The organism is Flavobacterium sp., from assembly GCF_965284515.1.
GTDB lineage: Bacteria > Bacteroidota > Bacteroidia > Flavobacteriales > Flavobacteriaceae > Flavobacterium.
The window spans coordinates 173,015-403,700 of record NZ_OZ260089.1 but is presented as its reverse complement, the minus strand read 5'-3'; the positions used below and the strand labels follow the sequence as shown (position 1 = coordinate 403,700).

Here is a 230,686-nt window from a genome sequence, read left to right as displayed (position 1 = left end):
TACCTTCTAGGTATCCTTTTCCTAGCAAGCCACCTGAACCAATTGCAATCATTGATTGATTTAGGTTGTATCCTTCATTTTTTAAATCTACATTGTCGCCAATTAATACATCTATTCTGTCTTTTTGATGTGGCTCTAAGACATCATTATACAAGTAGTTAACAGAAAAAGAAAATGCCCCAACTAAAATAAATACTAAGAAATATATTATTGGGTTTCTTGATATTTTTCTATTTGTAATGTAATGTAAAAGCATAACTACAAAAGCAGCAATAATAATGTAAAGTGGGTTTAACAACAACGCCAAAAAAAACAAAATAATTGCCACTACTCCAGAAATTAAGTACCATGATGGCAATCCTTCTCTATTCAATACAAAAATTAGAGATAAAAAAATCATTGCACTTCCTGCATCGGGTTGCATTAAGATTAACAATATTGGTAATCCTATAATTGCAAAACCAATAAGTTGATGTTTGGTTTTTGCTAAATTAACTTGTGAATAGCTTAGATACTTAGCTAATAATAAAGCTGTTCCTGTTTTTACAAATTCCGAAGGTTGAAATCCAAAACCTCCAAATTGATACCAATTTGTTTGCCCTTTTTTAGTAACTCCAAAAACAAATAAGCCAAGTAACAAAATAATACCTAGTCCATAGAACACAAAACATAATCTTTCAAAAACCTTTGCATCAGTTAATAATAATGCTAAAATAAGTGGTATGCTTAATCCAATGAAAAGCATTTGTCTTCCATAAATTTGGGTTACATCAAACAATGATGTTTCTTCTAACGGCAATGAAGCGGAATAAATAGTCATCCAGCCACCTATAACCAACATCATGTATAGCAAGAGTGTTAACCAATCAATATTGTTTCCTATACTTTGATTCTTCATTTAATTTTCTTCTTCTTTTTTAGCTTCTAATTTTTTGATTTCAATTTTATTTATTGAATCTTTCACCTTAGTATAAGTTTCGTTTCTTTGGTAAATGATGTTTTCAATTTTACGGTATTCATCTTGAATACTTCCATTTAACATTCTAGTTTCTAAATCAGTCCTAGATATTTCCCCATTTACATATTTTTCAATCATTAAAGTAGCTATTGGTCCTGCCCATCGACTGCCCCAATACCCATTTTCGATAAATACAGCAATAGCTATTTTTGGGTCTTCAGCAGGCGCAAAAGCCACAAATATAGAGTGATCTTTCAATTGATAAGTTTTACCTGCAACTCTTATTTTATTTTCAGCTGTACCTGTTTTTCCGCAAATTCTTAGTCCTTCAACCTTTAATCCAGAAGCAGTACCAAAATTATAAACATCTTCAAGACCTTTAATTACAGGTTCGAAATATTTTTCATCAATAGTACTTTGATGTTTTGTTGTAAATTTTTTATCTAATTTTTTTCCTTTAATACTTTTAACAATATGAGGCGTATAATAATAACCTTTATTTGCAACAACTGCCATCATATTTGCTAATTGTATAGGAGTTGTTAAAACCTCTCCTTGGCCAATAGAATTTGATATTATATATGAACTTCTAATTGTTGCTCCATTATAAACTCTTTTATAAAGTTTTGAGTCAGGAACTAAACCTTTTCTTCCTGTAGGCATATCAGTACCAAGAAATTGACCTAAACCAAAACTTTTTACATGTTTATTCCAATTATCAACACTGTAATAGGAATCAGTATACTTTTCTATAGTCCTTTTATAAACATTTCCAAAATAGCTATTACAAGACTTATAGATACCATTGTTTAACTGCAAAGTATGTAACCCACAATGACAACCCATGAATCTACCAAAATTGAATCCGTGATTACAATAAAAAGTAGTTTGTTCATCAATAACCTCTTCTTGAAGACCAATTAAACCAGTTACAATTTTAAATGGTGAACCTGGCGGATATTCTGCTTGTAAACCTCTATCGTATAGTGGCTTTGCAATTGAATCATAATACAAAGCTGTATAGTTTTTTGATCTTTGTCTACCAACTAGTAATGCGGGATCATAAGTAGGTGCAGAAACTAATGCTAGAATTTCACCTGTCTTAGGTTCGATAGCTACAATTCCTCCTCGCTTATTAATCATTAATTCTGTTCCGTATTTTTGAAGCTCAGCATCAATTGTAAGAGTTAAATCATTTCCTTGTTTTGCAATAGTGTCAAATAGACCTTCCTTGTAAGGTCCTATAATTTTATTGTGTTTGTCTCTTAATAAATACTTTACTCCTTTTACGCCTCTTAATGTTTCTTCATATTCTTGTTCAACACCTTGTCTTCCTATTAAATCGCCACTGTTGTAATAGGGTTGTTTTTTAATAATCCCTTCATTTACCTGAGTAATAAAACCAAAAATATTTGCTCCATAATTAACTTGATAATCTCTTAATGCTCTTTTTTGAGCATAGAAGCCTTCAAATTTTCGTTCTTTTTCTTGAAAACCGGCATACTCTTTTTTGTTTAGTTGTGCCAAGAAAACAGAAGGTAGTCTCGGACTATAAACAATTGCTTTTTCAATTTTTTTTATGAAAGTCTCTTTAGTTATATTTAATAGTTGGCAAAATTCTAAAGTATCAATATCTTTCATTTCCCTTGGAACAACCATAATATCATAAGATGGTTGATTAGCTACTAAAAGCTTTCCGTTTCTATCATAAATATAACCTCTCTCTGGAAATTCAAATACTTTTTTTATTGCGTTGTTTTCAGATTTAAGCTTTAATGTATCATCAATTACTTGCAAATAAAATATACGAGCAATTAATATTATTGTTGTAACAATAATAACCGATGGTAATACAGCTTTTCTCATCGTTTAGAAGGTTTAATTAAATAGATAATTAATAAGCAAAAAAGCAATGTAAATAAAGTGGTTGATAAAGTTCGTATTAAGGCCGAAACAATTAAACTAAAACGATAGTATTCTAATGAAAAAAGTATAAAGTGATGAATGAAAACTGCTAAGAACAAAAAAGTAATCCTTTCTGGCGTTAATTTATCTGCAATTTTGACGGTTTGATATTCGTAGCTTAATCCAAAAGAAAATTTAAACAAACTAGGTCTTGCAAAAGCTAAAATTAATGAAGCTGCAGCATGAACGCCTCCAGAATTTAAAAACATATCAAGTAACAATCCTATGGTAAAACTACACAACAATAAAACTGATTTATTTCCATTTACCGGGAACAAAAGTATAAATAACAAATAGGGATAAGGATTTATATATCCAAGTAAATTAATATTGTTGAATATCAAAATTTGAATAACTAGGAAAATTATAAATCGAAATATGTTTAATAAATTATTATTCACTTATTTTTTAATAGTTTCTTGTTCTAGATTTTGTTTTTCTTTTTTCTTTTTATTTTCGATAATGTAAACGTACCCTAATGAAGTCATGTCGTTAAATAATCTTACATTAATTGTATAGTAATTAGTTTTAGTGTCAATGAAAACCTTATCAATTTTTCCAATTGGAATATTCTCAGGAAATATTTCAGATTCAGCTCCAGTTACAATTGAGTCACCTTTCCTTAATGATGCAAGCCTAGGAACATCGATTAACTGAACGTATCCTACATTTTTCCCATCCCAAACTAAAGAACCAAAGTGGTCTGAGTTTTTAATTTTTGCATTAATTCTAGATTTAGTATTAAGTACACTCAAAACAGTAGAGTAATTTTTCGACGTCTTCTCAATAATTCCTACAACCCCTTTTTCATTTACAACTCCCATGTCTGTTTTAATACTATCAATACTTCCAGAGTTTAAGGTTAAATAGTTTTCTCTAGTGTTAAAAACATTTTTAATTACTTTAGACATTCTTACATTTATGTCAAACAATTGTTCTGAATGAATATTTTTACTTGGTAAGGTTGTATCTTTTTTATTAAATAAAATTTCTTTCAAAAGGGCATTTTCTTCTGCAAGTCTTAAATTTTTTTCTCTTAAACTTAAATATTCATTCGTATTGTCTATTTTTTGATATACCGAACCAGAAATACTATTTGCTGTGTTAATATACTCGCTTCTATGGTAAGAATGCGATTTAATAGTTAATGTTAATGAAATACCCAAAAGCAGCAAAAACAGCAATTTATAGCTGTTTTTAAATATAAAGTTTATTATTTGCTGCATTTATCTTTCTTATTTTATAAGGATACTTTTGTATTTATTAATGTTTTTAAGAGCTATTCCAGTCCCTCTTACAACTGCTCTTAAAGGGTCTTCTGCAATATAAACTGGAAGGTCTGTTTTTAAGGATATTCGTTTATCTAATCCTCTAAGCATTGATCCTCCACCTGCAAGATAAATACCGGTATTATAAATATCTGCAGCTAATTCAGGAGGAGTTTGAGATAACGTCTCCATTACTGCATCTTCAATTCTTTGTATGGACTTGTCTAGAGCTTTAGCAATTTCTCTGTAAGAAACATCAACTTGTTTTGGTTTACCTGTTAACAAATCTCTACCTTGAACAGACATCTCTTCTGGAGCGTTATCCAAATCTTCAGTAGCTGCTCCTATTTGTATTTTAATTTTCTCTGCAGAAGTTTCTCCTACAAATAAATTATGTTGTGTTCTCATGTAATAAATAATATCATTTGTAAATACATCACCTGCAATTTTTACAGATTTATCACAAACAATACCACCAAGAGCAATAACTGCAATTTCAGTAGTACCGCCGCCTATATCTACAATCATATTTCCTTTTGGTTGCATAATATCTACACCAATTCCAATAGCTGCTGCCATTGGTTCATGTATTAAGTATACTTCTTTACCATTTACACGCTCACAAGATTCTTTAACAGCACGCATCTCAACCTCGGTAATACCAGAAGGAATACATACTACCATTCTAAGAGCAGGTGTAAATAGTCTTTTCTTTAAAGCAGGAATACTTTTAATGAAAAGGTTAATCATTTTTTCAGAAGCATCAAAATCTGCAATAACACCATCTTTTAATGGCCTAATGGTCTTAATGTTTTCATGTGTTTTACCTTGCATCATGTTGGCTTCTTTTCCAACAGCGATTATTTTCCCAGTAATTCTATCACGAGCTACAATTGACGGACTGTCAATTACAACTTTGTCATTGTGAATTATTAAGGTATTTGCGGTACCAAGGTCAATTGCGATGTCCTCAGTCATGAAATCAAAAAATCCCATAAGCTTTTTTCGGGTGTTAAATATTTAAAATAGCGACTATGTTACAAATGTAATAAAATTAATGTTTAAAATGACGTGTTCCAGTAAATACCATTGATAAGTTATTTTCGTCGCAATAATTTATACTTAATTCGTCTTTAATTGAACCTCCAGGTTGAATAACCGCAGTTACTCCAGCCTTATTAGCAATTTCTACACAATCTGGAAAAGGAAAGAAAGCGTCACTTGCCATGACACAACCTGTTAAGTCAAATTCAAATGAAGTTGCTTTTTCAATTGCTTGTCTCAAAGCGTCAACTCTTGACGTTTGCCCTGTTCCAGATGCACAAAGCTGCTTGTTTTTTGCTAATACAATTGTATTAGACTTTGTATGTTTACAAATTTTAGAAGCAAATAATAAATCTTCTATTTCTTCACTTGTTGGTGCAACTTTAGTTACAGTTTTCAAATTTGTAATACTGTCTGTAATATTGTTTTTATCTTGAATTAATAATCCATTTAGACAAGTACGAACTTGTTTTGAAGGTAAAACAACATCATTTTGTACCAATAAAATTCTATTTTTCTTTTCTTCTAACAATTGAATAGCATCCTCATCAAATGAAGGAGCAATTACCACTTCACAAAACAGATTGTGAATTTCTTCGGCTGTAGCCAAATCGATATTTCCGTTAGCAATTAAAACACCTCCAAAAGCAGAAGTTGGATCACCAGCTAATGCGTCTACATAAGCTTCCCTCATCGTATCCCTAGATGCAATTCCACATGCATTATTGTGTTTTAAAATAGCAAAAGTTGGAATGTCATTTTTAAATTCTGACATTAAATTAACAGCAGCATCAACATCTAACAAATTGTTATATGACAATTCTTTACCGCTTAATTTTTTGAACATTTTGTCAAAATCACCAAAGAAAAATCCTTTTTGATGTGGGTTTTCACCATATCTTAATACTTGCCCATTAGCAATACTCTCTTTATAAAAAGTATCATCAGTATTAAAATAATTAAATATAGCTGTATCATAGTTTGAAGAAACATGGAATGCCTTTGTTGCTAGTAATCTTCTTTGTTCTAAAGTTGTATTGCCTTTTCCATGTGTGTAAAAATCTAAAAACGTTGCGTAATCATCCACTGAAGCAACAATTACCGTGTCTTTGAAATTTTTTGCAGCAGCTCTAATTAAAGAAATTCCACCAATATCAATTTTTTCAATAATATCAGCCTCAATCGCACCAGATGCAACTGTTTTTTCAAAAGGATATAAATCTACAATAACCAAATCCAATTGAGGAATATTAAACTCTTTCATTTGAGCAACATCACTTGGATTATCTTGACGATTTAAAATTCCACCAAATACTTTTGGGTGTAATGTTTTTACTCTTCCTCCTAAAATTGAAGGGTATGAAGTAACATCTTCTACCGCTACAACCGGAATTCCTAATCCTTTAATAAATGATTCTGTTCCTCCTGTTGAATAAATAGTAACATTTTTTTCATGAAGAGACTTAACTATTGGCTCTAAACCTGTTTTGTCAAATACTGAAATTAATGCCGATTGAATTGATTTTGTAGTGTTCATTTTTGTAGTGTTGTTTTGAGTTGCAAAAGTAGTTATTGAAAACTTAACATTCAAAAGTTTAGCAAGAAGTTTTTTGTTTTTTTATCAATAAAATTGTAACATATTATTACTTCAATCTACTAATACATATTGACATCAAATTATGATTTTATATATAAGATTATTAAAAGAAAGTTTAGGCTTTGCTTTAAATGCATTAAGAAATAATAAACTTAGAACTCTTTTATCTTTATTAGGAGTTACAATAGGTATATTTTCTATTATTGCTGTTTTAGCAGCAGTTGACTCTATGGACAAAAAGATTAAAGAGGACTTGAGTGACATGGATTTAAATACTATTTATTTAATGCGTTTTTCTTTTGGCCCTTCAGAAGTAGAAAGATGGAAGCGCGAACAATTTCCGAATGTTACTTATGATGAATTTGAGTACCTAAAAAAATCATTAAAAGGGATAGACAAAATCTCTTTCAATTTGTTTACAAGAAACGAAAATATTAAATACGAATCAAAGACTGTAAACTCAATTAGAGTGAAGCCTTCTACAAGCGACTTTTTTGACATAGAACCTGTTAAAGTTGAGAAAGGAAGACTGTTTAACGAATCAGAATCAAATTCTGGAAATCCAGTAATTGTAATTGGAAGTGAAGTTGCAACAGGTTTATTTGGAGAGTCTGATCCATTAGGAAAGAAAGTACGTCTTTATGGGCAAAAACTTACTGTAATTGGTGTTTTAAAAAAACAAGGTCAAGGCATGTTTGGTGACAGTAGCGATATTGCAGTATTTTTTCCGGTGAACTTTTTAAGAAGAATGTATGGAGATAATAATAAAACTTTGACTCCTGCAATTTTAATTAAACCCGAAAAATCAATTGACATTGATGAGTTTAAGGCGGAGTTAGCACAAAAACTAAGAACTCATAGAGGAGTTAAAACTGGAGAAATTAACAACTTCTTCATGAATGTATTATCAGGATTTACAGATTTCATTGATAATATTGTAGGCCAGATGAATATGATTGGCTGGATTATAAGTCTTTTTTCATTACTTGTTGGAGGATTTGGTATTGCTAATATTATGTTTGTATCTGTAAAAGAACGAACCAACTTAATAGGTATTCAAAAGGCGTTAGGAGCTAAAAACAGATTTATCTTATTTCAGTTTTTATTTGAAGCTGTTATACTTTCTGTAATAGGTGGCTTAATAGGAATGCTACTTGTATGGTTTTGCGCCTTAGGATTAAGTGCAGCACTTGATTTTGAATTTGTTTTAAGTTTTCAAAACATGATGCTTGGAACTGGACTAGCCGCACTTATAGGTCTAATTTCGGGAATTATTCCTGCAATTTCAGCCTCAAAACTAGATCCAGTTGAGGCAATTCGAACTGGTATGTAAAATAATAGCGTCAAAATATAGATAAATAAAAAAAAACCATTCATAATTTGAATGGTTTTTTTTTATTTATCTAAGTTCTTGATTTAAAATTAAATCTATATAAAGATTGATTTTATCTTTCAACTCTTTTCTATGAGTAATAAAGTCAAGGAAACCGTGTTCTAATAAAAACTCAGAAGACTGAAATCCTTCAGGCAAATCTTTACCTGTTGTGTCTTTTACAATTCTTGGTCCTGCAAATCCAATTAAGGCACCAGGTTCACCAATATTAATATCTCCTAGCATTGCATAAGATGCTGTTGTTCCTCCTGTTGTAGGATCTGTACATAGAGAAATATAAGGTATTTTCTCTTCAGCTAATTGCGCTAATTTTGCAGAAGTTTTAGCCATTTGCATTAACGAATAAGCTGCTTCCATCATTCTTGCTCCACCCGACTTAGAAATCATTACGAAAGGAATTTTATTTTCAATTGAATAATCTATTCCTCTAGCAATTTTTTCTCCAACAACTGCTCCCATTGAACCTCCAATAAAAGCAAAATCCATACAAGCAACTACTAAATCATTTCCCTTTGATTTTCCAACAGCAGTCCTTACCGCATCTTTTAAGCCAGATTTTGTAATTGCATCCTTTAATCGTGCATCATACTTTTTTGTATCCTCAAAATTTAAAGGGTCTTTTGATGTCATATTTGCATCCAATTCTTTAAATTTATTATCGTCAAATAAAATTTGAAAATATTCAGCACTTCCAATTCTTACATGAAAATCATCTTCTGGACTTACCCAAAGATTTCTAGCCAACTCGTCAGTATCTATTACTTTACCTGTAGGTGTCTTGTACCACAATCCTTTAGGGACATCTTTTTTATCTTCGGTAGCTGTTTGAATACCTTTTTCTTTTCTTTTAAACCAACTCATATCTTTAATGTATAATGAAAATTATCAATTATCAATTGTTAATTATAATGTGTTTATATTGTTTAGATCAGCAAATGCTTGTTCTAATCTTTTATTAAAAGTTAATTCTCCTTCGCGAATCCATTTTCTTGGATCGTAATGTTTTTTATTTGGAACATCATCTCCATCAGGACTGCCTATCTGTGTTTTTAAATAGTCAATTTTTGAAGTTACATAATCACGAACTCCTTCTGTAAAAGCAAATTGCAAATCGGTATCAATATTCATTTTTATAACTCCATAAGAAATAGCTTCTCTAATTTCCTCTAGAGTAGAACCACTTCCACCATGAAATACAAAATCAATTGGATTTGAGCTTGTATTATAATTTTTCTGGATAAACTCTTGTGAATTCTTTAAAATCTTTGGGGTTAGCTTTACATTTCCTGGTTTGTAAACACCGTGAACGTTACCAAAAGCAGCTGCTATTGTAAATCTAGGACTTACTTTCATTAACTCTTCATAAGCATAAGCTACTTCTTCTGGTTGTGTATATAGTTTAGAACTATCTACATCTGAATTGTCAACTCCATCTTCTTCACCACCTGTTATTCCAAGCTCAATTTCCAAAGTCATTCCCATTTTGCTCATGCGCTCTAAATATCTTTTAGAAATCTCAATATTTTCTTCAATAGGTTCTTCTGATAAATCTATCATGTGAGAACTATATAGGGGTTTGCCTGTTTCTTTAAAGTGTATTTCTGAAGCATCTAATAACCCATCAATCCAAGGTAATAAATTTTTAGCACAATGATCTGTATGCAAAATAACTGTAGCTCCATATGCCTCAGCTAATGTATGGATATGCTTAGCGCCTGCAATTCCACCTAAGATAGCAGATTTTTGATTTTCATTTGACAAACCTTTTCCTGCATTAAAAGAAGCTCCTCCATTTGAAAACTGAATAATAACGGGGGCATTTAATTTAGCTGCTGTTTCTAAAACACCATTAACAGTACTTGAACCTGTTACATTTACCGCTGGCAAGGCAAAGCCTTTTTCCTTAGCATATCTAAAAATTTCTTGTACTTGATCTCCAGTTGCAACACCGGGTTTTATAGAATGGTTCATAGTTGTTTAGTTTGTTTATTTGACAAAAATAATAATTTAAAAAATTAGAATGGGTAATTAATTCCGAAATTTAAAACTGTACGGCTAAAATTTATGTCTCTTAACCAACGTTCCTTTTGTTCTTTAGCAGGATTATATGTTTTATATCCAAAATCTAATCTAAATACAAAATAATTAAAATCATATCTGATTCCAAATCCAGAACCTACCGCTATGTCCATTAATGATTTTAACCCATTGAATGTGTAGTCTTCATCATCTACATGATCTGAAAAATTCCAGATATTCCCCATGTCAACAAAAAGGGCTCCGTGTAAATTTCCAAATAATCTAGTCCTATATTCTCCACTAAAGGCAATTTTAAAGTTAGCCTCGTTAAAATCATTTATAGCTCCACTTTTTCCTGGCCCCAAAGTGTATGCCTGCCAGCCTCTGTTGTCATTTGATCCTCCGGCAAAATAACTTCGAGAAAAAGGAATTGAATTAGCATTACCATAAGGAATTGCAATCCCTGCAAAATTTCTTATAGCAAATACTTTTTGTCGTCCAAGGCTCCAATGTTTTATATATTCAAACTCGGTTTTGAAATATTGAGCATATTCAACACCTAAAAGAGTTTCTTTACTGTTTTCACTTAGAGGTTCATTCACTTCCTTTGCAATTAGGGAAGCTAAATTACCGGCTGTCTCAATTTTTCCTTTTATGGAGTAAAAGTTATTATCTACAAAACCTTTTTGAGTGGTCATATTATAAGTAAAACTCGAAGAAATAATTAAGTTGTTCTCAATCAATCTTTTTCTTCTTTCACCAATACTTCGAATTGACTGATAGTCATTGTCTGAAGGTGCTAAAGATGTTCCTCCTGTGACTACATCTTCAATAAATGCAACCGCTCCAGGAGAGGTTAAATTTCCGTTTGTGTCAACATAATTTATATTTGTATTATACAATTGAGCTAAATCATTTAATCGATCGTATGAAGATGTGTATACATTAAAATAATTACCCACATTTAAGTTTTGAACATATTGAATATTCAACAAATCAAAACGGGCAGAAACATTTTCTTTTGGTAACCAATTATAGCCTAAAACTCCATTGAAGTTGCTTTTATCTAAACCAATATTTCTTTGTCTAGTTAACCCAACACTCATCTGAGTTGTTGGTAACATTTCTTTTTTTATTATCTTCTTTGTACTTAGTGGGAAAAAAATTCTTGGAAAAGTAATTTTAGCATCGGCTCCTATTTCTGAAATATTAAAAAATCTATCATTTGGATTTGCAAAATCTTTAGATGAACCTATTTGCCCTCTTGTAGATAGCTCTAAAATTTCAGCACCTTTAAAAAGATTTCTCCAAGTAGCAGACATGCTTCCAGAAATACCAAAGTTTATTATATTTGAGTAAGTTACATCAATAGATGGCGACCAACTGTATTTTTTTCTAGGGATTAAATAAATGTTTGCAATTAATCCGTTTTCATCGTTTGGGTCTTCAATGTATTCTATGTTAGGAAAATTAAATGTTTTTAAATTACTTATTGACCGTGAAGTTAACGTTCTGTCATTATCGCTAAATAAATTACCCTTTTCAATAAATATTGCATTTGTTAGCGCCTTTGGTTTATAATTTAATTTGCCATCACTATAGATATTGTAATTTTTATAAGTAACGCTGTCTCTAAATTTATCTAAATCTTTCTTACTTGGATTTACTGTGTAGATATTTACATCACTGATGTAGTATATTTTAAAAGGTGTTTTAATTAAAGAATCTCCTTTTTTAACATCTCTATCCTCAATAATTAATTCTGCATTTATTTTATTTATGGTGTCAAAAGTTATAATGTCATATTTTACGTGGTTAACTTGAAAATGATAAACACCATTATTTCTAAATTCTTTTGTTATTCTATTTCTTTCTTCTTCAAAGTCTAATTGTTTAAACCTATTCCCTTTTTTAATTTTAGATTGTTTTCCAGTTTGAGTAAACAACTCATCTAATTCAGGGGTTTCTATATATCTTGAAATTGAATCTAAATATGTTGCTTCTCCTGTTGTTATTTTATAAGTTAATTTGCCCTTTTTGTTTCCAACAGAATCTATAGACGTTTCAATTTTAGAATTAAAATATCCTTGATTAGAATAATATATTTTAAATCTCTCTATGGTTTTATTTGTCTTTTTGGGATCAATAACTACAGGTTTTTCGCCTGTTTTCTTTAAAAAATTACTAAAACCAGAAACAAAAAAAGACTTTCCTAATCGATCTACTTGTTTAGCGGAAAGAAGTTTAGCAAGATTCTCTTTTCTATTGGGCTTTCTGTTCAGCCAATTACTATAAGATGAATCTGGATTTTTTTTGGCTAAATTATAAAGTGAGAGTCTCAATGGGAAACCAAAAAACTTACTATTTGGTTTTTGTAGTAAAATACCATCTGTTATTTCGGTATTGACAACCTCTTCATTAACCAAAATTTCATTTTTAGTTAATAATTGATTTCCGTCAGAAACATTTCTTACTATAGAGCATGAAAAGAATATGCTTACTGTTAGAAATAATAATGCTATTTTTGGTAAATATTTTTTCAATTCATTAAAAAGTTAGTCAAAAATACAATTTTTATGGTTAGTAAAAACCAAATTAAGCTTATTACAAGTTTACAGCAAAAAAAATTTCGTAAACAACATAAATTATTTATTGCTGAAGGTGTAAAGGTAATTCAAGAATTGATTGATGCCAATTATAAACTGAATGATTTATTTACTACTCAAAATGATTTTTCTAATTTAAAAACTGGCAAAATACATGCCATAACACAAGCTGACTTAAAAAAAATAAGCGCACTTACAACTCCGAATACTTGTTTAGCTACTTTTTCAATTCCAGAAAATATAAAAATTGAATTAAACGGACTTGTTTTAGCACTAGATTCGATAAGAGACCCAGGTAATTTGGGAACAATTATAAGACTTTGTGATTGGTTTGGAATTGAAACATTATTATGTTCTGAAGAAACTGTTGATGTTTACAATCCTAAAGTTATCCAAGCAACTATGGGGTCAATAAGTCGTGTTTCTATTGTTTATTGTAATTTAGAGAATGAATTAAAAGAATCAAAGATTCCTGTTTTTGGAACATTCATGGATGGAAAGTCTATCTATAATGAATCCTTACCTCATGAAGGAATTATTGTAATGGGAAATGAAGCTAATGGAATTTCTTCAACAATTGAAAAAATAGTTTCAGAAAGAATTTCTATTCCAAGATTTGGAAATTTACAGCTTACAGAAAGTTTAAACGTTGCGACTGCAACTGCAATAATTTTAAACGAATTTAAAAGACCAAATTAATTTTAATGAAACATGAAATTAATAAAAATCCCTCTTGTTTTCATTTCTTGTACATTGCCTGTCCAAGGGCTATTAGGATCATTATCTCTTATTAATTCGTCATTCATACTAAATATACCTTTAATAGTTGGCGAAAATTTAAAATACTCAAAGTACAAATCAATTCCAAATCCAAGTTCGTAGAAATTACTCCATTTTGTCATTCTAAATCTGTCATTTGAATTGTCATCTGGAGAATCTGCATTACTTCCGAGGTTTAAAGCAGTAGCTAATCCTGCAGTTAGATAAGGCCTTATGTTTCCTGTTCGTTTAGATGAAAATTTAAGTATAAATGGAAAATATATATAAGTTGATTTTACTTCTCTTAATTGGTCAACAGGATCTGCTATATTTGGATAGGTTAAATTTCTTTGTGTAATAATCAGTCCAGGTTCAAATCTAAAATCAACAAATTCAGTCAATCGTAAATTCCCAACTAAACCAACATTAAATCCGATTGTGTTTTGTACTTCAATATCTTGACCCACAGACAAATAATCAGTTTTAAAGCCTAAATTGTTAAAACCTAAATAATAGCCATAATGCATTTTTTGCTTGTCAAAATTCTCCTTATTTATTATAGGATCTTTGCCAAACATTCCTCCTTGAGAATATAGAGATGAAGAAATTAAAAATAAAAAAATATACTTTTTCATGTTACTTTTTAGATGCATGATAAATTGTTGCCACACCAAATGTTTGTAGTAAATGTTCTACATCTATAAACCCAACTTTTCTTAAAATATTGTTTAAAGCTTCTCCAAAAGGAAATAAATTAGCAGAATCAGATAAATAGGTATAAGCCGCTTTGTCTTTTGAGAACAATTTACCAACTAAAGGTAAGATGAATTTTGAATGAAAAGCATATCCTTGTTTAAAAGGGAATTTTGTTGGAACAGATGTTTCAAGAATTACAAAAACACCGTTTGGTTTTAAAACCCTTAAAATTTCAGCCAAACCTTTTTCTAAAGTTTCAAAATTCCTTACTCCAAATGCAACAGTAATAGCATCAAAATAATTATCCGGATAAGGAATATTTTCACTATCGCCTAAAACCATTTGAATTTTTGAGTCTAATTTTCTTTCAGTAATTTTCTTTTTTCCAACTTCAAGCATTCCTGCAGAAATATCTAAACCGATTATTTCTTCAGCTGAAGTACTTGTCATTAAAATTGCTAAATCGCCAGTTCCAGTTGCAATATCTAAAACCGTGTTTGGATTTTTTGCCGCTACTAATTTTAGCACTTTTTTACGCCATTTTACATCGATTCCAAAAGAAATTACTCTATTTAAATCGTCATAATTTCCAGAAATTGTATCAAACATTTGAGCCACTTGCTCTTTTTTACCTAAATCTGAATCTTTATATGGTGTAATGTTTTTTGACATGTTTTTTATTTTGAAAGACAAAAATACAATTATTAATCAATTTGTTAAATTAATTAAGCTTTAACATACGTTAAATAAGTAAAGTCGTATTTATGCTTTTCGTCTTTAGGATGAAATTCTTCACTAACTAATTCCCATTTTTCGGCATCAATTTCAGGAAAAAAAGTATCTGCATCGATGCAAGTATGCACCCTTGTTAACTCTATTTTGTCAGCATCATCAATAGATTGCTTGTATATTTGTCCGCCTCCAATTATGAAACTTTCTTCATCTTTAGGGCAAATATCAATCGCTTTCTTTAAGCTACTCACCACAATACAACCATCAGGAACAACATAATCTTTTTGACGTGTAATAATAATATGCGTTCTGTTTGGCAATGGCTTTGGAAAACTTTCAAATGTTTTTCTTCCCATTATAATAAAATGACCTGTTGTTAATGCTTTGAAACGTTTAAAATCATCTGGCAAATGCCAAACCAAATCATTGTCTTTTCCAAGAGCATTGTTTTCTGAAGCAGCAGTGATTATTGTAAGCATATTATTTCAATTTAAAATTAAGTGGCATAGCATATCTAACATTAACAGGCTTACCTCTTTGAATGCCAGGTTTCATTTTTGGTAATAATGAAAATATTCTTCTTGCTTCTGTTTGTAAAATAGGATCAGCACCTCTTGTTTGAACATCAACAACATTCCCTTCTTTATTAATGATAAAAACAACATTAACTCTACCTTGAATATTACGTCTTAATGCTTTTTTTGGATATTTAAAATTTGCTTTAATATGTTCGCTCATTTTATTATTAAAACAATCTATACTTTCTTTTCTCTCAATATTTTCACAGCCAGGAAAAACAGGAATTTCTTCAATTGGCACAAATGTAAATTCTTTAATATTTTCTTCTACTGGTACTTCAACTTGGCTGAATAAACAAACAGGTAAAAATAAAAGAATAATAAATATTATGTTTTTCATTTAAACTAATTTAAACAGCAACAGCGCCTTTAATATGAGGATGAGGATCGTAACCTTCTAAAGTAAAATCGTCAAAAGTAAATTTCAAAATATCTTTCACTTCTGGATTAATTTTCATCATTGGAAGTGCTCTACATTCTCTTGTAAGCTGTAATTCTAACTGTTCTATATGATTGTTATAAATATGAGCATCGCCAAAAGTGTGGATGAACTCTCCCACTTGTAAATCACAAACTTGCGCAATCATCATGGTTAATAATGCATAAGATGCAATATTAAAAGGAACTCCTAAGAATATATCGGCACTTCTTTGGTACAATTGACAACTTAACTTACCATCGGCAACATAAAATTGGAAAAACGCATGGCACGGTGGCAAAGCTGCTTTATTATTTGCTACATTTTCCGAGAAAGAAACAGAGGTGTCGGGTAAAACACTTGGGTTCCAAGCGGAAACGAGCATTCTTCTGCTGTTTGGATTAGATTTTAAAGTGTCTATTAATTCTTTAATTTGGTCAATTTCCTCACTGTTCCAGTTGCGCCATTGATGACCGTAAACTGGACCTAAGTCACCATTTTCATCAGCCCATGCATCCCAAATTTTAACTCCGTTTTCTTGAAGATATTTAATATTCGTATCGCCATTTAAAAACCAAAGTAATTCATGAATAATTGATTTTAAATGAAGTTTTTTTGTTGTAACCATTGGAAAACCTTCACTTAGATCAAAACGCATTTGATAACCAAAAACACTTAATGTTCCTGTTCCTGTTCTATCGCCTTTTTGATTTCCGTTTTCTAAAACGTGCTTAACTAAATCGTGATACTGTTTCATTTTGTTTGTTTAGTAATTATCCAATAATCATTCCAGCAATTGTAGCCGATAAAAGAGAAGCTAAACTTCCTCCAATTACAGCTTTCAAGCCAAATTCTGACAGTGTTTTACGTTGGTTTGGAGCTAAAGAACCAATTCCACCAATTTGAATTCCAATAGAAGCAAAGTTGGCAAATCCACACAACATATAGGTTGCCATTATTACTGATTTTTCGAAAGTAAAATGAATATCATTAGCTACATTTTTCAATTCAGCAAGTTGAATGTATCCAACAAACTCTGAAGCGGCTAATTTAATTCCTAATAATTGTCCCATTAACATCATATCTTCTTTTGCAACACCAATTAACCACATTAATGGCGAAAAGATAATTCCTAAAATAGTTTCGAGTGAAAAAGCAGTATATGGAGTATATTCAGATATTAAAGCATTCAAACCGGTTAAGGCTCCGACTTTTCCAAGTGTAAAATTTATTAATGCTATAAAAGCAATAAATACTAATAACATTGCTGCAACGTTTGCTGCTAATTTCAATCCTTCAGTAGTACCAGTTGCAATAGCATCTAATACGTTAGAACCTATTTTATCTTTTGTTACTTCAACTTCTGTATTGATTATTTCTGTTTGAGGATATAAAATTTTTGAAATCACAATTGCTCCTGGAGCAGCCATAACTGAAGCGGCTAATAAATGTCGAGCAAACTCGGCTTCAAGCACTTTGTCTCCTCCTCCTAAAAACCCTATATAAGCAGCCAGTACTCCACCTGCTACAGTAGCCATTCCGCCAATCATTACAAGTAGAATTTCACTTTTATTCATTTTTTCTAAATAAGCTTTTATCAACAAAGGGGCTTCCGTTTGTCCTAAAAAGATATTTCCTGCTACAGATAAACTTTCTGCTCCAGAAATTTTCAAAAGTTTTGTTAATCCTTTAGCCATGAATTTTACAACAATTTGAATTATTCCTAAATAGAATAATAACGATGTTAAAGCTGAAAAGAATATAATTGTAGGTAATACTTGAAAAAGAAAAATGAATCCAAAACTCTTAATGTCCATCATTCCGCCAAGAAGAAATTCACTTCCAGCACGAGTAAACTCTAATACTTTGGTGAACATTTTACCTACGATATCAAAAAACATTTGAACAAAAGCAACTTTAAGTATTCCAAAAGCCAACACTAATTGTGCAAACAAACCAATTCCAACTGTTTTCCAATTAATTGCTTTTCTGTTTGCGCTGAATAAAAATGCCACTCCAAAAAGAGCTATCATTCCTAAAAAACCACGACCAATTCCTGTCGCAGTCATGCCTCCACTTGGAATTAAAACAGCCTCACTCTTTGGCTCTTTTACTTTATTTGAGGCAAAAAAAGAATATGCTTTTCCTTTAGTTTTTAGAGTTAAAGTAGTGTCTGTTGCAGCTTCAATTACGAATCTTTTTGTAGGTGAATCGGAATTATTTTCAAATAAAAATAAATACTTATCTTGAACTAAGTAATCTCCTTTTTGAAACAAACTATCAGACGATAATTTCAATTGATAACTTCCTTCATTTAGCTCTAAATAATCGTTAGCGCCTAATTGCCATTTTTTTTCAATTTCTTGAGCATTCATTGTCAAAAAACCAAGACAAATCACTAATGTTAAAATTATTTTTTTTATCATGTTACGCGTTGATTATTTTTTAAGATTCTTTTTTTGAGATTTCATCTCTAATTTTAGCTGCTCTTTCGTAGTCTTCATTTTGAACAGCTGTTTCTAACTTGCTATATAGTTCTTCTAAAGTGTTTGAAGTGTAGTCTTCAACATTTGATATAGTATCTTCAACATCTCCAAAAACCTCGGTTTCTGTTAATGAACCATCTTTTTCAATCTCTGTCTTTTCGGCTTCAGTTGGATTAATTTGAAGATATATTCCGGCTTTATCCAATATATTTTTATAGGTAAAAATTGGTGCATTAAAACGTAATGCTAAAGCAATTGCATCAGAAGTTCTTGCGTCAATAATTTCTTCTATTTTATCTCTTTCGCAAATAATACTAGAAAAGAAAACGCCGTCAACTAATTTATGAATAATTACTTGTTTTACGATGATGTCAAATCTATCTGCAAAATTTTTAAATAAATCGTGGGTTAAAGGTCTTGGTGGTTTTATTTCTTTTTCTAATGCTATAGCAATAGATTGTGCTTCAAAAGCACCAATTACAATAGGCAACTTTCGCTCTCCATCAACTTCATTTAAAATTAAAGCATAAGCTCCATTTTGAGTTTGACTGTATGAAATCCCCTTTATAGTTAGTTTTACTAAACTCATATTTTATTAATTCAATACCTTTTGCATGTTCTTTTAAAAATAAACATACTTAATTTAGACTATAATCTATTACAAATATAATAAACCCAAAATGCTTTTTAATGATATGTGGTCAAAAATAAAAAAAAGAGCCATTTAAACAAAGATAACATGTATCAAAGTTAAATGGCTCCTTAAATAAGTTTGTATTTATTAAGCGTTGTTTGCTTTAAAAGCTTTTAATTTTTCAATTAGCGCTGGCACAACTTCAAAAGCATCACCAACAATACCATAATCTGCAACTTTAAAGAAAGGTGCATCTGCATCTGTATTGATAACTACTTTTACTTTAGAAGAATTAATTCCTGCAATATGCTGTATTGCTCCAGAAATTCCTACAGCAATATATAAATTTGCGGCAACTGGCTTTCCAGTTTGTCCAACGTGTTCACTATGTGGTCTCCATCCAATATCAGAAACTGGTTTTGAACAAGCAGTTGCAGCACCAAGAACAGAAGCTAATTCTTCAATCATTCCCCAGTTTTCTGGACCTTTCATTCCGCGACCTGCAGAAACTACAATATCAGCATCAGCAATAGTAACTTTTCCAGATACTTTTTCAACGCTTTCTACTTTTACTCCAAAGTCATTATCATTTAAAGTAGGATTAAAATCTTCTTCTGTTAAAGTTGAAGAAGTTTCAATTAATCCAAAAGAGTTTTTAGCAATTCCAATTACTTTGAATTCAGTCCCAATTTCAGTCACATTAAATGCTTTATTTGAAAAAGCAGTTCTTTTTACTTGAAATGGTGATGTGCTAACTGGTAATGCAACAACATTTGAAGCATAACCTGCGTTTAAACCCACAGATACTAGTGGGGCAAGATATAAACTGTCTGTAGTTGAAGATAAAACAAGTAATTTAGCTCCTTCCTTTTCAGCAGCTTGTTTTACCACATCTGCATAAGCCTTTGCGTTAAATGAATTTAATTTGTCATTTGATATTTTAAGAACTTTGTTAACGCCATATTTAGATAATTCAGAAACATCTGATGCGTTTACAGTTACAGCTGTTACAGAAGTACCCATAGATTCTGCAACTTTCTTTGCGTAAGAAGCTAATTCAAAAGCTACTTTTTTAATTTTTCCTTCTGCTGATTCAGCATATATTAATATAGACATATCTATTTAAATTTTTTAAGTTATAGTGATTATAAAATGCTAATTCTTAAATCACTTTTGCTTCGTTATGTAATAAACTTACTAACTCATCTAAATTATCAGCAGAAACTAATTTAACTGCAGATTTAGGAGCAGGTTTTTCAAATTTAACTGCTTTTGTTGCTGCAGCATCTGAAGTAGGCTCAATAACAGTTAAAGCTTTCGATCGGGCCATCATTATACCTCTCATGTTTGGAATTCTTAAATCTTTTTCTTCAACAAGGCCTTTTTGTCCTCCAACAATTAAAGGTAAACTAGTTGATAAAGTTTCTTTTCCTCCATCTATTTCTCTAGTCGCTTTTACATTAGAACCATCTATTTCTAAACCAGTACATGAATTAATAAAATTAAATCCTAAAAAAGAGGATAACATTCCAGGAACCATTCCGCCATTATAGTCTAATGATTCTTTTCCAGCAATTATCAAATCATAATTACCTTGTTTTGCAACTTCAGCAAGTTGTTTAGCAACAAACATTCCGTCTGTGGGGATTGCATTTACTCTTATTGCTTCATCAGCACCAATAGCTAATGCTTTTCTTAATGTAGCTTCAGCGTCAGCTCCTCCAACATTGACAACCGTTACACTTGCTCCACTTTGTTCTTTTAAGATCACAGCCTTAGTTAAACCAAACTCATCATTAGGATTAATTACAAATTGAACACCATTTGTGTCAAACTCTGTATCACCATTAGTGAAATTGATTTTTGAGGTAGTATCAGGCACGTGACTGATGCAAACTAATATTTTCATTTTCTATTTTTATAAGTGAATATTAACGCCACGAAATTACAAAATAAAATCAAAATAAATACTATGCACGCATAATAAAATTATCTTAAAATTAAACATTTGCTTTACAAAATAGTAAATAACATCTTTTAAGCCTTTTTTTTGAGATATATATAATATAATTTTTACTATTTTTGCCTTTCAAAACAAATTAAATAAGTCAAATTTAATGAGAACTATACAATTTAGAGAAGCTGTTTGTGAGGCAATGAGTGAAGAAATGCGTCGTGATGAATCTATTTATTTAATGGGTGAAGAAGTTGCTGAATACAACGGTGCTTATAAGGCATCTAAAGGAATGCTTGATGAATTTGGTCCAAAAAGAGTTATAGATACACCAATTGCTGAATTAGGTTTTGCCGGAATTGCTGTAGGCTCAGCGATGAATGGAAACCGTCCTATTGTTGAATTCATGACATTTAACTTTTCATTAGTTGGTATTGATCAAATTATTAATAATGCCGCAAAAATGCGTCAGATGTCTGGAGGACAATTCAACATGCCTATTGTTTTTCGTGGACCAACAGCTTCGGCAGGCCAGTTAGGAGCAACACATTCACAAGCATTTGAAAACTGGTTTGCAAATACACCAGGTTTAAAAGTTGTTGTGCCTTCAAATGTATATGACGCTAAAGGTTTATTAAAAGCTGCTATTAGAGATAATGATCCGGTTATCTTTATGGAATCAGAACAAATGTATGGAGATAAAGGCGAAGTGCCTGAAGGAGATTATGTGTTGCCTTTAGGAGTTGCTGACATTAAAAGAGAAGGAACTGATGTAACGATTGTTTCATTTGGTAAAATAATCAAAGAAGCTTTTCTTGCTGCTGATGAATTAGTAAAGGAAGGAATTTCTTGTGAAATTATTGATTTAAGAACAGTTCGTCCGATGGATTATGACACGATAATAAATTCAGTTAAGAAAACAAATCGATTAGTCGTTTTAGAAGAAGCTTGGCCATTTGCTAGTGTAGCTTCGGAAATCACATACATGGTTCAAGAACGTGCATTCGACTTTTTAGATGCGCCTATTCAAAGAATTACAACTGCAGATACTCCTGCGCCATATTCGCCAGTTTTATTAAAAGAATGGTTGCCAAATGCTGATGATGTAGTTAAGGCAGTAAAAAAAGTTACTTATAAATAAATAATAACTTACTATATTTGGAACTTCATCAGTATTACTGATGAAGTTTTTTGTTTAAAAGACCACACAAGAAATACAATGAAAAACATATTATTTTTCTTCTTATTATTTACAACAACACTTTTTGCACAATCTAAAGTTGGAGGTAAAGTTGTAGATGAATTTAATGAACCGATTGCTTTTGCTAATGTGTTTTTCAAAAACTCCATAGAAGGAGTCATAACAGATGAAAATGGAAACTTTTATTTTGAAGCTAAAAAAGATTATGAAATTTTAGTAGTTTCTTTCGTTGGTTTTGAAACTAAAGAAATTAAATTAAAACCTGGATTAAATAAAAACTTACTTGTTAAACTTAGTGAGGGAACCACATTAAAAGAAGTTGTAGTATATACTGGGAAAACTTCAAAAAAGAACAATCCTGCATTAGACATCTTAAGAAAAATATGGGAACGTAAAAGGAAAAACGGCCTTCATATGTTTAAGCAGTACAAATATGATAAGTACGAGAAGGTAGAATTTGACATGAATACCCTTGATAGTGCCTTTATGAATAGTAAAATATTCAAAGGAATGGAGTTTATTTTTGACAATGTTGATACGTCTAGAATTACAGGAAAAACATACTTACCTATTTTTATTAACGAAAGTGTCAGTGAAGTATACGGAGACAATGTCATCAAAAAAGAGAAAGAAATATTAAAAGCTACAAAAAATTCTGGCTTTGGAAATGGCGACGGAGTAAACACATTTATAAAAGATCTTTACGCTAATTATGATATTTATGATAATTATTTAAAATTCTTCGACAAAGATTTTGTAAGTCCTCTATCAAGAACTGGAATAAATGTATATAACTACGTTTTAAATGATAGTTCATTTATCGACAATAAATGGTGTTATCACATAGTATATTATCCTAGAAGAAAAAACGAATTAACTTTTAAAGGCTCTTTTTGGGTAAATGACTCTACTTGGGCAATTAAAAAAATCAACCTTGAAGCTAGTAAAAGTGCAAATATTAACTGGGTTAAAGAAATTTATATCGAACAAGAATTCGATGTTTTAAATGATTCTGTTTTCTTATTAAAAAGAGACCACATGATGAGTGATTTTAGTTTCTCTAAGAAAGAAGAATCAAAAGGAGTTTACGGAAAAAGAACAACTGTTGTGAAAAATCATGAATTTGACATTCCAAAAGAAGATAAATTTTATAAAGAAGAAGTTAATTTTTACGACAATAGCGTTTTTAATAAACCTGAAGAATATTGGCAAGAGAATAGGTTTGAAGAGCTCAACGAAAATGAATCTGGTATATATAAAATGCTTGATACACTTGAAACTGTTCCAAGATTTAAGCGAATTTACAACTTAGCCACAATATTAGGTAGCGGATACATTCAATACGGAAATTTTGATTTTGGCCCCATTTTTTCAACTTTTGGATACAATGATGTAGAAGGACAAAGACTAAGAATTGGGGGTAGAACTTATTTTGGACCAAATGACAAATGGAGAATTCAGGGCTATACAGCTTATGGTTTTAAAGACAATAAGTTCAAATATGGAATTTCCGCAAAATGGATGGTTAATACTAAAAATAGGTTAATCCTCTCTATCGGAAACAGGAGAGATGTAGAACAAATGGGAGTTAGTTTAACGACTTCAAATGATGTTTTAGGTAGAAGTTTTGCTTCATCGTCTTTTTTTGCAAGTGGCGTTAATGACAAATTAACATCTATTAATTTAACGAATATAGGCGCAGAAATTGAATTTGTAAAAAACGTTACTTTTAAAACCAACCTGTCATATAGAACATTAGTATCTGCTTCAAATACATTTAGTTTAGATTATTACACTGACGATTTACTAACAAATATTAAAAGTGATGTAAAACAATCTGAAGTAAATTTACAATTAGATTATACTCCAGGAAGGAAGACAGTTGGCTATGGAGTTGACAGACTTGAAGTAGATAACAATTATGCACGAGTTTTCTTAAGTTACAGCCAAGGGTTTAAAGGGGTGTTAGATAGTGATTTCGATTATCAAAAATTACAATTCTATTACAGACAACCTGTTTTAGTAGGAGGATTTGGTAGGCTTTTTACAACTTTTGAGACTGGAAAAATATTTAATGAGGTTCCTTTAGGGTTAATGGGTGTTGTTCCTGGAAATCAATCTTACTTCATCATTGAAAATACATATAACTTACTAGATTGGTATGAGTTTGTGGCTGACGAATATGCATCTTTGCATTTTGAGCATCACTTCAATGGAAAGCTTTTCTCAAGAATCCCTTATTTTAGAAAACTAAACTTAAGAGAAATAATTGGAATAAAAGGAGTTTACGGAAGAGTTTCAGATGAAAATAGATTGATCAATGCATCTGGTCTAAATTATGTTGCACCAGAGGATTTGTATTGGGAATATCACGCAGGTATTGGAAATATATTCAAGGTTTTGAGAATCGACTTTGCATGGCGTGGAAGCTATTTAGATATGCCAAATGCTAACAAATTTGCAGTAAAAGCATCATTCGGATTTTATTTTTAAGATGACCGAAGAACTTGAATTTTTAATCAAAAAAGACAAAGTCCTAAAACAAATTCATGATGATTTAGGGAGCCCTTATATTCCAAACAGACCTGAAGGTTTCGAAACATTGTGTAAGCTTATTATTGAACAACAAGTTTCTTTAGAGTCGGCAAAAGCATGCTTTAAAAATTTAGAAACAAACATTGGAATAATAGTTCCCGAAAATATTTTAAAATATTCTGTAGAGGAATTAAGAACTTTTTCAATAAGCAAACAAAAAGCATCCTATTTAATAGCGCTTTCAAATGCTGTAATTGAAAAATCATTAAACATCGAAAAGCTATCTTCTTTTAATGATGAAGAGATAAGAAGCCAGCTAATAAAAGTAAAAGGAATTGGAAACTGGACCATTGATATATATTTAATGTTTTGTTTGCAAACTAAAGATATAATTCCTATTGGAGATATTGCCGTTGTGAACACAATCAAAAAACTATACAATTGTAACACAAAACAAGAAATCATACAAATTTCTGATAACTGGAGACCCTATAGAAGTATGGCGACTTATTTACTTTGGCACTACTACCTTGCAAAGAGGAATAGAAAACCAATAATTTACTAATAAATTCGAATTACTCCTTTTTTAATAGAATAAAGAATTCGTACCTTTGCACCCCTTAAAAAAAGAAATCTTTTAAAAATGACAGTAGATAAAGTAACTACATTCGATGTGTTAATCGAAATCCCAAGAGGAAGTAGAAACAAGTACGAGTATGATTTTGATATGAAAAGAATGCGTTTTGACAGAATGCTTTTCTCTTCAATGATGTACCCAGCAGATTACGGATTTATTCCTGAAACATTAGCGCTTGATGGAGACCCATTAGATGTTTTAGTTTTAGTAACTGAACCAACTTTCCCTGGATGTGTTATGGAAGTTAAACCAATTGGTGTTTTTCATATGGCTGATGATAAAGGGCCAGATGAAAAAGTAATTTGCGTACCTGTATCTGATCCAATTTGGAATAAGCTAAATGACTTAAGTGATGTAAATACTCATTTAATCAAAGAAATAGAACATTTTTTCCAAGTTTATAAAGATTTAGAAAACAAACAAGTAGATGTTGAAGGATGGGGGAATGTTATTGAGGCAAAAGAAATTTTTATTAAATGTAAAGAGCGCTTCAACGCAATTGAAAACAAACCAGAAGGTTTGTTTAGCATTAGATAATCTATATTTAAATTATTAAAAAAGGCAATATTCATTAGCAATATTGCCTTTTTTGTTTATTTTTGTTTGATTTTGAATAAAATAATATAACCAAAACAATAAAAATTATATGAATTCAATAATGATTTATTTGCCAATAGTGATGGCAATAATTGGTCTTCTATTTATGTGGACTAAAAGAGCGTGGGTTTTAAAACAAGATGCTGGAGATGGTAAAATGAAAGAAATTTCAGATTACATTTATGAGGGTGCTTTGGCATTCTTAAAAGCAGAATACCGATTATTAACGTTTTTTGTAATAGGTGCTAGTGTAATTCTTGCAGGAATTTCATTTATAGTTCCTACAACACATATATTAATTGTAGTTGCATTCATTTTTGGAGCAATTTTTTCTGCACTTGCAGGAAATATGGGAATGAAAATTGCAACTAAAACAAATGTTCGTACAACACAAGCAGCTCGTACAAGCTTACCTCAAGCTTTAAAAGTTTCTTTTGGCGGAGGAACAGTAATGGGACTAGGTGTTGCAGGTTTAGCTGTTTTAGGATTAACAGCATTCTTTATTTTCTTCTTCCATTATTTTATGGGTGGCGTTTGGACTTCAACAGATCAAATGACAATTGTACTTGAAACTTTAGCTGGTTTCTCTTTAGGAGCTGAATCTATTGCTTTATTTGCTCGTGTTGGTGGGGGTATTTATACAAAAGCTGCCGATGTTGGAGCTGATTTAGTTGGAAAAGTTGAAGCTGGTATTCCAGAAGACGATCCTCGTAATCCTGCTACTATTGCAGATAACGTTGGAGACAATGTTGGAGATGTTGCTGGAATGGGAGCTGATTTATTTGGTTCTTATGTTGCAACTGTATTAGCTGCAATGGTTTTAGGAAACTATGTAATTAAAGACATGGGTGGAAAAATAGACGACGCTTTTGGTGGAATTGGTCCAATTTTATTACCAATGACAATTGCAGGTTTTGGAATTTTATTCTCTATCATTGGAACTTTATTAGTAAAAATTAATAGTGATGATGCAAAAGAAGCACAAGTTCAAAAAGCATTAAATATTGGAAACTGGGTTTCTATTGTTTTAACTGCAATTTCATGCTTTGTTTTAGTAAAATATATGTTACCTGAAACAATGAATATGAATTTCTTTGGTGAAGGTTTAATGGAAATTTCTTCAATGAGGGTATTTTATGCTTCATTAATTGGATTGTTTGTAGGTGGAGCTATTTCATCGGTTACTGAATATTATACAGGATTAGGTACAAAACCAGTATTGGCAATTGTACAAAAATCTTCAACAGGAGCAGGAACAAACGTAATTGCAGGTTTAGCTACAGGAATGATTTCTACTTTCCCAACAGTTATCTTGTTTGCTGCTGCAATTTGGTCTACTTATGCTTTAGCAGGATTTTATGGAGTTGCTTTGGCTGCTTCTGCTATGATGGCAACAACAGCAATGCAATTAGCAATTGACGCATTTGGACCTATTGCTGATAACGCAGGTGGTATCGCTGAAATGAGTGAATTACCTAAAGAAGTTCGTACACGTACAGATATATTAGATTCAGTTGGTAACACAACTGCTGCAACAGGAAAAGGTTTTGCAATTGCTTCTGCTGCATTAACATCATTGGCATTATTTGCAGCTTATGTGACATTTACAGGTATTGACGGTATTAATATTTTCAAAGCTCCAGTATTAGCAATGTTATTTGTGGGAGGTATGATTCCTGTAGTATTCTCTGCATTAGCAATGAATTCTGTCGGTAAAGCTGCAATGGACATGGTGTACGAAGTTCGTCGTCAGTTTAAAGAAATTCCAGGAATTATGGAAGGAACTGGAAAACCTGAATATGGTAAATGTGTTGAAATTTCTACAAAAGCCGCATTAAGAGAAATGATGTTGCCAGGAATTTTAACAATTGGTTTCCCTATTGCAATTGTAATCTTAGGAATGTTAGTTTATCCAGAAAACAATCAATTAGTTGCTGAAATGCTAGGTGGTTATATGGCAGGGGTAACTGTTTCTGGTGTACTTTGGGCTGTGTTTCAAAACAATGCAGGTGGAGCTTGGGATAATGCTAAAAAATCTTTTGAGGCAGGTGTAGAAATTAACGGAGAAATGACTTTTAAAGGTTCTGATGCTCATAAAGCGGCAGTAACTGGTGATACAGTTGGAGATCCATTTAAAGATACTTCAGGACCATCTATGAATATTTTAATTAAGTTAACTTGTTTAATTGGTTTAGTTATCGCGCCTATTTTAGGTGGTCATGGAGCAAGCACTGAAAAAGGAGCTTGTTGTTCAACAACTGAAGTTGTTTGTGATAGTGGGAAATGCGATTTATCTAAATGTGCAACAATGACTAAAGATGAATGTGCAGCGATGTGTGAAAGTAATGGATGTTCTGAAGCATGTAAAGAAAAATGCATGTCTCAATACGATGAAAATGGAAAGTATATTGGAAATGCTGCTCATGTTCATGGTCCAAACTGTAACCATGACAAAGCGGAAATCAAAGATGTGAAAATTGAAAAAACTAAATCAGCTGACGGAAAAGTTACTGCTAAAGTTACTCTAACAACAATAGTTGATGGAAAAGAGACTAAAGAAGAAAAAGTTTTTGAAGGTGATGACTTAGAAGTTGAAGCAAAAATTGCTGAATTAGGTTTGTAATAAAACAACTAAATAAATATTATAAAAAAATGGCCTTGAATATTCAAGGCCATTTTTTTATTTATGTTTTCCAATTTCCCAACCGGTTTTTCCTAGATATTGATTTCCGCTCTCAATGGCATCATCTTCAAGCATCGTTCCCATTGAATCATTCCAACGGTTTAAGTAACCAAATAAAGATATAACACCAAGCATTTCTACAATTTCACCTTCATTCCAATATTTGTATAATTCAGTTTTAATTTCTTCATTAACAGCATTAGGAATTACTGAGGCTGCTAATGAAAAGTCTAAAGCTACTCTTTCAGCGTCAGTAAATGCAGCATGTGTTTTATATTCCCAAATGTTATCTAATTTTTCTTTATCTGCGCCATAACGTTCAGCGGCTCTGATAGCATGTGCTTGACAATATCTACATCCGGTTGCATTACTGCTAACCCAAGCAATCATTCTTTTCAAAGAAGAAGTCACCCTTCCTTGATTATCCATTACAGCTTTGTTTAAATTAATAAAAGCTTTAGAAATTAAAGGTCGATGTTGCATTGTTAATACAGAATTAGGACAAAACCCTAATGTTTCATTAAAAAATGCAGCCAATTCTCTTGTTTCTGCATCATGATCTGGAGATAGCGGGGTAACTAAAGGCATAAGTTTTAAATTTTGATTATTGCTAAAATAATAAATGCCACTAAAGTGGCATTATAAAAGTTGTTAAAATTTATTGTTAGAACAATCCGTTGATTTCAGCGTCAATTCTATTAATAATATTTCCTAAATCTTCTGGGTTGTCAACAAAATTAATGTTGTCAACGTCTATAATTAAAAGTTTCCCTTTGTCATATGTTTGTACCCATGCTTCATAACGCTCGTTCAATCGGCTTAAATATTCAATTGAAATGGTGTTTTCGTAATCTCTTCCTCTTTTGTGAATTTGATCAACTAAATTAGGAATGGAGCTTCTTAAATAAATCAATAAATCTGGTGAACCCACAAGGTCTTCCATTAAGTCAAATAAAGATTTATAATTGTTATAATCTCTATTTGTCATCAACCCCATTGCATGTAAGTTTGGCGCAAAAATATATGCGTCCTCATAAATGGTTCTGTCTTGAATAGTTGTTTTTCCTGTTTCTTTAATTTCTCTAACTTGCCTAAAGCGACTGTTTAAAAAATAAATTTGAAGGTTAAAACTCCATCTTTCCATTTGGTGGTAAAAATCATCTAAGTAAGGATTGTCAACAACATCTTCAAAATGTGCATCCCATTTAAAATGTTTTGCTAGTAACTTTGTTAAAGTTGTTTTTCCAGCACCAATATTTCCCGCTATTGCAATATGCATTAAAAATTAATTTGGTAGTTAATAATTTTATTGTTTGTAAAAATAGATAAAATTCCATCTTTAAAGAAAAAATTATGAAATGATTTTTCGCTAATATTTAATTTAGAAATCGTTTTAAAGCCAAAATCGTAAGCAAAGAAAGAACCATTATTAATAAAGATGATTTTGCTTTCATCTAAAAAACAAAATCCTTCATTTGGAGGTAAATTTCCTATTTTTTGTATTTTTCCAAATATCGAAATTGATAGGTATTCGTTATTCTCATTTACAAAATAAAACAAATTATAAGTTGTCATTTTTTTTGTAATATTTCCTTTAAGTGGTGTCGATAAAAATTTTATTGATGAAGTAATTAAATCATAGATGCCAATTTTTTGTGATACACTGTCAAAAAACCAAAGCTTATTTTGACCACCAAAGCCTATTGATGTTATAATCAAATTTTGGTTAATTGAATTAAAATCTATTTTTTGAACCTCGTTTAGTTGATTGTCAAGTAAAATAACAATATTAAAACTTTTATATAGTAATATTATCTGTAATGGGTTTTCAATACTTATATCGTCTATTTTTCCAAGGGCTAAATTTTTATAATTGTATGTCTGGTTATTGTTTTGTTTTAATAATTCATTGTTGACTAAGTAGTAATAATTCTGAAAATTATCTTTTCCGATGAATTTATTTATTTTTCTAAACTGTAATGAGTCTAATTTATTACATGTGTAATTTGTTTGTGCGGACAAACTAAAAGAGATGATTATGAATAAATATCTTAAAATAATGCTCATTTTTTAAAATCAATTAAACCTTTTGTTTTTTTTAATGTCTAAATGTAATATTAATATGTTAAATGTTGTAACAAAATTAATAGTTAATAGTCTTAATTAGTATAATTAATCAAACAAGTAAAAAATGAAAAAAATACTTATTGCATCGTTAGTGATGTTTTCTGGCTTTTTAGAAGCACAAGATTTTCAAGGAATGGCAGTTTATGAGTCAAAAACAAGTACTGCGGATTTCATGAAGGGAATGGGTGGGAATAGAGATATTACTCCGGAGATGCAAAAAAATATAGAAGAAAGAATGAAAAAAATGTTTGAAAAAACATTTATTTTAAATTTTGATAAGTCTGCTTCTATATACAAAGAAGAGGAAGTACTTGATGCTCCTGGTCAACAAGGTGGTGGAAGAATGATGTCGTCTATGATGGGCGGAGGGGGAACTCAATATAAAAATGTAAAAACAAAACAAGTTATTATTGATAGAGAGTTTTTTGGTAAGGAATTTTTAATAAAAGACTCACTTCCTAAATTAGAGTGGAAATTAGAAGGAGAGTCAAAAATGATTGGACAGTACAATTGTTTTAAAGCTACAGCTGTACGTCCTGTGAGCGACTCTGATTTTAGAAATTTCCGTTTTAGAGGTGGAAAAGATGATGAGAAAAAAGAAAAGGGCGAAGCTGAAGTTAAAAAAGACTCTACAAGTTCAAAAACAAACTTAATGGATCAATGGGAAATGCCTAAAGAAATTGTTATTACGGCATGGTATTCTCCAGAAATCCCTGTCAATCAAGGGCCTGAAAATTATTGGGGTTTGCCTGGTTTAATCTTGGAAGTTAACGATGGTAAAACTTCTATTTTGTGTTCTAAAATTGTTATGAATACAAAAGAAAAAGTTGAAATCAAAGCTCCTTCAAAAGGAAAAGAAGTTACGCAAAAAGAGTATGATGAAATTGTTAAAAACAAAATGGAGGAAATGAGAGAAATGTACGGCGGAAAAGGTGGTCGTGGCGGAAGATTTCATTAATACTTTTGAGAACATATACAATGAAAAAAATAATATTGATTATAACAATGGCACTTTCTATGAGTGCCATTTCACAAAATATTCGTGTTGAAGGTTTTGTTAAAGACAGTACAGGTTTAGGATTAGAAATGGCAAATGTAATGGCTATTAATAAAGATACCAAAACAATGGATGCTTATGCTATTACGAATGAAAGAGGGAGGTACTTCCTTAATTTAAAAGCAAATGCATCATATGATATTAAGGCTAGCTATATTGGTTATGAGTCATTCGACTCTGTTTTAAAAACGAGTGCTGCGAATATGGATTATAATATCTTAATGAGTGCAGGTGTTCAATTAAATAATGTTGAGGTTGTGTACGAAATGCCTGTCACAATCTCTGGTGATACCATTATTTATAATTCGGACTCATTTACAAACGGTACTGAGAGAAAATTAGAGGATGTACTTAAAAAGCTCCCAGGTGTTGAGGTTAATGCCGACGGAGAAATTCAAGTTGAAGGAAAGACTGTGTCCAAAGTTATGGTAGAAGGAAAAGACTTTTTTGATGGTGATACAAAAATTGCTACAAAAAATATTCCTGCAAACGCATTAGATAAGATTCAAGTTCTAAGAAATTATAATGAAGTTTCTAATTTAAAGGGACTTGAAAATAATGAAGAGAGTATAGCTATTAATATAAAGTTAAAAGAAGGTAAAAAGAATTTTTGGTTTGGTGATATTACTGCTGGTGGTGGATTTAGGGATAATGAAACAGATGGATATTTGGTTAATCCAAAATTGTTTTACTATAGTCCAAAATATAGTATTAATGTAATTGGAAATATTAATAACATAGGTGAGTTGCCACTAACAGCTAGAGATTATTTTAAATTTACCGGAGGATTTAGAAATATGATGAGCAAAGGAGGTTCTTCTTTCAACGTAACCTCAAATGATTTAGGTATTTTAGGATTAAGAAATAACCAAGCTGCTAATATAGAAACTAAGTTTGGGGCTGCAAATTTTAGTTATAATCCAACAAAATCATGGACTATAAGTGGTTTTGGTATTTTCTTAAATAACAAAACGAATATTCAAACAAATTCTGTCACAGATAGGACTGATAATTTACCTGACGGATCTACACAAGAAATTACAGAGACTAAGTCTGAAAGTACTATTCAGAGAAGTCAACAAACGCTATTGAAATTAAGCTCTAGTTATGTTCCTTCAGCAAAATTACATTTAGATTATGATGCTTTAATTAAAGTGTCTGATCAAAAAGAAAGTCAAGGTTTGTTTTCTTCTTTATTATCTGATATTTATACAAATAAAAAACAAAACCCTTTTTCTATTAATCAGAATTTAAATTATTATTATACATTAAATACTAAAAATGTATTTGCATTTGAAATGCAAAATTTATTCCAAGAAGAAGACCCTTTTTATAATGCGAATTTAGCTAATCAACCGTTTGTTTTGTCGGGCTATGATAATGGTCAAGTACGAAATGATGTTACTCAAAATCGATTTGTAAAAACAAATAAAACTGATGTAAAGTTTGATTATTATTATATGGTTACACCAAAGAGTAATATTAATTTTACAATTGGTAATACTTACTCTTATCAAAACTTTGATTCTCATATTTTTCAGGTTTTAGACAATGGGAATATTAATGATTTAAATGATGTAGAAAACAATAATAATGTTGATTATGTGTTTAATGATTTGTTTTTAGGAGTTCATTATAAGTTTATTAAGGGTAAGTTTACTTTTAATCCTGGATTTAGTATTCACCAATTTAATACTAAAGACTTACAGTTAAATTCAACTAATAAGAATAGTTTTAATCGTTTCTTGCCAGATGTTTATGCCTTGTTTCAAATTAAGAAATCAGAGACTTTAACTTATAATTATAGTATGACGAATACCTTTACTGATGTCAATAGATTGGCTGAAGGTTTTGTGTTTTCAAACTACAATAGTTTGTTTAGTGGAAATCGAAATTTGGAAAATTCATTATCACATGTTCATAGTTTAAGATATTTTAAATATAACATGTTTAATTTCGAAAACATATTTGCAAATTTAACTTATACTAAGCAAGTTGATGGAATAAAGAATAGAGCCTTGTTCACTGGAGTCAATCAAATTTCTTCGGCGATAAATATGAACTCAAATTTTGCAGACGAAACTTTCAGCGGAAACTTTAATTACGGTCGTTCATTTGCTAGATATTATAAGGCATCTGGAGGAGTAAATGTAAATTGGAGTAGGTTTAATAATATTCGTGTTTATCCTGATTCTGATTCTGACCCTACAAATAACCCAACCGAAATACAAACAACAAAGTCGTTTACACAAAATTATAATGTTCGTTTTTCAACAAATTTTAAAACAGTGCCAAATATTGGTTTGTCTTATGGTTTGACAATTAATGACAACTTTAGTGATGTTTTTTATACAGACAGTCCTGCAGTAACTTTAGAATACTATTTTTTAGATGCTTTTTCATTCACATCTGAATATAATTTTTATCACAATAGAAATAAATCCAAAACTATTGAGACGGAATATGATTTCTTAAACGCTTCTTTGATTTATCAAAAGAAAGATAGTAAATGGGAGTATAAATTGTCGGCTACTAATTTATTAGATACAAGAGCTTTAAATGACAATAGTTTCAGTCAATTAGGCGGTTCTAGTACTTTCTCAAGTTATGTAGTTCAGCCTAGATATGTAATTTTAAGTTTAAAATATAATTTATAAATTTCACTATTACACATAAAAAAACCACGCTAAATGCGTGGTTTTTTTATGTGTAAATATTTTTAATTACAAATTAAATGCAGCTTGAACTTTCTCTACAAAGTCTAATTTTTCCCATGTAAATAATTCAACAGTAACTGATTTTGGTTCTCCATTAGGTAAGCTAAATGTTTTAGTTACTGTTTCTGGAGTTCTTCCCATATGCCCATAAGCAGCTGTTTCACTATAAATAGGGTTTCTTAATTTTAAACGTTGTTCAATAAAATATGGACGCATATCGAAAATTTCTTCAACAACTTTGCTTATTTCTCCGTCAGTCATATTTAATGTTGAAGTTCCATAAGTGTTTACGTTTATTGAAGTAGGTTGTGCAACGCCAATTGCATAAGAAACTTGAACTAATACTTCTTCGCATAAACCTGCGGCAACTAAGTTTTTAGCAATATGACGAGTCGCATAAGCGGCAGAACGGTCTACTTTACTTGGGTCTTTGCCAGAGAAAGCACCACCGCCATGAGCTCCTTTACCACCATAAGTGTCTACAATAATTTTTCTCCCTGTTAACCCTGTATCTCCATGAGGTCCTCCAATTACGAAAACGCCTGTAGGGTTAATGTGATAAGTGATTTCATCATTAAATAAATGTGCATATTGTGGATATTGTGCTTTTATTCTTGGAATTAATATAGAAACTAAATCAGTTTTAATTTTTGCCAACATCTCATTTTCAGCAGCCACTTTATCTTCTTTCGAATTGGATTTTGGCTTTACAAAGTCGTCATGTTGAGTAGAAATTACAATTGCATCTATACGAACAGGTTTGTTGTCGTCAGAGTATTCTAAAGTAACTTGAGATTTTGCATCTGGTCGTAAATAGGTAATGTCTTTATTTTCTCTTCTTAGTTTTGCTAATTCAATTAATAAAGCATGTGACAAATCTAAAGCTAATGGCATGAAGTTTTCGGTTTCATTGGTTGCGTAACCAAACATCATTCCTTGATCTCCTGCTCCTTGATCTTCTTTCTTAGCTCTGTCAACACCTTGGTTAATATCAGCAGATTGTTCATGAATTGCAGATAAAATACCACATGAGTTAGCTTCAAACATGTATTCGCTTTTAGTATAACCAATTTTCTTGATTACATCTCTAGCAATTTGTTGTACATCTAAATAAGTGTCTGATTTCACTTCTCCGGCTAAAATTACTTGACCGGTTGTTACAAGTGTTTCACAAGCAACTTTAGACTCTGGATCAAATGCTAGAAAGTTATCAATTAATGCGTCACTAATTTGGTCTGCAACTTTGTCTGGATGTCCTTCACTTACAGATTCTGACGTAAATAAATAAGCCATAATATAATTTATTATTTAAATTAATGTTTCTAAGGGAAAAAAATATAATTGCACGCGAACACTAAAGGAGGGATTCTGCTTTAGCATTTTTTAACGAGGTTGCAATCAGTTCAAATTTTTCCTCTTTGTTTCGTTTGCAAATTTATAAAATCAAATTGAATTTCAGGTTGATATTCTTTTTTTTTTAAACATCCTGAATTATTGATGAATGTTGTTTTTATAGATTGTGTTTTTGTTATAATTAACTATTTTAGAATTAAAATCTAAATATATTTAAAATTAAAACAAAATATAGAAAATTTATCTATTAATTTTTTTATTTTAGAAATTAAATCTAGTTTTGCCTCGTCAAATTAAAACAAAGTAAAAATGATTTTTAAAATGTGCAATATGTGTATGATGATGTGGATTATTCCGCAGAGGATAACTATTGTGTAATTTTAAAATTAATTAATCAATTCTAACCTCTGTTCATTACAGGGGTTTTTTTATGTCCAATTTTAAAAATAGAAGAGTGAGAGTTTATCTATCAAGAAGTTTATGTCGAATGTGTCTAAAAAAAACATTACAGATTAAATAGTTAATAATAATAAATAATAAATTAAAATGAGTACACAAAAATTTTCAACAAAAGCATTACACGCAGGTCATGATACCACAAAAACAGAAGGAACAAGAGCTGTCCCTATTTATCAAACGAGTTCTTATGTGTTTAATGATTCTGATCATGCGGCAAATTTATTTGGTTTAACGGAAGCAGGATATATTTATACACGACTCAATAATCCAACAAATGATGTTTTAGAACAGCGTTTAGCGCAATTAGAGCATGGAATTGGAGCTGTTGTCACCGCTTCAGGAACGTCTGCAATTGCAACTGCCTTATTAGTGTTGCTTAAAGCAGGCGATCATATTGTTGCATCAAGTAGTCTATATGGCGGAACCTATAATTTATTGAGTGTTACATTACCAAGGCTAGGTATTATAACCACATTTGTAGATCCTTCAAATCCTGAAAATTTCAATAAAGCAGTGCAAGAAAACACGAGAGTAATTTTCGCAGAAAGCCTAGGGAATCCAAAGTTAGACGTGTTAGATTTAAAAGCAATTTCTAAAGTTGCTAAAGCAAATAAAATTCCATTTGTAGTAGATAATACTGTTGCAACTCCATATTTGCTTAACCCAATTTTACATGGGGCTGATATTGTAATTCATTCGCTTACAAAATACATAACAGGTAATGGAACTTCTCTTGGAGGTGTTATTGTTGATGCTGGAAAATTCGATTGGACTAATGGAAAGTTTCCTGAATTTACAGAGCCGTCTGCTTGTTATCATGGATTGAAATATCATGATGTTTTAGGAGCGGCTTCATTCATTGCAAAAGTTAGAATAGAAGGATTGAGGGATTTTGGTGCAGCTTTGAGTCCGTTTAATGCTTTTCAAATTCTTCAAGGTTTAGAAACGTTATCTATTCGAATAAAAAAACACAGTGAAAATGCATTGGCTTTAGCAAAATGGTTACAAAACCAAGAGCAAGTGGCTTGGGTTAATTATCCGGGTCTTGAAAGTTCACCGTATTATGATTTAGCTAAACAATATTTACCTGAAGGACATAGTGGCGTAGTGACTTTCGGATTAAAAGGTGGTTTTGAGGCGGCTAAAAAAGTAGCTGACAATACTAAGTTATTTTCTCTCTTGGCTAATATTGGCGATACAAAATCATTAATTATTCATCCAGCAAGTACAACACACCAACAATTATCTGATAAAGAGCAATTAACAACAGGTGTTTCTAAAGATTTAATAAGATTGTCAGTTGGTTTGGAGGATATTGAAGATTTAAAAGAAGATTTAAAAGTTGTTTTTGAAAAATTAATATCTGAAAAATTAGTATTAGTTTAATCTTTTAGAATTTTATTAAAAAAATTACATGTCTGATTTGAAAAAAATAGTATTTCATAACGTTGTCTTAAAAAATGGGAAGCTACAAGAAAAAATTATGGTTAGTTATCAACTGTTTGGAAGGTCAGTTGGAAGCGCTCCTTTAGTAATTGTAAACCATGCATTAACTGGGAATTCACAAGTTATTGGAGAGAATGGTTGGTGGAATGAATTAGTTGGAGAACATAAAATTATAGATACAAATAAGTATACCATTTTAGCATTCAATATTCCAGGGAATGGTTTTCTAGATGAAGGAAATTTAATTGAAAACTATCAAGATTTCACCACTTACGATATTGCTAATTTATTTTGGAAAGGAATTGATTCATTTCGAGTGAATCAGGTGTTTGCCGTAATTGGTGGAAGTTTGGGAGGAGCTATTGCATGGGAAATGGCTGTAATTCGCCCTAAAGCGATTACGCATTTAATCCCAATTGCAACAAGTTGGAAAGCTTCCGATTGGATAATAGGGAATGTGTTAATTCAAGATTTGATTCTGAATAATTCTAAAAACCCAATTCACGATGCACGAATTCATGCCATGATGTTGTACAGAACACCTGAATCATTAAAAGATAAATTTGAAAATAGTCTTCAAAACGTGAAAGACGAAACATTTTTTAAAGTAGAAAGTTGGCTGTTGCATCATGGTGAAAAATTGCAAAGCAGATTTCAACTTTCTTCATACAAATTAATGAATCATTTGTTGAAAACGGTTGATGTTTTAAAATTTAACACTGCTGAAGAGTTGGCAAATATAATTCAATCTAATATTTACCTGGTTTCTACAAATACGGATTATTTCTTTACTGCAAATGATATTAGAATATGTTTTACAAATTTGAAAAAGTATAAGCAAAATGTGTTTTATGATGAAATTAAATCTATTCACGGACATGATGCTTTTTTAATAGAATACAAACAGTTAAATGAAATTTTAAAACCAATATTTAAATAGCGTAAAAATGAAAATACTAAAATTTGGAGGTAAATCTTTGGCAAATGGAGAAGGTTTAGAAAGAGTTGTACAGACAATCGCACAAAAATATTTCAATAATGAGCCAATTACTGTTGTGGTTTCTGCTCGTGGTAATGCAACTGATGAATTGGTTATTTTGCTTAAAAAAGCACAAGCAAATATTGCTTATAAAAATGATTTTGAAGAGTTTAAAAATTATCAGTTATACGGGTTGAAAGAAAATATTTTTAAAAATGATTTTTTAAAATTAGAAAAAATATTCGAAGGAGTTTTGTTGCTTGGAGATTATAGTGAGAAAATAAAAGATCAGGTAATTGCTTTTGGTGAAATTATTTCTGCAAAATACATTACTCAATTACTTATTGAAAATAATATTAAGGCTAGTTTTACCGATGCTAGAGAGTTGATTAAAACAGACGTTAATTTTGGGAATGCGCAACCTATAGAAGCGGTTTCAAGACGAAATGTTATTAATTATTTTAATGATAATCAGGATGTTGTAAATGTTGTAACAGGTTTTATTGGTTCTACTTTACATAATGAAACGACTACTTTAGGTAGAAATGGAAGTAATTATACAGCTTCATTATTAGCTAATTATTTAAATGCATCTGAATTTCAAAATTTTACTCATGTTGACGGAATTTTTACAGCAAACCCTGATTTAGTTATCGATGCTAAGAAAATAGAGCGTTTGTCCTTTAACGAAGCAAATGAGTTAGCGAATTTTGGTGCGCAAATTTTACATGCAAAAACTATAATTCCATTAGTGGAAAAAAATATTCCTTTGCGAATTCTAAATACATTTAATACAGATAACACAGGAACTTTAATCACTTCAGAGCAAACTAACGAAGGAATTAAGTCACTTTCGGTTTTAACAAATGTGTCACTAATCAATTTAGAAGGAAGAGGTTTACTTGGAAAAACAGGTGTGGATGCTCGAATTTTTAGGGTAATGGCAGAAAATGATGTTAGTGTAAGTATCATTTCGCAAGGTTCTTCAGAAAGAGGAATAGGTTTGGTTGTAAATTCAGATAAAGCATCAAAAGCATTATTAGGTTTAGAAAAAGAATTTGAAAATGATTTTTACACCAAAGATGTAAACAAAATTTCTGTAAATGATAATATTGCGGTAATTTCAATCATAGGTCAAGATTTGAGTAATTTCTATAAGCCATACACGGCTTTGATTCGAAATAAAATCACACCAATTCTTTTAAACAATACAATTACAGGTAGAAACATTAGCTTGGTTATAGATGAACGTGAATTTAAACGTGCTTTAAATGTTATCCATGGAGAAATTTTTGGAGTATCAAAAAAAATCAACATTGCAGTTTTTGGACATGGTTTAGTTGGTGGAACACTCATAGATCAAATTGTTGCTTCGGCAGAAAAAATTGAAAAAAAGAAAGGAGTTAAATTAAATGTGTTTGCAGTTTCCAATTCTAAAAAAGTAGTGTTGAATAAATTTGGAATTGGAGAAAATTGGAAATCTGCATTACAGGAAAAAGGAGTTTTGTACACTATTGGAGATGTAATTTCATATGCTAAAGAACATCATTTAGAAAATTTAATTGCTATTGATAATACTGCTAGCGCAACTTTTGTTGAAAATTATATTGCTTTGGCAGAAAATAGTTTCGATTTAATTTCTTCTAATAAAGTTGCTAATACAATAAGTTTCGATTTTTACAGCAAACTACGAAAAGTTTTAAAAGATAATCAAAAAGAATACTTGTATGAAACTAATGTTGGTGCTGGTTTGCCTTTAATTGATACGATTAAATTGTTGCATTTGTCTGGCGAGAATATTACTAAAATAAAAGGTGTTTTTTCAGGTTCATTAAGTTATTTGTTTAATAATTATTCTAAAAAAGAAATTCCATTTAGTCAAGTTTTACAAGAAGCAATAGATAAAGGATTCACTGAGCCAGACCCAAGAGAAGATTTATGCGGAAACGATGTGGGTCGAAAATTATTAATACTAGCACGCGAATTAGATTTACAAAATGAATTTAAAGAAGTCATAATACAAAATTTAATTCCGGAAAATCTTCAAGAAGGAAATGTAGGAGAGTTTTTAACCAGATTAAAAGAATTTGATTCGCCTTATGAAGAGATTAAGAATAGTCAACAAGAAAGCCATGTGTTGCGTTACATAGGTGAGTTGTCGGGAGATTTACAACAAGATAAAGGTAAATTAGAAGTAAAATTAGTTTCGGTTCCTGCTAATTCGGCATTAGGCTCGCTTCAAGGTTCCGATTCTATTTTTGAAATTTATACCGAATCGTATGGTGAGCAGCCTATTGTAATTCAAGGTGCAGGTGCAGGAGCAAATGTTACTGCTAGAGGGGTTTTTGGAGATATTTTACGTTTATCGGATAAAAAATTATAAAATGTGTAAGCAAGAATTAGGTTTTGAAACCAAAGCAATACGTTCGCAATTAGAACGAACACAATTTTCAGAGCATTCTGTGCCATTATATTTAACATCGAGTTTTGTTTTTGATGATGCGGAAGATATGCGCGCTTCTTTTGCGGAAGAGAAGGAGAGAAATTTGTATAGTAGATTTTCCAATCCAAACACATCTGAATTTGTGGAGAAAATCTGCCAAATGGAAGGTGCGGAATATGGTTTTGCATTTGCAACAGGTATGGCTGCTGTATATTCTACTTTTGCAGCATTGTTAAATTCAGGCGATCACATTGTTTCTGTAGGAAGTGTTTTTGGTTCAACGCATACTTTGTTTACCAAGTATTTCCCTAAATGGAATATTACAACAAGTTATTTTGATATTAATAAGCCAGAAACAATTGAGGATTTTATTAAGCCCAATACAAAAATCATATTTGCTGAATCGCCAACAAATCCTGCGGTGGATATTTTAGATTTAGAGCTTTTAGGGAAAATTGCTAAAAAGCACAACTTGATTTTGATTATAGATAATTGTTTTGCAACGCCTTATATTCAAAATCCAATCCAATTTGGTGCCGATTTAGTGATTCATTCTGCAACCAAATTAATAGATGGTCAAGGTAGAGTTTTAGGTGGAGTAACAGTTGGACGTTCTGATTTGGTTCGTGAAATTTATTTGTTTTCTAGAAATACAGGTCCAGCTTTGTCGCCTTTCAATGCTTGGATATTATCAAAAAGTTTAGAAACGTTGCCAGTTCGAATTGAAAAACATTGTGAGAATGCTTTAAAAGTGGCTGAATTTTTAGAAGCGCATCCAAAAGTTCGAATGGTAAAATATCCGTTTCTAAAATCACATCCGCAATATGAGGTGGCTAAAAAACAAATGAAATTGGGGGGGAATATTGTGGCTTTTGAAATTAAAGGGGGGATAGTTGCTGGGCGTAATTTTTTAGATAAAATAAAATTATGCTCTCTTTCTGCAAATTTAGGAGATACACGCTCTATTGTTACACATCCGGCATCCACAACACATAGTAAGTTGTCGATAGAAGAACGATTAGCGGTTAGTATTACAGATGGATTAGTAAGAGTGTCTGTAGGATTAGAAACAGTAGCGGATATAATTGCAGATTTAAAACAAGCATTAGATTAAAATTAATTTAAAAAAAATCTTAAATACATATATAATGTAGATTTTAAATCTAAATAAGAATAAAAACAATTATTATTTAGAAAATATTTCTAAATGTAATTTTAATTAGTAATTTTGCCCTGTTCATAAACATAATGATTGTTATCACGAAAGCTGGAGAGATTAGACTCAATGAAAGCTTGGCAACCTCTTATTCCTTATAATGAGAAAGGTGCTACATTCTATTCCGAATTGTCGGAAAAAGATAACTCAACGAAATTCTTTCCAGTTTCTTGATGACAATTTATAAGTAATACAATATGTCAAAAATTCAAGAAGCTATAAAAGAAAGAATCCTTGTCCTAGATGGAGCAATGGGAACGATGTTACAACGCAATAATTTTTCAGAAGAAGATTTTCGCAGTTCACGTTTCAAAGACTTTCCATATCCTTTAAAGGGAAATAACGATTTACTTTCCATAACGCAACCCGAAGCTGTAAAGCATGTCCACCGCTTGTATTTTGAAGCAGGTGCTGATATTGTGGAAACCAATACGTTTTCTGGAACAACTATCGGAATGGCTGATTATCATTTAGAAGATTTGGTTTACGAATTAAACTATCAATCTGCAAAAATAGCTCGTGAAGTTGCTGATGAATTTACAGATAAACCTCGTTTTGTTGCGGGTTCAATTGGGCCAACAAATAGAACTGCATCCATGTCGCCAGATGTTAATGATCCAGGTTTTCGTGCGGTTACTTTTGATGATTTACGAATCGCTTATAAACATCAAGTTGAGGCTTTAATTGATGGTGGTTGCGATGTTTTATTAGTAGAAACAATTTTCGACACCTTAAATGCAAAAGCAGCTTTGTTTGCTATAGAGGAAGTCAAAGAAGAAAGAAATATCGATATTCCAGTAATGGTTTCAGGGACAATTACAGATGCTTCTGGAAGAACTTTATCGGGTCAAACAGTTGAAGCTTTTTTGATTTCCATTTCGCACATCCCATTGTTAAGTATCGGATTTAATTGTGCTTTAGGTGCAGATCAATTAAAGCCTTATTTGAAAAGGTTGTCCCAAAATACCAATCTAAATGTTTCAGCACATCCAAATGCTGGTTTGCCAAATGCTTTTGGGGAATACGATCAAACACCCATAGAAATGCAGACTTTAATTCGAGAATATTTACAAGATAATTTGGTAAATATTATTGGAGGCTGTTGCGGTACAACTCCAGAACATATCAAACGAATTGCCGAAGTCGCAGATAAATTTAAACCTAGAGGAATAACCATTGAAGTCTGATAACAATGAAAAATAAAATAGTAGAAACAAAAAAAGGATTACAAAATAAATGGCAAAATTTTAGAACAGATTTCAAATTGTTTTGTAAAGAGGTTAACAAGCATTACAAGAGAATAAACGATGAGTTATAAAACCAATAAATACCTTCAATTATCAGGATTAGAACCTTTGATTGTAACTCCAGAAACCAATTTTTTAAATGTTGGTGAGCGTACTAATGTAACAGGTTCACGTAAATTTCTTCGATTAATTAAAGAAGAAAAGTATGATGAAGCACTAGATGTTGCTAGAACCCAAGTAGAAGGTGGAGCGCAAATCATCGATATAAATATGGATGAAGGAATGTTAGACGGAGTTTATGCGATGACAAAGTTCCTAAATCTAATTGCAGCTGAACCGGATATTGCTCGTGTTCCTATTATGATAGATAGCTCAAAATGGGAAATTATTGAAGCTGGATTGAAAGTAGTGCAAGGAAAAAGTGTGGTGAATTCAATTTCTTTAAAAGAAGGAGAAGCTGCTTTTATTCATCATGCTAAATTAATCAAACGATACGGAGCTGCTGTAATTGTAATGGCTTTTGACGAAAATGGCCAGGCCGATACTTACGAAAGACGTATTGAAATTTGCAAAAGAAGTTACGATATTTTGGTAAACGAAGTTGACTTTCCGGCGGAAGATATCATTTTTGATCCCAATATATTCCCAGTGGCAACCGGAATGGAGGAACATAAACTCAATGCCTTAGATTTCTTTAGAGCAACCAAATGGATTCGCGAAAATCTTCCGTATGTAAATATTTCGGGAGGAGTTAGTAATGTGTCTTTTTCTTTCCGTGGAAACGATAAAGTGCGTGAGGCGATACATTCTGCATTTTTATACCATGCCATCCAAAATGGAATGACGATGGGGATTGTGAATCCAGAAATGTTAGAGGTTTACGATGAAATTGATTCTATTTTATTAGAACATGTTGAAGATGTTTTATTAAATAGAAGAGAAGATGCCACAGAACGTTTGCTGGATTTAGCCGAAAGCTTCAAAGGTGATGTGAAATCAAATGAAAAAGTTATTGCTGACTCGAGCGAAGCGAACAGTCGTAAGCAATGGCGGAACAGCTCTGTTCAAGAAAGATTAACCCATTCCTTGGTAAAAGGTATTGATGAATTTATTGAAATTGATATCGAAGAAGCACGTCAGTTGGCCAAAAAACCAATTGAAGTTATTGAAATCAATTTGATGGCTGGAATGAATGTGGTGGGAGATTTGTTTGGTTCTGGGAAAATGTTCTTACCACAAGTAGTAAAATCAGCGCGTGTAATGAAAAAAGCGGTAGCTTATTTACTTCCTTATATTGAAGCATCAAAAGATGGTTCCACTTCTTCAAGTGCTGGAAAAGTATTGTTGGCAACTGTAAAAGGTGATGTTCACGATATTGGAAAAAACATAGTTTCAGTAGTTTTAGCTTGTAATAATTTTGAAATTATCGATTTAGGCGTAATGGTTCCGCCTGAAAAAATCATTGAAACTGCAGTTAAAGAAAAGGTAGATATTATTGGTTTGAGTGGTTTGATTACGCCTTCGTTGGATGAAATGGTGTATTTGGCTAAAGAGATGGATAAATTAAATATTAAAATTCCAATTATGATTGGTGGAGCAACAACTTCTCGAGCTCATACTGCTGTAAAAATTGCTCCTGAATATAAGCAAACAGTAGTTCATGTTAATGATGCTTCACGTGCAGTTACTGTTGCAAGCAATTTATTACAACCCAATACTAAAGTTACCTATGCAAAATCACTTCGTGAAGAATATGGCACACTTCGTGAAGGTTATTTAAATAGAAGTCGGGAAAAAAATTTCTTGTCGATTGATGAAGTGCGTAAAAATAAATTCAAAATCGATTGGAATAATTACAAACCTGTGAAACCAAATTTTATTGGAACCAAAACCATTGAAGTCGAACTTTCGGAATTAGTAGATTTCATTGATTGGACACCGTTTTTCCTATCTTGGGAATTATATGGAAAGTTTCCGGCGATTTTAACCGATGAAATTGTAGGCGAACAAGCAACAAATTTGTTTGAGGATGCACAAAAAATGCTATCTCAAATTGTTTCCGAAAAGTGGTTTTCCGCCAAAGGAATTTTGGGAATTTTTCCAGCTAATACTATCAATGATGATGATGTTGAAGTTGTCGCTTCAAACGAAGTTGAAAAATTTTTAACGCTTCGTCAGCAATCACAAAAAACAGTTGGTGCTCCAAATATTGCTTTAGCGGATTTTATTGCTCCGAAAGATTTAGGAATTCAAGATTATATTGGATGTTTCTGTGTGTCAACTGGTTTTGGTGTAGATGAAAAAGCATCCGAATTTGAAAAAAAATTAGACGATTACAATTCTATTTTAGTTAAAGCTTTAGGCGACAGATTAGCCGAAGCCTTTGCAGAATTTTTGCACTTAAAAGTTCGTAAGGAAATTTGGGGTTATGCTTCTGATGAGGTTTTTTCAAATGAGGATTTAATCAAAGAACAATACAAAGGAATTCGTCCCGCTCCAGGTTATCCTGCTTGTCCCGACCATTTAGAAAAACAAACCATTTGGAAATTATTAAATGTAGAACAAGGAATAGGGGTAAAGCTAACCGAAAGTATGGCAATGTGGCCAGCAGCTTCGGTTTCGGGATATTATTTTGCAAATCCAGAAAGTAAATATTTTGGTTTAGGAAAAATTAAAAAGGACCAATTAGAAGATTACGCAAAAAGAAGAAATATTAGCATTGAATTAGCCAAAAAATGGCTTTCACCCAATTTAGCAGATTAATTTAAGGTATTGGGTAAAAGGTATTAGGCAAAAGGTTGCCTATTGTCCAACACCCAACACCTAAAACCTAAAAACATGAAAGTAACAGAACATATACAAAATGCCAACGGAAAAACATTATTCTCCTTTGAGATTTTACCGCCTTTAAAAGGACAAAATATTCAGTCTATTTTTGATAGTATCGATCCATTAATAGAATTTAATCCACCATTCATAGACGTTACATACCATAGAGAAGAATATGAATATAAGGAAAGAGAAAACGGGTTGCTACAAAAGAAAATTGTAAAAAAGCGTCCTGGAACGGTTGGAATTTGTGCTGGTATTCAAAACAGATATAATGTTGATGCTATTCCTCATATATTATGTGGCGGTTTTACCAAAGAAGATACTGAGAATTTATTAATTGATTTAGATTTTTTAGGAATTGATAATGTAGTTGCACTTCGTGGTGATGCTGTTAAAAGTGAAACGTATTTTAAACCTGAAAAAGAGGGTCATGCCTATGCTTCGGAATTGGTAACACAAATAAGTAATTTGAATAAAGGAATTTATTTAGATGAAGATTTGCAAAATTCCACCAAAACCGATTTTTGCATTGGTGTGGCAGGTTATCCAGAAAAACACATGGAAGCACCCAGTTTAGATAGTGATATACATTTTGTGAAGCAAAAAATAAAAAACGGAGCAGATTATATCATTACACAAATGTTTTTCGATAATCAGAAATTTTTTGATTTTGTAGCAAAATGCAGAACAGAAGGAATTACGGTTCCTATTATCCCTGGCTTGAAGCCTTTAGCTACGGTGAAACAATTAAATTTAATCCCTCATCGATTTAAGGTCGATTTGCCTGACGAATTAATTAAAGAAGTGGTTAGGGCTAAAAACAACGAATCTGTTTCTCAAATAGGAGTAGAATGGTGTATCCAACAAAGTAAAGAGTTAGTTGCGGCTGGAATTCCTGTTTTACATTACTATTCAATGGGAAAAGCAACAAACATTAGAACAATTGCAGAAGAAATTTTTTAAGTTGTATAATTGCGTCAGAAATATATTTCAAAAGTAATAGTTTTAGTGGTTTTTATGTGAAATGATATTTTTTATTAAAAAAAATGATTTTTGCTAATAAGTCAGTATTTTGGAAAAACGAACAGTTGTGTTGAGTATAATTTTATTAATAGGGTGTTTTTGTTTAATATAATTCAACAAAAATGTTAAAATGATATTTCAAAAGTTTTAAAAATTGATTTTCGTTGATTATTTTATTTTTTATTTATTAAAAAAAGTGGTAAGTTTATAATGTTAAACCATTAAAGAAAATGCCATGAAAAAAATTATCCTAACTCTAGTATTTTTATTCGTTGCGCAATTTAATTATGCAAGTGAAAATGATTCGTTACTTCTTGAACAAGCAAGAACAGCTAGTATTGAGAAGAATTATGATTTAGCCATTAAGGGATATGAAAAATATATAAAATCACCTAATGCAAAAGACTTAAAAAATGTATATCTTGAAATTGCTAACTGCTATTACAATAATAATGATAAAGACAGAGCAGTTAAATATGTAAAGGAGGCAATAACGAAGCACGGTTTAACAGAAGATGCATTTATTTATAGCCAAGTTATTGATCCGGCACTTTCAAAATATGCTTTATCGGTTATTTATTATGATTTAGATAAGATGCAAAAACAATATATTGCAACTTTAGACTAAAAAAAGTAAAAACTGATGAGATAAATCCATTATATAATTTGTATAATGGATTTATTTTTTTGCAGTCATTTCTCTAAATACAGTTTCAACGTTTTTATCTTTAGAACTTAATTGTAATGTTTTTAATCCGTTTTCTTGAGCAAAATCAAAAACTACTGAACGCATATCTTCGTTACTTGTAAAAGTAAGTTCCCATATCATGTCGTGAGTGTTTTTGTAAGAAGTTAGGTTTGGTAACTTTGAAATAAACTGTTCTTCAATTTTTAAATCAAATTCTACTATAATTGTTTGTTCTGTACTTTCAGATATCTGATTTAGTTTTTTATCGGTTACGATTTTTCCATTATTAATAATGATGATTCTATCACAAATAGCTTCAACTTCTTGCATGATGTGTGTAGAAAGAAAAACAGTTTTGTTTTTACCAATATTTTTAATCAATTCTCTTATTTCAACTAATTGATTTGGATCTAAACCAGTTGTAGGTTCATCTAAAATTAGAACTTCAGGGTCATGTAAAAGTGCACAAGCAAGTCCAACTCTTTGACGATATCCTTTAGATAATTCTCCAATTTTTTTATTGCTTTCTGGAGTTAAGCCAGTTAAAGTAATTACTTCTTCAATTCTCGATTTAGGTGTTTTATAAACATCAGCGTTAAAAGCTAAGTATTCTCTTATGTATAAATCTAAATATAAAGGATTGTGTTCAGGTAAATAACCAACGGCTTTTTGAACGGCTTTTGGATTTTCAACAACATCATTGTTATTTACTAATGCATTTCCTTTATCGGCAGAAATATATGTCGTTAAAATCTTCATTAAAGTAGACTTTCCTGCACCATTTGGACCTAAAAAGCCAACAATTTCTCCTTTAGAAATAGAAAAACTTACATTGTCTAATGCTTTTTGTTCTCCGTAATTCTTAGAAACATTTATAACTTCTATCGACATATTTGTAAAATTAAGTAACAAAAGTAATTAAAAAAGAAAAAACTTAGTACATTTGCCTAATCAATAAACAAAAAAAGATTTTGAATACTTCTAAATTTTATAACAATTCATTTTATTTCTTCTGGAAAGGAGAGAGGGATTGTTATGGTGTTAATTGATTGAAAAATCGTATTTAATATAAAACTATACAATCCCGATGCAAATCGGGATTTTTTTTTGCTCAAAAATCAAAGAATATGAATTTAAAAATTGCAATACAAGGAATTCAAGGTTCGTTCCATCATCAGGTTGCACATCAATATTTTGATGAAAGTATACAACTGCATGAATGTTCTTCTTTTAAAGAAGTTGTAATGAGTTTGAAAAGGAATCAATCAGAAAAAGCCGTTATGGCAATTGAAAATTCTATTGCGGGAGCAATCTTACCTAATTATGCACTAATTGACAAAAATGATTTGCACATAATTGGTGAGTTTTACCTGGATATAGATATGAACTTAATGGTTTACCCTAATCAAAAAATAGAAGATATTACCGAAGTTCATTCGCATCCAATTGCTTTACTGCAATGTGCAGATTTTTTTAATCAGTATCCACATATAAAATTGGTTGAAAGTTCAGATACTGCTATTACAGCAAAACGAATTCAGGAAGGATTAATTAAAAATATTGGTGCATTAGCTAGCCCTGTTGCTGCAAGAACTTATGATTTAGAAATTATTGCAAAAAGCGTACATACTGTTAAAAGTAATAAAACCCGATTTGTAATTCTAAAAAAATCAAATAAAGAAATCCCAAAAGAATTAATCAATAAAGCATCAATAAAATTTGAGTTAGAAGATAATCCAGGCGCATTGGCTACGGTTTTAAACGTGTTGAATAACAGTAAGTTGAATTTGACTAAGATTCAATCTTTGCCTATTATAGAGACGCCTTTTGCCTATGCTTTTTTTGTAGATGTAATTTTTGAAAAACATAAGCATTTTGAAAAAGCTACTAAAATATTACAGCTTATGACCACCCATTTTAAAGTTTTGGGTCAATACCAAAGAGCTAATTAATAAATAAGTTATAATTTTACAATATCAATAGTATTATGGAGAATAATAAACAAATGAGAACATGGTTAGATGATTTTAAATTAGATCATCCATTAGTTATTGCCGGACCATGCAGTGCAGAAACGGAAGAACAAGTTTTAAACATTGCAAATGAATTAAAAAATTCAGATGTTTCGATTTTTAGAGCTGGTATTTGGAAGCCAAGAACAAGACCCGGAGGTTTTGAAGGAGTTGGTGCAATTGGTCTCAGATGGTTGCAAAAGGCTAAAGAAGAAACAGGCTTGTTGATGGCAACTGAGGTTGCTACTGCAGCTCACGTTCAATTAGCATTAGAACATGATATTGATGTGCTTTGGATTGGCGCTCGTACTGCAGCTAATCCGTTTGCGGTTCAAGAAATTGCTGATGCTTTAAAGGATACAGATAAAATCGTTTTGTTGAAAAACCCTGTAAATCCTGATTTGTCTTTATGGATCGGCGGTTTAGAGCGTTTGCATAATGCAAATATTAAAAAATTAGGAGTTATTCATAGAGGTTTTTCTACGTATGAAAAAACAAAATATCGTAATAATCCAGAATGGCAGGTAGCAATTGATTTTCAAAATCGCTTTCCAGATGTACCCTTAATTTGCGATCCTTCTCACATTACAGGTAAACGTGATATGATTCACGAAGTTTGTCAACAAGCTTTAGATTTAAATTACGATGGTTTGATCGTTGAGACGCATACAGATCCAGATAACGCATGGAGTGATGCAGCTCAACAAGTTACTCCAACAAGTTTAAAGCAAATGTTCATTGATTTAAAAGTGCGTAAAGAAACAGACGAAGCCGATGATTATAACATTAAACTTGCCAAGTTTAGAGCCCAAATTGATGTGTATGATGAAAAAATTCTTGAGATTTCAGGAAATAGAATGAAAATTGCAGACGAAATAGGTTTGCTTAAGAAAGAAAAAAATGTTGCCATTTTACAAAATAAAAGATGGAATGAAATCTTAGGTAAAATGATTTTAGAGGGCGAAAGTAAAGGTTTAAGTGAAGAATTTGTATTAAAATTGTTCAAAGCAATTCATCAAGAAAGTATCAATCATCAAGAAAAAATTGTGAATAAATAATATATCTTTGTTGAATGAAAGGAATTGTATATAAATCTACTGGAAGTTGGTATACTGTAAAAGCAGAAAGTGGTACTTTTTACGAATGTAGAATTAAAGGAAAATTTAGATTACAAGGTATTAAAAGTACTAATCCAATTGCTGTTGGAGATGTTGTCGAATTTGAATTAGACACGACTTCTGATGTTGAAAACGGATTGATTCATGCTATAAACGACCGAAAAAATTATATTGTAAGAAAATCGGTAAACCTTTCAAAACAAACACACATTATTGCCTCTAATATAGATTTGGTTTTTTTATTAGTAACTATTAATAATCCGCCTACAACAACAAGTTTTATTGACCGTTTTTTGGTTACTGCCGAAGCTTATGGAATTGAAGCTGTTTTGATTTTTAATAAAATTGACACTTTTACTGAAGATACTTCAGACGAACAATTGTATTTGCAATATATTTATTCTCAAATAGGTTATAAATGTTTACGTGTTTCTGCATTAGAAAACAAAGGAATCGACGAACTTAAAGCTTTAATGACTAATAAAACATCAATGTTTTCTGGTCATTCAGGAGTAGGTAAGTCTACTTTAGTCAATGCTTTAGAACCAGGTTTAAATTTAAAAACCAAACAAATTTCTCAATCCCATTCTCAAGGACAGCATACTACCACTTTTGCAGAAATGTTTGATTTGTCTTTTGGTAACGCTAAAATTATCGATACTCCAGGTATTAGAGGTTTTGGAGTTGTTGATATGGAGAAACAAGAAATAGGTGACTACTTTCCTGAATTTTTTGCCTTAAAAGAGCAGTGTAAATTTAACAATTGTTTGCATAAAGACGAGCCAAAATGTGCCGTTAAAGATGCATTAGAGAAAGACGATATTGCTTGGTCTCGTTACAAAAGCTATACGCAAATTTTAGAAGGAGATGAAGAACATTATCGTGCAGATATTTATGATGCCGATAGAGTTGAAAGCGACAAAACAAGAAAGTCTTAATAATGAGGGTAGTTGTTCAAAGAGTTTTACAATCCTCTGTAGCTATTAATAATGAAATTGTAGCCCAAATTCAAAAAGGATTATTGGTTTTGGTTGGCATTGAAGAAGCTGATTCTAAAGACGATATTGATTGGCTAACTACGAAGATTGTTAACCTGAGAATTTTTGAAGACGAAAACAGTGTGATGAATCTTTCGTTAAAAGATATTAATGGTGAAGTAATAGTTGTTTCTCAATTTACATTACACGCTGCTACAAAAAAAGGAAATCGTCCATCTTACATAAAAGCAGCAAAACCTGATGTTGCAATTCCGTTATATGAAACTTTTGTAATACAAATGGAATTAGAATTAGGTAAAAAAGTACAAACAGGGCAATTTGGAGCAGACATGAAAGTGTCACTCGTAAACGATGGTCCAGTTACAATAATAATTGATTCAAAAAATAAAGAATGATAGAAATAATTAAAAAATATTCCATTTTGAGTTTATTAATATTTATAAATTCAACAATTCTAGCTCAAAGCAAAAACTCTTTTAATATTTCAAAAGATTTGTTACAAAATGCCAATACTGTTGTTAATCTTCAAAGAATAGAAATTAACATAATCTCTCAAAATGAATATAAAGTAAAAACAAAAAAAAATATTACTGTTTTAAATGAATATGGATTAAAAAGTATTGATGCTTTTGAGTATTATAGTGATTCAGATAAAATTATTTACATAAATGCAGTCATTTATAATGTAAATGGAACTGAGATAAAAAAAATAAAGGGAAAAGATTTTAAAGACCAAAGTGTTACAGACGGTTTTTCAATAATAACTGATAATAGGATTAAGTATTTAGACTTCACACCTATTGAATATCCGTTTACAATTGAATACGATAGCGAAGTAAGGAGTTCAAATACTGCATTTGTTCCAAGTTGGATTCCTTTGAATGATTATTTTGAGAGTGTTAAATATTCTGAAATTAAAATAAATTTTCCATCAAGCTTAGGTTTTAAATACAAAGGGATTAATCTTGATAAATATAATGTTGTTAAAGAGGAGACAATTAATAATTTGAGTTTTAGAGTTGAAAATATTGCAGCAGAGAGACCTGAGGACTTTTCTCCTCCAGTATCTGAAACAAGACCTATAATTAAATTTAGTTTAGAAAACTTTAATTTGGAAGGAGTTGCTGGAAATGCTAAATCTTGGTTGGAATTTGGAAAAGTATGGTATGAAAATCTAGTACATGATTCTTCAGGAGTAAGTGAACAGACTCTAAATAAAATTAAAGAATTAACCAAAAACGAGACAAATCCTCTAGATAAAGCTAAAATTATTTATCAATACATACAAAGCAAAACGAGGTATGTAAGTGTTCAATTAGGTATTGGTGGTTGGAAACCTATGAAAACTATTGATACTGATAGATTGGGTTATGGTGATTGTAAGGCTTTGTCAAACTACACTAGGGTTTTGTTGCAAAATGTTGGCGTTTCTTCTTTTTATACTGTTATTTTTGGAGGTAAAAATAAAATAGATTTTGATGAAGATTTTGTTTCTAAACAAGGTAACCATGTTATTCTAACAATTCCTTATGAAAATAAAAATTATTTTTTAGAGTGCACCAGTCAAACAAGTCCATTTGCTTTTGGAGGTGATTTTATTGATGATAGGTTAGCATTAGTTATTAAGCCTTCAGGTGGAGAGATAATTAGAACTAAAAGGTTTAGTTCGGAAGAAAGTTATCAATTAGCAGAAGGAAAGGTTAGTGTTAATGAAAATGGAGATTTAGATTCGAATTTTATTGTCAAATCTGGCGGAATTCAGTATTCAAATAAATCGTTTTTAAGTGATTTTGATCATTTAAAAATTGAAAAATATTACAAAAATTTATATTCTGACCTATCTGGATTTGAACTAAACACCTTTAACTTCATAAACGATAAACAGAAAATTGAGTTTGTCGAACAATTAAATATTAAGGTAAATAATTTTGTAAAAAAAGCAGGTAATTCATTTATTTTACCAATAAATATATTTAACAGAAACACAATTGTTCCTAGTAATTACAAGGACAGAAAGACCCCTCTTAAAATAGAAAGAGGGTACATGGATCAAGATGTTTTTGAAATTGAATTACCTAAAAGTTATTTCCTTGAATTTGTTCCAGAGAACATAAGGATTGATTCTGCTTTTGGTGTATATGAATTGGAAATCTCAAAAATTTCTGACTCTAAGCTTCTCTATAAAAGAAAATTAATAATTTACAATGGTGAGTTTACAGGGGAAGAGTACACTCGGTTTAGAGTGTTTAAAGAACAAATTGTAAAAAATGATAAATCTAAAATAGTAATAACTAAACATAATTAATTAAATGAAATCTATTAAAGTAATTACACTATTTTTAATTTTTAGTGTTTCGTCCATTAATGCTCAAAAAAATGAGTTGGGTCTTATTTCTGTTCAAGATTTAAAAGAAACGAAACATCAATTAGATTCAACAGCTTCTGCAGTATATAAATATAAAGTTGGAAAAACTTTTTATGAGTATGATCGTGATGGGAGCTGGACAATAACAACTGATGTGTCTGTAAGAATAAAAATTTATGATAAAGACGGGTTTAAGTATGCAGATCAAAAAATCCCTTTCTATTCAAATAGAAATAATGAAAAAATAGAAATTAAATACGCAAACACATATAATTTAGAAGATGATAAAATAATAAAGTCAAAGCTTAATTCTGAAAGTGAATTCATTGAAGAAATTAATGAAAATTGGAGTGTGAAAAAATTAGCATTTCCAATGGTTAAAGAAGGATCAATAATTGAATATTCGTATAGACTTATTTCTTCAAGTGTTGCTGGAATTGATGATTGGGAATTTCAAAAAGAAATACCAGTCGATTTTGTGAAGTATGAAATTTCAATCCCGACTTATTATAAATACAGAACTGTAATTACAGGTTATGAAACAATCGAAGTAGAAGAAAAAGAAATAAGTCATCAAGCATTTCCTCAAACCTTATACACTTATACAGGTAAAAATATTCCTGGTATCAAAGAAGAAAAATATGTTAACAATATAAAGAATTATACATCAATATTAAAATTTGAACTAGCTTCAATTAAATATCCAAATATGCTTGAGAAGAACCTTGCATTAAATTGGGAAGGAGTAGTTCAAAGTATTTATGAACATGAAGATTTTGGTGATGAGTTAAAAATAAGTTCATATTATTCTGATGAGTTAAATTCTTTGAACATTGATAATCTAACACCTTTGGAAAAAGTAAAAAAAATTTTCTCATTTGTTCAAAATAGAATTACATGGAATGAAAAACATGGTATTTTATGTGATTTAGGGGTTAAAAAAGCTTTTAAAGAAAAAACAGGTAATGTTGCGGATATTAATATAATGTTAGTGTCAATGCTAAGAAAGGCAGGTCTAGATGCAAATCCTGTTTTGTTAAGTACGAGAGCAAATGGTATTTCAATTTATCCAAATAGAACCGCTTTTAATTATGTTATTGCATCAGTTTTTATAGATGAAAAGCCTGTTTTGCTAGATGCTTCTAGTAAATATTCTTCATTAAATGTTATTCCAAATAAAACTTTAAATTGGAATGGTAGACTTATTAGAAAAGAAGGAACTTCAGTAGATATTGATTTAATGAACTTTCCAGTTTCAAATGAAATTAATTCGATAATGGTTACTCTAAATGAAGATGGATTTGTAGAAGGGAAGATGAGAAGACAATATTTAGATTTTAACGCAATGAATTATAGAGAAAAATATAAAGGAGTTAAAAAAGAGGATTATGTTGGTTTGTTAGAAGAAAATTTTGAAGGAATTGAAATTAACAATTTAGAGTTAACTGGAATAAATGAAAACGATTTGCCTATAACAGAGCTAATAGATTTTAATCATAGTAAAATTGGTGAGAAAATTGGTGAGAAGATTTATATATCTCCACTTTTATTCTTTCAATTAGAAGAAAATCCTTTTAAAATTGAAGACAGAAAATACCCTGTAAATTTCAATTTTCCCTTTAAAGATGTATATAAGATTAATATTAAAGTCCCAGATGGTTATGTTGTAGATTATGTTCCGGAATCCACTGTAATTGTTATGGAAAATAAATTTGTGTTATTTTCATTTAAAATTGAAAGTGTTCAAGATGTTGTTCAAGTTAACAGTCAACTAGAAGTCAGATATCCATTAATACCTTCTAATGATTACGCTTCCTTGAAATCATTATTTAATGAGATGATAATAAAACAATCTGAAAAAATAGTATTAAAAAAGAAAAGCTAGGATGAATATAAAAAACGCACAACAAGAAGTTGATAATTGGATTAAAGAGCACGGAGTTCGTTATTTTAATGAGTTAACAAATATGGCACAACTTACCGAAGAAGTAGGTGAAGTTGCACGAATAATTGCTCGTAGATATGGTGAACAATCTGAAAAAGAAAGTGATAAAAATAAAGATTTAGGGGAAGAATTAGCCGATGTCGTTTTTGTGGTAATGTGTTTGGCAAATCAAACAGGAGTTGATTTACAAGCAGCTTTTGATAAAAAAATGGATGTAAAAACTAAACGAGATCACGATCGTCATCATAATAACAAAAAATTAAAATAGTACTTTGAATTTTTTTTTAAAACAATCAGTCGTTAATTCATCTTCCGAAATCACTATCACAGGTTCGAAGTCAGAAACCAATAGATTGTTATTGCTTCAAGCTTTATATTCAAATATTTCAATAGAAAACATTTCAAAGTCTGATGATTCTGATGCAATGCAAACGGCATTGCTTTCAAAAGAAAATGTAATTGACATTCATCATGCTGGAACAGCCATGCGATTTCTTACTGCTTTTTTTGCTGTTCAAGAAGGAAGAGAAGTGGTTTTAACTGGCTCTTCAAGAATGAAAGAGCGCCCAATTAAAATTTTGGTTGAAGCGCTTCAGCAACTTGGAGCCGAAATTACTTATGAAGGAGAAGTAGGATTTCCACCCATTAGAATTAAAGGTCAAAAGATCACAGAAAATAAAGTTTCTTTAAAAGCCAATGTAAGCAGTCAATTCATTTCTGCATTATTATTAATTGCACCAAGATTAGAAAATGGATTAGAATTAAAATTAGAAGGAGAGATTACTTCTATCCCATACATAAAAATGACGTTGGCTTTGTTAAGTAAAATTGAAGTAGAAACTACTTTTGAAAACAATGTTATTAAAGTTGAACCAAAATCTTCAATTGAAGATCTTCAATTGCTAGTTGAAAGTGATTGGTCTTCAGCTTCTTATTTTTATTCAATAATGGCTTTGTCTAATATTGGAACAAGAATTAAATTATCAAGTTACAAACAAAATAGTCTACAAGGCGATTCAGCTTTAGTAGAAATTTACAAAGATTTTGGAGTAGAAACAGTTTTTGTAAACAATACTGTTGTTTTACACAAAGTTAATAATTGCCAATTATCAATTGCCAATTATAAATTAAACAATTGCCCAGATATAGCTCAAACCATTGCGGTAACTTGTTTCGGATTAGGAGTAGCTTGTAATTTAATGGGTTTACATACTTTGAAAATAAAAGAAACGGATAGATTAGAAGCTTTGAAAATCGAACTTACTAAACTAGGTGCAAATATTTCTGTCACTAATGATAGTTTGTCTTTAAAATCATCTTCAAAAATTAATGAGAACGTAAGTATTTCAACTTATCAAGATCATAGAATGGCTATGGCTTTTGCGCCTTTAGCTTTAAAAGTTCAACTTTTGATTGAGGATGCTGAGGTAGTTACAAAATCATTTCCTTCTTACTGGAAGGATTTGAAGAGCATTGGTTTTGAAATTCATGAGGCTCAGTAAACAAAGGGTTTTTTAAAATAAACTGCTTTTTACTTGACAACGCCTATCTCACAGTCGTATATTTGCATTCGCTTTTAGAATTAGAACTATTTCTAAATTCTAAATTCTAACACTAAATTTAATATATGAAATTATCTCATTTCCATTTTAATTTGCCAGAAGAATTATTGGCAGAATTTCCAGCAGAAAATCGTGACGAATCAAGATTAATGGTGGTACATAGAAAAACAGGTCTAATCGAACATAAAATGTTTAAAGACATGATTGATTATTTTGATGATGGAGATGTTATGGTTTTAAATAATACAAAGGTTTTTCCTGCAAGATTATTTGGAAACAAAGAAAAAACAGGAGCTCGTATTGAAGTTTTCTTATTAAGAGAATTAAACGCAGAACAACGTTTGTGGGATGTTTTAGTTGATCCAGCGCGTAAAATTAGAATTGGTAATAAGTTATATTTTGGTGATGACGAGACTTTAGTTGCTGAGGTTATTGATAATACAACATCTAGAGGTAGAACTTTACGTTTCTTATACGACGGTTCTTATGAAGAATTTAGAGCTAAATTGTTAGAGCTTGGCGAAACACCAATTCCAAAGCACATTGAAAGAGAAGTTACTCCTGAAGACGCTGAACGTTACCAAACTATTTATGCAAAGCATGAAGGTGCTGTAGCTGCACCAACAGCTGGACTACATTTTTCTAAACACTTGTTGAAAAAACTTGAAATTAAAGGTGTTAATTTTGCAGAAGTTACTTTACATGTTGGTCTAGGTACTTTCAATCCTGTTGAAGTAGAAGATTTGTCAAAGCATAAAATGGATTCTGAAGAAATGGATATTTCTCAAGAGACTTGTGATATTATTAATGGTGCAAGATCTAAAAAGAAAAAAGTATGTTGTATTGGTACAACAACAATGCGTGCCATGGAAAGTTCAGTATCATCTCAGCGAACATTAAATCCATATACGGGTTGGACTAATAAATTTATTTTCCCACCTTATGATTTTAGTTTGGCTGATGCAATGGTTACAAATTTCCATATTCCTAAGTCTACACTATTAATGCAAGTTTCTGCTTTTTGTGGGCATGATTTATTGAAAAAAGCTTACGCTGAAGCAATTGAGCAAAAATATAAATTTTACACTTATGGAGATGCAATGTTAATATTGTAATAAGTTAAAATCATAAATAAAAAAATCGCATCAATTTGATGCGATTTTTTTATTTCTAACCTTTGGCTTTTACCTTTCTTAATTTATACTTATTTTTACCCATTATAAAAACAACACTCCAAATGAAATTTGAAAACAACTTACAATTTGCTAAAAGCCTTGATGCTCAAGATGAATTGGGTAAATATAGAAATGAATTTATTTTTCCTCAAATAAACAATAAAAATGTAATCTATTTTACAGGAAATTCATTAGGCTTACAACCTAAAAGTGCAAAAAAATATGTAGATGAAGTAATGACTGACTGGGCTAATTTAGCTGTTGAAGGGCACTTTTATGCAGATAAGCCTTGGTGGGATTATCATGAAAGATTTTGTCAGCCTTTAAGCGAAATTGTTGGAGCTAAACCCACAGAAGTAGGAGTAATGAATACTTTAACGGTAAATTTACATTTGCTAATGGTTTCATTTTACAAGCCAACTCAAAAAAAATTTAAAATTATTTGCGAAGAAAAAGCATTTCCGTCAGATCAATATATGTTTCAAAGTCAGGTTAAAAGCAGAGGTTTTGAACCAAAAGATGCAATAGTTGAAATCAAGCGTAGAGAAGGAGAACACAATATTCGTATCGAAGACATTCTAAGTAAAATTGAAGAAGTTGGAGATGAACTAGCTCTTGTTTTAATTGGTGGAGTAAATTACTACACAGGTCAAGTTTTTGACATGAAAACGATTACCGAAGCTGGTCATAAAGTAGGTGCGTATGTGGGTTGGGATTTGGCTCATGCTGCAGGTAATATTGAATTAGAATTGAATAAATGGGGAGTAGATTTTGCGGCATGGTGCAGTTATAAATACATGAATTCAGGACCAGGAAATGTCTCAGGTTACTTTGTACATGAAAAGCATCATGAAGATAAAGATTTAAATAGATTTGCCGGTTGGTATGGTCATAATAAGGAAAGAAGGTTTTTGATGGAGCCAAATTTCGATCCGGTTCATGGTGCAAATGGTTGGCAAGTGAGTAATTTACCTATTTTATCAATGGCACCTTATTTAGCATCTGTAGATATGTTTGCCGAAATAGGAATGAAAAAATTAGTTGCAAAAAGAAATTTAATTACCTCTTATTTGGAATTTATACTTCATGAAATTGATGAGGAACTTGAAGAAGCTGAATTTGAAATTTTAACCCCATCAAATCAAGAAGAAAGAGGTTGTCAATTATCAGTTTATTTACATGGCCAGGGGAAAGAATTGTTTCATTATTTAATGAAAAACGGCGTAGTAACTGATTGGCGAGAGCCAAATGTAATTCGTTTTGCTCCTGTTCCATTATACACTTCATTTGAGGATATGTATAATTTTGGTCAAATTCTAAAACAAGGTATTTTATCTAAATAATTTCATTAAGAATGACAAAACAACAAATCATTGATACTTTCGACCCAAGTCAGCCTGGGTTAGCAGATGCAACAATATTTGGACTGCCTTTTTCTGCAGAGCAAAGTGAAATCATTGTAATTCCTGTTCCTTGGGAAGTTACTGTTAGTTATGGTGCTGGTGCCTCAGAAGGTCCAGATACTATTTTAGATGCTTCTTTTCAAGTCGATTTAAATCATCAAGAATTTCCAGAATTGTGGAAATTAGGAATTTTCATGGATGAAGCACCTTCTCATTGGGCAATCAATTCTGAAAAATATAAAAGTTTAGCACAGCCAATTATTGAGGCACAAGAAAATGGAGAAGATATTTCAACTTTTCCTGTTTTGCAATCTGATTTAGATAAAATCAATAAAATTTGTAGAAAACTGCATACTGAAGTAAAAGAAAGAACTCAGTACTGGTTGAATAAAGGTAAAAAAGTAGTTTTATTAGGTGGTGATCATTCAACTCCACTTGGATATTATGAAGCCTTAGCATCTCAACATGAAAGTTTTGGAATACTACACCTTGATGCGCATATGGATTTAAGAATTGCTTACGAGCAATTTACCTATTCACATGCTTCAATTATGTATAATGCATTAAAACTTCCTCAAATTTCAAAAATTGTTCAAGTTGGAATTAGAGATTTTTGTGAAGAAGAAGTTGGAGTAGTAAAAAGTGAAAACGGTAGAGTATTAGTTCATACAGATACTGACTTGAAAAAGCAATTGTTTGAGGGGAATACTTGGCAACATTTGTGTGATAATATCATTAATTCGTTACCTAAAAAAGTTTGTGTTTCATTTGATATTGACGGAATGGATGCGTTGTATTGTCCAAATACAGGAACTCCGGTTCCTGGAGGATTTACTTATGAAATGGCAACTTATTTATTGAGTAGATTAGCTGAAACAAATAAAGAAATTATAGGGTTTGATTTAGTTGAAGTTGCTCCAGGAGAAAATGGAGATTGGGATGGGAATGTAGGTGCAAGAATGTTATTTCATATGTGCGGAATGCTTGCAAAATCACAAAAAATGAATGTAGGTGAAAAAATTAATTTTCCAAAGTAGTTAATTATTCGTACATTAGGTTAATACTATTTATTTCCTCAAATTTATTAGCTAAAACCACAAATAATGAGTCACTTTATAACAGAGCAATGGAAAGAATATGAACTTGAAGTTCCGGGAAAGGTACGCTATGCAGTTTCAAATTTAGGTCGTTTAAAGAGTTTTACATCAAATATTAAAGAAGGTAAAATTATTAAGCATGTTCTTAATGATGGTTTTCCATATTTTAGATATGTTCGTCAAACAAATAATGTGAAAAAAAATTACCAACAATCTATTCATAAAATAATAGGAGAACTTTTTTTACCTAAAGAATCTGAAGAGCAAACTCACGTAATACATTTAGATTATGATAAGAATAACAATGTTATAACTAATTTAAAATGGGTTACTTACCAAGAAATGAGAGAACACGGTTATAAAAGTCCTCATGTTGCAGCAGGAAGAAAAAGAGCTTTTGAAAAATTTGGGCCTAAAAACACCAAACTAAGAGAAATAGATGTTATACGCTTAAAGAGAAAATTACTCGATCCTAATAGAAAAACTCGTTTGCGCTTAATCGCCAAAGAATTTGGAATTTCAGAAATGCAATTACACAGAATTAAAACCGGTGAAAACTGGGGACATATAAAAATTTAGATAACTAAAAAAGACGATTTTAATCGTCTTTTTTAGTTATAATGCTGATTGAAATCTATTACTAACTAGTTTATTTTCTTTATTTTTGTGGTAAGAAATTCTTTAAAATGCAAACACCTAAAAAGATTGCTGTTGTAGGAGCTGGCTTAGTTGGTTCTTTATTAGCAATATATTTAAAAAAAGCAGGTCACATTGTTCATGTTTACGATAGAAGTCCAGATATTCGAAAGATTAAATTTTCTGGTCGTTCAATCAATTTGGCTATGTCAAATAGAGGTTGGAAGGCGTTAGAGAAAATAGGAATAGCTGATGATATTAAAAGAATAGGATTGCCTATGGAAAAAAGGGCAATTCACATGATAGATCAATCTCTAAATTATCAAAAATACGGTAAAGAAGGAGAAGCAATTTATTCACTTTCTCGTGGTGTTTTAAATAGAAAAATGATTGATTTAGCAGAAGAAGTTGGAGTTGAGTTTTTCTTTGAACATAAAGTTTGGGATGTTTCACTTGAAGAAGCTATTTTACATATTGGAGAAGAAGAAAAAGGAGAATGGAGACCTTATAAATATGATAAAGTTTTTGGTTCAGATGGAGCTTTTTCAAGAGTGAGGCATAGAATGCAGCGTCAAAGCATGTTTGATTATTCACAAGATTTTTTAGAAGTCGGTTATAAAGAATTAAATATTCCGGCTAATGAAGATGGATCCCATAAATTAGACAATAGTTCACTTCATATTTGGCCGAGAGGTAACTTCATGTTAATTGCTTTACCTAATTTAGATGGTAGTTTCACTTGTACATTATTCATGCCTTTTAAAGGAGATAATTCATTTGAAGAATTAGATACCAAAGAAAAATTAGTTGACTTTTTTGCAAAATATTTTCCATCAACTCAAGATGTAATTCCAAATTTGGTAGAAGATTTCTTCAGAAATCCAAAAAGTTATTTGGTAACCATGAAGTGTTTTCCGTGGACACACAATGATACAGTTGCTTTAATTGGAGATGCTTGTCACGCTATTGTTCCTTTTTACGGACATGGAATGAATGCAGGTTTTGAGGATATTACTGTTTTGAGTGAATTAATGGAACAATATGGAGACGATTGGCAAACTATTTTTACTGAATATGAAAACTCACGAAAACCAAATGCAGATGCTATTGCAGAATTATCATATCGTAATTTTATGGAAATGAGTTCTAAAACAGCCGATGATAAATTTCACTTACAGAAACAAATTGAAAAATGGTTTTCTGGAAAACATCCAGATAAATGGACTCCTTTGTACAGTAGAGTTACTTTTAGTCACCAACCTTATGCTGAGGCTTTAGCAGAAGGTGACAGGCAGAATAAAATTATGAAAGAAATATTGGAAATAGAAAATATTGAGCAGATTTGGGAAACCGAACCTGTAGAACAACGTATTCTTCAATTATTAAGAGAATAAAAAAAGTGGCTTTTGCCACTTTTTTTATTCTCTATGAACTTTGTTAAAGTCAAAAGCAGGTTTGCAAATAGCTATATATTCACAAGGTTCATCAAAAGGATTTGAATATTGCACTCTAGTATTTGCTTCAATTTTTATAGATTGTCCAGCTTCTAAGACTATTGTTTCATTTTCAATAATGAATTGTTTTTTACCAGATATAATATAAGTATATTCTTCGAATTCTGGTGTCTGAAAAGGCTCACTCCATTTTGGTGGGGCAATCATATGCGCAATTGAAATATCTTTATTTTCAGTTGAAACTAATCCATGGTGTTCTTCAATTAGTTTCCCATCATTGGTTGGAACAACAAAAGGTATTTTCTGAATTAAATACTTTTTCATTATTTAATGTTTTAATATTTATTTCAAAAATAGCATAAAACTACTAATTACTATTCACTAATTACTATTTCTAATCACGAATACTTATCTTTGCAAACTATTTTAAATACAATGTTAAAGAAAGAAATACAAATTGCAGTAGATAAAGGTGAAATGTTGCCTTTAATGGAGGAGTTTTATACCATTCAAGGAGAAGGTTACCATACAGGTACTGCTGCCTATTTTATTAGAATTGGCGGTTGCGATGTAGGTTGCCATTGGTGTGATGTTAAGGAAAGTTGGAATGCGGAATTACATCCGCCTACTCATGTTGATGTTTTTGTAGCAAATGCAAAAAAATATGCAGAAACCGTTGTTGTTACTGGAGGAGAGCCTTTAACTTGGGATATGTCTTTCTTAACGAAACAATTAAAAGCACAAGATTTAAAAGTTCATATTGAAACTTCTGGAGCATACCCCGTAACTGGAACTTGGGATTGGTTTTGCTTATCGCCAAAGAAAATGAAGTTGCCTGTTCAAGGAGCTTATGATATTGCAAATGAATTGAAAGTAATTATTTACAATAAGCACGATTTTCAATTTGCTGAAGAACAAGCGGCAAAAGTAAATCCAAATGCAATTCTTTTTTTACAACCAGAATGGAGTAAAAAAGAAGAAATGACATCGCTTATTGTGGATTATGTAATGAAAAATCCGAAATGGAGGGTTTCTTTACAAACACATAAATATTTAAATATTCCTTAATTCGATGAAAAAAATCATTTTCACTATTTTCATTAGTTTGCTTGCCTTTAATTTTTCATGTGCTCAATTTGGAGATGGCGGAGGTGAAGTGTATTTAAATGGCGATTTAATTGATGCTAAATTTCAGGGAGGAGGAATTGACAAGTTCTATGATTATATAATTGAAAACTTTGATGTTTCAACAGTTGAAAAGAAAGGGCAAATTATTTTCACATTCAATGTTAATGAACTTGGCGAAGTTAAGAAAATTAGAATATTACGTGATTTAGGAACTAATTCTGCAATTGAATTAATTCGTGTATTAAAAAAAGCACCTAAATGGGAACCTGCAAAAAGAGGTGGAAAGCCAATCAGTATTCAATTGAAAATGCCATTAACTTTTAATTAGTTAATCGAGCTAAATAATCATAATGTTTGCCTTCCAAAATCAATTCACATTCTAAACCATTTGCATGTGCTGCATTTTGTAGGGTGTTATAATCAAGATAAAGCCAATCAAATTCATCTTCTTTTTCTCCTTTGTACTCTATATTAAAAGTCAATTCGCCATAATAACCATTGGCATTAATTTCGTATGCGCCATCTTCATCTTGATCAAACATATAGATTATGTCTGATGAGTCAATTAAAATTTGTCCGCCATCATTTAAAAGGTTTTTTAGTTTTTGAAGATAAGTTGTAATCTGATTCAGTTTTCCAAAAACTCCAGTGCCATTCATTAATAATAGAATGGTGTCAAACTTTTCACAAGTATCTAAATCTAACACATTAACAACTTCAGCATTTTTCAAACCTCTTAATTCACAAGCTTTAATTGCATTTTCCGAAATATCAATTGCAGTTACTTCTAATTTTCTTTCATTTTGAAGATATAAAGCATGGCTTCCAGCTCCAGAACCAACATCTAAAACTTTGCCTTTCGCCAATTGTAATGCCTTTTGTTCTAATTTTGGCATTTCTTTATAGCTTCTAAACAAATACGAAACATTCATTTCATCTGCTTCACTAATCGAAGTTTCAGTAATAATATCTTCCGGAGAATTATTGGTTTGATAATCTAAAATGGCTTTACCGAATAAATCTTTCATAAAAAGTTTCAAATTTTAAAGTTCTAGGAGTTTCAAGTTGTTTAACTTTGCAAAAGAAATTATTAAAAATGCTGAAGCCAAATCTAAACGAACTCGGAAAACTTGCCAAAGATACGCATATCGAAAACAAAAAGTATTTTGATAAGCTGAAAAAACGCACACCAAAAAATTTGGATAAAGTGATGCAGGATTTGCACGATGCCGAATTTAAAAAAACCGACTGTTTAGATTGTGCTAATTGTTGTAAAACTACCGGTCCGCTATTCACCATTACCGATATTGAACGTATTTCTAAAAATTTCAAACAAAAACCACAACAATTCATAGATCAATACCTTCGTGAAGATGAAGACAACGATTATGTGTTGCAAAGTGTGCCTTGTACGTTTTTAGACAGTGATAATAAATGTTTTATTTATGACATTCGCCCAAAAGCGTGTAGAGAATTTCCGCATACCGATAGGAAGAAATTCCAACAAATAACCGATTTAACTTTGAAAAACGTAGAGGTTTGTCCTGCAGCTTTTAATATTGTTGAAAAAATGAAAGAAAAAATGCCTTTGTGAATTAGTTTTTAAACAAGTTTATAAGAAAAGTAATAAATAGCACTAAACCTCCTAGAAAAAGAATTGTTGAAAAAGGATGGCCGATTTTTGTTGTATAACCAATACCAATAAGAAACCAACTTATAATTATAAGTATTATTGTTTTTAGTTTATCGTGCTTTTTAAACATAAATTTTAATTTCTTTTTTCTTTCATCTTTTCTCTATCTTCCCCTTATTCATAAATCAAATACTTATTACGCATCAATTTAAAATCAATCAAATCCTTTTGCCACGAAGCTCTAATTTTAGCTTCAGAAATACCTTTTTCAATTTGTTCTTGTAGTTTTTTCGTTCCGGCTAATTTGGTAAAAAACGAATTAAAAAATTTCGATTTATCTGTTGTTTCAGCGTATGCTTTCATCAACCATTTTAATTCGAGTTTGTTAACAGGTTCAATTTTAGTTAAATCTTCACCATAACAAAGTTTTCCATTATAAGTAGGGTCTTTTGCTCCTTCGTTAGGCTGTGGCGTAAAACTAAATGTACCTTTATTAAGGTAAGGCGAACCGTAAATTTGAAATTGTTTCTCTGTTCCACGGCCTACACTTACATTGGTTCCTTCAAAAAAGCACAAACTCGCATATAAATTTATCGATTGTGCATTCGGTAAATTAGGCGAAGGTTTTACCAATAAATCATAAAACATAGTTCTGTTATAATTCTCACATGGAATTACAGTCAATTTACATTGAATTTCATTCATCAACCATTTTTCACCATTAATCATTTTAGCATATTCACCAATTGTCATTCCGTGTAAAACAGGAATAGGATGCATACCTACAAAACTGGTAAATTCTTTTTCTAAAATAGGTCCGTCTACAATTCCGCCATTTGGATTCGGTCTGTCTAAAACAATTAACGAAATATTATTTTCTGCACACGCTTCCATTACATAATGTAAAGAAGATATATAAGTGTAGAAACGTGCACCAACATCTTGCAAGTCAAAAACCATAACGTCAATTCCTTCTAATTGTTCCGGTTTTGGCTTTTTGTTGTTTCCGTAAAGGGAAATTATAGGCAAGCCTGTTTTAGTATCTTTTCCATCTTTAATTACTTCACCAGCATCAGCAGTTCCTCTAAAACCATGTTCGGGTGCATATATTTTTTGAATGTTGATTTTTTGAGTCAATAAGAAATCAACCAAATGTGTTTTATTGGTTAAAATCCCACTTTGATTGGTTACAATTCCCGCTTTTTTGTTTTCTAATAGCGGAATGTATTTCTCAAAATTATCAGCACCAGTCTTCAAATTCTTTATTAGAATTTCTTTAGGAGCTATATCTTTGTCTAGTATCTTTTCTCTTTCCTCTATACTCTTAACAGAATTTCCGCATGAAAAAAGAAGTATAAACGAGAATAAAAATGTATTTTTGAACATCAATTTAGAGACCATAATAATTTTGAATTTAGAATATTTTATAGCAAAACGATTAATTACTGCTAAAAGTTATAAAAGTAGTATTTCTTCTCCAATAATTAAAATTGCAATAACAGCAATTGCTATTGGAATTATTATGATGATTGTTTCTGTTGCAACAGGAATTGGTTTGCAAAATAAAATTCGTGAAAAAGTAGCTGCTTTTAATGGGCATATCGTAATTACAAATTTCGATGACAATCAATCTCAAGTACACACTCAACCTATATCCATAAATCAGGATTTTTACCCAAAGTTCAAAACGGTTGATGGAATAAATCATATTCAAGCAGTCGCAAATAAAGCCGGAATTATTAGAACAGAAAGTTCGGTTGAAGGAATTATATTAAAAGGTGTTGGTAAAGATTACGTTTGGACAAATATTAAGGAATATATTATTGAAGGACGTTTGCCTAATTATAAAGACGAACTTAATGAAGAAGTTTTAATTTCTCAATATTTAGCAAATCGATTGCATTTAAAACTAGGAGATAAGTTCAATACTTTTTTCATGAAGGAAAGCGGTAAAATGCCTAATCTTCGTAATTTTAAAATTGTTGGTGTTTATAATTCAGGCTTTCAGGAATTTGATGCTTCTTATGTAATAGGTGATATTCGCCACGTTCAAAGAATCAATAAGTGGAAACAAGACCAAATTGGAGCATTCGAAGTTTTTATAAACGACTTTACTCAAATAAAAGAAATTGGAAATAAAATCTATAAAGAAATTCCGCCTACATATAATAGCGTAACCATCGAAGAAAAATTCTTTAGTATTTTTGAATTCCTTAAACTATTCGATTTTAATATTGTTGTTATATTAATAGTAATGATTGTGGTGGCAACCATTAATATGATTGTAGCCTTATTAGTTCTTATCTTAGAGCGCACACAAATGATAGGAATTTTAAAAGCACTCGGTGCAAACAACTGGAATGTGCGAAAAATATTTTTGTATAACGCAGCTTATTTAATTTCAAGAGGCTTGTTATTTGGTAATGTAATAGCACTTGCTTTATTAATTCTTCAAAAAACATTCGGAATCATTAAGTTGAATCCGCAAAATTATTACGTAAGCGAAGTTCAGGTCGATATTAATTTTCTACATATTTTACTTTTAAATATTGGAACAATAGTAATTTGTTTACTCGTTTTATTAATTCCATCTTATATAATTACTAAAATATCACCGGTAAAAGCAATCCGATTCGATTAATTTCTATTTTTTCTAGCAGCTTATTCCCGCTTTCCGCTATATCTTTTATTATTTTCAGAGAAAATTAATAAAAGGATGCCGCTTTAATCGGGGCTAGGGCATTTGTTTTTAGTTCAAAATCCATTTCAATTTACAAATTCTATGTCTGTGTATAATTAAATTTCAAAAAGTGTAAAAAAACTTTTGCTTGTAAAAGGTTAAAAATCAATGAGTAGAAAAATAGTTTAAAAAAAAGAGTATAAAAGATTTGTGGGAATAGAAAAAGGTGCTACTTTTGCACCCGCATTCAAAGGCAGGTTCATTACATTTATTGATAAGTTAACCAAGAGTTAGCTACTGGTAAAAAAAGAAATTTTTTTTTCAAAAAAGTTTGCCAGAATCAAAAAACGAATTACCTTTGCAGCCCGCAATTAGCGCAACGTTCTAAAAATTATTGAGTGAGTAAAAAAGGAATAAAAATTTTTCAATTTTTTTTCAAAAACACTTGCGAGATTAAAAAGAAGTTGTACTTTTGCACCCGCTTTGAGAAACAAGCGACATTAAAAAGAAAGACACGTTCATAGACATATTGGATTGACAGCACGATTTAGATCTTCGGATTTAGATTGTAAAAATTAAGAGAGTAAGACTTAAGAGATTAAGAAATAAACCTAGCCTTTATCGTACAATATTAAAAACACTACGATGAAGAGTTTGATCCTGGCTCAGGATGAACGCTAGCGGCAGGCCTAACACATGCAAGTCGAGGGGTAGTAAGTGCTTGCACTTATGAGACCGGCGCACGGGTGCGTAACGCGTATGCAATCTACCTTGTACAGAGGGATAGCCCAGAGAAATTTGGATTAATACCTCATAGTATTATTGAGTGGCATCATTTGATAATTAAAGTTCCAACGGTACAAGATGAGCATGCGTCCCATTAGTTAGTTGGTAAGGTAACGGCTTACCAAGACTATGATGGGTAGGGGTCCTGAGAGGGAGATCCCCCACACTGGTACTGAGACACGGACCAGACTCCTACGGGAGGCAGCAGTGAGGAATATTGGACAATGGGCGCAAGCCTGATCCAGCCATGCCGCGTGCAGGAAGACGGTCCTATGGATTGTAAACTGCTTTTATACAGGAAGAAACACCTCTACGTGTAGAGGCTTGACGGTACTGTAAGAATAAGGATCGGCTAACTCCGTGCCAGCAGCCGCGGTAATACGGAGGATCCAAGCGTTATCCGGAATCATTGGGTTTAAAGGGTCCGTAGGCGGCCTTATAAGTCAGTGGTGAAATCTCCTAGCTCAACTAGGAAACTGCCATTGATACTGTAGGGCTTGAATTATTAGGAAGTAACTAGAATATGTAGTGTAGCGGTGAAATGCTTAGATATTACATGGAATACCAATTGCGAAGGCAGGTTACTACTAATACATTGACGCTGATGGACGAAAGCGTGGGTAGCGAACAGGATTAGATACCCTGGTAGTCCACGCCGTAAACGATGGATACTAGCTGTTCGGAGCAATCTGAGTGGCTAAGCGAAAGTGATAAGTATCCCACCTGGGGAGTACGAACGCAAGTTTGAAACTCAAAGGAATTGACGGGGGCCCGCACAAGCGGTGGAGCATGTGGTTTAATTCGATGATACGCGAGGAACCTTACCAAGGCTTAAATGGGAAACGACAGATTTGGAAACAGATTTTTCTTCGGACGTTTTTCAAGGTGCTGCATGGTTGTCGTCAGCTCGTGCCGTGAGGTGTCAGGTTAAGTCCTATAACGAGCGCAACCCCTGTCGTTAGTTGCCAGCGAGTCATGTCGGGAACTCTAACGAGACTGCCAGTGTAAACTGTGAGGAAGGTGGGGATGACGTCAAATCATCACGGCCCTTACGCCTTGGGCCACACACGTGCTACAATGGACGGTACAGAGAGCAGCTACTGGGTGACCAGATGCGAATCTTCAAAACCGTTCTCAGTTCGGATCGAAGTCTGCAACTCGACTTCGTGAAGCTGGAATCGCTAGTAATCGGATATCAGCCATGATCCGGTGAATACGTTCCCGGGCCTTGTACACACCGCCCGTCAAGCCATGGAAGCTGGGGGTACCTGAAGTCGGTGACCGTAAGGAGCTGCCTAGGGTAAAACTGGTAACTAGGGCTAAGTCGTAACAAGGTAGCCGTACCGGAAGGTGCGGCTGGAACACCTCCTTTCTAGAGAAAGATAAAGTATAGGTTCTTGATTAGATTAAGAATTACTCTCGCTGTTAGTTCAAATAATACAATATAAGTAAAAACAGAGTCTCGTAGCTCAGCTGGTTAGAGTACTACACTGATAATGTAGGGGTCGGCAGTTCGAGTCTGCCCGGGACTACTTTTTTAACTTATAAGGAAATTCTAGAAGTTGGGATTCACAATTCATAATTCTGAATTCATAATTCTGGATTTAAAATTGGGGGATTAGCTCAGCTGGCTAGAGCGCTTGCCTTGCACGCAAGAGGTCATCGGTTCGACTCCGATATTCTCCACAACGGCTATACGTTAAAACTGGCATTATTGTCAGTGGCGACGCGCCACAAGTTCATTGACATATTGAGAAAAGAAAATATATTAAATATATAGAAAGCACAAATTTTTGGGTATTCTACGTAAGTAGGATATTTAATAAAACAAGTACAATAAGCAAAATAAGGGCGTATGGGGAATGCCTAGGCTCTCAGAGGCGATGAAGGACGTGATAAGCTGCGAAAAGCTACGGGGATCGGCACACACGAATTGATCCGTAGATATCCGAATGGGGCAACCCGGCATGTTGAAGACATGTCACTCCGATAGGAGAGTAAACCCGCTGAACTGAAACATCTAAGTAGGCGGAGGAGAAGAAAACAAAAGTGATTCCGTAAGTAGTGGCGAGCGAACGCGGATTAGCCCAAACCAATGTTGTTACGGCAATATTGGGGTTGTAGGACCACGACATTTCATGCGGATTGAATTAGAATAACCTGGAAAGGTTAACCATAGAGGGTGATAGTCCCGTATAGGTAAGAGAAGATATGAATAGTGGTATCCTGAGTAGTGCGGGGCACGTGAAACCCTGTATGAATCTGGCGGGACCATCCGCTAAGGCTAAATACTCCTGAGAGACCGATAGTGAACCAGTACCGTGAGGGAAAGGTGAAAAGAACCGTGAATAACGGAGTGAAATAGATCCTGAAACCATACGCTTACAAGCGGTCGGAGCCCTTTAGTGGGGTGACGGCGTGCCTTTTGCATAATGAGCCTACGAGTTAACGTTGCTGGCAAGGATAAGTGGTTAAGCCATGGATCCGTAGCGAAAGCGAGTCTGAATAGGGCGCTTTAGTCAGTAGTGTTAGACGCGAAACCGTGTGATCTACCCATGGGCAGGTTGAAGCTTTGTTAACCCAAAGTGGAGGACCGAACCCGTTGACGTTGAAAAGTCTTGGGATGACCTGTGGGTAGGGGTGAAAGGCCAATCAAACTCGGAAATAGCTCGTACTCCCCGAAATGCATTTAGGTGCAGCGATGAAATATAGTTATATAGAGGTAGAGCTACTGATTGGATGCGGGGGTTTCACCACCTACCAATTCCTGACAAACTCCGAATGCTATATAATGGTCCTCATCAGTGAGGGCATGGGTGCTAAGGTCCATGTCCGAGAGGGAAAGAACCCAGACCATCAGCTAAGGTCCCCAAATATATGTTAAGTTGAAATAACGAGGTTTGTCTGCTTAGACAGCTAGGATGTTGGCTTGGAAGCAGCCATTCATTTAAAGAGTGCGTAACAGCTCACTAGTCGAGCGGACGAGCATGGATAATAATCGGGCATAAACATATTACCGAAGCTATGGATTTGTAATTTATTACAAGTGGTAGGGGAGCATTCTAAACTGGGTCGAAGGTGTGATGCGAGTCATGCTGGACTGTTTAGAAAAGAAAATGTAGGCATAAGTAACGATAATGCGGGCGAGAAACCCGCACACCGAAAAACTAAGGTTTCCACAGCTATGCTAATCAGCTGTGGGTTAGTCTGGTCCTAACGCGAACCCGAAAGGGGTAGTGGATGGCCAACGGGTTAATATTCCCGTACTACTTATAATTGTGATGGAATGACGGAGTGATGAAAGCACCGCGAACTGACGGAATAGTTCGTTGAAGATTGTAGCTATAGAGACTGTAGGCAAATCCGCAGATTCTGGCAAAGATCGATAGTACTCGGAGTCTTCGGACAAAGGGATAGTGTGCCTAAGGGCTTCCAAGAAAAGTTTCTAAACTTAGATTATAAGTACCAGTACCGTAAACCGACACAGGTAGTTGGGGAGAGAATCCTAAGGTGCTCGAGAGATTCATGGCTAAGGAATTAGGCAAAATAGACCCGTAACTTCGGGAGAAGGGTCGCCACGCTTTGCGTGGCCGCAGTGAAAAGATCCAGGCGACTGTTTATCAAAAACACAGGGCTCTGCAAAATCGTAAGATGAAGTATAGGGCCTGACACCTGCCCGGTGCTTGAAGGTTAAGTGGAGATGTTATCTTCGGAGAAGCATTGAAATGAAGCCCAAGTAAACGGCGGCCGTAACTATAACGGTCCTAAGGTAGCGAAATTCCTTGTCGGGTAAGTTCCGACCTGCACGAATGGTGTAACGATCTGGATACTGTCTCAGCCATGAGCTCGGTGAAATTGTAGTAGCGGTGAAGATGCCGCTTACCCGCAGTGGGACGAAAAGACCCTGTGCACCTTTACTATAGCTTAGTATTGACCTTGGATAAGTGATGTGTAGGATAGGTTGGAGACTGTGAAGTGGCGTCGCTAGGCGTTGTGGAGTCATTGTTGAAATACAACCCTTTGCTTATCTAGGGCCTAACTCTCTTCAGAGAGGACATTGCTTGGTGGGTAGTTTGACTGGGGTGGTCGCCTCCAAAAGAGTAACGGAGGCTTCTAAAGGTTCCCTCAGCACGCTTGGTAACCGTGCGTAGAGTGCAATGGTATAAGGGAGCTTGACTGAGAGACATACAGGTCGATCAGGTACGAAAGTAGAGCATAGTGATCCGGTGGTTCCGCATGGAAGGGCCATCGCTCAAAGGATAAAAGGTACGCCGGGGATAACAGGCTGATCTCCCCCAAGAGCTCATATCGACGGGGGGGTTTGGCACCTCGATGTCGGCTCGTCACATCCTGGGGCTGGAGAAGGTCCCAAGGGTTGGGCTGTTCGCCCATTAAAGTGGCACGCGAGCTGGGTTCAGAACGTCGTGAGACAGTTCGGTCTCTATCTACTGTGGGCGCAAGAAATTTGAGTGGATCTGATTCTAGTACGAGAGGACCGAATTGGACAAACCGCTGGTGTATCTGTTGTTCCGCCAGGAGCACTGCAGAGTAGCTACGTTTGGAAGGGATAAGCGCTGAAAGCATATAAGCGCGAAACCCACCACAAGATGAGATTTCTTTTAAGGGTCCTAGAAGATGACTAGGTTGATAGGCTATAGATGTAAAGGCAGTAATGTCATAGTCAAGTAGTACTAATAACCCGTAAGCTTATGTACATTTTCCCCCGCTTCGGCGGGGGGAGAAACTTTCTATAAAAAAATGATTTTCTTGTCTCAGTATGTTAAGATATTGTTCAATTGATACTTATTTATGATAAGTAACGTTGAAAAGTTGTCCAAAGCAACTAACCTTTTAAGGTGGTTATTGCAGCGGGGCTCACCTCTTCCCATTCCGAACAGAGAAGTTAAGCCCGCTTGCGCAGATGGTACTGCAATCCTGTGGGAGAGTATGACACCGCCTTTCTTTTAAAAACCCTGTTCTAACGAACGGGGTTTTTTGTTTTAAATCAGTTTTGATAATTAAAACAAAAAAAAGACGAACCGGTATGGTTCGTCTTTTTTGTATGTTGTAATGAATTTATATAAATATTATTGTCTAGGTTTGTTAATTCCTCTATCATATAGTACAATACTTCCAGCAACGGAAACATTTAAGCTTTTTTCTGACTTGAATTTTACTAAATAATGACATTTTTCAATGGCTTTTTTAGATAAACCATGATCTTCTGCGCCTAATAAATAGACACAACGTCTTGGATGTTCAAAGGTTTCTAAATCAGCTGCGTTTTCGTCTAATTCCACTCCTACCAATCGTGCGCCTTTTGGTAAGTTTTTATAAAAATCTTCAAAAGATTCATAATGAAAATAAGGTAATGATTTTACTGCATTATGTGTATCACAGGCTTGTTTGGCATATCTATTTCCTATAGTAAATATATAACTAGCACCCAAATTTTGTGCTGAACGCCATAAAACACCTAGATTTTCTGGAGTTTTACCGTTTTGTATACCAATGCCGAAATACTCGGTTATAAAATTATCATTCATGAGGCAAAAGTACTAAGTGTTATTAGTATTGTCAAGTTTTTGATATCGAAGATATTCTTTGTTTTGTAGCTACTTGTGTAACCTTTCCTTAATTTAGAAAAAACTGAGTATTCCTTTGTAAATCATAATTACACCCATGATGACAAGACATAAACTCGCAGCAAAACCTCTGAATTTCCTGAATTTATCTGGTAAACTCAAGTTATCTGTATTTTCTTTGTCTAAACTTTTTTTTAGATTTATTAAAAATAAAACTCCCACAACTAAACTAGCAATTCCTAATAGAAAATTCTTATAATCCATTTTTATTTATTCAGCCATTTACATAATGCTAATTTATAATATTTTTTTGTCTCTTGCACTATTTTACTGTGTGGGATAGTAGAAGCATCCTTTTATTTGTCATTGCGAGGAGGTACGACGTGGCAATCTAAATAAAAGATATAGCGTATAGCCCGACCGTAACGAAGTGGAGGACACAGTATAAAAAAAGTCCGACTTAAAAAATCGGACTTTATAATATTTATATACGATTAGCTTATTTTACTAATCCTCTTGAAATTACAATACGTTGGATTTCTGAAGTTCCTTCATAAATTTGCGTAATTTTAGAATCACGCATCATTCTTTCTACATGATATTCACTTACATATCCGTTTCCACCGTGAATTTGAACAGCATCATTAGCCACTTCTAAAGCAATTTCAGAAGCGTATAATTTTGCCATTGCGCCAGAATGAGCAATATCTTCACCAGCATCTTTTTCGGCAGCAGCTTTGTGAATTAATAATCTAGCAGCAGTTATTTTAACATGCATGTCTGCTAATTTGAAAGCGATTGCTTGGTGTTGGAAAATTGGTTTTCCGAAAGTTACACGCTCTTGAGCATATTTTAAAGCTAATTCGTAAGCGCCTTGAGCGATTCCTAATGCTTGAGAAGCAATTCCTATTCGTCCACCATTTAATGTTGACATTGCGAATGCAAATCCGAATCCGTCTGCACCTATTCTATTTTCTTTAGGAACTTTTACATCGTTAAATAATAACGTATGCGTGTCAGAACCTCTAATTCCCATTTTCTTTTCTTTAGGTCCTACTTCAAAACCTGGCATTCCTTTTTCTACAATAAGAACGTTAATTCCTTTGTGGCCTTTTGAAGCGTCTGTTTGAGCAATAACTAAATAAGTAGAAGCAGTTCCACCATTAGTAATCCAGTTTTTTGTACCGTTTAATAAATAATGATCACCTTTGTCAATTGCAGTGGTTCTTTGTGAAGTTGCATCTGAACCCGCTTCTGGTTCTGATAAACAAAATGCGCCAATTACTTCTCCTTTTGCTAATGGTGTTAAATATTTAACTTTTTGCTCTTCTGAACCGTATTTTTCTAATCCAGCACAAACTAAAGAGTTATTAACCGACATGATTACTGCTGCAGATGCATCCACTTTAGCAATTTCTTCCATTGCTAAAACATAAGAAACACTGTCTAAACCAGCTCCACCATATTTTGGGTCAACCATCATTCCCATGAAACCTAAATCAGCCATCATTTTAACTTGTTCAGTAGGAAATTTTGAGTGTTCGTCTCTTTCTATTACTCCAGGTAATAATTCTGTTTGAGCAAAATCTCTAGCTGCTTGCTGAATCATTAATTGCTCTTCGGTTAATTTAAAATCCATAGTATGTAAATAAGGTTTGTGTTTTTTTTATAAAGTTTTCAAATGTACTTATTTATTACCAAATTTTCAATAGTAATTTGTAATTTTAACCCATGTTTAAAGATAGTTATCAGGTTGTTGGGGTTATGTCGGGCACATCGTTAGATGGTGTAGATTTGGTTTATGTGACCTTAACATATTCTGATAAATGGGAGTTTAAGATTCATTTTTCTGAAACTATTCCTTATTCAGACTATTGGTTTAATCTGTTGTCAAGTGCTGTAAATTTATCAAAACAAGAACTATTAGATTTAAATGAATCTTACACGGAAGAATTGGCTAGAATAATAAGTGCTTTTATTTCGAAGTATTCTATTGTTGAAATTGACGCAGTTTCTTCTCACGGACATACAGTTTTACATCAACCACAAAAGGGATTCACACTGCAAATAGGTAATCTTGAAAAACTATCTACTTTATTAAAACAAAATGTAGTTTGCGACTTTAGAGTTCAAGATGTAGAATTTGGAGGTCAAGGTGCGCCATTAGTACCAATTGGTGATCGTTTGTTATTTTCTCAATATGATTATTGTTTGAATTTAGGAGGATTTTCTAATATTTCATTTGAAGAAAATTCACATAGAATTGCATTTGATATTTCGCCAGTGAATACTTTGATGAATTTGTATGCAAATAAATTAGGTTTTGCTTATGATGATAGAGGCAATTTAGCAAGAAGTGGCAATTTGAATTTTGATTTATTAACGGAATTAAATGCTTTGCCTTTTTATAAATTACCATATCCAAAATCACTAGGAATTGAATTTGTCAACGAAATCATATTGCCGTTAATTTCTAAATATAAGATTTCTGAAATTGATTTGTTGCGAACATTTGTAGAACATGTAGCTTTTCAAATAAGTAACTCAATATCTCGAGAAAATACATCACTTTTAGTAACTGGAGGTGGAGCTTATAATGATTTTTTAATTGAACGAATGAAGGGCTATTTGCCAAATATATATGTTGAAGTTCCAGGTAAAATTACATTAGAATTTAAAGAAGCACTTGTTTTTTCATTGTTAGGTGTTTTGAAATTGCGAAATGAAATTAATACATTAGCTTCAGTAACAGGTGCTGAACAAGACCATAGTGCAGGAAATATTTATTACTATAAAAATCTAAATTGTTGAAAATCAGCAGTAGAGTATTTTTAGCTATTTGATAATCATTATTTTATCTCGGCAAAATATACATAATTGATTAGAATATGTATATTTGTGAAACTCAAAATAACCAACTAGAATGAAAGATTTATTAAAGAAATTTGAAAATAAAGAACCAGAAATAGTATTCAATTGGAAAGATCCTGAAACAGAAGCAGAAGGATGGACAGTTATTAATTCTTTAAGAGGTGGAGCAGCCGGAGGTGGAACAAGAATGCGTAAAGGATTAGATATGAATGAAGTACTTTCTTTAGCTAAGACTATGGAAGTTAAATTCTCTGTATCTGGACCGGCAATTGGCGGTGCAAAATCTGGGATTAATTTTGATCCAAATGATCCTCGTAAAAAAGGTGTATTAGAAAGATGGTATAAGGCAGTTTCTCCTTTGTTGAAAAATTACTACGGAACTGGTGGTGATTTAAATGTTGATGAAATACATGAAGTTATTCCTATGACAGAAGATTGTGGTGTTTGGCATCCGCAAGAAGGAGTTTTTACAGGTCATTTTAAGCCGACTGAGGCTGATAAAATCAATAGAATTGGTCAATTACGTCAAGGTGTAATTAAAGTTATTGAAAATCCAAATTTTTCACCAGATGTAAACAGAAAATATACAGTAGCAGATATGATTACTGGATATGGTGTTGCAGAAGCAGTTCGTCATTTCTATGATATTTATGGAGGTAATGTGAAAGGGAAGAAGGCTATTGTTCAAGGTTTTGGTAATGTAGGTTCTGCGGCAGCGTTTTATTTAGCAGAAATGGGAGCTAAAGTTGTTGGAATTATTGATAGAGACGGTGGTTTAATTAATGAAGACGGATTCTCTTTTGAAGAAATTACTGAGTTATTCTTGAACAAAGACGGAAACAAATTAGTTGCGGACAACATGATTCCTTTTGACGAGATCAATGAAAGAATTTGGAAAATAGAAGCTCAAATCTTTGCTCCATGTGCTGCTTCAAGATTGGTTACTAAACAACAAGTGGATAATATGATTGCTTCAGGATTAGAAGTGATTTCTAGTGGAGCAAACGTTCCTTTTGCTGATAAAGAGATTTTCTTTGGTTCTATAATGGAAGAAACAGACTCAAAAGTAAGTTTGATTCCTGACTTTATATCGAACTGTGGTATGGCAAGAGTTTTTGCTTACTTTATGGAGAAAAAAGTTCAAATGACAGATGAATCAATTTTTTCTGACACTTCCAATATCATCAAAGCTGCAATTCAAAAAACACATGATGCAAGTTCAGATAAAATGAACATAAGTGCTCGTGCTTTTGAAATTGCATTAAAACAACTTATCAAATAATTTTAAAAAATGGAAATTTTATTAATCACAATATTTGTTCTTGGTTATGTTGCCATAGCTATGGAGCACACTTTTAAAATTGACAAATTAATTCCTGCTTTAGGAATGATGGCCATTTTATGGGCGTTAATTGCTGTAAATCATCTAGAGGTTTATGAAATTTTACCTGGAATAGGTAAAGAAAGCCATCATGTAGAAGGTGTGTTATTGCATCATTTGGGGAAAACTGCAGAGATTTTGTTTTTCTTAATGGGAGCAATGACTATTGTTGAGATTGTTGATTATTTTGATGGTTTTTCTACTATTAAGTCATTCATTAAAACTAAAAGTAAAGGAAAGTTACTTTGGTTGTTTACTATTTTGGCATTTGTACTTTCAGCTATTATTGACAATTTAACAGCAACAATTGTATTAATTACAATTTTACAAAAAATCATAAAAGACAGAGAAGTGCGTCTGTGGTTTGCTGGATTAATTGTAATTGCAGCTAATGCAGGTGGTGCATGGTCTCCAATTGGAGATGTTACCACAACAATGTTATGGATTGCAAATAAAGTTTCAGCAGCTCAATTAATTGAACATGTTTTAATTCCTTCAATTTTATGTTTTGCAGTTCCTACATTTATTGCTTCTCGTATGAAGATTTTTAAAGGATTTATTGAAGATGAAGTTGAGGATGAAAAACCAAAAAATAAATACAGCGCAGTAATGTTTTATTTGGGTCTAGGATCAATTCTTTTTGTGCCTATTTTTAAAACGTTTACACATTTGCCTCCTTATGTAGGAATGATGCTTTCGTTAGCTGTTGTTGCTGCTGTTGCTGAGTTTTTTAGTAATAGAAAGTTCTCTATGGGTGAAGCTACTTCTGATGGTGGACATCATTCGCCAGTTCATAAATCACTTTCAAAAATTGAAATGCCAAGTATATTATTTTTCTTAGGAATTTTAATGGCTGTTGCAGCACTAGAATCACTTGGTATGTTGTTTGATTTTGCGGGCACGCTAGAAGCTAATGTGCCTTATCTTGGAACAGAACATTCTTCAACAAAAATATCTGATTTGGTAGTTTTATTATTAGGTGCAGGTTCTGCAATTATTGATAACGTGCCTTTAGTTGCTGCCAGCATTGGTATGTTTCAAATTGGTATGGATGAGCCGGCATGGCATTTTATTGCTTATTCAGCAGGAACTGGTGGTAGTATCTTAATTATTGGTTCTGCTGCAGGTGTTGTAGCAATGGGAATGGAAAAAATTGATTTCATGTGGTATTTAAAAAATATTGGTTGGTTGGCACTAGTAGGCTTTTTAGCAGGAAGTGCGGGTTTCATTTTATTAAGAGACTTTTTATTGAATGCAACCCATTAAAACATTGACAATTTTTTTAATAAACCATCGTTATATAATAAATTAATAAATATGAGTATATTTCTTCAAGCAGATAGTTTAGCTGTAGCTAATCAAGTGTTATCAGAAGATTCACAGCCAGTTGAGCAAACATTATCTATATGGTCATTGCTTACAAGTGGCGGAGCAGGTGGTATTGCAATTATGATAGTTTTGTTTTTGCTATTATTTATGGCTTTGTTCTTGTATTTCGAACGCATTATGGCAATAAATAAAGCTAGTAAAATAGATGCTAGTTTCATGAATAATATAAAGTTGCATATTAGCTCAGGTAAAATTGATGCAGCAAAAATGTTATGTGCTCAAACAAATTCTCCAGTTGCTCGTTTGATTGAAAAAGGTATTTCACGTATTGGGAAGCCATTAGAAGATATAAACACTGCAATTGAAAATGCGGGTAATCTCGAATTATATAAGTTGGAAAAAAACACAAGTATGTTAGCTACTATTTCTGGAGCTGGACCTATGATTGGTTTCTTAGGAACGGTACTTGGTATGATTCTTGCGTTTCATAAGATGGCAAGTGGCGGTGGACAAATTGAAGTGGGTGCTTTGGCAGAAGGTATTTATACTGCAATGACTACAACCGTTGTTGGTCTTGTTGTAGGTATTATTGCATATATGGGGTATAATCACTTAGTTGTTAAAACAAATAAGATTGTGAACCAAATGGAAGCAAATGCTGTAGAATTTCTAGACTTATTAAACGAACCAGTATAATATGAAGTTAGGTAAAAATAAAAATAAAGTATCTACAGAGTTCAATATGTCGTCTATGACGGATATTGTTTTCTTGTTACTTATTTTTTTCATGATAACTTCTACAATGGTTACAACAAATGCACTTGACTTGGTTTTACCAAAAGGAAAAGGTAAAACAGATAGTAACAAGAATTTAGCGGTTAGCATTGATGAAAACTTGCAGTTTTTTATTGATAAAGATAAAGTTGATGAAACTCAATTAGAATCACAGCTTTTAGCTTTGATGGCTAATGCAGAACAAAAAGCAATTATTCTAAGAGCAGAGAAATCTGTTCCACATGAAAAAGTAGTTTATGTTATGGATATTGCTTATAGAAACGGAATGAAAATGGTAGTTGCGGTTAACCCAAAATAGCTATAATTTAACAATAGATAAAATGAGCTTTTTAGAAACTCCAGAAGAGAAAAAATCATTTACTATTACAAGTGTATTATTTGTAATACTATTTCTATTGTTTGCCTTTTTAGGACTTACTTATATGGATCCTCCGCCAGAAAATGGTATTGCGGTGAATTTTGGTACTAGTGATGTAGGTCAAGGAGAAATTCAACCTATAAAGCCTATAGCGTCAGCTCCGCAAACTTCTCAAGTACAACCAGAAACTACTCAAGATGAAGAAATATTAACTGATGAAAGTGATTCGCCTGTGGTTATTCAGCCTAAAAAAAATACTCCAAAGCCAAAAACACCTACAGAACCAAAACCAGAAGTTAAGCCAACACCTAAGCCCTCTCAGCAAACCAATAATGCTTTAAGTAGCATTTTAAATTCAAAAAAATCTGAAGGAGAAACTAATGGAGGTCATGGTAATGATGGTTTGCCTGGTGATAAAGGTGATCCTAATGGAAGTATCTATGCTAATAGTTTTTATGGAAGTGGTTCTGGAAATGGAAATGGTTCTGGAAATGGAACAGGTTACGGCTTAAGTGGTAGAAAATTATCTTCTCCTGGGAAAAAAGTTGAACAATGCGGTAATGAATCTGGAACTGTCGTTGTTCAAATTACAGTTAATAAATCTGGTAATGTGATTAAAACTCAATATGTTAAAGGAACAGATAATACAACTCCTTGTGTTCTTGAGGCAGCCTACAAAACTGCAAGAGAATATAAATGGCAAGCAGACTCAAATGCTCCAGAAACTCAAATAGGTTTTGTTGTGGTTAATTTTAAACTAGGCGAATAATTTTTCAAATGACTTATAAAGAAACAACCGATTGGCTTTTTAGTCAACTTCCTATGTTTCAAAACCAAGGCGCTTCTGCCTATAAAAATGATTTATCTAATATTGTTTTATTAGATGACTATTTAAAAAATCCACACAAACAATTTAAAACCATTCACGTTGCTGGTACTAACGGAAAAGGTTCTACTTCTTCATTGTTAGCTTCTGTTTTGCAAGAAGCCGGCTATAAAGTTGGTTTATACACTTCTCCACATTTAAAAGACTATAGAGAACGCATTCGAATTAACGGAAATATGATTTCTGAAAGTTACGTTGTTGATTTTGTTGCAAAGCATAAATCTTTTTTTGAAGAACATCAATTGAGTTTTTTCGAAATGTCTGTTGGTTTAGCCTTTGATTATTTTTCTTATGAAAAAGTAGATGTAGCTATTGTTGAAGTGGGTCTTGGTGGTCGTTTAGATGCTACAAATATTATTACGCCTTTAATTTCTGTTATTACTAATATAGGCTTAGATCATACGCAGTTTTTAGGCAGTACTCTTGATAAAATTGCTTTTGAAAAAGGTGGAATTATTAAGAAGAATATTCCAGTTGTAATTGGAGAGTATGTTAATGAAACAAAATTTATTTTTGACTCTTTGGCTGAATCGAATATTTCTGAAATTACTTTTGCACAAGATTTAGAATTTGAAGATTTACCATGTGCTTTACTGGGTGATTATCAAGTCGCAAATAAGAAAACAGTATTGTCTACTTTAAATTGTATAAAAGATGATTTTGTTATTTTAAATTCACATATAAAGAGTGGTTTTTTAAATGTTGTTTCTAATACAAGTTTGTTAGGAAGGTGGCAAGTTTTAAATGAATACCCAAAAGTTGTTTGTGATACAGCTCACAATTCTCATGGTTTAAATATTGTTTTAAATCAAATTAGTAAAGAACAATTCGAAGAATTACATATTGTTTTAGGAGTTGTTAATGATAAAGATTTAGACTCTATTTTACCCTTGTTTCCAAAAAAAGCAAAATATTATTTTTGCTGTCCTAAAGTTTCTCGTGGTTTAGATGCTAAAATTTTAAAAGAAAAAGCGTTAAAGTATTCACTTGTTGGAGAAGTATATTCTTCTGTAAGAGAGGCTTATGATTTTTCTTTATTGAGTTCAAATAAAACCGATTTTATATTTATAGGAGGTAGTACTTTTGTTGTTGCCGAAATTATTTAAAAATTTATAAAATTTGTTTGGAATTACTAATTTCTAGTGTATATTTGCACTCGCAATACGGAAGTAGAGCGAATTTATTGGGGCGATTAGCTCAGCTGGTTCAGAGCACCTCGTTTACACCGAGGGGGTCGGGGGTTCGAACCCCTCATCGCCCACAAACAAAAAAGCACTTCAGATGAAGTGCTTTTTTGTGCTTTGTAATGTGTGATTTTTATGTACATCTATTTTTAAAACATTTACCTAAAATATAAATGGTTTCATTTCTAATTTCAATATTTTCTGTACTATTAATAATATAGTTTTTTTTGCCGGAATATTGAAATAGCTTATCATAAATAATACGGTCTAAGTAATCTTTTATAATTAGTTCTAAACCAGAATTAGGATACAAAACTTCTTTCAATTCTTTATAATCAATTTCTTTAAAAGAAGATGAGTCGTTATACAATTCGTCATCTTCTTTTATTTCATTTTTAAGTGTATTATATTCTTCTTTTATTAATTTTATAAAATCTTGAAACGAAATTTCTAATATAAAGTCAGTAAATTGATTTTCAACATGATTTATTCTTCCAAAATTTAGGCCGTCGTTATGGGAAACCAAATGTAAAGGAATATAACTATTTTCAATTTTAATTTTCACTATTTTGGAGTGTCACATGAGTAACCTTCTTTATTTCTTACATAAGCCATAGCATCAAAATCATAACCTGCATATTTAAAACCTACGGTGTAAACTCTAAATTTTCCACATTCTTTAAAAAAGGTTAATTTATATCCTTTTCTGTTTTTACTAACAGCTCTACCTATCGCCAATTCTTCTGTGTCTTCTGCAAATTGCAAATGTTGTGTAGGACCAGCAGCATTCCATTTTTGATATTTATTTTGCCAGGTTACAACATAGGCAGGACCTGATGGACCTACGTTTTCTGTTTTTTTATTAAAGCCATAAAAAAGGATTGCTAATAAAAGGAAACTTGTAATAATAATTATTTTTTTCATTTTAGAATATTTAAAGGGTTAGTTGTTTTTTAGCACAAAAACTATTTTAAATAAATTTTTTCATTTTTACAAAATAATTCAAACTTAATTACCTTAAGATTACGATTATTAGCCCATTGTATTTCTTTATTTCTCGCATCTATCATATAATTTTTTTCTTCATGATATGAGGAATTACAGGCGTAAATATCTTCAACATTGTAATTTAAATCATTTTCTATCAAATCATAGATTTCACTTCTACTAGGCATTTCTGTACAATAAAATACATTTGATATAAATACCTGCTTGGCTTTTGGATTAAATACATGAATAAAATGATATCCTTCGTTATTACCAGTTTTTTGGTTTAAGTCATTAAAGGATGTCGTTAAAAATAGTAATGCTGTTAGTAAGGTGGTTTTTAAAATTATTGTCTTCATAATATAACTTTTTAAAATTTATTTTTTAATTCATTTTTGTCTTTAAAAGTAATTGTATAATTAAAAAATGTGCTTAAATGTTTAATTGCTTTAAAAGTACTATTAGCGGTATCACCATCATTAAAGACAAAAGATAAAGTTTTGTTTTTTAAACTATTTTCTTTGTTTTTAAATGAATAATGTTGACCATTTTCTTTGTTTTCATAATAATAATAGTCTAAATCTCCATTTAGTTCTATTATATATTTTGATTCATAAGGCTTGAGGGTTATAAGCTTAGTGTTATTTAGATACAGAAAATATTTTTGTCGTATAACATCATCAATATACATATTTAACCCTTCATTATAATTTCTTGTTGTAATATCTTGTATTATTAAAATTGTACTGTCACTGTTACTGAATGAAAACTCTCCGACGTTTAAGGAGTATTCAGTTTTACCTATAATTACAACACTCTCATGTACTTTTCCATATTCATTTAACCATTCAATCGTCTCTTCCAAAGTAGCATCGGATTGAGCATGGGAAAATGGAACTATTGTAATTAATGCTAAAAATAAAAAAATTGTTTTTTTCATAATTTGAATTGTTAAAATTTGTTTTCTAGAGAGCGTTTGTCTTCAAAAGGGATATTGATATTTTGCAATTTGAACAAGTGCTTTATTGCCTTTATTACTCGGTCAACTTTTTCGGACTCAGATTCTACTGGAAAATTATAAGACACATTATGCCCATGCTTATCCAATAAATTTAAAATATAATGAGTTGTTGTTTTACTGACTGACCATTTTATTAATTCACTGTCATAAACATAGTATTCCCAATAACACCCACAACTGCCAAATCCACTACTTAAATAATATGTAGAACCTTTTTTCATTGTGATACATTCTTTATTATTAGCTCGTTGTGAAAATTTAACAAAACCGGTAAACTTACCGCTGGATTGTTTCTCTACTTCACCTATTGAATGACATTTCGTGCCTTCAACAATTCTTTCTAAACCATAAACATTTAACCAACTAATTGTTTCTTCCAAAGTAGCATCTGATTGAGCATGGGAAAATTGAACTATTGCAATTAAAACTAAAAATAGAAAAATTGTTTTTGTCATAATTTGAATTGTTAAAATTTGTTTTCTAGAGAGCGTTTGTCTTCTATTGTTATGTTTAAATTTAATAGTTTAAAAAGATGTTTTAATGCTTTAAGGGTTCTTTCCATTATTTTTTCTTCCGAGTGATCATATCGATAATGGAAATATCTACCTTTAATATCATAAATAGTTATGCCTAAATTTCTTGAATCTTTTGATATCGTCATACTTTTTAGTTCATCTGCGTAAAGATGATAAGTTAGGATATTGCAATTAGCACTAGTATAGCAAGTTTTGTACCTATCATTTAGAGCAGTCTCACATTCATCTACCTCTACACTTTTTGAGAATACTACTTTATTTGATTCGTGTTTTCTTTGCATTATATAAAAAATAGGGTGTTTGCCAACTACTGGAAGTCCACATTGTGTCTCACCAAAATAAGAAAATCCAAAGTTGTTTAACCATTCTATAGTTTCCTCCAAAGTAGCATCTGATTGAGCATTTGCAGATGTTGATAATGCAACATACGCTATAAAAATAAAAATATATTTTTTCAAAATATTTCTAATTAATTATTCACAAAATCTTTCATGTTCATTCACTTTCCACCAATGAAAGTCGGGAACACAATCTGCTTTTTCTTCTAATTCATCATAATTTTTCCAAAGCCAGTCTAACGCTTTTTGCTCACTTGTATAAGTCCAACTGAAAGTTACATCGTTTTTATTATAATTTCCACCTGGTGTGTATTTTATTTTATTATTCATTCTGTCTAAAGCGTAGGAAGTAGATAAACCATAATCAGACTCATCTTCCAAACATTCAGATTGGATTATTAAACCTGCTGTATAATGACATGCCCATTTGCCGTTTCCTTCCCATTTAGTTTTTGTAAAAAAATATGCTCTAAAAAGTTTTTTTGGTTTAGAGTCAATATTTTCATGTTTGGTAAAACTTGTAAATATTGATAAACAAAAAACAATTAAAATGATTTGATTTATTTTTCTCATATTTAAAATTATATTTAGTTATCTAATTCTGTTTTTTTTAGGATATTCGAGCATTACTTTTCGTAAAATAAATTCACTTTCTTCGCTAAAATCGTCTTCTAAAAATTTGTTAGCAATTTCAGCTATATCGTTTTGCGAAATTGGATACTGTTTGCATTTTTCTTGAATTTCTTTATCATATACTTGTTTTTTACCGAGTAAAATTCTGGCTTTATTGTCAAGAATTAAACCAATTATACCTAAAAGAACATAATCAGCTGTCTCATAATCCTGCAATTTTATTTTATCGGATTCAGAAATGTTCGTATCGTTAGTATATAACTTTTTTAGCCATTCAATTAAATCAGATTCGCAATTATTTTTAATTAAAGTTTCTATCACAAAATTTATTTTAAAGCATTTTCATCTTGTTGATTTTAATAATTTATTCTTCTATCCATTCTTCTTGAACGTAAGCAGGATAGGGTAATGATTCTTTGGTTTTGTATTTGAATTCGCTTCGTTCTTCACCTGTTAGCCAATCTACCCAACCCCAATTATCGTCTTTTAAACAAGCGAGTTTAATTACGTTGTTATGATCGTATAATTTGTAATCGTCATATTTACAAGGAACAGATTGTTTGGCTTGTTCACCATAGCTAAATTTAGATAGGTAGAAGCCAATTTTACCATTTTGAGTAACAGCGGTAAATTTTCCATTCCACGAGAAGAATTTTATGTCATCGTAGTTTGCAGGAATTAATGTTTTAATTTCGGTACCCTCTAAATCTTGATACATTCCCCATTTTTTGGAGCTTTTGTTTCTGCCTTTAAAAACGCCATCTCCGTTACCTGAATCAAATAAAATTACATCGCACTCTAATTGCTTTTTTGCTCTTTTAATAATGGCTATTTCCCAAGGAGATACATTTTGAAGCGGAACTTCATCAGGCGTTTTGTATATGCAATCTATAATAATTTCTTGCTCAAACCAATCGGCTAATCCCCAAAGATTATTTTCTTGAATTAGTGTGTAATATGCTTCGTTTTTTTCTTTTATGAGAATTTTAGAAAATTTGAATTCTACTTTGTTTGCTGAATTTCCTATTTCATACGGATTTAGAAGTATTCCGTATTTATTTTTGTTTTTTACAATAGCAAAAGGTTTATGGTCAAACCAACCTAAGGAGTCAAATTTAGGTTGAATAATTGTGTTTATTTCGATATTATCTTTATCATATGCTGAAATTGAATACAATCCCCATTTTTTGTTTTTGAATATTTTAGCTACTTCATCACCTCCAAAATAGCCCCATTCTATTTTTTTTGCTTTTAATTTTTTTAAAATTTCTTTATTGAATTCTTTTTGAGAAAATACATTTTCACTGAAAATCAGGAAACAAAATAAAACTAGTATTTTATTAAAAATCTGCATCTTATATAAATTAAGTTGGTGAATTTTAGCTTTTTTAAGATATAGAAAACTAAAATAAATATTTAATTTGATAAGTTAAAACGTTTTTAATTTATTTTTATTTGATAGGTGATAAAGTGGTTTTATGTGAACAAGATTTTAATTATTAAATATCATATTTGAAAAATATGTTGACATAGAATAAGTTGAAAGAGGTTTAAAAAAAAATAGTATTTTTCCTGTGTTTAAGGAAAAAATTTTATCTGATTGTTAAATTTTATGATATTTCATCAATAAATTCTGAAAAGCATAATTCTTATTTTATATAATTTCTAATGTTCTTTCAAGAGCCATTCCTCTAGAACCTTTTATTAGTATAAAGCTGTTTTTTATTTTTTTGTTTCTAATTTGTTCTGAAAACTTTTCAAAATTTTGATAAAAATGTAAATGATTTTCATTTTCCTTATTTGAGTAAAAGTCTTTTCCAACAAAATGAGAAGTTATGGATACTTGATTCTTTAATAATCTAACAATGTTTTTGTGTTCAATTAAGCTGTCTTCTCCTAATTCGAACATGTCGCCAAGAATTACAACTTTTGAATCTTTGTTAATTTGAATAAAGTTTTCAATTGCCGCAGCCATACTGCTAGGATTTGCATTATAGGCATCTAAGATGATTTGATTATTATTTTTCTCAATTAATTGTGATCTATTGTTAGTAGGAATATAGTTCTCAATTGCATTTTTGATATCGACATCTTCAATTTTAAAGTATTTCCCAATAGCAATTGCTGCGTTTATGTTGTTCGCGTTATAAGCGCCTATTAAATGAGATTTTACTTCAGTGTTATTGTATTGAATCTTAACCATTGGGTTTGCTTCAATTGAATTTATTTTTACGTCTGCATTTTCGTTATTATTTGCAAATGTAAATCGATTTGAGTTTTCTGTTTTTTCTTTTTGTAAAGTGTCGTCTAGGTTAACTATTGTAATTTGTTTATTTTGTTTTAAATAGGTATAGAGTTCGCTTTTCCCTTTTATAATCCCTTCTACACCACCAAATCCTTCTAAGTGTGCTTTTCCAAAGTTTGTAATGTATCCAAAGTTAGGCTCAGCTATTTGACATAAAAATTCTATTTCCTTTTGATGGTTAGCTCCCATTTCAACAATCCCAACTTCCGTACTCTCATTAAACCTTAATAATGTTAATGGCACTCCAATATGATTGTTTAGATTTCCAATAGTTGCTATAGTCTTGAATTTTGTTGATAGAACTACGTTAATTAATTCTTTAGTGGTCGTTTTTCCGTTACTTCCAGTAAGTGCAATTATTGGTGTTTTTAATGTTCTCCTGTGGTGATTTGCAATTTCTTGTAAAGTAATCAATACATTTTCTACCAAAATAGTTTTTCCTTCAATATAGTATTTAGGATTGTCTATAACAACGTATTTTGCTCCTTTTTCTAAAGCTTCTTTGGTAAAAGTATTTGCATCAAAATTATCACCTTTAAGGGAAAAGAACATGCTATTTTGCTCTATCTTTCTTGTGTCTGTCGATACTCCTGAACATTCAAGAAATTTTAAGTATATATTTTCAATTTTCATAAAGCGAATATAATAAAAAAAGCCCTTTCAATTGAAAGGGCTTTTGTAAAAGTATAAGTACTATTTATTGTTTAGGATTTCCTCTTGGAGTCTTTTTGTTAGATTTTGGTCCAACTTTAGACATTGCGTTTCTAAATCCAATATAATCTGTTGCCATGTCTTGTGGGAAATATCTACGAGATGCTGGGTCTAACCAGTAAGCTCTATCTCTCCATGAACCACCTTTGTAAACTCTAACGTTATCGTTAACTAAAGTAGTTCTATCATTAGACTTGTCATGTTTTTTAGTCATATCACCCAAGCTGTCAACAGAAATAGTGTGCTTAGGAGATTCATACATTCTAAATTGATCTTCTTTACCATCTTCTTCTTCTTCAGATGAACCAAAATCAAATTTTCTTGTTGAAGCTCTATCTCCGTCTCTGTAGTTTCTGTTGTCAGAAGTTGAGAATTGAGTTCTTAAATATGTTTCATTGTCATCTACAGGAACCTGTGCAATTTGTCCAGGGAAGTTTCTTGCAAGAATTTTACCATTACTTAATGTGTCGTAAGTGATGTTGTCGGTAGTAACAATTTCTACTGTACCATCTTCACCAATTTTATTTTTCATGTAAACGTTACCTCTAAAATAGTTAAAGTCGTTTGCTTCATCGTCTACCATCGGTCTGTAAACATCGGCAACCCATTCTGCAACGTTTCCAGCCATATCGTAAAGACCAAAATCATTTGGAGGATAACTTTTTACTTTGTTAGTAATGTCTGCACCGTCATCAGACCATCCAGCAATCCCACCGTAATCACCTTTTCCTTGTTTGAAATTGGCTAATTGGTCTCCTCTATATTGTCTTTGTCCAGAACGAGTATATTGTCCGTTCCAAGGATATTTCTTTTGTCCTTTGTAAATATTGTATTCTCTGTTTCCTACTAAAGCTAATGCAGCATATTCCCATTCTGCTTCAGTTGGTAATCTGTATTCAGGTAATATTAAACCAGAATTTCTTTGAGCGTAAACGTTTTTAGCAGTATCTGCTACTTCTTGTCTTCCGCTTTTATTTAATTCTTTTTTAAGCACTACCTCTTCTTTACCTCCAAAAGTTTGTGTAGGAGCTGCTAAGTATGTTTCAGTGCTGAAAGAAGTTTCAGCTGTAACTTCTTTTACTTTAGCATTTTTCTTTAAATATCCTTCTCTTTCAAGAATATTTTCATTTACACGGTCAGTTCTCCATTTACTGAATTCAGTTGCTTGGATCCAATTTACTCCAACTACTGGGTATTCTGCATAAGCAGGATGTCTTAAGTAATTGTTTGTCATTGTTTCGTTGTAACCTAAACGATTTCTCCATACTAATGTATCCGGAATTGCTCCGGTATATATGTTTTTGTAATTTTCATCTTCTGGAGGAAAAACAGTCTTTAGCCAAAACAAGTATTCTGTATACATGATGTTGGTAACTTCAGTTTCATCCATAAAAAATGACTGCACATGTTGTTGGTTTGGAGTGTTATTCCAATCGTGCATTGGGTCATCTTGTACTTTACCCATTGTAAAAGTTCCACCTTCAACAGGAATCATTCCCGGAGGAGTTTCTTGTTGTTTGAACTTTGAATTGTACTGAAAACCACCTTCTTTGTCGTTTATTTTCCAACCCGTCGCTTTTGAACCACCTTTTGTTCCTGAGCTCTTACTACAACTAGTAAAACCTATTGCTACTGACAATGCCAATATCAATTTTAAAGTCATAATTTTCTTAATTTTCATACTTTAGTAGGTAATAATTTTAGTGTCGCAAGATAATAATTAAGTATTAATTTGCAACATGTTTTTAAAAAAATATTAAATTTTTGTTAATCTAACTCTTTTATAACGCATTAGCTTTTTTTTTATTGTATAAATTTAGATTTATTGAATTATTTTTTTCTCTTTGTAATATATATACTAAAACTGCGTTTTGTTAAGAATGAAAAAGATTTTTACTTATTTGGTGTTTTTTCTTTTTGGAGTTGTTTATTCACAAAATGAAACCCCTGTTTCTTTAAATTGGAGTCAGTCAAGTCAATATTTGAGTGAAGGAGTCTTTTTTAGTTATCCTCATTTCAATTATGATTATTTTGATATTGATATCCCAAATAAAACAATTGCTTTTAAATACTCTTTTAAAAGTAATGGAATTATTCGAAAATCTTCCATAGTAATTACTAATGTTAAGTATGAAGTTGTTTCGCTTGATTTTTTGCGCGATTTAGATTTTTCTAAACTACCTAACAAATTAGAATATTCAATTGAGACTGTTAAAGCGAAAGAAGATTTTTATTCTTTATTAAAATTATCTCCAATAATTATTGAAAATGGTGTTATTAAAAGGATTTCTTCTTTTAAATTTAATTATGATTATGATAATTCTTCTAGATTTGCTTCGGCTACTAGATTAATTTCTAATTCTGTTTTAAGTTCTGGAACTTGGCATCGTTTTTATGTTGAAAAGTCGGGTGTTTATAGGCTTTCAAAAAGTTTTTTACAATCATTGGGTGTGAATGTTTCTAGCGATCCTAGAAATATTAAAATTTATGGTAATGGTGGTCGAATGCTGCCATTATTAAACAATACTTTTTATCCAAATGATTTAACTGAAAATGCAGTAAAGTTTGTAGGTGAAGAGGATGGTGTTTTTAATGACTCAGATTTTATTCTTTTTTATGCTGAAGGAGTTGACACATGGAATACAGAGAGTTTGACAAGTGTAAATTTATATTCAGATAAATCATATTTTTATGTTTCAACTTCTTCTGGTGTTGGTAAAAGAATTTCTTCAGCTGTTGAGCCTTCAGCTTCACCAAGTTTTAATTTTGTGAATTATAATGATATAACTACATACGAAAAGGATTTAGTTAATGCTGGGAAAGTGGGAAGAAGATGGTTTGGGGAACAATTTAATATCAATAATAATCAAAGTTTCGATTTTTCTATTCCTAATCTTGATGTATCAGTTCCTATTGGTTTGAAGATAAATCTTGCTTCAAAATCTTTTGGAGCTTCTTCATTTGATGTAAAAGCTAACAATCAATCTATAGGTAATGTTGCTTTTCCTGCTTTAGTTCCATTTAGTGGTGTTGAAGGTTACGAAAATGTATTAAATGTTAATTTCAATTCCTCGTCAACAAATATTAATATTGATTTAACTTATAATAATGGAGGGGTTCCATCTTCAAATGGTTACCTAGATTTTATTAGAATAACATCCGTAAGAAATTTAACTGGTTTTGGAAAACAGTTTTCTTTTTTCAACAACCTAGAATCTGCCAATATTGGAATTGGCCAGTATAGTTTTACTAATGCAACTCAAATTAGCGAAGTGTGGGATGTAACGGATCGGTTTAATGTGAAGTCGTATCTTAACTCCACGGGATCTAATTTTAGTTTTAAAGTTAATTTAGGGTCTGTTAAGAAATATGTAGCTGTTGATTTTTCTGATGCTTTTATTCCTTTAAAAGAGTCAAACAGTGTCGTTGCAAATCAAAATTTGAAAGGTACTATTTTTCTCAACGAATCGGGAGTTTTTCAAGATATAGACTATTTAATTATTACATCAAATAGTTTTTTGATGCCTGCAGAAAGGTTAGCAGATTTTCATAGGTTAAATTCAGGATTGAAAGTTAAGGTTGTTTCTACTGAGGCTATTTATCAAGAATTTAGTTCTGGAAAACAAGATATTGGAGCAATTAGAAACTTTATCAAGTATGTTTACCAAAACGCTTCAACTATTTCCAATAGGGTTAAATATGTAAATTTGTTTGGGGATGCTTCATATGATTATAAAAACAGACTGTTTAATAACACGAATGTTGTTCCGGTTTTTCATGGTTTTAATCCAGGTGCCAACGAGACGAATAATATTTCTAATTTTTCTTTGTATTTGTCATTTATGTCAGATGATTTTTATGGGTTAATGGATGATGGTGAAGGTCAAATGATTGGTGGGATAGACGGAATTGATATTGCTGTTGGAAGAATGTTGGTTTCTTCGTTGCAACAAGCTAATGAAATGGTTGATAAAGTCATTGAGTATCATGATGAAAAGTCTTATGGAAGATGGAGAAATAATTATGTTATTTATTCGGATGATGCAGATGATCAAACAGATGCTACACTTCAATTTGGACTTGATAATTTAGCAAATACATTAGTAGCACAAAAGCCATTTGTAAATGTAAAAAAAATACATACAGATGCTTATATACAGCAAGTTGCTGCTGGAGGAGAAAGGTATCCTGAAGCAAAAGATGATTTTCTAGATAATATGGAAATAGGTGCTTTGGTTTTTAATTATTTTGGTCATGGAAACGAGGAATCATTAGGACGTGAACGTTTGTTTGAAAAAATAGATGCTCAAAACTTGACAAACAGATATAGATACCCTTTGTTTGTTACCATCACTTGTGAGTTTACAAGATTTGATGATCCAAATAGATTTACTGGAGGTGAGTATATGTACTGGAATACAAATGGCGGGGCAATAAGTTTAATTGCAACAACAAGGCAAATTGGTGTTACTACGGGGTTTAATATGAATAATATTTTTAGTGAAGAATTATATGCTTTTGGTTCAAATAATTATCCAACTGTTTCAGAAGCGTTAAGACTTACTAAGTTAAGAACTGGTTCTGATAATAGAAGGGTGGTTTTTTGCATTGGAGACCCTGCTTTGAAATTAGCAATTCCAAAACCAAAAGTTATTCTTACAAAAGTAAATGATGTAGATGTGAGTTTACCAAACGATGTTTTCAGTGCCTTAAGTTTAATGAAGATTTCAGGAGAAGTTGTTGATGAATCCGATAATTTAATATCAGATTATAATGGTGATTTGGCGGTTCAAATTTTTGATAAAGAAATAAATCGAAGTACACTTGGTAATAATGGAACTACTAATAGTTCAGGTAGTTTAATTATAATGAATTTTACAACACTTGGGGAGACCATTTTTAGAGGAAATGCTTCGGTTGAAAATGGGAAATTTGAACTGAGTTTTGTAGTGCCTCAAGATATTAGGATTCCGGTAGGAAATGGAAAAATTAGTTTTTACGCAAAAAGAAATAGTCCTTTTTTACAAGATCAAACAGGGTATGATACTGATATTCAAATTGGGGGTGTAAATACAAGTGCTCCTGCTGATAATACGCCCCCAACTGTAAGGTTGTATATGAATGATGAAAGCTTTGCTTCAGGCGGAATTACGAATTGCTCACCTTACTTATTGGCGTTTTTGGAAGATGAGAACGGAATCAATACAGCCAGTGGAATAGGACATGATATTGTTGCGATATTAGATGGTGACGAATCCAATCCGTATGTTTTAAATGATTACTATGAAACTGAAAATGATGACTATACTAAAGGAAAAGTAAGATTTCCATTTAGAAATTTAGAATCTGGTATGCATACGATTCTTTTTAAGGCTTGGGACGTGTATAATAATATAATCACACAAGAAATTCAATTTAATGCCGTTTGTAATGAAGATGGATTAAAAATCGAACGAGTTTTAAATTATCCAAATCCATTTGTGAGTTATACTGAATTTTGGTTTTCTCACAATATGCCGTTTGAACCTTTAGATGTTCAGGTGCAAATTTTAACAATTACAGGAAAATTAGTTAAAACAATAAACCAGCAGGTAATAACTGATGGATTTTTATGTAGAGAGGTTGTTTGGGATGGTAAAGATGATTTTGGTGATCGAATTGGAAAAGGAGTTTACGTTTATAAATTAACAGTGCGCTCTACCACTACAGGAAAAAAATCAGAAAAATATGAGAAACTTGTAATCCTATAATAAAATATTATATTTGTTCAATTAAATGAAAAAAATAAATGAAAAAAATTGCGTTTTTATTAATCTTAATTTTAGCTAATCAAAGTATATCTGCACAAGACGAAAATAGAGTTATAACTACGGGTGTACCTTTTCTTTTAATTGCAGCTGATGCGCGTTCAGCAGGTATGGGAGACATGGGTGTGGCTACTTCTGCAGATGTATATTCTCAACAGCATAATCCAGCCAAGTATGCTTTTTCTCTAGATAAACAAGGTTTTTCTTTAAGTTATACACCATATTTAACTAGTATAGCTAATGATATATCATTAGGGCAAATTACATACTATAATAGGATAAATGAGAGAAGTGCTTTTGCAACTTCATTTCGTTATTTTGGTTTAGGAGATATTGAATTAAGACAAACAGGAGATCCAAACGAAGTTCCGAGAGTTGTTAATCCAAATGAATTAGCTTTAGATGGATCATACTCTTTAAAGCTTAGTGAGAAGTTTGCTATGGGTATTGGAGGTAGATTTATCAGATCTAATTTAAAAATTAATGATGGAACAAATGATGCTTCTGCTGCTACTACTTTTGCGGTGGACATTTCAGGATTTTATCAATCTGAAGAGGTGGCTTATACGGATTTTAATGGGCGTTGGAGAGCAGGTTTTAATTTGCAAAACATGGGGCCTAAAATAAGTTATGATAATGATGATTTGAATGATAACTTCATGCCAGCTAATTTGCGTTTAGGTGTTGGTTTTGATTTTATTTTCGATGAATTCAATAAAATTAGTGTTGTAGGGGAAACTACTAAGTTATTGGTTCCAACACCACCAAAGGTAGGTGATGAAGATAATAGCGGTACAATAGACAATACAGATTATACTATTGCTAATAATGAATATAGAAAAATTGGTTGGGTAAGCGGTATTTTTCAATCATTCGGAGATGCTCCAGACGGTTTAAGTGAAGAGTTTAAAGAGTTTACTTATGCTTTAGGTGCTGAATATTGGTATCAAGATTCATTTGCCTTAAGAACCGGTTATTTTCATGAAAGCGAAGTAAAAGGAGCTAGGAAGTTTTTTACACTTGGTGCAGGGTTTAAATATAACATTGTTAAAATTGATGTTTCATATTTATTTTCAGCATCAAAAGTTAGAAATCCATTAGAGAATACTTTGCGTTTTTCTCTAACATTCAATTTTGGAGATAAATATGATGAACTATAAGTAACAATAAATAAATTTTAAATCATCCAAATTCTTGTTAAGAGAGTTTGGATTTTTTTTCCCTTATTATGAAAGAAATATCAATTACTACTACATTTACTGAGTTTGAAAATTTTACTGAGTTAGATTCTTCTTCTCAAAAAATGATGCAATTGGCTATAGAGGCTAGGAAAAAAGCTTATGCGCCTTATTCGAAATTCACTGTAGGATGTGCAATTATACTTGATAACGGTATGGTTGTTGAAGGCTCAAATCAAGAAAATGCAGCATATCCTTCTGGTTTATGTGCGGAAAGAGTAGCAATTTTTTATGCAGGGTCTAATTATCCTAAAGCAAAAATTTTAAAACTATACATCTCTGCCTCACCGGTTGATAGAGATTTAGATCAGCCTATTCCTCCATGTGGTTCATGTAGGCAATCAATAGCAGAATATGAAATTAAACAAGATCAAGATATAGAAATATATTTTATGGGAAGTAAAGGTAAGATCTACAAATCAGATTCTTTAAAAAATATTTTGCCATTTATGTTCGATAAAAAGTATTTATAGCTTATTGTTGTAAAAAAACACAAAATTAATTTTTTCAATAAGGTTGTAAATAGTATTTTTGCTCTTTGTGCAAAGTATGTTTAAAAATGCGCGAAAGTATTCAATTTAATAAAAAAGTAATGAAACCAATAACAAAAGAGGTTTACCTTAAGTGGTATGAGGATATGCTATTGTGGAGAAAGTTTGAAGACAAACTAGCTGCACTTTATATTCAACAAAAAGTAAGAGGATTTCTTCATTTATATAATGGTCAAGAGGCAGTATTAGCAGGAGCTTTACACGCTATGGACTTGACTAAAGATAAAATGATTACCGCTTATCGTAATCACGTTCAGCCAATTGGAATGGGAGTAGATCCTAGAAAAGTAATGGCGGAATTGTTAGGTAAGGTTACCGGTACTTCAAAAGGAATGGGTGGTTCAATGCATATTTTTTCAAAAGAACATGGTTTCTATGGAGGGCATGGTATTGTTGGAGCTCAAATCCCAGTAGGAGCAGGTATTGCTTTTGCAGATAAATATTTTGAAACTGGAGGAGTTACTTTAACTTATTTTGGTGATGGTGCTGCACGTCAAGGTTCTTTGCATGAAGCCTTTAATATGGCAATGTTGTGGAAATTACCAGTTGTTTTTATTGTAGAAAACAATGGATATGCAATGGGTACTTCTGTAGAAAGAACAGCTAATCATACTGATATTTGGAAACTTGGTTTAGGATATGAAATGCCATGTGGGCCAGTTGATGCTATGAATCCTGTAAAAGTTGCTGAAGCTATGCACGAAGCTATGGAAAGAGCGCGTCGTGGAGATGGACCAACTTTTTTAGAAATGAAAACATATCGTTATAGAGGTCACTCAATGTCTGATGCCCAACTTTATAGAACTAAAGATGAGGTTGAAGAATACAAAAAAATTGATCCTATTACGCAGATTTTAGATATAATCAAAGAAAAAAATTATGCTTCTGAAAGTGAAATAGAAGCTATAGACCAAAGAGTTAAAGATTTAGTTGAAGAGTGCGCAACATTTGCTGAAGAGTCTGACTATCCAGATGTTCAACAATTATATGATGTTGTTTACGAACAAGAGAATTATCCATTTATTCCTCATAAATTATAAGCTATGGCAGAGATTATTACAATGCCACGTTTGAGCGATACAATGACAGAAGGAGTTGTAGCTACTTGGCTTAAAAAAGTTGGAGATAAAATTTCAGAAGGTGATATTCTCGCTGAAATAGAAACTGATAAAGCAACAATGGAATTTGAGTCATTTCACGAAGGGGTTTTGTTGCATGTAGGTATCCAAGAAGGTGAGTCTGCTCCTGTAGATTCATTGTTGGCAATTATAGGAAAAGAGGGTGAAGATATTTCAGCTATTTTAAGTAAAACTCCTATAGTTGAATCAAGTAAAGAGGAAGAAGTAAAGCAAGATGTGGTTTCAGGAAATTTAAATGTTGAAGTTCCAGAAGGGGTTATTGTAGTTACCATGCCTAGACTAAGTGATACAATGACTGATGGAACTGTTGCAACTTGGTTAAAAAAGATAGGAGATAAGATTTCAGAAGGAGATATTCTTGCAGAAATTGAAACAGATAAAGCTACAATGGAGTTTGAGTCTTTTAACTCAGGTACATTATTATATATTGGTGTTGAAGAAGGAAAAACGGCTCCTGTAGATTCTATTTTAGCAATTTTAGGACCAGCGGGAACTGATGTTTCTGCTATTGCTGCTAACTATAAAGTAGGTGCAACTTCAACAGAAGCTCCAAAAGAGACTGTTTCTGATGCTCCTAAAACAAATACACCTTCAAATGTTGCTGTTGTGACAAATGATGGAGGTAGAATTTTAGCGTCTCCATTAGCAAAAAAAATAGCACAAGAAAAAGGAATCAATTTAGCGCAAGTTCCTGGTTCTGGAGAAAACGGAAGAATCGTGAAAAGCGATGTTGAAAACTTCACACCATCTGTTGCGACTTCAAATGCTGCTCAAGCGGTAACTCAAGCTACAAGCACAGTTGCGGCAGTGCAACCATTTGTTCCGGCTGGAGAAATGTTGCAAGAAGAGATTAAAAATTCTCAAATGCGTAAGACTATTGCGCGTCGTTTAGCTGAATCTAAATTTACTGCTCCTCACTATTATTTAACAATAGAGTTAGATATGGACAATGCAATTGCATCAAGAGGAATGATTAATGCTTTACCAGATACCAAAGTATCTTATAATGATATGGTTATAAAAGCGTCTGCAATGGCGTTAAAAAAACATCCACAAGTAAATTCTCAATGGAGAGAAGATGCTATGGTAATCAATCACCATGTAAATATTGGTGTGGCTGTAGCAGTTGAAGATGGTTTAATGGTTCCTGTGTTGAAATTTACAGACCAAATGAGTTTAACTCAAATTGGAACATCTGTTAAAGATTTAGCAGGAAAAGCAAAATCAAAGAAAATTCAACCAGCTGAGATGGAAGGAAGTACTTTTACGATTTCTAATTTAGGAATGTTTGGTATTCAGTCATTCACTTCAATTATCAATCAACCAAATTCTGCAATTTTATCAGTTGGTGCAATTGTTGAAAAACCAGTAGTTAAAAACGGTCAAATTGTTGTTGGTAACACAATGACAGTTACATTAGCTTGTGATCACAGAACAGTTGATGGTGCAACAGGAGCACAATTCTTACAAACGTTTAAAGCGTTTATGGAAAACCCTGTTACTATGTTAGCATAAATAATAGTTAATATTTATATTTAAAATCCCAACATTTGTTGGGATTTTTTTATTTTTACAAAAAGACACCTTATGAAGATTTTTTTATTTTTAGCCGCACTTTTAGTGCTTTCATGTAAAACAACTCAAGTTGTTAATGATACTAATGAAACACGAGCAGTTTCTACAATCAATTTTTCTAAACCAGAAAATGTTGCTAAAACATTATCTTTTTTGGCCTCAGATGCGTTGGAAGGAAGAGATTCGGGAAGTGAAGGTATTGAGAAAGCCAGTGTCTTTTTAGAGAAAATGCTAAAAGAAAACGGAGTTAAACCTTATTTTAAGACCTATCGCGATACTCTTTCAAACTTTAGTAAAACTTCATATAACATAGTTGGTTATATGGAAGGAACTGATTCAAAACTAAAAGATGAGTTTGTAATTATTGGTGCACATTATGATCATATAGGTAAAATAGCAGCAGTTAATGGTGATGATATTGGAAATGGAGCAAATGATAATGCTTCAGGAACGACTGCGGTAACTGAGGTAATGAAATATTTTGCACAAAAAAAGAATAACAAAAGAAGTTTATTGTTTGTGTTTTTCTCTGCGGAAGAAAAAGGATTGTTGGGTTCAAAACATTTAGCAAAGAAATTAAAAGATCAAAATATGGATTTATATTTCATGTTTAACTTTGAAATGATTGGCGTTAAAATGAATAGAGACGATATGTTGTTGTATTTAACTGGTTTTGGTAGAAGTAATATGGCGCAAAAAATGAATGATTATGCAGGAGAAAAGCTAATAGGTTACATACCGGTAGAAACACAATATCAATTGTTTAGAGCGTCAGATAATTATCCGTTTTTTAATGAATTTGAAGTGCCAGCACAAACGGTTTCTACTTTCGATTTTGAAAACTTTGATTTTTACCATAAACCTGATGATGAATTTGAACTAATGGATACTGTTCATATGGCTAATGTGGTGAATAAAATGATTCCTGTTTTAGAAAAGATGATGAATGCAAGTTTTAAAGAAATTCAATTGAAGAAATAATGAAAAATATAATCATAACAGGAACTTCTAGAGGAATTGGTTACGAATTAGCGTTGCAATTTGCTAATGAAGGCCATCAAGTTTTAGCCATTTCCAGAAAAACACCTTCGGAGTTTATAAAACATCAAAACATCACCTGTCTTTCAATTGACATGTCTGATAAGGAACAATTTGTTCAAATTGAAGATTTTATTAAGTCAACATGGAAAAAAGTAGATGTGCTTATCAATAATGCAGGAAGTTTATTAAATAAACCTTTTGGAGAAATTTCTTTTACAGATTTTGAAAACGTATATAAAGTAAATGTATTTGCAGTTGCCGAATTAACACGTATTTGTATTCCATTTATGCAAAAAGGAAGTCATGTAGTTACGATTAGTTCTATGGGCGGAATTCAAGGAAGTATGAAGTTTCCGGGCTTAGCAGCTTACTCTTCTAGTAAAGGAGCAGTAATTACATTGTCTGAGTTATTAGCCGAAGAATATAAAGAGCAAGGAATTGCTTTTAATGTTTTAGCGCTTGGTGCTGTAAATACCGAAATGCTACAAGAAGCTTTTCCAGGATATGAAGCTCCAATTTCAGCTAAAGAAATGGCAAACTATATTCACGACTTTTCGTTAACCGGAAATAAATTTTATAACGGAAAAGTTTTACAGGTTTCATCAACTACCCCGTAAATATGAAAAATAGCATTTCATTTTTAATTCTTATTTGTTGGATAAATTTTTCATTTTCCCAAATGAAAGACACTGTTTTTGGTAAAGTAAAATCAGTTAAAGAGGAACTTGTTTTTTTGAATAAAAATAAACAAAACTATAGACTCTTTAGTTCAGATGGTGATTATGGACATAGTGGATTTATAAATAATGTTGCTACTAAGTCTAGGTTTTATAACAATTGGTATCATACCGCTTTTGTACATTATTTAAATTATTATAAAGAATTTGATGAAAAAGGTAACGCAACTAATGAAATTTGGTTTTTTAAAGATGGAGATACATTAAGTAGATATGAATACAAATTTAATGAAGAAGATAAGTTAGAGCAGGTTAAAACTTATAGCTTTGACGATAGTTTTAGTGTTACAAATCATAGTTACAATAAATATTCAGGAAATTTACTATCTACAATAGATTATTTATCTGATGATCCTGAAAGCTATAGATATACTTATTACGCTTATGATAGAAAAAAAGACAACAGACTAGTTGAGGTAAATAATTTTAATGATGAAGGAGTTTCTGGAGGTTTTAAGTTTGTTTATGATGAGCAAGGAAGGAAGATAAAAAAAATATATAAAGACTATTGGGTTCATGAATATTACAATGATAGCTCAAGCTCCTCTTATTTAAGCTATTTAGGTAAAGATAAACTACAAGAAGAGTATTTCTATAATCAGGACGGTAGTCTTGAAGAGGTATGGCAATATAGAAATGACCCGAAAGATGAAAATCAGGTTGAATTATGGAGAAAAACAAAAAATTTTCATTTAAAAAATGGATTAATTGAATATGCTATTGTAACAGATTTAAATGATACGATTAAGTCGATTACCAAATATAAATACGATAAAAAAGATAGGAAAATTGAAATGAATTCTGTTTATTCAATTTATGATAAATTAGAAAAAAACATAAAGATTTTTGATAAAACTTCTATCAAGTTAGAAGGGGTTTATTTTGCTAAAAATGAATATATGGTTTATAAAATTGTAAATTATTTTTATAATAATGAAAGTCTAGTTAAACTAATTTATGATGAAAGAGGAAAAAAAGTTGAATGTAAATTTGAATATACTTTTGATGATAAAAATAATTGGACAGAACAAGTAAAATATATTAACGGCGAAAAGTTATATGTTTGGAAAAGAAAAATAAATTATTATAAATAATTTGAGTAACGTTTTACAAAAATATCTTCCTGAACACGCTGTTCAATCTTGTTTTGAGTTAATCAAAGCAAATCACGTACATTTAAAAATTGTAAATGAACGGGTAACTCGTCATGGCGATTATAGGAAAGACGCTCAAGGTTATCATTTAATTACGGTGAATGCCAATTTAAATAAATACCGTTTTTTAATGACTTTAATTCATGAAATTGCACATTTAGTTGCTTTCGAAAAATACGGACGATTTATAAAACCCCATGGAGAGGAATGGAAATTAACTTTTCAAAAATTAATGGTTCCTTTTATTCGACCAGAAATATTTCCAAATCAATTGTTGCCTTTGTTGGCACGTCATTTTAGAAATCCTAAAGCCAGCAGTGATACCGATGCAACTTTATCTTTAGCTTTAAAGCAATTTGATGAAGAACAAAACGATAAAAATTATATATTTGAATTACCATACGGAAGTCACTTTAGAATCCATAATGGTAGAATTTTTAGAAAAATAGCACTTCGAGTAAAGCGTTATGAGTGTTTAGAATTAAGTACTGGTAGAGTCTTCTTGTTTCAACCTAATGCTGAGGTAGAGTTATTACCTAGTTAATTGCTTTAATAGCATTGAAATTAAAAAAAATGAATAAAAATTATTACGCAATATTAATGGCCGGTGGAGTTGGTTCTCGTTTTTGGCCTGTAAGTACAACAGATTTTCCTAAACAATTTCACGATATGTTAGGAACTGGAGATACTTTAATTCAAAAAACATTCAGCCGATTATCACAAATAATACCAAAAGAAAATATTTTAATTCTAACAAATGAGCGTTACAATAGTTTGGTTTTAGAGCAGTTGCCTTTGGTGAAACAAGAGCAAATAATATTAGAACCAGCTATGCGTAATACGGCTCCTTGTATTTTATATGCTTCTTTAAAAATAAAAAAGCAAAACCCAAATGCTGTAGTGGTTGTTGCGCCAAGTGATCATTGGATTGAAGACGAAGTACAGTTTGTTGCTAATATTCAACGTTCATTTGATTTTTGTGAAATCCAAGATTCATTAATGACATTAGGTATTGTTCCTACTTTTCCAAATACTGGTTATGGTTATATTGAATTTGATAAGCTTGATAGCAGACCTATAAAAAAAGTAGCGCAATTTAGAGAAAAGCCAGATTATCATACAGCAAAGCAATTTATTCAAAGTAGAAATTACCTATGGAATGCGGGTATATTTATTTGGAGTGTTAAAGCGGTTTTAGAAGCTTTTGAATCTTTTCAGCCAAATATGTTTGCTCATTTTATGAATGGATATGATGTATATAATTCAGAGAAGGAACAAGAATTTATAAATGAACAATATCCTTTAACTGAAAACATATCAATAGACTATGCAATTCTTGAAAAGGCAAAAAATGTATTTGTTTTACCAGCAACTTTCGATTGGAATGATCTGGGAACATGGGGCTCTTTATATGATAAATTGCCAAAAGACAAAGATGAAAATGCAATTGTGAATGCTCAAGTTTTATTAGAAAACGCGACTAATAACATCATCCGTACAGACGGTAAGAAAACGGTTGTAATAGATGGCCTAAATGACTATATTATTGTAGATAGAGACAATGTATTAATGATTTATCCTAAAAGTAAAGAACAAGACATTAAGAAAATAGTTTCAAAACTTAAATAATCATATTATGGAGAATAATCAAAATATTAATATTGTCGCAATTATTAAAAAATATTTGCTTGAAATTTTTGATATTTCTTCTGATACTGATAAAGAAGCTACCATTCAAGATATTAAAAATGGAGTTTATGTAAAAGGTCAAATTGCCTGGGTTCTAATTTTTTCCATTTTAATTGCTTCTGCTGGTTTAAATACAAGTTCAACTGCTGTAGTTATTGGTGCCATGTTAATATCGCCTTTAATGGGTCCAATATTAGGTATGGGTCTTTCGTTAGGGATAAATGATATAGATCTTTTAAGAAAAGCATTAAAGAATTTTGCTGTAATGGTAATTCTCAGCATTTTCACTTCTTTTTTGTTTTTTAGCATTCCTATGTTTCAAGATGAAACACCCGAGCTAGTTGCTCGTACTATTCCTGATGTTCGCGATGTAATTATTGCGCTTTCTGGAGGTTTAGCTCTTATTGTTGCACTAAGTAGAAGGAATAAATCATTAAATACAATTGCAGGTGTAGCCATTGCAACAGCATTAATGCCACCACTTTGTACAGCGGGTTATGGATTGGCAACAGGAAAATGGGCTTTTTTTGGAGGTGCAATTTTTTTGTTTTCAATTAATACTGTTTTTATAGCTTCTTCAACTTTTATTGTTGTTCGATTTTTAAAGTTTCCTTATGAAGCCTATGCAAACTCTAAACGAAGAAAAACAATATCTCAAGTAATTACAGTTTTTGCAATTGCTATTTTAGTTCCTAGTATATATATGTTTTACAACCTGTATAAAAAGTCCGATTTTACTCAAAAAGTGACCAACTTAATTGAAAAAGTAAAAGCTGAAAAAGGTATTTTAATACTAGATGTTGACGTTCATTATGCAACAAAGAAAATTGAATTTGCAGTAATTGGCAAAAGCCTTTCTAAAGAAGATATTTCAAAATTTGAAGAAGATATGAAACAAATGGGTTACGAGAAATGTAACTTCAAAGTAATGCAAAACGCTGGAAATATTGAAACGCTTAATAAAATTAATGAAATTGAATCGTCATTTTTATCCAATCAACAATTATTAGTTAAGAAAGAAGCAGTTTTGCTTGAAAAAGACAGGGAAATTTTTGATTTAAAAAATCAGTTAGTTGCAAAAAAAGAATCAGATTTTCCTTTTATTGATATAGCAAATGAAATTAAGTCTTTGCAAAAAGAAATTAGCGAAGTAAGTTATGCTAATGCTATAAAGACAAATTTTACATCTACCGATACAATTCCGGTTTTTCAAATTAAATTCAATAATGGCTTCAACAGTAAAGAAAAATTAAAAAGTACCGAAACGCTTCAAAATTGGTTGCGAACAAAGCTAAAAAACGAAAAAATTATTGTTGAACCGAGTAATTAATTCGCATCATCTTCTAAATACATTTTTCGTACTCTTTTGAATAATTCAGATGAATACACAAAGTCTGTAACCGCTTCATTATCAGTTTTAAAAATTTCTTTGTTAGAACCTTCCCATTCTAATAATCCATTTTTAAGGAAAGTGATTTTTTCACCAATTTCCATAACCGAGTTCATATCGTGTGTATTAATAACCGTTGTAATGTTGTATTCTTTAGTGATTTCCTGAATTAAATTGTCAATAACAATCGCTGTTTTTGGATCTAAACCTGAGTTCGGTTCATCACAAAAAAGATATTTCGGATTGTTTACAATTGCTCTTGCAATAGCAACACGCTTTTGCATTCCACCAGAAATTTCAGAAGGTTTTTTAGCATGTGCATTGACAAGGTTTACACGTTCAATTACAAAATCAACACGTTCTTTTATTTCTTTAGGTGTTTTATTAGAAAACATTTTCAATGGAAAACCTATGTTTTCTTCAACCGTCATGCTATCAAACAAAGCACTTCCTTGAAAGACCATTCCTATTTCGGTTCTTAAAGCACGTTTCTCATCATTAGATAATTCACTATAAATTCTTCCGTCAAAAGAAATGGTTCCAGTTTCGGGCGTATGAATTCCTAAAAGCGATTTTAAGAAAACTGTTTTTCCAGAACCACTTTGACCAATAATTAAATTAGTTTGTCCGGCTTCAAAACGAGTACTGATTCCTTTTAATACTTTTTGGTCACCAAAAGTTTTTTCTAAATTCTTAACTTCTATCATGCGCTTAAAAGTATTTGGGTTAAGATATAATTCATTAAAATAATTACTACAGATGACCAAACAAACGAAACCGTACTTGCTTTACCAACTTCAAGTGCTCCGCCTTTCATGTAAAAACCATGAAAAGAAGGGATGGTAGCTAAAATAATTGCAAACACAAAGGTTTTAATGAATGCATAAGCAATATGAAATGGAATAAAATCTACTTGTAAACCGTTTACAAATTCATTACTTGATGAAAAACCGCCATAAACTGCTGCTAAATAACCGCCAAAAACACCTAAAAACATACTGAGTCCAATAACAAACGGATACAATAAAAGTGCTATTATTTTTGGAAAAACTAAATAGTTTAAAGAGTTAACTCCCATAACTTCCAGTGCGTCAATTTGTTCTGTTACACGCATAGTTCCAATGCTAGATGTTATGAACGAACCCATTTTACCCGCCATAATAATGGAAATAAAAGTAGGAGCAAACTCTAAAACGATTGATTGTCTTGTTGCAAAACCAATTAAATATTTTGGAATTAAAGGATTCGTTAAGTTTAAAGCCGTTTGTATAGAAACAACTCCACCTACGAAAAACGAAATAAAAGCAACAATTCCAAGAGAGTCAATTATTAAATCGTCAATTTCTTTTAAAATTAATTGTTTCATTACGCTCCATTTAGTAGGCTTATTAAAAACCTCTTTAAGCATAATAAAATATTTTCCTATTTGCGATAAATATCGAATGAGCATCATAGTGTATGAAATATCTTCAAAAATAGTAATTTAAGACGAGTTATAAAGTAAGAGGCATAAGTTTTTTGGGCGTAACCCTAAAGGGTGGTGTCATTCGCTGTATCTTTTATTTCGTTTGCCATGTCGTTTCTCCTCGCAATCATAAATAAAAGGATGTCGCTACTATCACTTACGCAGATTCGTATTTTCCACTAGTTTTCTTTGGTAATAAAAGAGTATATTATTATGTTTGATATAATGTTAACATTTTAGATGTGCAACTAATAAATAAAGTAAATAGAGGAATTAAAATAGTGCAATTTTTTGCCCTTTTTTCACCTTTTGCAATATTCTCCCAAATTAACACACCTGAAGATTGTATTGATGCTTACAGAATTTGTGATGCTACCCAGAATTACTATTTTGAAGTAAATGGTATAGGAAATATTGATGATGCTAATGGTGCTATGGGATTGTATTGTTTAAGTCATGCAAATATAGCACAATGGGAAAATAACTCCGCTTGGTTTATATTTACCGCTCAATATTCTGGCGAATTTGGATTGTTAATTTGCCCTGATATTACAACAGAAGATTGGAATTGGGCATTATTTCATAACAATCCTAATTGTAGCGATTTAGCTAATAATACGTATTGGTTGCGATGCAATTCAAGTTCACCTGAAGTAAATATTGAAGGTTGCACGGGAATTGGATTCAAAAACGGTTTTTGGGGGGGCTAATGAATTGCTCGCTTATGTTAATATAACGGCTGGCACTACTTATATTTTGCATGCGGTATGTAGAAATTCATTTACAGGTTCACCGCCAAGTCGTGCAACTTTAAGTTTTCAAGGGCAAGTAGTAACAGACCACCCAGATGTTTTTAATTATGCGGGTTGCACCATGAGTGCAGAAGATTTTGAAACTACCACTGCAACGGTTTACCCAAATCCTTTTAACAACAGCTTACACATAGAAAGTACTACGGCATTTAAAACCATGGAGTTGTATGATGTGTTGGGCAAACAAATTATTAATCAACCTTTTGTAAATCAACTTAATACATTAAATTTAGCACAAGGCATGTATTTCTTGCGTTTAATTACTCAAGAGGGAGCAGTTTTGGTTAAAAAAGTGGTTAAGGAGTAAAATCATTTGTATTATATACATAAAAAAAGCACCATATATTTATTATACAGTGCTTTTTATAAATTAATAATCAATAATTTATTCTTTCTTTTTAATATCAAATCTATAAATAATGTCTCCTCCAAAAAATAAACCTGCAGCAAATTCCGAATTTAATCTTGTTCTATCATCGCCACCTAATTGAACGGTTAAAACTTGTACACCTATTGTGTCGTCTGAGCTGTATAATCCATAGTCAGTAGTGTCAAGTCCAACTTTTGCTCTTAACAACAAGGCGTTGTCTAGCAAACCATAAGAGGCATACATAGCTAAACGAATAGATTCTTCTTGTACATAAAAATCTGAATTGAATTCTGAAAGATTATATGATTTTATTGATGTTAGCAAATCAGAACCTACACTAAATTTGCTAGATAAAGCATAATTAATGTCCATTCTTATTGGCAATGTTGCATTTATGTATAGTTTTTGGTTTTTAGATCTGTGCCAAAGTCCAATAATTGGCGTTAATGTTGTTCCAAAATTTTCAGTAGAACTGTATAAACCAAATTTATATTTTAAATTCTCTTTAGCTTGATAATCAAGAATAGCTATTCCACCAAATTGAAAATCATTTGAGCCAATATTATTAAAATCAGAAGCAATTTTAGGTAAGAAAACATATGTTCCCGACCATTTTTCTGAATGTTGATATTTCACACCTAGGTTTAAGCGAGTCATTGTTAAATTACTTCTGTCTGAAAAAGGTGTAAGGTTTAATGCTGTGTTTTCTGCTGTTATTCCAGTAAGAACAACTAGTTTTTCGTTAATTACTGAAGGATAATATAACTCAAAGTTTAAATTGTTTGCACTTGTTTCATAGTCGTTGTCCACATTTCCTAATGTAGCATTATGACTTGTAAATTTTACGATGTCAACATAATCTTGTGCTTGTATTGACACACAAACTAAAAATGTTAAGTATGTAATGATTTTCTTTTTCATGTTTTATTTTTTTAAATTTTATTCAATATTCTGAATAAAATTTTAATAAAAATTTAAAATACTATTAAAAGAATTCATTGTTTGTATAAACTATTTTTATACTTATGCTAAAATAGATAAAAAACGCTTTATGTTTTTTAAATTAAAACAACTTCTCTTTCATTTTTTTCCAACGGTATTTTCTAATAAATTTTGCTTGTTCATTTGTGACTAATAAACCAATTTTTGAAGATTTTGCTTTCCAGAAACCCTTTAAGTAATCTATAAATAATAAAGGTTTCTTTTTTCGTAAGGCTAATTTTAAAGAAGCAATTGTTGTAATCGTAAAACCGTAACCTAATCTGTAAAATGCTTCGCCTTGTTTATAACGAGAAGCTTTGTTGTAATTAGCTCCTGTAGGTTTTAAATGTTTTACTTGTAGGCTTTCATCAGTGACTACTTTCCATTTGTAAAATTTACATAATAGTTCGTCAACAGTGTCCCAACCCATTGCTGGTTTTAGTCCGCCAATTTGCTCAAAACACGCTTTTTTATAGGCTTTAAATGCGCCACGAATATGGTCTTTGTCTGTAAGGTTTTCTAAAATCCATGCTCCTTTTTTTTCTATGTAGGCAAACCCGCCAACCATTCCGGTTGATTCATCCGACTGAAAATGTTCAATTATGGTTTCAAAGTAATTTAGAGGAAATATTAAATCGGCATCTGCCTTAACAATAATGTCAAATTCCTCATCAATGAATTTTAATCCATAATTAAAGGCATTAATGACCTTGCTTCCTGGTAAATGTACTGCTTCCGATTTTATGGAAATGCTAGAAATGAAATTTGGATAATTAGCACAATATTCACTTATGATTTTTTGAGTATCATCTGTAGAATTATCGTTAACAACAAGAATGTTTTTAGGTAAAATCGTTTGATTTACTAAAGAATCTATTGTTAATCCAATAAATTGTTCCTCGTTATGCGCAGGAATGATAATTTGATAATTCATTTTCATTAATTATTGCATCTTAGAACAGTCAATTTGATGTAAAAAACTGTTTCTTGCACACAAAAGTAAACAAATAGTTACATACAGAATAAATATCATTATTTTTGTTTGGTAAAATGAGTTTTGTGGAGAAAAAAATAGTTGTACTAATTGTTACTTATAATGGAGCTAAATGGTTGAAAAAATGTTTTCAGTCGATAGAAAAATCCAATTATAAGGTAACTACAATTGTGGTTGATAATTGTTCTACTGATAATTCGGTAGAAATTATTCAATCGTTTCCTGAAATTCAATTGATTCAATCTGCCGAAAATTTAGGTTTTGGGAAGGCCAATAATATTGGAATTCAAAAAGCCATCGAACTTGGTGCTGATTATGTTTTTTTACTCAATCAAGATACTTGGGTTTTTCCAGAAACCATTTCAAATTTAGTTGAGGTTGCTGAGTCGAATAAACAATTCGGAATTATAAGTCCGCTTCATTATTCAGGCGATGAAGTTTATCTTGATGAAAGCTTTGAAACGTATTGGAAAAGAAAAACAAATTCAATTACAGACAATGTTGATGAAGTTCCGTTTGTAAACGCAGCAGCTTGGTTACTTTCGAAAAAGACAATTGAAAGAGTCGGCTATTTTGAACCATTGTTTCAACATTATGGAGAGGATAGGAATTATACCGACAGAATTTTGTTTCACAAATACAAAACAGTTGTCGTTAAAAATTCAAGAATTTGCCACGATAGAATTATTACACGTAACTTTAAGAAAGATTGTAAACAAGCAAAATTTAGAATCTTAGCTGAGGTTTTAAACCCAAGTAGCAATATCATAATTAGTTATTTAAAAGGATTTATGTCGGTTTTAGGATTGCCAAAATACTTTTTAAAGTTTTATTCTTTCTCGAAAGTGTTTCAAATGTTTTTACAATTATTAGGATATTACACACTTTTAAAATTTCATTTTTTAACAATTATTAAAGCTCGAAGAAGTTATACCTAATGCAAGAAAACAATTCACATAAGCAAGCTTTTTGGTTTACCATAATAAATTATGTGGGAATTGTTATTGGAGTTTTTTCAACGATATTCGTATATCCAAATGACAAAGAGTTTTTAGGAATTGTTCGTTATGTAGACAGTATTGCCCAAATTTTATTTCCGATTATGGTTTTTGGTGGCGCTCAAGCTTTAATTCATTTTTATCCTGATTTATCTGAAGCAAATAGAAAACAGCTTTTTAAATACGGAATGAGAACCATATTGCTTATAAGTTGTATTCTGTTTGTTGTTTTGTTTTTTGGAAATCAATTTGTTAGTTGGGACAATTATCACTACGTTTTTTATGCTTTTCCAATAGCTTTTTCATTAGCATTTGTAGAGCTTTTAAAACGTCAAGCAACAAATTTGCAAAAGTTGTCGGTTCCTACCTTTTACGAAAAGATCATTCCTAAATTGGCACTCCCAATTGTTTTTATATTGTTGCTTTCTGGGTATTTTGATGTAATAAGTAGTTTGATAGCTTTTATACTTTCTTACTTTTTTCTGTTGGCCTTGCTTTCTCTTTACTTATTTAGGCAATATAAAATCAACATGAATTTTGACTTTAAGTCATTATTCACTCAAATTTCTAAAAAGGATTATTATAAATACAGTTTTTATTCTTTTGTAGGTAGTTTTGGTTCTTTCTTTGCCTTTAGAGTCGATTCGTTTATGATTCCTGAATTTCTTTCGTTCGAAGCAAACGGAACGTATTCAATAGGAGTAATGTTGGCTTCTGCATTGGCTATTCCGGCAACGGGAATGTATGCTATTTATGCGCCACAAGTTTCCTCGCTTATCAAAAGCAACAACATAAAAGTTTTGGGAGAAAAATATATTGAAACGTCTAAGTTATTGTTTTTTATTGGAGCTATTTTATTTGGTTGTATTGTTTTGGGAATTGATTCGTTGTTTCAAATGCTTCCTACTTACGATAAATTAGTAGATTCTATTCCAATAATTGTCATTTTAGGAGCAAATGTGTTGTTCAATATGGCGACAGGCTTTAATTCTGAGATTATTTCGTATTCAAAATATTACCGATTTAATATTATATCGGTTTTGGTTTTAGTAGTAATAAACATCAGTTTAAATGTATATTTCTTAACGCAAACCAATCTTGGAATTATAGGCGTGGCTTATGCTTCTTTGATTGCAATGACGTTGTTTAATAGTTTTAAACTGTATTTTATTTATTCGAAATTTGGAATTCTGCCATTCGATAAAAAATACGGGCAATTATTTTTAACGATTTCAGCAATTACCTTTTCGATTTACTTATTGCCAGAATTTTCAAATCACTTTTTGAACTTGGTTCTTAAAGTTTTGTTGAATTCTATTTTGATTATAATAATAACCTATAAATTAAAACTGGTTTTTAGTTTGAATTTTTGGTTAGATAAGATTTTTGAAAAAATTAATATTGGTAAACAAAAGCGTTAATATTCATTCCAGCTCCAACAGAAGCAAAAATTAAATAATCACCTTTTTCAATAGATTGGTTCTCAATTTCACCGTTTATAAGTAAATCAAAAAGTGTAGGTACAGTTGCAACACTTGAATTCCCAAGTTTATGAATGCTCATTGGCATAATTCCTTCAGGAACAGATTGGTCATACAATTTATAAAATCGTTGAATGATGGCTTCGTCCATTTTTTCATTTGCCTGATGAATCAATATTTTTTTAATTTGATTAATCTCAATACCACTATTGTCTAGGCAGCTTTTCATGGCTAAAGGAACATTTGTAAGAGCGAATTCATATATTTTTCGGCCATACATTTTTATATAACGTACGTTTGTATCTTCATTTTTATTAAATGATTCGCCAAAATAGAGGTAATTTGACTCTTCAAAAGCATGTGTTGCAGATTCGTGAGATAGAATTCCTCCTTTTTCTTCAGTAAGCTCTATAATTGTTGCTCCGGCTCCATCAGAATAAATCATACTGTCTCTGTCGTGTTTGTCAACAACTCTAGATAATGTTTCAGATCCAATTACCAGACACTTTTTTGCTAAACCTGCTTTTATAAAAGCATTTGCTTGAATTACTCCTTCTACCCATCCAGGGCATCCAAATAGCACATCATAAGCAACGCATTTAGGGTTTTTTATTTTAAGTGAAAATTTCACACGAGTAGCTAAACTTGGTACTGTGTCAGATTGTATGGTTCCAAATTTTATATCCCCATAATTATGCGCAAAAATAATATAGTCTAAAGTTTCTGGATCAATATTTGCAGCCTTAATTGCTTTTTGAGCAGCAATTAAACCCAAGTCAGAATTTACTTGATCTTCACCCGCATATTTTCGTTCTTCAATTCCTGTTATTTCAACAAATTTTTTAGCAATGATTTCGTTAGAAGCTCTAAAGTTTGTTCCGTCTTCATTTAAAAATCTATGGTTAGAAAAATCTGAATTTAAAATTTTTTTTGTTGGAATATAGCTTCCAGAACCAGTAATTTTTACACTCATATTTGTGATATTATTTAGGCTAAAGTAATTATAATAAATTTAAAGATACGTCAAAAATATAGTATGCGTGCATATTATTAATTAAAATATATAATAACATAAAGATTTAGACTTTGTTTAAGGTGATTTTTCACAATTTAATTTGCATAATAGTTGCCATGCTTAAAGAATTTGTCTTCATTTGTTCAGCATATTTGCCTTTAAAATTTTCATCAATTGAGTTGTTTAAATGCAAGAGCCATCTCTCATAATGTTCTTTTTTTATGGGTGATTTTTCATGTATGTTTTTATGGATTTGAAACATATTATTACGATAACCACCTTTTAAAAATAAGGATTGCTCCCAAAAAGTTGCTAATATTTCAAAGTGAACTTCTAGATGTTTGTCTACGTTTGTTATTTTGGTAAAGAAATAATTTAAGGTTTCATCTGCTAAAAGTTTTTTATAAAATTCATTCATGATTAACAGAATGTCTTCTCTTGTTTCTATGTCTAGCATTTAATATTTTTTTAAAAAATTGGAATATTGTAAAATTATACTAAATTTGGATGAATTAATATTAATAAAAATTAAAATGAAAAAAATTATTTTTGCAGCAATTTTAATGCTTTCATCAGCTTTAACTTTTGCACAAGTAGACAAAATTTACAAACACAACGGAGAGGTTGTTGATGGTAAAGTTGTTAGGGTAGAAGAGTATACTGTTGTTTTTAAATACGATGGTGAAGATGCAGAAAATACTATTGGTAAATATGCAATTGAGAAAGTTGTTTACGGTAAATCTGGGAGAGTAGAAGAGGTTTCAGAAAAAATTGTTGTTAATGGTAAAGACGACTGGGAAAAGGTTGTAATTCTTGAAGAGAAGTCTTATATAGCAGGTTTGAAAAAAGGTGAAGAAGTAAGAGGAAAAACAGGATTGATCAATTATCATACAGGTAATACTGGAGATAAAAAAGCAGAGAAAAAGTTAAAAATTGCTGCTGCTGAAGCAGGATGTCCTTTTATTTTAATGACTGCTGATAAATCTACAGTTGGAGCTTCATCTAATAGTTTAGGAGGTTCTCAAAACATTAAAAAAGGTATTGGATATAAATACTAATATTTTTAAATGTAAATAAAAAAAGTCCTGATATTATCAGGACTTTTTTTATTTCAAAACATTATTCTTATTACATATAGGCCTCAATAGGAGCACAACTACATACTAAGTTTCTGTCTCCATACGTTTCATCTACACGACGTACGCTTGGCCAGAATTTATTGTCAGCAACATATTCTAAAGGATAAGCAGCCTTTTCTCTTGAATAAGGTAAAACCCAAGTATCGGCAGTTAGCATGTTTAGCGTATGTGGCGCATTTTTCAATACGTTATTCGGCCCTTCAATAGTTGCATCTTCAATTTCCTTGCGAATAGAAATCATAGCATCACAGAATCTGTCTAATTCAGCTACATCTTCTGATTCAGTTGGTTCAATCATTAAAGTCCCAGCAACAGGGAAAGAAACTGTAGGGGCATGATAACCATAATCCATTAAACGTTTTGCAATGTCAGAAACCTCGATTCCTTTTTCTTTAAATTGTCTACAATCTAAAATCATTTCGTGAGCTGCTCTTCCTTTTTCTCCAACATATAAAACGGGATAATGCTCTTCTAAACGTGCTTTCATATAGTTTGCATTAAGAATTGCATATTTTGTTGCATTTGTAATTCCCTCTGCACCTAACATACATATATAGCCATATGAAATTAAGCAAACTAATGCTGAACCGTATGGAGCTCCGGAAATTGCAGTAATCGCTTTTTCACCACCAACATTTACCAATGGGTTACTTGGTAAGAAAGGAACTAATTTTTCGTTCACACAAATTGGTCCTACACCTGGTCCACCTCCTCCATGAGGAATAGCGAATGTTTTATGTAAGTTTAAGTGACAAACATCAGCGCCAATTGTAGCAGGATTTGTTAATCCAACTTGAGCATTCATGTTTGCACCATCCATGTATACTAAACCACCATTGTCATGAATGATTTGTGTAATCTCTCTAATAGCACTTTCAAAAACGCCATGAGTAGAAGGATAAGTCACCATTAAACATGATAATTCATCTTTATATTGAATAGCTTTTTCTCTTACATCTTCCACGTCAATATTACCGTTTTCCATAGTTTTGGTAACGATAATTTTCATTCCAGCCATGGCTGCTGATGCAGGATTTGTTCCATGTGCCGATGCAGGGATTAAACAAACTGTTCTTTGATTGTCTCCTCTTGATTGATGATAAGCACGAATCGTCATTAAACCAGCATATTCTCCTTGAGCACCAGAATTGGGTTGTAATGTAGTTCCAGCAAAACCAGTAATTACATTTAGTTGGTGTTCTAATTTTTTAAGCATTTTAGTATAACCCTGTACTTGATCTAATGGAGCAAATGGATGAATAGTGTTCCAATAAGGCATACTTAAAGGCAACATTTCAGCAGCTGCGTTTAATTTCATAGTACAAGAGCCTAAAGCAATCATTGAATGATTTAACGATAAATCTTTACGCTCTAATTTTTTGATATAACGCATCAAACTTGTTTCAGAATGATATTTGTTAAATACTTCGTGTGTTAAGAATTCCGACTTTCTGTTTAAGTGCATCGGATAATTGTTTTCTAAAACATATTCAGAAACTTCAAAAGCTTCTTTTCCTAATGCTTCAGCAAAAATGGCAATTACTTCATTAACATCACTAAATAATATAGTTTCATTTAAAGAAATAGAAATTGTTTCATCATCAATATAGAAGAAATTTACTTCTTTACTTTCGGCAATAGCTTTTACTTTTTTAGCATCCGCTTTTACAACAATTGTATCGAAAAAGGCAGTGTTGGTTTGATAAACGCCTAATTTGTTTAAAGCATCTGCTAGAGTAGAAGCCATTCCGTGAACTTTATCAGCAATGTATCTTAAACCATTTGGTCCGTGATAAACCGCAAACATTCCAGCCATAACAGATAATAAAACTTGTGCTGTACAGATGTTTGAAGTTGCTTTTTCACGTTTGATATGTTGTTCACGTGTTTGTAATGCCATACGTAAGGCACGATTACCGTCTGCATCTTGAGATACTCCAATGATTCTTCCTGGCATTGAACGCTTGTACTCTTCTTTTGTTGCGAAATATGCAGCGTGTGGTCCACCATAACCCATTGGAATTCCAAAACGTTGTGTTGTTCCAACCACTACATCAGCGCCCATTTCTCCTGGAGGGGTTAATTTTACTAAGGATAAAATATCCGCAGCGACACCAACTTTTATTTCGTTTTCATTTGCTTTTTTAATGAAATCAGCATAATCATATACTTGACCATATTTTCCAGGATATTGAAGTATCGCACCAAAATATTCGTTAGAAAAATCAAATTCTTGGTGGTTACCAATAACTAATTCCACACCAATTGGAGTAGAACGTGTTTGAAGAACTGATAATGTTTGTGGTAAAATTTCTTCTGAAACGAAGAATTTACAAACATTGTTTTTCTTTTGATCACGAGAACGAACGTCAAATAATAAAGCCATTGCTTCAGCAGCAGCTGTGCTTTCGTCTAATAAAGATGCGTTTGCAATTTCCATACCTGTTAATTCAATAACAGTTGTTTGGAAATTTAAAATAGCTTCTAAACGACCTTGAGCAATTTCTGCTTGATAAGGTGTGTAGGCTGTATACCATCCTGGATTTTCAAAAATATTTCTTTGAATTGCTGGTGGTACGATTGTAGGATGATATCCTAAACCAATATATGATTTAAAAACTTTATTTGTTCTTCCTAATAAACGAATATGATTTGCATATTCATATTCAGTCATAATATGTTCTAATTCCAATGGGTCTTTCAAACGAATGTCAGATGGAATTGTTTCAAATATTAATTGATCTAATGTTTCAACACCGATAGTTTCTAACATTTTTGGCAAATCGTTTTCTCTTGGTCCTAAGTGTCTTAAGGCAAATGAATCTGTTTTCATAATCAAATAGCTGTAGGGTTATTCAGTTGTGTATTTGTTTGGCAAAAGTAATTATTAATCTTGTAATAATTTTGATTTAAAAAGCTATTTTTTGTGATTTTATGAACTAAATCGTATTCTTATTAACACATTGCTTATTTTTGTTTCATGCGAATTTTTAAAACCATTCTTGACTTTTATATTGAAAGTAGCCTCCACGTTGCTTTAGCAGTTTATGCATTAATTCGCATTACATTTTTTAAGTTAAACATTCCTTATGATGAACCGGTTGCTTATTTTGGTTTTTATGGAACTATTGTAGGTTATAATTTCATAAAATATGATGAACTAGCAAGAATTAAAAAAGTAGAATTAACAACCAAATTTAAGTTAATCATTGCTTTAAGTGTCTTGTCCTTTTTTGCGTCTGTATTTTATTTTTTACAACTTACTTTTTTTACACGATTAATTGGTATACTCGTGCTTTTAATTACAATTTTATATACTCTTCCCTTATTTCCTAAAAGAGAAAACATGAGAAATTGGAGTGGAATTAAAATTTATTTGGTAGCTATTGCATGGGTTGGTGTTACAGTTGTTTTGCCTGTTGTGAATAAAGAATTAGACTTTTCTTTTGAAATTGCTTTTAAATGTTTTCAGCGATTTTTGTTTGTTTTTATTTTGATGTTACTGTTTGAAATAATTGATTTACAGTTTGATGCAACTCCCTTGAAAACAATTCCACAACGAATAGGAATTCAAAAGACTAAATTCATTAACTATTTATTAATTGTGTTTTTTTTGTTGCTTGAATTTTTTACACCTAATTTTAATGGTAATCAATTTGTAGTTTCTCTGCTCGTTTCTTTTATTTTATTTGGGTTTACTTTTTTTGCAAATTCAAATAGAAATAAATACTATACTTCGTTTTGGGTTGAAAGTGTACCTTTCTTTTGGTTGGTTTTATTGTTGGTTTTCGGACAGCATTTTTAAACTTTGATTTCTTTCTAAAAGAAAATCTGTTAAATGTTTTTCCAATACTATTTTGTCAAATAGTTTTCCGAAAATTCCAAAAGGAGTTTCATACATTAATTTATCTTCCATTATCGTTGTTCCATTTTCATGTATAAAAATATGTTCGTGTTTGAATGTTTTGAAACAACCTTTTAACATCTCATCAGTAAAATGATTGGGGAATTGCATTTCAGTAATTTTGCTTTGATGTTGCAAGAATATTCCAAAATGTTTGCCTCGCCAAGTTACTGTTTCATTTATGTTTATTAATCTAGAGGTAACACCTGCAATTGCTTTTTCATTTGTTTTATGTGCAGTTTCTATATGAATAGTTATGTTTCTAGAATTGTTAAAAACAGTTTCAATAGGCGCTTTTATTTTAGTGATGAGATGAATAGTTGTCATAGTCTATTCTTTTATTAGATTTCTACTCATGATTTGTGATTCTTTAGCTTTTCTTTTTCCTCTAAAGAAGAAATATAAGTTTAAGAACAACATAATCCCTAAATAAATAGCAAATCCACCAATTTTATAACTTAAATCTTCAATTAATTCTTGGTATGAATTACTATATAAACTCATCTTTAGGATCATTAACGCCCATCCAAGATTTAGAAGGTAAAAACCAGTTTCAAATAATTTATTTGTTGCAACTGCAATTTCTTCTCGACCGTTAAAAATGTCGGTCATATAAACAATACTATTTTTGAATAAGGTTTTTGAAACGTAAATAGTAAGTCCAATTACTATTGGTAAATAAATTGCATAACCGATTAAAATTTTTGAAGTTTCCATAATATTATTTTAAATTAATTTTTTTACTTGTTTTGTTATGAGTATAATGTTTAAATAATGAAGTATCGCAATGGAACAAATTATGATTGCTGTTTTAAATGTTATGACTTCTAGTAATTCAGTGTAAGTCGTTATTGTATTCCATTGTACTAATGTTATGGCACAATAGCCTAGATTTATAAGATAATAAGCGCTTAATAAAACCTGATTTATTTTAAGACATAAACTTTCATGATTTGGAATTAATTGAGATACATAAATGTTTCCGTTTGTATAACAAATGTTCCCTACTTTTATAATTATCAAAGCAGTAATGCTTAAATAAATTAGGTAGCCAATTATGTTGAGGTTCATGATAATAATTTTTTAAATGCTTTTTCAATTGTTCCAAGTTTAAATTCAAAACCATTGTCTAGTAATCTTTTAGGTATTACATTTCTACTTTTCAAGACCAATTCTGGTTCTGTTTTTATAATTTCAGCTCCAAATTTTAGTAAGGATTTAGATAAAGGAATGCCAAATGGAATACCAATTTCTTTTCTCAACTGCTTCATGAAGTCTTTATTTTGAACTGGATTTGGAGCAACTACATTTACAACTCCAATCATTTTTTTTTTGATTATAAACTCAACTGCTCTTGCAAAGTCATCTTCATGGATGAAACTTACATATTGATTTCCTCTTCCGTTTTTTCCGCCAAATCCAATTTGTGTCAGTCTTTTTAAAGGAATAAATGCACCTCCTTTTTTACCCAATACTATAGAAGTTCTCAGTGCAGTTTTTAAAGAATTTTTGGTTGGGACTTCAAAAAAAGTTTGTTCCCAAGCTTTAGCGACATTCATTGAGAAATCATCGCCAATTTCTCCATTTTCTTCTGTCATTTGTTGTTCTTCCGAATGTCTGTATATTGTTGCAGTTGATGAATTCAACCAGTGTTTTGGTGGATTAGTACAACTTAAAACTGCTAGGTTAAGAATTGCTGTGCTGTCAATACGCGATGCTAGAATTTCTTGTTTATTCTTTTCGGTATAGCGACAATCTACCGATTTTCCTGCAAGATTTATTAAAGTATCAGCATTTTCTAATTCGGTTTCCCAACCAGTTAATGTTTTTGCATCCCAATGCACGTATTTAATATTGTTTCTGGTTTCAGATTTTCCTCTGGTAAGAATTACAATTTCTTCAAATTTATTTTTAAAATGGTTTAACAATACTTGACCTAAAAATCCTGTTCCTGCTACTATGATTAATTTATTTTTCATTTTGCTTTGTTATTTTATTTAATGTAATGGTGAAATATGTTGCAATACTCATAGGTATTATTATGATTGTAATTATTAATAGCAAATTATTGTCGTTAATGTCAATCCAATCATTAAAAAATGCTGTTGCTAAAGCTGAATAAAGAGCTAAATAAATCCAATAATTAATTATTTGATATTTCATTTTCTTTGTTAGGGATTCCATATTAAAACTAATATATAAAGCAATTAGTATTTGTACTGCGCCTAAAGCAATCTGTGCATACAAGCCAAAAATTACTGTTAGGTAAAGAAAAAGAGTTACTATGTAACTGAATTTATTTATTTTTTGTGCTATTCTCATATGTGTTATTTTTGAACTTTCAGAAAAAAATGAAAGTTTTAATTAAATTTTTTTAGTTTATTTTTTCATAATCTTTACAACTAGTTTGGCTAACCAATTGTCTTTATATTCAGTAATTTTATCTAAAACATTATCTGCTTTTAAAACAAAATCGTAAAGTTTTGTTGTTTGGTCAATAAAATGTTTCTCTTCAGCAGTTTTGTTTGCTTCAATAGAAGAAACTTCTTTTAAAACTTTCAAGGCTGGTTTAATTTCTCTTTTGCTTCTTTCTCTGGAAATTTTTACGGCTAATTCATCTAAATCTTTTTCAGCAGTAAAAAATTCTCTTCGCTCTCCCGCTTTATATTCTTTATAGACAATTCCCCAATCCATTAATGCTCTAATATTCATAGATGCATTTCCACGAGAAATTTGTAATTCTTCCATTATGTCTTCCATCGAAATAGCTTCGTTGCTAATCATTAATAAAGCATGAATTTGCGCCATGGTTTTGTTAATTCCCCATTGGCTACCCAATGCTCCCCATGTTTGAACGAATTTATTTTTTGCTTCTTTGAATTCCATACCACAAAGATATATAAAAGTTTTTAAAGTTTCAAAAAAAAATGAAAGTTTGTTTTAAAAAGAAACCGAAGCTAATTAAAACTTCGGTTTTTTATTATGTCTCTATAACAATCCTGCACGTTTTAGCAATGCCTCTGGTTGCGGCTCTTGACCTCGAAATTTTTTATACAATTCCATTGGTAATTCTGTTCCGCCTTTAGAAAGTACGTTTTCTTTAAATTTATTTGCAACTTCTTTATTGAAAATTCCTTTTTCTTGGAAATAAGCAAAAGCATCAGCATCTAAAACTTCTGCCCATTTATAACTGTAATATCCAGAAGAATATCCGCCTTGAAAAATATGAGAAAAAGAAACACTCATACAGTTTTCAGCAACATCTGGGTATAGTTTTGTGTTTTCAAAAGCAGCTTCTTCAAATTCTTTTACAGAAGTTATATCTTTTGGGTCATTACTATGGAACGCCATGTCCAATAAACCAAAACTTATTTGGCGCATGGTTGCAATTCCTTCTAAAAAGCTAGCACTTTCTTTTATTTTTTCTACATATTCTTGTGGAATAATTTCTCCTGTTTGATAATGTTTTGCAAATAATGCTAAAGCTTCGGGTTCATAACACCAGTTTTCCATAACTTGACTTGGTAATTCAACAAAATCCCAATACACTGAAGTTCCTGATAAACTTGGATAAGTTGTGTTAGCTAACATTCCATGTAAACCATGTCCAAATTCATGAAATAAAGTAGTTACTTCGTTAAAGGTTAAGAGTGAAGGTTTGCTTTCTGTTGGCGGTGTAAAATTACAGACGTTAGAAATATGCGGTCTTTCATTTACTCCATTTTTAATAAATTGAGGTTTATAGGAAGTCATCCAAGCTCCATTTCGCTTTCCTTTTCTTGGGAAAAAGTCGGTATAAAATAATGCAACAAGATTTCCTTCAAAATCTAAAACTTCAAAAGTTTGCACATCATCGTGGTATTTATCAATGTCAAAAACTTCCTTAAATGTAATTCCATATAATTTTTCGGCAATTGTAAAAGCACCGTTTAAAACATTTTCTAATTGGAAATAAGGCTTTAGTTTTTCATCATCTAAGCTGAATAATTTTTGTTTTAGTTTTTCCGAATAATAAGCACCATCCCATTTTTCTAAAACTTCAATTCCGTCTAATTCTTTAGCGAAAGCAGTTAATTCTGAAAATTCTCTTTCAGCTGCAGGTTTAGCCTTTTCTAATAAATCATTTAAAAATGACTTTACTTTATCAGGATTTTGTGCCATTCTTTCTTCTAAAACAAAATGCGAATGTGTTTTATATCCTAATAAATTGGCTCTTTCATGACGCAATTTGGCAATTTTTAAAACATTTTCTTGATTGTCAAATTTGTTATTTTGAAATGCTTTTTTTCCTGCTGCAATGGCTAATTCTTTTCGTAACTCACGATTGTCGGCATAGGTCATAAATGGAATATAACTTGGATAATCTAATGTGAAAACCCAACCTTCAAGTTCCTTACTCTTTGCTAAAGTTCTTGCAGCTTCAATTGTTCCTTCGGGTAAACCACTTAAGTTAGCTTCATTCGTAATATGTAACTGATAATTGTTGGTTTCAGCTAAAACATTTTCGCCGTAAGTAAGTTTCAATTTAGCTAAATCTTTATCAATTTCACGAAGTCGCATTTTTTTATCTTCAGAAAGTAAAGCGCCATTTCTTGCGAAACCTTTGTATTTTTTATCCAATAAAGTAGTCTGTTCTGTCGTTAAAGTCAAACTATCTTTTTGATCGTAAACGGCTTTTACTTTTTTAAATAAATCTTCATTTAATGTAATATCATTACTAAAAGCAGTTAATAAAGGAGAAACTTCTTGTGCAATTTTTTGCATTTCTTCTGAAGTTTCAGCTGAATTAAGATTAAAAAAAATACTTGATAAACGGTCTAGATTTTCACCTGCAAAATCAAGTGCCTCTATAGTGTTCTCAAAAGTTGGATTTTCAGTATTTTGAATAACTGCATCTATTTCTGCTTTTGCTTTTTCGATACATTCTTCAAAAGCAGGTTTGTAATCTGAAAGGTTAATCTTACTAAAAGGTGCAGAATTGTGTTTTGTATTGAATTTTTCTAAAAAAATTGTCATAATATTTTGTAATTATCGATAAAGTGTATATTTTTGTCGACGAAATGATGATGAAAGAGGCCTTTTTGTCCCAAACAAGAATTTTTTTTATAGTTGTCACTTAAATGTGAATAGATTTTCAGAAGCTCCAGAGATGGAGCTTCATTTTTTATAAACTTTCCGAAGCTTTAATTACCGCCTCTTTTAATCCTTGTTTGTATAAAATAATTTTGTCTAAAACGCATTTATCATGACTTCCAATAATTTGAGCAGCTAAAATTCCTGCATTTTTAGCTCCATTTAAGGCAACTGTTGCTACAGGAACTCCGCCTGGCATTTGTAAGATTGATAAAACAGAATCCCAACCATCAATAGAATTACTCGATTTTACAGGAACTCCAATTACCGGTAATGGACTCATAGATGCTACCATTCCTGGTAAATGCGCTGCGCCACCTGCTCCAGCAATTACTACTGAAATTCCTCTTGTGTGTGCATTTTGACTAAAGTCAAATAATTTTTCAGGCGTTCTGTGAGCAGATACAATATCTACTTCTACCTCAATATCAAATCCTTTTAATATGTCTATGGCGTCTTTCATTACTGGCATGTCAGAAATACTTCCCATTATTACGGCTACTTTACTCATTGTTTATTTTTATGAATTAAGACTAATTACTCTAATTGTATTTTTTACTACTTCAGCAACTTTTCTTGCTTGTTCCATATTCGGATTTACGATAGTAACATGTCCCATTTTTCTAAACGGACGTGTTTCTCTTTTTCCGTATATATGTGGGGTAACACCATCAATAGCGATTATTTTTTCTATGTTCTCGTAAACTACTTGCCCTGTAAAACCTTCTTCGCCAACTAAATTTACCATAATACCCGCAACTTTACTGCTTGTGTTTCCTAATGGTAATCCTAAAATAGCACGAATATGATTTTCAAATTGAGAAGTATAACTGGCTTCTATTGAATAATGCCCAGAGTTATGTGGTCTTGGAGCCACTTCGTTTACCAAAATTTCATCATTCTCAGTTTGAAACATTTCAACTGCTAATAAACCAACATGATTAAACGCTTGAGAAACTTTTAAAGCAATTTCTTGCGCTTTCAATGCAACTGAATCTTCAATTCGTGCTGGACAAATTACGTATTCCACCTGATTGGCTTCTGGGTGAAACTCCATTTCTACAACAGGATATGTTTTTATTTCTCCATTTGAAGAGCGAGAAACAATTACTGCTAACTCATTTTTAAAAGCAATCAATTCTTCAGCAATACATTCTACATCTGGAAGCTTGACTAAATCTAAAGCAGAACGACATATTTTTACACCGTTTCCATCATATCCAAACTGTGCACTTTTCCATACAAAGGGAAAATCTAAATCATCTTTTGCTAAACCATCTCTTAGATCATCTAAACCTACAAAGCGTAAATGTTTAGAAGTTGGAATACCATTGGCTACATAATAATCTTTTTGCTTTCCTTTGTTTTGTATTAAGCGCAACGTTTTTGGCGATGGGAAAACAGGTAGTCCTTCTTCTTCAAGTTTGTCTAATGCATCTAAATTTACGTTTTCAATTTCAATTGTAAGTATGTTTACCATTTTTCCAAATTGATAAACGGTATCATAATCCATTAAACTTCCTTTGTAAAAAGCGTTACAACCAAAACGAGATGGTGCTTCTTCACTTGGGTCTAATACTAAAGTTTGAATATCAAGTTTTCTAGTTTCGGTTAAAAGCATTTTGCCTAATTGGCCTCCGCCTAAAATTCCTAATTTAAAATCAGAAGAAAAGTAATTCATTTCGTTGTAGTTGTTTTATTGTACTCATGCTTTTGTCTTGCTTGAGTAGTTGTGTTTTGTTGTTTGTGCTACAAAGATACTTAAGCAATTATGAATTAACAATTGATAATTAACAATTTGTATCATTTTATTTTTTTTAAAATTTCTTTTGTACAAGCTTTGAAACCAGCTGATTGATTTGGATAATCCGTTGTTATAATTTGTTTTAAATCAGGAATAATCCAATTGTTTCTTTGACTTAATTTATATAGCGTCTTCATTGCATAGGCTTTTACAGCAACTTTTTCATCATTAATTAACCAATCAAAACAGTTTTCAATAATAAATTGTTCTTGTTCTTTAGTCAAGTGAATTTTCTTACTATTTACTAAAAACATACAAATTCTTGAAACAGGTCTTTTGGTGTGGTCTTTAGTATAGTCTTTAATTATTTTACAAAAAGAATCTACATATGGCAAAAAGCAGCTGCAATCTTCTTCGCAAATTAATTCAAGTACCCAAAAGGCTTTGTGATGGTTCTTGTCAGGAATATTAAAAGCAATTTTTGTCAGTTCATCCATGTGCTCTGGATGGTTCATTACGAATGTTTTATTTCCATCTCTAAAGCTTTTAGCTGCTTTTCCGTTTGTAATTTTAGTGTAGAATGATGTATTCATAAATTCAAAAATACAAATAAAACTAAAAACAAATTACTACTAACTAACTACTAATTACTATCTTTGCCCCTTGTTTTAATTTTTTAATTATGATTCAGCTACACGACAAAAAATTTGAAGCTTTTATTCAAGCTAAAGAGTTAGATTTTGCTATTCAAAATATGGCAAAGCAAATAGCAGCTGATTTTAGTGAGGAGATACCTGTTTTTATTGGAGTTTTAAACGGTTCATTCATGGTAATGGCTGATTTGATGAAATATTATGAACATCCTTGTGAAGTAAATTTTGTAAAGTTGTCTTCTTATGAAGGAACTCAATCTACGAACAACGTGAAGCAACTTATCGGATTAAATCAAAGTTTAGAAGGAAGATCAGTTATAGTTGTTGAAGATATAGTAGACACCGGTAACACAATTGAAGAGTTAAAAAACATTTTTAAGGAACAAAAAGTAAAGCACTTTAAGATTGCAACTTTGTTTTTTAAACCAGAAGCTTATAAGAAGAGCATTAAATTAGATTATATAGGAATACGAATTCCTAATAAATTTATTGTTGGTTACGGATTGGATTATGATGGATTAGGCCGAAATTTAAAACACGTTTATCAATTAGCTAACACAAATACACACAACAACATGATTAATATCGTTTTATTTGGAAAGCCCGGTGCTGGAAAAGGAACACAAGCTGAATTCTTAAAACAAAAATACAATCTAACACATCTTTCAACTGGAGATATCTTTAGATTCAATATGAAAAATGATACCGATTTAGGTAAGTTGGCAAAGTCATTTATTGAAAAAGGAGATTTAGTTCCAGATGAAGTAACAATCAAAATGTTACAAGATGAGGTTGAAAAAAACTTAGACTCTAAAGGTTTTTTATTTGATGGTTTTCCAAGAACAATTGCTCAAGCAGATGCTTTAGATGCGTTTTTAAAAACAAAAGATTGGAACGTAACAGCTACTGTTGCTTTAGAGGCAGATGATGAGGTTTTAGTGCAACGTTTATTAGAAAGAGGCAAAACTTCTGGAAGAGCAGATGATCAAGATGTTGATAAGATTAGGAATAGATACCAAGAATACAATGAAAAAACAGCTCCTTTAATGAATTATTATGAAGCGCAAAATAAATTTCATGCAGTAAACGGTATTGGTTCTATTGAAGAGATTACAGAAAGATTAAGTAAAGTAATAGATAATTTATAGAAATTTTGAAAATTAATTCAAGATTTTAAACGAGAAATAATGACAGAGGGGAATTTTGTAGACTACGTAAAAATATATGTTGCTTCCGGTAAAGGAGGTAAAGGTTCTACGCATTTACATAGAGAAAAATTTATTGAAAAAGGTGGTCCAGACGGTGGTGATGGAGGTCGAGGAGGACATGTTTATGTAAAAGGAAATAAAAATCTTTGGACGTTATTTCACTTAAAATTTGTTAGACATTTAAAAGGTAGTCATGGTGGTGATGGAGGAAGTTCTAGAAGTACTGGTCATGATGGAGAAGATAAATATTTAGAAGTGCCACTAGGAACTGTAATAAAAGACAAAGAAACTGGAGAAGTTTTATTTGAAATTACAGAACATGACGAAACTAAAATTTTAGCAAGAGGAGGAAAAGGTGGTTTAGGGAACTGGCACTTTAGAAGTTCAACAAATCAAACACCTCGTTATTCTCAACCGGGAATGCCATCTGAAGAGTTAGATGTTATTTTAGAGTTGAAAGTTTTGGCTGATGTTGGTTTAGTTGGTTTTCCAAATGCGGGTAAATCAACATTACTTTCTGTATTAACTTCGGCTAAACCAAAAATTGCAGATTATCCTTTTACAACATTAAAGCCAAATTTAGGAATTGTGGCTTACAGAGATTTTCAATCGTTTGTAATTGCTGATATTCCTGGAATTATTGAGGGGGCAGCAGAAGGAAAAGGTTTAGGTCACTACTTCTTACGTCATATTGAACGTAATTCAACTTTATTGTTTTTGGTCCCTGCTGATGCAGATGATATTAAGAAAGAATATGAAATTCTATTAGATGAATTACGTAGATATAATCCAGAAATGCTTGATAAAGACAGACTTTTAGTTGTTTCTAAATCAGATGTGTTAGATGAAGAGCTTCAATCAGAAATGAAAGCTGTTTTAGATAAAGAACTAAAAGGAGTTCCTTATATGTTTATTTCTTCGGTAGCGCAACAAGGTTTAGTAGAATTAAAAGACAAACTTTGGCAAATGTTAAACGTATAGTTTTTACAATATAATTCATAAAAAAAACCGACTAAAACATTGTTAGTCGGTTTTTTTATATGATTTAGTTATGTGTTATTCCGCAGCTTCTGCTTCGACAGGAGTTTCTTCACTAGCAGGAGCTTCTAAAAGATTTTCAGCAGCTTTGTTCTTTTCTGCTTTATTTTCACAAAAATCACATAAGTCAGTAATATTTTTTAGTTCTCTTGCTTGAGCAACAGTTCCTTGGAAAATTTCTGTTGTTGCCTTTTTATTAATTGTATGACAATCTTGAAATAAATGAAAACTTTTTCCAGATTTTGTCCAAAACACATGATTTACACCATTGTTTAATCCTTCAACTTGTGCTGTTTGCTCTGTATATTGTTCTACTGTTGGTGGATTAAAATCAGTACCTGTAATTCCAGCAATAACTAAAGCAACTGCAGCAATTCCTCCAATGATACCCTTTTGTTTACCGTCAAGGTTTTTACTTGTAAGTACAAAAATTACTAACGGTAAAAAAGCAATTACGGCAACAACTAGTCCTAATTGACTTTGCATAAAAAACATAAATTTGTTTTTCTCTGAAGCAGGATCTAATCTGTTCGATTTTTTCCATAAGTACGAACCTAAGATTGCGAAAGCTAAATCTACAACGATTAATGCAATCATCCATGTCATGAAGTTTTCAGGCTGTGGTTGTTTGAATAAAAAAGTAATTGCCCAAATTTGAGCACCAATAGCACCAAGCCATGATAATGCTGCAAACATTCTTAATTGTGTAGCTTTTCCTTTGCTTTCCTCTGTAGGAACAAATCCTCTTGATTGAGTTGATTGTTCGTCAGCTCCATCAATTTTTGTAATTTTTTTATCGCTCATTGGTTGTTTTTTAAATGGGTTATTTTTTAATATAATTTCAAAACAGGTTAAAAATAAATAAAATTATGAGTTATTTTTAATTTAAGTCATTATTTTTGAATCAAATTTTACACTTTGAAATATTTCATCTCATTATTCTTTATTTCTTTTAGTCTTTTTTCTCAATCTAATTTTGAAAAGGGAGAGAAGTTATTTGATCAAAAAAAATATAAAGAAGCTAAAGCATATTTTAAAAACTACCTGAACGAATATCCTTCAGATGTAAAAACAACTGAGTATTTAGGCGATATTGCAGGTATTTATAAAGAATGGGATGAAGCTATTAAGTGTTATGAAAAAATTAAAAAATTAAACCCTCAAGATGCTAATTACCATTATAAATATGGAGGAGCTTTAGGAATGAAGGCAAAAGAAAGTAATAAATTTGCTGCTTTAGGAATGATTGGTGATGTAGAAAATGCTTTTTTAACAGCAGCAAAATTAGATAAGACACATATAGATTCTCGTTGGGCTTTAATAATGTTTTATATTGAAATTCCTGCAATTATTGGAGGAAGTGAAAAAAAAGCTCAAGTGTATGTTAATGAGTTAATGCATCTTTCAAAAGTGGATGGTTATTTATCAAGAGGATATATTGATGTCTATTTTAAACGCTATAAAAATGCCGAAAGGAATTATTTGAACGCGCATAGAATAGGTAATTCACAAACGACATTTGAAAAATTGTATGATTTGTATTTGAATAAATTAAAGGACAAATCAAAAGCGGAACAATTAAAAAAGGAATTTAACAAATAAGTTTAATTGTTGTGCTGTTTAATCGTTTAGTCGATTTAACAATTCAATAGTTTAACAATTCAACATAAATAATGAGAACACATTTCATAGCAATAGGCGGAGCAGCAATGCATAATTTAGCATTAGCTTTACATAATAAAGGATACAAAGTTACAGGAAGTGACGATGCTATTTTTGAGCCCTCAAAATCACGTTTAGAAAAAAGAGGATTGTTGCCAAATGAAATGGGTTGGTTTCCAGAGAAAATAAATGCCGATATTGATGCAATTATTCTTGGAATGCATGCGAAAGCAGACAATCCTGAATTACTAAAAGCGCAAGAATTAGGCTTGAAAATTTATTCGTATCCAGAGTTTTTATACGAACAATCTAAAGATAAAACCAGAGTGGTAATTGGTGGTTCACATGGGAAAACTACAATTACTTCAATGATTTTACATGTAATGCATTATCATAACGTTGAGGTAGATTATATGGTTGGCGCACAACTTGAAGGTTTTGATACCATGGTTCATCTTACAGAAGATAACGATTTTATTGTCTTGGAAGGCGATGAATATTTGTCTTCACCTATGGATTTACGTCCGAAATTTCACTTATATCAACCAAATATTGCCTTGCTATCAGGAATTGCTTGGGATCATATTAATGTTTTTCCAACATTTGATAATTATGTAGAACAATTTAGAATTTTCACCAACCAAATTACCAAAGGCGGAATTTTAGTTTATAATGAAGAAGATGCAACGGTAAAACAAGTTGCCGAAGAAACGGAAAACCAAATTAGAAGAATTCCTTATACAACTCCAGAATATTCGGTAGAAAACGGAGTTACATTATTAGAAACTCCTGATGGACCAATGCCTATTGAAGTTTTTGGAGCGCATAATTTGAATAATTTAGCTGGTGCCAAATGGATTTGCCAAAACATGGGAATTGACGAAGCTGATTTTTATGAAGCGATTGCAACTTTTAAAGGTGCAAGCAAGCGTTTGGAAAAAATTGCAGAAGGAAATGGAAAAGTTGCTTATAAAGATTTCGCACATTCGCCAAGTAAAGTTTCAGCCACTACTAAAGCGGTTAAAAATCAATATCCAGATAGAAAACTTATTGCTTGTTTAGAGTTGCACACCTATTCTAGTTTAAATTCTGAATTTTTAAAAGAATACGAAGGCGCTTTAGAGTCTGCAGATGTTGCGGTTGTTTTCTATTCGCCAGATGCAGTAAAAATCAAACAATTAGAAGAAGTAACCTACGACCAAATTGCACAATCTTTTAAACGTGATGATTTAATAATTTACACAAACCCAACAGAATTTAAAGATTTCTTGTTTTCTCAAAATTTTGATAATTCAGCCTTGCTTTTAATGAGCTCTGGAAATTATGGCGGGTTGAATTTTGATGAGGTGAAAGCTTTGATGGAGTAGTTATGGGAGGCTTACTTTTTGTATTTAAAATGCCCCACAATTTTCCAATTCAGTAAACAATCTTCTAAAACTTGTCCGCTACCTATATTGTGAACAATCATTGGTCTTTTGCTGTCTTTAGATTTTAAATGTGTGATAATACCAATATGTGGCAATTTACCGTTAATCATCCAACTAACTATTTCACCTGTTTTGTAATCATTTGGATTGTCTGTTATGGGCAATTTCTCTCCTTTTCTTTCAAAAAATACTTCCAAATTTGGGACTCTTCTGTGGTCAATGTTTTTATCGGTAGTTTTTAAACCCCATTTTTTTAAGTTATGATATTTTGAAAAATTTGCCTTCATATCTTCATGCACTTCTTTTTGTAAATCAATATCAAGTTTTCTATATGCACGAATAATAACATCTGTGCAAACCCCTGTTTTTGGAGGAACGTCTCCATTTGGATATTTTATGGCAACATAAGCTGGCGTGTAAACTATTTCAGGGTCAATAATAGATATTGCTGCATTAGAAAGTTTTTGATAAAAGTCAATTGGATTTTCAATTGGTTTAATTCTTTGCTCTGTTCCTGTAATATTGTTAATTGTTACCTTATTAATATCAGTAGGTAGTGATTGCTCTTTTTGGCAACAAAATAAAAACGGAATAAAAAGAAAGGCAAAATGCATTTTCATATAGTTGTTTCTTTTCTAAACGTATTTTTCAATACATTTATTTTGAACGTATTTAAAAAAGAATTTACTTTGTTCTTATAAACGCCAAAATAAATTTTTATGTACACGCCAATTAATCAGTGGGCCGAGGATGATCGACCACGTGAAAAATTCTTGCTAAAAGGAAGAGTTTCTTTGTCTGATTCAGAATTACTAGCTATTCTTATAGGCTCTGGATCTCGAAATGAAAGTGCAGTGCAACTTTGCCAACGCATTTTAGCATCTACAAATAACAATCTTAATCTTCTTGGTAAACTTTCTGTTCAACAATTAATTCAATTCAAAGGAATTGGAGAAGCAAAAGCTATTTCTATTGCTGCAGCTTTAGAGTTAGGAAGAAGGCGTAGAGTGGAAGAAACGGTTGAATTATCAAAAATTACATCGAGCAAAGCCGTTTTCGAAATTATGCAACCCATTATTGGAGAATTACCTCACGAGGAATTTTGGGTTTTATACCTTAATAATTCCAACAAAGTAATTTACAAATCGCAAATAAGTAAAGGTGGTTTGACTGGAACGCTTGTCGATAGTCGAATTGTATTCAAAATGGCTTTAGAGCATAATGCTACTTCTATTATTTTATCACATAATCATCCTTCTGGGAAATTACAAGCTAGTGATGCAGATATTCAAATTACGAAGAAATTAAAAGAAGCAGGAAGGAGTTTGGACATTCAAATTCTAGACCATGTAATAATTACCGAACACAGTTATTTTAGTTTTGCAGATGAAGGAATTTTTTAGAAAAGTTTAAGAAATAATATCTTTTCAATTCCCTATATTGCAACTTATTATAAATTAGCTTATCAAATGATAATAAGTGCCGAAAATATTACTTTTTCATACAATAAAGAGCAATCTTTTATTTTGCCTAATTTGTATTGTTCTGCAGGAAGTACAATATTAATAACGGGTGATTCTGGAAAAGGAAAAACAACCTATTTGCATATTCTTGCAGGTTTATTAAAACCCATAACAGGTAAGATTTTGATTGATGGAACTGATATTGTTGCTTTGAAGGAAAGTAAAAATGATAAATTTAGGGGGCAAAATATTGGATTGGTTTTTCAAAAATCACATTTTATTTCTTCTTTAACTGTTTTAGAGAATTTAGAAATGGCAAGTTGGTTAGCAACAGGTAAAAAAAATACAACTAGAGCAAAAAAACTTTTAGAACAATTAGACATTAAGAATCAAGAAAATAAAATTCCAACTCAATTGAGCATTGGTCAGCAACAACGTGTTTCTATTGCAAGAGCCTTAATGAATGAACCAAAAGTTCTTTTAGCAGATGAACCAACGTCTAGTTTAGATGATAAAAACGCTGAAAAAGTAATTGAGTTACTTACCGGTTTGTCTAAAGAATATAAGGCAGCTTTAATTATTGTAACTCATGATAGCCGAATTAAAGAGAAATTTATTAACCAATTAACGTTAGTGTAAAATGATTACAAAATTAGCATGGCGAAATATTTGGTTTAAACCATTGAATACTGTCTTAAGTATAATATTACTAACTTCAAGTGTTGCAATTATTACTGTTTTGGTATTATTGGAAAAACAATTTGAAGAAAAATTTACCAATAATATTAACGGAGTTGATCTGGTTCTTGGAGCACAAGGAAGTCCGTTGCAATTAATTCTTTCTTCAGTTTATCAAGTCGATGCGCCAACAGGAAATATAAGTTACGATTCGGCAAAAGTTTGGATGCAAAATCCATTTGTAAAAAAGGCAATTCCACTTGCTTTTGGAGATAATTACCGCGGTTATAAAATATTAGGTACAACTCCTGATTATTTAGAGAAATATGAAGCAAAAATTGCTCAAGGAAAAATATTCGAAAATAATTTTGATGTAGTTATTGGTTCAGAAATTGCTCAAAAACTAAATTTAAAGTTGGGAGATGAATTTTTTGGTTCGCATGGCGATGCTGCCGAAGGAGAAGTTCATGATCAATATGCATATAAAATTGTTGGAATAGCAGAGCAAACCGGTAAAGTGGTAGATAATTTAATTTTATGTACTATTCCAAGCGTTTGGCAAATGCACGGTGGACATGAAGGTATAAATCCTGCACATGGTGAAGAAGGTCACATACATGAAGAAGGAGAAGAACATCATGCTGAGGATTTTACTTTAGATAAAAAAGGAATGGATATTACGGCTGTTTTGTTGCAAATTAGAAATCCTATGGCAAAGCTTACTTGGCAACGTCTTATTCCTCAAAACACAAAAATGCAAGCAGCTTCACCTGCTTTAGAAATAAACAGATTGATTAACTTGTTTGGTGTTGGAATAAACGGACTTCGTTATTTAGCATATGGAATTATGTTAATTTCTGGAATATCAATTTTTATTGCATTGTTCAATACTTTAAAAGAACGTAAAGATGAATTTGCTCTTTTACGTGTAAATGGAGCGAAACGTTTTCAATTATTAAAATTGGTTTTAATTGAAAGTTTGTTACTTTGTGTTGTAGGATTCGTTTTTGGTACGATTTTGGGGAGAGTAACATTAGTACTTATTTCAAACTCATCTGAAGAGGATTTTAAACTTAGTTTTAATCCGTATGAATTTATTTGGGAGAAAGAAGGAATATTATTTTTATTAACCATATCAGTAGGTATAATTGCGGCGTTAATTCCTGCAATAAAAGCCTATAATTTAAACATATCAAAAACATTAGCAAATGCGTAATACATTAAAATTCACACTAGCACTATTAATTGCAGTAACATTATTTAGTTTTAATACTAAAGAGAGTAAATCATCTTTCAAAAAAGTATCAACTTCTGTTTATGCAGATACTTTAACTTGGTCTCTATTAGGAAAAATTGACTATTTGAAAAAACCAGACAAGTTATATGGTGAAGTTATGTTTCCTGTAATTAACCCAAAATTAAAGTCTATGCAAGGTAAGCCTATTGTAATTAGTGGTTTTATTATTCCTATCGACAATAAAAATTACGCTATTAGTAAAAATGTTTTTGCAGCTTGTTTTTTCTGTGGAAAATCAGGACCAGAAACGATTATGGGCATAAAGTTCAAAGGAGATTTACCAAAATTAAAAACCGACCAGTACGTTACTTTAAAAGGTACATTTCGATACAATGATAATGACGTTGAAGATTGGATTTATCATGTTGAAAATGCTGTAATTACTGTTGGTAAATAATTATTTATTGAAAACCTTTCAGCATAAAAAGCACATATTTTTTGATTTAGATCACACGCTTTGGGATTTTGATAAAAATTCTGCGTTTGCATTTGATGTTATTTTCAAGAAACATAATTTAGAGGTTTCGGTTGTAGAATTTTTAGAACATTATATTCCTCGAAATCATCATTATTGGAAATTGTATCAAGTCAATCAAATTTCTCACGAAGATTTACGCTATTTTCGTTTAAAGGATGTTTTTGATGTATTAGATTTTACAATTTCAGACAAAATGATTCATCAACTTTCCGAGGATTATATTACACATTTGCCTGACAATAACTTGTTGTTTGACGGGGCAATTGAGGTGCTTAGCTATTTAAATGAGAATTATCATCTTCATATTATTACTAATGGTTTTAGCGAAGTGCAAGGTAGAAAATTGAAAAACTCTAACATCGAGCATTTTTTTCAAACCATTACAAATTCAGAAATGGCTGGAGTAAAAAAGCCACATCCAAATATATTTGAATTTGCATTATCTTTGGCAAATGCATCAAAAGAAGAAAGCATTATGATAGGAGATAGCTTGGAAGCAGATATAGAAGGAGCCTTAAGTTATGGAATTGATGCTGTCTACTTTAACGAGCAAAACACTAACATTCAAAAACAGATACATCAAGTCAATCATTTACTTGAATTAAAAAACATATTATAGCATGAAAAAAATATTATTTATTATAACAGTTTTGTTTGCAATTAGTGTTACAGCTCAATCCAAATATGAAGTAATCATTGTTCCAAAAAAGTTTTCGTTTTTAAAAAGTGAAAATAAGTACAATTTAAATTCATTAACCAAGTCTTTTTTTGAAACTGAGGGTTTTAAAGTATTCTATGCAGAAGAAAATTTGCCTAAAGAAATTGCTAATAATAGATGTAATTCATTGTTTGCTGATGTTGTTGCAGACAACGGACTTTTTACTAGTAGATTAAGTGTTGTGTTAACTGATTGTCAGAACAATATTGTTTTAACTAGTTCTGAGGGAACAAGTAGGGAAAAAGATTATCACAAAGCATATAACGAAGCTCTAAGAATTGCATTAGTTTCTCTTAGAGGAAATTTAAAAATTGAGAATAATAATACAATAGAAGTTGCAAAGGTTGATGAAAAGAAACTTGAAGAAATTATTGAAAAAACAGAGCTTAAAGAAGTTCAGCCTATAATTGCAGCTCCTGTAAAACAAAATGAAGGTTCGCTTTATGCTCTTCCTATTCAAAACGGGTATAAAATAGTAGACAGTACACCGGCGGTTGTTTATTTGATATTCGCTACTACTAATGAGTCTGTTTATATCGCTTCAAAAGGAGAAGTGAAAGGTGTTTTTATGAAGAAAATGAATGGCTGGTTTTTCGAATACTACAAAAATGAAATTTTAGTTTCTGAAAAAGTTGAGGTTAAGTTTTAGTAAAAAGTAATTTTACTAACACTTAACACCTAACACCTAATACCCATACTTATTTTTCCAACGGTTTTTTAAGAAAGCACGTAATTCTTTTTCACGCGCGTTATCACCAGGTTCGAAAAATTTAGTTTCGGAAACTTCATCAGGCAAGAATTCTTGTTCTGCAAAGTTATTTGCATAGTCGTGCGAATATTTATATTCGTCTCCATAACCTAATTCTTTCATTAATTTGGTTGGAGCATTACGCAAATGTAATGGGACGGGTAAGTTACCAGTTTGTTTTACCAATTGTTGCGCTTTACCAATTGCCAAATAACTGGCATTACTTTTTGCTGAACTCGCTAAATATATAGCACACTGACTCAAGATAATTCTACTTTCTGGATAACCAATTGTTGTTACTGCTTGAAAAGTGTTATTTGCCATAATTAAAGCAGTTGGATTAGCATTTCCAATATCTTCACTAGCTAAAATTAATAATCTTCGAGCTATAAATTTTACATCTTCTCCGCCTTCAATCATTCTAGCTAACCAATAAACCGCACCGTTCGGGTCACTTCCTCGTATCGATTTTATAAAAGCAGAAACAATATCATAATGTTGCTCACCTGTTTTATCGTATAAGACCGTGTTTTTTTGAGCTAAATGCATTACTTTTTCATTGGTAATAACAATAGAATCTTCTTCAGTTGCATTGATTACTAATTCAAAAACATTCAATAGCTTTCTTCCGTCACCACCAGACAATCTTAAAAGAGCTTCGGTTTCTTTTAATTCAATTTGTTTGGTTTGTAAATAGTTGTCAGTAGCAATTGCTCTATGTAATAATGCTTCTAAATCATCTTTCGAAAAAGGATTTAGTACATAAACCTGACATCTTGACAATAGTGCGGGAATGACTTCAAAACTTGGATTTTCAGTCGTAGCTCCTATCAAAGTTACCCAACCTTTTTCAACTGCAGCAAGTAAAGAATCTTGTTGCGATTTACTAAAACGATGAATCTCATCGATAAATAAAATAGGATTCTTAGCCGTAAACATTCCGCCGCTTTGTTTGGCTTTATCCAGTACTTCTCTAATGTCTTTTACACCACTATTTATGGCGCTTAAAATATAAAATGGTCGCTTACTTTCTTCGGCCATTATTTGGGCTAAAGTAGTTTTTCCGGTTCCAGGTGGTCCCCATAAAATTAAACTTGGAATTATTCCTTTTGCTATTTGATGTGTTAACGAACCTTGTTCGCCTACTAAATGCAACTGACTTACGTATTCCGATAAATTTTTAGGCCTAATTCTTTCTGCTAACGGTGCTTCCATTTTGTAAAATTACATTTTTTCATTTTTAACTATATTAAAAAAGGCTTGAAATTTTATTTTCAAACCTTTTTTAGATAATTTAAAGGATTAGTCTTTATATTTTTCTGAAGTATTTGCAAGTAGTATATCACGTGTGTTTTTTTGGACTGTTATTGCAGAAAATAAACTCAGTAAAAAAGACATGCCATAAAATCCTTTTTCGCTTAATTCTAAATCGGCATTCCAAAGCCCAATAATTAATAGTGTAATTGATGTAATTGTAGTAAACCAACAAATCCCATAATAAGTATCAGTTACTGGTATTCCTTCATCTCTATCTCGAACAGATTTTTGAACTGAAATTACTGAGAAAAGTCCAAACAATAAAATTGTAAAATAATATCCTTTTTCATTTAGTTGCATTTGCGCGTTCCAAAGCCCAATACAATAGGAAACCATTCCTATTAATAATGTAAACCACGCTGCGCCAATAAAAGCACTTGTAGGTTTTTGCATTATTAAAATTTCTTTCGTTTTTGTGTTCATTACTTCTGAATTGCTTAATTGATTTGTTTCCATGATTTCTAGATTTAAATTTCTAAAGCAAAGAAAATAAGAAGTGGAAGCCGAAACAATGAACTTGGGTTAACAAATTCAATTTTAGTTAAATTTTTGCTCGAATTCTACTTAAAGCTTGTGGAGTAATACCAATATAGGAAGCAAGATATTTTTGTGGAATTTCTTGAATGAGGTTTTGTTGTTCTTTAAATAAGTTTAAATAACGTTCTGTTGGCGAGTCTTTCATGAAGCTTAATTCTCGTTTGGATTTATACCTGAAAAATTCTTCCGCAAAAATTCTTCCAATAGATTCTCCTGCTTTTGTTACTTGATAAATTTCTTGTAAGTCATCTTTTGTAATGTAAATTACTTTTGATTTAGTTAGGCTTTGAATACATGCTACGCTAGGAGTTTGTGTTAAAAAGGACGAATAGCTGCTTAAAAAACTTTCAGGAAACCCAAAGTCAATAGTTACGTCTTTTTCTGGAAGTTCAATAAATAACCGAAACACACCTTCTAAAATAAAGTAAATTTTATTTTCAATAGCGTCTGTTGTAGTAAGAAACTCTTTCTTTTTATATTCTTTCAACTGAAGTTTAGCCGATATGAATAGCCAATCAGTGTCTGAAATTTCTACTTTTTTATTTAAAATGTTTCTTAACGTTTCCATTTTTTAAATGTAAATATTTTAATTTTCTCATCAAAATATAAAGTTGATTTGAAATTGTAGTTTAAGAAGTATTTCTATGATGTATGACAAAAAAGCATAATAAATAATTTGGCTTTATCTTTGACAATTAATTCTTATGAAAAAACCAAGTTTAGAAAATCCATTTGTATTTACGCCATCAGTTGTGCTGTTGCCTTTGCTTTTTGTATTGTTGCTGTGGACAGTTTTTTGGGTGGAAAATCATTTTCATATCAGCTTGTCGCATTATGGTGTTTATCCTAGAGAATCATTTGGTGCAAAGGGAATTTTTTTCAGCGCATTTCTACATGGCGATTTAAAGCATTTAATAAATAACTCTCTTGCATTATTGGTTTTGTTAGCGGCTCTTCGTTTTTTTTATAGAGAACAATCGTACTTAGTGCTTTTTTTTGGAATTATGTTTTCAGGTTTAGGAACGTGGTTGTTAGGTAGACCAAGTTATCATATTGGTGCAAGTGGATTAATTTATGCTTTGGTAAGTTTTATGTTTTTTAAAGGAATTTTCACCAAATATTATCGTTTAGTTGCCTTGTCTTTGTTAATCGTTGTTTTTTATGGCGGAATGGTTTGGTACATGTTTCCAAAAGTAGATGATGCTGTTTCTTGGGAAGGGCATTTAAGCGGTTTTTTAACTGGAATAGCATTTGCATTGGTTTTAAGAACGCCTCAATTTGCAAAACCTATTTTATACGATTGGGAAGAACCTGATTTTAACCCAGAATTAGATCCATTTGTCAAAAATTTTGACGAAACAGGAAAATTTAACCCACCACCAAAACCAGAAGAAGTCGTAAAGGAATACTTTACAACTTCTTTAAAGGTAATTTATAATTTTATTGGAATTAAGAAAGAGTAGTTTCTTTATTCTCTACCAAGTTTTCTATTTATTTTTTGAATTTTTTTAAGGTCAGATTTCCAAAGAACTAAACTATACATCCCAATTTTATGTAATCTGTTTTCTTCCACATCTTGATTTAAAGCCCATTTTATCCAAACCTTAGATAAAAATTCCCATAAAATCCAAGCTATTACACATCCAATTATCCCAGATTCGGTAAATTTTAATGAAGTATAGCTATATAATATATAAATAGTAGAAATTATAATTATTGTTACAGGAAGATTTACTATTAAAAAACCTGAAAGAATAAGTTTTGAGTTACTTAGCTCTTGTTTTTTCATTTGTGATTTATTTTTAAAATCTACTGTCTTTGTCTAACTGTTTCATATAAAAAAGCGCCACAAGCCACTGATACATTTAATGATTCTATAGTTCCATACATTGGTAATTTTGCTTTTTCATCTACAATTTTCAATACTGAAGGGTTTACACCTCTGTCTTCACTTCCCATAATTATGGCAACAGGTTCAGCTAGTGATATATCGTAAATAGTATTGTCGGTTTTTTCAGTTGCAGCCACAGTTTTTATTCCGCTTCCTTGTAAAAAGAAAATTGCATCTTTAATATGATCTACTTTACAAATCGGCACATTAAATACTGCTCCAGCACTAGTTTTAACTGTGTCTCCATTAACAGGTGCAGAACCTTGTTTTTGAATGATAATTCCGTCAACTCCAGTACATTCTGCAGTTCTTATTATTGCTCCAAAATTTCTAGCATCAGACAATTGGTCTAATATTAAAAACAAAGGTGTTTTTTCTTTTTCTAAAACAGCTGTAACCAATGTTTCTAAATCATGGAAAGAGACAGGTGAAATACTTGCAACAGCACCTTGGTGGTTTTTAGAAGTTAATCGGTTTAGCTTTTCAACAGGAACATAAACAAAATTAATATTGTTTTTCTTCATTGTTTTTAAAAGTTCTTGCATCAATTCGCCTTGAGCATCTTTTTGAATAAAAACTTTATCTACTTCTTTACCTGCAACAATAGCTTCAATTATTGCTCTAATTCCAAATATTTGATTTTCTTTTTCCATTTGGCAAAGATAAATTAAAGTTAGAAGTAAAAGTTACAAGTTAGAAATTTTTTAAAAATTCGTTTTAAAACTAATATGGATAATGGAATTAGAAAGTTTTATAGCTTGTTCATTTGTGGATCCATTTGCGTAAACCAAATTAAAAAGACCGTTATTAGTTAGTAATCCAAATCCAAACCCAAGTCCTAATAAGCTATCTTGTAAATTTGATGCTTTATCTTGAAAATAACCGTAATCAGTAATTGAATGGATATATACATTTGGTGCTAAGATATAGTTGTATTCAAGCATTAATCCTGAGAAAAAATTAGCTTGCAAACTATTTTCTCTAAAACCTCTAATGGAATTAATTCCTCCAAAACGATACAGTTCGTTTATTATATACGCTTCACTATTCAAATAAAACGTTTGGTTTTTTATTCGAATGTTGTTCTTCGTGTTTAAGTATAGTGTGTGAGAAGCGTCTATTTGTCCAAAAAACTGATAAGTTTTTTCAGAAGCTATTTTTCGATTTCCAAAACCTGTTTTGAAAATAAAATTTGTTCTTTCTGGAAATAAAAAATCATCTATTTTTCTTTTAAAATACTCAAAACTTGTAGTGTAAAATGTATTGGTAAAAGTATTTAAAGTTGTGGAATTCGCTTTTTGAATGTCAACCGATTTTGTGTTTTGAAAACCTAAATATACTTTCTTGTTATAAGTAAAATAATAACCTAAATTAAAATCAGCAAGTGTGTTTTGGAAAGTACTGTCTCTTTTAAATATTCTTATATCAGCTTTTAATCCAAGCGGACTTTTAAATAAGTAAGGTAGTTCAGTTCCTAAATTAAATGAGGTTTGTTGATTTCCGTCATTTTTCCAATACAGTTTGAATTTTTCTCCAGAATTAAATATGTTTTGTAAAGATAAATCTAAATAACCATTAAAAACTAATTTGCTGTTTTCATCGTTTGAAAACCCAATGAAACCGTCAAACTTATTAGGTGTTGATTTTTCTAAATAGGTGTAAATTTTTGTTGAATTTTGAGTAAATAAAATTTCAGGATACTTGGTTTGAGTAATGAATGGAAGCTCCGAGAAATCATCATTAATTTCTTTTACTAAATCTTGGTTGAAAGTTCTTTTTTTATATTTTTTTACCCAATTATTTTTAATATTTGTTGGGAATTTATCATATCCAAGAATGAGCAAATCATCAACTGTTCTTTTTTGATTTAATTCAACAAATAAATTAGCAGAAAGTCCTTTTTTGGTTTGCTTATGATTGGTAAGTGAAAGTTTGGCTAAGGAGTAACCTTTCTTTTCAAGTAAGTTGACTTTAGATTGCATCCAACTCTCAGTTTCGTTTATTTTCAATTGAATAGAATCGGATTCGATTTGAAGAATACTTAGAAGTTCTTTTGAAATTGTACCTAAATATATATGTATGTATTTTAAAGGTAATCCTAGTTTATATTGAAATACAAATGTGCAGTCATTTATTTTTGTTTGGTTTATTAATTCAGCTTCAAAAAAACCATTGTTTTGAAGTTTTAAATCAAACTTTTCTTTTTCTTTTAAAATATCGGCAACAAGATTGTGCTGACTCTTATAGTTTAAAGAGTCAATTTGTTTTGTTTCCAGTTCGTTTTCTCCTTTAATTTTCAAATAAAAATTTTGTGATAAAGAAAGATTACACAGAAATAAAGTAAAAAAAAGTATAAAATATTTCATCGTTGTAAAGAAACGTAAAAAAAATAAAATAAGTGTAATGTCTTGTAAATAGCTTGATATATCTATTCTAGAAATCAGTTTTTTGAAAAAGAAGAATGAATTCATTTAGAGTTCATTGAAAATTAATAGATTAAGTTTGTTTTATATAAATTAATCATTACATTTGCATCCCCTAAAAAGCGGGGATATTAAATTATTAGTAACAATTATTAACAGTTATGCCAACAATTCAACAATTAGTAAGAACAGGAAGAGCCAAAATAACTAAGAAGAGTAAATCGGCTGCTTTAGATTCTTGTCCTCAAAGAAGAGGGGTTTGTACGCGTGTGTATACTACAACACCAAAAAAACCAAACTCAGCAATGCGTAAAGTTGCGCGTGTGCGTTTGACAAATGGTAATGAAGTAAATGCTTACATCCCTGGAGAAGGACATAATTTACAGGAGCACTCGATAGTATTAGTTAGAGGTGGAAGAGTTAAAGATTTGCCAGGTGTTAGATACCACATTGTACGTGGTGCTTTGGATACTGCCGGAGTTAGCGGTAGAACTCAAAGAAGATCTAAGTACGGAGCAAAAAGACCAAAAGACGCTAAAAAGTAATTTTTAAACTTTTAAAGAAAAGACATGAGAAAAAGAGCAGCCAAAAAAAGACCTCTTTTACCGGATCCTAAATTTAACGATCAGTTAGTAACACGTTTTGTAAACAACTTAATGTGGGATGGTAAAAAATCAACAGCTTTTAAAGTATTTTATGATGCATTAGACATTGTAGAAGCTAAAAAAGGAGATACAGAAAAAACAGCTTTAGAGCTTTGGAAAGATGCATTAACAAATGTTATGCCTCACGTAGAAGTTAGAAGCCGTAGAGTAGGTGGAGCAACGTTCCAAATACCAATGCCAATTCGTCCAGATAGAAAAATTTCTACTGCAATGAAATGGTTAATATTATATGCAAGAAAAAGAAATGAGAAATCTATGGCAGGTAAATTGTCATCTGAAATCTTAGCGGCTTCTAAAGAAGAAGGTGCTGCGGTTAAGAAAAGAATGGATACTCATAAAATGGCAGATGCAAATAAAGCATTCTCACACTTTAGATTTTAATTAGAAGAAATGGGAAGAGATTTAAAATATACAAGAAATATAGGGATTGCTGCTCACATTGATGCTGGTAAAACAACAACAACAGAGCGTGTATTATTCTATACTGGGAAATCACACAAGATTGGTGAAGTACATGATGGTGCTGCAACAATGGACTGGATGGCTCAAGAACAAGAAAGAGGTATTACAATTACTTCTGCTGCAACTACTTGTGAGTGGAATTTTCCAACTCAACAAGGTAAAATTTTGCCAGAATCTATACCTTATCACTTTAATATTATTGATACTCCTGGACACGTTGATTTTACTGTAGAGGTAAATCGTTCTTTACGTGTATTAGATGGTTTGGTTTTCTTATTTAGTGCTGTTGATGGTGTTGAGCCTCAGTCAGAAACGAACTGGAGACTTGCTGATCAATATAGAGTTCCTCGTATGGGGTTTGTTAACAAGATGGACCGTCAAGGATCTAACTTTTTAGCAGTTTGTCAACAAGTTAAAGATATGTTGAAATCAAATGCTGTTGCTATTACTTTGCCTATTGGTGAAGAGAATGACTTCAGAGGTGTAGTTGACTTAGTTAAAAATCAAGCTATTGTATGGCATGATGAAACTCAAGGAGCTACTTTTGATATTATTGACATTCCAGCTGATATGGTTGATGAAGTAAAAGAATATCGTTCAATCCTTATCGAAGAAATCGCGACTTATGACGAGAATCTTTTAGATAAGTATATGGAAGATGAAAATTCTATTACTGAAGATGAAATTAATGCTGCATTAAGAGCTGCTACAATTGACATGGCTATCATTCCTATGATTGCTGGTTCTGCGTTTAAAAACAAAGGAGTTCAATTTATGTTAGATGCTGTATGTAAGTATTTGCCATCTCCAATGGATAAAGAAGGTATTGAAGGAATTCACCCTGATGATGCTGATTTATTAGAAGAAGATCAAACTAAAATATTACGTAAGCCAGATGTTAAAGAGCCATTCGCTGCTTTAGCATTTAAAATTGCTACTGACCCTTATGTTGGTCGTTTGGCATTTTTCCGTGCTTATTCAGGACGTTTAGATGCTGGATCTTATATTTTGAACACTCGTTCAGGAAATAAAGAGCGTATCTCTCGTATTTACCAAATGCATGCTAATAAACAAAATCCAATCGAATATATTGAGGCTGGAGATATTGGGGCTGCTGTAGGATTTAAAGATATCAAAACTGGGGATACAATGTGTGACGAAAAGCACCCAATTATTCTTGAGTCAATGAAATTCCCTGATCCTGTAATTGGTATTGCTATTGAGCCTAAAACAAAAGCTGACGTAGATAAAATGGGTATGGCTTTAGCTAAATTAGCTGAAGAGGATCCTACATTTACAGTTAGAACTGATGAGGCTTCAGGTCAAACTATTATTTCTGGTATGGGTGAGTTACACTTGGATATCTTAATTGATAGAATGAAACGTGAATTTAAAGTTGAAGTTGATCAAGGTGAGCCTCAAGTAGAATATAAAGAAGCATTTACAAGATCTGCAACTCATAGAGAGACTTACAAAAAACAATCTGGTGGACGTGGTAAATTCGGTGATATCGTATTTACTCTTGAGCCTGCTGAAGAAGTTGATGGTAAGCCTGCAATTGGTCTTCAGTTCATTAATGCTGTTAAAGGTGGAAACGTGCCTAAGGAATATATTCCTGCAGTTGAGAAAGGTTTCCGTGAAGCTATGAAAACAGGTCCGTTAGCGGGTTATGCTGTAGATAGTTTAAGGGTAACTTTATCTGATGGATCATTTCACCCTGTAGATTCTGATGCGCTTTCTTTCGAATTAGCTGCTAAGTTAGGTTATAAAGAAGTTGCAAAAGCTGCTGGTGCTGTTATCCTTGAGCCTATTATGAAAATCGAAGTTATTACTCCTGAAGAAAACATGGGTGATATCGTTGGTGATTTAAATAGAAGAAGAGGTCAGGTTAATGACATGGGAGATAGATCTGGTGCAAAAACTATTAAAGCAGATGTGCCATTATCAGAAATGTTTGGTTATGTAACAACATTAAGAACATTGTCATCTGGTAGAGCAACTTCTACTATGGAGTTTTCACACTATGCAGAAACGCCTTCTAATATTTCAGAAGAGGTAATTAAAAAAGCAAAAGGTAACGCTTAATTTTTAAGAAAATGAGTCAAAAAATCAGAATAAAATTAAAATCTTACGATCACATGTTGGTAGATAAGTCTGCTGAAAAGATTGTAAAAACTGTAAAGAGTACTGGAGCTGTAGTTACTGGTCCTATTCCTTTACCAACTAACAAAAAGATTTTCACTGTTTTACGTTCACCACACGTTAACAAAAAATCTAGAGAGCAATTTGAATTAAGCTCTTACAAGAGATTATTAGATATTTATAGTTCTTCTTCAAAAACTATTGATGCTTTAATGAAATTAGAGTTACCAAGTGGGGTTGAAGTTGAAATTAAAGTATAATTTCATATAAGCTGATTAAACAGTTTAAAATAAAAACCGCCTGTGTTTATTCACAGCGGTTTTTTTTAACACTTCAAGTTGCTTTTTTAGATAAAATTTAATCATTTTTTGTCTAACTAATTATATTTGCGGTATTTAAAAAATAATTATATATTTGCACCCTCAAAAAGAGGTGTGTATTTATTGTATGTGCACAAAAAACAAAAATTTAATTAATAATTAGTTTAATATGTCTGGGTTAATCGGAAGAAAAATTGGCATGACTAGCATTTTTGATGAAAACGGGAAAAACATTCCTTGTACAGTAATCGAAGCTGGTCCATGTGTAGTTACCCAAGTCAGAACCGAGGAGGTTGACGGGTACGTTGCTCTACAACTTGGTTTCGATGACAAATCTGAAAAACAAACTGTTAAAGCTGAGGCAGCTCACTTTAAGAAAGCAGGAACTGTTGCGAAGAAAAAAGTCGTTGAAATTAAGGAGTTTGAACAAGAGCACAAATTAGGTGATGTTATCACTGTAGACTTATTCATCGAAGGTGAGTTTGTAGACGTTCAAGGAGTTTCAAAAGGTAAAGGTTTTCAAGGAGTTGTAAAGCGTCACGGTTTTGGTGGTGTTGGTCAAGCGACTCATGGTCAACATAACCGTTTGAGAGCGCCAGGTTCTGTTGGAGCTTCATCTTACCCATCTAGAGTATTCAAAGGAATGCGAATGGCTGGAAGAATGGGTGGTGATAATGTTACAGTTCAAAACTTAAAAGTTTTGAAAGTTGTTGCTGAAAAGAACTTATTAGTTGTTAAAGGAGCTATTCCTGGACACAAGAACTCTTATGTAATCATTCAGAAGTAATGGAAGTAAAAGTAGTAGATTTCAACGGAAAAGATACTGGAAGAAAAGTTCAACTTTCTGATTCAGTATTCGCAATTGAGCCAAATAATCATGCAGTATATCTTGATGTTAAGCAATATTTAGCTAATCAAAGACAAGGTACTCACAAAGCTAAAGAAAGAGCTGAAGTTACTGGAAGTACTCGTAAGATTAAAAAGCAAAAAGGAACAGGTACAGCTCGTGCTGGAAGTATAAAAAATCCATTGTTTAAAGGAGGAGGAACTGTTTTTGGTCCTAGACCAAGAAGTTATTCTTTCAAATTAAACAAAAACTTAAAAAGATTAGCAAGAAAATCTGCTTTATCTATTAAGGCAAAAGAGTCAAATTTGATTGTTCTAGAAGACTTCAATTTTGATGTACCAAACACTAAAAATTTCATTAATGTATTGAAAGCTTTAGGGTTAGAGAATAAAAAATCTTTATTTGTGTTGGGCGATTCAAATAAAAATGTATATTTGTCGTCACGTAATTTAAAGAAGACTTCTGTTGTAAGTTGCTTAGAATTAAGTACTTACACTGTTTTAAACACTAATACTTTAGTTGTTTTAGAGGGTGCGATAGGAGAAATCGAAGAAAATTTAAGTAAATAATTAAGGTTATGAGTATCATTATTAAACCTATTATAACTGAAAAAATAACCAAACTTAGTGAGGTTTATAACCGTTTCGGTTTTGTAGTTCAGAAAACAGCAAATAAAATTCAAATCAAAAATGCAGTTGAAGCTGCTTATGGTGTGAGTGTTGAGTCTGTTAATACTATGACATACAGAGCTGACAGATCGGTAAAATATACTAAAAGTGGTTTGATCAGTGGGAAAACAAATGCTTATAAGAAAGCAATTGTACAAGTAAAAGAAGGTGAAACAATAGATTTTTATAATAATATCTAATAGAATATGTCAGTTAGAAAATTAAAACCTATTACCCCAGGTCAGCGATTTAGAGTTGTGAATAGCTTTGACACTATTACAGCTGATAAGCCGGAACGCTCTTTGTTGGCGCCGAAAAAAAACTCTGGAGGTAGAAATAGTCAAGGAAAAATGACCATGCGTTATATGGGCGGTGGTCACAAACAAAAGTATCGTCTTATTGATTTTAAAAGAACTAAAGCAGGAATTCCAGCTACAGTTAAAACTATCGAATACGATCCGAACCGTTCTGCTTTTATTTCATTATTAGCTTATGCTGATGGTGCAAAAACTTATGTTATTGCACAAAATGGATTACAAGTAGGACAAACTTTAGTTTCAGGTCCAGATGCATCTCCAGAAATTGGAAATGCAATGCCTTTAAGTAAAATTCCTCTAGGAACTGTAATTTCATGTATTGAGTTACGTCCAGGTCAAGGTGCTGTTATTGCGCGTTCGGCAGGAACTTTTGCTCAATTAATGGCGAGAGATGGAAAATATGCTACAATTAAAATGCCTTCTGGTGAAACAAGATTAATCTTGTTAACTTGTTCGGCTACAATTGGAGCTGTTTCTAACTCTGATCATCAATTAGTTGTATCAGGAAAAGCTGGTAGATCTAGATGGTTAGGTAGAAGACCGAGAACAAGACCGGTAGCAATGAACCCAGTTGATCACCCAATGGGTGGTGGTGAAGGACGCTCTTCAGGAGGTCACCCACGTTCAAGAAAAGGTTTACCAGCTAAAGGTTATAGAACTCGTTCTAAAGTTAACCCGAGTAACAAGTATATTGTAGAACGTAGAAAGAAATAATAAGTAAGATATGGCACGTTCATTAAAAAAAGGACCTTATGTTCATTATAAATTGGATAAAAAAGTTCAAGATAATGTAGAGAAAGATAGTAAAGCTGTGATCAAAACATGGTCAAGAGCTTCTATGATTACTCCAGATTTCGTTGGGCAAACTATCGCAGTTCATAACGGTCGTCAATTTGTACCTGTTTACGTTACTGAAAACATGGTAGGACATAAATTAGGAGAATTTTCACCAACTAGATCTTTTAGAGGTCATGCAGGTGCAAAAAATAAAGGTAAAAAATAAGAGGCATGGGAGTTCGTAAAAGAGAAACAGCAGATGCGAGAAAAGAGGCTAATAAGTCTATTGCTTTCGCAAAATTGAATAACTGCCCTACTTCACCTAGAAAAATGCGCATTGTTGCAGATTTAGTAAGAGGTCAGAAGGTAGAATTAGCTCTTAATATTTTAAGATTTAATAGCAAAGAAGCTTCTAATAAACTTGAAAAACTTTTGTTGTCGGCTATCGCTAATTGGCAAGCTAAAAACGCAGAAGCAAGTTTAGAAGATGCAGGCTTAATCGTTAAAGAGATCAGAGTTGATGGTGGTGCTATGTTGAAAAGACTTAGACCAGCACCTCAAGGTCGCGCTCATAGAATAAGAAAGCGTTCTAATCACGTTACAATCGTATTAGGATCTAATAATAACACACAAAGTAATTAATAAACAGTATGGGACAAAAGACAAATCCAATTGGAAATAGACTTGGTATCATCAGAGGGTGGGACTCAAACTGGTATGGTGGAAATGACTATGGTGATAAAATCGCTGAAGACTACAAAATCAGAAAGTATATCCACGCACGTTTATCAAAAGCTAGTGTATCTAAGATAATTATCGAAAGAACTTTAAAACTTGTAACCGTTACTATCACTACTGCTAGACCTGGTATCATTATTGGAAAAGGTGGGCAAGAGGTAGACAAGTTGAAAGAAGAACTTAAGAAAATTACCGATAAAGAAGTTCAAATCAATATTTTTGAAATCAAAAGACCTGAGTTAGATGCTTATTTAGTAGCTAACAGTATTGCACGTCAAATCGAAAACAGAATCTCATACAGAAGAGCTATTAAAATGGCTATATCTGCTGCAATGAGGATGAATTCTGAAGGGATTAAAGTGTTAATTTCTGGTCGTTTGAATGGTGCTGAAATGGCTCGTTCAGAAGGTTTTAAAGATGGTAGAATTCCTTTGTCAACTTTCAGAGCTGATATTGATTATGCATTGGCTGAAGCGCATACTACTTATGGTAGAATGGGAATCAAAGTGTGGATAATGAAAGGTGAGGTTTATGGAAAAAGAGATCTTTCTCCGTTAGTAGGTATGGACAAACAAAAGTCTAAATCTGCAGGATCTGGAAAAGGTAAACCTAACAGAAGCAAAAGAAAGTAATTTTTTAAACTAAAGAAAAATGTTACAGCCTAAAAGAACAAAATACCGTAAGGTACAAAAAGGTAGAATGAAGGGTAACTCTCAAAGAGGGCATGAACTTTCAAATGGAATGTTTGGTATTAAATCTGTACATGAAAATGGAATGTTCTTGACTTCTCGTCAAATCGAAGCAGCTCGTATTGCAGCTACTCGTTATATGAAGAGGGAGGGACAATTATGGATTAAAATATTCCCAGACAAGCCTATTACTAAAAAACCTCTTGAAGTACGTATGGGTAAAGGTAAAGGTGCAGTAGAATACTGGGCTGCAGTTGTTAAACCAGGAAAGATAATGTTTGAAGTTGGTGGAGTTCCACTTTCTGTTGCAAAAGAGGCTTTACGTCTTGCTGCTCAAAAACTTCCTGTAAAAACTAAGTTTGTCGTTGCTAGAGATTTTCAAGCATAATCTAAATTTATTATGAAACAATCAGAAATAAAAGATCTATCTGCAGTAGAATTGCAAGAGAAACTTAGTCAATTAAAGAAAACGTATGCTGATTTAAAAGCAGCTCATACGATTTCACCAATTGAGAATCCTCTTCAAATAAAAACTATTAGAAGAGCTGTAGCTAGAATTGCTACAGAGTTAACTAAAAGAGAGTTACAATAATTGTATTCTGCTGAAAGATGGAAAAAAGAAATTTAAGAAAAGAAAGAGTTGGTGTTGTTACTAGTAACAAAATGGAGAAATCTATTGTTGTTTCAGAAACAAAAAGAGTAAAACACCCTATGTACGGTAAGTTCGTGTTGAAAACAAAGAAATATGTTGCACACGACGAAACAAACGACTGTAACATTGGAGATACTGTAAGAATTAGCGAAACGCGTCCTTTAAGTAAATCTAAATGTTGGAGATTAGTTGAAATCATTGAAAGAGCTAAGTAATTATGGTACAACAAGAATCAAGATTAAAAGTAGCAGATAACACAGGAGCAAAAGAAGTTTTGACTATCCGTGTTTTAGGAGGAACGAAACGTCGTTATGCCTCTGTTGGAGATAAAATTGTAGTTTCTGTTAAAGATGCTACTCCAAACGGTAACGTAAAAAAAGGAGCAGTTTCTACAGCAGTAGTTGTACGTACAAAGAAAGAAGTGAGAAGAGCAGATGGGTCTTATATCCGTTTTGATGATAACGCTTGTGTTTTGTTAAATGCAACTGGTGAGATGAGAGGAACACGTGTTTTTGGTCCAGTAGCAAGAGAACTTCGTGAAAATAAATTCATGAAAATTGTATCATTAGCACCAGAGGTGCTTTAATATCTAAAATGATGACAAAGCTAAAAATTAAATCTGGAGACGTAGTTAAAGTTATTGCTGGAGACCATAAAGGTTCTGAAGGTAAGGTTTTACGCGTTATCCGTGATAAAAATAAAGCGGTAGTTGAAGGTGTAAATATGGTTTCAAAACATACGAAACCAAGTGCAAAAAACCCTCAAGGAGGTATCGTTAAGAAAGAGGCTCCAATGCATATTTCTAACTTGTCTTTGATTGACCCTAAGTCAAAAGAAGCAACTAAAGTTGGTTATAAAGTTGAAGGAGATAAGAAAATCAGATTTTCAAAGAAATCTAATCAAGTATTATAGTAATGGCTTATATACCTAGATTAAAAGAAGAATATAAGAGTAGAGTAATCTCTGCTCTTACAGAAGAATTCGGTTACAAAAATGTTATGCAAGTTCCTAAACTTGAAAAAATTGTTGTAAGCCGTGGAGTTGGTGCAGCTGTATCTGACAAAAAGTTAGTTGATTACGCTGTAGAAGAAATGACTAAAATTACTGGTCAATTAGCAGTAGCTACTATTTCTAAGAAAGACGTTGCGTCTTTTAAATTAAGAAAAGGTATGCCAATTGGTGCTAAAGTTACTTTACGTGGTGAAAGAATGTATGAGTTTTTAGATAGACTTATTACTTCATCTTTACCTTCAGTAAGAGACTTTGGTGGAATTAAAGCTAGCGGATTTGACGGTAGAGGTAATTATAACTTAGGAGTTTTAGAGCAAATTATTTTCCCAGAGATTGATATTGATAAAATTAATAGAATTTCAGGTTTTGATATTACTTTTGTAACATCTGCAAGTACAGATACAGAAGCTAAAGCATTATTAACAGAACTAGGTTTACCTTTTAAAAAGAACTAAGATATGGCTAAAGAATCAATGAAAGCCCGTGAGGTTAAAAGACAAGCAACTGTAGATAAGTACGCTGAAAAGAGAGAAGCTTTAAAAAAAGCTGGAGACTATGATGCATTACAAAGATTGCCTAAAAATGCTTCTCCTGTACGTTTACATAATCGTTGTAAATTGACAGGAAGACCAAGAGGTTATATGCGTCAGTTTGGTCTTTCTCGTGTTACGTTCCGTGAAATGGCTAATCAAGGTTTGATTCCAGGTGTTAAAAAAGCATCTTGGTAATCTCGTAAAAAGTTATTACTTTTGCAATCCAAATAAAAATTAATTGGTTACAGGTTCGTTTGGCGAGTGCCAAACGAAAACCATAACCGCAATTCTATACAAATGTATACAGATCCAATTGCCGATTATCTTACAAGAGTTAGAAATGCAGTAGCTGCAAACCACAAAGTGGTTGAAATCCCTGCTTCTAACCTTAAAAAAGAAATCACAAAGATTTTATTCGATCAAGGATATATCTTAAGTTACAAATTTGATGATAACTCTGTTCAAGGGACTATTAAAATTGCTCTTAAATATGATAAAGTGACTAAAGAGTCAGTTATCAAAGATATCCAAAGAATTAGTAAACCAGGTTTACGTAAATATTCAGGTTCTTCTACTTTACCTAGAATCTTAAACGGTTTAGGTATTGCTATCGTTTCTACATCTAAAGGTGTAATGACTGGTAAGCAAGCAAAACAACTTAATGTTGGTGGAGAAGTTATTTGTTACGTATATTAATAAAAAGACGAAAGAATGTCAAGAATAGGTAAAAATCCAATTGCAATACCAGCAGGAGTAACTGTAGAAGTGAAAGATGCTGTTGTTACAGTAAAAGGAAAATTAGGCGAGCTTTCTCAAGAATTTTCTGATGTTACGGTTAAAATTGAAGATAACAATGTTATCGTTGAGCGTTCATCAGATCATAAAAATGAGCGAGCGAAACACGGACTTTATCGTTCTCTTATAAACAATATGATTATAGGGGTATCTGAAGGTTTTACAAAATCGTTAGAATTAGTTGGTGTAGGTTATAGAGCATCTAATCAAGGTCAAAAACTTGATTTGGCTTTAGGATTTTCACACAATATAGTTTTAAATATTGTACCAGAAGTTCAAGTGGAAACTATATCTGAAAAAGGTAAGAATCCAATAGTAAAATTATCATCATTTGACAAACAATTATTAGGTCAAGTTTCTGCTAAAATCAGAGGTTTCCGTAAACCAGAACCTTACAAAGGTAAAGGGGTTAAGTTTGTAGGTGAAGTATTAAGAAGAAAAGCAGGTAAATCAGCTTAAAAATTAAGACTATGTCATTAACAAAAACTGAAAGAAGACAGAGAATAAAATTCAGAATTAGAAAGACTGTAAGCGGAACAGCTGCTCAGCCAAGACTATCTGTTTTTAGATCTAATAAAGAAATCTATGCTCAAGTCATAGATGATGTAAACGGTGTAACGCTAGTTGCTGCATCTTCACGTGAAAATGAAGTTGTAAAAGGTACAAACGTTGAAACTGCTAACGCAGTTGGAAAATTAGTTGCTGAAAGAGCACTTAAAGCTGGTATTAGCACAATATCTTTTGATAGAGGAGGATATTTATATCATGGACGTGTAAAATCATTAGCTGAAGGAGCTAGAGAAGCAGGACTTAAATTCTAAGAAATTATGTATCAAAATTATAAAAACATAGAACTAGTTAAACCAGGAGGTCTTGATTTAAAAGACCGTTTGGTTAACGTAAACCGTGTAACAAAAGTTACTAAGGGAGGTAGAGCATTTGGTTTTTCTGCAATTGTAGTAGTTGGAGACGAACACGGTGTTGTAGGTCATGGTTTAGGAAAATCTAAGGATGTATCAGAAGCTATTGCTAAAGCAGTAGAAGATGCAAAGAAAAACTTAGTAAGAATCCCTTTATATGGTCATACTGTACCTCACGAACAAAAAGGAAAATTTGGTGGAGCTAGAGTTAATTTAATGCCTGCGTCGCATGGTACCGGAGTTATTGCTGGTGGTGCTGTACGTTCAGTATTAGAGTCTGTAGGGATTCATGATGTATTATCTAAATCTCAAGGTTCTTCAAATCCTCATAACGTTGTTAAAGCTACTTTTGATGCTTTATTACAAATGAGAAGTGCTGCAACAGTTGCAAAACAAAGAGGGCTTTCTCTAGATAAAGTATTTAAAGGTTAAAATTCAAGGAAAAATGGCAAAAATATTAGTAAAACAAGTAAAAAGTAAAATCAACTGTCCTCTTGATCAAAAGAGAACATTGGAAGCTTTAGGTCTTCGTAAAATGGGACAAGTTGTTGCGCATGATGCAAATCCTGCTATCCTTGGAATGGTAAATAAAGTTAAACACTTAGTTTCTGTAGAAGAAACTAAATAATAATATTCGTTATGAATTTAAGTAACTTACAACCGGCTGAAGGGTCAACGCATAACCAAAATAAAAGATTAGGTAGAGGAGAAGGTTCTGGTAAAGGTGGTACTGCGTCTCGTGGTCACAAAGGAGCAAAATCTCGTTCTGGTTATTCTAAGAAAATTGGTTTTGAAGGAGGGCAAATGCCTCTTCAAAGACGTGTACCTAAGTTTGGTTTTAAAAATATCAACAGAAAAGAGTACCAAGGAATAAACCTTGATACAATTCAAATGTTAGTAGATAACGGTGTGATAACTGATACACTAGATTTTTCAGTGTTAGTTGAAACTCGTTTAGCTACAAAAAATAGCTTGGTAAAGATTTTAGGAAGAGGTGAGCTAAAAACTAAATTAAAAGTAAGTGCTCACAAATTTACTGCAACTGCTAAAGCGGCTATTGAAGCTGCTGGTGGAGAAGTAGTAAGTTTATAATCTAATTAGTAAAATGAAGAAATTTATAGATTCATTAGTCAATGTTTGGAAAATAGAAGAGTTAAGGAGTAAAATAACTTTTACTTTACTTATCTTGCTTGCTTACCGTTTTGGTGCACAAGTTACTTTACCGGGTATTGATGCTACTCAATTAGGTAACCTTACAAATCAAACTGACGAAGGTATTGGTTGGTTAATTAATGTATTTACAGGAGGCGCGTTTTCGCAGGCTTCTGTATTTGCATTAGGTATCATGCCGTATATTTCTGCTTCTATTGTTGTTCAGTTAATGGGAATTGCGGTTCCTTATTTACAGAAGCTTCAAAAGGACGGTGAAAGCGGTAGAAAAAAAATTAACCAAATTACAAGATGGTTAACTATCCTTATTACTCTTGTTCAAGCGCCAGGTTATATTTATAACCTTAATTCTACTTTACCAAGTGAAGCGTTTGTTCCTGAGTTTTTCTCATTCTTTTTCTTGTCGATTTCTGTTCTTATTTTAGTTACAGGTACGATATTTGCAATGTGGTTGGGTGAAAAGATTACTGATAAAGGTATTGGTAATGGTATCTCATTATTAATTATGGTGGGTATTATTGCTAGAATGCCACAGTCATTCATTCAAGAAGTAACTTCAAGAACAACTCAAGCTAATGGAGGTGTTATGATGATTGTATTAGAACTTATTTTATGGTTCATTGTAATTATAGCATGTATCTTGTTAGTTATGGCAATGCGAAAAGTTCCTGTGCAATATGCAAGAAGAACTGTTTCGGGTGAATTTGAAGAAGATTCAATGGGAGGGTCAAGACAATTCATTCCTTTAAAGCTTAATGCATCTGGTGTAATGCCAATTATATTTGCTCAAGCTATAATGTTTATACCTGCTGCGGTTTCTGGTTTGGCAAAAGAATCAGATACAGCGCAATCATTAGCTGGAATGTTTAATGATCCGTTTGGATTAGTATATAATATAGTATTTGCTTTGTTAATAATAATTTTTACGTATTTTTACACCGCAATTACTGTACCAACAAATAAAATGGCTGATGATTTAAAGAGATCAGGTGGTTTTATTCCTGGTTTTCGTCCTGGTGTTGAAACCGGCGATTACTTAGATAAAATCATGTCTTTAATTACATTTCCAGGTTCTCTATTTTTAGCACTTATTGCGGTTTTACCTGCTGTTGTTGTTAGTTTATTAGGAGTTCAAGGAGCTTGGGGTTATTTTTATGGAGGAACATCATTATTGATTATGGTCGGAGTTGCAATTGATACAATTCAACAAATTAATTCATACTTGTTAAATAAGCATTATGATGGTTTGATGAAGAGTGGTAAAAATAGAAAAGCAGTAGCTTAATATTTATGGCAAAACAATCAGCAATAGAACAAGACGGATCAATAATCGAAGCATTATCAAATGCAATGTTTCGTGTTGAGTTAGAGAATGGACATATAGTAATCGCTCATATTTCTGGAAAAATGCGTATGCATTATATAAAATTATTACCAGGAGATAAGGTAAAACTTGAAATGAGCCCTTACGATTTGTCTAAAGCAAGAATTACATATAGATACTAAAGCTATTAAAATGAAAGTAAGAGCATCAGTTAAAAAGAGAAGTGCCGAGTGCATTATTGTGCGTAGAAAAGGAAGATTATACGTTATTAACAAAAAGAATCCTAGATTTAAACAAAGACAAGGATAATTATGGCTAGAATTGCAGGGGTAGATATACCTAAACAAAAAAGAGGAGTTATCGCATTAACCTATATCTTTGGAATAGGTGCTAGTAGAGCTAAAGAAATTTTAGCTAAAGCTAATGTAAGCGAAGATAAGAAAGTTCAAGATTGGAATGATGATGAAATTAGCGGAATTCGTGATGCTGTTTCTTATTTCAAAATTGAAGGAGAATTACGTTCAGAAATTCAATTAAACATTAAGCGTTTAATGGATATTGGATGTCAAAGAGGTATTCGTCATAGAGCTGGACTTCCGTTAAGAGGTCAAAGAACTAAGAATAACTCTAGAACTAGAAAAGGTAAAAGAAAAACTGTTGCTAACAAGAAAAAAGCAACTAAATAATAAGTAAGTATGGCTAAAGCAACAGCAAAAAAACGTAAAGTTATCGTTGAATCTACTGGAGAAGCTCATGTTAGTGCTACTTTTAATAATATCATTATTTCTTTGACAAATAAGAAAGGTGAAGTTATTTCTTGGTCTTCAGCTGGTAAAATGGGTTTCAGAGGTTCTAAAAAGAACACTCCATATGCAGCACAGTTAGCATCTGAAGATTGTTCAAAAGTAGCTCTTGAAGCTGGACTTAAAAAAGTAAAAGTTTACGTTAAAGGTCCAGGTAACGGTAGAGAATCTGCTATTCGTTCTATACACAATAGTGGAATCGAAGTAACAGAAATCATTGACGTTACTCCAATGCCTCATAATGGATGTAGACCTCCTAAGAGAAGAAGAGTTTAAATATAATTTAGTATAACCTAGGTAGGTTTACGATTATCGAAGGATTTATTTAGACCTGAATTCATAATCCCTACCTTAATTTAATTTGAAATGGCAAGATATACTGGTCCAAAAACTAAAATTGCTCGTAAATTTGGCGAAGCAATATTCGGAGAAGACAAAGCTTTCGAAAAAAGAAATTACCCACCTGGTCAACATGGAATGGCTAAAAGAAGAGGTAAAAAATCTGAATACGCTGTTCAGTTAATGGAGAAGCAAAAAGCTAAATATACTTATGGTATTTTAGAAAAGCAATTCAGAAACTTATACAAAAAAGCTGCTGCAGCTTCTGGTGTAACAGGTGAAATTTTACTTCAATTATGTGAATCTCGTTTAGATAACGTAGTATATAGAATGGGTGTAGCTCCTTCTCGTAGAGCTGCACGTCAAATAGTTTCTCATAGACATATTACAGTTAATGGAGAGTTAGTAAACGTTCCTTCATATCACTTAAAAGCTGGAGATAAAGTTGCTGTAAGAGCAAAATCTAAATCTCTTGAAACGATTGCTAATTCATTAGCAAATGCTTCTCAAGTATATGAGTGGATTACTTGGAACAATGATACAATGGAAGGTACTTATGTTGCTGTTCCTCAAAGATTACAAATTCCAGAAAACATTAAAGAGCAACTAATCGTTGAGTTGTATAACAAATAAAATCTGACATTAGTCGAATTATATGGCATTATTTAATTTTCAAAAGCCCGATAAAGTTATCATGATCGATTCAACCGATTTTGAAGGTAAATTCGAATTTAGACCTTTAGAACCTGGTTACGGATTGACTGTTGGTAATGCATTAAGAAGAGTTTTGCTTTCTTCTTTAGAAGGATACGCTATCACATCAGTTAGAATGGAAGGAGTTGAACACGAATTCTCTACTATTTCTGGTGTTGTAGAAGATGTAACAGAAATTATCTTAAATCTTAAACAAGTTCGTTTTAAAAGACAAATTGAAGATATTGATAATGAATCTGTTTCTATTTCTTTAACAAATAAAGAGCAAATAACTGCTGGTGATTTCCAAAAATTTATTTCTGGTTTTCAAGTATTAAATCCAGATTTAGTTATTTGTAATTTAGACAGCAAAACAACTATCAATATGGAACTATCTATCGAAAAGGGTAGAGGTTATGTTCCTGCTGAAGAAAACAAAAAAGCAAACGCACCTATAGGTACAATTTATACTGACTCTATTTACACACCAGTAAAAAATGTTAAGTATTCTATTGAGAATTTCCGTGTGGAGCAAAAAACTGACTACGAAAAATTAGTTTTTGAAATCCAAACAGATGGTTCTATCAATCCTAAAGATGCTTTAACTGAAGCAGCTAAAACGTTGATTCACCACTTTATGTTGTTTTCTGATGAGAGAATTACACTTGAGGCTGATGAAATTGCTCAAACAGAATCATATGATGAAGAATCTTTGCATATGAGACAGTTATTGAAAACTAAATTAGTTGATATGGACTTGTCAGTAAGAGCTTTAAATTGCTTAAAAGCGGCTGAAGTTGATACATTAGGAGACTTGGTTTCTTTCAATAAGAATGATTTAATGAAGTTCAGAAACTTTGGTAAAAAGTCTCTTACAGAACTTGATGAATTAGTTGCGGCTAAAAATCTTTCTTTTGGAATGGATTTAAGCAAATATAAATTAGATAAAGAATAAATTACTTCATATTTTGCTCTCCATAGTGGATTGCAGCAAGATGAAGGTTAAATAGTTAGTCATGAGACACGGAAAAAAATTCAACCATTTAAGTAGACAATCAAGTCACAGAAAAGCTATGTTAGCTAATATGGCTTGTTCGTTAATAGAACACAAGCGTATTAATACAACTGTTGCTAAGGCAAAAGCTTTAAAAATGTTTGTTGAGCCTCTTGTAACAAAATCAAAAGAAGATACTACTCATAACAGGCGTATCGTTTTCTCTAAATTAAGAGATAAATATGCTGTTACTGAATTATTCAGAGAAGTGGCTTCAAAAGTAGCTGATCGTCCAGGTGGATACACTCGTATTATTAAGTTAGGAAATCGTTTAGGAGATAATGCTGATATGGCAATGATCGAATTAGTTGATTTCAATACACTATATACAGCTGGTAAAAAAGAAGTTAAGAAAACTACTCGTCGTGGTAAGAAAAAAGCTGATGGTGCTGATGCTCCTGTTGCTGATGCTTCTGAAAACACAGATACTGCAGAATAATCATGATAATTTGATTACATATAAAAAAAGGATAAACATTGTTTATCCTTTTTTTATATACCATAATTTCAATTTTTAATTTAAATTTGCACAACAAACAACAACACACAATGAAATACACTAATCGTTCACAAGCTTTATTACTGTTAAAAGACGGTACTATTTTTTATGGTAAATCAATTGGTATTGATGGCAAAACTTTTGGAGAAGTTGCTTTTAACACTGGAACTACTGGTTATCAAGAAATTTTCACAGACCCTTCTTACTTTGGACAGATTATGGTTACAACTAATGCCCATATTGGAAATTATGGTGTTAATCAAAATGAAGTTGAATCTAATTCTGTAAAAATATCTGGTTTAGTTTGTAAAAACTTTAGTTTTAATTATTCAAGAGCAAATGCAGAACAAAGCTTATATGACTATTTAGAAAAAGAAAATTTAATAGTAATTTCTGATGTTGATACAAGAGCATTGGTAAGTTATATTAGAGATCATGGGGCAATGAATGCTATTATTTGTACAGATGGAACTCCAGTGGAACAATTAATGAAAGAGTTTGATGCTATTCCCGATATGAAAGGTTTAGAATTAGCTTCTAAAGTTTCAACTAAAGAGCCATATTACTTCGGCAGTGATAATTCAAAATATAAAATTTCTGCTTTAGATTTAGGTATAAAAACTAATATTTTAAGAAATTTAGCTTCAAGAGATTGTTATATAAAAGTTTTCCCATATAACGCATCTTATGAAGATATGAAATCGTTTTCTCCAGACGGTTATTTCCTTTCAAATGGGCCTGGTGATCCAGAGCCATTACAAAGTGCTCAACAAGTTGCAAGGGATATTATGAATGAAAATAAACCCTTGTTTGGTATTTGTTTAGGGCATCAAGTTATTGCATTAGCAAATGGTGTTTCCACATACAAAATGTTTAACGGACATAGAGGAATTAATCATCCAGTTAAAAATTTAATCACAGGTAAAGGTGAAATTACTTCACAAAATCACGGTTTTGCAGTAAATAGAGAAGAATTAGAAGCACACCCTGATTTAGAAATTACGCATTTACACTTGAATGACAATACGGTTGCTGGAATGCATTCTAAATCTAAAAACTGTTTTTCAGTTCAATACCATCCTGAGGCTAACCCAGGACCCCATGATTCAACTTATTTGTTTGATCAGTTTATAGAAAATATCAATTCATTAAAAAATTAAAATATAAAAGATGAGTATCATTATTAAAGTTCATGCAAGACAAATTCTTGATTCTAGAGGTAACCCAACGGTTGAAGTAGATGTAATTACTGAAAACGGTACTTTAGGTAGAGCTGCTGTTCCAAGCGGCGCTTCAACTGGCGAACATGAAGCGGTTGAATTAAGAGATGGAGGTAAAGAATTCATGGGTAAGGGAGTTCGTAAAGCTATTGAAAATGTCAATATTACGATTGCAAATGAATTATTAGGAACTTCTGTTTTTGAGCAAAATGCAATAGATAAAATAATGATTGATTTAGATGGTACTCCAAATAAATCTAAATTAGGTGCAAATGCAATTCTTGGAGTCTCATTAGCTGTTGCAAAAGCTGCTGCAAACGAATTAGGAATGCCATTGTATAGGTATGTTGGTGGAGTTTCTGCTAATACTTTGCCTTTACCAATGATGAATATCATTAACGGTGGTTCTCATTCAGATGCGCCAATTGCTTTTCAAGAATTTATGATTATGCCGGTTAAGGCAAAAAACTTTACACATGCAATGCAGATGGGAACGGAAGTTTTTCATAACTTAAAGAAAGTATTACACGATAGAAAATTGTCAACTGCTGTTGGAGATGAAGGTGGTTTTGCGCCAAATTTATCTGGTGGTACTGAAGACGCATTAGACTCTATTAAATTTGCAGTTGAAAACGCAGGTTATACATTTGGAGAAGATATTATGATTGCTTTAGATTGTGCTTCTGCCGAATTCTATGTTAATGGAAAATACGACTATTCTAAATTTGAAGGTGAGACCGGTAAAATTAGAACTTCGCAAGAGCAAGCAGAGTACTTAGCAGAATTGACAAAAAAATATCCAATTATCTCAATTGAAGATGGGATGGATGAAAATGACTGGGAAGGTTGGAAAATTTTAACTGATTTAGTTGGAGATAAAGTTCAATTAGTTGGAGATGATTTATTTGTAACTAATGTTGAGAGATTATCTAAAGGGATAAGTAAAGGGATTGCAAATTCAATTTTAATCAAGGTAAATCAGATTGGTACTTTAACAGAAACAATTGCTGCTGTTAATATGGCGCATAATGCGGGTTATACTTCTGTAATGTCTCATCGTTCTGGAGAAACAGAAGATTATACGATTGCTGATTTAGCGGTTGCTTTAAATTGTGGACAAATTAAGACAGGTTCTGCTTCTCGTTCAGACAGGATGTCAAAATACAATCAGTTATTAAGGATTGAAGAAGAGTTAGCTGAGGTTGCTTATTTTCCAGGTGCAAATGCCTTTAAAATAAAAAAATAATTTTATTATTTGTATGAATAAAAAATCCCTGCTAACATTAAGTTGTTAGGAGGGATTTTTATTTAAAATTTAACTATAAATTATTAATAATTACTTTATAATTAAATTATTATTCGTTAAATTCGCAAAGTTCATGAAATTATAAAATACATTTAATAAATATGTCAAAAACTGCAATATTAGAGCTAGATGGCAAAAAGTATGAGTTTCCAGTTTATGTTGGAACAGAAAATGAAGTAGCTATCGATATAGAAAAGTTGCGTGGAGCAACAGGTGCAATTACAATTGATCCAGGATATAAAAATACAGGTTCATGTAATAGTGAAATAACTTTTTTAGATGGTGAAGAAGGGATATTGCGTTACAGAGGTTATTCTATTGAAGAATTAGCTGATAAATCGAACTTTTTAGAAGTTTCTTATTTGTTAGTTTTTGGTCAATTGCCAACTGCTAATCAGTTAGAGAAGTTTGAAAACGATATAAGAAAGCATACTTTAGTTAATGAAGAAATGAAAACCATTTTAGAAGGTTTTCCTAAGACTGCTCATCCAATGGGTGTTTTGTCTTCTTTAACAAGTGCATTAACAGCGTTTAATCCAAAGCCGGTTAATGTTGAAAATGAAAAAGAATTATATGATGCTGTTTGTAAAACTATGGGTAAATTCATGGTTATTGCAACTTGGACATACAGAAGAAGAATGGGTTATCCTTTAAATTATTATGATAATACAAAAGGATACGTTGAAAATTTCATGCGTTTAATGTTTGAAATTCCAACTGAGCCATACAAAATGGATAAGAAAGTTGTTGCCGCTTTAGATAAGTTATTTATTCTACATGCAGATCACGAACAAAACTGCTCTACATCTACAGTAAGAATTGTTGGTTCTTCTCATGCTGGTTTATTTGCATCAATTTCTGCCGGCGTTTCTGCGCTTTGGGGCCCATTACATGGAGGTGCTAATCAAGCAGTTTTGGAAATGTTACAAGAAATTCATGATAATGGAGGTGATGTTGATAAATACGTTTTAAAAGCAAAAGATAAAGAAGATCCATTCCGTTTAATGGGATTCGGACACAGAGTTTATAAAAACTTCGATCCTAGAGCAACAATTATTAAAAAAGCAGCTGATGATGTACTAGGAGCTTTGGGGGTTGATGATCCATTATTAGATATTGCTAAAAAATTAGAAAAAGTTGCTTTAGAAGATGAATATTTCAAAGCAAGAAGTTTATATCCAAACGTAGATTTCTATTCTGGAATTATATACAGAGCAATGGGAATTCCAGTTGAAATGTATACAGTTTTATTTGCAATAGGTCGTTTGCCAGGTTGGATTGCACAATGGAAAGAAATGAGATTAAATAAAGAGCCTATAGGTCGTCCTAGACAAGTATATATGGGTGCTAATTTAAGACCATTCGTTCCTGTAGAAAAAAGATAATTTATAAATATATTGATCATAAAAAATCCCGATAAGTCGGGATTTTTTATTTGTAAGAAGTTTTTTTCTAATAAAGGCTTTGTTATATTTGTGAATAATTGACTATGTATTGGTTTTCAATTAAATTAAAGAAGTATATGGATAATAAAATTGTTTTTATAATTAATAAATCTGAAATTACAGCTGGGACTAGAGGGGCTTCTTTGGGGCCTGAAGCTATAAAAGTTGCTGCTAGAAAAATAGGGAGTGATCTATTTGAAAAACACTCTTCTTGTAATGTTAAAAATGTAAATGAATTATTAGATGTGCCAACGGTTTATCCTTTTGCAAAAAGAATTGACGGTCTATTAAGTGTGTATAAAGAACTTAATACAGATATTTCTACAATATTAAATAAGGGCCAATTTCCAATAGTTTTGGCAGCTGACCATGGTTCTGCAGGAGGTACAATTTCAGGAATTAAATCTGCTTTTCCGGATAAAAGAATTGGAGTTGTTTGGATTGATGCACATGCCGATATTCACACTCCTTATACTACTCCGTCAGGTAATATGCACGGTATGCCATTGGCTTCTGTTATGAATATTGATAATTTAGAGTGTAAAAAAAATGATGTAGACGCTATTACAGTTAAATTATGGGAAGAATTAAAAGGAGTTGGAGTTACAAATAAAAAAGTCAATTCAGAAGATTTAGTTTATATTGGTGTTCGAGATGTTGAAAAACAAGAAGTTGCAGTAATAGAACAATTAGGTATAAAATGGTTTAAAGTTGAAGATGTTAGGGAATATGGAGTTAATGCTATTGTTAATAGCGTTAATGAGCAATTAAAAGAATGTGATCTTATATACGTCTCTTTTGATGTCGATTCTATGGATCCAGATTTAACTTCTTATGGAACAGGAACTCCTGTTAAAAACGGAATTACTCCTAATGAAGCCAAAGAATTATTAATTGAATTTTCTAAAAACAAAAAAACTGCCTGTATCGAAATTGTAGAAGTGAACCCTTGTCTTGATGAAAAGAAAAATAAAATGGCAGAAGTGACATTGGAAATTGTCGAAGAAATTGTTGATATAATTAAGAAAAGATAATGCATCAAACTACAAATACTCTATTAATGATTCGTCCGGTTGCTTTTCGAATGAACGAACAAACAGCAGTTAACAATCATTTTCAGAAAAGTTTAGACGGACTTTTGCCAGCAACTGTAAATGCAAAAGCACAAGAAGAATTTGATAATTATGTTCAAAAACTAAGAGCTGTAGGGATTAACGTTATTGTTGTTGATGATACTGTTAAGCCGGACACTCCAGATAGTGTTTTTCCAAATAATTGGATTTCTTTTCATGAGAATGGAGATGTGGCTCTTTATCCTATGTTTGCTGAAAATAGAAGATTGGAAAGACGTGAAGATATTTTAGATCTTCTTGAAGAAAGAGGGTTTAAAATTGAAAATATAGTTGATTATACTTCTGCAGAAGAAGATAATTTATATTTAGAAGGAACCGGAAGCATTTTATTGGATAGAGAAAATGAAATTGCTTACTGTGCATTGTCTCCAAGAGCAGATGAAGAACTTTTTATAGAGTTTTGTGAAGACTTTCATTATGATCCGGTAATATTTGAAGCTTTTCAAACTTTGCCAAATGGTGAAAGAAAACATATATATCATACTAATGTAATGATGTGTTTAGCAGAAACCTTTGCGGTTGTATGTGCTGATTGTATTGATGATAAAGCGGAGCAAAAAAATGTTTTAAAAAGATTGAAGAATAGTGGTAAAGAAGTTATTCTTATTTCAGAAGAGCAAGTAAATAATTTTGCTGGAAACATGTTGCAAGTTCGCGGTACAAATGATGAACTATTCTTAATTATGAGTAATGCGGCATATCAAAGTTTAAAGAAAGATCAAATTGCTAAAATAGAAAAGCATTGTAAAATTATTCATTCGAGTTTAGATACTATTGAGTTTTGTGGTGGTGGTAGTACTCGATGTATGATGGCTGAAGTTTTCTTGCCAAAGGCATAAATTTATTAAGGCTTAATATATAAAAAAACCCAAACTTAGTTTGGGTTTTTTATATAAGTGTACTGATGTTTATAAGGCTACTTTTAATATGTTGATTAATGCACTACTTATATATTGAATTCCGATAGCAATTACAATGAAACCAATTATTCTTGAAATGGCAACTAGTCCAGATGCACCAAGTATTTTGGAAAGATAGTGTGCGCTTTTTAAAATAAAAAAGATAGTTGTCGCAACACATAAAATAGCAACACAAGTAATAACTTTCTGATATATTTCAGGTTGTTCTTGGTACATTGCTATTAATAAAGACATAGATCCTGGTCCGGCTAACATTGGCATTGCAAGTGGAGTCAATGCAATGTCATTTCTGTGCATAGCATCATTAGTAACTCTTTTATTTAATCCTTTCCTTTTACTGATATTTCCAGATAATAATGAAAAACCAGAGTTTACAATTATAATTCCTCCGGCTATTCTTAATGCATCTATACTGATGCCAAAAAACTTAAGTACATATTCCCCAATAAAAAATGAAATTAAAAGAATAATTCCAACATTTATTGCGGCCCAAATTGAAATTCTTGACCTTTCTTTTTTGGTATCTTCTTGAGTCAGGCCAACAAAAATAGGTATTGACCCTAATGGGTTAATTACTGAGAATAATGCTGCGAATACATAAATAAATAGCTCCATAAGTTTTTTTTGCAAAGATATAGCTACTTTTATTAAGTAGCTTTTAATGTAATGTTATCTCAAAGTTATAATTATTTTAGTAATTTTATGTAAATAATCTAAATATATGAAAACACTTGTTATCGGCGCTTCTACAAACAAAGAGCGATATTCATACAAAGCAATTAATAATTTAATAGCAAAAAGTCACCAAGTTGTAGCAATTGGAGTTAAAAAAGGTATGGTAATGGATATTCCAATCGAAACTGAAAAAATTGATTTTCATGCTGTTGATACAGTTACTCTTTATCTTAATCCAAAATCCCAACAAGAATATTATGATTATATATTGTCGTTAAATCCAAGAAGGGTAATATTTAATCCTGGTACAGAAAATGAAGAGTTTTATAATATTCTAAAAGCAAATAATATAGCTTTTGAAGAATCATGTACTTTAGTTTTGCTTGCTACGAATCAATATTAAGCCAAAGAAAGTTAATAGGCCGTTTACAATTAAAATTTCAAAACCAAAATTAAATTTAAACCAATCAAAACTGTAATTATTTAATAATAATGAAATCACTACAGCTGAAATGGATACTACTGGAACAAGAGCATCTCTAACTTTCCATTTTGTAAATAAACCAAAACTGTAAAGACCTAATAAAGGGCCGTAAGTAAAGCCTGCAAACTTTAGCACTTTGTCAATTATACTCGAATCATTAAACGCATATTTAAAAAATAAGATTACAAAAATTGAGATAACAACAAACATCAAATGAATTCTCTTTCTTATCTTAACTTGTTTTGCTTCGTTATATTTTTTTTCAATATCAAGTATGTCAATGCTAAATGATGTAGTTAAAGATGTTAAGGCACTGTCTGCGCTAGAGTAAGCTGCTGCAATAAGTCCCAATAAAAAACTAAAAGCCACTACGATTCCTAAATGTTCATTTGCTAATATTGGGAATAATGCATCGCCATGTGCATCAATACCATATTTTAATGCATATTCTGTAAACAAAAGACCTAAAACAAGAAAGAAAAAGTTAACAATCGTTAGTACAATTGTAAACCAAAACATGTTTTTTTGAGAATCTTTTAATGTTTTACATGTTAAGTTTTTTTGCATCATGTCTTGGTCTAAACCGGTCATAACTATCGCAATAAAAATCCCAGATAAAAATTGTTTCCAGAAGTATTTTGGAGAACTCAATTCGTCAAAGAAAAAAGTTTTTGAAAAATTACTATCCGCTATAAAAGAAGAAAAATTTGAAATATTTATTCCTAAATCTTCAGAAACAACAACAATACAAATTCCAACTGATAATAACATGAAAAATGTTTGAAGTGTGTCGGTCCAAATAATGGTTTTTATCCCTGATTTAAAAGTATATAGCCAAATCAACAATATTGTAGCGGTTACGGTAATCCAATATGATATGCCTAAAGGTTCAAAAACTAAAGTTTGCAAAACATCAGCAACTAAAAGTAATCTTAAATTAGAACCAACAGTTCTAGAAATGATAAAAAACCAAGCGCCTGTTTTATAGGTATATTTCCCAAATCTATCTTCTAAATAAGTATAAATTGAAGTTAAATTAAGTTTGTAGTAAAGCGGAAGCAAAACAGTTGCTATAATGAAATAACCAATTATATAGCCTAAAACAATTTGGAAATATACAAACTGTGAGCTTTCAACTTTACCTGGCACTGAGATAAATGTAACGCCAGAAAGTGATGAGCCAATCATCCCAAAAGCTACTAAATACCAAGGTGATTGCTTATTTGCTTTAAAAAAAGAATCGTTATTAGAAACTTCTTTTTTTCCTGTGAAGTAAGAAAATAAAATAAGTACACTGAAATAAGAAAGTATTAATATAAGAATTGAAATTGGATTCATAGTTTATCACCTTTGTTTCAAACAAAGATAAAAGAATATCTTAATAATAAAATGACTTACTTTTGTATTTTTGCATCTATGGAATTACCTTCAAAATTATTAGAAACTGCTGTAAATGAAATTGCGCAATTACCAGGAATTGGTAAAAGAACAGCGCTTCGATTAGCCCTTCATTTACTTCGTCAACCGTTAGATCAAACTCGAAATTTGAGTGACTCTTTGTTTGAACTAAGGAGTAAGATTTCATATTGTGAAAAGTGTCACAATATTTCAGATAATTCAATTTGTCAAATATGTAATAGTCCAAAGAGAGATCATAGTTTAATATGTGTCGTTGAGGATGTTAGGGACGTTATGGCAATTGAAAATACCGGATTATTTAAAGGTGTTTACCATGTTTTAGGCGGTAAGATAAACCCTATCGAAGGAATTGGTCCAGGTCAATTAAAAATCAAAACTTTAGTGGAGAAGATTGCCGAAGGAAATGTTGAAGAAGTTATTTTTGCATTAAGTTCAACTATGGAGGGTGATACTACTAATTTTTATATTTACAAACAGATTAAAGATTTTAATGTTAAAACATCTACTATAGCCAGAGGTGTTGCTATTGGCGACGAACTTGAATATGCAGACGAGGTAACTTTAGGTAGAAGTTTATTGTATAGAGTGCCATTTGAAAATTCTTTAAAGCAGAATTAATTTTTTCAACATTTAAAGTGTTTAAATTTCTCAAATTTAATTGTAAAAACTATATTTGTTTCCTTAAATGAAATCTGATGAAACTATATAAGTTTATATATATATTAATAATGTTTGCATGTGTTACTTCTTGCATACCTAATAAGGAATTGATTTATTTGCAAAAAGGACAGGAAAAAAGTCAATTTATTGAGGTTAATCAGTCACTTTCAAAGCCTTACCGTATTCAAATCAATGATATTTTGTCCATATCAATAAAAGCTCTTGATCAAAGATTGGTAGAGATGTTTAATCCTTCTACGCAGTTAAATCAAAATCAAATAAATCAGCAAAGTTTATATTTTAATGGATTTTCTGTGGATGACCATGGCAATATAAATATTCCTGTTTTGGGGAATTTAAATGTATTAGAGTTTACTGTTGAAGAGGTTCAAAATGAAATTGAAAAGAAGTTACTTGATGAATATTTTAAGAAAGAAGCAAGATTATTTGTTAATGTAAAGTTGGCAGGTTTAAGATACACTGTAAATGGAGAAATAAATTCACCTGGAACAAATATTTTGTTTCAAGATAAAGTGAATATAATGGAAGCAATTGCTAATTCAGGAGATATTACGATTACTGGGAACAGAAAGGAAGTACAAGTAATCAGAAAATTGCCTCAGGGTTTTGAAACACATTATATTGATTTGACAAGCTCTAAAGCATTTGAATCGCCTGTATTTTATATACAACCAAACGATTATATCTACATAAAGCCTTTGAAGCAAAAATCATGGGGAACTGGGACAACAGGTGTACAAACAATAGGGACAATTATAACAGCCTTGTCATTAATTACGACAACTATTTTGTTAACTAGAAATTTATAAAAGAGTTAGAGATGTTAGATACTAAAGATTTTACTTTTTTTGAATCTCAATCAAATTTTGATTTTAAAGGTTTTTTTTTAAAATTAATAAGTTATTGGAAGTGGTTTGTGTTAAGTTTCATAATTACTTTTTTCGTTGCTTATAACGTAAATATTAGGAAAGAGAAGGTTTATGGAATGGAGTCTAGTATAGTCGTAAAAGATGAAAACAATCCATTTTTTACAGCAAATACAAGTTTGGTCTTTAATTGGGGAGGAGTTTCAGATAAGGTGCAAACCGTTATTACTACTTTAAAGTCTCGTTCGCATAATGAATTGGTTGTTGAAAATTTAGAATATTTTATCAATTATGAAGTTAAAGGAAAATATTATTTTGAAGACGTATATGGAAAAGTTCCTTTTTATGTAAAGATTGATAAAAATAAAGGACAGTTATTAAATACGCCCATAAAAATAAAGTTTCTGACTTCAAATCAATATGAATTAAGTGTTGATTTTACTGAATATCCATCAGGTTCTATAATGCATTATATTGATGATTCAAGAAGTAATTTAGGTTCTTTAAGTGATGTTTTTGTTAAAGAGTATAATGTTGATGAAGAAGTAAGTTTACCTTTTTTAAATCTTAAATTGCATTTAAATCCTGATGCGATTGACTTTAAAGGAAAAGAGTTTTATATTCGATTTAGCGATTTTAACAGTACGGTTTCAAAGTACAAAGATATAGATGTCTCTGCTGATGCAAAAGCCGCTTCTGTAATTACATTACAACTTCAAGGTTCTAACAAATATCGATTGGTAAAGTATTTAAATACTACTGTTTCTATGCTAAAAAAGATTCAGTTGGATGGTAAAAACCAATTTGCAACAAACACTATTAATTTTATTGATAGTACTTTATTACAAATGGAGAACCAAATAAAAAGTGCCGAAAATGAATTGAAAGATTTTAGAAGAGGTAAAAATGTTTTTCAATTAGAAGCTGGAGGAGAAAAGTTAACCGATAAGGTTTCAGATTTTGATATTACTAAAGATGAATTAGAACGTAAAAGCAAATATTTAAACTTACTAAATTCATATTTGCTTAAAAATAATGATTTTTCAAAATTGCCTGCGCCATCTGTTGCAGGAATTGATGATCCAAATATTCTAATAAACGTTTCAAAATTAATTCAATTATCTGCTCAAAGAGCAGAGTTAGGTTACTCTGTTAAAAGCAATAAAATGTTTACTGAGTTTGATTCGGAAATGGAAGCCTTAAAAAAAGTTTTACTTCAAAATATTATAAGTGCTAAAGCTTCTTTAGAAGTTGATATGTCTATTGTTAATAGAAATATTGCGAAGCTTGAAGGAGAAATAAGTAAACTGCCAGAACAGCAGCAAGAATTAGTTAAGATTACAAGAAAGTATGATCTTAAAGATAATTTATACAGTACTTTCTTGCAAAAAAGAAGTGAAGCTGAAATTGTTAAAGCAGCTAATATTTCTGATATCGATTTTATTGATCCTGCAAAAGACGTTGGAGGAGGTTTAAGAGGGCCAAAGACGAGTATTAATTATATTTTAGCTTTTTTAATTGGCTTTTTAGTTCCATTTCTCATAATCTTTTTAATTACGTTATTGGATAATAATGTAAATAATACTGATGATATCAATAAAATGACTAATATTCCACTTATAGGGGTGATTGGAAAGAAAAATACAGAGAATAATTTGTCAGTTTTTGAAAAACCTAAATCTCCATTAGCGGAGTCTTTTAGGGCCATTCGTTCTTCATTACAGTTTATGTATAAAAAACAGAAGGTTGAAGGGTCAAAAACTCTTATGTTAACATCATCTGTTAGTGGTGAAGGTAAAACGTTTTGTTCGATAAATTTAGCCACAGTTTTCGCATTAAGTGAGAAGAAAACGGTGATTGTTGGTTTGGACTTACGTAAGCCAAGAATTTTTGGTGATTTTAAAATAGATAACATTACTGGAGTTGTAAACTATTTAATTGGTCAAAAAACATTAGAAGAGGTTACTCAATCTACTCATATTCCTTTTCTAGACGTTATATCTTCAGGGCCTATACCTCCAAATCCTGCAGAATTATTAATGAGTGATGCAATGTCTGAAATGATAGAAGAATTGAAACTAAAGTATGAATATATTATTTTAGACACTCCACCTGTTGGTTTAGTTTCTGATGCTTTAGAATTATCAAAATTTTGTGATGCAACAATATATGTAGCGAGACAAGGGTTTACAAAAAAAGGTATGCTTTCGGTTGTTAATGATAAACACAAAAGAGGTGAATTAAATAATATAAGTATTTTGTTAAACGGTTTTCAAAACAAAGCAAAATATGGTTATGGTTATGGTTACGGTTACGGTTATGGAGCTTATGGTGAGTCATATCATGATGAAGTAGTGGAAGAAAAAGGATTGAAAAAGATTCTGAATAAGTTTCGAAAAAAAAATTCTTAGGATTTGGAAAAAGTAATAAAAAATAAAAAAATACTTATTACAGGAGGAGCTGGTTTTATAGGTTCTAATTTATGTAATTACTTTGTTGAATATAATGAAGTGGTTTGCTTGGATAACTTTGCTACAGGTCATTTTCATAATATTGCTCATTTAATGAATAATAAAAACTTCAAATTAATTGAGGGAGATATTAGGGATTATAAAACATGTGAAGATGCAGTAAAAGGAACTGACTATGTGTTGCATCAAGCTGCGCTTGGCTCTGTTCCAAGATCAATTAATGAACCATTAATTTCAAATGAGGTTAATGTTTCAGGTTTTTTAAATGTTTTACAAGCAGCTACAAAAGAAGGGGTTTCTCGGTTCGTTTATGCAGCAAGTTCGTCTACATATGGAGATTCAGAAGCATTACCAAAAGTAGAAGATAAAATAGGAAAGCCATTATCACCTTATGCTGTTACCAAATATGTAAATGAGCTTTATGCCGATGTATTTAGTAAAACCTATGGTATAGAAACAATTGGTCTAAGGTATTTTAACGTTTTTGGAAGAAATCAAGACCCAAATGGAGCTTATGCAGCGGTTATTCCTAAATTTGTGAAGAGTTTTATAAATCATGAAAGTCCGGTGGTAAATGGTGATGGCAACTTTTCTAGAGATTTTACCTATATTGATAATGTCATTCATATGAATGAAAAGGCATTAGAAACGCAAGATAAAAAGGCTGTAAATACTGTCTATAATACTGCTTTCGGAGATAGAGCCACTTTAAATGAGTTAATAAGTTATTTAAAAGAATATTTAGGCGAATTTGATCCTGAAATTTTAAAAGTAGAAGTTAAATACGGCCCTTTAAGAGCCGGAGATATACCTCATTCTTTAGCAAGTGTAGAAAAAGCAAAAAAATTATTAAATTATAATCCTCAATATTCACTAAAAACAGGACTTAAGGAGGCAGTTGAGTGGTATTGGAAAAATTTAAAATAGAATATGATTAAGAATATATGTTGTATTGGTGCAGGTTATGTTGGTGGTCCAACAATGGCTATTATTGCACAAAAGTGCCCTAATATTAAGGTTACAGTAGTAGATTTAAACGAGGAAAGAATTGCCGCTTGGAATGATGTTGATGTCAATAATATTCCTATTTATGAACCAGGTTTAAGCGAAATCGTTGCTGAATCTAGAGGAAGAAATTTGTTTTTTTCAACAGAAGTAGATAAAGCTATTGATGAAGCTGAAATGATTTTTATTTCGGTAAATACACCTACAAAAACTTATGGAGTAGGTAAAGGTATGGCGGCAGATTTGAAATATATTGAATTATGTGCTCGCCAAATTGCAAGAGTAGCTAAGTCTGATAAAATAGTGGTTGAAAAATCTACTTTACCTGTTAGAACTGCAAGCGCTATTAAGGATATTTTAGATAATACAGGTAATGGAGTAAGTTTCCAAATTTTATCTAACCCAGAATTTTTAGCTGAAGGTACTGCAGTTGAAGATTTATTGGCTCCAGATAGAGTTTTAATTGGAGGAGATTCTTCTGAAGAAGGTAAAAAAGCAGTTCAGTCTTTAGTAGATGTGTATGCTAATTGGGTGCCTAAAGAAAATATTTTAACTACCAATGTTTGGTCGTCTGAATTGTCAAAATTAACGGCAAACGCATTTTTAGCGCAAAGAGTTTCTTCTATAAACGCAATGTCAGAACTTTGTGAGAAAACGGGAGCAGATGTAAATGAAGTTGCAAGAGCCATTGGAATGGACAGCAGAATTGGTTCAAAATTCTTGAAATCATCTGTAGGGTTTGGAGGTTCTTGTTTTCAAAAAGACATCCTAAATTTAGTTTATATTGCTCAGTCTTATGGATTAAATGAAGTAGCAGATTATTGGGAACAAGTCATCATTATGAATGATCACCAAAAAAGAAGGTTTGCAAAAAACATCATTAAAACATTATACAATACCGTTTCGGGTAAAAAGATTGCCTTCTTGGGTTGGGCATTTAAAAAAGACACAAACGATACAAGAGAATCAGCCGCAATTTATGTTGCCGATTATTTACTTTCTGAACAAGCTCACGTTTCTGTTTACGATCCAAAAGTAAATGAAAAGCAAATGCTTTTTGATTTGAATTATTTAGAATCGAGAAGTGAAAATGAAAATAAAAAAGGGATTACAGTTGTAAATAATCCTTATGAAGTATGTGAAAACGCTCATGCTATTGCCGTGTTGACAGAATGGGATGAATTTAAAACCTACGATTGGCAAAAAATATACGATTCAATGCTTAAGCCAGCATTCGTATTCGACGGAAGAAATTTATTAAATAAAGCAGAATTAGAAAAAATAGGATTTGTTTATCAATCTATTGGTTCTTAAAAAAAAGATATGAGTACAAAAATAGCAATTATAGGATTAGGCTACGTAGGCTTACCGTTAGCTCGTTTGTTTGCCACAAAATTTAATGTGGTTGGTTTTGATATTAATCAAAATAGAATAAACGAATTGAACCAAGGTATTGATGCAACGCTTGAAATTGAAAATGAAGTTTTAAAAGCTGTTTTGAAAGAGACTAATTCTGAAAAGAATGGATTATTTTGTACTAACGATTTAAAAGAAATAGAATCGTGCAATTATTATATTGTTACGGTACCCACGCCGGTTGATAAGCACAATAAGCCCGATTTAACGCCTTTGTATAGAGCGAGTGAAACTGTTGCAAAAGTTTTAAAAAAGGGTGACATTGTAATCTACGAATCAACAGTTTATCCAGGGGTAACTGAAGAAGAATGTGTTCCTGTTTTAGAGAAAATTTCAGGATTGAAATTTAATGTAGATTTCTTCGCTGGGTATTCTCCAGAACGTATTAATCCGGGAGATAAAGAACACACGGTTGATAAAATATTAAAAGTTACTGCTGGCTCTACTCCAGAAATCGGGATTAAAGTAGACGATTTATATAAAACGGTAATTACTGCAGGAACACATTTAGCACCTACAATAAAAGTAGCCGAAGCTGCAAAAGTAATTGAAAACTCTCAAAGAGATATCAATATTGCTTTTGTGAATGAATTAGCAAAAATATTTAACTTATTAGATATAAATACTCATGATGTTTTAGAAGCTGCAGGAACAAAATGGAACTTTTTACCATTCAAACCTGGTTTAGTTGGCGGGCATTGTATTGGTGTTGATCCTTATTATTTAGCTCAAAAAGCACAAGAAAAAGGCTATCATCCTGAAATCATTTTAGCAGGAAGAAGATTAAATGACAGTATGGGAGAATATGTGGCTTCCCAAGTAGTAAAAGCAATGATTAAAAAAGGAGTTACCGTTAACGGAGCTAATTTATTAATGTTAGGAATAACTTTTAAAGAAAATTGTCCGGATGTTCGTAATACAAAAATAGTGGATGTTATTTCTTCATTAGAAGAATACGGTATTAAAATTACAACTTACGATCCTTGGGCTAATCCAGCTGAAGTACAACATGAATACAAGATTAAAAGTACAAACGAAATTCCTAATGAAAAATTTGACGCTGTAGTATTAGGAGTTTCTCATAAAGAATTTTTAAATTTAGATATTCCTTCACTTCAAAAAAATAATAGTGTTTTATATGATGTAAAAGGAATACTAAAAAATAACGTTGACGGTAAATTATAATAAATGAAGAATATACTCATCACTGGTGGTGCAGGTTTTATAGGTTCGCATGTTGTTAGAAGATTTGTGAATCAATATCCAAATTATCATATTTTTAATTTGGATGTCTTGACTTATGCAGGAAATCTTGAAAATATAAAAGATATTGAAAATAATCCCAATTATACCTTCGTAAAAGGAGATATTTTAGATGAAAATTTTCTAGATGATTTATTCAAAAAATACAAATTTGATGGAGTTTTGCATTTAGCTGCAGAATCTCATGTAGACAGGTCGATTACAGATCCTTTAGCTTTTGTAAAAACCAATGTTATTGGTACTATGAACTTGTTAAATACAGCCAAAAAATATTGGAAAAACGATTTAGAAGGCAAACGTTTTTATCATATTTCAACAGATGAGGTTTATGGTACATTAGGAGCAGTAGGATTGTTTACAGAAACCACTTCTTATGATCCAAATTCACCCTATTCGGCATCAAAAGCAGCTTCAGATCATTTTGTAAGAGCTTATGGTGAAACGTATGGATTACCTTATGTAATTACAAATTGCTCCAACAATTATGGACCCAATCATTTTCCGGAAAAATTAATCCCGTTATTTATTAATAATATAATTGAGAAAAAACCATTGCCTGTTTATGGGGATGGAAAATATACAAGAGATTGGTTATTTGTTGAAGATCATGCAGTAGCTATTGACTTAGTATTTCATGAAGGAAAAAACCACGAGACATATAATATTGGAGGTTTTAACGAATGGCAAAACATCGATTTAGTAAAACTATTATGCAAACAAATGGATGTTAAATTAGGAAGAGAAGAGGGTGAATCTGAAAAATTAATTTCCTATGTAAAAGACAGACCAGGACATGATTTACGTTATGCTATTGATGCATCTAAAATCAACAAAGAATTAGGATGGAAGCCATCAGTAACTTTTGAACAAGGTTTGGAAAGAACTATAGATTGGTATTTGTCTAATGAAGAATGGTTAAAAAATGTAACATCAGGTGATTATCAAAAGTATTATGAAGAGCAGTATAAATAAGATATGAAAAAAAATTTAATAGTATTTGGAACAAGACCAGAAGCAATTAAAATGGCTCCTTTAGTGAAGGAATTTTTAAAAGACAAAGAAAACTTTGAAACTCGTGTTTGCGTAACAGCTCAACATAGAGAAATGCTAGATCAAGTATTAGATTTTTTTGAAATTCAACCTGATTATGATTTAGATTTAATGAAACCTAATCAGAACTTACATACTTTAACAGCTGATATTATTATAGGCTTAAAACCAATATTAGATGATTTTAAACCTGATTTTGTATATGTTCATGGAGATACATCTACTACAATGGCTACAAGTATAGCTGCTTTTTATTCAGGAGCAAAAGTTTGTCACGTAGAAGCAGGTTTAAGAACTCATAATAAATATTCACCTTTTCCAGAAGAAATCAATAGACAAGTAACCGGTAGAATTGCAGATATTCATTTTGCACCAACTATTACATCAAAAGAAAATCTACTTTTAGAAAACATAGTCGAATCTTCTATTTTGATTACTGGAAATACCGTAATTGACGCCTTGTTGCAAAGTTCTGATAAAGTTAACTCAATACAAAATGATGAAATAGAATCGTTAAAAGCAACAGTTGATTTTACAAAAAAAATAATATTAGTAACTGGACATAGAAGAGAAAATCATGGAGATGGTTTTATAAATATTTGTGCTGCATTAAAAGAGATAGCGGTTTTAAATCCTGATGTTCAAATTATTTATCCTGTTCATTTAAATCCTAATGTAAAAGGACCAGTTTATGAAATATTAGGGCATACATCAAATATAAAACTTATTGATCCATTAGCATATCCAGCATTTGTTTGGCTAATGAATCAATCATATATAATAATTACGGATAGTGGTGGTGTGCAAGAAGAAGCACCAAGTTTAGGAAAACCAGTATTGGTTATGCGAGATACTACTGAAAGACCTGAAGCTGTTGAAGCGGGAACGGTAATTTTAGTAGGAACAAATAAAGAAAAAATAATAAAGGAGTGTTTAGATTTATTAAATAATAAAGAAAGATACCAACAAATGAGTGCTTTGCATAATCCTTATGGAGATGGAAAAGCTTGTGAAAGAATAGTAAAATATATTAAAGAATATTAATTATGAGTAATCAAAAAGTTGTAACAGTAGGATTAGGATACATAGGTTTACCAACTTCTGCACTAATCGCAAATAATAACATACATGTTCACGGTGTTGATGTAAATCAAAAAGTAGTGGATATTATAAATGCTGGAAAAATACATATTGTTGAACCAAGTTTAGATGAAGCTGTTGCAAAAGCAGTAGCCAACGGATATTTAAAAGCAGATACAAAACCTGTCGTGGCTGATGTATATTTAATTGTAGTTCCAACGCCATTTAAAGCTAAGAATGAACCAGATATTTCATTTGTACAAGCGGCTACAAAATCTATTTTGCCACTATTAAAAGAAGGCGATTTATATATCATTGAATCTACTTCACCAATTGGTACTACTGAAAAAATGATGCATTATATTTTTTCTGAAAGACCTGAATTAAAAGGTAAAATACATTTAGCCTATTGCCCTGAAAGAGTTTTGCCAGGAAATGTAATGTATGAATTAGTTCATAATGATAGAGTTATTGGTGGTGTAAATGAAGTTTCTACTCAAAAAGCAATTGCATTTTACAGCCAATTTGTCAATGGCGAATTGCATCCAACAAATGCAAGAACTGCCGAAATGTGTAAACTAACCGAAAACTCATCAAGAGATGTTCAAATTGCTTTTGCTAATGAATTATCATTAATCTGTGCCAAAGCTGATATTAATGTTTGGGATTTAATCAAATTAGCTAACAAACATCCAAGAGTAAATATATTGCAACCTGGTTGTGGTGTTGGCGGGCATTGTATTGCAGTTGATCCTTATTTTATAGTGGCTGATTACCCTATGGAATCTAAAATAATTGCTTCGGCTAGAGAAGTTAATAATTATAAATCTTTTTGGTGTGCCGAACAAGTAAAAACGGCAAAATTAGAATTTCAAATAAAAGAGGGAAGAAAGCCAAGTGTAGCAATAATGGGACTAGCTTTTAAACCTAATATTGATGATTTAAGAGAATCACCAGCAAAATATATAGCTCAAAAAGTATTACAAGATGCGCAAGATGAACAATATTATATTGTAGAACCAAATATTGAAGACCATCATGTCTTTAAGATTACGAATTACAAAGAAGCTACAGAGAAAGCTGATATTTTAGTGTTTTTAGTAGCTCATGATGAGTTTAAAGGGTTAGAAGTTGCCAAAGATAAAGTTGTTTTAGATTTCTGTGGAGTATTTTCAAATTAAATAATAATGAAATTTTTATTAAAATTTTTAATCTTAATTTTTAGAAATAGCCCATTGTTTTCAACATATGGATTTAGAAATTTTAGATGGTTCTTGTATAGAAAGTTTTATAATGCACCTAAACTTTATGTAGACGAGAGGGTAGTTATATCAATTGCACATTCAAATAAGAATGCATTTTTTAAATGTCAAGGAGAAGTTAATATTGGCTTAGATGTTTATATAGATTATTCAGGAGGAGTGGAAATAAAAGATAAAGTTGCAATTTCCGAAGGAGCTAAAATATTTACACATAACCATAGTATACATGATGGGAAAAAAAATTGGAAAGAGAATCCCATTGTTTTTTCTTCATTATTAATTGAAGATTATGCATGGATAGGTGCAGATGCAATTATTTTACCATCAGTTAGTCTTATTGCAGAAGGCAGTATAGTAGCTGCTGGCGCAGTATTAACAAAAAACACAGAAGCTTACGGAATATATGGCGGAAATCCTGCTGTAAAGATTGGAGTTAGAAGAATTAATGAAAAATAAGAAAGATTTAATAGTCTCATTTTTAATATATGGTTTTGGTCTTTTATCATTACTTATAGCAGATGTTTATATAAGTGAAAATTTTGATAAACAAAAAATTGCGCAATGGGCTTTTTATAAATCAACAATTTTTATTATTGGCTCAATTTGCCTATTAGGATATGATCAGGTGTTTATAAGGGATAAAACTTTAATAAAAAGGTTTTTTAATAAATTTTTAGTACAAACACTTTTTATTTCTTTTATCTCATGTACTTTTATCTTTTTTGTAAAAGATTTAAAAATCTATGAATTATTTTATTTAATTCTATCTATCTTTCTATTTGCATTGTTGAGTTTTTATTCAGCGGCAGCAAGGGCTTGTTATAATTTATGGAAGTCTCAATTCTCGTTAAATTTTTGGAAAATTTTATTCATTTTAGCCATATTAGTATTTAAGTTTGATGCTATTATTATCTACTTAATAATAGCATTGATGTTTTCAGTTTTAATTTCATATTTTTTAAAAGGATATGAAAGTGATGAGGTGTTAGATGATAATTTGATTATTGGAGACATTGATGCTAGAAAGATAAGTCTTGCATTTTTATTTAGCAATATAACATTGATATTATCAGTTTATGGAGAGCAATTTCTAATTAATTTAAATGGAAATTCTATTACTTCTGCTTATTTGTTCAAATATTTTTCAATTTTCACACCAATAGCACTTAGTGTTAATAGTTTTCTCGGATTCTATTTGGCTCCAAAAGTTAGAAAAGAGAATAATATGTCAATAAATAAGTTTAGAAGCTTCACATTTAAAATTCTTTTATTTTCAATTTTTATTACTATAGTTTCAATTGTTTGTGGACTAATATTTATGAATTATTTTTCCAAATCAAATGAGGGACCAATTGATTATATACTGATTTCTTTATTAGCCGTTTTGTCAATAATAAGAGGTATTTACATATCCACTTCAGTTTGTTTAGGAGTATTTGCTAATGCTAAATCATTGAAATATGTTGCGCTTTCATTTTGGGGATGTACAATTTTATATATAATATCAATATTTTTTATTTTAGAAAATTCAAGTGGATTTAATGCGGCAAGGTTAATTTCATTAGCATCACTTCTTAATTGGTTTTTAAGATTAGTTATTTCAAATACATTTACAATAAAAACTTTAAAAGACTTAAATCATGAATGAAAAAAAGTTTATTATTGTTGCACCTCTTTCTAACTTGTCTGGGAGAACAAGATTATTTAAAATTGCAAAATTTATCAATAAAAATAAATATTTGATAAAGCATATTGGATGGGAAAGAGAAAAAGGGGAATCGAAAGAAACCAATTTTCAATTTAAAATTGAAAAAAAAATTATCCTTATGGGAGGAGGTTATGGGGGTAACAAGGTGAAAATGATGTATTTTTTATGGATGTTAAAGGTCTTCTTCAATAGTTTTTCAATCAAGAAAGATGATGTTGTATGGGCTTTAGGTTTTGAAAGTGCTTTCCCGCTTTTATTAATGAGTAAAATTAAAGGTTATAAAGTTTATTTTGATGATGCAGATAGATTTTCAATGCTTTTTAAACTACCCAAGATTTTAACTAATGTTATAGCTTATTTAGAGAAAATAACTTCTCGAAATTCTTTTAAACATATTATTCCAGTAAAAGAAAGATATCAGTTTGATTCGGACAGATTTTTTTTATTAAGTAACTTTCCTAGTGAAACAGAAATTATTGAAGCTCAAAAAATATTTAAAGAGAATGAATGGTTAAAGGCAGATTTAATTATTAATGCAAATGGTTGGTTAGGTTCTGGTAGAGGAATGAAAACTCTTTTGAAAACATATGAATTGATAGAAAACTATAATATAGGGATAATATTAGTTGGGAAAATTGATTCTCCAGAAGCAAAAATTCTATCCAAGAAAAATAAAGTTCAATATTTTTCTAAAGTTCCTAATTCCTTTGCTTTAGCAACATATTATGCTTCAGATTTTGTCTTTACATACTATGATCCAAAATCTAAAATAAATACGTTAGCTGCATCAAATAAATGGGGAGATGCATTGATGACAGGGATTGGAGTGATAGTAAATGAAGAAGTTGTTACTGCAGAGTATTTAATAAAGGAAGATGTTGCAATTAGCTGTCGATATTACGATTATAAATCACTTTCAAGAAAAATTATCAATTTTTTAGAGAATAAAGAGAGATTAGCTTTATTAAAGTTAAGTGTTAAAGAAAAATCACTTAAATTTGGATATTTTGAAGAACAATTAACAAAATTATTTTATAATGAAACCAAGTAAAATAGAAAAAATAGTATGCTTTGTTTTAGTTAAAGCTGTATGTAACTTTAAGCCTAGATGGGCAACCAACATACAGTATTATTTTTTCAAAAGATGGGGAATGCAATTTAATGGAAAGCCAAACTATATTTCTTCATTGATTTGGTTTGATGGTACGGATTATAGTCTTATAAAAATAGGGAATCAAGTGACGATGTCTAGCTATATTCGTGTTTTAACGCATGATTGGGCATTGCATACAGTTGCAAAAGCTTTTGATATTCCACAAGATAAACCAATTGGTCGAATTAAGGGAGTGGAAATTGGAGATTATAGTTTTGTAGGAACAGGAACTATAATAATGCCAGGAACTATAATTGGAAAGGGTTGTATAATTGCCGCTGGAACAGTTGTTAGAGGAAATATTCCCGATTTTTCAATTTATGGAGGAAGTCCAGGGATAATTATGGGAGATAGTCGTGAATATCTTGCCAAAAATGTAAAAGAATTTAAATTCGAAAAATGATAAATTTTTTCTTTTTTCTTTTTTTAATAATTTTTATAACGATTAATTATAAAATTATTAGGAAAAATTATTTAAGTGATAATCTTTCAAATCCATTATTATTATTTGGACTATTTTTTTTCATTATACATATGTTATTGCCTTATTTACAATGGGTAAATAGTGAATTTAGATATAAATCAAATTATGATATTGGAGTATACATATATTCAATATTTTATACCTTTTTAGCATATTTGTTATGCTTTATTAGTTTTCAAATAGGGTATAAATCTAAAGATAATAAAGCTAAGTTAAATGTAAGTACCCAGAAAGTAAATTTTAATTTATCGAAGAAGTTAGTAAATATTATTTTTAAAATTAATGTAATAGTTTTTTTTATAGGATTGTATTTTGCATATAAGGTGTATTCACAAATAAGTGTGCTTGGACAGGAAGATTATCTAAGAGATAGAATAGGTTTAGGCGTTGGATCAGGAATTAATATGCTATTACCTCACTGGATATATATAAGTAGTTTAATATTCTATTTTTTATATTCTTCAACAAAAAGTACTTATAAATCACAGAGTAAATATTCTTTTGTTTTTTTTTTAATTTCATTTTTAGCAACTACAATCTATTATAGTACAAATTCGAATAGGAATTCAATTTTTATATTATTATTAAATATTTTGATTATTCATTTTGTTTTTCAAAAAATTAAAATAAAAAAATTAAGCTTTAAAAATTTTATGTTTTTATTATTTGCAGGTATAATTGCAACTATACTTTTTTATGAAATAGGTAAAGCTAGATATGGCACCTTGTACGTTGGTGAAGATAAATTTACATTACTTGATAACTTGAATGGAGCGTTTGGTAACCATGAAAATATTGTTTGGATGCAAGAATCAAATTATGATGATTATTTTTACGGTGAGACATATTTAGCAGGTTTGACAAATTTTGTTCCTAGAAGTATTTGGTCAGAAAAACCACTAGGGGCTGGTCCTAAAATGAAAAATATAATATACCCAGGATCTTATGTTGTAGGAAAGGAAGGAAACTCATCTTTAACGACAGGTTTGTTTAATGAGTTATTAATGAATTTTGGTACAATAGGGATGCTTTTAGGAGGTGTTTTTTTTGGATTTTTTATGAAATACATATATGTTAAAATTAAACTTTCAAATTCAATAATTAATATATTGTTTTTACAGTACACATTAATTGTGTTTACTTCCCAATTTATTTACGCAGAATTTTTAGGTTTTTTTTCTAGATATATAATTACAATAATTCCTTTTTTAATTATTAAGTTTTTCTATTACAGAAACTCTTTAAAAATACAAATATAAATGAAACAAATCATACAATCCTTTAAAACCGGACAAACCATATTAGAAGAAGTGCCAGCTCCACAAGTAGCAAGAGGTACAGTTTTAATTCAAACTACACGCTCATTAGTATCATTAGGAACTGAACGAATGTTGGTAGAGTTTGGAAAATCTAATCTTATATCAAAAGCACGTCAACAACCTGATAAAGTCAAACAAGTTTTAGATAAAATTAAAACAGAAGGTTTAATGCCAACTTTAGAAGCTGTTTTTAATAAATTGGGAGAACCTTTACCTTTAGGATACTGTAATGTTGGAAAAGTTATTGCTGTTGGAGAAGGTGTAAGTGAGTTTAAAGTAGGTGATAGAGTAGCATCAAATGGACAACATGCCGAGTTTGTTTCTATCCCTAAAAATTTAGTAGCTCATATTCCAGATAATGTAACAGATGAACAAGCTGCTTTTACCGTTATTGGTTCCATAGGTTTACAAGGAATTAGACTTTTAAATCCTACTTTAGGAGAAACAGTAGTAGTTACTGGATTGGGATTAATAGGCCTTTTAACAGCTCAATTACTAGTAGCTAATGGTTGCAAAGTGATTGGTGTTGATATAGATGAAAGTAAATTAGCTTTAGCTAAACAATGGGGTATTATTCCTTTTAATCCAAAAAATGGAGATGTAGTCAAATTTGTTGAAGAAAACACCAATGGTGTTGGAGCTGACGGTGTTATTATTACTGCTTCTGCTAAAACCGATGAAATTATTTCACAAGCAGCAAAAATGTCTCGCAAAAGAGGTAGAATTATTTTAGTAGGTGTTATTGGTTTAAACTTAAGCAGAGCAGAATTTTACGAAAAAGAATTATCTTTTCAAGTATCTTGTTCGTACGGACCTGGACGTTATGATGAAAATTATGAAAACAGAGGAATAGATTATCCGTTACCTTTTGTAAGATGGACCGAAAAAAGAAATTTTGAAGCCATATTGCAGTCTATTTCTTCAGGGAAATTACAAGTAAACGAAATGATTACCGAAGTAATTCCATTAGATGATTATATGAAAATTTATGGAGAAATTGGTTCAAGTAAATCAATTGCCTCTATTCTAAAATATAATGAAACAGAAACGGTTCCTCAAAATACCATTCAATTAAAAGAAGCCAACTATTCAGATCAAAAAGGAGTAATTGGAATTATTGGTTCAGGAAATTTTACCAAAATGACTATGTTACCTGCTTTAAAAGGAAGTGGAGCTAACTATAAATATATTGCAAGTAAAGGTGGTGTGAGTGGAACAGCAATGGCTCAAAAACACGGATTTTCTCATTCAACCACCAATGTAGAGGATGTATTAAAGGATAGCGAAGTTGATTTAGTGTTAATCACTACAAGACACAACCTCCATTCAAGCATGACTGTAAAAAGTTTAGAGGCTGGAAAACATATCTTTGTGGAAAAACCTTTAGCATTAAATTCAAGTGAACTAGATGCAGTTATAGCTGCTCAACAAAGTTCAGGTAAAACAGTTATGGTTGGTTTCAACAGACGTTTTTCTCCACATGCAGAAAAAATGAAATCCCTTTTAGGTACTTCTCAAATGAATGTAATTGCCACAATGAATGCTGGTAATATACCAGCCAATGTTTGGGTGCATGATATGTTAGTTGGTGGTGGAAGAATCATTGGAGAGGCTTGTCACTTTATAGATTTAATTACGTATTTAACAGGTAGTAAGGTTAAAGCAGTTTGTATGAATGCTATGGGAGTTAATCCAGAAGAAAATACCGATAATGCAACGATTTTATTAAAATATGAAAATGGTTCTACTGGAGTGATTAATTATTTTTCTAACGGTTCCAAAGCTTATTCTAAAGAACGTGTTGAAGTATATTCTCAAGAGCGAACTTTAATTATGGATAATTTTAGAAAAACAGAAGGTTTTGGTTTTAAAGGTTTTTCTAAATTGAAAACCAAATTAGATAAAGGGCATAAAAATCAATTTCATAAGTTGATTACTCAAACCAAAAATGGTGGTTCAGCTTTAATCCCATTTGATGAAATTGTGAATACAACTAAAGCTTCATTTGCAGCTATTGAAAGTTTGAAAACCAATCAGTGGATTGAATTATAATTGAAAAAAAATAAGCCATTGAATATTAAATTAGCTTTTCAACTTTTTCAGAATATGGGACTGCGTTATACGTCCTATAGAATTCGTCATGAGGTTGAAAAAAGATTGGGTTTTTTGAAAAAGAAACATCCTATAAATCCAGACACTAAAAACTATATTTCACTTGAAGATTGGAGAAAAGCTTCAATTCCATTTGTTATAACAGAAAAAGAACTATTGCAATTTGAAAAACATTCTAGTGATGGTTTAATACAAAAAGTTACTAAAATACTAAATGGTGAAATTTGTTTTTTTAGTTCAGATTGGAAGAAACTTGGAACTTCGTATGATTGGATAACTAATCCAGAAACAGGTTTTCAATATGACATTTCAAAACATTGGTCTGAAATAAATGATTTTAATCCTGTTAATGGTGACATAAAATATGTTTGGGAAAAATCTAGATTTTCCTATCTCTTGACTTTAATGCGTTATGATTATCATTTTAACGAAGATCATTCCGATTTTGTATTTGCTGAAATTGAAAGTTGGATTGATGCAAATCCCATCAATCAGGGACCAAATTGGAAGTGTAGTCAAGAAATTTCACTTCGTTTATTCAATTGGCTTTATGCCTTATATTTTTATAAAAATGCTGAAGCATTGACCGAAGTGTTATGGAGTAAAATCCAAAATGTAATTTATTGGTCATTACATCATGTTTACCATCATATTGATTTTTCTAGAATTGCCGTAAGAAATAATCATGCTATTACAGAAACTTTAGCACTTACAATAAGTGAATTACTATTTCCTTTTATACCAGAAACTAAAAAATGGTCAGTTGATGGTAGAAAATGGTTAGAACAAGAAGTAGCTTATCAAGTTTATGAAGATGGTACTTTTTTGCAATTTAGCATGAATTATCATCGTGTTTTAGTGCAATTGTTCTCGTTTGGTATTGCCTTAACTGAAAAATACCATAGACCTTTTTCAAAACTATTCTACACAAGAGCTTATAAGAGTGTCTATTTTTTATATCAGTGTTTACAGCAAGAAAATGGCTATTTACCCAACTATGGAGCAAATGATGGAGCTTTGTTTTTTCCTTTAACAGAATGTGAATATAGAGATTATAGACCTCAATTAAACACATTACATCGCATATTAACGGGGCAAAAATTATTTGAACCGACTGCAATACATGAAGATTACTATTGGTTGCAAACACTGGCAAAACCTACTTTTAATTTTGAAAAAATTGACCAAAATAAAGGAATAACTTCTTTTGAAAATGGTGGGTACTATATGTGCAGAACTAACACTTCTTTTACTTTTATTCGTTGTGGTAATCATAAAGATAGACCCTCACATGCTGATAATCTTCATATGGATGTTTGGGTAGAAGGCAAGAATATTTTGAGAGATTCTGGAACCTATAAATACAATACTTCAAAAGAACTTTCTGCCTATTTTACTGGAACAACTGCACATAATACTGTAGTAGTAAATGATGAATCGCAAATGCAAAAAGGAAGCCGTTTTATTTGGTACTATTGGACACAATGTATAAAGGCTCATTGGGAAGATACACCTGAATATTATGTTTTCAAAGGAACAATAAGTGCATTTAAGCAATTAAATACTAAAGGAATTCACAAGCGTGAAATTAAAATTGCTAAGACAGAAAATGAATGGCTAATTAGAGATGAAATTTTACATTTAGATGATTTTTCTAAGAAGCAAGTTTGGCATTTTGATGATAATGCTTTAGCTTTTTCAGGCTCTAAAGAAGCATCCTTTTCTGAGGAACTGTCTTTTGAATCTAGTTGTTATGGTCAAAAAAAACAAGGTAAAGCTATTTCTTTTACTTTTGAACGCGAAATACAAACTAAAATTAAATACTAGAATTAATATACCATGAGAATTTTACTTTTACACCAATACTTTTTAGAAGATAACGACCATGGTGGTTCTAGATGGAATGAAATCACCAAGCAATGGGTTGAAAATGGGCATCATGTTCAAGTTATCGCAGGAATGATGCATTACAACTCTAGTGAAAAAAGAACTGAATATAAAGGAAAATGGTTTAAGAAAAAGAAACAAGGTGACATTGATGTAATGCGTTGTCATGTTTCGGAAACCTATAATTCTAATTTTATAGGTAGACTTTGGGCTTATTTTTCATTCGTTTTTTCAAGTCTTTGGGCTGGCTTATTTAAAGTTGGAGGAAAATATGATGTAATAATTGTAAGTTCTCCACCTTTATTTATTGGAATAAGTGGTTATTTAATATCACTCTTTAAAAGAACTCCATTTGTTTTTGAAATAAGAGATTTATGGCCAGAATCGGCAATCGACACTGGAGTTGTTACCAATGGTTTGATCATCAAATTAGCTTACGCTCTTGAAAAGTTTATTTATAAAAAAGCAACCTTAATCAATGTGTTAACCCCAGCTTTCAGAAATACGCTAATTGAGAAAAAAGGTATAAATCCTGAAAAAATTATTTTCATTCCCAATGCAGCCGATTTTACTTTGTCAGATGATTTGCTAAAAGGTTTTGATGTAAATCAGTTTAAGAAAGAACATGATTTTGAAGGTAAATTTTTAATTACTTATGTAGGTGCTCATGGAGTAGCTAATCATTTAGACCAAGTTTTAGAAACAGGTAAGTTACTAGAAGATACCAATGTTTTATTTTTATTAATTGGAGATGGAATGGAGAAAAAAAGGTTAATTGATTTAGCAAAAAGTAATAATGTGCATAATGTCCGATTTATAAATCCTGTTCCGAAGGCAGAAGTCTTTAAATATATATTGGCTTCTGATATGGGAGCTTCCGTATTAAAAAATGTAGAAACTTTTAAAACCGTATATTCCAATAAAACTTTTGATTATATGTCTTGTAAAAAACCTATTTTGATGGCAATTGATGGGGTTTCAAGAGAGTTAGTGGAAGAAGCTCATGCAGGAGTTTTTGTGGAACCCGAAAATCCTAAAGATTTTGCCTTAAAAATAAGAGATTATTTATCAAACCCTGAAAAAGGAATAAATGAAGGTGAAAATGGTTATATTTATGCTAAACAAAACTTTGATAGAATAGTTTTAGCTAACAAATATATTGATTTAATTCAAAAAAAGATTTCATAAATGTATAAATCCTTTTTCAAAAGATTATTTGATTTTACAGTAGCCTTAATCGGATTTATTCTTTTAAGTCCAGTTTTTGTAATAGTAACAATTGGCTTGTTTTTTGCCAATCAAGGCAAACCTTTTTTCTTTCAAACGCGTCCGGGAAAAAACGAACAACTTTTTAATATCATCAAGTTTAAAACCATGAATGATAAAAAAGACAATCAAGGTAATTTACTTGATGATGTCCATAGATTAACCAAAATAGGAAGTTTTGTTAGAAAAACTTCTTTAGATGAGATTCCTCAATTAATTAATGTAATCAAAGGAGACATGAGTTTAATTGGACCAAGACCATTATTAATTCAATATTTACCCTTGTATAATGATTTTCAAAAGCAAAGACACAATATTAGACCAGGAATTACTGGTTGGGCACAGGTAAATGGAAGAAATGCAATAAGTTGGCCTCAAAAATTTGAATACGATGTTTGGTATGTTGAAAATTGTAGTTTTTTGTTAGATATAAAAATATTATTTTTAACTATAAAAAAAGTTTTTGTAAGCGAAGGTATATCACAAGAAGGGCAAGCTACTATGGAGGTTTTTAAAGGAAATTAATATGAAAAAGAAACTTTATATTTTTGGAGCAAGTGGACATGCTAAAGTAGTTTTAGATAATTTATTTTCTAAAGAAATTAAAGTTGAAGCAATTATTGACGATAATCCAAATGTTGAATTTTTATTAAATTTACCAGTAATACATTCAAGAGATTTTAATTTTTCAAATGATGATAATTTTATTATTGCTATAGGAAACAATTCAATTCGAAAAAAAATTGTAGAGCAAAATAATTATAAATATTACAATGCAATTCATAAAGATTCTAGTGTTTCTATACATGCTTTAATTGGAGAAGGTACGGTAATTATGCCTCAAGCAGTAATTAATGCTGATGCAAAAATTGGAAAACATAGTATAATAAATTCAAGAAGTGTAATAGAACATGATTGCTTACTTGATGACTATGTACATATTTCACCTAACGCATCTTTAGCAGGAAACGTTTCAGTTGGAGAAGGAACACAAATTGGAATTGGAGCTAGTGTAATTCAAGGGGTAAAAATTGGAAAATGGGTAATGATTGGAGCAGGAGCTGTAATTATAAATGATATACCAGATTTTGCTGTGGTTGTTGGAAATCCGGGAAAAATTATAAAAATTAATTCTTAAATGATCAAAAGAGCATTTGACTTTTTCTTTTCTTTACTTTCAATCCTTTTTTTTTCATGGATAATCCTTGTTTGCTTAATATTAGCAAGTTTTGATACCAATTCATTTGGACTTTTTTTTCAAAACAGAGTTGGACAATTTGGTAAAACTTTTAAAATATTAAAAATTAAAACCATGGATGATGCGACTCAACAGATATCTTCCTTTGGAAAATTTTTAAGACAATCTAAATTAGATGAGCTACCTCAATTATGGAACATTTTAATTGGGAATATGAGTTTTGTTGGACCAAGGCCAGATATTCCAGGTTATTATGACAAGTTAGAAGGAGAAAACAGAAAAATTCTTGAATTAAAACCAGGATTGACTTCAGAAGCTTCTATAAAATACGCTAATGAAGAAGAATTACTAAATCAACAAGATGATCCATTGTTTTATAATGATACGGTAATTTTTCCCGACAAAGTAAAAATGAACCTAGAATACTATTATAAGCAATCTATTTTAGTAGATTTGCAAATAATTGTAAAAACAATTTTTAGATAATGAATCAAGAAAAAATATGGTTGTCTTCTCCACATATGGGGGGCAACGAGCAAAAATATGTACAAGATGCTTTTGATGCTAATTGGGTAGCTCCTTTAGGTCCTAACGTAAATGGTCTAGAAAGCGATTTAGAGTCTTATTTAAATGATACTATTTATGTAGCCGCATTAAGTTCCGGAACGGCTGCTTTACATTTGGGTTTAGTCTTATTAGGCGTTGGGGCTGGAGATGAAGTCATTTGTCAAAGCATGACTTTTTCAGCGTCTGCAAATCCAATTTTATATTTAGGAGCAATACCTGTTTTTATTGACAGTGAAAAAGATACATGGAATTTATGTCCTATTGCCTTAGAAGAAGCAATTATAGATAGAATTGCAAAAGGGAAGAAGCCCAAAGCAATAATTGGTGTCCATTTGTATGGAATGCCTTTTAAAGTGGCTGAAATTATGACTATCTCAAAAAAATATGACATTCCAGTATTAGAAGATAGTGCAGAAGCACTAGGAAGTACTTATAAAGGACAAAAATGTGGTACTTTTGGACCTTTAGCCGCTTTGTCTTTTAATGGTAATAAAATTATTACCACTTCAGGTGGTGGAGCATTAGTTTGTCGAAATAAAGAACACAAAGATAAAACGGTGTTTTTGGCTACGCAATCTAGAGATAACGCTCCTCATTATCAACATTCGGAAATTGGCTATAATTACAGAATGAGTAATATATGTGCTGGTATTGGGCGAGGACAAATGGAGGTTATTGATTTGAGGGTTTCGCAAAGAAGAGCTATGAATAGTTTTTATAAAGAGCTTTTTAAAAACATTGAGCTTGTTGAAGTGTTTAATGAACCTAATTCAGATTATTTTTCAAACCATTGGCTGAGTGCAATTGTTTTGGATTCTTATGAAAAAAGAGAAGCTTTACGTTTGCATCTAGAACTCCAAAATATTGAATCAAGACCCTTATGGAAACCTATGCATTTGCAACCTATTTTTGATAAATATCCTTATTATGGAACTTCTGTTTCTGAAAATTTATTTGATAAAGGTTTGTGTTTGCCTTCCGGGTCTAACTTAACGGACTTAGATAAAGTCCGAATTAGTGAAAATATAATGTCTTTTTTTAGTACATTTGTCTAAAATATAACCAGTTTCTAAGAATAAATTTCAACGTATAAATTGTTAAAAAAAAATCTAATAAAGTCATTTAATATGCTTTTTAATAAAAGGATAAACACATTTGGTTATGTGCCTAGATGGATTATATTTTGTATTGACATTTGTATTTTACTATTTGCAAATGCCATAACTTATACAATGTTGATAAATTTACACATTAAATTTTATTCGACACTTTCAGGTATTGAACGTTATGGATTAATAATAATAATTAATGTTTTATTTTTTATTATTTATAAAACGTATGCCGGAATTGTAAGGCACAGTAGTTTTATTGATGCTGTAAAATTAATGTTGTCTACTTTTTCATCCCTAGTGGTTTTGATAGGGATTGATTATTTCTGTTATTTCTTCTTAGATAAAAAAATATTTTTATTCCCGGGTCTAATACTAAGTTTTGTATTGTCTTTCACTTTTTTGTTTTTCTTTAGAATCTTCGTAAAATTTATTTTTGAGAATTTCATCAATTCAATTGATTCAAAAAAATTGATTCCAACTGTTGTTTATGGTTCTGATGCTAATGCTATAGCTGTTGCTAATGCTGTTAAGTCAGAAAGCCCTCCTAGGTTTAAAATTGTGGCCTTTATGGACAACTCTAAGTCTAATAAGTCAAAGAGTATACTTGGACTACCCATATTATATATTAGTAAAAAGACATCAGTAATACTAAGGAGTTTTAGAGCAAAGGCATTGATTATTGCTGAAAAATCGCTTACTAAAGATGAAAAATTGGAGATTGTAGATGATTGTTTGGCTCATAATATTAAAGTTTATACGATACCAATTATTGCTAATTGGGAAAATGAAAAAGAAATTTCAAAACAAATTAAGAGTTTTCAAATAGAAGATTTATTAGAAAGAAAACCAATCGTTTTGGATAATAAGTTAGTTTCAAGTCAATTATCCGGAAAAGTAGTTTTAATTACTGGTGCGGCTGGTTCAATTGGTAGTGAAATTGTTTGGCAAGTTTTAGAATTTAATCCTAAAAAGTTAATTATTGTAGATCAAGCAGAAACTCCTTTGCATCACATCTCTTTAGAAATAGAAAAATCACAAAAGAAAGTAAAGGTAATTTCAATAATTTCGGACATTCGTGATAAAACTAGCTTGGAAAAAGTTTTTGAAAAGTACCAGCCTAATATAGTTTTCCATGCCGCAGCTTATAAACACGTTCCATTAATGGAAAACAACCCTTGTCAGGCAATCTATACAAATGTATTAGGTACTAAAAACGTGGCAGATTTAGCGATAAAATATAGTGCTAAAAAATTTGTTATGGTTTCAACTGATAAAGCAGTAAACCCAAGTAATGTGATGGGTGCAAGTAAACGAATTGCAGAAAAATATGTACAATCATTGCATTTTAAGAGTCTTTTTGAAAATAAAAATAGCACAAAATTTATTACAACACGATTCGGAAATGTTTTAGGTTCAAACGGCTCTGTAGTTCCGCTATTTAAAAAGCAGATTGAAGAGGGTGGCCCTATTACTATAACACATCCGGAAATTATACGTTATTTCATGACCATACCGGAAGCTTGTCAATTGGTTTTAGAGGCTGGTGGAATGGGTAATGGAGGAGAAATTTATATTTTTGATATGGGTAAACCTGTTAAAATTATTGATTTAGCAAGAAAAATGATACAGCTTGCAGGTTACGAGCCTGATAAAGAAATAGAAATTAAGATTATTGGTCTAAGACCAGGTGAAAAATTATATGAAGAGTTGTTAAATGATACTTCTAAGACATTGCCAACCCATCATGAAAAAATAATGATAGCTGAAGAAGCTGAAGAGGATTATAAACAAATGATAAATAACATTGATGATTTGATATCAATTTCTTTAAGCAAAGATGAATTGGAAATTGTACAATGTATGAAAAAAATTGTGCCTGAGTTTAAGAGTTTAAATTCCTCTTACCAGGATCTCGATTAATTTTATTTTACCTTTTTTTACCTACTTTTATTAATTGTATATTTGCCAACTAAAAAAAATAAAATGATAAAAAAAATAATACTGTTTTTTATTTTGTCTTCAAGTCTTTTGATAGTCTCGTGTTCGTCGTCAAAAAAATTTGCTATACTTCAAAATGTACCAAAAAGTAGTGAGTCAAAAAATACCGACTTCCAAGCGATTTTGCAACCCGATGATGTATTAATGATTATTATTTCAACTGAGAACCCTTTAATATCTCAGCCTTATAACTTATCAGCTGTAAATGTTGCTAATGTTAATTCGGAAATTGGCGTTGTGCAACAAAGACAATTGAACTATCAAATAGATCAAGAGGGTAACATTCAAATGCCAGGTTTAGGAACAATAAAAGCTTCTGGAAAAACTAGAAATGAATTGATGTCAGATATTGAAAAGTTATTGATAGGAAAAATTTCTAATCCAGTTATAACCATTAGAATTTTAAATTTTAAAGTTTCTGTTCAAGGAGAGGTAAATAGACCTGGAACATTTCCAATAAATTCTGAAAGAGTTACTTTATTAGAAGCTTTAAGTATGGCAGGTGATTTAACTATTTATGGAAGAAGAGATAATATTTTAGTCATTAGGGAAGAAAATGGAGTAAGAAACATTCAAAAAGTAGATGTTACTAAAGGAGAATTTGTTAATTCACCATACTATTACTTATCACAGAATGATGTAATCTATGTAGAACCAAATAAAACAAGAGTAAACTCCTCAGTTATTGGTCCAAATGTAACCGTTGGTCTTACGGCACTATCTTTATTAATAACTATAATAGCGATAACTGTACGATAATATGGAAAAAGAATATATAAAAAAGAATATGGAACAAGATGATTCTATAAATATAAGAGAAGAAGTTGAAAAGTATGTATTGCAATGGAGATGGTTTGTATTTAGTGCTCTAATTTTTATATCAATTGCCTTTTTTTATTTGCGTTACGCTACTCCAGTTTATAAGTCTACTACTACTATATTAGTCAAAGATGATAGAAAAGGGGGTATAGCAAATGAATTGGCTGCTTTTTCTGAATTGGGAATTTTATCAGGCGCAAAAAGTAATGTTGATAATGAAATTGAAATTATTAAATCTCGAACTTTAATTGAAAAAACAATTAAAGATTTAAACCTAAATATCAAATACTACAATAAGGGAAGAATTAAAGATGGAGAGTTGTATGGAGATTTACCGTTCAAAGTCTTTTTTTCTAATTATGAAAATAGTTTTTATGAATTAAATAACTCCTACTATATTACTAAAAAAAATAATCAAAAGTTTAGCTTATTCGATTCAAATGATAAAAAAATTGGTGATTATACTTTTGGACAAAAAATAAAACTTGTAGATGCGGACTTGGTAGTTATAAACCAACAAGCTAAAAACGAAGAGGATATTTCTTTTTGGGTTCAAATTACACCTCTTAAAAGATTAATTGAAAATTTTTCAGACAAGTTATCTGTTTCTGCACTCAGTAAGAACACAAGTGTGATAGAGCTATCCTTAACAGACCCTACAAAAAAAAGAGCTGAAGATTTTTTAAATAAACTGGTTGATAATTATAATGCAGATGCTGTTGCGGATAAAAATTATATTTCTGAAAGTACATCAAATTTTATCGATCAACGCCTAGTTCTTATCACAAAAGAATTAGAGTCTGTAGAATCGGATGAGGAATCATTTAAAACCAAAAATAAGTTAACGGATATTCCTTCTGAAGCCGGTTTGTTTTTAGAAAATGCTTCTGAATATGAAAAGAAAGTTGTTGAAAATGAAACTCAGATCAAAGTGGTTTCGTCAATGAGTGAGTACATTTCAAATAATGATAAAGAATTAATCCCTGCCACAATTATTACTTCAGAAAGTGGAGCAAATGAACAGATCAATCAATTTAATCAATTGATTCTTACTCGAAATAGTTTTATTCAAAGTGGTGCTGGTATTGATAACCCTAAAATTTTAGCTATAGATAAACAAATTTCTGAATTAAAAGCGACTGTAAAAAATAGTTTAAATAGTTTAAGACAATCGTTAGAAATAAAAAGACGCGATTTAAATCGACAAGGGGCTCTTTTGAATGGTAAAATTTCTCAAATTCCAAGACAAGAGAATGAATACAGAAGTTTAGTAAGACAACAAAATATTAAACAATCACTATATTTATATTTATTACAAAAAAGAGAAGAAGCTGCCATTTCATTAGCTATTACATCAGCTAATGCTAAAGTTATTGACCCAGCTATTTCTAGTATAAATCCTGTTTCTCCAAACAAAAAAATCATCTTTTTAGGAGCTTTATTAGTCGGTTTATTGTTGCCTTTTAGTGTGATTTACATAAAAAACTTGCTAGATACTAAAATTAAAACTCGATTAGATATTGAAAAAAACACTTCAATACCATTTTTAGGAGATGTTCCAAAATCAGTTTCGTCAAATCAAATTATTGATATAAATAGTCGTTCTAGCACTGCAGAAGCGCTAAGAATTATACGTACTAATGTTGAGTTTTTATTTAACAATAAAACGAACGATTTAGCTAAAACTATATTTGTTACTTCAACTTTTCCTAAAGAGGGAAAAACTTTTTTATCTATTAATATTGCTGCTACAATTGCACTGTCTGGAAAAAAAGTATTATTAATGGGTATGGATGTTAGGAATCCTAAGATTGACGAATATATAAAAGTTCCCTCAACTGGACTGACCAATTATTTAACAAGTAGCAATAAGGATATTTCAGAATTTATTATTAAACAAGATACTTTTGATCAATTTTATGTGTTGCCGTCTGGAGTAATTCCCCCCAATCCAGCGGAATTATTGATGAGTAAAAAAGTAGATGATTTATTTGAAGAATTGAAAAAAAATTACGATTATATTGTAGTTGATACTGCTCCAGTAGGACTGGTTACAGATACTTTTATTGTTGCTAAACAAGCGGATTGCTTCTTGTATGTTGTTAGAGCTAATGTTTTAGATAAACGTATGTTGCGAATTCCTGAAGAATTGTATCATGAGAAAAAATTACCTAATATGGCTGTTATATTAAATGATACTGAGTCTACTAAAGGTTACGGTTATGGCTACGGTTATGGCTATGGTTACGGAGTTGAGGTTGAAGAAAAAAAACCATGGTATCGAAGACTTTTTAATTTCTAATATCAAAAGTTTTTTGAGAATATTTAAAATAAAAAAAGCAGTTGTTTTTCAACTGCTTTTTTATTAAATTAAATTGTTTAGTGTTGAAGTTATTTAAGAGAAAATAAACTAATAACTTTAGTTTGACTTCAAGTATGTGTTTAATTAAAAAAACTATTGTTTTCAGCAGCTTTTTTTAATTGAGTAATTTCTTTAATGATTATGGGGTTTGAAAAGCAAGCTATATGATTTTTATGGTGAAAATCTGAACCTACAAAATCAATCATATTGTTTTTAAGTAATTGACCCGCAATTTTCGCAACCTCTTTGCTGTAATAGCCAGTTACAGAAAGTAAATTCAATTGAAATAGGCATCCCGCTTTTTTTAATTTGGCGTAATTTGAAAAGTCTGAATGATAAAAAACATAACGCTCTGGATGTGCTAAAACCGGTATATAACCTGCTACTTGAAGTTTGAAAATATAATCATATAGCTGAATAGGAGGATTAATGTAGGACATTTCTACCAGTACATAATTATCCTTAATTGTCAACAATTTGCTTTCATCAATTAAAGAAGCAAAATAGTCGTCCATTATATATTCGGAAGCTGCTCTTAAATCTACTTTAGTAGTTAATTCACTTAAATTTTCTTTAGTGTATTGTAGTGCATCTGAAATGGTTTTTGGTGTGTTGTTCCAAATATTTTCTATTGTATGTGGTGACGTGATTATTTTTGAAAATCCAAATTCAATCATATTCTCTAATAAGAATTTTGATTCCTCTATCGTTTTTGCTCCATCATCAATACCTGGTAATATATGAGAGTGAATATCCACATAATCACTTGGAATAAGTTCTTTAAGTTTTGGTTTAGATTTGAAAATGGAAAACATAAATTAAATTTATGCAAAATTATGGATTTAAAATCAATTATATGATTTAAAATCAACTATTAATAGTAAAGTAAATATTATAATACATAAATTAAATTTGTACCTTCTTTAAAATAGTTTAATTTTGAAAGCTATACTAAATAGCAACAAACAATAATGAGCACAAGAGAGTTTGAACATGATGAATGGTTGTATGAAATTAAGCCTAAGGCATCGAATTTTTCACTCAATTTAAAAGAGGTTTGGCAATATAGAGATTTGCTTTTTCTTTTTGTAAAAAGAGATATTGTTACAGTTTACAAGCAAACTATTTTAGGGCCGTTATGGTATTTTATTCAGCCATTGTTTACAGCTATAACATTCACTATTATTTTTAATAATGTAGCTGGAATTAAAACAGGTTCAACTCCTCCATTTTTATTCAACTTGGCAGGAATAATTGTTTGGAATTATTTTACTTCGTGTTTAAATGAAACATCAGATACCTTTAAGAAAAACGCAGCTATTTTTGGGAAAGTTTATTTTCCACGTGTCATTATGCCTATGTCTATAGTTGTTACTAATTTGATAAAATTAGCTATTCAACTCTTAATTTTTATTGGATTCTATGCTTATTTTTATGTTCAAGGCATGGAAAATACTTTAGATTATAAAATCTTGTTTTTTCCTATTTTAATAATTATAATGGGTTTAATGGGGTTAGGATTAGGAATGATCATTTCTTCTATGGTGACTAAATATCGCGATTTAACTTTTTTAGTTTCTTTTGGAGTACAATTACTTATGTATGTTTCGGCAGTAATGTATCCTATGGCTTTAATAAAAGAAAAATTACCTAATTTAGGTTGGTTAATTGAATACAACCCTTTGGCTTATGTAGTAGAAACATCACGATATATATTGTTGAATGAAGGTACGGTTTCCATTGGTGGACTCGTTTATACTGGAATTATCACTATTTTATTGTTTTTATTTGGTTTGGTGATTTTTAACAGAACCGAAAAAAGTTTTATTGATACTGTATAATGGAAAATAAGAATATAATTTTAAAAGTAGAAAATATTTCTAAACAATACCGTTTAGGTATTGTAGGTACAGGTACTTTAAGCCATGATTTGAATAGATTTTGGCATAAGGTTCGCGGTAAAGAAGATCCTTACTTGAAAGTAGGTGAGTCTAATGATAGAAGTACAAAAGGGGTTAGTGAATATGTTTGGGCTTTACAAGACATTAATTTTGAAGTGGAAGCTGGCGAGGTTTTAGGAATAATAGGAAAAAATGGCGCAGGAAAATCTACACTATTAAAAATACTATCTAAAGTTACTTCGCCAACAACGGGTTCAATAAAATCAAGAGGAAGAATTGCCTCACTTTTAGAAGTAGGAACAGGTTTTAACCCAGAGCTTACAGGTAGAGAAAATATTTACCTTAATGGAGCTATCTTGGGAATGACCAAAAAAGAAATTACCTCAAAGCTAGATGAAATTATAGAATTTAGTGGTTGCGAACGTTATATAGATACACCTACAAAACGTTACAGTAGTGGAATGACGGTGCGTTTGGCTTTTGCGGTAGCCGCTTTTTTAGAACCCGAAATTTTAGTAGTGGATGAGGTTTTGGCCGTAGGTGATGCAGAGTTTCAAAAGAAAGCCATTGGTAAAATGCAAGACATTTCTCGTGAAGGAGGAAGGACGGTTTTGTTTGTGAGCCATAATATGGCGGCGGTGAGAAGTTTGTGTACTAAAGGAATTGTATTGCAGAATGGTAAGATTGTTTATTCAGGAACGAGCGATGAGGCTGTGAATTATTATTTAAATAATTCATTTGATGTAGGGAAACTAAAATTATCTGATAGAAAAGACAGGAAAGGAAATCATAAATTAATTATTAATGATATTTTTATAAAAAATAGTTCGGAAATAAAGGTAGGAGAAATGCATTCAGGTGAGGAATATAAAATTTATTTAAATTATGTTTCTAAAGAGGATATTGATTCAAAACAATTTACAGTAGTTGTCCAATTTACGGATGAAAATGATGAGTTATTTACTACGATTGCTTCTGATGAGCAAGGAACACAATTTGATCAAATTAATAAAGAAGGTAGTATTGTTTTACATATACCAAAATTACACTTTAGAGAAGGTAGGTATTCTATGCATTTTATGATTAGTGAAAAGCTTTCTTTCAATACTCCTCATAAGATTATAGATTATCTTCAAAATGCATATACAATCGATGTTATTAAAGGAGATTACTGGAATTCGGGGGTGTTTAATAGACCAAAAGGATTTATTCAAGAATCAAGTATTTTTATACAATAATTCATGAAAGATCGAGTTGATATTAAAAATTTTGTAAATTCAATTGAAGATAAATTTCCTGTAGACAAATGGGTAGTTAACGATATACATATATGGCCTATTTTAAGAATGAGATTGCATTTTTATTTAATTAATCATCTTGAAAATAAAAATGTTAATGAGAAAAAAAAGCTTCCAAGAAAAAGTATAAAAAATACAATTAAGCAATTATACTATTTTATATTTTCGTTGTTTTTTTGGATAAAAATAAAAAAATCAAAAAACCTTTTTATTGCTTCTAATGACCATAGATTAGACTTTAAGGACACAAAATACAATCGCTTTTTTGATGCTTTTATAGAATTAAACAACATTGTCGATTATAAATATATTGAATATGGGTTTTCAAAATATACTAATTTGTATAAGAAAGAAAATATCTATTTTTCTAGAGAAAGTTTAAAAGGATTTAAGTTTTTTAAGAGTGCTAATACAATTTTAAATGTTCAATTACCCTTGTTTGATGAATTTGAACACTTTTTATTTTCTAATGCAATCACTAAAACTTTTTTAGAGAATAATAAACAAGAGGTTTTTTTACAATGGTTTCAAAAAGAATTTTATCTAAATTTTCTCTTTTATAGAAAAGTATTAAAAAAAATAAATCCCGATAAAGTATATGTTTTATGCTACTATGGGGAAGAAATTATGGCTTTAACTGCTGCTGCAAATCAATTGAATATAGAAACAATTGAATACCAACATGGACCTCAAGTAAAAGTACATTTAGCCTATGGAAGCTGGTCAAAAATTCCTAATAATGGATTTGATATATTACCGCGTACATTTTGGAATTGGGATAAATTTAGCGAAAATGTGTTGAAAGAATGGACCACAAATAATAAATTATATAAGACAAAGGTAGTTGGTAATTTTTGGATAGATTATTGGAAAAACCAATCTAATTTATATGAATATAAAAATTATGTACTTTATTGTATACAACCACATCCTTTTACTATAGAACAGTTATTCACAGAACAATTAATTAAGTGTATTAAAAGTGGTCAATTGAAATGGTTTGTAAGGTTGCATCCAAGGCAAATAAATCAAATGGAAGAAATTAAAGCGTTTCTTAAAGAAAAAAACATACTAGAAATGGTTAATTTACAAGCAGCTACAAATGATTTCTTACCTTTATTGTTGTCAAATGCAAAACTACACGTTACCCATTATTCAGGTTCTGCATTAGAAGCAGCTATGTTTGGATTAAAAACTGTAATTTTAAATGAAATTGGAAATGAATGTTTTTCGGAATTAATTATTGAAAATAAAGCCGTTTATATTGATAGTAATGACGTTAATTTTAATCAAAAATTCATGTCTTTAATTGCAAATTAATAATATAACACCATTATCATGACTATTAGGTATCGTTTGATAAATAAAATTAAAAATTTTATACTCAATTTAAATGTTATAGAACATTCTAAAGGTGTTGATGCATCGGCTATTCTTAAAGGGTGTAGAGTGTTTTCAAATGTTAGCATTAAAGAAAAATCGAAATGCGTAGAGAGTGAGTTTTCTGGAGAAATTATAGTAAATGCATATTCAAATATTCAAAAATCAAAATTAAAAGGTACTATTGAAATTGGAACTAGTAATAAAATTAACGAAGCCTATTTAAACGGAACTATAAAAACAGGTAAGTTTACTTCATTATGGGGGCCAAATCTAGATATAATCTCAAATGAAAAAGCACAAATACATATTGGTAATTATTGTTCAATTGCTCGTAATGTAACCATTCAATCTTTTAATCATAATTTTAAAAAGGCAACAAGTTATTTTATAGGTCAAAATTTTTTTAAGGAGCAATGGGATAACGAAGTTGTTTCAAAGGGAACTATTATCATTCAAAATGATGTTTGGATTGGTACTCATTGCGTTGTGTTAGGAGGAGTCACCATCAATAATGGCGCTGTTATAGCCGCTAATAGTGTTGTGTTAAGTGATGTCCCAGCTTATAGTATAGTGGCAGGAAGCCCCGCAAAAGTTATTGGTTACCGTTTTTCAGATGATATTATTGAAAAGTTTCAAAAAGTAGAATGGTGGAATTGGAATGATGACAAAATGAAAAAAAATAAATTTTTATTTGAAAATGAAATTCAAATAGAAGATTTTGACAAAATAATTTAATGAAAAAACCTTTAGTTTCTATAATAATTCCTCTTTATAATAGAGAATTGTCTATTATTGATACACTTCAAAGTGTGTTAGCGCAATCGTATGAAAATTGGGAATGTATTATTGTAGACGATGGTTCTACCGATAATAGTTTTGAAACGGTACAACGTTTTATAAAAAAAGAGGAACGATTTGTTTTAGTAAAAAGAGACGAAAAACACAAAAAAGGAGGTAACGGTGCACGAAATTATGGTTTTGAGCTAAGTAAAGGCGATTTTGTAAACTGGATTGATAGCGACGATACCATTCATGAAGATTTTATCTTAGAAAAAATAAATGCTTTTAACGAAAGTACCGAGGTTGTAATTTCAAAAACAGTATTTACAAACACTGAAAATCAAATAATAAAAAAAGAAACCAGAACGCAACTTACAGAAAATGTGTTGGAAGATTTTATTACATTAAAAACCTCTTGGTACACTTTTGATCCATTATGGAAAAAAAGTTTTTTATTAAAAACAGAAGTTACCTTTAATGAAGATTTATTAAAAGGCCAAGATAGAGATTTTCACGTAAGAATTCTGGTCAATAAACCCATTATAAAAATTATAGATAAATATTTGTATTACTATAAAACAAATCCTAATTCTATTTCAACATCAAGTTCAATGGAAGTGGTGTCTTCCATTTTAAACGAAAGTATAAAACGAAACAAAATACTTTTAAAACATAAGGTCAGTAATCAAACAAAATTGTTTTTATTGAAGCAGCAATTAAGAACATACGCCACTTTGTATAAAACAGCAAATATTTATAGTTTATATAAAGAAGTACTGAGTGATTTATTTGTATTTAATTTTTCAAATATAGTAGTCTTGTTTAAATTTGTAATTAGTATTATTTCCTTTAAATTAATAAATAAAGGAGATGTAATTCTAAAATCAATGTAATATGAGTAATAATACAATTGCGATAATACCGGCCCGAGGCGGTTCAAAACGTTTACCGGGAAAAAACATCAAGTTGCTAGGCGAAATCCCGCTTATTGCACACAGTATTATATATGCTCAAAAACATAGTTTTATACAGGATGTATATGTTTCCACAGATGATGAGGGTATTAAAAAAATAGCCTTAGAATTTGGAGCAAAAGTAATCAATAGACCTAAGTATTTATCAGGAGACCATGAGCCTACGGTTTCGGCATTAAAACATGTTTTAGAAACAATTAAAGAAAAGGCCGAAAATGTAGTTTTGCTACAAGTAACTAATCCATTGCGTCCAGATAAATTATTAGAAAACGCTTTTACAATATTTCAAGAAAAAAAATGCGGCAGTTTATTTACAGTTTCTAGAGACGAGCATAAATTGGGTAAAATTCAAGAAAATACTTTTATTCCGTTTAATTACAACATTGGTCAACGCAGTCAAGACTTAGAACCTCTATTTTATGAAAACGGATTGCTTTATATTTGTAAAGCAGAAGTCATTTTAAATGACGAAATAATTACAGCAAATGCCTATCCGTTGCAGGTTAATCACCCATTTGCAAACGTAGATATAGATACCAAAGAAGATTTCGAATACGCAGAATATTTGCTTGAAAAGAATTTAAAATTTAATCTTTCTTCAAAAAGCACTTAGAAGGAGTTCCCTCCTTGAGGAGAGCTAGGGAGGTGTAAAATTATGAAACCGTTTTAACCTTTATAATGTTCACCTTATTTAAAAAAAAGCTAACAACTAATCACTAAAAAAATGAATCCATACATAGAAATTTCAGGAAGAAAAATAGGTCAAGATTTTCCACCTTTAGTCATTGCAGAAATAGGAATCAATCACGAAGGCTCTTTACAAGTGGCCAAAGAAATGGTTGATGCTGCTCATAGAGCAGGAGTTGAGGTAGTCAAACACCAAACACATATTGTAGCCGATGAAATGAGTGGTGCAGCTAAAAAAGTAATTCCAGGAAATGCAGATGTTTCTATTTATGAAATTATGGAACGTTGTGCTCTAAACGAAGCCGATGAATTAGAATTAAAAAACTATGTCGAAAGTAAAGGGATGATCTTTATATCAACTCCTTTTTCTCGTGCGGCAGCAGAACGTTTAAAAAATTTTGATATTCCGGCCTATAAAATTGGCTCAGGAGAATGTAATAATTACCCATTATTAGAACATATTGCTTCTTTTGGTAAACCTGTAATTTTAAGTACAGGTATGAATACTATAGAAAGTATTCAAAAAGCGGTTGCCATTTTTGACAAACACAATGTGCCTTTGGCATTATTGCATACTACTAATTTATATCCAACACCTATTCATTTAGTACGTTTTGGTGCAATGGTAGAAATGCACCAAGCATTTCCTGATAAAGTGTTCGGATTGTCAGACCATACCTTAAATAACAATGCATGCTTAGGAGCAGTAGCTTTAGGTGCGTCAATTTTAGAACGTCACTTTACAGACCACATGAACCGTACAGGTCCAGATATTGTGTGCAGTATGGACGAACAAGCTACAAAAGATTTAATCATCAATAGTGCTGAAATAGCATTAATGCGTGGCGGTACTAAAAAACCAGCAGATGAAGAGCAAGTAACAATCGACTTTGCTTTCGCAACCGTTTGTAGTATTGCAGATATTAAAGCTGGAGAAGTGTTAACAAAAGAAAATATTTGGGTAAAAAGACCAGGAACAGGTAAAATATTAGCAGAACATTTTAATGATTTATTAGGTAAAAAGGCCACAAGAAACATAGCAAACGACGAGCAATTAGACTTTGGAGATTTTGAGTAACGACTCTACTTTTTAGCTCACTCCTTTAGGAGTACTAGGAAGGTGTTCGTCAATCACCACCTCAATCATCATTTTCACAGTTCCCTCCTTGAGGAGGGCTTGGGAGGTGTTTTTTCAGTTTTAGTAAGATTAGTAAGGTGTTCGTCAACACAACTCCAATCGTCATTTTTACCAGTTCCCTCCTTGAGGAGGGTTAGGGAGGTGTTTTTATACTACATCAAAATTCAAAACGCTATCACAAATCATAAAGGTTCTCTCATGAAGTAGGAGAAAACAAAAGGGTCTCATTATTCAAAAAATCTTATATTTGCATCACTATAGCCATTTTATAATGACAAAAAAAATACTGTTTCTAACAGGCACCCGTGCCGATTTTGGTAAAATTAAATCATTGCTTCAAATTTTGGAACAAAACCAAAACTTTGAACCTTATGTATTTGTAACAGGAATGCATTTACAAAAAGAATACGGCTACACCTTGTTAGAAGTAGAACGTTGTGGTTTTACAAACATACATACCTTTGAGAACCACACGCATGAAACTACAATGGATCTAACATTAGCTAAAACCATTGAAGGATTGTCGGCTTATGTAAAAGAATGTACTCCCGATATGATCGTGATTCATGGTGATAGAGTAGAAGCACTTGCCGGAGCAATTGTAGGAAGTTTAAATAATATTTTAGTGGCTCATATTGAAGGTGGAGAAGTTTCAGGAACTATCGATGAATTGATCCGACATTCAACGAGTAAAATGAGTCACGTTCATTTTACGTCTAATAAACAAGCAAAAAAGCGATTGATACAAATGGGAGAGTTGAAAGATTCTATTTTTGTAATAGGTTCTCCAGATGTAGATATTATGTTTTCTAATACACTTCCAAAATTAGAAGAAGCTAAAAAATATTATGAAATTCATTTTGAAGAGTATGCTGTAGTAATGTTTCATCCTGTAACTACAGAAGTAAAATATATGGAACAATATGCAAATGACTTTGTAAATGCTTTATTAGATGATACTCACAACTATGTTGTTGTTTTTCCAAATAATGACTTAGGAAGTAAATCAATTCTTAAAGCCTATGAACAGTTAAAAGACAACCCTCGTTTTCGTGTTTTCCCTTCATTGCGATTTGAATATTTTTTAACATTATTAAAAAAAGCACAATTTATAATTGGGAATAGTAGTGCAGGAATTAGAGAAGCACCTTATTACGGTTTACCGATCATTAATATAGGTTCAAGACAACAAAATAGAGCGGTTCACGCAGATATTATTAATACGGATTATGCTAAAAAAAGCATTACTGAAGCGTTAAAAAAAATAGACACTCATAAAATTGTAAAAACAAATGATGATTTTGGAACGGGTAATAGTGCACAATTATTTTTAAATTCGCTTTTAAATAAAAATATTTGGGAATTAAACCACCAAAAACAATTTAGAGATATTTAAAATGTTAATAGTAAGTAATTATCATTATATTAGGAATAATTTTGAAGCTCCTTATCAAAGTATTTTTGGGGTAACTCCTAAAGAATTTAAAAGCCAATTAATAGAATTTAAAAACTCTGGCAGTTTTATTCATCCAAAGGATTTGTTGTTAAATAAGAAAGAAATCTTAGAGACTAAAGAAAAGTTTTATTTAATAACGTTTGATGATGGTTTAAAAGAGCAAATGAACTTAGCACTTCCTATTTTAGACGAATTAAATATTCCTGCCATTTTTTTTGTAAATTCGGTGAATCATGAAGAAAAAAAGATAAGTTTAGTTCATAAAATACATTTAATTAGATCACAAATTGATTCAAATATAATACTTGAATTTCTAGATAAAAACCATAATGTTAAATTATTTGGAGATGAATTTAATAAAGCATATGAAACCTATATTTATGATAATAAGTTAGATGCAGAAGTGAAATACTTATTAAACTTTAAAATTTCTCATGCGCTTTTAAATGAGGTAATAAATGAATTGTTTGATGAGTTTATGGGTGTGGAAAATCTGGTTGAAACTTTATATATGAGTAAAAAAGACTTGTTAGAATTGTCTAAAAGAGGTTTTTTAGGCTCACACACACACAATCATATTCCAATAGCTAAGCTTAATGATGATGAATTGATTTTTGAGTTAAAACATTCAAAAGAGTATTTGGAGAAAGTAACAAATTCAAACATAGATTTTATATCTTATCCTTATGGTACAAAAGAAGCATGTGATCAAAGAGTTGCTCAGTTTGCTAAAGATGTTGGTTACAAGATTGGTTTTTCAACAATTAGAGGAAACAATTTAAATGATTCTAATTTACTTTTGTTAAATAGATTTGATTGTAATGACTTACCGGGTTCTAAAAAATATAAAAAATAGATATGACTGTAAGAGAGGCTACACTATTAGATTACGATAGTTTATATGTTTTTTTTAAAAAAATATATAGAGAAAATCATCCATTGCATACAAAAGAGTTTTGGCAATGGCAATACGGTGATGAAAAATTTGGAAGATCATTTATATGTTTAAATGAAAGTAATCAAATTGTGGGTCATGTTGGAGCTAATTTTGGTGGAGGTTTAGCGTGGATTATAAATGTTTATTTAGAAGAAGAATGTAGAGGAAAAGGTATTTTAAGTAAGTTGTATGCCTTAGCTAGGGCATATTATCCTTTGGCTGCAACTGCAGCAAATGAAGCTGGTCTGGGTTTATATAGAAATATGAGATGGATAAGATATCATGATTTAGTACGATTTGTAAAAATTAATCCTAAAATTTCAAACGTAACAATTGATAATGTATGTAAGCCTGTTAATGTTTTTATAGGAGAAAAATTACACAATGAAACACATTATTTTAAACAGCCTCATTTAAAAGGTATTAAATTAAATGAAGATACTTTGGCAGTAAGTCAAGAAGAAGTTGGTGGGCTTAGAATGGTAGATCTTGGGAATTTGGAAGATGCTGAAAATAAAGGATGGGAGATAGGATTTAATTGGATGGATTATATTACATCTTGGAATGACTTAAAGATAAAAGAACTTGAAGCAAGAGGTTGGGTTGTAGATTATAAGTCAGTAGTGCCTTGGCGATTGAATCCGATTGAAGAAGGATACTTTTCTGATATTACATTTTTGTCAGAAGAACCATTAGATAAAAATTTTGTTGTTCATCGTTCTTTCTCAGATCATGGTAGAATTGGAAGTATTAAAAGAATATAGTATGAAAGTGCTTTTTCTAGTTCCAGACGGAGTGGGTATAAGGAATTATTTATATTCGGATGTTATTAAACATGTAAAACACAATAGTGAAATTTGGATATGGTCTCCACTTCCTTCAGAAGCTTTTGTGGATGTTAAAGAGTTGCACAATATTAAATTAAATTATAATTATTTAAAATTACATGCCGAAGGATATTTAACTAGAATTGCCAGAGAGTCTTCAACGTATGCGCGTTTACTTGTAAATGCAAAAAAAACAGAAAACCCTTCTATTCTTTCCAATTGGAATTATACTCCTAAGACATTTAAACATAAACTAGTAAGTTTTGTCGCTCAAAGAATTGGAAAATGGGCATCTGCAAAAGAAAGTAGAATTTTAAGACTTGAAGCCAAAGCAAAAGCAAATTGGAATGATGCTATTGTAGAAATGTATATTCAGCAATTGGTAGCTTTACAACCCGATAAAATTTTTATTACCCATCAAAGAGTTGCAGCTTTAATGCCCATCTGTATTGCAGCACAAAAGTTAGGAATAGAAGTTATAAGTGTTATTTATTCTTGGGATAATTTACCTAAAGCTCGTTTAGCTGTAGAAGCAGATAAATATTTAGTTTGGTCTAAGTATATGAAAGAAGAAATGCAGTTGTATTATCCAGAAATTGATGGCTCAAAAGTCATAGTAACAGGTACTCCACAGTTTGAATTTTATGCTCAAGAAAATAGAATAGAGAGTAGAGAATTCTTTGCGAAAAACAATCACTTAAATCCAAATAAAAAATGGATTTGTTTCAGTGGTGATGATGAGAAAACTTCACCATATGATCCAATTTATTTAGAAGATATTGCAAAGAGTGTTTCTGAAATGAATGAACAAGATAGACCATTAATCATTTTTAGAAGATGCCCAGTAGATTACTCCAATAGATATGATAAAGTTTTAAATAAATTCAAAGAGGTAATTGTTGCTATTGATCCGTTATGGAATACACCGAAAGCAGGGCAGAATTGGGGAGCAGTTTTTCCAAAAGAAGAAGATGTTACTGCTCAAGTTAATTTAGCATTTCATTGCGAACTGGTTATTAATTTGGGTTCTACTATGGCGCATGATTTTGCCGTATATAACAAACCTTGTTTATATTTAAATTACAATCCTGTTATCAGTAACCACTGGTCAGTAGAAACAGTATATAACTTTCAGCATTTTAGGAGTATGAAAGGATTAGATGCAGTAGGTTGGATAAACAGTAGTGAAGAAATTAAACCCAAGCTTATGCAAATTCTGGAAGGTAAACTCAATATTGCGCCTGATAAATTAAAGTGGATGCAAATTATAAATCGCGAGCCGATAAATAATTGTTCACAATTAATTGCAAATGAAATAAATTCATGATTTCAGTTTATACCGATTATGATCTTATAGAAGAGTGTGAGAATAAAAATTATTTATTCCCATTAATCAAGCTGTTAGTAGAAAATAATGAAGTTCTGAGTCAAGAATACCAAATTTCTACAGAAATTAAAAAAGCACATATAGCTATTTTTCCCATCGCTGTAGATTTTTTTTTAAGAGAAAAGAAGAATAAAAAAACACTTCAACATTTTATTGATTGTGCTGTTCGTGAAAACAAGAAAATTATTGTTTTTACTTCCGGCGATATTGGGCTAACAATCAACCAAAATAATGTTTACACCCTGCGATTAGGAGGTTTTGCTTCTAAAATTAAAGAGAAAGGATGGATCATGCCTCCTTTTATTAATGATCCCTATGTTTTTTTACAAAAAAAAGAAGCATATCTCAATAAGAAAACAAAACCAGAAATTGGTTTTGTAGGGCATTCAAACGGGAGTTTGGTAAAACTAATAAAAGAGTTTTTACTTTATGTAAGGTTAAATTTTAAAAGAACCATTGGTAAAGAATGTGTAGATTATCAACCCTTTTACCCTTCTAGTTTTTTTAGACATCGCTTCTTAACAAAATTACAAAATAGCAATGCGGTGACTACCCATTTTATTTTTAGAAAAAAGTACAGAGCAGGAGTTAAAAATGAAGATGAAAAACACAAAACAAGTATTGAGTTTTATGATAATATTTACAATAACTTATATACCTTTTGTATGAGGGGTGGAGGTAACTTTTCGGTCAGATTATATGAAACATTAGCTATGGGAAGAATCCCTGTCGTATTGGATACAGACTGTAAGTTTCCTTTTGAAAAGACTATTGATTGGCAAAAAAACTGTATTATTGTAAAGGATATAGAAAAAAGGCAATTAGTTCAAAAAATCGCTGCATATCATGAAATGCATTCTAATGAAGAACTTTTAACAATTCAAAAAGAAAATAGATTGCTATGGCAAGAATATGCTACTGAAGCTAATTTTTTTATAAAATTTAAAAACGATATTCAAAAAATTATTTAATGCACATTTGTTTCATTACATCCGAATTTCCTAAACCTGGATTTCCTCATGGAGGAGTAGGTACTTTTGTACAAACAATTGCAAAGGTATTGGTGAAAACTGGAGTTAAAGTTTCGGTTGTTGGGTTGAATTACACGAATAACAATGAGTCTGAAAACATAAATGGTATTCAGGTTTACAGAATAAAACCAAGTAAGGTTAAAGGATTGGCTTGGTTTTTTAATAACAAAGCTATAAGTAATAGAATTACTCAAATTAATGCAGGAACACCTATAGATATTGTTGAAACTTCTGAGCTAGGTCTTGCATTTATCACTAAAATAAAATCAATTAAATACATTATCCGACTTCATGGGGGGCACCACTTTTTTGCAGAAGCAGAAAATAGAGAGATCAATTGGTGGAAAGGATTTCAAGAAAAACGTTCGTTTAAAAATGCAGATGCATTTATTGCAGTGTCAGAATATGTTAAAAAGCATACGGCTAACTATTTAAGTTATAATGGCAAGCCCATACAAGTTATTTTTTATCCCATTGATGTCAATACATTTTCTCCAATAGAGGTTGTTAGTAATCAAAGTGCAATTGTATATGCAGGTACTATTTGTGAGAAAAAGGGAGTGCGTCAATTAATTCAAGCCTTTCCATTAGTAAAAGAAAAATTTCCTAATGCCATATTAAATTTATATGGTAGAGATTGGAAATTTCCAAACGGGAGTTCTTATATAAAGATGCTGCAAGAAGATGAATTACCTAAAATAAGTCCTTTTGATAAGGATGTTGTTTTTCATGGAAGTATAGATTATGATAAAATTCCAGAAACGTATGCAAAAGCTGCTGTTTGTGTATTTCCTTCTCACATGGAAACATTAGGCCTTGTAGCTCCAGAAGCTATGGCTATGCAAAGACCAGTAGTGTTTACACAATTGGGACCTGGTCCTGAAGTAATTAAAAACGGAGAAACCGGGTTTTTATGTAACCCACACAATCCAAAAGATATTGCCGATAAAATTCTGCTAGTATTGAAAAACCCAGAAAAAGCTACAGAAATAGGAATAAAAGCCAGACAATCTGTATTGCAACAATTCGAAATCAATACAATCGCTAAAGAAAATATAAACTATTATACTGCAATAATCAACAACTAATTATTATCCTTACTAGTTCCCTCCTCGAGGAGGGCTAGGGAGGTGTAACTTCTCCAAGTCAAATCAAAACCCGCAATTCCACAAAAAAGTTCTTAGAAGGAGTTCTCTCCTTGAGGAGGGCTAGGGAGGTTTTTATTAACCAACTCAAAAACCACATTTTAAGAGAAACCAAAAAGCTAACAACAAAAAAAAACGCCCTTTTCAGAGCGTTTTTAAAATTAAACAATTTCCAATAAATTGAGCACATTAAAAGCCCCATTCCTAAGCGGATACTGAACACCATTAACCTCCTGAAAAAACTCAATCAATAACAAATAGAGTTGCGAACCAATTCCCGCCGGAACCTGTGAAGGAGTCAAGGTAATAGTAGTAGAACTCATATCCAATATAGTATTAACAACTAAACTATATTGCGTTTCAAATTCACCCGTAGCAAAGTCCAAGTTAATAAATGCACTGCGAAAAGAAACATGAGTAGCACCTTCTGGAACATTCAATTGATCCAAAGGAACAAAATCAGGTATTGTAACTTCTCCCGTAACGGTGTCTAAAGTATAAGGGGCATGAAAAACAGCTTGTAAGGCAGCACGATTGTTAAAATCAAAACCTTTTAACAGTTGTTTTCCCCCAGCAGTTAAAATACCTTCCCCTACAATACGTTGTCCTCTAGCCGAAACACCATCAAGTTGACGAACTTTACTCATTATTCCCATCATACGAGAACTCATTCTAGGGTCTTTTGCTCTATTCAGCATAGTACCTATAGAAGTACGCAATAATTTACCCGATTGTGCAGTAGTACTAAACTCCGCGATATTCTCTCGAGTTCTAATAAAAGCAGGATCATTCATAATTCTATTTTTTGAAACCCCACCTTTGGTACGAACCAAATGCCCGTCAACCGATTTGTAAAACGTTAATCCATCTAACGTTCCCGCAACTTTTAAAAATGACTTTTGTTTTGCCATAATTTCTAAAATTTAAATATTAATAAATAAACGTTGAATCAGGCGCCTTAATTCGATTTCAAAACTATAACGGCCCTGATTAAGAAGCAAATAGCAGGTTCCGTTTATAGCCAAAAGAACCGTTTGGAATCATTTATATACATTATAACCGCAATTATTTAGTTCCCTCCATGAGGAGGGCTAGGGAGGTGTAATTTCTTCAAACTAAATCAAAACCCTGCAATTCCACAAAAAGTTATTAGAAGGAGTTCCCTCCTCGAGGAGGGTTAGGGAGGTGTTTTTTACCTCAAACAATTATTATTTATCATAAAAATCTTAATATCTTCGTAAGAGCACTCAACGGTTCCCTCCTTGAGGAGGGTTAGGGAGGTGTAAAAAATATTTAGAAGATATGAAAAGAAGAATTATACCATATAATCCTAAATTAAAAGAGTTTGCCAAACAATTGCGAAACAATTCAACAAAAGCAGAAATAATACTATGGCAAAAACTCAAAAGAGACCAAATGTATGGTTACGATTTCCACAGACAAAAACCTATTGATAATTACATTTTAGATTTTTTCTGTTACGAATTAATGCTAGGAATAGAAGTAGATGGCTATTCTCATGAGTTTTTAGAAGTCTATCAAAAAGATCAGCAGAAAGAAAAAGTAATGAATAGTTTTGGAATTCATATTTTACGCTTTTCAGACCATCAAGTACTAAAAGATACTGAAAACGTGAAAAGAGCAATAGAAGAATATATACTAGAACACGAAAAACACACCCCCAACCCCTCTCAAGAGGGGAGCTAAATCCGCAATTTCATAAAAAGTTCTTAGAAGGAGTTCCCTCCTTGAGGAGGGCTAGGGAGGTGTAGGTTTTAGTTTTAAAATAGAATACGAAAAACACACCCCCAACCCCTCTCAAGAGGGGAGCTAAATCCGCAATTTCATCAAAACCCGCTATTCCACAAAAAGTTCTTATAAGGAGTTCCCTCCTTGAGGAGGGCTAGGGAGGTGTCATATCCATACATACTCCATACATACTCCATACATACTCCATACAAAGAGAAACAAATTGTACAAACTATTTTGATTTTTTTTATGGAGAGAGAACATGTGAAAAAAAACTTATCAACAGCTAAAAATTAATTTTGGGTGATTTTGAATAACTGTTAATGGTAAATAATGGAACATTTTGCAACATTTGATATAATTTGAAAGTAATTAAAATCATCAGGAAACAAACACAAAAAGTTATCAACAACAGCCTTTTTTTAAGAGCTAAAAAAGCATTGAATTTTCAATGTAACTTAGCATTATAAAACTTAAAAAAGAGACAAAATAAACTGTCCTATTTTTATTCGAGACGAGATTATACTTTTGTTTTCTATAAAGAAATACGAGTATAATATACTAAGTAAACAGCGGTAATTTGGGGTCAAAAAAACTGTCCTATTTTATAAAAAGACCATATTTTACCTTTGTTAATGAAGTTCTTAAAAAGTAAAATAATAATAATTTAAGAATTAAAAACTATGTCACGTTTAATTATTAGACCTAAAGATGTGGAAATCATTTTAAATGTAAGTCCTAGTTATGCAAGAAAAAAAGTGAGAGTTATTAAAAGAAGTTTTAACAAAGAAAAGCATCAAAAAATCACCATAAAAGAATTTTGCAGATTCGAGGGTTTGGAAGTGAATGAAGTCAAAGACGAATTAAATGAATTTTACAACAAAAAATAAAGTTCCTTTCTTAATCGTAAATTGTATATTTACTTTTTTAAATAAAAAAAAAGAATGAATTGTTATAATCTCATACAATCTGATTATAAAAAGTATAAAAAATACGGAGGTAACTTTATTACCATTTTGTTTTTTACACAAGGATTTTGGGCTGTTTTCCAATATCGTGTTGCAAACAACGTGTATAAAATGAAACTGCCTATTATAAAGCAAATACTTCATGTTTTTTGTATACTATGGCAAAAAACTGTGGAAATTACAACAGGAATTTCTATTCCAGCTTCTGCTCAAATCGGACATTCATTTTACATCGGACATTTTGGAGGCATCATTTTAAATGCCAATACACAAATTGGGAATAACTGTAACATCTCTCAAGGGGTCACAATAGGTGTTTCGGGTATAGAAGAAAAAAGAGGAGTGCCAATTATTGGAAATAATGTTTATGTTGGAGCAAATAGTGTTTTAGCAGGGAAAATCATTATAAATGATGATGTGCTCATAGGGGCCTGTAGTCTAGTAAATACTAATGTAGATTCAAATAGTGTGATGCTAGGGGTTCCTGCAGTTAAAGTTTCAAGTAAAAGTTCAAAAGGATATATTTAAATGAAGAAATTAGTAGTCATTTCATCAGCTCCATTAGTTTATATTGAGGAACAATGGTTTTTATACGGTCCTTATGAAAAAGAAATGCAATTATGGGCAAAATATGCAAACGAAATTCAGTTTTGTTGTCCAGTATGGAAAGACGATAAAAAGTTGTTAATTACTAAAGTGTCTTTTCCAGTACTTCCAGTTATTGAACTGAAAGAATTTGACGTTCTTACTTTAAGAAATGCGTTTTCAGCAATTCCTAGTATATTTCAAAACCTTGGAACTATTTATAAAGCAATGCAAAAAGCCGATCACATTCACTTAAGATGCCCTGGCAACATTGCACTTTTAGCATGTTTTGTGCAAATACTATTTCCAAACAAACCAAAAACCGCTAAATACGCAGGCAATTGGGATCCAAAAAGCAAACAACCGTTAAGTTATCGCCTACAAAAATGGATATTAAGCAATACCTTTTTAACTAAAAATATGCAGGTTTTAGTATATGGTGAATGGCCTAATCAAACCCAAAACATCAAACCCTTTTTTACCGCTACTTACGCTGAAAAAGATAAGCAAGAATTAACAATACGATCATTAGATGCTGTAATTCGTTTTTTGTTTGTAGGAACACTTGCGCCAGGAAAACAACCTTTATATGCCATTCAATTAGTTGAAGAACTTCATTCGTTGGGTAAAAACGTAGTTTTAGAGCTATATGGAGAAGGTGCTTTACGAGAAGAGTTGGAAAGCTATATCCAAGAAAATCAATTACAAGAAATAGTATATTTAAAAGGAAATCAAACCAAAGAAAGTGTAGAAAAAGCCTACCAAGAAAGTCATTTTTTAATATTACCATCTAAGAGTGAAGGATGGCCAAAAGTTGTGGCCGAAGCCATGTTTTGGGGCTGTGTGCCTTTGGTTACCCCCGTTTCATGTGTACCTTATATGGTAGATTTTGGAAATAGAGGTGTTTTGCTGCAAATGAATTTAGAAGAGGATAGTGAACAAATTAAAAAGTTGCTACAAAATGATTTTGCTTATCTAGAAATGAGCAAAAACGGAATAAAATGGTCGCAACACTTTACTACTGATTTGTTTGAAAAAGAAATACAAAAGTTGTTGAGTACTTAAATGTATTGTGATTGTAAATATAGTTTGCGATTCTCTAAGACTCCTTTTTCCAGTACCCAATACCTAACACCCAACACCAAAAACATTTATTTGTATCAACTAATCCTTTTCCCTACTTTTACCACATAAAACACTAACTTTTGCCTGCAAATAAAAATGTAAAAATAGTACAATTAATCGACAGTTTAGAACCTGGAGGAGCTGAACGTATGGCGGTGAATTACGCCAATGCATTGGCGAATAAAATTACTTTTTCAGGATTAGTGGTTACTAGAAAAGAAGGAGGGTTAAAAGAATTTGTTAACCAAGAAGTTGTATATCTTTTTCTTAATAAAAAAGGGAATTTTGACTTTAAAGCATTGTTTAGCTTCCGTAAATATTGCATTCAAAATAAAATAACACACATACATGCCCATAGCTCTTCTTTTTTTTGGGCAACTTTAATAAAAGCAACAATCCCTAAGATTAAAATTATTTGGCATAATCACTTAGGAGCAAGTGATAATTTAAAAGGGTATTACTTATTTCTTTTAAAATGTTGTTCATTTTTTTTTAACTTAACGATTTCGGTCAATCCATTTTTACAATTATGGACAGATAAAAAATTAAGAACAAGCCATAATATTTATTTGGCGAACTTTCCCTCTGTAGATTTTAATAGCAATCCTACTTCCTTGTTAAAAGGTGTTGAAGGTAAAAGAATTTTATGTTTAGCAAATCTTAGGTCGGAAAAGAATCATGAACTCATTTTGAAAATAGCGGTAATGTTAAAATTGTCAAATCCTGAATGGACTTTTCATTTGGTGGGTAAAGATTTTAACGATGCCTATTCCACTAAAATTAAAAAGGAAATCATTACTTTAGATTTAGAAAAAAATGTGTATCTATACGGTTCTCAAAATGAAGTGTCTAGTCTTATTGAGCAATCTGCTTTTGGGATATTAACCTCTCTTTCGGAAGGATTGCCCGTAAGTTTGTTGGAATTTGGTATAATGGGCAAAACGGTAGTGGCGAGCAATGTAGGTGATGTAGGAAGAGTAATTATTAACAATGAAACAGGAATGCTAATTGAAGGATTTGATGAAAAAGCCTTTTGTACAGCAATTGAAAGATTAATAGAAGAACCAGAATATAGAAAATATCTTGAAAAGAATATAAAAGCCCATGTATCTAGTCATTTTTCTGAAGAAGCTATAATCACAACATATTTATCTCAAATCTACTAATACCAGTAGTGCTATTATTTTACATTAAATAAAAATGATATTAGAAACTAAATATCCAGAACTTAAAAACTTAACTTATTCTAAGTGGGTGAAGTACGCTGTGTATTCTCTTTTGTTTTCTTTTTTTTATAATTTACCAGTAATGAATTATAGTGTTACTGGGGATAATGAATTAAGATTATTTGACTTTGTAGGTGTTTTAATAATTTATATTTACTTAAAGAATAGAGATGAAATAAAGGCTGTAATATATAATGAAAAAACTCTACGATATGCATATTATTTACTCTTATGGTGTAATATAATGTGGTTTTTTACTTTAATTTTTAGTTTTGGTTTAAACAGACCTGTAAAGGCCTTACAGTCTTTATTGTATTTATATCATTTTTGGACTTTCTTTTTAGGTGCAGTTTTTCTCGTTATTTACATACAAGACTTGAAACAATTAAAAAAAATTGTAACTACTTCATTTGTTTTAGCAATTGTAACATTCTTAATTGTAATTCTTCAAAATTTAAATATAGTCCCTTTTTTATGGAGTGATGAATATCTTAGAGTATATAGTTTTTTGTCTGGAACACTTGGTCCTAATAAAATTGTTCTAGGAATGACTTGTTTGTTTATTTTTATTTTGGGCATAGGGGTGTTAAATGATAAAAATGTAAAGATTAATAAAACTATAGCAATTATAGCGACTTCTATTTCACTATTAACTCTAATTATTAGTGGTTCTAGAACAACATATGTTGCTTTGGGTGTATTTTTAGTTGTGTATTCAATTTTTAAAACTAAAAACTTTTTATATTCTGTTGTTATTTTTTCTGTTTTGGGTTTAATTCTATCTTCATTGAATATTGGAGTAGTTGAGAAAGCTATAGAGGTTTATGAAAATAGAGTTGTTAAAAAAGTCAAAAACCCTAATGATATAAAAGAGGCAAATGTAGACGAATTATATGAAGACTTAGGTTCTGGAAGAAAAGGTTTGTCGATAATGTATATTGAATACTTAATAGAGCAACCTTATATCATTCCATTTGGTGTTGGTTTTAACAACAGGCTTATGATTGGTTCTTCTGCTCATAATATGTATTTAAGTGTAATTAATGAATTGGGTTTAGTAGGTATGTTTTTGTATTTTAGATGGTTGTTGTATCCTCTTTTTATTCCAATTAAGAATTTTAAGAACATGAAGGTTGTTTTGATTGGATTAACAATTTCAATGGCAATAACATTACTTTTTGGAGAGCACTTATACATATATAGACCTTTATTTGCATTGTTAGGGTTGTACTTTTTTGTCACTACAATATTATTATCTCCTCATTATATTCTAAAAGTAAAAACGAATGAAAACAAAGAATAATAGAATAGTAGTAGTAATTCCATACTATAATGCGTCAAAGCATATTGCTTCAGTAATAAATAAATTACCAGACTATATTGATGGAATTATTATTGTAAATGATAAAAGTCCAGATGTATTACCGTTTGAGATAATTAAAAGTGAAAAAAATCAAAAGACTGAATTATTTATAATAGATTGTGAAGTGAATCTAGGAGTTGGTGGAGCAACAAAAAAAGGATTCCAATTTGCTATTGAAAAAGGATTTGATATAGTTATAAAAGTCGATGCCGATGATCAGATGGATATATCTTATTTACCTGAAATGATAAAACCACTAATCGAAAACAAAGCACATGTTTCTAAAGGCAATAGGTTCAAAAGAACAAAAGAATTGAAAAAAATGCCTTTAGTAAGAAGAATTGGTAATTTAGGGATTTCATTTTTAGCAAAAATTGCAACAGGGTATTGGAATAATTTTGACCCTACCAATGGTTTTATAGCAATTAAAACGAATGTTTTAAAAGATATCGATTTCGAAAATTTATCCAATCGATATTTCTTTGAAACATCATTACTTTCTGAATTTTATTTTAATGGAGTTAAAATAAAAGATATTACAATGCCAGCTATTTATGGGGATGAAAAATCAAGCATGAAGGTTTGGAAGATGCCATTTGTTTTTTCATTTAATTTGTTGAAATTATTTGTCAAAAGAATTCTCAAAAGTTATTTTTTATATGATTTTAATATTGGTTCTGTTTATTTAATTTTTGGGAAGCTTCTATTTTTGTTCGGACTTATTTTTGGAGGTATGAATTGGCATCACTATGCACAAATTAAGACACCTACACCAACAGGTACTATTATGATTGCAACAATTAGTTTGATACTTGGGTTTCAATTATTGCTACAGTTTATTCAATATGATATTTTTAACGCACCAAAAGTGGTAGATAATGAGTAGAAAACAAATTTTATTTATTGTTGCTTTTAATTTGTTGATCGCAATTGGTTTTTATTTAGACAACTTGGGGGTTGGGTTTTCTGAGCTGTCTACAGATTCTCAAAATGCAATTCCAGTATGTTATAAAATTGATGATCCAGACCTTTTTAAAGAGGACTTATATCTTAATACATTAGATAATGTAAAGTATTATACTCCGTTTTACATTGAAACCATCCGTTTCTTTTCAAAAATTTCTGAGGGTGATTATATTGCAGGAATTAATTTTTTTGCAACAATCCTTCATTTTTTATATGGGGTGTTGTGGTTTTTAGGTTTTTATGTTTTCTTTAAAAAAGATTTTTGGATTTCTTTTTTATTGTCTGTAATTGTCAGGGGTATTGTATGGTTACCAGGTTATGAAATTTGGGGGATATCTGATTTATGGACCATAATGCCAAGAACTTTTTATATAGCGTTTTTACCTATTCCTTTTTTGTTTTTGCACAAAGCAGAGAAGAGTGTAAAATATCTTTTGTTAGCCTTTTTTACAATTGGTCTTATATTTAATTTTCATCCAATTACTGGAATAGGGGGAGTTTTACTGTTTCTTGGTGTTGTAGGAGGGTATTGTGTTTTCCATAAGGAACAAATTAATTTCAAGGCTCTTCTTATAGGATTGATAATGATGGTGTTAGGAATGCTTCCGTTTGTGATGACTTATTTTACCAAAACAGATACGTCTGTTCAGTATGATTTAAATGACTATGCATTAGCTTTTAATGCACGTATACCTTCTTTTTTTACGGATATTTCTAAATATTCTTTACAATGGCTTAAGCCAAAAACACTATTTTTTGTGTTGCCTATTTTAGGGTTATTTATCCTTTCCTTTTATAAAAATAAGTACAAGAAAACTTTTTGGATAGTTTTTATTGCATTTATTTTTACCATGATTTTTCCTTTACTTTCTATTGTAGTTGAAAATTTTATCAACAATCAGTTTGATAAGAATTTACGAATGTCTTTTCAGTTAGTTAGAGCACAAAAAACAATGATTGTTTTAGGGCTATTTTCTTTAGGTATTTTGCTCATTGAAGCTGCAAAAAAGTTCAGTGAAAAAACGAAAGCTATTGGTGTGTTAACTTTTGTGGCTCTTGTAGCTTTTTCTAAACTTTCTGTTTTTAATAATATTCCGTTTTTCTCTGACGATATCTCCAGAACGGTATTTCCTATGTTTTCTGAGATTATTGCAAAACCAGAGTCTAAATTAAAACCCATAGACAGACTTTCTGTATTTATAGAAAAAAATACCCATCAAGATGCATTGTTTGCAGATTATTTTATTTTAAGAAGTGCCGCAAAACGATCAGTTATTTTAGATGGTAAAGGGGCGTCTATGCTTATCGAAGGAAATCCTCATCAATTTATCAATTGGTATAAAAATTTAAATGAATTAAAATCAAGTAAGAATTTTCAAGATAGTATTCAATATTATAAAGAAAAAGGAGTGGACTACCTTATTTTTGAAAAGGAGAGAAAGAAAAAGGAATTAGAGTTAACTTATAATGAAGATAATCTTTTTTTATATAAAATAAATTAATATTTTGATTAAACTTCTCTACATAGGTAATGCCATTTCCAAGCACGGATATAATAAAACCACTGTTGAAACTTTAGGGAAATCTTTTGAAGAGGAAGGATATGTTGTTTTTTATACATCCAGTAAGAAAAATCAACTGTTGCGTTTAGTGGATATGATTTTGACAACCTTTAAATACGCAAAAAAAGTCGATTATATTATTATAGATACCTACAGTACTTCGAGTTTTTGGTATGCTTTTTTGTGCAGTCAAATAGCGCGAGTGTTTCAAACAAAATACATTCCTATTTTACACGGTGGAGATTTGCCGAAGCGTCTAGATAGTCATCCAAAATTATGTAAAATGCTTTTTAAAAACGCTTTTAAAAATGTGGCGCCTTCTAATTATTTATTATCTGAATTTGCCAAAAGGGGTTTTCAAAATTTAGAATATATTCCTAACAGTATTGAACTCAATAATTATCCGTTTAAGGTGAGAAAATCATTTGAACCTAAATTATTATGGGTAAGAGCTTTTGCTACGATATACAACCCTAAAATGGCGGTTGATGTTTTAAAGAAATTGCAAGTTCGTTTTCCAAATACTTCGCTTACTATGGTAGGACCTGATAAAGACGGAAGCATGGAAACTACCAAGCAATACGCTAAACAATTAGATGTTGAAGTGTGTTTTACGAATAGATTAAGTAAAAAGGAATGGATTGATTTATCAGTAAATTACGATTTTTTTATAAACACTACTCATTTTGATAACACACCAATTAGTGTTATGGAGGCCATGGCTTTAGGTTTGCCAATTATTTCTACTAATGTTGGTGGCATTCCTTTTTTGTTAAAAAACAATGAAAACGCTATATTAGTAAATGACAACGATAGTGATCATATGGCTAATTCTATTATTAGCTTAATTGAAAATCAAGAAATAGCATTATTGCTATCAAAAAAGGGAAGGGTCTTTGTTGAACAAATGGACTGGACAGTGGTCAAAAATCAATGGATTAAGCTCTTAAGTTAGTAACTTGAGGAAATCCGCAAAAAGTTGTTAAATCTTTAATAGATATTTTGTTTCTTTGTTGTGAATAAAAGTTTTAAAAACATGTCTACAAGTAATAAAATACATTTTGAAATTTCGGAGAGAAAAATTCTCTTAAGGATTTTTGATGTGTTTTTTATTCTAGGGACTTTACATTTAATAAGTCATTATTTTAGATTTGATTATTTTTCAATAAGACAAGATAACTATTATTGGGCTATACTTCTAGCTGCTTATATTACTATTATAGGAACTGTTTTTGATATGTATAATTTGCAAACGGCAAGTAATAAATATCAAACACTTAAAAGTGTAATTTTAACTACTTCTGTAACTACTTTACTCTATCTTTTAACACCTTTTTTTACACCTGTTTTACCATCTAACAGGTTGCAAATTATTTTATTTTATTTGTCAATTTTAGTTTCATTATTAATTTGGAGAAATCTATACATTACTTTTTTGGCAACAAATCGATTTATAAAAAGGGTAGTTTTTATTGGAGGAGCTAAGAAAATGAATGAATTAATAAACAGGTTAACAAAAGCCAATCCTCACTTTCAAATAGTTGGATTTGTAACAACCGATGATAAAGAAGTTGAGAGTGAAATTCCTCAAATCAAAATATCAGATTTAAAATCAATTGTTCACCTAAATTCAGTTTCAGAAATTATCGTTACGGATGAGACAAATAAATCGATTAATTTTGAACAATATGAAATTCTCCTTCAGTTTTTAGAAAGTGGGATTGTAATTAGACAGTATTCGGATGTTTATGAGCAAATAACAAATAGACTTCCATTGCAGGCTGAAGATAAAGAGTTGTTTAAGTTTTTTCCTTTTAGTAGAAGTAATCAAAATAAATTATATTTATTTTATAGTCGTTTCTTTGATATCTTTTTCGCATTTGTTGGTTTATCATTTTTGTTAATCATACTGCCAATTCTTTTTGTGTTTAATTTAGTTTGGAACAGAGGTCCTATGTTTTATACACAGGAAAGGGTTGGTAAAAACGGTATTCCGTTTAAAATTTATAAATTAAGAAGTATGATTATAAATGCAGAAAAAGAAGGTGCTGTTTTTGCGACAACAAATGATACTCGAGTAACAACTTTTGGAAGGTTTATTAGAAAGTCTAGGTTAGACGAGATTCCTCAATTCATTAATGTTTTATTAGGTGAAATGGCACTGATTGGCCCAAGACCAGAACGGCCAGTATTTGTAGATAAAATTGCAAAAAAAATACCTTTATACCAAACAAGACATGTTGTTAAGCCAGGTTTAACGGGTTGGGCACAAGTAAATTACTCTTATGGAGAAAGTATAGAAGATAGTCTCATGAAATTGAGGTATGATTTATTCTATATTAAACACAGAAGTTTATTCTTAGATTTGAATATAGTACTTAAAACATTAAACACAGTTTTGTTCTTTAAAGGACAATAGTCTTCTTAATTTTAGTTTCTTTTTTACACGTTATTATAATTCTACTCACAATTACAAAATGCGCAATTGTAAAGGGTAATAAAAGCATTAGATCTACTTTGTTAATAATTAGCAAAAAGTGAAGAATTATGCATATTAAATTAATTCTTCCCCATGTGATTATAATTTTTGAATTTCGTTTATATAAAGAAAAAATAAAACAACATAATAAAGGATTAAATAGTAAGATATTATAATTCCATAGCACTTCTTCGTGAAAAGAATATATTCCTACTAATAATAAAAAAACACCTAATAAGGCAATGATTGTAAAATAAACAGAAATAATTTTCTTGTTATTAATAAATACAATTAAAGCTAAAAGTAAAATAATAAGATAAGGTGAATTGATTAAAGATTCTTTGAACTCTAACTTTTCAGCTTCAAAAATAGTTTTGTTGTTTTCAACTAATAATTTTCCGTTATATTGTGAATTTTTTAAAACCGAATGCAGTTCTAGAGGTAAAAAAAGTGTCTCAGCTTTTCTGTCCACTTTTTCTCCAAAAATGATGTTAATTCCTAGTTTTTCAAAATAATGATTTTCCAAATAAGGATAAAGTATATCTCTGTATGAAAATGCAATAGGTTTAACAGTTGTAATGATTTCTTCTCCTAAAATTTCATTGATTTTGTCAATTACCATTGTGGTGCAGTTACGGTCAATAAACTTATAAGTATAAAATCTGTCGTCACTAAATAATGAACTGTTTAAATTCTTATATAGTTCTTGTTTTTTTTCTATGGAAATATTTAATTCTTGTTCGTAAATAGACCTGTTTTCATATTTATAACTGTATTCAAAATCTTGATAGCTATTTGTAGTAACAAAATATTGTAAATCGCCTTTTACAAATTTTAGCATAAAATTAGGGGTGTCAAAGTCAAATGCTCCATAATTATACACAATATCAATTCCTCTTAATGAATCTTTAATTCTAATACCTGTATGCCCATATAAAGAGTATGATTCATTACCTGTTCCACAAGTAAGAATACTAACTTTTGAGGATTCAGTTAACGAGTTGCTTTGAGAATAATTGCTTATTGAAAATAAAAAAAGAAAGAATGTGTAAAGTTTTTTCATTAGTGAATTTTAACGTCTAAAAATATCAAAATCAATTTTTAAAGAGAAAATGTTTGAATAAAGTGCCGCACTTTGATCACCTAAATCGGTAAGAGCATAATCAATTTGAATGCCTTTATATTTAAAACCAAGACCTATATTAGGTTGAAAGCTTAATTTATTCGAATTGTCTATTTGTGTAATTTGTTGAAAATTTCCAACACCACCTCTTAAGTAAACCAAATCTACATAACCAAATTCAAAACCTAAAGCAGGATCGATACTTACTAAGCTAGTAGAAATAATGTCGTTGGTTTGTGTAAACTGCATGTTTAAATTCGCGGCAGCAGTTAGGCTATAATCGTATCGAATAATGTATTTTTTTGCAATTCCTAGTTGAGCTTTTGGTAAGGTAATTTCAGATGTTTCAGGTAATTCTTGATTCTCTCCTGGAACTGCATCTTTAATTTCATTGTACTTATCCTCATCAATAGTCCAAGTGTTATATGTTGTGGTTATGTCTCTTAACATTAATCCGAATTTCCAGTCTTCTTCATCACTAATGTATTGTAGTCCTAAATCAAATCCAAATCCCCATGAGTTTGCAAAATCTCCAATTACTCTTCTAATGACTTTACCGTTAACCCCAATGTTCAATCCATCAATGGGTAAACTTCTTGCATACGAAACAGTTAAAGCATAATCTGCAGTAGAGAAGAGAGAAATTCTGTTGTAATCAATATTTCCTTGGCTATCTATTAACTGTGTAGTGTTTAATATGTCGTCAACTCCAAAACGAATTAAGGAAATTCCTACGGCGCTTTCTGTATCGAGTGGCATTGCAAAACCAGCATAGTCATATTGGGCTATGTTAGCAAAGTAACTAGCGTGCATAATTGCAATCTGACTATCTTCTAATTTTATTAACCCTGCAGGATTCCAATATCCCGAGTTAACATCGCTACTTTGAGCAGTAACAGCATTACTCATTCCAAGTGCAGCTGCATCAACACCAATACTCAAAAATTCATTAGAGTATTTTCTAACTGATTGACCAAAAGATAATAATGATTGTAAAAAAATAATGAATATAAAGGTCTTTTTCAAAGCCGTTTTAATTTTTACAAATATCTAATAAAATTCTTAATTACTAAACTCAATTTCTATTAACTTATTGTATTACATTTGCTTTAAATAATTTGAAGCCACTCATTTGGTTTTGTATATTTGTACCTTTAGCATGAGATAAATTACATTATGTGTTTATTCAGATAGCTCTAAAAATATTAAAACAAAGTTATTATTTAATATATGAACATTAAAAAACATATTCCAAACGCATTGACTCTTTTAAATCTATTAAGCGGTTTACTTGCTCTTATTGCAATTTTTAATGGCTTTTATGACCATGCCTTTATTTTTGTTTCGTTAGGAATATTTTTTGATTTTTGGGACGGCTTCTTGGCACGTAAGTTTGGTGTTGCTGGTCCGCTAGGTGTTCAATTAGATTCCCTTGCGGATATGGTTACTAGTGGTGTAGTTCCTGGTTTATTAATGTATAAATTGTTTGATACGATTCAGCAAAATCAACCAGAATATATGCTTACTGAGGAGACTTTTTATATGGGGGTTATTCCTTATTTTGGGTTTTTAATTACTTTAGCTTCATGTTATCGTTTGGCTAATTTTAATATTGATACCAGACAAACAAATTCCTTTATTGGTTTGCCAACTCCTGCAAATGCTATGTTGATTGTTAGTATCCCAATGATTCAATATTTTGGTAGATACGAGTGGATTAATGTTGCGTTAGATAATCCATATGTGTTATTAGCGATTACTTTAATAAGTACTTTTCTATTAAATGCTGAAATTCCTTTATTCTCTTTAAAATTTAAAAAGTTGAATTGGGTTGAAGCAAAACTTCAAATTTCTTTTACTGTTTTTGCTGTAATTATGCTAATTGTTTTAAAATTTGTAGCAATTCCTTTAATTATTGTTTCTTACATAGTACTTTCTTTGGTGCTAAATTCGTTATCTAAAAAATAACATCATTTGGCTACGAGAAAGAGAGTAGTTGTAAAAAGAACTACAAAAAAGAAAACCTCTAATTATCATTTTAAAATAATAACATCGGGAATTTTATTGCTGATGGTAATTATTATTGGGTATAAGTATCACACACGGTTTTTATCTTATTTAGGTTTTATACCTGAAAGACCCTATAGTTCTTTATCCGAAGAGGAAAGAAAAATTTCAAACGAACATATTGAAAAGGTTTTGTTAAATCATGATGATAAAGCATTAGGTTTTGATGTTTCTGAATACCAAAGTGTAATTGATTGGGAAAAGACGTATAACATTGATGAATCTTTCGAATTGTCATTTGTTTTCATTCGTGCAACTGCGGGAAATAATAAAGTA

227 protein-coding genes, 3 tRNA genes, 3 rRNA genes and 1 riboswitch (2 of these 234 cut by a window edge) are annotated in these 230,686 nt (G+C 31.2%); of the genes, 162 read left to right on the top strand and 71 right to left on the bottom strand.

Going from position 1 to position 230,686, the window contains the following annotated elements; genetic code table 11:
- The 6 genes in view from rodA to purH are tightly spaced (at most 58 nt apart) and all read right to left on the bottom strand, a layout consistent with a single transcriptional unit that may run on beyond the window.
- Nucleotides 1-898 carry the 5' portion of a rod shape-determining protein RodA gene (rodA, locus tag ACQ65T_RS01940; RefSeq protein WP_430399424.1) on the bottom strand. 359 nt of this gene lie to the left of the window's left edge, so only the first 898 of its 1,257 coding nucleotides appear in the window; it begins with the start codon at nt 896-898; the stop codon falls past the left edge of the window.
- The gene (gene mrdA / locus ACQ65T_RS01935; RefSeq protein WP_430399423.1) at nt 899-2,824 is read right to left on the bottom strand and encodes a penicillin-binding protein 2; all 1,926 of its coding nucleotides are present in this window, start codon (nt 2,822-2,824) and stop codon (nt 899-901) included.
- The gene (locus ACQ65T_RS01930) at nt 2,821-3,324 is read right to left on the bottom strand and encodes a rod shape-determining protein MreD (protein WP_430399422.1); all 504 of its coding nucleotides are present in this window, start codon (nt 3,322-3,324) and stop codon (nt 2,821-2,823) included. Before ACQ65T_RS01930 ends, mrdA begins: the two co-directional genes overlap by 4 nt.
- Nucleotides 3,325-4,149: a rod shape-determining protein MreC gene (gene mreC / locus ACQ65T_RS01925; protein WP_430399421.1), complete on the bottom strand. Its 825-nt coding sequence runs from the start codon at nt 4,147-4,149 to the stop codon at nt 3,325-3,327.
- Between the two features lie 9 nt (nt 4,150-4,158).
- Entirely contained in the window at nt 4,159-5,187 is a 1,029-nt protein-coding gene (locus ACQ65T_RS01920) for a rod shape-determining protein (RefSeq protein WP_430399420.1), read from the bottom strand.
- Between the two features lie 58 nt (nt 5,188-5,245).
- Nucleotides 5,246-6,772: a bifunctional phosphoribosylaminoimidazolecarboxamide formyltransferase/IMP cyclohydrolase gene (gene purH, locus ACQ65T_RS01915; protein WP_430399419.1), complete on the bottom strand. Its 1,527-nt coding sequence runs from the start codon at nt 6,770-6,772 to the stop codon at nt 5,246-5,248.
- 142 nt (nt 6,773-6,914) lie between these two features.
- On the opposite strand from purH, the gene ACQ65T_RS01910 reads away from it, so the two are divergent.
- A complete protein-coding gene (locus ACQ65T_RS01910) occupies nt 6,915-8,165 on the top strand; it encodes an ABC transporter permease (RefSeq protein WP_430399418.1) in 1,251 nt (416 codons plus the stop codon).
- Nucleotides 8,166-8,231: 66 nt separating this feature from the next.
- Here ACQ65T_RS01910 and accD read toward each other — a convergent pair whose 3' ends face one another.
- From accD to ACQ65T_RS01895, 3 genes are read right to left on the bottom strand one after another with little or no spacing between them, the layout of a single operon-like run.
- On the bottom strand, nt 8,232-9,086 hold the full coding sequence (gene accD / locus ACQ65T_RS01905; RefSeq protein WP_430399417.1) for an acetyl-CoA carboxylase, carboxyltransferase subunit beta: 855 nt from the start codon (nt 9,084-9,086) through the stop codon (nt 8,232-8,234).
- Nucleotides 9,087-9,128: 42 nt separating this feature from the next.
- A complete protein-coding gene (gene fbaA, locus ACQ65T_RS01900) occupies nt 9,129-10,196 on the bottom strand; it encodes a class II fructose-bisphosphate aldolase (protein WP_430399416.1) in 1,068 nt (355 codons plus the stop codon).
- Nucleotides 10,197-10,240: 44 nt separating this feature from the next.
- Complete coding sequence (locus ACQ65T_RS01895) at nt 10,241-12,787, bottom strand: BamA/TamA family outer membrane protein (protein ID WP_430399415.1); 2,547 nt, start codon at nt 12,785-12,787, stop codon at nt 10,241-10,243.
- A gap of 33 nt (nt 12,788-12,820) precedes the next feature.
- On the opposite strand from ACQ65T_RS01895, the gene ACQ65T_RS01890 reads away from it, so the two are divergent.
- A complete protein-coding gene (locus tag ACQ65T_RS01890; protein ID WP_430399414.1) occupies nt 12,821-13,549 on the top strand; it encodes a TrmH family RNA methyltransferase in 729 nt (242 codons plus the stop codon).
- A 2-nt stretch (nt 13,550-13,551) separates the two neighbouring features.
- Here the strand turns inward: ACQ65T_RS01890 and ACQ65T_RS01885 are convergent, their stop codons facing one another.
- The 9 genes from ACQ65T_RS01885 to ACQ65T_RS01845 all read right to left on the bottom strand — a co-directional run bounded on the left by ACQ65T_RS01885 (nt 13,552) and on the right by ACQ65T_RS01845 (nt 21,062).
- Nucleotides 13,552-14,244, bottom strand: a complete 693-nt coding sequence (locus tag ACQ65T_RS01885) for a porin family protein (RefSeq protein ID WP_430399413.1) — start codon at nt 14,242-14,244, stop codon at nt 13,552-13,554.
- Between the two features lies 1 nt (nt 14,245).
- Complete coding sequence (gene ubiE, locus ACQ65T_RS01880; protein ID WP_430399412.1) at nt 14,246-14,977, bottom strand: bifunctional demethylmenaquinone methyltransferase/2-methoxy-6-polyprenyl-1,4-benzoquinol methylase UbiE; 732 nt, start codon at nt 14,975-14,977, stop codon at nt 14,246-14,248.
- A gap of 53 nt (nt 14,978-15,030) precedes the next feature.
- Complete coding sequence (locus ACQ65T_RS01875) at nt 15,031-15,516, bottom strand: dihydrofolate reductase (protein WP_430399411.1); 486 nt, start codon at nt 15,514-15,516, stop codon at nt 15,031-15,033.
- Between the two features lies 1 nt (nt 15,517).
- Nucleotides 15,518-15,955, bottom strand: coding sequence for an energy transducer TonB (locus ACQ65T_RS01870; RefSeq protein ID WP_430399410.1), 438 nt, complete (start codon nt 15,953-15,955; stop codon nt 15,518-15,520).
- Between the two features lie 10 nt (nt 15,956-15,965).
- Nucleotides 15,966-16,790 carry a thymidylate synthase gene (locus ACQ65T_RS01865; protein ID WP_430399409.1) on the bottom strand — a complete coding sequence of 275 codons (825 nt, stop codon included), beginning with the start codon at nt 16,788-16,790 and terminating at the stop codon, nt 15,966-15,968.
- 16 nt (nt 16,791-16,806) lie between these two features.
- Complete coding sequence (locus ACQ65T_RS01860) at nt 16,807-18,459, bottom strand: NupC/NupG family nucleoside CNT transporter (protein ID WP_430399408.1); 1,653 nt, start codon at nt 18,457-18,459, stop codon at nt 16,807-16,809.
- Between the two features lie 19 nt (nt 18,460-18,478).
- Nucleotides 18,479-19,108: a bifunctional nuclease domain-containing protein gene (locus ACQ65T_RS01855; RefSeq protein ID WP_430399407.1), complete on the bottom strand. Its 630-nt coding sequence runs from the start codon at nt 19,106-19,108 to the stop codon at nt 18,479-18,481.
- A 192-nt stretch (nt 19,109-19,300) separates the two neighbouring features.
- Nucleotides 19,301-20,269 (bottom strand): electron transfer flavoprotein subunit alpha/FixB family protein, encoded by a 969-nt coding sequence (locus ACQ65T_RS01850; RefSeq protein WP_430399406.1) that lies wholly within the window; start codon nt 20,267-20,269, stop codon nt 19,301-19,303.
- 46 nt (nt 20,270-20,315) lie between these two features.
- Nucleotides 20,316-21,062, bottom strand: a complete 747-nt coding sequence (locus ACQ65T_RS01845; RefSeq protein WP_430399405.1) for an electron transfer flavoprotein subunit beta/FixA family protein — start codon at nt 21,060-21,062, stop codon at nt 20,316-20,318.
- Nucleotides 21,063-21,231: 169 nt separating this feature from the next.
- Here ACQ65T_RS01845 and ACQ65T_RS01840 point away from each other — a divergent pair, with 169 nt between their 5' ends.
- The 5 genes from ACQ65T_RS01840 (at nt 21,232) to ACQ65T_RS01820 (ending at nt 28,700) form a co-directional block, all read left to right on the top strand.
- Nucleotides 21,232-22,248 carry a pyruvate dehydrogenase complex E1 component subunit beta gene (locus ACQ65T_RS01840; RefSeq protein WP_430401300.1) on the top strand — a complete coding sequence of 339 codons (1,017 nt, stop codon included), beginning with the start codon at nt 21,232-21,234 and terminating at the stop codon, nt 22,246-22,248.
- Nucleotides 22,249-22,326: 78 nt separating this feature from the next.
- Nucleotides 22,327-24,801, top strand: a complete 2,475-nt coding sequence (locus tag ACQ65T_RS01835) for a DUF5686 family protein (RefSeq protein ID WP_430399404.1) — start codon at nt 22,327-22,329, stop codon at nt 24,799-24,801.
- Nucleotide 24,802: 1 nt separating this feature from the next.
- Nucleotides 24,803-25,408 carry a DNA-3-methyladenine glycosylase family protein gene (locus ACQ65T_RS01830; protein WP_430399403.1) on the top strand — a complete coding sequence of 202 codons (606 nt, stop codon included), beginning with the start codon at nt 24,803-24,805 and terminating at the stop codon, nt 25,406-25,408.
- A 78-nt stretch (nt 25,409-25,486) separates the two neighbouring features.
- Nucleotides 25,487-26,017 carry an inorganic diphosphatase gene (locus tag ACQ65T_RS01825; protein ID WP_430399402.1) on the top strand — a complete coding sequence of 177 codons (531 nt, stop codon included), beginning with the start codon at nt 25,487-25,489 and terminating at the stop codon, nt 26,015-26,017.
- 109 nt (nt 26,018-26,126) lie between these two features.
- Complete coding sequence (locus ACQ65T_RS01820; RefSeq protein ID WP_430399401.1) at nt 26,127-28,700, top strand: sodium-translocating pyrophosphatase; 2,574 nt, start codon at nt 26,127-26,129, stop codon at nt 28,698-28,700.
- 57 nt (nt 28,701-28,757) lie between these two features.
- Here the strand turns inward: ACQ65T_RS01820 and ACQ65T_RS01815 are convergent, their stop codons facing one another.
- The 3 genes from ACQ65T_RS01815 to ACQ65T_RS01805 all read right to left on the bottom strand — a co-directional run bounded on the left by ACQ65T_RS01815 (nt 28,758) and on the right by ACQ65T_RS01805 (nt 30,827).
- Nucleotides 28,758-29,348: a carboxymuconolactone decarboxylase family protein gene (locus ACQ65T_RS01815; RefSeq protein WP_430399400.1), complete on the bottom strand. Its 591-nt coding sequence runs from the start codon at nt 29,346-29,348 to the stop codon at nt 28,758-28,760.
- Nucleotides 29,349-29,424: 76 nt separating this feature from the next.
- Nucleotides 29,425-30,039 carry a deoxynucleoside kinase gene (locus ACQ65T_RS01810; RefSeq protein ID WP_430399399.1) on the bottom strand — a complete coding sequence of 205 codons (615 nt, stop codon included), beginning with the start codon at nt 30,037-30,039 and terminating at the stop codon, nt 29,425-29,427.
- Nucleotides 30,039-30,827, bottom strand: coding sequence for a hypothetical protein (locus ACQ65T_RS01805; RefSeq protein ID WP_430399398.1), 789 nt, complete (start codon nt 30,825-30,827; stop codon nt 30,039-30,041). The genes ACQ65T_RS01810 and ACQ65T_RS01805 overlap by 1 nt, the downstream gene beginning before the upstream one ends.
- 124 nt (nt 30,828-30,951) lie before the next feature.
- Between ACQ65T_RS01805 and ACQ65T_RS01800 the strand changes: the two genes are divergently transcribed.
- Nucleotides 30,952-31,845 carry a GLPGLI family protein gene (locus ACQ65T_RS01800; RefSeq protein WP_430399397.1) on the top strand — a complete coding sequence of 298 codons (894 nt, stop codon included), beginning with the start codon at nt 30,952-30,954 and terminating at the stop codon, nt 31,843-31,845.
- Nucleotides 31,846-31,865: 20 nt separating this feature from the next.
- The gene (locus ACQ65T_RS01795; protein WP_430399396.1) at nt 31,866-34,601 is read left to right on the top strand and encodes a carboxypeptidase regulatory-like domain-containing protein; all 2,736 of its coding nucleotides are present in this window, start codon (nt 31,866-31,868) and stop codon (nt 34,599-34,601) included.
- Nucleotides 34,602-34,667: 66 nt separating this feature from the next.
- Here ACQ65T_RS01795 and metK read toward each other — a convergent pair whose 3' ends face one another.
- Nucleotides 34,668-35,954 (bottom strand): methionine adenosyltransferase, encoded by a 1,287-nt coding sequence (metK, locus tag ACQ65T_RS01790; protein WP_430399395.1) that lies wholly within the window; start codon nt 35,952-35,954, stop codon nt 34,668-34,670.
- Nucleotides 35,955-36,560: 606 nt separating this feature from the next.
- Here metK and ACQ65T_RS01785 point away from each other — a divergent pair.
- From ACQ65T_RS01785 to ACQ65T_RS01750, 8 genes are all read left to right on the top strand, one after another.
- Complete coding sequence (locus ACQ65T_RS01785; RefSeq protein WP_430399394.1) at nt 36,561-37,859, top strand: O-acetylhomoserine aminocarboxypropyltransferase/cysteine synthase family protein; 1,299 nt, start codon at nt 36,561-36,563, stop codon at nt 37,857-37,859.
- A 28-nt stretch (nt 37,860-37,887) separates the two neighbouring features.
- Complete coding sequence (locus tag ACQ65T_RS01780; RefSeq protein ID WP_430399393.1) at nt 37,888-38,859, top strand: alpha/beta fold hydrolase; 972 nt, start codon at nt 37,888-37,890, stop codon at nt 38,857-38,859.
- Nucleotides 38,860-38,866: 7 nt separating this feature from the next.
- Nucleotides 38,867-41,281 carry a bifunctional aspartate kinase/homoserine dehydrogenase I gene (thrA, locus tag ACQ65T_RS01775; protein WP_430399392.1) on the top strand — a complete coding sequence of 805 codons (2,415 nt, stop codon included), beginning with the start codon at nt 38,867-38,869 and terminating at the stop codon, nt 41,279-41,281.
- A gap of 1 nt (nt 41,282) precedes the next feature.
- Nucleotides 41,283-42,455, top strand: coding sequence for a trans-sulfuration enzyme family protein (locus tag ACQ65T_RS01770; RefSeq protein WP_430399391.1), 1,173 nt, complete (start codon nt 41,283-41,285; stop codon nt 42,453-42,455).
- A 138-nt stretch (nt 42,456-42,593) separates the two neighbouring features.
- Nucleotides 42,594-42,706, top strand: a riboswitch (SAM riboswitch).
- A gap of 48 nt (nt 42,707-42,754) precedes the next feature.
- On the top strand, nt 42,755-43,744 hold the full coding sequence (locus ACQ65T_RS01765; RefSeq protein ID WP_430399390.1) for a homocysteine S-methyltransferase family protein: 990 nt from the start codon (nt 42,755-42,757) through the stop codon (nt 43,742-43,744).
- Nucleotides 43,745-43,864: 120 nt separating this feature from the next.
- The gene (gene metH / locus ACQ65T_RS01760; protein ID WP_430399389.1) at nt 43,865-46,567 is read left to right on the top strand and encodes a methionine synthase; all 2,703 of its coding nucleotides are present in this window, start codon (nt 43,865-43,867) and stop codon (nt 46,565-46,567) included.
- Between the two features lie 75 nt (nt 46,568-46,642).
- The gene (gene metF / locus ACQ65T_RS01755; protein ID WP_430399388.1) at nt 46,643-47,599 is read left to right on the top strand and encodes a methylenetetrahydrofolate reductase [NAD(P)H]; all 957 of its coding nucleotides are present in this window, start codon (nt 46,643-46,645) and stop codon (nt 47,597-47,599) included.
- 295 nt (nt 47,600-47,894) lie between these two features.
- Nucleotides 47,895-48,287: a tetratricopeptide repeat protein gene (locus ACQ65T_RS01750; RefSeq protein ID WP_430399387.1), complete on the top strand. Its 393-nt coding sequence runs from the start codon at nt 47,895-47,897 to the stop codon at nt 48,285-48,287.
- 51 nt (nt 48,288-48,338) lie between these two features.
- Here ACQ65T_RS01750 and gldA read toward each other — a convergent pair whose 3' ends face one another.
- The gene (gene gldA, locus ACQ65T_RS01745; RefSeq protein WP_430399386.1) at nt 48,339-49,238 is read right to left on the bottom strand and encodes a gliding motility-associated ABC transporter ATP-binding subunit GldA; all 900 of its coding nucleotides are present in this window, start codon (nt 49,236-49,238) and stop codon (nt 48,339-48,341) included.
- A 236-nt stretch (nt 49,239-49,474) separates the two neighbouring features.
- Here gldA and ACQ65T_RS01740 point away from each other — a divergent pair, with 236 nt between their 5' ends.
- From ACQ65T_RS01740 to ACQ65T_RS01680, 13 genes are all read left to right on the top strand, one after another.
- Entirely contained in the window at nt 49,475-50,299 is an 825-nt protein-coding gene (locus ACQ65T_RS01740) for a prephenate dehydratase (protein WP_430399385.1), read from the top strand.
- Between the two features lie 35 nt (nt 50,300-50,334).
- Nucleotides 50,335-51,417 carry a chorismate mutase gene (locus tag ACQ65T_RS01735; RefSeq protein ID WP_430399384.1) on the top strand — a complete coding sequence of 361 codons (1,083 nt, stop codon included), beginning with the start codon at nt 50,335-50,337 and terminating at the stop codon, nt 51,415-51,417.
- 14 nt (nt 51,418-51,431) lie between these two features.
- Complete coding sequence (gene rsgA / locus ACQ65T_RS01730) at nt 51,432-52,415, top strand: ribosome small subunit-dependent GTPase A (RefSeq protein ID WP_430399383.1); 984 nt, start codon at nt 51,432-51,434, stop codon at nt 52,413-52,415.
- A 2-nt stretch (nt 52,416-52,417) separates the two neighbouring features.
- Nucleotides 52,418-52,870, top strand: a complete 453-nt coding sequence (dtd, locus tag ACQ65T_RS01725; protein ID WP_430399382.1) for a D-aminoacyl-tRNA deacylase — start codon at nt 52,418-52,420, stop codon at nt 52,868-52,870.
- The gene (locus ACQ65T_RS01720; RefSeq protein WP_430399381.1) at nt 52,867-54,780 is read left to right on the top strand and encodes a DUF3857 domain-containing protein; all 1,914 of its coding nucleotides are present in this window, start codon (nt 52,867-52,869) and stop codon (nt 54,778-54,780) included. The genes dtd and ACQ65T_RS01720 overlap by 4 nt, the downstream gene beginning before the upstream one ends.
- A 4-nt stretch (nt 54,781-54,784) precedes the next feature.
- Complete coding sequence (locus ACQ65T_RS01715; RefSeq protein ID WP_430399380.1) at nt 54,785-56,725, top strand: DUF3857 domain-containing protein; 1,941 nt, start codon at nt 54,785-54,787, stop codon at nt 56,723-56,725.
- A gap of 1 nt (nt 56,726) precedes the next feature.
- Nucleotides 56,727-57,053 (top strand): nucleotide pyrophosphohydrolase, encoded by a 327-nt coding sequence (locus ACQ65T_RS01710; protein WP_430399379.1) that lies wholly within the window; start codon nt 56,727-56,729, stop codon nt 57,051-57,053.
- Nucleotides 57,054-57,057: 4 nt separating this feature from the next.
- Nucleotides 57,058-58,287, top strand: coding sequence for a 3-phosphoshikimate 1-carboxyvinyltransferase (locus ACQ65T_RS01705; RefSeq protein ID WP_430399378.1), 1,230 nt, complete (start codon nt 57,058-57,060; stop codon nt 58,285-58,287).
- Nucleotides 58,288-58,412: 125 nt separating this feature from the next.
- Nucleotides 58,413-59,462: a tRNA preQ1(34) S-adenosylmethionine ribosyltransferase-isomerase QueA gene (gene queA, locus ACQ65T_RS01700; RefSeq protein WP_430399377.1), complete on the top strand. Its 1,050-nt coding sequence runs from the start codon at nt 58,413-58,415 to the stop codon at nt 59,460-59,462.
- A 122-nt stretch (nt 59,463-59,584) separates the two neighbouring features.
- Nucleotides 59,585-60,865 carry a kynureninase gene (gene kynU / locus ACQ65T_RS01695; RefSeq protein ID WP_430399376.1) on the top strand — a complete coding sequence of 427 codons (1,281 nt, stop codon included), beginning with the start codon at nt 59,585-59,587 and terminating at the stop codon, nt 60,863-60,865.
- A gap of 11 nt (nt 60,866-60,876) precedes the next feature.
- A complete protein-coding gene (locus ACQ65T_RS01690) occupies nt 60,877-61,962 on the top strand; it encodes an agmatinase family protein (protein WP_430399375.1) in 1,086 nt (361 codons plus the stop codon).
- 66 nt (nt 61,963-62,028) lie between these two features.
- Nucleotides 62,029-62,601 (top strand): NUMOD4 domain-containing protein, encoded by a 573-nt coding sequence (locus ACQ65T_RS01685; RefSeq protein WP_430399374.1) that lies wholly within the window; start codon nt 62,029-62,031, stop codon nt 62,599-62,601.
- A gap of 107 nt (nt 62,602-62,708) precedes the next feature.
- Complete coding sequence (locus tag ACQ65T_RS01680) at nt 62,709-64,052, top strand: FAD-dependent oxidoreductase (protein WP_430399373.1); 1,344 nt, start codon at nt 62,709-62,711, stop codon at nt 64,050-64,052.
- Between the two features lie 24 nt (nt 64,053-64,076).
- Here ACQ65T_RS01680 and ACQ65T_RS01675 read toward each other — a convergent pair whose 3' ends face one another.
- A complete protein-coding gene (locus tag ACQ65T_RS01675) occupies nt 64,077-64,436 on the bottom strand; it encodes a cupin domain-containing protein (protein WP_430399372.1) in 360 nt (119 codons plus the stop codon).
- A gap of 111 nt (nt 64,437-64,547) precedes the next feature.
- Here ACQ65T_RS01675 and ACQ65T_RS01670 point away from each other — a divergent pair, with 111 nt between their 5' ends.
- Nucleotides 64,548-65,180: a 7-carboxy-7-deazaguanine synthase QueE gene (locus ACQ65T_RS01670; protein ID WP_430399371.1), complete on the top strand. Its 633-nt coding sequence runs from the start codon at nt 64,548-64,550 to the stop codon at nt 65,178-65,180.
- Between the two features lie 4 nt (nt 65,181-65,184).
- Nucleotides 65,185-65,568, top strand: a complete 384-nt coding sequence (locus ACQ65T_RS01665; protein WP_430399370.1) for an energy transducer TonB — start codon at nt 65,185-65,187, stop codon at nt 65,566-65,568.
- Here the strand turns inward: ACQ65T_RS01665 and ACQ65T_RS01660 are convergent.
- Nucleotides 65,561-66,268, bottom strand: a complete 708-nt coding sequence (locus ACQ65T_RS01660) for a class I SAM-dependent methyltransferase (RefSeq protein WP_430399369.1) — start codon at nt 66,266-66,268, stop codon at nt 65,561-65,563. The two genes, ACQ65T_RS01665 and ACQ65T_RS01660, sit on opposite strands and share 8 nt — an antisense overlap.
- Before the next feature lie 71 nt (nt 66,269-66,339).
- On the opposite strand from ACQ65T_RS01660, the gene ACQ65T_RS01655 reads away from it, so the two are divergent.
- The gene (locus tag ACQ65T_RS01655) at nt 66,340-66,834 is read left to right on the top strand and encodes a YkgJ family cysteine cluster protein (RefSeq protein WP_430401298.1); all 495 of its coding nucleotides are present in this window, start codon (nt 66,340-66,342) and stop codon (nt 66,832-66,834) included.
- A 213-nt stretch (nt 66,835-67,047) separates the two neighbouring features.
- Here the strand turns inward: ACQ65T_RS01655 and ACQ65T_RS01650 are convergent, their stop codons facing one another.
- Nucleotides 67,048-68,259, bottom strand: a complete 1,212-nt coding sequence (locus ACQ65T_RS01650) for an exo-beta-N-acetylmuramidase NamZ family protein (RefSeq protein WP_430399368.1) — start codon at nt 68,257-68,259, stop codon at nt 67,048-67,050.
- Between the two features lie 22 nt (nt 68,260-68,281).
- Between ACQ65T_RS01650 and ACQ65T_RS01645 the strand changes: the two genes are divergently transcribed.
- The 6 genes from ACQ65T_RS01645 to rrf all read left to right on the top strand — a co-directional run bounded on the left by ACQ65T_RS01645 (nt 68,282) and on the right by rrf (nt 75,301).
- Nucleotides 68,282-69,514 carry an ABC transporter permease gene (locus ACQ65T_RS01645; RefSeq protein WP_430401296.1) on the top strand — a complete coding sequence of 411 codons (1,233 nt, stop codon included), beginning with the start codon at nt 68,282-68,284 and terminating at the stop codon, nt 69,512-69,514.
- Nucleotides 69,515-70,195: 681 nt separating this feature from the next.
- Nucleotides 70,196-71,711, top strand: a 16S ribosomal RNA gene (locus ACQ65T_RS01640).
- An 86-nt stretch (nt 71,712-71,797) separates the two neighbouring features.
- Nucleotides 71,798-71,871, top strand: a tRNA-Ile gene (locus ACQ65T_RS01635).
- 80 nt (nt 71,872-71,951) lie between these two features.
- Nucleotides 71,952-72,025 (top strand) — tRNA-Ala (locus tag ACQ65T_RS01630).
- 148 nt (nt 72,026-72,173) lie between these two features.
- Nucleotides 72,174-75,054: ribosomal RNA gene (locus ACQ65T_RS01625) — 23S ribosomal RNA — on the top strand.
- Nucleotides 75,055-75,191: 137 nt separating this feature from the next.
- A 5S ribosomal RNA gene (gene rrf / locus ACQ65T_RS01620) occupies nt 75,192-75,301 on the top strand.
- Together the 16S, 23S and 5S rRNA genes with 2 tRNA genes alongside form the textbook arrangement of a ribosomal RNA operon.
- A gap of 125 nt (nt 75,302-75,426) precedes the next feature.
- On the opposite strand, the gene ACQ65T_RS01615 is transcribed toward rrf, so the two are convergent.
- The 3 genes from ACQ65T_RS01615 to ACQ65T_RS01605 all read right to left on the bottom strand — a co-directional run bounded on the left by ACQ65T_RS01615 (nt 75,427) and on the right by ACQ65T_RS01605 (nt 77,563).
- The gene (locus ACQ65T_RS01615) at nt 75,427-75,885 is read right to left on the bottom strand and encodes an RNA methyltransferase (RefSeq protein ID WP_430399367.1); all 459 of its coding nucleotides are present in this window, start codon (nt 75,883-75,885) and stop codon (nt 75,427-75,429) included.
- A 93-nt stretch (nt 75,886-75,978) separates the two neighbouring features.
- Nucleotides 75,979-76,188, bottom strand: a complete 210-nt coding sequence (locus ACQ65T_RS01610; RefSeq protein ID WP_430399366.1) for a hypothetical protein — start codon at nt 76,186-76,188, stop codon at nt 75,979-75,981.
- Between the two features lie 235 nt (nt 76,189-76,423).
- Nucleotides 76,424-77,563 carry an acyl-CoA dehydrogenase gene (locus ACQ65T_RS01605; RefSeq protein ID WP_430399365.1) on the bottom strand — a complete coding sequence of 380 codons (1,140 nt, stop codon included), beginning with the start codon at nt 77,561-77,563 and terminating at the stop codon, nt 76,424-76,426.
- A gap of 92 nt (nt 77,564-77,655) precedes the next feature.
- Between ACQ65T_RS01605 and ACQ65T_RS01600 the strand changes: the two genes are divergently transcribed.
- The 8 genes from ACQ65T_RS01600 (at nt 77,656) to ACQ65T_RS01565 (ending at nt 84,805) form a co-directional block, all read left to right on the top strand.
- The gene (locus ACQ65T_RS01600; protein WP_430399364.1) at nt 77,656-78,735 is read left to right on the top strand and encodes an anhydro-N-acetylmuramic acid kinase; all 1,080 of its coding nucleotides are present in this window, start codon (nt 77,656-77,658) and stop codon (nt 78,733-78,735) included.
- 112 nt (nt 78,736-78,847) lie between these two features.
- A complete protein-coding gene (locus ACQ65T_RS01595) occupies nt 78,848-80,077 on the top strand; it encodes a Glu/Leu/Phe/Val dehydrogenase dimerization domain-containing protein (protein WP_430399363.1) in 1,230 nt (409 codons plus the stop codon).
- A 9-nt stretch (nt 80,078-80,086) separates the two neighbouring features.
- The gene (gene nhaD, locus ACQ65T_RS01590) at nt 80,087-81,442 is read left to right on the top strand and encodes a sodium:proton antiporter NhaD (protein WP_430399362.1); all 1,356 of its coding nucleotides are present in this window, start codon (nt 80,087-80,089) and stop codon (nt 81,440-81,442) included.
- Nucleotides 81,443-81,493: 51 nt separating this feature from the next.
- Nucleotides 81,494-82,201, top strand: coding sequence for a MotA/TolQ/ExbB proton channel family protein (locus tag ACQ65T_RS01585; RefSeq protein ID WP_430399361.1), 708 nt, complete (start codon nt 81,494-81,496; stop codon nt 82,199-82,201).
- Nucleotide 82,202: 1 nt separating this feature from the next.
- Nucleotides 82,203-82,598, top strand: coding sequence for an ExbD/TolR family protein (locus ACQ65T_RS01580; protein ID WP_430399360.1), 396 nt, complete (start codon nt 82,203-82,205; stop codon nt 82,596-82,598).
- A 22-nt stretch (nt 82,599-82,620) separates the two neighbouring features.
- Nucleotides 82,621-83,427, top strand: coding sequence for an energy transducer TonB (locus ACQ65T_RS01575; protein WP_430399359.1), 807 nt, complete (start codon nt 82,621-82,623; stop codon nt 83,425-83,427).
- A gap of 8 nt (nt 83,428-83,435) precedes the next feature.
- On the top strand, nt 83,436-84,650 hold the full coding sequence (locus tag ACQ65T_RS01570; RefSeq protein ID WP_430399358.1) for a bifunctional folylpolyglutamate synthase/dihydrofolate synthase: 1,215 nt from the start codon (nt 83,436-83,438) through the stop codon (nt 84,648-84,650).
- Between the two features lie 80 nt (nt 84,651-84,730).
- Nucleotides 84,731-84,805 (top strand) — tRNA-Val (locus ACQ65T_RS01565).
- Between the two features lie 56 nt (nt 84,806-84,861).
- On the opposite strand, the gene ACQ65T_RS01560 is transcribed toward ACQ65T_RS01565, so the two are convergent.
- The 11 genes from ACQ65T_RS01560 to gldJ form a co-directional block, all read right to left on the bottom strand.
- Entirely contained in the window at nt 84,862-85,293 is a 432-nt protein-coding gene (locus ACQ65T_RS01560) for a hypothetical protein (protein ID WP_430399357.1), read from the bottom strand.
- The gene (locus tag ACQ65T_RS01555) at nt 85,293-85,652 is read right to left on the bottom strand and encodes a hypothetical protein (RefSeq protein WP_430399356.1); all 360 of its coding nucleotides are present in this window, start codon (nt 85,650-85,652) and stop codon (nt 85,293-85,295) included. Before ACQ65T_RS01555 ends, ACQ65T_RS01560 begins: the two co-directional genes overlap by 1 nt.
- Before the next feature lie 41 nt (nt 85,653-85,693).
- Nucleotides 85,694-86,074 (bottom strand): hypothetical protein, encoded by a 381-nt coding sequence (locus ACQ65T_RS01550; RefSeq protein WP_430399355.1) that lies wholly within the window; start codon nt 86,072-86,074, stop codon nt 85,694-85,696.
- A gap of 11 nt (nt 86,075-86,085) precedes the next feature.
- The gene (locus tag ACQ65T_RS01545; RefSeq protein ID WP_430399354.1) at nt 86,086-86,655 is read right to left on the bottom strand and encodes a hypothetical protein; all 570 of its coding nucleotides are present in this window, start codon (nt 86,653-86,655) and stop codon (nt 86,086-86,088) included.
- Between the two features lie 11 nt (nt 86,656-86,666).
- Nucleotides 86,667-87,191, bottom strand: coding sequence for a hypothetical protein (locus ACQ65T_RS01540; protein ID WP_430399353.1), 525 nt, complete (start codon nt 87,189-87,191; stop codon nt 86,667-86,669).
- A gap of 11 nt (nt 87,192-87,202) precedes the next feature.
- Complete coding sequence (locus ACQ65T_RS01535) at nt 87,203-87,730, bottom strand: hypothetical protein (protein WP_430399352.1); 528 nt, start codon at nt 87,728-87,730, stop codon at nt 87,203-87,205.
- Between the two features lie 15 nt (nt 87,731-87,745).
- A complete protein-coding gene (locus tag ACQ65T_RS01530; protein ID WP_430399351.1) occupies nt 87,746-88,183 on the bottom strand; it encodes a hypothetical protein in 438 nt (145 codons plus the stop codon).
- Between the two features lie 18 nt (nt 88,184-88,201).
- A complete protein-coding gene (locus ACQ65T_RS01525) occupies nt 88,202-88,564 on the bottom strand; it encodes a hypothetical protein (protein WP_430399350.1) in 363 nt (120 codons plus the stop codon).
- Between the two features lie 43 nt (nt 88,565-88,607).
- Nucleotides 88,608-89,597: a WG repeat-containing protein gene (locus tag ACQ65T_RS01520; protein ID WP_430399349.1), complete on the bottom strand. Its 990-nt coding sequence runs from the start codon at nt 89,595-89,597 to the stop codon at nt 88,608-88,610.
- Nucleotides 89,598-89,897: 300 nt separating this feature from the next.
- Entirely contained in the window at nt 89,898-91,181 is a 1,284-nt protein-coding gene (locus ACQ65T_RS01515; RefSeq protein WP_430399348.1) for a UDP-N-acetylmuramoyl-tripeptide--D-alanyl-D-alanine ligase, read from the bottom strand.
- Nucleotides 91,182-91,245: 64 nt separating this feature from the next.
- Nucleotides 91,246-92,940 (bottom strand): gliding motility lipoprotein GldJ, encoded by a 1,695-nt coding sequence (gldJ, locus tag ACQ65T_RS01510; protein ID WP_430399347.1) that lies wholly within the window; start codon nt 92,938-92,940, stop codon nt 91,246-91,248.
- 199 nt (nt 92,941-93,139) lie between these two features.
- Here gldJ and porU point away from each other — a divergent pair, with 199 nt between their 5' ends.
- The 11 genes from porU to ACQ65T_RS01455 all read left to right on the top strand — a co-directional run bounded on the left by porU (nt 93,140) and on the right by ACQ65T_RS01455 (nt 107,520).
- Nucleotides 93,140-97,009 carry a type IX secretion system sortase PorU gene (gene porU / locus ACQ65T_RS01505; protein ID WP_430399346.1) on the top strand — a complete coding sequence of 1,290 codons (3,870 nt, stop codon included), beginning with the start codon at nt 93,140-93,142 and terminating at the stop codon, nt 97,007-97,009.
- A gap of 38 nt (nt 97,010-97,047) precedes the next feature.
- On the top strand, nt 97,048-98,226 hold the full coding sequence (porV, locus tag ACQ65T_RS01500) for a type IX secretion system outer membrane channel protein PorV (protein ID WP_430399345.1): 1,179 nt from the start codon (nt 97,048-97,050) through the stop codon (nt 98,224-98,226).
- A 68-nt stretch (nt 98,227-98,294) separates the two neighbouring features.
- The gene (gene cdd, locus ACQ65T_RS01495) at nt 98,295-98,777 is read left to right on the top strand and encodes a cytidine deaminase (protein ID WP_430401294.1); all 483 of its coding nucleotides are present in this window, start codon (nt 98,295-98,297) and stop codon (nt 98,775-98,777) included.
- Nucleotides 98,778-98,896: 119 nt separating this feature from the next.
- Complete coding sequence (gene pdhA, locus ACQ65T_RS01490) at nt 98,897-99,895, top strand: pyruvate dehydrogenase (acetyl-transferring) E1 component subunit alpha (protein WP_430399344.1); 999 nt, start codon at nt 98,897-98,899, stop codon at nt 99,893-99,895.
- Between the two features lie 3 nt (nt 99,896-99,898).
- Nucleotides 99,899-101,509 carry a 2-oxo acid dehydrogenase subunit E2 gene (locus tag ACQ65T_RS01485; protein WP_430399343.1) on the top strand — a complete coding sequence of 537 codons (1,611 nt, stop codon included), beginning with the start codon at nt 99,899-99,901 and terminating at the stop codon, nt 101,507-101,509.
- 72 nt (nt 101,510-101,581) lie between these two features.
- Nucleotides 101,582-102,550, top strand: coding sequence for a M28 family metallopeptidase (locus tag ACQ65T_RS01480; RefSeq protein ID WP_430399342.1), 969 nt, complete (start codon nt 101,582-101,584; stop codon nt 102,548-102,550).
- Complete coding sequence (locus ACQ65T_RS01475) at nt 102,550-103,227, top strand: SDR family NAD(P)-dependent oxidoreductase (RefSeq protein WP_430399341.1); 678 nt, start codon at nt 102,550-102,552, stop codon at nt 103,225-103,227. The genes ACQ65T_RS01480 and ACQ65T_RS01475 overlap by 1 nt, the downstream gene beginning before the upstream one ends.
- A 62-nt stretch (nt 103,228-103,289) precedes the next feature.
- On the top strand, nt 103,290-104,441 hold the full coding sequence (locus tag ACQ65T_RS01470; protein ID WP_430399340.1) for a hypothetical protein: 1,152 nt from the start codon (nt 103,290-103,292) through the stop codon (nt 104,439-104,441).
- A 1-nt stretch (nt 104,442) separates the two neighbouring features.
- A complete protein-coding gene (locus ACQ65T_RS01465; RefSeq protein ID WP_430399339.1) occupies nt 104,443-105,045 on the top strand; it encodes a SprT-like domain-containing protein in 603 nt (200 codons plus the stop codon).
- Nucleotides 105,046-105,074: 29 nt separating this feature from the next.
- On the top strand, nt 105,075-106,130 hold the full coding sequence (locus ACQ65T_RS01460; RefSeq protein WP_430399338.1) for a mannose-1-phosphate guanylyltransferase: 1,056 nt from the start codon (nt 105,075-105,077) through the stop codon (nt 106,128-106,130).
- Nucleotides 106,131-106,137: 7 nt separating this feature from the next.
- Nucleotides 106,138-107,520, top strand: coding sequence for a DUF389 domain-containing protein (locus ACQ65T_RS01455; RefSeq protein ID WP_430399337.1), 1,383 nt, complete (start codon nt 106,138-106,140; stop codon nt 107,518-107,520).
- Here the strand turns inward: ACQ65T_RS01455 and ACQ65T_RS01450 are convergent.
- Both ACQ65T_RS01450 and ACQ65T_RS01445 read right to left on the bottom strand, forming a co-directional pair.
- Complete coding sequence (locus ACQ65T_RS01450; RefSeq protein ID WP_430399336.1) at nt 107,517-108,287, bottom strand: ABC transporter ATP-binding protein; 771 nt, start codon at nt 108,285-108,287, stop codon at nt 107,517-107,519. The two genes, ACQ65T_RS01455 and ACQ65T_RS01450, sit on opposite strands and share 4 nt — an antisense overlap.
- The gene (locus ACQ65T_RS01445) at nt 108,284-109,033 is read right to left on the bottom strand and encodes an MlaE family ABC transporter permease (RefSeq protein WP_430399335.1); all 750 of its coding nucleotides are present in this window, start codon (nt 109,031-109,033) and stop codon (nt 108,284-108,286) included. Before ACQ65T_RS01445 ends, ACQ65T_RS01450 begins: the two co-directional genes overlap by 4 nt.
- Nucleotides 109,034-109,287: 254 nt before the next feature.
- Here ACQ65T_RS01445 and ACQ65T_RS01440 point away from each other — a divergent pair, with 254 nt between their 5' ends.
- Both ACQ65T_RS01440 and ACQ65T_RS01435 read left to right on the top strand, forming a co-directional pair.
- Nucleotides 109,288-109,755, top strand: a complete 468-nt coding sequence (locus ACQ65T_RS01440) for a hypothetical protein (RefSeq protein WP_430399334.1) — start codon at nt 109,288-109,290, stop codon at nt 109,753-109,755.
- Complete coding sequence (locus ACQ65T_RS01435) at nt 109,724-110,164, top strand: T9SS type A sorting domain-containing protein (RefSeq protein ID WP_430399333.1); 441 nt, start codon at nt 109,724-109,726, stop codon at nt 110,162-110,164. The genes ACQ65T_RS01440 and ACQ65T_RS01435 overlap by 32 nt, the downstream gene beginning before the upstream one ends.
- Before the next feature lie 78 nt (nt 110,165-110,242).
- Here ACQ65T_RS01435 and ACQ65T_RS01430 read toward each other — a convergent pair whose 3' ends face one another.
- Both ACQ65T_RS01430 and ACQ65T_RS01425 read right to left on the bottom strand, forming a co-directional pair.
- Nucleotides 110,243-111,148, bottom strand: coding sequence for a DUF6268 family outer membrane beta-barrel protein (locus ACQ65T_RS01430; protein WP_430399332.1), 906 nt, complete (start codon nt 111,146-111,148; stop codon nt 110,243-110,245).
- 142 nt (nt 111,149-111,290) lie between these two features.
- Nucleotides 111,291-112,142, bottom strand: a complete 852-nt coding sequence (locus ACQ65T_RS01425; RefSeq protein ID WP_430399331.1) for a glycosyltransferase — start codon at nt 112,140-112,142, stop codon at nt 111,291-111,293.
- A gap of 116 nt (nt 112,143-112,258) precedes the next feature.
- Between ACQ65T_RS01425 and ACQ65T_RS01420 the strand changes: the two genes are divergently transcribed.
- Together ACQ65T_RS01420 and ACQ65T_RS01415 are read left to right on the top strand one after the other, a co-directional pair.
- Nucleotides 112,259-113,140, top strand: a complete 882-nt coding sequence (locus tag ACQ65T_RS01420; protein WP_430399330.1) for a glycosyltransferase family 2 protein — start codon at nt 112,259-112,261, stop codon at nt 113,138-113,140.
- On the top strand, nt 113,140-114,621 hold the full coding sequence (locus ACQ65T_RS01415) for a lipopolysaccharide biosynthesis protein (RefSeq protein WP_430399329.1): 1,482 nt from the start codon (nt 113,140-113,142) through the stop codon (nt 114,619-114,621). Before ACQ65T_RS01420 ends, ACQ65T_RS01415 begins: the two co-directional genes overlap by 1 nt.
- On the opposite strand, the gene ACQ65T_RS01410 is transcribed toward ACQ65T_RS01415, so the two are convergent.
- Together ACQ65T_RS01410 and ACQ65T_RS01405 are read right to left on the bottom strand one after the other, a co-directional pair.
- Nucleotides 114,596-115,654 (bottom strand): 3-oxoacyl-ACP synthase III family protein, encoded by a 1,059-nt coding sequence (locus ACQ65T_RS01410; RefSeq protein WP_430399328.1) that lies wholly within the window; start codon nt 115,652-115,654, stop codon nt 114,596-114,598. The genes ACQ65T_RS01415 and ACQ65T_RS01410 overlap by 26 nt on opposite strands.
- A 130-nt stretch (nt 115,655-115,784) precedes the next feature.
- Nucleotides 115,785-116,153, bottom strand: coding sequence for a group III truncated hemoglobin (locus ACQ65T_RS01405; RefSeq protein WP_430399327.1), 369 nt, complete (start codon nt 116,151-116,153; stop codon nt 115,785-115,787).
- Nucleotides 116,154-116,229: 76 nt separating this feature from the next.
- On the opposite strand from ACQ65T_RS01405, the gene ACQ65T_RS01400 reads away from it, so the two are divergent.
- Nucleotides 116,230-116,754 carry a hypothetical protein gene (locus ACQ65T_RS01400; RefSeq protein ID WP_430399326.1) on the top strand — a complete coding sequence of 175 codons (525 nt, stop codon included), beginning with the start codon at nt 116,230-116,232 and terminating at the stop codon, nt 116,752-116,754.
- 70 nt (nt 116,755-116,824) lie between these two features.
- Here the strand turns inward: ACQ65T_RS01400 and gcvP are convergent, their stop codons facing one another.
- A complete protein-coding gene (gene gcvP / locus ACQ65T_RS01395; RefSeq protein WP_430399325.1) occupies nt 116,825-119,668 on the bottom strand; it encodes an aminomethyl-transferring glycine dehydrogenase in 2,844 nt (947 codons plus the stop codon).
- Between the two features lie 147 nt (nt 119,669-119,815).
- On the opposite strand from gcvP, the gene ACQ65T_RS01390 reads away from it, so the two are divergent.
- Nucleotides 119,816-120,640, top strand: coding sequence for a hypothetical protein (locus tag ACQ65T_RS01390; protein WP_430399324.1), 825 nt, complete (start codon nt 119,816-119,818; stop codon nt 120,638-120,640).
- Here the strand turns inward: ACQ65T_RS01390 and ACQ65T_RS01385 are convergent.
- The 10 genes from ACQ65T_RS01385 to ACQ65T_RS01340 all read right to left on the bottom strand — a co-directional run bounded on the left by ACQ65T_RS01385 (nt 120,611) and on the right by ACQ65T_RS01340 (nt 128,209).
- Nucleotides 120,611-121,066 (bottom strand): SRPBCC family protein, encoded by a 456-nt coding sequence (locus ACQ65T_RS01385; RefSeq protein ID WP_430399323.1) that lies wholly within the window; start codon nt 121,064-121,066, stop codon nt 120,611-120,613. The genes ACQ65T_RS01390 and ACQ65T_RS01385 overlap by 30 nt on opposite strands.
- A gap of 3 nt (nt 121,067-121,069) precedes the next feature.
- Nucleotides 121,070-121,456 (bottom strand): hypothetical protein, encoded by a 387-nt coding sequence (locus ACQ65T_RS01380; protein WP_430399322.1) that lies wholly within the window; start codon nt 121,454-121,456, stop codon nt 121,070-121,072.
- Nucleotides 121,457-121,465: 9 nt separating this feature from the next.
- On the bottom strand, nt 121,466-121,810 hold the full coding sequence (locus tag ACQ65T_RS01375) for a hypothetical protein (protein ID WP_430399321.1): 345 nt from the start codon (nt 121,808-121,810) through the stop codon (nt 121,466-121,468).
- On the bottom strand, nt 121,807-122,718 hold the full coding sequence (locus ACQ65T_RS01370) for a TIGR01777 family oxidoreductase (RefSeq protein WP_430399320.1): 912 nt from the start codon (nt 122,716-122,718) through the stop codon (nt 121,807-121,809). Before ACQ65T_RS01370 ends, ACQ65T_RS01375 begins: the two co-directional genes overlap by 4 nt.
- On the bottom strand, nt 122,708-123,061 hold the full coding sequence (locus tag ACQ65T_RS01365) for a hypothetical protein (RefSeq protein ID WP_430399319.1): 354 nt from the start codon (nt 123,059-123,061) through the stop codon (nt 122,708-122,710). Before ACQ65T_RS01365 ends, ACQ65T_RS01370 begins: the two co-directional genes overlap by 11 nt.
- Nucleotides 123,062-123,118: 57 nt before the next feature.
- A complete protein-coding gene (locus tag ACQ65T_RS01360; RefSeq protein WP_430399318.1) occupies nt 123,119-123,625 on the bottom strand; it encodes a GbsR/MarR family transcriptional regulator in 507 nt (168 codons plus the stop codon).
- Nucleotides 123,626-123,727: 102 nt separating this feature from the next.
- Nucleotides 123,728-125,755, bottom strand: a complete 2,028-nt coding sequence (locus ACQ65T_RS01355; protein WP_430399317.1) for a M3 family metallopeptidase — start codon at nt 125,753-125,755, stop codon at nt 123,728-123,730.
- 148 nt (nt 125,756-125,903) lie between these two features.
- Nucleotides 125,904-126,383 (bottom strand): 5-(carboxyamino)imidazole ribonucleotide mutase, encoded by a 480-nt coding sequence (purE, locus tag ACQ65T_RS01350; RefSeq protein WP_430399316.1) that lies wholly within the window; start codon nt 126,381-126,383, stop codon nt 125,904-125,906.
- Nucleotides 126,384-126,392: 9 nt separating this feature from the next.
- On the bottom strand, nt 126,393-127,553 hold the full coding sequence (locus tag ACQ65T_RS01345) for a 5-(carboxyamino)imidazole ribonucleotide synthase (protein ID WP_430399315.1): 1,161 nt from the start codon (nt 127,551-127,553) through the stop codon (nt 126,393-126,395).
- 122 nt (nt 127,554-127,675) lie between these two features.
- The gene (locus ACQ65T_RS01340; RefSeq protein WP_430399314.1) at nt 127,676-128,209 is read right to left on the bottom strand and encodes a hypothetical protein; all 534 of its coding nucleotides are present in this window, start codon (nt 128,207-128,209) and stop codon (nt 127,676-127,678) included.
- Between the two features lie 89 nt (nt 128,210-128,298).
- Between ACQ65T_RS01340 and ACQ65T_RS01335 the strand changes: the two genes are divergently transcribed.
- On the top strand, nt 128,299-129,417 hold the full coding sequence (locus ACQ65T_RS01335) for an adenylate kinase (RefSeq protein ID WP_430399313.1): 1,119 nt from the start codon (nt 128,299-128,301) through the stop codon (nt 129,415-129,417).
- Between the two features lie 39 nt (nt 129,418-129,456).
- Nucleotides 129,457-130,458: a GTPase ObgE gene (gene obgE / locus ACQ65T_RS01330; RefSeq protein WP_430399312.1), complete on the top strand. Its 1,002-nt coding sequence runs from the start codon at nt 129,457-129,459 to the stop codon at nt 130,456-130,458.
- A gap of 75 nt (nt 130,459-130,533) precedes the next feature.
- Here obgE and ACQ65T_RS01325 read toward each other — a convergent pair whose 3' ends face one another.
- The gene (locus ACQ65T_RS01325) at nt 130,534-131,319 is read right to left on the bottom strand and encodes a hypothetical protein (protein ID WP_430399311.1); all 786 of its coding nucleotides are present in this window, start codon (nt 131,317-131,319) and stop codon (nt 130,534-130,536) included.
- Between the two features lie 114 nt (nt 131,320-131,433).
- Here ACQ65T_RS01325 and ACQ65T_RS01320 point away from each other — a divergent pair, with 114 nt between their 5' ends.
- Nucleotides 131,434-132,117: a tetratricopeptide repeat protein gene (locus ACQ65T_RS01320; protein WP_430399310.1), complete on the top strand. Its 684-nt coding sequence runs from the start codon at nt 131,434-131,436 to the stop codon at nt 132,115-132,117.
- Nucleotides 132,118-132,188: 71 nt separating this feature from the next.
- Nucleotides 132,189-133,544, top strand: coding sequence for a UDP-N-acetylmuramate--L-alanine ligase (locus ACQ65T_RS01315; protein WP_430399309.1), 1,356 nt, complete (start codon nt 132,189-132,191; stop codon nt 133,542-133,544).
- A gap of 11 nt (nt 133,545-133,555) precedes the next feature.
- Here the strand turns inward: ACQ65T_RS01315 and ACQ65T_RS01310 are convergent, their stop codons facing one another.
- Nucleotides 133,556-134,224 carry a DUF1287 domain-containing protein gene (locus tag ACQ65T_RS01310; RefSeq protein WP_430399308.1) on the bottom strand — a complete coding sequence of 223 codons (669 nt, stop codon included), beginning with the start codon at nt 134,222-134,224 and terminating at the stop codon, nt 133,556-133,558.
- Nucleotides 134,225-134,323: 99 nt separating this feature from the next.
- Between ACQ65T_RS01310 and radC the strand changes: the two genes are divergently transcribed.
- The 6 genes from radC (at nt 134,324) to ACQ65T_RS01280 (ending at nt 138,887) form a co-directional block, all read left to right on the top strand.
- Nucleotides 134,324-135,007 carry a RadC family protein gene (radC, locus tag ACQ65T_RS01305; protein ID WP_430399307.1) on the top strand — a complete coding sequence of 228 codons (684 nt, stop codon included), beginning with the start codon at nt 134,324-134,326 and terminating at the stop codon, nt 135,005-135,007.
- Between the two features lie 66 nt (nt 135,008-135,073).
- A complete protein-coding gene (locus ACQ65T_RS01300) occupies nt 135,074-135,706 on the top strand; it encodes an ABC transporter ATP-binding protein (protein ID WP_430399306.1) in 633 nt (210 codons plus the stop codon).
- A 1-nt stretch (nt 135,707) separates the two neighbouring features.
- Nucleotides 135,708-136,961: an ABC transporter permease gene (locus ACQ65T_RS01295; protein WP_430399305.1), complete on the top strand. Its 1,254-nt coding sequence runs from the start codon at nt 135,708-135,710 to the stop codon at nt 136,959-136,961.
- Nucleotides 136,954-137,439 (top strand): hypothetical protein, encoded by a 486-nt coding sequence (locus ACQ65T_RS01290; RefSeq protein WP_430399304.1) that lies wholly within the window; start codon nt 136,954-136,956, stop codon nt 137,437-137,439. The genes ACQ65T_RS01295 and ACQ65T_RS01290 overlap by 8 nt, the downstream gene beginning before the upstream one ends.
- A 7-nt stretch (nt 137,440-137,446) precedes the next feature.
- A complete protein-coding gene (locus tag ACQ65T_RS01285) occupies nt 137,447-138,139 on the top strand; it encodes a YjjG family noncanonical pyrimidine nucleotidase (protein WP_430399303.1) in 693 nt (230 codons plus the stop codon).
- A gap of 1 nt (nt 138,140) precedes the next feature.
- Nucleotides 138,141-138,887: a hypothetical protein gene (locus ACQ65T_RS01280; protein ID WP_430399302.1), complete on the top strand. Its 747-nt coding sequence runs from the start codon at nt 138,141-138,143 to the stop codon at nt 138,885-138,887.
- Nucleotides 138,888-138,923: 36 nt separating this feature from the next.
- On the opposite strand, the gene ACQ65T_RS01275 is transcribed toward ACQ65T_RS01280, so the two are convergent.
- The 3 genes from ACQ65T_RS01275 to ACQ65T_RS01265 all read right to left on the bottom strand — a co-directional run bounded on the left by ACQ65T_RS01275 (nt 138,924) and on the right by ACQ65T_RS01265 (nt 141,408).
- A complete protein-coding gene (locus ACQ65T_RS01275) occupies nt 138,924-140,201 on the bottom strand; it encodes a replication-associated recombination protein A (RefSeq protein ID WP_430399301.1) in 1,278 nt (425 codons plus the stop codon).
- Nucleotides 140,202-140,288: 87 nt separating this feature from the next.
- A complete protein-coding gene (gene yiaA, locus ACQ65T_RS01270) occupies nt 140,289-140,726 on the bottom strand; it encodes an inner membrane protein YiaA (RefSeq protein ID WP_430401292.1) in 438 nt (145 codons plus the stop codon).
- A gap of 118 nt (nt 140,727-140,844) precedes the next feature.
- On the bottom strand, nt 140,845-141,408 hold the full coding sequence (locus tag ACQ65T_RS01265) for a Crp/Fnr family transcriptional regulator (protein WP_430399300.1): 564 nt from the start codon (nt 141,406-141,408) through the stop codon (nt 140,845-140,847).
- Between the two features lie 136 nt (nt 141,409-141,544).
- Here ACQ65T_RS01265 and ACQ65T_RS01260 point away from each other — a divergent pair, with 136 nt between their 5' ends.
- Nucleotides 141,545-142,303 (top strand): rhomboid family intramembrane serine protease, encoded by a 759-nt coding sequence (locus ACQ65T_RS01260; protein ID WP_430399299.1) that lies wholly within the window; start codon nt 141,545-141,547, stop codon nt 142,301-142,303.
- Between the two features lie 5 nt (nt 142,304-142,308).
- On the opposite strand, the gene ACQ65T_RS01255 is transcribed toward ACQ65T_RS01260, so the two are convergent.
- From ACQ65T_RS01255 to ACQ65T_RS01245, 3 genes are read right to left on the bottom strand one after another with little or no spacing between them, the layout of a single operon-like run.
- Complete coding sequence (locus ACQ65T_RS01255; RefSeq protein ID WP_430399298.1) at nt 142,309-142,629, bottom strand: hypothetical protein; 321 nt, start codon at nt 142,627-142,629, stop codon at nt 142,309-142,311.
- Nucleotides 142,630-142,649: 20 nt separating this feature from the next.
- Nucleotides 142,650-143,384: a 23S rRNA (guanosine(2251)-2'-O)-methyltransferase RlmB gene (rlmB, locus tag ACQ65T_RS01250; protein WP_430399297.1), complete on the bottom strand. Its 735-nt coding sequence runs from the start codon at nt 143,382-143,384 to the stop codon at nt 142,650-142,652.
- 51 nt (nt 143,385-143,435) lie between these two features.
- Nucleotides 143,436-145,031: a hypothetical protein gene (locus ACQ65T_RS01245; RefSeq protein ID WP_430399296.1), complete on the bottom strand. Its 1,596-nt coding sequence runs from the start codon at nt 145,029-145,031 to the stop codon at nt 143,436-143,438.
- A 284-nt stretch (nt 145,032-145,315) separates the two neighbouring features.
- Here ACQ65T_RS01245 and rpsL point away from each other — a divergent pair, with 284 nt between their 5' ends.
- From rpsL to ctlX, 37 genes are all read left to right on the top strand, one after another.
- The gene (gene rpsL / locus ACQ65T_RS01240) at nt 145,316-145,699 is read left to right on the top strand and encodes a 30S ribosomal protein S12 (protein ID WP_264559595.1); all 384 of its coding nucleotides are present in this window, start codon (nt 145,316-145,318) and stop codon (nt 145,697-145,699) included.
- 24 nt (nt 145,700-145,723) lie between these two features.
- On the top strand, nt 145,724-146,200 hold the full coding sequence (gene rpsG / locus ACQ65T_RS01235; protein ID WP_264559594.1) for a 30S ribosomal protein S7: 477 nt from the start codon (nt 145,724-145,726) through the stop codon (nt 146,198-146,200).
- A gap of 9 nt (nt 146,201-146,209) precedes the next feature.
- Entirely contained in the window at nt 146,210-148,366 is a 2,157-nt protein-coding gene (gene fusA, locus ACQ65T_RS01230) for an elongation factor G (RefSeq protein ID WP_430399295.1), read from the top strand.
- A gap of 11 nt (nt 148,367-148,377) precedes the next feature.
- Entirely contained in the window at nt 148,378-148,683 is a 306-nt protein-coding gene (rpsJ, locus tag ACQ65T_RS01225) for a 30S ribosomal protein S10 (RefSeq protein WP_264559592.1), read from the top strand.
- Between the two features lie 229 nt (nt 148,684-148,912).
- A complete protein-coding gene (gene rplC, locus ACQ65T_RS01220) occupies nt 148,913-149,530 on the top strand; it encodes a 50S ribosomal protein L3 (RefSeq protein WP_430399294.1) in 618 nt (205 codons plus the stop codon).
- Nucleotides 149,530-150,159, top strand: coding sequence for a 50S ribosomal protein L4 (gene rplD / locus ACQ65T_RS01215; protein ID WP_430399293.1), 630 nt, complete (start codon nt 149,530-149,532; stop codon nt 150,157-150,159). The genes rplC and rplD overlap by 1 nt, the downstream gene beginning before the upstream one ends.
- Before the next feature lie 8 nt (nt 150,160-150,167).
- Nucleotides 150,168-150,458: a 50S ribosomal protein L23 gene (rplW, locus tag ACQ65T_RS01210; RefSeq protein ID WP_430399292.1), complete on the top strand. Its 291-nt coding sequence runs from the start codon at nt 150,168-150,170 to the stop codon at nt 150,456-150,458.
- A gap of 6 nt (nt 150,459-150,464) precedes the next feature.
- The gene (rplB, locus tag ACQ65T_RS01205) at nt 150,465-151,289 is read left to right on the top strand and encodes a 50S ribosomal protein L2 (RefSeq protein ID WP_430399291.1); all 825 of its coding nucleotides are present in this window, start codon (nt 150,465-150,467) and stop codon (nt 151,287-151,289) included.
- A 10-nt stretch (nt 151,290-151,299) separates the two neighbouring features.
- Nucleotides 151,300-151,578: a 30S ribosomal protein S19 gene (rpsS, locus tag ACQ65T_RS01200; RefSeq protein WP_264559587.1), complete on the top strand. Its 279-nt coding sequence runs from the start codon at nt 151,300-151,302 to the stop codon at nt 151,576-151,578.
- 5 nt (nt 151,579-151,583) lie between these two features.
- Nucleotides 151,584-151,994 carry a 50S ribosomal protein L22 gene (gene rplV, locus ACQ65T_RS01195; RefSeq protein WP_430399290.1) on the top strand — a complete coding sequence of 137 codons (411 nt, stop codon included), beginning with the start codon at nt 151,584-151,586 and terminating at the stop codon, nt 151,992-151,994.
- Nucleotides 151,995-152,002: 8 nt separating this feature from the next.
- Nucleotides 152,003-152,722 (top strand): 30S ribosomal protein S3, encoded by a 720-nt coding sequence (gene rpsC, locus ACQ65T_RS01190; protein WP_430399289.1) that lies wholly within the window; start codon nt 152,003-152,005, stop codon nt 152,720-152,722.
- 19 nt (nt 152,723-152,741) lie between these two features.
- Entirely contained in the window at nt 152,742-153,167 is a 426-nt protein-coding gene (gene rplP, locus ACQ65T_RS01185; protein WP_264559584.1) for a 50S ribosomal protein L16, read from the top strand.
- A 12-nt stretch (nt 153,168-153,179) separates the two neighbouring features.
- Nucleotides 153,180-153,371 carry a 50S ribosomal protein L29 gene (rpmC, locus tag ACQ65T_RS01180; protein ID WP_320814588.1) on the top strand — a complete coding sequence of 64 codons (192 nt, stop codon included), beginning with the start codon at nt 153,180-153,182 and terminating at the stop codon, nt 153,369-153,371.
- A gap of 17 nt (nt 153,372-153,388) precedes the next feature.
- Complete coding sequence (rpsQ, locus tag ACQ65T_RS01175; RefSeq protein WP_264559582.1) at nt 153,389-153,646, top strand: 30S ribosomal protein S17; 258 nt, start codon at nt 153,389-153,391, stop codon at nt 153,644-153,646.
- 2 nt (nt 153,647-153,648) lie between these two features.
- On the top strand, nt 153,649-154,017 hold the full coding sequence (rplN, locus tag ACQ65T_RS01170; RefSeq protein WP_430399288.1) for a 50S ribosomal protein L14: 369 nt from the start codon (nt 153,649-153,651) through the stop codon (nt 154,015-154,017).
- 11 nt (nt 154,018-154,028) lie between these two features.
- Entirely contained in the window at nt 154,029-154,343 is a 315-nt protein-coding gene (rplX, locus tag ACQ65T_RS01165) for a 50S ribosomal protein L24 (protein WP_430399287.1), read from the top strand.
- A 2-nt stretch (nt 154,344-154,345) separates the two neighbouring features.
- Nucleotides 154,346-154,897: a 50S ribosomal protein L5 gene (rplE, locus tag ACQ65T_RS01160; protein WP_430399286.1), complete on the top strand. Its 552-nt coding sequence runs from the start codon at nt 154,346-154,348 to the stop codon at nt 154,895-154,897.
- A 3-nt stretch (nt 154,898-154,900) separates the two neighbouring features.
- Nucleotides 154,901-155,170, top strand: coding sequence for a 30S ribosomal protein S14 (rpsN, locus tag ACQ65T_RS01155; RefSeq protein WP_430399285.1), 270 nt, complete (start codon nt 154,901-154,903; stop codon nt 155,168-155,170).
- Between the two features lie 102 nt (nt 155,171-155,272).
- Complete coding sequence (rpsH, locus tag ACQ65T_RS01150) at nt 155,273-155,671, top strand: 30S ribosomal protein S8 (protein ID WP_430399284.1); 399 nt, start codon at nt 155,273-155,275, stop codon at nt 155,669-155,671.
- A 15-nt stretch (nt 155,672-155,686) separates the two neighbouring features.
- Nucleotides 155,687-156,229 (top strand): 50S ribosomal protein L6, encoded by a 543-nt coding sequence (gene rplF, locus ACQ65T_RS01145; protein ID WP_430399283.1) that lies wholly within the window; start codon nt 155,687-155,689, stop codon nt 156,227-156,229.
- 11 nt (nt 156,230-156,240) lie between these two features.
- A complete protein-coding gene (gene rplR / locus ACQ65T_RS01140; protein ID WP_430399282.1) occupies nt 156,241-156,591 on the top strand; it encodes a 50S ribosomal protein L18 in 351 nt (116 codons plus the stop codon).
- 6 nt (nt 156,592-156,597) lie between these two features.
- Entirely contained in the window at nt 156,598-157,122 is a 525-nt protein-coding gene (rpsE, locus tag ACQ65T_RS01135) for a 30S ribosomal protein S5 (RefSeq protein WP_430399281.1), read from the top strand.
- Between the two features lie 13 nt (nt 157,123-157,135).
- Nucleotides 157,136-157,318 carry a 50S ribosomal protein L30 gene (gene rpmD, locus ACQ65T_RS01130; protein WP_264559575.1) on the top strand — a complete coding sequence of 61 codons (183 nt, stop codon included), beginning with the start codon at nt 157,136-157,138 and terminating at the stop codon, nt 157,316-157,318.
- 11 nt (nt 157,319-157,329) lie between these two features.
- Nucleotides 157,330-157,782: a 50S ribosomal protein L15 gene (gene rplO, locus ACQ65T_RS01125; protein ID WP_430399280.1), complete on the top strand. Its 453-nt coding sequence runs from the start codon at nt 157,330-157,332 to the stop codon at nt 157,780-157,782.
- A gap of 13 nt (nt 157,783-157,795) precedes the next feature.
- On the top strand, nt 157,796-159,145 hold the full coding sequence (secY, locus tag ACQ65T_RS01120) for a preprotein translocase subunit SecY (protein ID WP_430399279.1): 1,350 nt from the start codon (nt 157,796-157,798) through the stop codon (nt 159,143-159,145).
- A gap of 5 nt (nt 159,146-159,150) precedes the next feature.
- Nucleotides 159,151-159,366: a translation initiation factor IF-1 gene (gene infA / locus ACQ65T_RS01115; RefSeq protein WP_007136545.1), complete on the top strand. Its 216-nt coding sequence runs from the start codon at nt 159,151-159,153 to the stop codon at nt 159,364-159,366.
- Between the two features lie 10 nt (nt 159,367-159,376).
- A complete protein-coding gene (gene ykgO, locus ACQ65T_RS01110; protein ID WP_002987490.1) occupies nt 159,377-159,493 on the top strand; it encodes a type B 50S ribosomal protein L36 in 117 nt (38 codons plus the stop codon).
- 2 nt (nt 159,494-159,495) lie between these two features.
- On the top strand, nt 159,496-159,870 hold the full coding sequence (gene rpsM / locus ACQ65T_RS01105; protein ID WP_430399278.1) for a 30S ribosomal protein S13: 375 nt from the start codon (nt 159,496-159,498) through the stop codon (nt 159,868-159,870).
- Nucleotides 159,871-159,879: 9 nt separating this feature from the next.
- The gene (gene rpsK / locus ACQ65T_RS01100) at nt 159,880-160,263 is read left to right on the top strand and encodes a 30S ribosomal protein S11 (protein WP_264559571.1); all 384 of its coding nucleotides are present in this window, start codon (nt 159,880-159,882) and stop codon (nt 160,261-160,263) included.
- A 90-nt stretch (nt 160,264-160,353) separates the two neighbouring features.
- On the top strand, nt 160,354-160,959 hold the full coding sequence (gene rpsD, locus ACQ65T_RS01095; RefSeq protein ID WP_430399277.1) for a 30S ribosomal protein S4: 606 nt from the start codon (nt 160,354-160,356) through the stop codon (nt 160,957-160,959).
- Nucleotides 160,960-160,981: 22 nt separating this feature from the next.
- Nucleotides 160,982-161,974: a DNA-directed RNA polymerase subunit alpha gene (locus tag ACQ65T_RS01090; RefSeq protein WP_430399276.1), complete on the top strand. Its 993-nt coding sequence runs from the start codon at nt 160,982-160,984 to the stop codon at nt 161,972-161,974.
- 61 nt (nt 161,975-162,035) lie between these two features.
- Entirely contained in the window at nt 162,036-162,512 is a 477-nt protein-coding gene (gene rplQ / locus ACQ65T_RS01085) for a 50S ribosomal protein L17 (protein ID WP_430399275.1), read from the top strand.
- A 110-nt stretch (nt 162,513-162,622) separates the two neighbouring features.
- Entirely contained in the window at nt 162,623-163,732 is a 1,110-nt protein-coding gene (carA, locus tag ACQ65T_RS01080) for a glutamine-hydrolyzing carbamoyl-phosphate synthase small subunit (protein ID WP_430399274.1), read from the top strand.
- A gap of 10 nt (nt 163,733-163,742) precedes the next feature.
- Nucleotides 163,743-165,038: a phosphopyruvate hydratase gene (gene eno / locus ACQ65T_RS01075; RefSeq protein WP_430399273.1), complete on the top strand. Its 1,296-nt coding sequence runs from the start codon at nt 163,743-163,745 to the stop codon at nt 165,036-165,038.
- Nucleotides 165,039-165,199: 161 nt separating this feature from the next.
- Nucleotides 165,200-166,483, top strand: a complete 1,284-nt coding sequence (locus tag ACQ65T_RS01070) for a citrate synthase (RefSeq protein ID WP_430399272.1) — start codon at nt 165,200-165,202, stop codon at nt 166,481-166,483.
- A gap of 137 nt (nt 166,484-166,620) precedes the next feature.
- Nucleotides 166,621-167,577: an arginase gene (gene rocF / locus ACQ65T_RS01065; RefSeq protein ID WP_430399271.1), complete on the top strand. Its 957-nt coding sequence runs from the start codon at nt 166,621-166,623 to the stop codon at nt 167,575-167,577.
- Entirely contained in the window at nt 167,577-168,515 is a 939-nt protein-coding gene (gene ctlX, locus ACQ65T_RS01060) for a citrulline utilization hydrolase CtlX (protein ID WP_430399270.1), read from the top strand. Before rocF ends, ctlX begins: the two co-directional genes overlap by 1 nt.
- Nucleotides 168,516-168,584: 69 nt before the next feature.
- Here the strand turns inward: ctlX and ACQ65T_RS01055 are convergent, their stop codons facing one another.
- Nucleotides 168,585-169,211: a MarC family protein gene (locus ACQ65T_RS01055; protein ID WP_430399269.1), complete on the bottom strand. Its 627-nt coding sequence runs from the start codon at nt 169,209-169,211 to the stop codon at nt 168,585-168,587.
- 106 nt (nt 169,212-169,317) lie between these two features.
- Between ACQ65T_RS01055 and ACQ65T_RS01050 the strand changes: the two genes are divergently transcribed.
- Nucleotides 169,318-169,674, top strand: a complete 357-nt coding sequence (locus ACQ65T_RS01050; protein ID WP_430399268.1) for a CoA-binding protein — start codon at nt 169,318-169,320, stop codon at nt 169,672-169,674.
- Here ACQ65T_RS01050 and ACQ65T_RS01045 read toward each other — a convergent pair.
- Nucleotides 169,645-171,093, bottom strand: a complete 1,449-nt coding sequence (locus ACQ65T_RS01045) for a sodium:solute symporter (RefSeq protein ID WP_430399267.1) — start codon at nt 171,091-171,093, stop codon at nt 169,645-169,647. The genes ACQ65T_RS01050 and ACQ65T_RS01045 overlap by 30 nt on opposite strands.
- 78 nt (nt 171,094-171,171) lie before the next feature.
- Here ACQ65T_RS01045 and recR point away from each other — a divergent pair, with 78 nt between their 5' ends.
- The 24 genes from recR (at nt 171,172) to ACQ65T_RS00925 (ending at nt 200,193) form a co-directional block, all read left to right on the top strand.
- The gene (gene recR / locus ACQ65T_RS01040) at nt 171,172-171,792 is read left to right on the top strand and encodes a recombination mediator RecR (protein WP_430401290.1); all 621 of its coding nucleotides are present in this window, start codon (nt 171,172-171,174) and stop codon (nt 171,790-171,792) included.
- Between the two features lie 77 nt (nt 171,793-171,869).
- Entirely contained in the window at nt 171,870-172,664 is a 795-nt protein-coding gene (locus ACQ65T_RS01035) for a polysaccharide biosynthesis/export family protein (RefSeq protein ID WP_430399266.1), read from the top strand.
- An 11-nt stretch (nt 172,665-172,675) separates the two neighbouring features.
- A complete protein-coding gene (locus tag ACQ65T_RS01030; protein WP_430399265.1) occupies nt 172,676-175,132 on the top strand; it encodes a polysaccharide biosynthesis tyrosine autokinase in 2,457 nt (818 codons plus the stop codon).
- Between the two features lie 3 nt (nt 175,133-175,135).
- On the top strand, nt 175,136-176,119 hold the full coding sequence (locus ACQ65T_RS01025; protein WP_430399264.1) for an SDR family oxidoreductase: 984 nt from the start codon (nt 175,136-175,138) through the stop codon (nt 176,117-176,119).
- A 3-nt stretch (nt 176,120-176,122) separates the two neighbouring features.
- Nucleotides 176,123-177,511, top strand: coding sequence for a UDP-glucose 6-dehydrogenase (locus tag ACQ65T_RS01020; RefSeq protein WP_430399263.1), 1,389 nt, complete (start codon nt 176,123-176,125; stop codon nt 177,509-177,511).
- A gap of 9 nt (nt 177,512-177,520) precedes the next feature.
- Nucleotides 177,521-178,798: a nucleotide sugar dehydrogenase gene (locus ACQ65T_RS01015; protein ID WP_430399262.1), complete on the top strand. Its 1,278-nt coding sequence runs from the start codon at nt 177,521-177,523 to the stop codon at nt 178,796-178,798.
- 3 nt (nt 178,799-178,801) lie between these two features.
- Complete coding sequence (gene rfbB, locus ACQ65T_RS01010) at nt 178,802-179,848, top strand: dTDP-glucose 4,6-dehydratase (RefSeq protein ID WP_430399261.1); 1,047 nt, start codon at nt 178,802-178,804, stop codon at nt 179,846-179,848.
- 3 nt (nt 179,849-179,851) lie between these two features.
- Nucleotides 179,852-180,970, top strand: a complete 1,119-nt coding sequence (wecB, locus tag ACQ65T_RS01005) for a non-hydrolyzing UDP-N-acetylglucosamine 2-epimerase (protein WP_430399260.1) — start codon at nt 179,852-179,854, stop codon at nt 180,968-180,970.
- A gap of 2 nt (nt 180,971-180,972) precedes the next feature.
- Nucleotides 180,973-182,187: a UDP-N-acetyl-D-mannosamine dehydrogenase gene (gene wecC, locus ACQ65T_RS01000; RefSeq protein ID WP_430399259.1), complete on the top strand. Its 1,215-nt coding sequence runs from the start codon at nt 180,973-180,975 to the stop codon at nt 182,185-182,187.
- 6 nt (nt 182,188-182,193) lie between these two features.
- Nucleotides 182,194-182,724, top strand: coding sequence for an acyltransferase (locus ACQ65T_RS00995; RefSeq protein WP_430399258.1), 531 nt, complete (start codon nt 182,194-182,196; stop codon nt 182,722-182,724).
- Nucleotides 182,714-183,916: a hypothetical protein gene (locus ACQ65T_RS00990; protein ID WP_430399257.1), complete on the top strand. Its 1,203-nt coding sequence runs from the start codon at nt 182,714-182,716 to the stop codon at nt 183,914-183,916. Before ACQ65T_RS00995 ends, ACQ65T_RS00990 begins: the two co-directional genes overlap by 11 nt.
- The gene (locus tag ACQ65T_RS00985) at nt 183,909-185,027 is read left to right on the top strand and encodes a hypothetical protein (RefSeq protein WP_430399256.1); all 1,119 of its coding nucleotides are present in this window, start codon (nt 183,909-183,911) and stop codon (nt 185,025-185,027) included. Before ACQ65T_RS00990 ends, ACQ65T_RS00985 begins: the two co-directional genes overlap by 8 nt.
- Complete coding sequence (locus ACQ65T_RS00980) at nt 185,014-185,532, top strand: acyltransferase (RefSeq protein WP_430399255.1); 519 nt, start codon at nt 185,014-185,016, stop codon at nt 185,530-185,532. The genes ACQ65T_RS00985 and ACQ65T_RS00980 overlap by 14 nt, the downstream gene beginning before the upstream one ends.
- Nucleotides 185,529-186,872: an O-antigen polymerase gene (locus ACQ65T_RS00975; RefSeq protein ID WP_430399254.1), complete on the top strand. Its 1,344-nt coding sequence runs from the start codon at nt 185,529-185,531 to the stop codon at nt 186,870-186,872. Before ACQ65T_RS00980 ends, ACQ65T_RS00975 begins: the two co-directional genes overlap by 4 nt.
- Nucleotides 186,873-188,984, top strand: coding sequence for a bi-domain-containing oxidoreductase (locus ACQ65T_RS00970; protein WP_430399253.1), 2,112 nt, complete (start codon nt 186,873-186,875; stop codon nt 188,982-188,984).
- Between the two features lie 18 nt (nt 188,985-189,002).
- Nucleotides 189,003-190,871 carry an alginate lyase family protein gene (locus tag ACQ65T_RS00965; RefSeq protein ID WP_430399252.1) on the top strand — a complete coding sequence of 623 codons (1,869 nt, stop codon included), beginning with the start codon at nt 189,003-189,005 and terminating at the stop codon, nt 190,869-190,871.
- Between the two features lie 12 nt (nt 190,872-190,883).
- Complete coding sequence (locus ACQ65T_RS00960; protein ID WP_430399251.1) at nt 190,884-192,119, top strand: glycosyltransferase family 4 protein; 1,236 nt, start codon at nt 190,884-190,886, stop codon at nt 192,117-192,119.
- Nucleotides 192,120-192,722 (top strand): sugar transferase, encoded by a 603-nt coding sequence (locus ACQ65T_RS00955; RefSeq protein WP_430399250.1) that lies wholly within the window; start codon nt 192,120-192,122, stop codon nt 192,720-192,722. It abuts the gene before it with no gap.
- Nucleotide 192,723: 1 nt separating this feature from the next.
- Entirely contained in the window at nt 192,724-193,335 is a 612-nt protein-coding gene (locus ACQ65T_RS00950) for an acetyltransferase (RefSeq protein WP_430399249.1), read from the top strand.
- Entirely contained in the window at nt 193,336-193,881 is a 546-nt protein-coding gene (locus ACQ65T_RS00945) for a sugar transferase (protein WP_430399248.1), read from the top strand.
- Complete coding sequence (locus tag ACQ65T_RS00940; protein WP_430399247.1) at nt 193,881-195,017, top strand: DegT/DnrJ/EryC1/StrS family aminotransferase; 1,137 nt, start codon at nt 193,881-193,883, stop codon at nt 195,015-195,017. Before ACQ65T_RS00945 ends, ACQ65T_RS00940 begins: the two co-directional genes overlap by 1 nt.
- Nucleotides 195,018-195,089: 72 nt before the next feature.
- Nucleotides 195,090-196,994 carry a polysaccharide biosynthesis protein gene (locus ACQ65T_RS00935; protein WP_430399246.1) on the top strand — a complete coding sequence of 635 codons (1,905 nt, stop codon included), beginning with the start codon at nt 195,090-195,092 and terminating at the stop codon, nt 196,992-196,994.
- A 63-nt stretch (nt 196,995-197,057) separates the two neighbouring features.
- Nucleotides 197,058-197,831, top strand: coding sequence for a polysaccharide biosynthesis/export family protein (locus ACQ65T_RS00930; protein ID WP_430399245.1), 774 nt, complete (start codon nt 197,058-197,060; stop codon nt 197,829-197,831).
- Nucleotide 197,832: 1 nt separating this feature from the next.
- The gene (locus ACQ65T_RS00925) at nt 197,833-200,193 is read left to right on the top strand and encodes a GumC family protein (protein WP_430399244.1); all 2,361 of its coding nucleotides are present in this window, start codon (nt 197,833-197,835) and stop codon (nt 200,191-200,193) included.
- 140 nt (nt 200,194-200,333) lie between these two features.
- Here ACQ65T_RS00925 and ACQ65T_RS00920 read toward each other — a convergent pair whose 3' ends face one another.
- Nucleotides 200,334-201,068, bottom strand: a complete 735-nt coding sequence (locus tag ACQ65T_RS00920; RefSeq protein ID WP_430399243.1) for a tyrosine-protein phosphatase — start codon at nt 201,066-201,068, stop codon at nt 200,334-200,336.
- Between the two features lie 156 nt (nt 201,069-201,224).
- Here ACQ65T_RS00920 and ACQ65T_RS00915 point away from each other — a divergent pair, with 156 nt between their 5' ends.
- The 13 genes from ACQ65T_RS00915 to ACQ65T_RS00855 all read left to right on the top strand — a co-directional run bounded on the left by ACQ65T_RS00915 (nt 201,225) and on the right by ACQ65T_RS00855 (nt 215,140).
- Entirely contained in the window at nt 201,225-202,094 is an 870-nt protein-coding gene (locus ACQ65T_RS00915) for an ABC transporter permease (RefSeq protein ID WP_430399242.1), read from the top strand.
- The gene (locus ACQ65T_RS00910; protein ID WP_430399241.1) at nt 202,094-203,392 is read left to right on the top strand and encodes an ABC transporter ATP-binding protein; all 1,299 of its coding nucleotides are present in this window, start codon (nt 202,094-202,096) and stop codon (nt 203,390-203,392) included. The genes ACQ65T_RS00915 and ACQ65T_RS00910 overlap by 1 nt, the downstream gene beginning before the upstream one ends.
- 3 nt (nt 203,393-203,395) lie before the next feature.
- Nucleotides 203,396-204,772, top strand: coding sequence for a hypothetical protein (locus tag ACQ65T_RS00905; protein WP_430399240.1), 1,377 nt, complete (start codon nt 203,396-203,398; stop codon nt 204,770-204,772).
- An 18-nt stretch (nt 204,773-204,790) separates the two neighbouring features.
- Nucleotides 204,791-205,570, top strand: coding sequence for a CatB-related O-acetyltransferase (locus ACQ65T_RS00900; RefSeq protein WP_430399239.1), 780 nt, complete (start codon nt 204,791-204,793; stop codon nt 205,568-205,570).
- Nucleotides 205,570-206,508 (top strand): glycosyltransferase family 2 protein, encoded by a 939-nt coding sequence (locus ACQ65T_RS00895; RefSeq protein ID WP_430399238.1) that lies wholly within the window; start codon nt 205,570-205,572, stop codon nt 206,506-206,508. The genes ACQ65T_RS00900 and ACQ65T_RS00895 overlap by 1 nt, the downstream gene beginning before the upstream one ends.
- 1 nt (nt 206,509) lies before the next feature.
- Nucleotides 206,510-207,202, top strand: a complete 693-nt coding sequence (locus ACQ65T_RS00890) for a cytidylyltransferase domain-containing protein (RefSeq protein WP_430399237.1) — start codon at nt 206,510-206,512, stop codon at nt 207,200-207,202.
- 111 nt (nt 207,203-207,313) lie between these two features.
- The gene (locus ACQ65T_RS00885; protein WP_430399236.1) at nt 207,314-208,354 is read left to right on the top strand and encodes an N-acetylneuraminate synthase family protein; all 1,041 of its coding nucleotides are present in this window, start codon (nt 207,314-207,316) and stop codon (nt 208,352-208,354) included.
- Nucleotides 208,355-208,685: 331 nt separating this feature from the next.
- Nucleotides 208,686-209,810, top strand: a complete 1,125-nt coding sequence (gene neuC / locus ACQ65T_RS00880; protein WP_430399235.1) for a UDP-N-acetylglucosamine 2-epimerase — start codon at nt 208,686-208,688, stop codon at nt 209,808-209,810.
- A gap of 1 nt (nt 209,811) precedes the next feature.
- The gene (locus ACQ65T_RS00875; RefSeq protein WP_430399234.1) at nt 209,812-210,726 is read left to right on the top strand and encodes a polysaccharide deacetylase family protein; all 915 of its coding nucleotides are present in this window, start codon (nt 209,812-209,814) and stop codon (nt 210,724-210,726) included.
- 2 nt (nt 210,727-210,728) lie between these two features.
- The gene (locus tag ACQ65T_RS00870) at nt 210,729-211,571 is read left to right on the top strand and encodes a GNAT family N-acetyltransferase (protein ID WP_430399233.1); all 843 of its coding nucleotides are present in this window, start codon (nt 210,729-210,731) and stop codon (nt 211,569-211,571) included.
- 1 nt (nt 211,572) lies between these two features.
- Nucleotides 211,573-212,961 (top strand): hypothetical protein, encoded by a 1,389-nt coding sequence (locus ACQ65T_RS00865; protein ID WP_430399232.1) that lies wholly within the window; start codon nt 211,573-211,575, stop codon nt 212,959-212,961.
- On the top strand, nt 212,958-213,992 hold the full coding sequence (locus ACQ65T_RS00860) for an exostosin domain-containing protein (protein WP_430399231.1): 1,035 nt from the start codon (nt 212,958-212,960) through the stop codon (nt 213,990-213,992). The genes ACQ65T_RS00865 and ACQ65T_RS00860 overlap by 4 nt, the downstream gene beginning before the upstream one ends.
- Entirely contained in the window at nt 213,992-215,140 is a 1,149-nt protein-coding gene (locus ACQ65T_RS00855; protein WP_430399230.1) for a glycosyltransferase family 4 protein, read from the top strand. The genes ACQ65T_RS00860 and ACQ65T_RS00855 overlap by 1 nt, the downstream gene beginning before the upstream one ends.
- Before the next feature lie 218 nt (nt 215,141-215,358).
- Here ACQ65T_RS00855 and ACQ65T_RS00850 read toward each other — a convergent pair whose 3' ends face one another.
- The gene (locus ACQ65T_RS00850) at nt 215,359-216,108 is read right to left on the bottom strand and encodes a hypothetical protein (RefSeq protein WP_430399229.1); all 750 of its coding nucleotides are present in this window, start codon (nt 216,106-216,108) and stop codon (nt 215,359-215,361) included.
- 391 nt (nt 216,109-216,499) lie between these two features.
- Here ACQ65T_RS00850 and ACQ65T_RS00845 point away from each other — a divergent pair, with 391 nt between their 5' ends.
- From ACQ65T_RS00845 to ACQ65T_RS00800, 10 genes are all read left to right on the top strand, one after another.
- Nucleotides 216,500-216,904 carry an endonuclease domain-containing protein gene (locus tag ACQ65T_RS00845; RefSeq protein ID WP_430399228.1) on the top strand — a complete coding sequence of 135 codons (405 nt, stop codon included), beginning with the start codon at nt 216,500-216,502 and terminating at the stop codon, nt 216,902-216,904.
- 725 nt (nt 216,905-217,629) lie between these two features.
- Nucleotides 217,630-217,836, top strand: coding sequence for a hypothetical protein (locus ACQ65T_RS00840; RefSeq protein WP_430399227.1), 207 nt, complete (start codon nt 217,630-217,632; stop codon nt 217,834-217,836).
- Nucleotides 217,837-217,890: 54 nt separating this feature from the next.
- Nucleotides 217,891-218,442 (top strand): serine O-acetyltransferase, encoded by a 552-nt coding sequence (locus tag ACQ65T_RS00835; RefSeq protein ID WP_430399226.1) that lies wholly within the window; start codon nt 217,891-217,893, stop codon nt 218,440-218,442.
- Nucleotides 218,443-219,564: a glycosyltransferase family 4 protein gene (locus tag ACQ65T_RS00830; RefSeq protein WP_430399225.1), complete on the top strand. Its 1,122-nt coding sequence runs from the start codon at nt 218,443-218,445 to the stop codon at nt 219,562-219,564. It abuts the gene before it with no gap.
- A gap of 140 nt (nt 219,565-219,704) precedes the next feature.
- Entirely contained in the window at nt 219,705-220,790 is a 1,086-nt protein-coding gene (locus ACQ65T_RS00825) for a glycosyltransferase (protein ID WP_430399224.1), read from the top strand.
- A 34-nt stretch (nt 220,791-220,824) separates the two neighbouring features.
- Nucleotides 220,825-222,153 (top strand): O-antigen ligase family protein, encoded by a 1,329-nt coding sequence (locus ACQ65T_RS00820; RefSeq protein WP_430399223.1) that lies wholly within the window; start codon nt 220,825-220,827, stop codon nt 222,151-222,153.
- Entirely contained in the window at nt 222,137-223,099 is a 963-nt protein-coding gene (locus ACQ65T_RS00815; RefSeq protein ID WP_430399222.1) for a glycosyltransferase family 2 protein, read from the top strand. The genes ACQ65T_RS00820 and ACQ65T_RS00815 overlap by 17 nt, the downstream gene beginning before the upstream one ends.
- The gene (locus tag ACQ65T_RS00810) at nt 223,092-224,681 is read left to right on the top strand and encodes a hypothetical protein (RefSeq protein WP_430399221.1); all 1,590 of its coding nucleotides are present in this window, start codon (nt 223,092-223,094) and stop codon (nt 224,679-224,681) included. The genes ACQ65T_RS00815 and ACQ65T_RS00810 overlap by 8 nt, the downstream gene beginning before the upstream one ends.
- 4 nt (nt 224,682-224,685) lie before the next feature.
- Complete coding sequence (locus ACQ65T_RS00805) at nt 224,686-225,696, top strand: glycosyltransferase family 4 protein (RefSeq protein ID WP_430399220.1); 1,011 nt, start codon at nt 224,686-224,688, stop codon at nt 225,694-225,696.
- 81 nt (nt 225,697-225,777) lie between these two features.
- Nucleotides 225,778-227,160 (top strand): sugar transferase, encoded by a 1,383-nt coding sequence (locus ACQ65T_RS00800; protein WP_430399219.1) that lies wholly within the window; start codon nt 225,778-225,780, stop codon nt 227,158-227,160.
- On the opposite strand, the gene ACQ65T_RS00795 is transcribed toward ACQ65T_RS00800, so the two are convergent.
- Together ACQ65T_RS00795 and ACQ65T_RS00790 are read right to left on the bottom strand one after the other, a co-directional pair.
- A complete protein-coding gene (locus ACQ65T_RS00795; RefSeq protein WP_430399218.1) occupies nt 227,147-228,283 on the bottom strand; it encodes a DUF4105 domain-containing protein in 1,137 nt (378 codons plus the stop codon). The two genes, ACQ65T_RS00800 and ACQ65T_RS00795, sit on opposite strands and share 14 nt — an antisense overlap.
- A 9-nt stretch (nt 228,284-228,292) precedes the next feature.
- Complete coding sequence (locus ACQ65T_RS00790; protein ID WP_430399217.1) at nt 228,293-229,369, bottom strand: PorV/PorQ family protein; 1,077 nt, start codon at nt 229,367-229,369, stop codon at nt 228,293-228,295.
- A gap of 204 nt (nt 229,370-229,573) precedes the next feature.
- On the opposite strand from ACQ65T_RS00790, the gene ACQ65T_RS00785 reads away from it, so the two are divergent.
- Nucleotides 229,574-230,311: a CDP-alcohol phosphatidyltransferase family protein gene (locus ACQ65T_RS00785; RefSeq protein ID WP_430399216.1), complete on the top strand. Its 738-nt coding sequence runs from the start codon at nt 229,574-229,576 to the stop codon at nt 230,309-230,311.
- Nucleotides 230,312-230,317: 6 nt separating this feature from the next.
- Nucleotides 230,318-230,686: the beginning of a glycoside hydrolase family 25 protein gene (locus tag ACQ65T_RS00780; protein WP_430399215.1), read on the top strand. 480 nt of this gene lie beyond the right edge of the window; 369 of the gene's 849 nt are visible here — the first part of the coding sequence; it begins with the start codon at nt 230,318-230,320; the stop codon falls past the right edge of the window.

What these genes read in the sequence shown, in the direction of transcription:
- gcvP (WP_430399325.1), bottom strand. Translation starts at nt 119,668, where the DNA reads ATGAAAACAGATTCATTTGCCTTAAGACACTTAGGACCAAGAGAAAAC.
- ACQ65T_RS01605 (WP_430399365.1), bottom strand. Translation starts at nt 77,563, where the DNA reads ATGGATTTTAAATTAACCGAAGAGCAATTAATGATTCAGCAAGCAGCT.
- ACQ65T_RS01550 (WP_430399355.1), bottom strand. Translation starts at nt 86,074, where the DNA reads ATGAAGACAATAATTTTAAAAACCACCTTACTAACAGCATTACTATTT.
- ACQ65T_RS01805 (WP_430399398.1), bottom strand. Translation starts at nt 30,827, where the DNA reads ATGAGCATTATTTTAAGATATTTATTCATAATCATCTCTTTTAGTTTG.
- ACQ65T_RS01795 (WP_430399396.1), top strand. Translation starts at nt 31,866, where the DNA reads ATGAAAAAAATAATATTGATTATAACAATGGCACTTTCTATGAGTGCC.
- mrdA (WP_430399423.1), bottom strand. Translation starts at nt 2,824, where the DNA reads ATGAGAAAAGCTGTATTACCATCGGTTATTATTGTTACAACAATAATA.
- ACQ65T_RS01675 (WP_430399372.1), bottom strand. Translation starts at nt 64,436, where the DNA reads ATGAAAAAGTATTTAATTCAGAAAATACCTTTTGTTGTTCCAACCAAT.
- porU (WP_430399346.1), top strand. Translation starts at nt 93,140, where the DNA reads ATGAAAAAGATTTTTACTTATTTGGTGTTTTTTCTTTTTGGAGTTGTT.
- wecC (WP_430399259.1), top strand. Translation starts at nt 180,973, where the DNA reads ATGAGTAATCAAAAAGTTGTAACAGTAGGATTAGGATACATAGGTTTA.
- ACQ65T_RS01540 (WP_430399353.1), bottom strand. Translation starts at nt 87,191, where the DNA reads ATGACAAAAACAATTTTTCTATTTTTAGTTTTAATTGCAATAGTTCAA.
- ACQ65T_RS00950 (WP_430399249.1), top strand. Translation starts at nt 192,724, where the DNA reads ATGAAAAAGAAACTTTATATTTTTGGAGCAAGTGGACATGCTAAAGTA.
- ACQ65T_RS01890 (WP_430399414.1), top strand. Translation starts at nt 12,821, where the DNA reads ATGGTTAGTAAAAACCAAATTAAGCTTATTACAAGTTTACAGCAAAAA.
- ACQ65T_RS00955 (WP_430399250.1), top strand. Translation starts at nt 192,120, where the DNA reads ATGTATAAATCCTTTTTCAAAAGATTATTTGATTTTACAGTAGCCTTA.
- ACQ65T_RS01050 (WP_430399268.1), top strand. Translation starts at nt 169,318, where the DNA reads ATGAAAACACTTGTTATCGGCGCTTCTACAAACAAAGAGCGATATTCA.
- ACQ65T_RS01615 (WP_430399367.1), bottom strand. Translation starts at nt 75,885, where the DNA reads ATGAATGATAATTTTATAACCGAGTATTTCGGCATTGGTATACAAAAC.
- ACQ65T_RS01315 (WP_430399309.1), top strand. Translation starts at nt 132,189, where the DNA reads ATGAGAACACATTTCATAGCAATAGGCGGAGCAGCAATGCATAATTTA.
- ACQ65T_RS01425 (WP_430399331.1), bottom strand. Translation starts at nt 112,142, where the DNA reads ATGAATTATCAAATTATCATTCCTGCGCATAACGAGGAACAATTTATT.
- ACQ65T_RS00985 (WP_430399256.1), top strand. Translation starts at nt 183,909, where the DNA reads ATGAATGAAAAAAAGTTTATTATTGTTGCACCTCTTTCTAACTTGTCT.
- ACQ65T_RS01810 (WP_430399399.1), bottom strand. Translation starts at nt 30,039, where the DNA reads ATGCATATTGCAATAGCGGGAAATATTGGTGCTGGAAAAACAACTTTA.
- rplW (WP_430399292.1), top strand. Translation starts at nt 150,168, where the DNA reads ATGAGTATCATTATTAAACCTATTATAACTGAAAAAATAACCAAACTT.
- ACQ65T_RS01570 (WP_430399358.1), top strand. Translation starts at nt 83,436, where the DNA reads ATGACTTATAAAGAAACAACCGATTGGCTTTTTAGTCAACTTCCTATG.
- ACQ65T_RS01830 (WP_430399403.1), top strand. Translation starts at nt 24,803, where the DNA reads ATGACCGAAGAACTTGAATTTTTAATCAAAAAAGACAAAGTCCTAAAA.
- ACQ65T_RS01860 (WP_430399408.1), bottom strand. Translation starts at nt 18,459, where the DNA reads ATGATAAAAAAAATAATTTTAACATTAGTGATTTGTCTTGGTTTTTTG.
- mreC (WP_430399421.1), bottom strand. Translation starts at nt 4,149, where the DNA reads ATGCAGCAAATAATAAACTTTATATTTAAAAACAGCTATAAATTGCTG.
- ACQ65T_RS00865 (WP_430399232.1), top strand. Translation starts at nt 211,573, where the DNA reads ATGAAAGTGCTTTTTCTAGTTCCAGACGGAGTGGGTATAAGGAATTAT.
- ACQ65T_RS01520 (WP_430399349.1), bottom strand. Translation starts at nt 89,597, where the DNA reads ATGCAGATTTTTAATAAAATACTAGTTTTATTTTGTTTCCTGATTTTC.
- ACQ65T_RS01460 (WP_430399338.1), top strand. Translation starts at nt 105,075, where the DNA reads ATGAATAAAAATTATTACGCAATATTAATGGCCGGTGGAGTTGGTTCT.
- fbaA (WP_430399416.1), bottom strand. Translation starts at nt 10,196, where the DNA reads ATGAACCATTCTATAAAACCCGGTGTTGCAACTGGAGATCAAGTACAA.
- ACQ65T_RS00850 (WP_430399229.1), bottom strand. Translation starts at nt 216,108, where the DNA reads ATGGCAAAACAAAAGTCATTTTTAAAAGTTGCGGGAACGTTAGATGGA.
- ACQ65T_RS01765 (WP_430399390.1), top strand. Translation starts at nt 42,755, where the DNA reads ATGTCAAAAATTCAAGAAGCTATAAAAGAAAGAATCCTTGTCCTAGAT.
- ACQ65T_RS01365 (WP_430399319.1), bottom strand. Translation starts at nt 123,061, where the DNA reads ATGAGAATAGCACAAAAAATAAATAAATTCAGTTACATAGTAACTCTT.
- ACQ65T_RS01545 (WP_430399354.1), bottom strand. Translation starts at nt 86,655, where the DNA reads ATGAAAAAAACAATTTTTTTATTTTTAGCATTAATTACAATAGTTCCA.
- ACQ65T_RS01420 (WP_430399330.1), top strand. Translation starts at nt 112,259, where the DNA reads ATGAGTTTTGTGGAGAAAAAAATAGTTGTACTAATTGTTACTTATAAT.
- rpsN (WP_430399285.1), top strand. Translation starts at nt 154,901, where the DNA reads ATGGCTAAAGAATCAATGAAAGCCCGTGAGGTTAAAAGACAAGCAACT.
- ACQ65T_RS00900 (WP_430399239.1), top strand. Translation starts at nt 204,791, where the DNA reads ATGACTATTAGGTATCGTTTGATAAATAAAATTAAAAATTTTATACTC.
- ACQ65T_RS01710 (WP_430399379.1), top strand. Translation starts at nt 56,727, where the DNA reads ATGAATATAAAAAACGCACAACAAGAAGTTGATAATTGGATTAAAGAG.
- ACQ65T_RS00990 (WP_430399257.1), top strand. Translation starts at nt 182,714, where the DNA reads ATGAAAAATAAGAAAGATTTAATAGTCTCATTTTTAATATATGGTTTT.
- metF (WP_430399388.1), top strand. Translation starts at nt 46,643, where the DNA reads ATGAAAGTAACAGAACATATACAAAATGCCAACGGAAAAACATTATTC.
- ACQ65T_RS01585 (WP_430399361.1), top strand. Translation starts at nt 81,494, where the DNA reads ATGAGTATATTTCTTCAAGCAGATAGTTTAGCTGTAGCTAATCAAGTG.
- ACQ65T_RS01445 (WP_430399335.1), bottom strand. Translation starts at nt 109,033, where the DNA reads ATGATGCTCATTCGATATTTATCGCAAATAGGAAAATATTTTATTATG.
- ACQ65T_RS01265 (WP_430399300.1), bottom strand. Translation starts at nt 141,408, where the DNA reads ATGGAAACGTTAAGAAACATTTTAAATAAAAAAGTAGAAATTTCAGAC.
- eno (WP_430399273.1), top strand. Translation starts at nt 163,743, where the DNA reads ATGAGTATCATTATTAAAGTTCATGCAAGACAAATTCTTGATTCTAGA.
- ACQ65T_RS01780 (WP_430399393.1), top strand. Translation starts at nt 37,888, where the DNA reads ATGTCTGATTTGAAAAAAATAGTATTTCATAACGTTGTCTTAAAAAAT.
- ACQ65T_RS00845 (WP_430399228.1), top strand. Translation starts at nt 216,500, where the DNA reads ATGAAAAGAAGAATTATACCATATAATCCTAAATTAAAAGAGTTTGCC.
- ACQ65T_RS00870 (WP_430399233.1), top strand. Translation starts at nt 210,729, where the DNA reads ATGACTGTAAGAGAGGCTACACTATTAGATTACGATAGTTTATATGTT.
- ACQ65T_RS00975 (WP_430399254.1), top strand. Translation starts at nt 185,529, where the DNA reads ATGATAAATTTTTTCTTTTTTCTTTTTTTAATAATTTTTATAACGATT.
- metK (WP_430399395.1), bottom strand. Translation starts at nt 35,954, where the DNA reads ATGGCTTATTTATTTACGTCAGAATCTGTAAGTGAAGGACATCCAGAC.
- radC (WP_430399307.1), top strand. Translation starts at nt 134,324, where the DNA reads ATGTACACGCCAATTAATCAGTGGGCCGAGGATGATCGACCACGTGAA.
- ACQ65T_RS01310 (WP_430399308.1), bottom strand. Translation starts at nt 134,224, where the DNA reads ATGAAAATGCATTTTGCCTTTCTTTTTATTCCGTTTTTATTTTGTTGC.
- ACQ65T_RS01255 (WP_430399298.1), bottom strand. Translation starts at nt 142,629, where the DNA reads ATGAAAAAACAAGAGCTAAGTAACTCAAAACTTATTCTTTCAGGTTTT.
- metH (WP_430399389.1), top strand. Translation starts at nt 43,865, where the DNA reads ATGAGTTATAAAACCAATAAATACCTTCAATTATCAGGATTAGAACCT.
- ACQ65T_RS01385 (WP_430399323.1), bottom strand. Translation starts at nt 121,066, where the DNA reads ATGACAACTATTCATCTCATCACTAAAATAAAAGCGCCTATTGAAACT.
- ACQ65T_RS01275 (WP_430399301.1), bottom strand. Translation starts at nt 140,201, where the DNA reads ATGGAAGCACCGTTAGCAGAAAGAATTAGGCCTAAAAATTTATCGGAA.
- ACQ65T_RS00920 (WP_430399243.1), bottom strand. Translation starts at nt 201,068, where the DNA reads ATGTTTTCCATTTTCAAATCTAAACCAAAACTTAAAGAACTTATTCCA.
- ACQ65T_RS01405 (WP_430399327.1), bottom strand. Translation starts at nt 116,153, where the DNA reads ATGCTAGACATAGAAACAAGAGAAGACATTCTGTTAATCATGAATGAA.
- ACQ65T_RS01875 (WP_430399411.1), bottom strand. Translation starts at nt 15,516, where the DNA reads ATGCTTACAATAATCACTGCTGCTTCAGAAAACAATGCTCTTGGAAAA.
- ACQ65T_RS01400 (WP_430399326.1), top strand. Translation starts at nt 116,230, where the DNA reads ATGAAAAAAATTATTTTTGCAGCAATTTTAATGCTTTCATCAGCTTTA.
- ACQ65T_RS01455 (WP_430399337.1), top strand. Translation starts at nt 106,138, where the DNA reads ATGGAGAATAATCAAAATATTAATATTGTCGCAATTATTAAAAAATAT.
- ACQ65T_RS01800 (WP_430399397.1), top strand. Translation starts at nt 30,952, where the DNA reads ATGAAAAAAATACTTATTGCATCGTTAGTGATGTTTTCTGGCTTTTTA.
- ACQ65T_RS01825 (WP_430399402.1), top strand. Translation starts at nt 25,487, where the DNA reads ATGACAGTAGATAAAGTAACTACATTCGATGTGTTAATCGAAATCCCA.
- ACQ65T_RS01575 (WP_430399359.1), top strand. Translation starts at nt 82,621, where the DNA reads ATGAGCTTTTTAGAAACTCCAGAAGAGAAAAAATCATTTACTATTACA.
- rpsE (WP_430399281.1), top strand. Translation starts at nt 156,598, where the DNA reads ATGTATCAAAATTATAAAAACATAGAACTAGTTAAACCAGGAGGTCTT.
- ykgO (WP_002987490.1), top strand. Translation starts at nt 159,377, where the DNA reads ATGAAAGTAAGAGCATCAGTTAAAAAGAGAAGTGCCGAGTGCATTATT.
- rpsJ (WP_264559592.1), top strand. Translation starts at nt 148,378, where the DNA reads ATGAGTCAAAAAATCAGAATAAAATTAAAATCTTACGATCACATGTTG.
- ACQ65T_RS01845 (WP_430399405.1), bottom strand. Translation starts at nt 21,062, where the DNA reads ATGAAAATATTAGTTTGCATCAGTCACGTGCCTGATACTACCTCAAAA.
- secY (WP_430399279.1), top strand. Translation starts at nt 157,796, where the DNA reads ATGAAGAAATTTATAGATTCATTAGTCAATGTTTGGAAAATAGAAGAG.
- ACQ65T_RS01595 (WP_430399363.1), top strand. Translation starts at nt 78,848, where the DNA reads ATGAAAGATTTATTAAAGAAATTTGAAAATAAAGAACCAGAAATAGTA.
- ACQ65T_RS01290 (WP_430399304.1), top strand. Translation starts at nt 136,954, where the DNA reads ATGCGTAATACATTAAAATTCACACTAGCACTATTAATTGCAGTAACA.
- dtd (WP_430399382.1), top strand. Translation starts at nt 52,418, where the DNA reads ATGAGGGTAGTTGTTCAAAGAGTTTTACAATCCTCTGTAGCTATTAAT.
- ACQ65T_RS01720 (WP_430399381.1), top strand. Translation starts at nt 52,867, where the DNA reads ATGATAGAAATAATTAAAAAATATTCCATTTTGAGTTTATTAATATTT.
- ACQ65T_RS01280 (WP_430399302.1), top strand. Translation starts at nt 138,141, where the DNA reads ATGAAAAAAATATTATTTATTATAACAGTTTTGTTTGCAATTAGTGTT.
- ACQ65T_RS01885 (WP_430399413.1), bottom strand. Translation starts at nt 14,244, where the DNA reads ATGAAAAAGTATATTTTTTTATTTTTAATTTCTTCATCTCTATATTCT.
- ACQ65T_RS00820 (WP_430399223.1), top strand. Translation starts at nt 220,825, where the DNA reads ATGATATTAGAAACTAAATATCCAGAACTTAAAAACTTAACTTATTCT.
- ACQ65T_RS01475 (WP_430399341.1), top strand. Translation starts at nt 102,550, where the DNA reads ATGAAAAATATAATCATAACAGGAACTTCTAGAGGAATTGGTTACGAA.
- ACQ65T_RS01390 (WP_430399324.1), top strand. Translation starts at nt 119,816, where the DNA reads ATGCGAATTTTTAAAACCATTCTTGACTTTTATATTGAAAGTAGCCTC.
- ACQ65T_RS00800 (WP_430399219.1), top strand. Translation starts at nt 225,778, where the DNA reads ATGTCTACAAGTAATAAAATACATTTTGAAATTTCGGAGAGAAAAATT.
- ACQ65T_RS01450 (WP_430399336.1), bottom strand. Translation starts at nt 108,287, where the DNA reads ATGATAGAAGTTAAGAATTTAGAAAAAACTTTTGGTGACCAAAAAGTA.
- ACQ65T_RS01355 (WP_430399317.1), bottom strand. Translation starts at nt 125,755, where the DNA reads ATGACAATTTTTTTAGAAAAATTCAATACAAAACACAATTCTGCACCT.
- ACQ65T_RS01295 (WP_430399305.1), top strand. Translation starts at nt 135,708, where the DNA reads ATGATTACAAAATTAGCATGGCGAAATATTTGGTTTAAACCATTGAAT.
- rplP (WP_264559584.1), top strand. Translation starts at nt 152,742, where the DNA reads ATGTTACAGCCTAAAAGAACAAAATACCGTAAGGTACAAAAAGGTAGA.
- ACQ65T_RS01680 (WP_430399373.1), top strand. Translation starts at nt 62,709, where the DNA reads ATGCAAACACCTAAAAAGATTGCTGTTGTAGGAGCTGGCTTAGTTGGT.
- rplR (WP_430399282.1), top strand. Translation starts at nt 156,241, where the DNA reads ATGTCATTAACAAAAACTGAAAGAAGACAGAGAATAAAATTCAGAATT.
- gldA (WP_430399386.1), bottom strand. Translation starts at nt 49,238, where the DNA reads ATGTCGATAGAAGTTATAAATGTTTCTAAGAATTACGGAGAACAAAAA.
- ACQ65T_RS00905 (WP_430399240.1), top strand. Translation starts at nt 203,396, where the DNA reads ATGAAAGATCGAGTTGATATTAAAAATTTTGTAAATTCAATTGAAGAT.
- ACQ65T_RS01610 (WP_430399366.1), bottom strand. Translation starts at nt 76,188, where the DNA reads ATGGATTATAAGAATTTTCTATTAGGAATTGCTAGTTTAGTTGTGGGA.
- ACQ65T_RS00930 (WP_430399245.1), top strand. Translation starts at nt 197,058, where the DNA reads ATGATAAAAAAAATAATACTGTTTTTTATTTTGTCTTCAAGTCTTTTG.
- ACQ65T_RS00815 (WP_430399222.1), top strand. Translation starts at nt 222,137, where the DNA reads ATGAAAACAAAGAATAATAGAATAGTAGTAGTAATTCCATACTATAAT.
- ACQ65T_RS01415 (WP_430399329.1), top strand. Translation starts at nt 113,140, where the DNA reads ATGCAAGAAAACAATTCACATAAGCAAGCTTTTTGGTTTACCATAATA.
- ACQ65T_RS01820 (WP_430399401.1), top strand. Translation starts at nt 26,127, where the DNA reads ATGAATTCAATAATGATTTATTTGCCAATAGTGATGGCAATAATTGGT.
- ACQ65T_RS00995 (WP_430399258.1), top strand. Translation starts at nt 182,194, where the DNA reads ATGAAATTTTTATTAAAATTTTTAATCTTAATTTTTAGAAATAGCCCA.
- ACQ65T_RS01715 (WP_430399380.1), top strand. Translation starts at nt 54,785, where the DNA reads ATGAAATCTATTAAAGTAATTACACTATTTTTAATTTTTAGTGTTTCG.
- ubiE (WP_430399412.1), bottom strand. Translation starts at nt 14,977, where the DNA reads ATGTCAAAAAACATTACACCATATAAAGATTCAGATTTAGGTAAAAAA.
- infA (WP_007136545.1), top strand. Translation starts at nt 159,151, where the DNA reads ATGGCAAAACAATCAGCAATAGAACAAGACGGATCAATAATCGAAGCA.
- rpsH (WP_430399284.1), top strand. Translation starts at nt 155,273, where the DNA reads ATGTATACAGATCCAATTGCCGATTATCTTACAAGAGTTAGAAATGCA.
- ACQ65T_RS01690 (WP_430399375.1), top strand. Translation starts at nt 60,877, where the DNA reads ATGACAAAACAACAAATCATTGATACTTTCGACCCAAGTCAGCCTGGG.
- rpsL (WP_264559595.1), top strand. Translation starts at nt 145,316, where the DNA reads ATGCCAACAATTCAACAATTAGTAAGAACAGGAAGAGCCAAAATAACT.
- yiaA (WP_430401292.1), bottom strand. Translation starts at nt 140,726, where the DNA reads ATGAACACAAAAACGAAAGAAATTTTAATAATGCAAAAACCTACAAGT.
- ACQ65T_RS01035 (WP_430399266.1), top strand. Translation starts at nt 171,870, where the DNA reads ATGAAACTATATAAGTTTATATATATATTAATAATGTTTGCATGTGTT.
- ACQ65T_RS01650 (WP_430399368.1), bottom strand. Translation starts at nt 68,259, where the DNA reads ATGTTCAAAAATACATTTTTATTCTCGTTTATACTTCTTTTTTCATGC.
- obgE (WP_430399312.1), top strand. Translation starts at nt 129,457, where the DNA reads ATGACAGAGGGGAATTTTGTAGACTACGTAAAAATATATGTTGCTTCC.
- rpsK (WP_264559571.1), top strand. Translation starts at nt 159,880, where the DNA reads ATGGCTAAAGCAACAGCAAAAAAACGTAAAGTTATCGTTGAATCTACT.
- ACQ65T_RS01815 (WP_430399400.1), bottom strand. Translation starts at nt 29,348, where the DNA reads ATGCCTTTAGTTACCCCGCTATCTCCAGATCATGATGCAGAAACAAGA.
- ACQ65T_RS01370 (WP_430399320.1), bottom strand. Translation starts at nt 122,718, where the DNA reads ATGAAAAATAAATTAATCATAGTAGCAGGAACAGGATTTTTAGGTCAA.
- ACQ65T_RS01855 (WP_430399407.1), bottom strand. Translation starts at nt 19,108, where the DNA reads ATGAGTTTAGTAAAACTAACTATAAAGGGGATTTCATACAGTCAAACT.
- ACQ65T_RS01335 (WP_430399313.1), top strand. Translation starts at nt 128,299, where the DNA reads ATGATTCAGCTACACGACAAAAAATTTGAAGCTTTTATTCAAGCTAAA.
- ACQ65T_RS00980 (WP_430399255.1), top strand. Translation starts at nt 185,014, where the DNA reads ATGAAACCAAGTAAAATAGAAAAAATAGTATGCTTTGTTTTAGTTAAA.
- rpmC (WP_320814588.1), top strand. Translation starts at nt 153,180, where the DNA reads ATGAAACAATCAGAAATAAAAGATCTATCTGCAGTAGAATTGCAAGAG.
- ACQ65T_RS00875 (WP_430399234.1), top strand. Translation starts at nt 209,812, where the DNA reads ATGTTAATAGTAAGTAATTATCATTATATTAGGAATAATTTTGAAGCT.
- ACQ65T_RS01375 (WP_430399321.1), bottom strand. Translation starts at nt 121,810, where the DNA reads ATGAACCTCAACATAATTGGCTACCTAATTTATTTAAGCATTACTGCT.
- rlmB (WP_430399297.1), bottom strand. Translation starts at nt 143,384, where the DNA reads ATGGAAAAAGAAAATCAAATATTTGGAATTAGAGCAATAATTGAAGCT.
- ACQ65T_RS01360 (WP_430399318.1), bottom strand. Translation starts at nt 123,625, where the DNA reads ATGGAATTCAAAGAAGCAAAAAATAAATTCGTTCAAACATGGGGAGCA.
- ACQ65T_RS01030 (WP_430399265.1), top strand. Translation starts at nt 172,676, where the DNA reads ATGTTAGATACTAAAGATTTTACTTTTTTTGAATCTCAATCAAATTTT.
- rplC (WP_430399294.1), top strand. Translation starts at nt 148,913, where the DNA reads ATGTCTGGGTTAATCGGAAGAAAAATTGGCATGACTAGCATTTTTGAT.
- rfbB (WP_430399261.1), top strand. Translation starts at nt 178,802, where the DNA reads ATGAAGAATATACTCATCACTGGTGGTGCAGGTTTTATAGGTTCGCAT.
- ACQ65T_RS01740 (WP_430399385.1), top strand. Translation starts at nt 49,475, where the DNA reads ATGAATTTAAAAATTGCAATACAAGGAATTCAAGGTTCGTTCCATCAT.
- ACQ65T_RS01850 (WP_430399406.1), bottom strand. Translation starts at nt 20,269, where the DNA reads ATGTCTATATTAATATATGCTGAATCAGCAGAAGGAAAAATTAAAAAA.
- ACQ65T_RS01530 (WP_430399351.1), bottom strand. Translation starts at nt 88,183, where the DNA reads ATGAGAAAAATAAATCAAATCATTTTAATTGTTTTTTGTTTATCAATA.
- ACQ65T_RS01020 (WP_430399263.1), top strand. Translation starts at nt 176,123, where the DNA reads ATGATTAAGAATATATGTTGTATTGGTGCAGGTTATGTTGGTGGTCCA.
- wecB (WP_430399260.1), top strand. Translation starts at nt 179,852, where the DNA reads ATGAAAAAAAATTTAATAGTATTTGGAACAAGACCAGAAGCAATTAAA.
- ACQ65T_RS01515 (WP_430399348.1), bottom strand. Translation starts at nt 91,181, where the DNA reads ATGAAAATTGAAAATATATACTTAAAATTTCTTGAATGTTCAGGAGTA.
- ACQ65T_RS01480 (WP_430399342.1), top strand. Translation starts at nt 101,582, where the DNA reads ATGAAGATTTTTTTATTTTTAGCCGCACTTTTAGTGCTTTCATGTAAA.
- rplO (WP_430399280.1), top strand. Translation starts at nt 157,330, where the DNA reads ATGAATTTAAGTAACTTACAACCGGCTGAAGGGTCAACGCATAACCAA.
- ACQ65T_RS01055 (WP_430399269.1), bottom strand. Translation starts at nt 169,211, where the DNA reads ATGGAGCTATTTATTTATGTATTCGCAGCATTATTCTCAGTAATTAAC.
- rplN (WP_430399288.1), top strand. Translation starts at nt 153,649, where the DNA reads ATGGTACAACAAGAATCAAGATTAAAAGTAGCAGATAACACAGGAGCA.
- rplE (WP_430399286.1), top strand. Translation starts at nt 154,346, where the DNA reads ATGGCTTATATACCTAGATTAAAAGAAGAATATAAGAGTAGAGTAATC.
- ACQ65T_RS01865 (WP_430399409.1), bottom strand. Translation starts at nt 16,790, where the DNA reads ATGAAACAGTATCACGATTTAGTTAAGCACGTTTTAGAAAACGGAAAT.
- rocF (WP_430399271.1), top strand. Translation starts at nt 166,621, where the DNA reads ATGGATAATAAAATTGTTTTTATAATTAATAAATCTGAAATTACAGCT.
- ACQ65T_RS00810 (WP_430399221.1), top strand. Translation starts at nt 223,092, where the DNA reads ATGAGTAGAAAACAAATTTTATTTATTGTTGCTTTTAATTTGTTGATC.
- nhaD (WP_430399362.1), top strand. Translation starts at nt 80,087, where the DNA reads ATGGAAATTTTATTAATCACAATATTTGTTCTTGGTTATGTTGCCATA.
- ACQ65T_RS01410 (WP_430399328.1), bottom strand. Translation starts at nt 115,654, where the DNA reads ATGAGTGTAAAAATTACTGGTTCTGGAAGCTATATTCCAACAAAAAAA.
- queA (WP_430399377.1), top strand. Translation starts at nt 58,413, where the DNA reads ATGAAATTATCTCATTTCCATTTTAATTTGCCAGAAGAATTATTGGCA.
- ACQ65T_RS00910 (WP_430399241.1), top strand. Translation starts at nt 202,094, where the DNA reads ATGGAAAATAAGAATATAATTTTAAAAGTAGAAAATATTTCTAAACAA.
- ACQ65T_RS01470 (WP_430399340.1), top strand. Translation starts at nt 103,290, where the DNA reads ATGAAAGACACTGTTTTTGGTAAAGTAAAATCAGTTAAAGAGGAACTT.
- rpsG (WP_264559594.1), top strand. Translation starts at nt 145,724, where the DNA reads ATGAGAAAAAGAGCAGCCAAAAAAAGACCTCTTTTACCGGATCCTAAA.
- rplB (WP_430399291.1), top strand. Translation starts at nt 150,465, where the DNA reads ATGTCAGTTAGAAAATTAAAACCTATTACCCCAGGTCAGCGATTTAGA.
- rpmD (WP_264559575.1), top strand. Translation starts at nt 157,136, where the DNA reads ATGGCAAAAATATTAGTAAAACAAGTAAAAAGTAAAATCAACTGTCCT.
- porV (WP_430399345.1), top strand. Translation starts at nt 97,048, where the DNA reads ATGAAAAAAATTGCGTTTTTATTAATCTTAATTTTAGCTAATCAAAGT.
- ACQ65T_RS01770 (WP_430399391.1), top strand. Translation starts at nt 41,283, where the DNA reads ATGTGTAAGCAAGAATTAGGTTTTGAAACCAAAGCAATACGTTCGCAA.
- ACQ65T_RS01910 (WP_430399418.1), top strand. Translation starts at nt 6,915, where the DNA reads ATGATTTTATATATAAGATTATTAAAAGAAAGTTTAGGCTTTGCTTTA.
- ACQ65T_RS01920 (WP_430399420.1), bottom strand. Translation starts at nt 5,187, where the DNA reads ATGGGATTTTTTGATTTCATGACTGAGGACATCGCAATTGACCTTGGT.
- cdd (WP_430401294.1), top strand. Translation starts at nt 98,295, where the DNA reads ATGAAAGAAATATCAATTACTACTACATTTACTGAGTTTGAAAATTTT.
- kynU (WP_430399376.1), top strand. Translation starts at nt 59,585, where the DNA reads ATGAAATTTGAAAACAACTTACAATTTGCTAAAAGCCTTGATGCTCAA.
- ACQ65T_RS00830 (WP_430399225.1), top strand. Translation starts at nt 218,443, where the DNA reads ATGAAGAAATTAGTAGTCATTTCATCAGCTCCATTAGTTTATATTGAG.
- ACQ65T_RS01300 (WP_430399306.1), top strand. Translation starts at nt 135,074, where the DNA reads ATGATAATAAGTGCCGAAAATATTACTTTTTCATACAATAAAGAGCAA.
- rpsC (WP_430399289.1), top strand. Translation starts at nt 152,003, where the DNA reads ATGGGACAAAAGACAAATCCAATTGGAAATAGACTTGGTATCATCAGA.
- rplD (WP_430399293.1), top strand. Translation starts at nt 149,530, where the DNA reads ATGGAAGTAAAAGTAGTAGATTTCAACGGAAAAGATACTGGAAGAAAA.
- ACQ65T_RS00970 (WP_430399253.1), top strand. Translation starts at nt 186,873, where the DNA reads ATGAAACAAATCATACAATCCTTTAAAACCGGACAAACCATATTAGAA.
- ACQ65T_RS01660 (WP_430399369.1), bottom strand. Translation starts at nt 66,268, where the DNA reads ATGAAAGATTTATTCGGTAAAGCCATTTTAGATTATCAAACCAATAAT.
- ctlX (WP_430399270.1), top strand. Translation starts at nt 167,577, where the DNA reads ATGCATCAAACTACAAATACTCTATTAATGATTCGTCCGGTTGCTTTT.
- ACQ65T_RS00795 (WP_430399218.1), bottom strand. Translation starts at nt 228,283, where the DNA reads ATGAAAAAACTTTACACATTCTTTCTTTTTTTATTTTCAATAAGCAAT.
- ACQ65T_RS01325 (WP_430399311.1), bottom strand. Translation starts at nt 131,319, where the DNA reads ATGAGCGATAAAAAAATTACAAAAATTGATGGAGCTGACGAACAATCA.
- fusA (WP_430399295.1), top strand. Translation starts at nt 146,210, where the DNA reads ATGGGAAGAGATTTAAAATATACAAGAAATATAGGGATTGCTGCTCAC.
- ACQ65T_RS01260 (WP_430399299.1), top strand. Translation starts at nt 141,545, where the DNA reads ATGAAAAAACCAAGTTTAGAAAATCCATTTGTATTTACGCCATCAGTT.
- rplX (WP_430399287.1), top strand. Translation starts at nt 154,029, where the DNA reads ATGACAAAGCTAAAAATTAAATCTGGAGACGTAGTTAAAGTTATTGCT.
- ACQ65T_RS01750 (WP_430399387.1), top strand. Translation starts at nt 47,895, where the DNA reads ATGAAAAAAATTATCCTAACTCTAGTATTTTTATTCGTTGCGCAATTT.
- ACQ65T_RS01670 (WP_430399371.1), top strand. Translation starts at nt 64,548, where the DNA reads ATGTTAAAGAAAGAAATACAAATTGCAGTAGATAAAGGTGAAATGTTG.
- neuC (WP_430399235.1), top strand. Translation starts at nt 208,686, where the DNA reads ATGACAAAAAAAATACTGTTTCTAACAGGCACCCGTGCCGATTTTGGT.
- recR (WP_430401290.1), top strand. Translation starts at nt 171,172, where the DNA reads ATGGAATTACCTTCAAAATTATTAGAAACTGCTGTAAATGAAATTGCG.
- ACQ65T_RS01600 (WP_430399364.1), top strand. Translation starts at nt 77,656, where the DNA reads ATGTTTAAAGATAGTTATCAGGTTGTTGGGGTTATGTCGGGCACATCG.
- ACQ65T_RS00895 (WP_430399238.1), top strand. Translation starts at nt 205,570, where the DNA reads ATGAAAAAACCTTTAGTTTCTATAATAATTCCTCTTTATAATAGAGAA.
- rplF (WP_430399283.1), top strand. Translation starts at nt 155,687, where the DNA reads ATGTCAAGAATAGGTAAAAATCCAATTGCAATACCAGCAGGAGTAACT.
- rplQ (WP_430399275.1), top strand. Translation starts at nt 162,036, where the DNA reads ATGAGACACGGAAAAAAATTCAACCATTTAAGTAGACAATCAAGTCAC.
- ACQ65T_RS00915 (WP_430399242.1), top strand. Translation starts at nt 201,225, where the DNA reads ATGAGCACAAGAGAGTTTGAACATGATGAATGGTTGTATGAAATTAAG.
- ACQ65T_RS01380 (WP_430399322.1), bottom strand. Translation starts at nt 121,456, where the DNA reads ATGGAAACTTCAAAAATTTTAATCGGTTATGCAATTTATTTACCAATA.
- thrA (WP_430399392.1), top strand. Translation starts at nt 38,867, where the DNA reads ATGAAAATACTAAAATTTGGAGGTAAATCTTTGGCAAATGGAGAAGGT.
- ACQ65T_RS00785 (WP_430399216.1), top strand. Translation starts at nt 229,574, where the DNA reads ATGAACATTAAAAAACATATTCCAAACGCATTGACTCTTTTAAATCTA.
- ACQ65T_RS01485 (WP_430399343.1), top strand. Translation starts at nt 99,899, where the DNA reads ATGGCAGAGATTATTACAATGCCACGTTTGAGCGATACAATGACAGAA.
- ACQ65T_RS01665 (WP_430399370.1), top strand. Translation starts at nt 65,185, where the DNA reads ATGAAAAAAATCATTTTCACTATTTTCATTAGTTTGCTTGCCTTTAAT.
- ACQ65T_RS01090 (WP_430399276.1), top strand. Translation starts at nt 160,982, where the DNA reads ATGGCATTATTTAATTTTCAAAAGCCCGATAAAGTTATCATGATCGAT.
- ACQ65T_RS01835 (WP_430399404.1), top strand. Translation starts at nt 22,327, where the DNA reads ATGAAAAACATATTATTTTTCTTCTTATTATTTACAACAACACTTTTT.
- ACQ65T_RS01870 (WP_430399410.1), bottom strand. Translation starts at nt 15,955, where the DNA reads ATGAAAAACATAATATTTATTATTCTTTTATTTTTACCTGTTTGTTTA.
- carA (WP_430399274.1), top strand. Translation starts at nt 162,623, where the DNA reads ATGAAATACACTAATCGTTCACAAGCTTTATTACTGTTAAAAGACGGT.
- purH (WP_430399419.1), bottom strand. Translation starts at nt 6,772, where the DNA reads ATGAACACTACAAAATCAATTCAATCGGCATTAATTTCAGTATTTGAC.
- ACQ65T_RS01345 (WP_430399315.1), bottom strand. Translation starts at nt 127,553, where the DNA reads ATGAATTACTTTTCTTCTGATTTTAAATTAGGAATTTTAGGCGGAGGC.
- rsgA (WP_430399383.1), top strand. Translation starts at nt 51,432, where the DNA reads ATGAAAGGAATTGTATATAAATCTACTGGAAGTTGGTATACTGTAAAA.
- ACQ65T_RS00925 (WP_430399244.1), top strand. Translation starts at nt 197,833, where the DNA reads ATGGAAAAAGAATATATAAAAAAGAATATGGAACAAGATGATTCTATA.
- ACQ65T_RS01555 (WP_430399356.1), bottom strand. Translation starts at nt 85,652, where the DNA reads ATGAAAAAAATAATTATTATTACAAGTTTCCTTTTATTAGCAATCCTT.
- rpsQ (WP_264559582.1), top strand. Translation starts at nt 153,389, where the DNA reads ATGGAAAAAAGAAATTTAAGAAAAGAAAGAGTTGGTGTTGTTACTAGT.
- ACQ65T_RS01045 (WP_430399267.1), bottom strand. Translation starts at nt 171,093, where the DNA reads ATGAATCCAATTTCAATTCTTATATTAATACTTTCTTATTTCAGTGTA.
- ACQ65T_RS01070 (WP_430399272.1), top strand. Translation starts at nt 165,200, where the DNA reads ATGTCAAAAACTGCAATATTAGAGCTAGATGGCAAAAAGTATGAGTTT.
- ACQ65T_RS00935 (WP_430399246.1), top strand. Translation starts at nt 195,090, where the DNA reads ATGCTTTTTAATAAAAGGATAAACACATTTGGTTATGTGCCTAGATGG.
- ACQ65T_RS01430 (WP_430399332.1), bottom strand. Translation starts at nt 111,148, where the DNA reads ATGAAAAAGAAAATCATTACATACTTAACATTTTTAGTTTGTGTGTCA.
- ACQ65T_RS00855 (WP_430399230.1), top strand. Translation starts at nt 213,992, where the DNA reads ATGCACATTTGTTTCATTACATCCGAATTTCCTAAACCTGGATTTCCT.
- rpsM (WP_430399278.1), top strand. Translation starts at nt 159,496, where the DNA reads ATGGCTAGAATTGCAGGGGTAGATATACCTAAACAAAAAAGAGGAGTT.
- ACQ65T_RS00960 (WP_430399251.1), top strand. Translation starts at nt 190,884, where the DNA reads ATGAGAATTTTACTTTTACACCAATACTTTTTAGAAGATAACGACCAT.
- rpsD (WP_430399277.1), top strand. Translation starts at nt 160,354, where the DNA reads ATGGCAAGATATACTGGTCCAAAAACTAAAATTGCTCGTAAATTTGGC.
- purE (WP_430399316.1), bottom strand. Translation starts at nt 126,383, where the DNA reads ATGAGTAAAGTAGCCGTAATAATGGGAAGTATTTCTGACATGCCAGTA.
- ACQ65T_RS00945 (WP_430399248.1), top strand. Translation starts at nt 193,336, where the DNA reads ATGATCAAAAGAGCATTTGACTTTTTCTTTTCTTTACTTTCAATCCTT.
- ACQ65T_RS01685 (WP_430399374.1), top strand. Translation starts at nt 62,029, where the DNA reads ATGAGTCACTTTATAACAGAGCAATGGAAAGAATATGAACTTGAAGTT.
- ACQ65T_RS00840 (WP_430399227.1), top strand. Translation starts at nt 217,630, where the DNA reads ATGTCACGTTTAATTATTAGACCTAAAGATGTGGAAATCATTTTAAAT.
- ACQ65T_RS00890 (WP_430399237.1), top strand. Translation starts at nt 206,510, where the DNA reads ATGAGTAATAATACAATTGCGATAATACCGGCCCGAGGCGGTTCAAAA.
- ACQ65T_RS00835 (WP_430399226.1), top strand. Translation starts at nt 217,891, where the DNA reads ATGAATTGTTATAATCTCATACAATCTGATTATAAAAAGTATAAAAAA.
- ACQ65T_RS01785 (WP_430399394.1), top strand. Translation starts at nt 36,561, where the DNA reads ATGAGTACACAAAAATTTTCAACAAAAGCATTACACGCAGGTCATGAT.
- pdhA (WP_430399344.1), top strand. Translation starts at nt 98,897, where the DNA reads ATGAAACCAATAACAAAAGAGGTTTACCTTAAGTGGTATGAGGATATG.
- gldJ (WP_430399347.1), bottom strand. Translation starts at nt 92,940, where the DNA reads ATGAAAATTAAGAAAATTATGACTTTAAAATTGATATTGGCATTGTCA.
- rplV (WP_430399290.1), top strand. Translation starts at nt 151,584, where the DNA reads ATGGGAGTTCGTAAAAGAGAAACAGCAGATGCGAGAAAAGAGGCTAAT.
- ACQ65T_RS01735 (WP_430399384.1), top strand. Translation starts at nt 50,335, where the DNA reads ATGGAGAATAATAAACAAATGAGAACATGGTTAGATGATTTTAAATTA.
- ACQ65T_RS01580 (WP_430399360.1), top strand. Translation starts at nt 82,203, where the DNA reads ATGAAGTTAGGTAAAAATAAAAATAAAGTATCTACAGAGTTCAATATG.
- ACQ65T_RS00885 (WP_430399236.1), top strand. Translation starts at nt 207,314, where the DNA reads ATGAATCCATACATAGAAATTTCAGGAAGAAAAATAGGTCAAGATTTT.
- accD (WP_430399417.1), bottom strand. Translation starts at nt 9,086, where the DNA reads ATGAGTTGGTTTAAAAGAAAAGAAAAAGGTATTCAAACAGCTACCGAA.
- ACQ65T_RS01015 (WP_430399262.1), top strand. Translation starts at nt 177,521, where the DNA reads ATGAGTACAAAAATAGCAATTATAGGATTAGGCTACGTAGGCTTACCG.
- ACQ65T_RS01340 (WP_430399314.1), bottom strand. Translation starts at nt 128,209, where the DNA reads ATGAATACATCATTCTACACTAAAATTACAAACGGAAAAGCAGCTAAA.
- ACQ65T_RS00940 (WP_430399247.1), top strand. Translation starts at nt 193,881, where the DNA reads ATGAATCAAGAAAAAATATGGTTGTCTTCTCCACATATGGGGGGCAAC.
- rpsS (WP_264559587.1), top strand. Translation starts at nt 151,300, where the DNA reads ATGGCACGTTCATTAAAAAAAGGACCTTATGTTCATTATAAATTGGAT.
- ACQ65T_RS00860 (WP_430399231.1), top strand. Translation starts at nt 212,958, where the DNA reads ATGATTTCAGTTTATACCGATTATGATCTTATAGAAGAGTGTGAGAAT.